This window comes from Desulfobacter vibrioformis DSM 8776, assembly GCF_000745975.1.
GTDB classification, from domain to species: domain Bacteria; phylum Desulfobacterota; class Desulfobacteria; order Desulfobacterales; family Desulfobacteraceae; genus Desulfobacter; species Desulfobacter vibrioformis.
The window spans coordinates 1-230,686 of the sequence record NZ_JQKJ01000002.1 but is presented as its reverse complement, the minus strand read 5'-3'; the positions used below and the strand labels follow the sequence as shown (position 1 = coordinate 230,686).

The 230,686-nt window shown below is 50.4% G+C and carries 194 protein-coding genes, 1 tRNA gene and 1 rRNA gene (1 of these 196 cut by a window edge); 107 read left to right on the top strand and 89 right to left on the bottom strand.

Annotation, left to right across the window (positions count from 1 at the left end):
• Positions 1-600 carry the 5' portion of an Hsp33 family molecular chaperone HslO gene (locus Q366_RS02830; RefSeq protein WP_035236089.1) on the bottom strand. Its footprint begins 348 nt before the window's first position, so the window shows 600 of its 948 coding nt (coding positions 1-600); the start codon lies at positions 598-600; the stop codon falls past the left edge of the window.
• 93 nt (positions 601-693) lie between these two features.
• Between Q366_RS02830 and Q366_RS02825 the strand changes: the two genes are divergently transcribed.
• From Q366_RS02825 to Q366_RS02815, 3 genes are read left to right on the top strand one after another with little or no spacing between them, the layout of a single operon-like run.
• Entirely contained in the window at positions 694-1,431 is a 738-nt protein-coding gene (locus tag Q366_RS02825) for a glycosyl hydrolase 108 family protein (protein ID WP_051957785.1), read from the top strand.
• Between the two features lie 56 nt (positions 1,432-1,487).
• Positions 1,488-2,309 carry a hypothetical protein gene (locus tag Q366_RS02820; RefSeq protein ID WP_035236088.1) on the top strand — a complete coding sequence of 274 codons (822 nt, stop codon included), beginning with the start codon at positions 1,488-1,490 and terminating at the stop codon, positions 2,307-2,309.
• Between the two features lie 16 nt (positions 2,310-2,325).
• The gene (locus tag Q366_RS02815; protein ID WP_156968092.1) at positions 2,326-3,201 is read left to right on the top strand and encodes a hypothetical protein; all 876 of its coding nucleotides are present in this window, start codon (positions 2,326-2,328) and stop codon (positions 3,199-3,201) included.
• Between the two features lie 95 nt (positions 3,202-3,296).
• On the opposite strand, the gene Q366_RS02810 is transcribed toward Q366_RS02815, so the two are convergent.
• The gene (locus Q366_RS02810; RefSeq protein ID WP_035236087.1) at positions 3,297-5,009 is read right to left on the bottom strand and encodes an autotransporter domain-containing protein; all 1,713 of its coding nucleotides are present in this window, start codon (positions 5,007-5,009) and stop codon (positions 3,297-3,299) included.
• Between the two features lie 334 nt (positions 5,010-5,343).
• Between Q366_RS02810 and Q366_RS02805 the strand changes: the two genes are divergently transcribed.
• Positions 5,344-6,897: a sigma-54 interaction domain-containing protein gene (locus Q366_RS02805; protein WP_035236086.1), complete on the top strand. Its 1,554-nt coding sequence runs from the start codon at positions 5,344-5,346 to the stop codon at positions 6,895-6,897.
• Between the two features lie 14 nt (positions 6,898-6,911).
• Positions 6,912-7,205: a hypothetical protein gene (locus Q366_RS02800; protein ID WP_035236085.1), complete on the top strand. Its 294-nt coding sequence runs from the start codon at positions 6,912-6,914 to the stop codon at positions 7,203-7,205.
• A 1-nt stretch (position 7,206) separates the two neighbouring features.
• On the opposite strand, the gene Q366_RS02795 is transcribed toward Q366_RS02800, so the two are convergent.
• The 8 genes from Q366_RS02795 to Q366_RS02760 form a co-directional block, all read right to left on the bottom strand.
• Complete coding sequence (locus Q366_RS02795; protein WP_035236084.1) at positions 7,207-7,581, bottom strand: DsrE family protein; 375 nt, start codon at positions 7,579-7,581, stop codon at positions 7,207-7,209.
• A gap of 84 nt (positions 7,582-7,665) precedes the next feature.
• Positions 7,666-8,592, bottom strand: a complete 927-nt coding sequence (locus tag Q366_RS02790; protein ID WP_035236083.1) for a heterodisulfide reductase-related iron-sulfur binding cluster — start codon at positions 8,590-8,592, stop codon at positions 7,666-7,668.
• A 4-nt stretch (positions 8,593-8,596) separates the two neighbouring features.
• Complete coding sequence (locus Q366_RS02785) at positions 8,597-8,899, bottom strand: 4Fe-4S dicluster domain-containing protein (RefSeq protein WP_035236082.1); 303 nt, start codon at positions 8,897-8,899, stop codon at positions 8,597-8,599.
• Positions 8,900-8,920: 21 nt separating this feature from the next.
• Positions 8,921-9,238: a hypothetical protein gene (locus Q366_RS02780; RefSeq protein ID WP_035236307.1), complete on the bottom strand. Its 318-nt coding sequence runs from the start codon at positions 9,236-9,238 to the stop codon at positions 8,921-8,923.
• Between the two features lie 43 nt (positions 9,239-9,281).
• Positions 9,282-11,063: a CoB--CoM heterodisulfide reductase iron-sulfur subunit A family protein gene (locus Q366_RS02775; RefSeq protein WP_035236081.1), complete on the bottom strand. Its 1,782-nt coding sequence runs from the start codon at positions 11,061-11,063 to the stop codon at positions 9,282-9,284.
• Positions 11,060-12,352, bottom strand: coding sequence for a CoB--CoM heterodisulfide reductase iron-sulfur subunit A family protein (locus tag Q366_RS02770; protein WP_035236080.1), 1,293 nt, complete (start codon positions 12,350-12,352; stop codon positions 11,060-11,062). The genes Q366_RS02775 and Q366_RS02770 overlap by 4 nt, the downstream gene beginning before the upstream one ends.
• 51 nt (positions 12,353-12,403) lie before the next feature.
• Complete coding sequence (locus Q366_RS02765; RefSeq protein ID WP_035236079.1) at positions 12,404-12,808, bottom strand: hydrogenase iron-sulfur subunit; 405 nt, start codon at positions 12,806-12,808, stop codon at positions 12,404-12,406.
• Between the two features lie 10 nt (positions 12,809-12,818).
• The gene (locus tag Q366_RS02760; protein ID WP_035236077.1) at positions 12,819-13,067 is read right to left on the bottom strand and encodes a sulfurtransferase TusA family protein; all 249 of its coding nucleotides are present in this window, start codon (positions 13,065-13,067) and stop codon (positions 12,819-12,821) included.
• A 373-nt stretch (positions 13,068-13,440) separates the two neighbouring features.
• Here Q366_RS02760 and Q366_RS02755 point away from each other — a divergent pair, with 373 nt between their 5' ends.
• Positions 13,441-13,776: a hypothetical protein gene (locus Q366_RS02755; protein ID WP_035236075.1), complete on the top strand. Its 336-nt coding sequence runs from the start codon at positions 13,441-13,443 to the stop codon at positions 13,774-13,776.
• A 122-nt stretch (positions 13,777-13,898) separates the two neighbouring features.
• On the opposite strand, the gene Q366_RS02750 is transcribed toward Q366_RS02755, so the two are convergent.
• Positions 13,899-15,323, bottom strand: a complete 1,425-nt coding sequence (locus Q366_RS02750; protein WP_035236073.1) for a sigma-54 interaction domain-containing protein — start codon at positions 15,321-15,323, stop codon at positions 13,899-13,901.
• 843 nt (positions 15,324-16,166) lie between these two features.
• Between Q366_RS02750 and Q366_RS02740 the strand changes: the two genes are divergently transcribed.
• Positions 16,167-17,315, top strand: coding sequence for a LuxR C-terminal-related transcriptional regulator (locus tag Q366_RS02740; RefSeq protein WP_035236071.1), 1,149 nt, complete (start codon positions 16,167-16,169; stop codon positions 17,313-17,315).
• A 240-nt stretch (positions 17,316-17,555) separates the two neighbouring features.
• Here Q366_RS02740 and Q366_RS02735 read toward each other — a convergent pair whose 3' ends face one another.
• The 3 genes from Q366_RS02735 to Q366_RS02725 form a co-directional block, all read right to left on the bottom strand.
• Positions 17,556-17,948 carry a type II toxin-antitoxin system death-on-curing family toxin gene (locus Q366_RS02735; RefSeq protein WP_084691678.1) on the bottom strand — a complete coding sequence of 131 codons (393 nt, stop codon included), beginning with the start codon at positions 17,946-17,948 and terminating at the stop codon, positions 17,556-17,558.
• Positions 17,948-18,145: a hypothetical protein gene (locus Q366_RS02730; protein ID WP_035236067.1), complete on the bottom strand. Its 198-nt coding sequence runs from the start codon at positions 18,143-18,145 to the stop codon at positions 17,948-17,950. Before Q366_RS02730 ends, Q366_RS02735 begins: the two co-directional genes overlap by 1 nt.
• A 327-nt stretch (positions 18,146-18,472) precedes the next feature.
• The gene (locus Q366_RS02725) at positions 18,473-20,020 is read right to left on the bottom strand and encodes a YifB family Mg chelatase-like AAA ATPase (RefSeq protein WP_035236065.1); all 1,548 of its coding nucleotides are present in this window, start codon (positions 20,018-20,020) and stop codon (positions 18,473-18,475) included.
• 91 nt (positions 20,021-20,111) lie between these two features.
• Between Q366_RS02725 and lpxC the strand changes: the two genes are divergently transcribed.
• From lpxC to Q366_RS02690, 7 genes are all read left to right on the top strand, one after another.
• A complete protein-coding gene (gene lpxC / locus Q366_RS02720) occupies positions 20,112-20,981 on the top strand; it encodes a UDP-3-O-acyl-N-acetylglucosamine deacetylase (protein ID WP_035236063.1) in 870 nt (289 codons plus the stop codon).
• A 27-nt stretch (positions 20,982-21,008) separates the two neighbouring features.
• On the top strand, positions 21,009-21,596 hold the full coding sequence (locus Q366_RS02715; RefSeq protein WP_035236062.1) for a DUF4390 domain-containing protein: 588 nt from the start codon (positions 21,009-21,011) through the stop codon (positions 21,594-21,596).
• 150 nt (positions 21,597-21,746) lie between these two features.
• On the top strand, positions 21,747-23,969 hold the full coding sequence (locus Q366_RS02710; protein WP_035236060.1) for an ATP-binding protein: 2,223 nt from the start codon (positions 21,747-21,749) through the stop codon (positions 23,967-23,969).
• A 32-nt stretch (positions 23,970-24,001) separates the two neighbouring features.
• A complete protein-coding gene (locus Q366_RS02705) occupies positions 24,002-25,390 on the top strand; it encodes a sigma-54-dependent transcriptional regulator (RefSeq protein WP_035236058.1) in 1,389 nt (462 codons plus the stop codon).
• A gap of 13 nt (positions 25,391-25,403) precedes the next feature.
• Complete coding sequence (gene rsmD / locus Q366_RS02700; protein WP_035236056.1) at positions 25,404-26,015, top strand: 16S rRNA (guanine(966)-N(2))-methyltransferase RsmD; 612 nt, start codon at positions 25,404-25,406, stop codon at positions 26,013-26,015.
• The gene (gene coaD / locus Q366_RS02695; RefSeq protein WP_035236055.1) at positions 25,969-26,493 is read left to right on the top strand and encodes a pantetheine-phosphate adenylyltransferase; all 525 of its coding nucleotides are present in this window, start codon (positions 25,969-25,971) and stop codon (positions 26,491-26,493) included. Before rsmD ends, coaD begins: the two co-directional genes overlap by 47 nt.
• A gap of 23 nt (positions 26,494-26,516) precedes the next feature.
• Positions 26,517-27,407 (top strand): selenium metabolism-associated LysR family transcriptional regulator, encoded by an 891-nt coding sequence (locus Q366_RS02690; protein WP_035236054.1) that lies wholly within the window; start codon positions 26,517-26,519, stop codon positions 27,405-27,407.
• Positions 27,408-27,435: 28 nt separating this feature from the next.
• On the opposite strand, the gene Q366_RS02685 is transcribed toward Q366_RS02690, so the two are convergent.
• Positions 27,436-28,158 (bottom strand): enoyl-CoA hydratase/isomerase family protein, encoded by a 723-nt coding sequence (locus tag Q366_RS02685; RefSeq protein ID WP_035236052.1) that lies wholly within the window; start codon positions 28,156-28,158, stop codon positions 27,436-27,438.
• A 174-nt stretch (positions 28,159-28,332) separates the two neighbouring features.
• Between Q366_RS02685 and Q366_RS02680 the strand changes: the two genes are divergently transcribed.
• Genes Q366_RS02680 through epmA form a run of 3 tightly spaced genes read left to right on the top strand, consistent with a single transcriptional unit; the run spans position 28,333 to position 32,290 of the window.
• Entirely contained in the window at positions 28,333-30,027 is a 1,695-nt protein-coding gene (locus Q366_RS02680) for a hydantoinase/oxoprolinase family protein (protein WP_035236051.1), read from the top strand.
• A gap of 10 nt (positions 30,028-30,037) precedes the next feature.
• Positions 30,038-31,354 carry a histone deacetylase family protein gene (locus Q366_RS02675; protein WP_035236049.1) on the top strand — a complete coding sequence of 439 codons (1,317 nt, stop codon included), beginning with the start codon at positions 30,038-30,040 and terminating at the stop codon, positions 31,352-31,354.
• A 42-nt stretch (positions 31,355-31,396) separates the two neighbouring features.
• On the top strand, positions 31,397-32,290 hold the full coding sequence (gene epmA / locus Q366_RS02670; protein ID WP_245619848.1) for an EF-P lysine aminoacylase EpmA: 894 nt from the start codon (positions 31,397-31,399) through the stop codon (positions 32,288-32,290).
• Here epmA and Q366_RS02665 read toward each other — a convergent pair.
• The 3 genes from Q366_RS02665 to Q366_RS02655 form a co-directional block, all read right to left on the bottom strand.
• Positions 32,287-33,240: a radical SAM protein gene (locus tag Q366_RS02665; RefSeq protein WP_035236046.1), complete on the bottom strand. Its 954-nt coding sequence runs from the start codon at positions 33,238-33,240 to the stop codon at positions 32,287-32,289. The two genes, epmA and Q366_RS02665, sit on opposite strands and share 4 nt — an antisense overlap.
• An 80-nt stretch (positions 33,241-33,320) precedes the next feature.
• Positions 33,321-36,536, bottom strand: a complete 3,216-nt coding sequence (locus Q366_RS20700; RefSeq protein ID WP_169742920.1) for a PAS domain S-box protein — start codon at positions 36,534-36,536, stop codon at positions 33,321-33,323.
• Positions 36,537-36,720: 184 nt separating this feature from the next.
• Positions 36,721-37,947 (bottom strand): argininosuccinate synthase, encoded by a 1,227-nt coding sequence (locus tag Q366_RS02655; RefSeq protein ID WP_035236042.1) that lies wholly within the window; start codon positions 37,945-37,947, stop codon positions 36,721-36,723.
• A gap of 334 nt (positions 37,948-38,281) precedes the next feature.
• Between Q366_RS02655 and Q366_RS02650 the strand changes: the two genes are divergently transcribed.
• From Q366_RS02650 to Q366_RS20000, 3 genes are read left to right on the top strand one after another with little or no spacing between them, the layout of a single operon-like run.
• Positions 38,282-38,632, top strand: a complete 351-nt coding sequence (locus Q366_RS02650) for a cupin domain-containing protein (RefSeq protein ID WP_035236039.1) — start codon at positions 38,282-38,284, stop codon at positions 38,630-38,632.
• Positions 38,633-40,264, top strand: a complete 1,632-nt coding sequence (locus Q366_RS02645) for a hypothetical protein (RefSeq protein WP_035236037.1) — start codon at positions 38,633-38,635, stop codon at positions 40,262-40,264.
• Between the two features lie 33 nt (positions 40,265-40,297).
• Positions 40,298-42,607: an ABC transporter substrate-binding protein gene (locus Q366_RS20000; RefSeq protein ID WP_156968091.1), complete on the top strand. Its 2,310-nt coding sequence runs from the start codon at positions 40,298-40,300 to the stop codon at positions 42,605-42,607.
• Positions 42,608-42,717: 110 nt separating this feature from the next.
• On the opposite strand, the gene gdhA is transcribed toward Q366_RS20000, so the two are convergent.
• The 4 genes from gdhA to Q366_RS19995 form a co-directional block, all read right to left on the bottom strand.
• Entirely contained in the window at positions 42,718-44,067 is a 1,350-nt protein-coding gene (gene gdhA / locus Q366_RS02635; protein WP_035236036.1) for an NADP-specific glutamate dehydrogenase, read from the bottom strand.
• A 201-nt stretch (positions 44,068-44,268) separates the two neighbouring features.
• Positions 44,269-45,330 carry an AI-2E family transporter gene (locus tag Q366_RS02630; protein ID WP_035236303.1) on the bottom strand — a complete coding sequence of 354 codons (1,062 nt, stop codon included), beginning with the start codon at positions 45,328-45,330 and terminating at the stop codon, positions 44,269-44,271.
• A 69-nt stretch (positions 45,331-45,399) separates the two neighbouring features.
• Positions 45,400-46,491, bottom strand: a complete 1,092-nt coding sequence (locus Q366_RS02625; RefSeq protein ID WP_035236032.1) for a response regulator — start codon at positions 46,489-46,491, stop codon at positions 45,400-45,402.
• Positions 46,492-46,499: 8 nt separating this feature from the next.
• On the bottom strand, positions 46,500-52,055 hold the full coding sequence (locus Q366_RS19995; protein WP_051957782.1) for a transporter substrate-binding domain-containing protein: 5,556 nt from the start codon (positions 52,053-52,055) through the stop codon (positions 46,500-46,502).
• A 263-nt stretch (positions 52,056-52,318) separates the two neighbouring features.
• Between Q366_RS19995 and Q366_RS02615 the strand changes: the two genes are divergently transcribed.
• The 4 genes from Q366_RS02615 (at position 52,319) to Q366_RS02600 (ending at position 56,078) form a co-directional block, all read left to right on the top strand.
• A complete protein-coding gene (locus tag Q366_RS02615; RefSeq protein ID WP_035236030.1) occupies positions 52,319-53,638 on the top strand; it encodes a PilZ domain-containing protein in 1,320 nt (439 codons plus the stop codon).
• A 125-nt stretch (positions 53,639-53,763) separates the two neighbouring features.
• Positions 53,764-53,988: an RNA-binding S4 domain-containing protein gene (locus tag Q366_RS02610; protein ID WP_156968090.1), complete on the top strand. Its 225-nt coding sequence runs from the start codon at positions 53,764-53,766 to the stop codon at positions 53,986-53,988.
• A 198-nt stretch (positions 53,989-54,186) separates the two neighbouring features.
• Entirely contained in the window at positions 54,187-54,624 is a 438-nt protein-coding gene (locus tag Q366_RS02605; RefSeq protein WP_245619847.1) for a DUF2914 domain-containing protein, read from the top strand.
• A gap of 5 nt (positions 54,625-54,629) precedes the next feature.
• Positions 54,630-56,078: a diadenylate cyclase gene (locus Q366_RS02600; protein ID WP_035236025.1), complete on the top strand. Its 1,449-nt coding sequence runs from the start codon at positions 54,630-54,632 to the stop codon at positions 56,076-56,078.
• Between the two features lie 42 nt (positions 56,079-56,120).
• Here Q366_RS02600 and Q366_RS19990 read toward each other — a convergent pair whose 3' ends face one another.
• The 3 genes from Q366_RS19990 to aroB all read right to left on the bottom strand — a co-directional run bounded on the left by Q366_RS19990 (position 56,121) and on the right by aroB (position 59,237).
• On the bottom strand, positions 56,121-56,864 hold the full coding sequence (locus Q366_RS19990; RefSeq protein WP_051957781.1) for a lysophospholipid acyltransferase family protein: 744 nt from the start codon (positions 56,862-56,864) through the stop codon (positions 56,121-56,123).
• Between the two features lie 2 nt (positions 56,865-56,866).
• Positions 56,867-57,661 (bottom strand): N-acetyltransferase, encoded by a 795-nt coding sequence (locus tag Q366_RS02590; protein ID WP_035236023.1) that lies wholly within the window; start codon positions 57,659-57,661, stop codon positions 56,867-56,869.
• A gap of 484 nt (positions 57,662-58,145) precedes the next feature.
• Positions 58,146-59,237, bottom strand: a complete 1,092-nt coding sequence (aroB, locus tag Q366_RS02585) for a 3-dehydroquinate synthase (protein ID WP_342668567.1) — start codon at positions 59,235-59,237, stop codon at positions 58,146-58,148.
• A 179-nt stretch (positions 59,238-59,416) separates the two neighbouring features.
• Between aroB and Q366_RS02580 the strand changes: the two genes are divergently transcribed.
• The 5 genes from Q366_RS02580 to minE all read left to right on the top strand — a co-directional run bounded on the left by Q366_RS02580 (position 59,417) and on the right by minE (position 63,203).
• Complete coding sequence (locus Q366_RS02580) at positions 59,417-60,067, top strand: response regulator (RefSeq protein WP_035236022.1); 651 nt, start codon at positions 59,417-59,419, stop codon at positions 60,065-60,067.
• Positions 60,068-60,091: 24 nt separating this feature from the next.
• Positions 60,092-61,240, top strand: coding sequence for a hybrid sensor histidine kinase/response regulator (locus Q366_RS02575; protein WP_035236020.1), 1,149 nt, complete (start codon positions 60,092-60,094; stop codon positions 61,238-61,240).
• A gap of 168 nt (positions 61,241-61,408) precedes the next feature.
• On the top strand, positions 61,409-62,098 hold the full coding sequence (locus Q366_RS02570; protein ID WP_035236017.1) for a septum site-determining protein MinC: 690 nt from the start codon (positions 61,409-61,411) through the stop codon (positions 62,096-62,098).
• Between the two features lie 33 nt (positions 62,099-62,131).
• Positions 62,132-62,926 (top strand): septum site-determining protein MinD, encoded by a 795-nt coding sequence (gene minD / locus Q366_RS02565; RefSeq protein ID WP_035236015.1) that lies wholly within the window; start codon positions 62,132-62,134, stop codon positions 62,924-62,926.
• Between the two features lie 10 nt (positions 62,927-62,936).
• Positions 62,937-63,203, top strand: coding sequence for a cell division topological specificity factor MinE (minE, locus tag Q366_RS02560; RefSeq protein WP_035236013.1), 267 nt, complete (start codon positions 62,937-62,939; stop codon positions 63,201-63,203).
• A gap of 150 nt (positions 63,204-63,353) precedes the next feature.
• Here minE and aspS read toward each other — a convergent pair whose 3' ends face one another.
• Together aspS and hisS are read right to left on the bottom strand one after the other, a co-directional pair.
• A complete protein-coding gene (gene aspS, locus Q366_RS02555) occupies positions 63,354-65,141 on the bottom strand; it encodes an aspartate--tRNA ligase (protein WP_035236011.1) in 1,788 nt (595 codons plus the stop codon).
• 26 nt (positions 65,142-65,167) lie between these two features.
• Complete coding sequence (gene hisS / locus Q366_RS02550; RefSeq protein WP_035236009.1) at positions 65,168-66,424, bottom strand: histidine--tRNA ligase; 1,257 nt, start codon at positions 66,422-66,424, stop codon at positions 65,168-65,170.
• A 940-nt stretch (positions 66,425-67,364) separates the two neighbouring features.
• Here hisS and Q366_RS02545 point away from each other — a divergent pair.
• The 16 genes from Q366_RS02545 to Q366_RS02475 all read left to right on the top strand — a co-directional run bounded on the left by Q366_RS02545 (position 67,365) and on the right by Q366_RS02475 (position 90,064).
• A complete protein-coding gene (locus Q366_RS02545) occupies positions 67,365-68,594 on the top strand; it encodes an ATP-grasp domain-containing protein (protein WP_035236007.1) in 1,230 nt (409 codons plus the stop codon).
• A gap of 109 nt (positions 68,595-68,703) precedes the next feature.
• Entirely contained in the window at positions 68,704-71,424 is a 2,721-nt protein-coding gene (locus Q366_RS02540) for a CoA-binding protein (RefSeq protein ID WP_035236005.1), read from the top strand.
• A gap of 304 nt (positions 71,425-71,728) precedes the next feature.
• Complete coding sequence (locus Q366_RS02535; RefSeq protein ID WP_035236003.1) at positions 71,729-72,241, top strand: cob(I)yrinic acid a,c-diamide adenosyltransferase; 513 nt, start codon at positions 71,729-71,731, stop codon at positions 72,239-72,241.
• 16 nt (positions 72,242-72,257) lie between these two features.
• Complete coding sequence (locus Q366_RS02530) at positions 72,258-74,249, top strand: FapA family protein (protein WP_245619845.1); 1,992 nt, start codon at positions 72,258-72,260, stop codon at positions 74,247-74,249.
• Positions 74,250-74,514: 265 nt separating this feature from the next.
• Positions 74,515-74,733, top strand: a complete 219-nt coding sequence (locus Q366_RS02525) for a Nif11-like leader peptide family natural product precursor (protein ID WP_035236289.1) — start codon at positions 74,515-74,517, stop codon at positions 74,731-74,733.
• Positions 74,734-75,232: 499 nt separating this feature from the next.
• Positions 75,233-77,935, top strand: coding sequence for an SNF2-related protein (locus Q366_RS02520; protein WP_084691676.1), 2,703 nt, complete (start codon positions 75,233-75,235; stop codon positions 77,933-77,935).
• A 235-nt stretch (positions 77,936-78,170) separates the two neighbouring features.
• Positions 78,171-79,655, top strand: a complete 1,485-nt coding sequence (gene der, locus Q366_RS02515) for a ribosome biogenesis GTPase Der (protein ID WP_035235999.1) — start codon at positions 78,171-78,173, stop codon at positions 79,653-79,655.
• Positions 79,655-80,983 carry a replication-associated recombination protein A gene (locus Q366_RS02510; RefSeq protein WP_035235996.1) on the top strand — a complete coding sequence of 443 codons (1,329 nt, stop codon included), beginning with the start codon at positions 79,655-79,657 and terminating at the stop codon, positions 80,981-80,983. Before der ends, Q366_RS02510 begins: the two co-directional genes overlap by 1 nt.
• A gap of 113 nt (positions 80,984-81,096) precedes the next feature.
• Positions 81,097-82,383, top strand: coding sequence for a thiolase family protein (locus Q366_RS02505; protein WP_035235994.1), 1,287 nt, complete (start codon positions 81,097-81,099; stop codon positions 82,381-82,383).
• Between the two features lie 177 nt (positions 82,384-82,560).
• Positions 82,561-82,716, top strand: a complete 156-nt coding sequence (locus tag Q366_RS21515; protein ID WP_169742919.1) for a hypothetical protein — start codon at positions 82,561-82,563, stop codon at positions 82,714-82,716.
• A gap of 118 nt (positions 82,717-82,834) precedes the next feature.
• Positions 82,835-83,941, top strand: coding sequence for an AI-2E family transporter (locus tag Q366_RS02500; protein WP_035235992.1), 1,107 nt, complete (start codon positions 82,835-82,837; stop codon positions 83,939-83,941).
• A 136-nt stretch (positions 83,942-84,077) separates the two neighbouring features.
• The gene (gene gyrA / locus Q366_RS02495) at positions 84,078-86,669 is read left to right on the top strand and encodes a DNA gyrase subunit A (protein ID WP_035235990.1); all 2,592 of its coding nucleotides are present in this window, start codon (positions 84,078-84,080) and stop codon (positions 86,667-86,669) included.
• Entirely contained in the window at positions 86,647-87,366 is a 720-nt protein-coding gene (gene radC / locus Q366_RS02490; RefSeq protein ID WP_035235988.1) for a RadC family protein, read from the top strand. Before gyrA ends, radC begins: the two co-directional genes overlap by 23 nt.
• The gene (locus Q366_RS02485; protein WP_035235985.1) at positions 87,363-87,635 is read left to right on the top strand and encodes a hypothetical protein; all 273 of its coding nucleotides are present in this window, start codon (positions 87,363-87,365) and stop codon (positions 87,633-87,635) included. The genes radC and Q366_RS02485 overlap by 4 nt, the downstream gene beginning before the upstream one ends.
• Positions 87,636-87,662: 27 nt before the next feature.
• The gene (locus Q366_RS02480; protein WP_035235983.1) at positions 87,663-88,838 is read left to right on the top strand and encodes a phosphoglycerate kinase; all 1,176 of its coding nucleotides are present in this window, start codon (positions 87,663-87,665) and stop codon (positions 88,836-88,838) included.
• Between the two features lie 170 nt (positions 88,839-89,008).
• Positions 89,009-90,064, top strand: a complete 1,056-nt coding sequence (locus Q366_RS02475) for a hypothetical protein (RefSeq protein ID WP_035235981.1) — start codon at positions 89,009-89,011, stop codon at positions 90,062-90,064.
• 7 nt (positions 90,065-90,071) lie between these two features.
• On the opposite strand, the gene Q366_RS02470 is transcribed toward Q366_RS02475, so the two are convergent.
• The 9 genes from Q366_RS02470 to Q366_RS02430 all read right to left on the bottom strand — a co-directional run bounded on the left by Q366_RS02470 (position 90,072) and on the right by Q366_RS02430 (position 100,232).
• On the bottom strand, positions 90,072-90,530 hold the full coding sequence (locus Q366_RS02470; protein WP_035235980.1) for an N-acetyltransferase: 459 nt from the start codon (positions 90,528-90,530) through the stop codon (positions 90,072-90,074).
• A 38-nt stretch (positions 90,531-90,568) separates the two neighbouring features.
• Complete coding sequence (locus Q366_RS02465; protein ID WP_035235978.1) at positions 90,569-92,248, bottom strand: HEAT repeat domain-containing protein; 1,680 nt, start codon at positions 92,246-92,248, stop codon at positions 90,569-90,571.
• A 14-nt stretch (positions 92,249-92,262) separates the two neighbouring features.
• Entirely contained in the window at positions 92,263-93,105 is an 843-nt protein-coding gene (locus Q366_RS02460) for a CheR family methyltransferase (RefSeq protein WP_035235976.1), read from the bottom strand.
• 35 nt (positions 93,106-93,140) lie between these two features.
• Positions 93,141-94,238 (bottom strand): protein-glutamate methylesterase/protein-glutamine glutaminase, encoded by a 1,098-nt coding sequence (locus tag Q366_RS02455; protein WP_035235974.1) that lies wholly within the window; start codon positions 94,236-94,238, stop codon positions 93,141-93,143.
• A complete protein-coding gene (locus Q366_RS02450; protein WP_035235972.1) occupies positions 94,238-94,687 on the bottom strand; it encodes a chemotaxis protein CheW in 450 nt (149 codons plus the stop codon). The genes Q366_RS02455 and Q366_RS02450 overlap by 1 nt, the downstream gene beginning before the upstream one ends.
• A gap of 37 nt (positions 94,688-94,724) precedes the next feature.
• The gene (locus Q366_RS02445; RefSeq protein ID WP_035235970.1) at positions 94,725-97,916 is read right to left on the bottom strand and encodes a hybrid sensor histidine kinase/response regulator; all 3,192 of its coding nucleotides are present in this window, start codon (positions 97,914-97,916) and stop codon (positions 94,725-94,727) included.
• 117 nt (positions 97,917-98,033) lie between these two features.
• On the bottom strand, positions 98,034-99,263 hold the full coding sequence (locus Q366_RS02440) for a peptidase U32 family protein (RefSeq protein WP_035236287.1): 1,230 nt from the start codon (positions 99,261-99,263) through the stop codon (positions 98,034-98,036).
• Between the two features lie 52 nt (positions 99,264-99,315).
• Positions 99,316-99,390: transfer RNA gene (locus tag Q366_RS02435), tRNA-Arg, on the bottom strand.
• 281 nt (positions 99,391-99,671) lie between these two features.
• A complete protein-coding gene (locus tag Q366_RS02430; protein ID WP_156968089.1) occupies positions 99,672-100,232 on the bottom strand; it encodes a hypothetical protein in 561 nt (186 codons plus the stop codon).
• Between the two features lie 286 nt (positions 100,233-100,518).
• Between Q366_RS02430 and Q366_RS02425 the strand changes: the two genes are divergently transcribed.
• The 8 genes from Q366_RS02425 (at position 100,519) to bamJ (ending at position 111,397) form a co-directional block, all read left to right on the top strand.
• Entirely contained in the window at positions 100,519-103,089 is a 2,571-nt protein-coding gene (locus tag Q366_RS02425; RefSeq protein ID WP_035235966.1) for a helix-turn-helix domain-containing protein, read from the top strand.
• 146 nt (positions 103,090-103,235) lie between these two features.
• The gene (gene modA, locus Q366_RS02420; RefSeq protein WP_035235964.1) at positions 103,236-103,991 is read left to right on the top strand and encodes a molybdate ABC transporter substrate-binding protein; all 756 of its coding nucleotides are present in this window, start codon (positions 103,236-103,238) and stop codon (positions 103,989-103,991) included.
• Positions 103,988-104,767, top strand: coding sequence for an ABC transporter permease (locus tag Q366_RS02415; protein WP_035235962.1), 780 nt, complete (start codon positions 103,988-103,990; stop codon positions 104,765-104,767). The genes modA and Q366_RS02415 overlap by 4 nt, the downstream gene beginning before the upstream one ends.
• A gap of 16 nt (positions 104,768-104,783) precedes the next feature.
• The gene (locus tag Q366_RS02410; protein ID WP_051957780.1) at positions 104,784-105,500 is read left to right on the top strand and encodes an ATP-binding cassette domain-containing protein; all 717 of its coding nucleotides are present in this window, start codon (positions 104,784-104,786) and stop codon (positions 105,498-105,500) included.
• 330 nt (positions 105,501-105,830) lie between these two features.
• A complete protein-coding gene (locus Q366_RS02405) occupies positions 105,831-107,603 on the top strand; it encodes an N-acetylglutaminylglutamine amidotransferase (RefSeq protein WP_035235960.1) in 1,773 nt (590 codons plus the stop codon).
• 20 nt (positions 107,604-107,623) lie between these two features.
• Complete coding sequence (gene ngg / locus Q366_RS02400) at positions 107,624-109,360, top strand: N-acetylglutaminylglutamine synthetase (RefSeq protein ID WP_035235958.1); 1,737 nt, start codon at positions 107,624-107,626, stop codon at positions 109,358-109,360.
• Between the two features lie 4 nt (positions 109,361-109,364).
• Positions 109,365-110,492, top strand: coding sequence for an osmoprotectant NAGGN system M42 family peptidase (locus Q366_RS02395; protein ID WP_035235957.1), 1,128 nt, complete (start codon positions 109,365-109,367; stop codon positions 110,490-110,492).
• A gap of 290 nt (positions 110,493-110,782) precedes the next feature.
• Positions 110,783-111,397 (top strand): BamJ family beta-barrel-assembly machinery protein, encoded by a 615-nt coding sequence (bamJ, locus tag Q366_RS02385; RefSeq protein ID WP_035235953.1) that lies wholly within the window; start codon positions 110,783-110,785, stop codon positions 111,395-111,397.
• Positions 111,398-111,559: 162 nt separating this feature from the next.
• On the opposite strand, the gene Q366_RS02380 is transcribed toward bamJ, so the two are convergent.
• The 11 genes from Q366_RS02380 to Q366_RS02335 form a co-directional block, all read right to left on the bottom strand.
• Positions 111,560-112,465, bottom strand: coding sequence for an AEC family transporter (locus tag Q366_RS02380; RefSeq protein WP_035235951.1), 906 nt, complete (start codon positions 112,463-112,465; stop codon positions 111,560-111,562).
• Between the two features lie 232 nt (positions 112,466-112,697).
• The gene (locus Q366_RS22130) at positions 112,698-112,820 is read right to left on the bottom strand and encodes a hypothetical protein (protein ID WP_281175458.1); all 123 of its coding nucleotides are present in this window, start codon (positions 112,818-112,820) and stop codon (positions 112,698-112,700) included.
• Positions 112,821-113,144: 324 nt separating this feature from the next.
• Positions 113,145-116,285: a type 2 lanthipeptide synthetase LanM gene (gene lanM, locus Q366_RS02375; RefSeq protein ID WP_156968088.1), complete on the bottom strand. Its 3,141-nt coding sequence runs from the start codon at positions 116,283-116,285 to the stop codon at positions 113,145-113,147.
• Positions 116,286-116,287: 2 nt separating this feature from the next.
• Entirely contained in the window at positions 116,288-117,394 is a 1,107-nt protein-coding gene (locus tag Q366_RS02370) for a hypothetical protein (protein WP_035235947.1), read from the bottom strand.
• Positions 117,395-117,486: 92 nt separating this feature from the next.
• The gene (locus Q366_RS02365; protein WP_035235945.1) at positions 117,487-118,389 is read right to left on the bottom strand and encodes a GNAT family N-acetyltransferase; all 903 of its coding nucleotides are present in this window, start codon (positions 118,387-118,389) and stop codon (positions 117,487-117,489) included.
• A gap of 20 nt (positions 118,390-118,409) precedes the next feature.
• Positions 118,410-118,841, bottom strand: a complete 432-nt coding sequence (fabZ, locus tag Q366_RS02360) for a 3-hydroxyacyl-ACP dehydratase FabZ (RefSeq protein ID WP_051957779.1) — start codon at positions 118,839-118,841, stop codon at positions 118,410-118,412.
• A gap of 5 nt (positions 118,842-118,846) precedes the next feature.
• Entirely contained in the window at positions 118,847-119,590 is a 744-nt protein-coding gene (locus Q366_RS02355; protein WP_035235943.1) for an SDR family oxidoreductase, read from the bottom strand.
• 1 nt (position 119,591) lies between these two features.
• Positions 119,592-119,840 (bottom strand): acyl carrier protein, encoded by a 249-nt coding sequence (locus Q366_RS02350; RefSeq protein WP_035235941.1) that lies wholly within the window; start codon positions 119,838-119,840, stop codon positions 119,592-119,594.
• Positions 119,837-121,093 (bottom strand): beta-ketoacyl-[acyl-carrier-protein] synthase family protein, encoded by a 1,257-nt coding sequence (locus Q366_RS02345; RefSeq protein WP_035235939.1) that lies wholly within the window; start codon positions 121,091-121,093, stop codon positions 119,837-119,839. Before Q366_RS02345 ends, Q366_RS02350 begins: the two co-directional genes overlap by 4 nt.
• Positions 121,086-121,460, bottom strand: coding sequence for an NHLP leader peptide family RiPP precursor (locus Q366_RS20695; RefSeq protein ID WP_084691675.1), 375 nt, complete (start codon positions 121,458-121,460; stop codon positions 121,086-121,088). Before Q366_RS20695 ends, Q366_RS02345 begins: the two co-directional genes overlap by 8 nt.
• A 202-nt stretch (positions 121,461-121,662) precedes the next feature.
• Positions 121,663-122,967, bottom strand: a complete 1,305-nt coding sequence (locus tag Q366_RS02335) for a TolC family protein (protein ID WP_169742918.1) — start codon at positions 122,965-122,967, stop codon at positions 121,663-121,665.
• Between the two features lie 344 nt (positions 122,968-123,311).
• On the opposite strand from Q366_RS02335, the gene nlpM reads away from it, so the two are divergent.
• The 5 genes from nlpM to Q366_RS02305 all read left to right on the top strand — a co-directional run bounded on the left by nlpM (position 123,312) and on the right by Q366_RS02305 (position 131,662).
• Positions 123,312-124,703, top strand: a complete 1,392-nt coding sequence (nlpM, locus tag Q366_RS02325; RefSeq protein WP_035235935.1) for a nif11-like peptide radical SAM maturase — start codon at positions 123,312-123,314, stop codon at positions 124,701-124,703.
• 69 nt (positions 124,704-124,772) lie between these two features.
• Complete coding sequence (locus tag Q366_RS02320; protein WP_035235933.1) at positions 124,773-125,132, top strand: Nif11-like leader peptide family natural product precursor; 360 nt, start codon at positions 124,773-124,775, stop codon at positions 125,130-125,132.
• Between the two features lie 161 nt (positions 125,133-125,293).
• Entirely contained in the window at positions 125,294-126,586 is a 1,293-nt protein-coding gene (locus tag Q366_RS02315; RefSeq protein WP_035235932.1) for an NHLP bacteriocin system secretion protein, read from the top strand.
• Positions 126,573-128,753, top strand: a complete 2,181-nt coding sequence (locus tag Q366_RS02310; RefSeq protein ID WP_051957777.1) for an NHLP family bacteriocin export ABC transporter peptidase/permease/ATPase subunit — start codon at positions 126,573-126,575, stop codon at positions 128,751-128,753. Before Q366_RS02315 ends, Q366_RS02310 begins: the two co-directional genes overlap by 14 nt.
• 47 nt (positions 128,754-128,800) lie before the next feature.
• Positions 128,801-131,662: an NHLP bacteriocin export ABC transporter permease/ATPase subunit gene (locus Q366_RS02305; protein WP_169742917.1), complete on the top strand. Its 2,862-nt coding sequence runs from the start codon at positions 128,801-128,803 to the stop codon at positions 131,660-131,662.
• Between the two features lie 283 nt (positions 131,663-131,945).
• Here the strand turns inward: Q366_RS02305 and Q366_RS02300 are convergent, their stop codons facing one another.
• Positions 131,946-132,869, bottom strand: coding sequence for a LysR family transcriptional regulator (locus Q366_RS02300; protein WP_035235930.1), 924 nt, complete (start codon positions 132,867-132,869; stop codon positions 131,946-131,948).
• Between the two features lie 108 nt (positions 132,870-132,977).
• Here Q366_RS02300 and Q366_RS02295 point away from each other — a divergent pair, with 108 nt between their 5' ends.
• From Q366_RS02295 to Q366_RS02285, 3 genes are all read left to right on the top strand, one after another.
• Positions 132,978-133,727: an SDR family oxidoreductase gene (locus Q366_RS02295; RefSeq protein ID WP_035235928.1), complete on the top strand. Its 750-nt coding sequence runs from the start codon at positions 132,978-132,980 to the stop codon at positions 133,725-133,727.
• 186 nt (positions 133,728-133,913) lie between these two features.
• Entirely contained in the window at positions 133,914-134,147 is a 234-nt protein-coding gene (locus Q366_RS02290) for a hypothetical protein (RefSeq protein ID WP_035235927.1), read from the top strand.
• Entirely contained in the window at positions 134,134-134,391 is a 258-nt protein-coding gene (locus tag Q366_RS02285) for a type II toxin-antitoxin system RelE family toxin (RefSeq protein ID WP_035235925.1), read from the top strand. The genes Q366_RS02290 and Q366_RS02285 overlap by 14 nt, the downstream gene beginning before the upstream one ends.
• Positions 134,392-134,847: 456 nt before the next feature.
• Here Q366_RS02285 and Q366_RS02280 read toward each other — a convergent pair whose 3' ends face one another.
• Entirely contained in the window at positions 134,848-135,627 is a 780-nt protein-coding gene (locus tag Q366_RS02280) for an SDR family NAD(P)-dependent oxidoreductase (RefSeq protein WP_035235924.1), read from the bottom strand.
• A gap of 575 nt (positions 135,628-136,202) precedes the next feature.
• Here Q366_RS02280 and Q366_RS02275 point away from each other — a divergent pair.
• The 5 genes from Q366_RS02275 to Q366_RS02255 all read left to right on the top strand — a co-directional run bounded on the left by Q366_RS02275 (position 136,203) and on the right by Q366_RS02255 (position 142,095).
• Positions 136,203-136,697, top strand: a complete 495-nt coding sequence (locus tag Q366_RS02275; protein ID WP_035235922.1) for a carboxypeptidase-like regulatory domain-containing protein — start codon at positions 136,203-136,205, stop codon at positions 136,695-136,697.
• Between the two features lie 73 nt (positions 136,698-136,770).
• A complete protein-coding gene (locus tag Q366_RS02270; RefSeq protein ID WP_035235920.1) occupies positions 136,771-138,726 on the top strand; it encodes a TonB-dependent receptor plug domain-containing protein in 1,956 nt (651 codons plus the stop codon).
• A 35-nt stretch (positions 138,727-138,761) separates the two neighbouring features.
• Positions 138,762-139,550 (top strand): DUF4198 domain-containing protein, encoded by a 789-nt coding sequence (locus Q366_RS19985; RefSeq protein ID WP_051957775.1) that lies wholly within the window; start codon positions 138,762-138,764, stop codon positions 139,548-139,550.
• Complete coding sequence (locus Q366_RS02260; protein WP_156968087.1) at positions 139,522-141,243, top strand: glycosyltransferase family protein; 1,722 nt, start codon at positions 139,522-139,524, stop codon at positions 141,241-141,243. Before Q366_RS19985 ends, Q366_RS02260 begins: the two co-directional genes overlap by 29 nt.
• Before the next feature lie 45 nt (positions 141,244-141,288).
• On the top strand, positions 141,289-142,095 hold the full coding sequence (locus Q366_RS02255; protein WP_084691673.1) for a glycosyltransferase family 2 protein: 807 nt from the start codon (positions 141,289-141,291) through the stop codon (positions 142,093-142,095).
• A 152-nt stretch (positions 142,096-142,247) separates the two neighbouring features.
• Here Q366_RS02255 and Q366_RS02250 read toward each other — a convergent pair whose 3' ends face one another.
• The 6 genes from Q366_RS02250 to Q366_RS02225 all read right to left on the bottom strand — a co-directional run bounded on the left by Q366_RS02250 (position 142,248) and on the right by Q366_RS02225 (position 149,478).
• The gene (locus Q366_RS02250) at positions 142,248-143,168 is read right to left on the bottom strand and encodes a YitT family protein (RefSeq protein ID WP_035235916.1); all 921 of its coding nucleotides are present in this window, start codon (positions 143,166-143,168) and stop codon (positions 142,248-142,250) included.
• Positions 143,169-143,317: 149 nt separating this feature from the next.
• The gene (locus Q366_RS02245; protein ID WP_051957774.1) at positions 143,318-143,833 is read right to left on the bottom strand and encodes a DUF192 domain-containing protein; all 516 of its coding nucleotides are present in this window, start codon (positions 143,831-143,833) and stop codon (positions 143,318-143,320) included.
• Positions 143,809-144,981: an SWIM zinc finger family protein gene (locus Q366_RS02240; RefSeq protein ID WP_035235914.1), complete on the bottom strand. Its 1,173-nt coding sequence runs from the start codon at positions 144,979-144,981 to the stop codon at positions 143,809-143,811. The genes Q366_RS02245 and Q366_RS02240 overlap by 25 nt, the downstream gene beginning before the upstream one ends.
• 36 nt (positions 144,982-145,017) lie before the next feature.
• The gene (locus tag Q366_RS02235; protein ID WP_035235912.1) at positions 145,018-147,717 is read right to left on the bottom strand and encodes a DEAD/DEAH box helicase; all 2,700 of its coding nucleotides are present in this window, start codon (positions 147,715-147,717) and stop codon (positions 145,018-145,020) included.
• 580 nt (positions 147,718-148,297) lie between these two features.
• Positions 148,298-148,738, bottom strand: a complete 441-nt coding sequence (locus Q366_RS02230) for a GNAT family N-acetyltransferase (RefSeq protein ID WP_035235910.1) — start codon at positions 148,736-148,738, stop codon at positions 148,298-148,300.
• Positions 148,739-148,791: 53 nt separating this feature from the next.
• Positions 148,792-149,478, bottom strand: coding sequence for an RluA family pseudouridine synthase (locus Q366_RS02225; RefSeq protein ID WP_084691672.1), 687 nt, complete (start codon positions 149,476-149,478; stop codon positions 148,792-148,794).
• Positions 149,479-149,895: 417 nt separating this feature from the next.
• Between Q366_RS02225 and Q366_RS02220 the strand changes: the two genes are divergently transcribed.
• Genes Q366_RS02220 through Q366_RS02205 form a run of 4 tightly spaced genes read left to right on the top strand, consistent with a single transcriptional unit; the run spans position 149,896 to position 154,224 of the window.
• Positions 149,896-150,582, top strand: a complete 687-nt coding sequence (locus Q366_RS02220; protein WP_035235908.1) for an SDR family NAD(P)-dependent oxidoreductase — start codon at positions 149,896-149,898, stop codon at positions 150,580-150,582.
• Positions 150,583-150,633: 51 nt separating this feature from the next.
• Positions 150,634-152,007 (top strand): FAD-binding oxidoreductase, encoded by a 1,374-nt coding sequence (locus tag Q366_RS02215; protein WP_035235907.1) that lies wholly within the window; start codon positions 150,634-150,636, stop codon positions 152,005-152,007.
• Between the two features lies 1 nt (position 152,008).
• Entirely contained in the window at positions 152,009-153,292 is a 1,284-nt protein-coding gene (locus Q366_RS02210; RefSeq protein WP_051957773.1) for a (Fe-S)-binding protein, read from the top strand.
• A 14-nt stretch (positions 153,293-153,306) separates the two neighbouring features.
• A complete protein-coding gene (locus tag Q366_RS02205) occupies positions 153,307-154,224 on the top strand; it encodes an AEC family transporter (RefSeq protein WP_035235905.1) in 918 nt (305 codons plus the stop codon).
• 20 nt (positions 154,225-154,244) lie between these two features.
• Here the strand turns inward: Q366_RS02205 and nadE are convergent, their stop codons facing one another.
• The 9 genes from nadE to Q366_RS21180 form a co-directional block, all read right to left on the bottom strand.
• On the bottom strand, positions 154,245-155,024 hold the full coding sequence (gene nadE, locus Q366_RS02200) for an NAD(+) synthase (protein ID WP_035235903.1): 780 nt from the start codon (positions 155,022-155,024) through the stop codon (positions 154,245-154,247).
• Positions 155,021-155,614 (bottom strand): TrmH family RNA methyltransferase, encoded by a 594-nt coding sequence (locus Q366_RS02195; protein WP_035235901.1) that lies wholly within the window; start codon positions 155,612-155,614, stop codon positions 155,021-155,023. Before Q366_RS02195 ends, nadE begins: the two co-directional genes overlap by 4 nt.
• Before the next feature lie 67 nt (positions 155,615-155,681).
• Positions 155,682-156,101, bottom strand: a complete 420-nt coding sequence (locus Q366_RS02190; RefSeq protein ID WP_035235899.1) for a hotdog fold thioesterase — start codon at positions 156,099-156,101, stop codon at positions 155,682-155,684.
• Between the two features lie 251 nt (positions 156,102-156,352).
• A complete protein-coding gene (locus Q366_RS02185; protein WP_035235897.1) occupies positions 156,353-156,790 on the bottom strand; it encodes a hypothetical protein in 438 nt (145 codons plus the stop codon).
• A gap of 16 nt (positions 156,791-156,806) precedes the next feature.
• On the bottom strand, positions 156,807-160,286 hold the full coding sequence (locus Q366_RS02180) for an efflux RND transporter permease subunit (protein WP_035235895.1): 3,480 nt from the start codon (positions 160,284-160,286) through the stop codon (positions 156,807-156,809).
• A gap of 17 nt (positions 160,287-160,303) precedes the next feature.
• Complete coding sequence (locus Q366_RS02175) at positions 160,304-161,815, bottom strand: efflux RND transporter periplasmic adaptor subunit (protein ID WP_035235893.1); 1,512 nt, start codon at positions 161,813-161,815, stop codon at positions 160,304-160,306.
• Between the two features lie 17 nt (positions 161,816-161,832).
• Positions 161,833-163,356 (bottom strand): TolC family protein, encoded by a 1,524-nt coding sequence (locus tag Q366_RS02170; RefSeq protein ID WP_051957772.1) that lies wholly within the window; start codon positions 163,354-163,356, stop codon positions 161,833-161,835.
• The gene (locus Q366_RS02165) at positions 163,353-164,705 is read right to left on the bottom strand and encodes a TolC family protein (RefSeq protein ID WP_035235892.1); all 1,353 of its coding nucleotides are present in this window, start codon (positions 164,703-164,705) and stop codon (positions 163,353-163,355) included. The genes Q366_RS02170 and Q366_RS02165 overlap by 4 nt, the downstream gene beginning before the upstream one ends.
• Before the next feature lie 20 nt (positions 164,706-164,725).
• Positions 164,726-164,920, bottom strand: a complete 195-nt coding sequence (locus Q366_RS21180) for a hypothetical protein (RefSeq protein WP_156968086.1) — start codon at positions 164,918-164,920, stop codon at positions 164,726-164,728.
• A 170-nt stretch (positions 164,921-165,090) separates the two neighbouring features.
• Between Q366_RS21180 and fbaA the strand changes: the two genes are divergently transcribed.
• The 8 genes from fbaA to Q366_RS02125 all read left to right on the top strand — a co-directional run bounded on the left by fbaA (position 165,091) and on the right by Q366_RS02125 (position 173,338).
• Entirely contained in the window at positions 165,091-166,122 is a 1,032-nt protein-coding gene (gene fbaA, locus Q366_RS02160) for a class II fructose-bisphosphate aldolase (RefSeq protein WP_035235890.1), read from the top strand.
• A gap of 95 nt (positions 166,123-166,217) precedes the next feature.
• On the top strand, positions 166,218-167,798 hold the full coding sequence (locus tag Q366_RS02155; RefSeq protein ID WP_035235888.1) for an ABC transporter substrate-binding protein: 1,581 nt from the start codon (positions 166,218-166,220) through the stop codon (positions 167,796-167,798).
• Between the two features lie 16 nt (positions 167,799-167,814).
• Positions 167,815-168,831 carry an ABC transporter permease gene (locus Q366_RS02150; RefSeq protein WP_035235886.1) on the top strand — a complete coding sequence of 339 codons (1,017 nt, stop codon included), beginning with the start codon at positions 167,815-167,817 and terminating at the stop codon, positions 168,829-168,831.
• 23 nt (positions 168,832-168,854) lie between these two features.
• Positions 168,855-169,775, top strand: coding sequence for an ABC transporter permease (locus Q366_RS02145; RefSeq protein ID WP_035235885.1), 921 nt, complete (start codon positions 168,855-168,857; stop codon positions 169,773-169,775).
• Entirely contained in the window at positions 169,775-170,653 is an 879-nt protein-coding gene (locus Q366_RS02140; protein ID WP_035235884.1) for an ABC transporter ATP-binding protein, read from the top strand. Before Q366_RS02145 ends, Q366_RS02140 begins: the two co-directional genes overlap by 1 nt.
• Positions 170,650-171,426, top strand: coding sequence for an ABC transporter ATP-binding protein (locus Q366_RS02135; protein WP_035235883.1), 777 nt, complete (start codon positions 170,650-170,652; stop codon positions 171,424-171,426). The genes Q366_RS02140 and Q366_RS02135 overlap by 4 nt, the downstream gene beginning before the upstream one ends.
• A gap of 150 nt (positions 171,427-171,576) precedes the next feature.
• Positions 171,577-172,266, top strand: a complete 690-nt coding sequence (locus Q366_RS02130; RefSeq protein WP_035235882.1) for an SH3 domain-containing protein — start codon at positions 171,577-171,579, stop codon at positions 172,264-172,266.
• Positions 172,267-172,438: 172 nt separating this feature from the next.
• On the top strand, positions 172,439-173,338 hold the full coding sequence (locus Q366_RS02125; RefSeq protein WP_035235881.1) for a hypothetical protein: 900 nt from the start codon (positions 172,439-172,441) through the stop codon (positions 173,336-173,338).
• A gap of 7 nt (positions 173,339-173,345) precedes the next feature.
• Here the strand turns inward: Q366_RS02125 and Q366_RS02120 are convergent, their stop codons facing one another.
• From Q366_RS02120 to Q366_RS02110, 3 genes are all read right to left on the bottom strand, one after another.
• Positions 173,346-174,419, bottom strand: coding sequence for a hypothetical protein (locus tag Q366_RS02120; RefSeq protein ID WP_035235880.1), 1,074 nt, complete (start codon positions 174,417-174,419; stop codon positions 173,346-173,348).
• A 108-nt stretch (positions 174,420-174,527) separates the two neighbouring features.
• The gene (locus Q366_RS02115; RefSeq protein ID WP_035235879.1) at positions 174,528-174,815 is read right to left on the bottom strand and encodes a type II toxin-antitoxin system RelE/ParE family toxin; all 288 of its coding nucleotides are present in this window, start codon (positions 174,813-174,815) and stop codon (positions 174,528-174,530) included.
• Positions 174,812-175,045: an addiction module protein gene (locus tag Q366_RS02110; RefSeq protein WP_035235878.1), complete on the bottom strand. Its 234-nt coding sequence runs from the start codon at positions 175,043-175,045 to the stop codon at positions 174,812-174,814. Before Q366_RS02110 ends, Q366_RS02115 begins: the two co-directional genes overlap by 4 nt.
• Positions 175,046-175,547: 502 nt before the next feature.
• On the opposite strand from Q366_RS02110, the gene Q366_RS02105 reads away from it, so the two are divergent.
• The 10 genes from Q366_RS02105 (at position 175,548) to Q366_RS02060 (ending at position 185,361) form a co-directional block, all read left to right on the top strand.
• Complete coding sequence (locus tag Q366_RS02105; RefSeq protein ID WP_084691669.1) at positions 175,548-176,087, top strand: ATP-binding cassette domain-containing protein; 540 nt, start codon at positions 175,548-175,550, stop codon at positions 176,085-176,087.
• A 72-nt stretch (positions 176,088-176,159) separates the two neighbouring features.
• On the top strand, positions 176,160-176,732 hold the full coding sequence (locus tag Q366_RS02100) for a class I SAM-dependent methyltransferase (protein ID WP_035235877.1): 573 nt from the start codon (positions 176,160-176,162) through the stop codon (positions 176,730-176,732).
• A 293-nt stretch (positions 176,733-177,025) separates the two neighbouring features.
• Positions 177,026-177,388 carry a GIY-YIG nuclease family protein gene (locus tag Q366_RS02095; protein ID WP_211251855.1) on the top strand — a complete coding sequence of 121 codons (363 nt, stop codon included), beginning with the start codon at positions 177,026-177,028 and terminating at the stop codon, positions 177,386-177,388.
• 562 nt (positions 177,389-177,950) lie between these two features.
• Positions 177,951-179,459, top strand: a complete 1,509-nt coding sequence (locus Q366_RS02090) for a benzoate-CoA ligase family protein (protein WP_035235876.1) — start codon at positions 177,951-177,953, stop codon at positions 179,457-179,459.
• Between the two features lie 55 nt (positions 179,460-179,514).
• A complete protein-coding gene (locus Q366_RS02085) occupies positions 179,515-179,754 on the top strand; it encodes an acyl carrier protein (protein ID WP_051957770.1) in 240 nt (79 codons plus the stop codon).
• A gap of 23 nt (positions 179,755-179,777) precedes the next feature.
• Entirely contained in the window at positions 179,778-180,860 is a 1,083-nt protein-coding gene (locus Q366_RS02080) for a hypothetical protein (RefSeq protein ID WP_035235875.1), read from the top strand.
• A 15-nt stretch (positions 180,861-180,875) separates the two neighbouring features.
• Positions 180,876-182,033 (top strand): 2-hydroxyacyl-CoA dehydratase, encoded by a 1,158-nt coding sequence (locus Q366_RS02075; protein ID WP_035235874.1) that lies wholly within the window; start codon positions 180,876-180,878, stop codon positions 182,031-182,033.
• A gap of 1 nt (position 182,034) precedes the next feature.
• The gene (gene bcrB / locus Q366_RS02070; protein WP_035235873.1) at positions 182,035-183,327 is read left to right on the top strand and encodes a benzoyl-CoA reductase subunit B; all 1,293 of its coding nucleotides are present in this window, start codon (positions 182,035-182,037) and stop codon (positions 183,325-183,327) included.
• On the top strand, positions 183,305-184,546 hold the full coding sequence (locus Q366_RS02065) for a BadF/BadG/BcrA/BcrD ATPase family protein (RefSeq protein WP_035235872.1): 1,242 nt from the start codon (positions 183,305-183,307) through the stop codon (positions 184,544-184,546). The genes bcrB and Q366_RS02065 overlap by 23 nt, the downstream gene beginning before the upstream one ends.
• Positions 184,543-185,361 (top strand): BadF/BadG/BcrA/BcrD ATPase family protein, encoded by an 819-nt coding sequence (locus tag Q366_RS02060; RefSeq protein ID WP_035235871.1) that lies wholly within the window; start codon positions 184,543-184,545, stop codon positions 185,359-185,361. The genes Q366_RS02065 and Q366_RS02060 overlap by 4 nt, the downstream gene beginning before the upstream one ends.
• A 7-nt stretch (positions 185,362-185,368) precedes the next feature.
• Here Q366_RS02060 and Q366_RS02055 read toward each other — a convergent pair whose 3' ends face one another.
• Positions 185,369-186,382 carry a hypothetical protein gene (locus Q366_RS02055; RefSeq protein WP_051957768.1) on the bottom strand — a complete coding sequence of 338 codons (1,014 nt, stop codon included), beginning with the start codon at positions 186,380-186,382 and terminating at the stop codon, positions 185,369-185,371.
• A complete protein-coding gene (locus tag Q366_RS02050; RefSeq protein WP_035235870.1) occupies positions 186,379-187,593 on the bottom strand; it encodes an MFS transporter in 1,215 nt (404 codons plus the stop codon). Before Q366_RS02050 ends, Q366_RS02055 begins: the two co-directional genes overlap by 4 nt.
• Positions 187,594-187,840: 247 nt before the next feature.
• Here Q366_RS02050 and Q366_RS02045 point away from each other — a divergent pair, with 247 nt between their 5' ends.
• The 4 genes from Q366_RS02045 to Q366_RS02030 are packed head-to-tail and all read left to right on the top strand — an operon-like array spanning position 187,841 to position 192,812.
• On the top strand, positions 187,841-189,367 hold the full coding sequence (locus Q366_RS02045; protein ID WP_035235869.1) for a benzoate-CoA ligase family protein: 1,527 nt from the start codon (positions 187,841-187,843) through the stop codon (positions 189,365-189,367).
• Positions 189,364-190,380, top strand: coding sequence for a saccharopine dehydrogenase family protein (locus Q366_RS02040; protein WP_035235868.1), 1,017 nt, complete (start codon positions 189,364-189,366; stop codon positions 190,378-190,380). Before Q366_RS02045 ends, Q366_RS02040 begins: the two co-directional genes overlap by 4 nt.
• A gap of 36 nt (positions 190,381-190,416) precedes the next feature.
• Positions 190,417-191,721 carry an aspartate aminotransferase family protein gene (locus Q366_RS02035; protein WP_051957767.1) on the top strand — a complete coding sequence of 435 codons (1,305 nt, stop codon included), beginning with the start codon at positions 190,417-190,419 and terminating at the stop codon, positions 191,719-191,721.
• Positions 191,718-192,812, top strand: a complete 1,095-nt coding sequence (locus Q366_RS02030; protein WP_035235867.1) for a hypothetical protein — start codon at positions 191,718-191,720, stop codon at positions 192,810-192,812. The genes Q366_RS02035 and Q366_RS02030 overlap by 4 nt, the downstream gene beginning before the upstream one ends.
• Here Q366_RS02030 and Q366_RS02025 read toward each other — a convergent pair.
• From Q366_RS02025 to Q366_RS01995, 7 genes are read right to left on the bottom strand one after another with little or no spacing between them, the layout of a single operon-like run.
• Positions 192,790-193,035, bottom strand: a complete 246-nt coding sequence (locus tag Q366_RS02025; RefSeq protein WP_035235866.1) for a phosphopantetheine-binding protein — start codon at positions 193,033-193,035, stop codon at positions 192,790-192,792. The genes Q366_RS02030 and Q366_RS02025 overlap by 23 nt on opposite strands.
• Positions 193,036-193,063: 28 nt before the next feature.
• Positions 193,064-194,368 (bottom strand): beta-ketoacyl-[acyl-carrier-protein] synthase family protein, encoded by a 1,305-nt coding sequence (locus Q366_RS02020; RefSeq protein WP_281175457.1) that lies wholly within the window; start codon positions 194,366-194,368, stop codon positions 193,064-193,066.
• Complete coding sequence (locus tag Q366_RS02015) at positions 194,365-195,228, bottom strand: FAD binding domain-containing protein (RefSeq protein ID WP_156968085.1); 864 nt, start codon at positions 195,226-195,228, stop codon at positions 194,365-194,367. The genes Q366_RS02020 and Q366_RS02015 overlap by 4 nt, the downstream gene beginning before the upstream one ends.
• Positions 195,221-195,694: a (2Fe-2S)-binding protein gene (locus tag Q366_RS02010; protein ID WP_035235863.1), complete on the bottom strand. Its 474-nt coding sequence runs from the start codon at positions 195,692-195,694 to the stop codon at positions 195,221-195,223. The genes Q366_RS02015 and Q366_RS02010 overlap by 8 nt, the downstream gene beginning before the upstream one ends.
• Positions 195,691-198,024, bottom strand: a complete 2,334-nt coding sequence (locus tag Q366_RS02005; RefSeq protein WP_051957766.1) for a xanthine dehydrogenase family protein molybdopterin-binding subunit — start codon at positions 198,022-198,024, stop codon at positions 195,691-195,693. Before Q366_RS02005 ends, Q366_RS02010 begins: the two co-directional genes overlap by 4 nt.
• Positions 198,021-199,166 carry a histidinol-phosphate transaminase gene (gene hisC, locus Q366_RS02000; RefSeq protein WP_051957765.1) on the bottom strand — a complete coding sequence of 382 codons (1,146 nt, stop codon included), beginning with the start codon at positions 199,164-199,166 and terminating at the stop codon, positions 198,021-198,023. Before hisC ends, Q366_RS02005 begins: the two co-directional genes overlap by 4 nt.
• On the bottom strand, positions 199,153-200,454 hold the full coding sequence (locus Q366_RS01995) for an ATP-binding protein (protein ID WP_035235862.1): 1,302 nt from the start codon (positions 200,452-200,454) through the stop codon (positions 199,153-199,155). The genes hisC and Q366_RS01995 overlap by 14 nt, the downstream gene beginning before the upstream one ends.
• Positions 200,455-200,727: 273 nt before the next feature.
• On the opposite strand from Q366_RS01995, the gene Q366_RS01990 reads away from it, so the two are divergent.
• Positions 200,728-201,048: a cupin domain-containing protein gene (locus Q366_RS01990; RefSeq protein WP_035235861.1), complete on the top strand. Its 321-nt coding sequence runs from the start codon at positions 200,728-200,730 to the stop codon at positions 201,046-201,048.
• Between the two features lie 26 nt (positions 201,049-201,074).
• On the opposite strand, the gene Q366_RS01985 is transcribed toward Q366_RS01990, so the two are convergent.
• Entirely contained in the window at positions 201,075-201,878 is an 804-nt protein-coding gene (locus Q366_RS01985) for a 4Fe-4S binding protein (protein ID WP_035235860.1), read from the bottom strand.
• 399 nt (positions 201,879-202,277) lie between these two features.
• Here Q366_RS01985 and hcp point away from each other — a divergent pair, with 399 nt between their 5' ends.
• Entirely contained in the window at positions 202,278-203,921 is a 1,644-nt protein-coding gene (gene hcp, locus Q366_RS01980; protein WP_035235859.1) for a hydroxylamine reductase, read from the top strand.
• Between the two features lie 68 nt (positions 203,922-203,989).
• Here the strand turns inward: hcp and Q366_RS01975 are convergent, their stop codons facing one another.
• The 6 genes from Q366_RS01975 to Q366_RS01950 form a co-directional block, all read right to left on the bottom strand.
• Positions 203,990-205,381 (bottom strand): multiheme c-type cytochrome, encoded by a 1,392-nt coding sequence (locus Q366_RS01975; RefSeq protein WP_035235857.1) that lies wholly within the window; start codon positions 205,379-205,381, stop codon positions 203,990-203,992.
• Between the two features lie 45 nt (positions 205,382-205,426).
• Entirely contained in the window at positions 205,427-205,978 is a 552-nt protein-coding gene (locus Q366_RS01970; protein WP_035235855.1) for a cytochrome c3 family protein, read from the bottom strand.
• A 99-nt stretch (positions 205,979-206,077) separates the two neighbouring features.
• The gene (locus Q366_RS01965; RefSeq protein ID WP_035235853.1) at positions 206,078-206,497 is read right to left on the bottom strand and encodes a PAS domain-containing protein; all 420 of its coding nucleotides are present in this window, start codon (positions 206,495-206,497) and stop codon (positions 206,078-206,080) included.
• A gap of 363 nt (positions 206,498-206,860) precedes the next feature.
• A complete protein-coding gene (locus Q366_RS01960) occupies positions 206,861-207,490 on the bottom strand; it encodes a histidine phosphatase family protein (protein WP_245619844.1) in 630 nt (209 codons plus the stop codon).
• Positions 207,417-208,583: a DVU_1551 family NTP transferase gene (locus Q366_RS01955; RefSeq protein ID WP_051957764.1), complete on the bottom strand. Its 1,167-nt coding sequence runs from the start codon at positions 208,581-208,583 to the stop codon at positions 207,417-207,419. Before Q366_RS01955 ends, Q366_RS01960 begins: the two co-directional genes overlap by 74 nt.
• A gap of 12 nt (positions 208,584-208,595) precedes the next feature.
• Entirely contained in the window at positions 208,596-209,642 is a 1,047-nt protein-coding gene (locus tag Q366_RS01950) for an XdhC family aldehyde oxidoreductase maturation factor (RefSeq protein WP_035236249.1), read from the bottom strand.
• Positions 209,643-209,774: 132 nt separating this feature from the next.
• Between Q366_RS01950 and Q366_RS01945 the strand changes: the two genes are divergently transcribed.
• Complete coding sequence (locus Q366_RS01945; protein WP_035235849.1) at positions 209,775-211,460, top strand: hypothetical protein; 1,686 nt, start codon at positions 209,775-209,777, stop codon at positions 211,458-211,460.
• Between the two features lie 215 nt (positions 211,461-211,675).
• Here Q366_RS01945 and Q366_RS01940 read toward each other — a convergent pair whose 3' ends face one another.
• Both Q366_RS01940 and Q366_RS01935 read right to left on the bottom strand, forming a co-directional pair.
• A complete protein-coding gene (locus Q366_RS01940; protein ID WP_035235847.1) occupies positions 211,676-212,686 on the bottom strand; it encodes a tetratricopeptide repeat protein in 1,011 nt (336 codons plus the stop codon).
• 8 nt (positions 212,687-212,694) lie between these two features.
• Positions 212,695-214,704, bottom strand: a complete 2,010-nt coding sequence (locus tag Q366_RS01935) for a class I adenylate cyclase (RefSeq protein WP_035236247.1) — start codon at positions 214,702-214,704, stop codon at positions 212,695-212,697.
• Between the two features lie 141 nt (positions 214,705-214,845).
• Between Q366_RS01935 and Q366_RS01930 the strand changes: the two genes are divergently transcribed.
• From Q366_RS01930 to ppnP, 6 genes are all read left to right on the top strand, one after another.
• Positions 214,846-216,414, top strand: a complete 1,569-nt coding sequence (locus Q366_RS01930) for an HDOD domain-containing protein (protein WP_035235845.1) — start codon at positions 214,846-214,848, stop codon at positions 216,412-216,414.
• A 74-nt stretch (positions 216,415-216,488) separates the two neighbouring features.
• Positions 216,489-217,127 (top strand): IMPACT family protein, encoded by a 639-nt coding sequence (locus Q366_RS01925; protein ID WP_245619843.1) that lies wholly within the window; start codon positions 216,489-216,491, stop codon positions 217,125-217,127.
• 133 nt (positions 217,128-217,260) lie between these two features.
• Positions 217,261-217,848, top strand: a complete 588-nt coding sequence (locus Q366_RS01920) for a helix-turn-helix domain-containing protein (protein ID WP_035235843.1) — start codon at positions 217,261-217,263, stop codon at positions 217,846-217,848.
• Between the two features lie 11 nt (positions 217,849-217,859).
• Complete coding sequence (locus Q366_RS01915; protein ID WP_035236242.1) at positions 217,860-219,146, top strand: 3-isopropylmalate dehydratase large subunit; 1,287 nt, start codon at positions 217,860-217,862, stop codon at positions 219,144-219,146.
• 9 nt (positions 219,147-219,155) lie between these two features.
• Entirely contained in the window at positions 219,156-219,683 is a 528-nt protein-coding gene (gene leuD, locus Q366_RS01910; RefSeq protein WP_035235842.1) for a 3-isopropylmalate dehydratase small subunit, read from the top strand.
• A 436-nt stretch (positions 219,684-220,119) separates the two neighbouring features.
• Positions 220,120-220,431 carry a pyrimidine/purine nucleoside phosphorylase gene (ppnP, locus tag Q366_RS01905; RefSeq protein ID WP_035235840.1) on the top strand — a complete coding sequence of 104 codons (312 nt, stop codon included), beginning with the start codon at positions 220,120-220,122 and terminating at the stop codon, positions 220,429-220,431.
• Positions 220,432-220,588: 157 nt separating this feature from the next.
• Here ppnP and Q366_RS01900 read toward each other — a convergent pair whose 3' ends face one another.
• Both Q366_RS01900 and polA read right to left on the bottom strand, forming a co-directional pair.
• On the bottom strand, positions 220,589-221,419 hold the full coding sequence (locus Q366_RS01900; protein ID WP_035235838.1) for an NAD(+)/NADH kinase: 831 nt from the start codon (positions 221,417-221,419) through the stop codon (positions 220,589-220,591).
• Between the two features lie 19 nt (positions 221,420-221,438).
• Positions 221,439-224,123 carry a DNA polymerase I gene (gene polA / locus Q366_RS01895; RefSeq protein ID WP_035235837.1) on the bottom strand — a complete coding sequence of 895 codons (2,685 nt, stop codon included), beginning with the start codon at positions 224,121-224,123 and terminating at the stop codon, positions 221,439-221,441.
• Between the two features lie 84 nt (positions 224,124-224,207).
• Between polA and Q366_RS01890 the strand changes: the two genes are divergently transcribed.
• Both Q366_RS01890 and purN read left to right on the top strand, forming a co-directional pair.
• The gene (locus Q366_RS01890) at positions 224,208-224,438 is read left to right on the top strand and encodes a hypothetical protein (protein ID WP_035235835.1); all 231 of its coding nucleotides are present in this window, start codon (positions 224,208-224,210) and stop codon (positions 224,436-224,438) included.
• 16 nt (positions 224,439-224,454) lie between these two features.
• Entirely contained in the window at positions 224,455-225,192 is a 738-nt protein-coding gene (gene purN / locus Q366_RS01885) for a phosphoribosylglycinamide formyltransferase (RefSeq protein WP_035235833.1), read from the top strand.
• A 2-nt stretch (positions 225,193-225,194) separates the two neighbouring features.
• On the opposite strand, the gene Q366_RS01880 is transcribed toward purN, so the two are convergent.
• Positions 225,195-226,415, bottom strand: a complete 1,221-nt coding sequence (locus Q366_RS01880; RefSeq protein WP_035235831.1) for an EAL and HDOD domain-containing protein — start codon at positions 226,413-226,415, stop codon at positions 225,195-225,197.
• A 134-nt stretch (positions 226,416-226,549) separates the two neighbouring features.
• Positions 226,550-227,731, bottom strand: a complete 1,182-nt coding sequence (locus Q366_RS01875) for a TraB/GumN family protein (protein ID WP_035235829.1) — start codon at positions 227,729-227,731, stop codon at positions 226,550-226,552.
• 128 nt (positions 227,732-227,859) lie between these two features.
• Between Q366_RS01875 and Q366_RS01870 the strand changes: the two genes are divergently transcribed.
• The 4 genes from Q366_RS01870 to Q366_RS01855 form a co-directional block, all read left to right on the top strand.
• Positions 227,860-228,048: a hypothetical protein gene (locus Q366_RS01870; RefSeq protein ID WP_035235827.1), complete on the top strand. Its 189-nt coding sequence runs from the start codon at positions 227,860-227,862 to the stop codon at positions 228,046-228,048.
• A gap of 41 nt (positions 228,049-228,089) precedes the next feature.
• Entirely contained in the window at positions 228,090-229,799 is a 1,710-nt protein-coding gene (gene recN / locus Q366_RS01865) for a DNA repair protein RecN (RefSeq protein WP_035235825.1), read from the top strand.
• Between the two features lie 117 nt (positions 229,800-229,916).
• Positions 229,917-230,162, top strand: a complete 246-nt coding sequence (locus tag Q366_RS01860; RefSeq protein WP_035235823.1) for an FmdB family zinc ribbon protein — start codon at positions 229,917-229,919, stop codon at positions 230,160-230,162.
• A gap of 303 nt (positions 230,163-230,465) precedes the next feature.
• A 16S ribosomal RNA gene (locus tag Q366_RS01855) occupies positions 230,466-230,686 on the top strand; the annotation flags it as partial.

Genomic DNA, 230,686 nt, shown 5'->3' with positions numbered 1-230,686 from the left:
GCCTGGCAGGGCCTGCAGAAATATACCGCCTGCACCGGTGATGTTTTCATCTTCATCAAAGGCCACGCTCAGGCTGAAGCCGGAAGGAATCTGTTCCGAGGTCAGAAAGTATTCTGCCAGATCTTCGGCAATGGAGCCGTGGACCAGGGCAATCTGTCCGGTATAGGGCCGGTTTGTATCCTCTATATACCTGGTCACCGACAAAAAACCTGCCCCGTAAAGGGTGGACAGCCATTTGATCTTTTCCGGATTTTCCACTTCAATGGGGTTGGCCTTTAAATATCCGCGGATCTCCCCAAGGGCATTGGCTTCCACATCAAGGCCTTTTATGGGGCCGGAACACTGGATGTTCATTGCAATCCGGTCCCGGCCTTTCAGGGGCGCGCTCATCAGGGCCGCGGCAATATATGCCTGGCCCAGAACCAGCGTTTCCAAAGGACCCAGGTCATGGTTGACCTGCATCTCTTTGACCATGCGGGTGGCATGTACCACCACCCCTTTGATCTGGTCATCCGCCATTAAAAAACGGCACAGCCGTTCTTTGGCCGAGGCCTGGAACCGGGCTTTTATATCATGGTTGAATATATCTTTTTTTATCATCTTCTGATTCCCAAAAGTAATCTTTTCGGGTTATTATAAGACCTGATCTGTAAATGTAAACTAGATTGAAATTGTATCACCTGAGGCATGGATATGAAAAAAAATTTTGAATTTTGTCTGGACCATGTGTTGAAGAGTGAAGGGGGCTGGTCAGATCATAAGGATGATCCGGGCGGTGCAACCATGAAAGGGGTGACCTTGTTCACTTACCGGCAATTTTATGGTGCGGACAAGACAAAAGAGGACTTGAGGCAGATCGGTTTCGGGGCGTTGTCCCGCATTTACCGTACCGGGTATTGGAATACATGTCTGTGTGACGACCTGCCGGACGGTGTGGATTTAACGGTTTTTGACGGCGCTGTGAATTCCGGTCCCGGGCGGAGCGTCAAGTGGCTTCAGGCCGCTGTGGGCGCAGCCCAGGATGGCCATATCGGTCCGAATACCATTTCAAAGACCCAGACGGGGGACGGGGTCTCTGTGATACACGGGATCTGTGACCAGCGACTCTCTTTTCTTAAGGCATTATCGACCTGGCCATCCTTTGGGAAAGGATGGCAGCGCCGGGTGGAACGGCTGAAAGCAGATGCTGTGGCGCTTTTTCTGGGCAAGGATCCCGATGATACAGCCCCGCCGGAACAATTTGAAACCGTCAGGAAGGGTGATTCAGGGGACTGGGTGACCAGGGTTCAGAAATATCTTGGGATTGACGCCGACGGTATCTTCGGCAGCAACACGGAAAAGGCGTTGAAAACCTGGCAGGAGAAACACGGTTTGGAACCGGACGGAATTGCAGGCCGGAATACCTATCGGGCAATGGGTTTGATTGCCTGATGACAGAAATTTTTTTATATGAAACCAACACCTAGGACCATGAAAGTGAGGATGACATGCCAAGCACTGAACCCCAGGAAGGTTATCTTATCAGCAATGCAGAAACAAGGGCCGCGAACTTAACGACAAGTAAAAGTTCGGAAATTCCTGCCACGAAACAATTTGTTGTCAATACCACCGGCAACCTGTTTGTGGCGACAACCTTGAACGGTACCGGAAAGGAAAACGCTTCCATATCCGGGGAAGCTGAAGAGGCGTTCGGCCAGGTGAGCGTCTTCTTTGCCGCAATGACCAAGGCCATGTCAGAGGCCGGTACCGGGTTGTTCAATTTTGATGCCATCGACAAGCTGGTGTCTTCTTCCGGTTTGTTTGTCAAAATCACTGAAAGCACCATTGATTTTGAGAGCAAACAAAAGGGGATTACCCTGGGAAGCCAGTTGATACAGGCCCTCCTGGGCTTGAGCGGGGGCCTGGCCTCCATTGGAAAATCCTTGATGGATATGATTATGGGGATGGGCCAGGAAGCCGTAAAGATTGCCTCTGATACGTCCAGTCAAAGCAAGAAAGTCGGCACGATTATTTTTGTTTGCGAATATTTGCTGGGTGCCGTATCCATTACCCCGATCGTTATTTCCGTGGACGCAACCACTGCAAAAGGTCTTTGGGAAGCAGGCCCATGCCTTAAAGTTGAAAGTTCGCAAATAAAAATGAAAATTGATAAAGCGGTGTATCTGTTTGTACCGCCTTGTTTTGTAAAACATGCATCAGCGTTAAATGAGGCCATGTCAGATCCGGAATTCAACAACCTGGTTGAATCGATGAGATCTGCTATCCTTGCTGACACACCTGAACCCGCAGCCACATCATCCCAAATTTAAAAGAGGGAGGCCGGAAATGTCAGGAAAATTTTGGCGTTGGTTGACCAGGAAAGGTAAAGGTGCGGATTCATCCGGACAGGAAGCGCTTTTGCCTCAATATTTGCCGCTGGCAAAGCATTATGTGTTCAATGAAACCGGAAATATTTTGCTGTGTGCGACTGCCGACAGCATCCAGCACTTTAATGAAGATATTCGAAATTCCTTCATCGATGTCAGCGTGTTTTTTACGGCAATGACCAAAGCCGTTCATTCAACCATTAATCCGGTCACCCAGAAACCGTTTTCCATTTACAATTATCAGGTAATCAAAAACGTTCTGAACCAGTCAGGAATGTTTGTTGAGACGAACGTGGAAGAGGGCGAGTTTTGCAGTCAGGGGGTGGGCGCACCATTGGGGAAAGAGTTAATCCAGACCATACTGAACCGGAATTTTTCTGAGTTTCAGCTTCATTTTTCCAAGGGAATGTTTAACGGAATGGGGCATCAGAAGGTTTCTTCCGAGCAGTGGCAAAAGATGAGTAAAGAGGAACGCAGATTTTGCCGTAGCGGCAACATTTTCTTTATTTGCGAGTTATTGCTGGGGGTTCCGCAAACATCGGCGATTGTGGTGAAGATAGACCCGTATACCGTCAGCAAAGGTCCGGAGGAAGACAGGCAGAATATTTTTGATCTGGGCAATGTAAATGGTGAGGATGAGCACGAATATCAAAGTGCGTCGCGGCATTGGACGTATAAGAAAAGAACCTATTTATTCGTGCCGCCAAGCTTTTTTAAAAGTAATATCGCCAGATTGAAGACATCGGACTCCCAGGAATTTGACAGTTATGTGGAATTCTTGGCAGAACGCTTGCGGGCCGCTGCAAAGAATCCGGCGACACCCCGGGCGGATTAAGACGTAAGACGAATTGGCCGTTTGAAGGGCTTATTCTCGATGCCATAAATTTAAGCATTCGAGAAAATAGGGGACAGACCACGTCCGGAATGCCGTTAATAATTCCATCTGGCGGAAACCCTGAGTGCATGGGCCAAGGCTTCTTTCGACCACTGCCCATGGTACGCCAGGGCCAGGGAACCTTTTTCCCCGTAGAACCAGGAGAATTCCGCAGACAGTCCCAGGGAATCACGGGTGCGTGACGGCGAGGCAAAAGCGTAGGATGCCCCTCCATGGCTCACATTGGATTCACATTGGGTGTCAAGATATTCGTGCAGCCATGCGGCTTCGGCAGACCAGCGGCCCCTGGGGCCCTTGTCACTGGGAATAGTCCCTCGCACACGGCCCCCCAGCTTATGGTGGAGGTAGTGGGTTGACGGATACTCTATGCTGTCATAGTCGAGCAATCTCCCGCCGCTTTCACCTCCGGTGCCGTTGATTGCCCGGACATAGGAGAGGCCGGCCAGGGGGGAAAAAATAACGGACCTCTTTCCCAAATTGAAGCCGGTCTCCATCCAGCCGGAAAGCAGATGGGTGTGGAAAGGGTGACTTGCGGTGGTATCGGTCAGATCCATATCACGAAAGGCCTGGGTGTCCGCATACCCGTACCGGCTGCCCCCGGAAATATAAAAAGGCTCTTTTGTTATCCCTCCATAGATCCCTGCCTGGTACAGGCGGGTATCTGCCTCGCCATACCCGTTATTCAAATCCAGCTTTCCCCTGGACCATCCCAGGGAAAATCCGGCGGCTCCAAACTGGGCCAGGGGCATTTCCCTGCCCATGGAAAACCCGGCATGATGCCAGGACCAGCCGCTCGATATTCTCGAACTGTCCTGCCGCCCCGCAATGCCGTAGGGCTCAAAACGCCAATCACCTGTCCGCTCCCGGGATCGGGCGGTACGATTGGAATCCATCAGCAGGGCAACTCGGTCGGATTCCCATTGGTTTGCTAATCTCGTCTGATCCACAAGGGTCAGGATGCTGCCCAGGCCAGCCTGGGGAGAGGACTGCTCCGGGAAAAATTCGTTCTGGATATCCAGCAGCGTCCATTTGGCGACCAGCTTGTGAACCGTTGTGGTCACATGAACACCATCCCACCAGAGATACGCGTCAGGACAGGAGGCCACAGGGTCCGCTGTTCCGTAATAATCCCCGGTATAGGCGCTATCCGTTACGTTGGTGAGGCCGTATTTTTCCGGGTTGGCGTATACCTCACGGATGCGGCTGGTCAGGTCCGGCCGTATGATGACCGCATCCGGATGGGCCGCCTGAAACGCTGCAAAACGCGTATTTGCCTCGGCATTGACCAGATCGGCCCACGCTGCGGCCTCATCCGGTGTGACTGCTGAGCCGTTGACCACCTCGGGCATCAGACCGACCGGAAACAGGGTGGGAAAAACAAATCGCCTCGCCCCATTCTGGTAGGCAAGTTCAACGGCCTGAACCATATTACCGGCAACCGTCGAAGGATCGGCCGGAGAACCCTCATGTGAATGCAGATCGTTTTGCCCCATGCTGAAAAGAACCAGATCCTCCGGCGCATATGCCTGGCCGTATGATGCCTGGAATTCCACCACCTGCTGGCTGGCGTTGGGAACGTCGAGTCCCGGGACGTATCCCAGGCCGGACAGGGCTCCTCCGAAGGCGATATTGGGTCCCCCCCCGGCTCCAGGAAACCGCCTCCCATCCGGGGACGGCCTGAGCGAGCAAATCCAGATAGTTAGGCCCGTTGCTGAATCTTCCCTCCCAATAAGGATCTGAAGGTGCAAGCCCGCCGCTCATGGTATATAAATTCCCCGTATCGATACCGCTGTCGCCAAAGCTGAACAACTGCCCCATGCCGCCGGCCCAGGACGGACTCGAAAAAGCAAGAATCCCCCATATCAAAATCAATTTTACAAACACGGTCCCCCCATAGTTTGAGTATTAAATGCATTTGCTGAAGCACAGCAAGAGTGATACCAAAGGGCTGGAATCCGGGAAGACCGGTACAGACTGATGTGTCCGTCGAGAGCCGGGATAAGAATTCTATGGTATTTCAAAGTAGTATCCGGTAAATATCATAGATTTCACGATGTCATCTAACATCAATGGTGGGGGATCATGAACATCAACATTCGGGATGAATTCTTTAGAAACGCGACCATCCGATTACTGGACAATACCTCTATTTTTAAAGCCTGGCAGGATTGCCTGATCTATCTGCGCCCTTTTATTCCGGCAGATTTTTTCAGCCTCCACCTGTTTAATCCCGGATTGCGGGTGGTGGAAACCGTTGTGGACGCCACCCTTGAAAAGTCCGAAGCTGTCTCCCATAAAACCACCTTAACTCCTGAATCCCGGCAGTTGTTCAAGGCTGCCGTGGACCGGATGAAAGGCCAGCCCAGCTATCGGATCATCGACGATTTGAGCCTGGTGCCGGAGGCCCGGCAACTGGGCATAGACCTGAGCACACCGAATGCGCCCTGCCTGATACTGCGGTTGTTCCGGTCAGGGCAGTTTCTGGGGCTTGCCGCCCTGACCGGAACTCCCGGCAACAAGTATGTAAAAGAGCAGGGAGAACTGTTCCTTTCCATCCATTCACCGCTGGCCGCAACAGCGGAGGCCTTTCACCGATACCGGGAACTGGAACGGGTCCGGGAATTGCTGACGGACCGGGACGCTTTTGTGAACCGGGAGTTGATGAGTGTCGTGGAAAATGAGATTGTCGGTGCCGAGTCAGGCCTCAGGACCGTCATGGCGGCCGTGGGCCAGGTTGCCGGGACAAACAGCCCCGTCTTATTGCTGGGGGAAACCGGGACCGGAAAGGAAGTCATTGCCGGGGCCATCCACCGGGCCTCGGTCCGCAAATCAGGGCCTTTTATAAAAATCAACTGCGGCGCTATTACCCCAAGCCTGCTTGAAAGCGAGCTTTTCGGCCATGAAAAAGGCGCCTTTACCGGTGCAAACCAATCCAGGCCCGGATATTTTGAACGGGCTGATCATGGAACGATTTTTTTGGATGAGGTGGCTGAGTTGTCCCAGGAGGCACAGATCCGGCTGCTGCGGGTTTTGCAGGACAGGACGGTGGAGCGGGTCGGCGGACAAGAGCCCATGAAGCTGGACATTCGGGTGGTGGCGGCAACGCACAAGGATCTGGGGGCCATGGTCAGGCAGGGCCTTTTCCGGGAAGACCTGTTCTTCCGGCTCAATGTTTTTCCCATAACCATCCCTCCCTTGCGGGAACGGTTAGGGGACATTCCGGCCATGGCCTATCATTTGGTGGCCAAGAAGGCCAGGGAAATGGCCCTGCCGGATATGCCGGAGGTGGCCCCGGGTGCAATTCGTACCCTCATGGCGTATGACTGGCCGGGCAATGTACGGGAACTGGAAAATGTCATCGAACGCCAGATTATCATCAACATGGGAAAACCTATTATTTTTGATGCAGCCCTATTCGACCCCACCGCGGTTTCCACCATCAGAGGCGGGACCAAACTGGACCGGATTATCACCGGACACATTATCTCCGTTCTTCACATGACCGGCGGACGGATAGAGGGGGGACAGGGGGCGGCGGATCTGCTGGGGATCAATCCCCGAACCCTGAGATCCCGAATGCAAAAACTGGGCATTCCCTTCGGGCGCAGGGCACAATCGCTTTACAAAAACAATTAAGCCCGCAGCAAACCATGAAAGCAGCTCAACAGGTTGTTGTTATACTCGGTGTCATCGGCATTCCCATTGGGGTATGGATTCAAAGCGGCGTCGTTCCAACCCGGCTCTACTTTCAAACCCCTCGCCAGAAGCGGCATCCCGCCGGTGCGTGTATTTACCCTTCTCAGGAAGCCATGAGGATTTCATCTTCGGCGTTATCAAGCTTTTGCGGTGGATTACTACCGCTGAAAGCCTGGATGCCGCAAGCTAAAATCCTCATGGCTTCTGCAACGCGGGGTAAAATTCCCATGCGCTCCCCACTGTTGTGATTTAGTACACCAGTTGGGCGTCGGCTTCCAGGGCGATCATGTTCAAGGTTCCGCCGGTGCTTACCTTGGCCCCTTCGATGAGATCCGATTCTTCGATTTTGCGCTCCTCAACACAGGGTTTGCACACCAGAAGTTTTCCGCCCAGTTCCATATAGTCCCCAATGAGTTTGGTCAAGGGGGCAAAACCTCCTGTGGCCGGCACATGCTCGACATATCCTTTCTGGGCCAGGTACACCCCGGAACCCTGCAGCGCCACGGTGGTCTCCACTTCCAGGGCCAAAGCAGAGCTTGCCATGGCAAAACAGATCGAGGCTTTTTCCGCGTCTTCACCGGCATGGGTACAAAAGTAGATGATTTTTTCCGTTGTTTCAGACATGAGAGTTCTCCTGTTATTTTATAAATTAGGTTATCAAACTGTTTTTTCTGCAACGCCGCAGATGGGTGGCTTTTCGTTCAAATATTATATGTGTTGGACCAGCAGGCTGGACAAATCCCTGGCATCTGCCCCGGCCTTTTTAAGATTCCCCAGACAGATGGGGCACATGGAGACAATGGGTTTACCCGGTTCTGCCAGTTCTTTTGCCCGGATATCCATAATCCGGCTGGACAGTTTAGGCGAAACAGATTCGGCAGGTCCGCCGCAGCAACTGGTAAAATCCTTTGAATTCCTGATCCGGGTTTCCCGGATTCCCAATCCTGCCAGCACTTTTCTGGGAATATCAGAGACCTTGAGATACCGGCCAAAAAAGCAGGGATCATGCAGGGTCACCTCAAGATCCGCATTTTGAGGGCCAAGGTTAAGCAGGTCAAAATAGGGCACCACCTTAAAATGTGCCCCGGTATACTTGGGGAAAAGTTCCTTTAACGCATAGGTGGTATGGGGATCAATGGTGATAATTTTATTGATCTTTGCCCGTTGAAGTTTTTGGGCTACTTTTCGGGCATGGGCGATAAAGCTCTTCTGGTCCCCCATATCGTAAAGCAGGATGCCCGAATAGTGGTCCAGGTCCGGGCGGTAGCCAAAATTCACCCTGGACTGCCTGAGCAGGCGCACCACATTCTTCAAGGGTTGGCCTGCCTCTGATTTTTTCCTGGCCCGGGTCATCAGGGCAAGGCCTGCACCCGAAAGATATCCCGGGACATACCGGGCATATTTCAGGTAACGGGCCTTGGCAGTATCTTCAAAGGATTCCAGGTAGTGGGTGGATTTTTCAATATAGGGTGCGAACTGGTACATCAGTCCCGTATACAAAAGGTACTCTCCGTCATCGGGAAGGTTCTGGTCTTTATGCCATGTGTTGACCATGAATCTTGGAATGCCGAACGGGCTCATGGTCTGCCGGACGTTCTGGGCAAGCACGTCAATGATATCTTTTGGACTGAACATAATCTTAAGACCTCCTCCAATTTGCCACAACAAACCGTTTCAACCCCAGGATGATCTCGCCGGGATCGGCCTGCCTGGGGCAGGTATGGGTGCACAGCCCGCAGTGCAGGCATTTGTACAGTTCATTGGCGTTTTCAAGAATCGCATCTTTGGCCCCCACCTGGATATACCGGATCATTTTTCTGGGAAAATTATCATTGACCAGGGGGCATACGGCGGTGCAGGTCCCGCAGTTAAAACACGCCAGGGCGGTATTTTCGCAAAAGGTTTTAAGTTCTTCTTCAAAATTCAAATCAATTGTACTCATATTGATACCTTTGCTTTTTCCTTAGGTTGCGTTCTCTTTTGGGGCACCGGGGCCGGCATTTAATCTGTATTTAAAAAATGCACCGTCCTTGGGGCCTTCCACAATCTGCCCGTACTTTTTCAAGGTGGCCATATACCACAGGGTTTTGTCAGTGGGCATATGGACATTGAGGGCGATTTGCGGGATGGTGGCTTCCCCTGCTTCAAGAAAGTCCAGGATCGCCTGAACCTGTTTTTTCTGCTGTTTCATCATTGCGGTACTTTTCGCAATGGTCTCTTTTCTTTTGGCCCTTAGATTTTTCATGGCCTTTTTTCTGGCATCGTTATCTGGTTTTTCCATGATCTGTTTCTCCCCCTTCCCTGAAACGGATAACAGGTTGGTTTCAGGCGGCAACAATGGCATCCACCATATCTTCATATTGTTCCAAAGCCCATCCGTTAAGATCAATGGCTTTTTCCGGACAGACTGCGGCACAGGCCCCGCACCCCAGACACATGGCTGCGGTCACCTGGGCCTGGGTGACGGTTTTACCTCCCCTTTGAACGTCAACCAGTTTGAGCGCCCCTTCCTTGATGCAGGCATCCACGCAATTTCCGTGTCCCTGGCATTTGTCCGGGTTAACCTCGGCCACAAAGGGGTCCAGTTCAATCACGCCTTTGCTGAGCAGGGCACAGGTTTTGGCGGCAGCGGCACCTGCGGCATTACAGGCCTCGCCCGCGTCCATGGGCGCCTGGCAGGTCCCGGCCAGAAAAACGCCTGCGACCGGGAATTCCACAGGTCTCAGTTTGGGATGAACCTCGAGCAGGAAACGGTCGGTTCCCACGGGCAGTTTCATGGCCGAGGCCAGGCCGGATACATCACTGGGCTCGATGCCCGTTGCAAGGACCACAAGATCCGCCGGTACGTCCATCTCCTCGTTAAAGGTCAGGCCGTCTTTGATTTTCACGGTTAACGGGAAATCCGGGGTACTGCTTTTTTCAACCGTGGGCATGGCATCGGCCTCATACCGCATGAATACGACCTTGTTGGCTGACGCCCGGTCATAAAGCGCCTCCTGGCCCCGGCCATAGGTCCGGATATCCCGGTACATGTCAACAACCCGGGTTTTGGCAAAGCGCTCCTTGATCTGGTTGGCCGCGTTGAGCACGGCCGAACAGCAGGTCCTTGAGCAATACTCGTTGAGTTGTCCGTTCTCCCTGGGCTCATGGATTCCGGGGATCTGCCTGGACCCCACACAGTGAATCATGGCAATGTTTCTCACCGGTTTGCCACCAAACTCAAACCAGCCGGTTTCCGTCTGATATTTACTTTGCTTGAGCGCTTCAATCAGGGTGGGCAAGGTGATGACCTGGGGATAGGTGCCAAAGCCGAACTCTCCTTCAAAGGGCTGGTAGGACACCGATCCTGTTGCCATGACAATGGCGCCCGTATCAATTTTAAATGAATCGGTGCGCCCCTTTACATCCAGGGTGAAATTTCCCACATACCCCTGGACATCGGTCACCTCACATCCGGTGTGGATGGTGATGGAAGGTGCGGCTTTAACCTTGCCCAAAATCTCCTGAAGAATATCCGAGGCGTTTTCCCCGGACGGAGCCAGGCGGCCAAGATTGTTCAAATTCCCCCCCAGGCTGCCGGTCTTTTCGATGATGGCCACCTCAATGCCGTTACGGGCAATCTCCAGGGCTGATTTGATCCCTGCAATGCCGCCGCCAATGACCACGGCATGTTTTTTGGCATCCACGCGGATGGGTTCCAGGGGTTTGAGTTTTCTCGCTTTTGCGGCGGCTGCTGAAATAAGAACCGTTGCCTTGTCCGTGGCCGGATCACCATGGTGAACCCAGGAGACCTGTTCGCGGATGTTGGCATGCTCATAAATAAAGGGGTTGGCACCGGCCCGTTCAATGGCGCCCCGGAAGGTGGTTTCATGAAGGCTCGGGGCACAGGAGGCCACCACCACCCGGTCAATTTTTCCGCTTTTCAGATCGTCGATGATCAGCTCCTGGCCGGGATCTGAACACATGAACATGTTGGTTTTCGCCACGGCCACGCCGGGCATCTTTTCAACCCGGTTCCTGACCGCTTCCACATCCACATGGTCCGAGATATTGCCCCCGCAGTAGCAGATATATACGCCGACTTTTTTATCGTTCTCTTTCATCATTGAACCTCCCCTGGCAGGCCGGCCATGTAATTGGCTGCTTCCATGGCAGCGGTTCCCGATTCGGTGATGGAATCCACAATATCCTTGGGACCGGCCGCAGCGCCTGCGGTAAATATCCCGTCCATGTCCGTGAGTACGGCAGATATTTTAGGTTTGACAGATGTAATAAACTTGTCCGTGTCCGTTGACACCGGACAGACACCGGCAGGATCCCAGCCCGGCACCATGCCCATGGAGAGGACAACCAGATCGTGGCTGGCCGTATCAATGCCTGCGCCGTCCTGGCGTTCGTACCGCACCTTGACGTTCCCGTTTTCTCCTTGGTCAATGCGGCCCACCTTGGCCTTTACAAACTCAATACCCATGGCCTTGGCATTCTGGTAGAACTGTTCATATCCTTTGCCAAAGGCCCGGATATCCATGTAGTAAATGGTGATGTCGGCCAGGGGCAGGGAACCGGACAGCAGCATGGCCTGCTTGATGGCATACATGCAGCAGACCCGCGAACAATAGGGCACGCCCATTTGTTTGTCCCGGGAACCTGCGCACTGGACATAGGCCACAGAATCGGGCTCCATGCCGTCGGATGGGCGCAGAACTCTGTTATACGGGCCATGGGGAGCCAAAAGCCGTTCCATCTGCAACGAATCAATCACATTGGGGATCCGGCCGTTTCCAAATTGCACATTTTTCTTCTTGGGCAGCATGTCAAACCCGGTGGTGAGCACTGCGGTTCTGGCCTGGATAGTGAAATCTTCAGGTTCCTGGAGATAGTCGATGGCCTGGGTGGGACAGGCCTTTTCGCACCGTCCGCAGAGCATGCAAAACCCGGGGTCCAGCACCGGCAACTGGGGAATGGCGTTGGAAAAGGGAATGGAAATCGCCTTTTTGGCGCTGAAGCCCCCCTGTTCTTCATCCGGGACATATACCGGGCAGACATATTCGCATTTCCGGCACCCAATGCACTTGTCTGAGTCCACATACCGGGGCATCCGGCGAATTTTGGCCGAGACACCGGCCGGGGTCTGCTTTAAATCGGACAAACGGCAATAGGTGAACAAGGTGATGTTTTCATGGTGGGCTGCCGACGACATCTTGGGCGTGGTGATGCAGCTGGCGCAGTCCAGGGTGGGGAAGACCTTGGATAGCCGGATCATTTTTCCGCCGATGGACGCATCCTTTTCCAGGACTGCGACCTTGTATCCCTGGTCGCCCAGATCCAGGGCGGTTTGGAGCCCGGATATTCCTGCGCCCACCACAAGGGTGTCAAAGTGTTGAATGGGGGGCATGGTTCCTCCTGATAGATGAGTGGGTCAGTTTTCTTTGTTCCGCCGGAGTCATTATGCCGGCTGGGGCGGCCCCAGTTTGTTGACCAGTTCGTTCATCTGGTTGATCTCATTTAAAAAAGCGCGGTTGCACACGGTGCAGATGGCAGTCAGGCGAAGCCGCTTTAAATCCAGGTTCAATGCCTTCATCTTCTGGTAGACCGAATTAAGCCGGTCGGCCAGGGCCTTGTAAGCCCCCTCATAGGGGCACTCTTCCCCGCAGGACATCACGATGATCCCGCTGATGCCCTTTTTAAAACAGTCAATGTAAAAGGATTCCGGGAACAGCACCGGGGCTTTGACCCTGAGAATATAGGTATTGGCCGGATAGCTGGAGTGGGCCTGGCCCACGGAATCCGCACCCGGATAGGCGCAGGTTTCCGTAGCCAGGATTAATATTTTATTTGCCTTGGAAGACATGGCCGCCGCCTTATTTGTTCCGGGTGACAAAATGTCTGTCAAACCCGTCAGCTTCAAGAAAGCCCATATATTCGTGTCCAACCTTGCCGGCCCAGGCCGGGATATCATTCCGGGTTCCTTCATCATTGGACAGAATTTCAAGGATCTGGCCCACCTGGACTTTGCCAATGCCTTTTTTGGCTTCAAGAAGAGGACCGGGACATGCACTTCCACGGGCGTCAGCGATGTTTGCAGCTTCGATTGTGTTTAAATCCGTCATGATCTTTATTCCTTTCATTTTGTGTTGAAAATTTTGTGTATTTCAAGGTGATCCCTATGAAAGCATATAAGAGCAAGGCAGGTGCCAGTGGGGGGAAAAGAGAAAAAGAAAATCGTGAAAAGTCAAAACACCCTGAAATTAAAAGAGTTTTTGCTGTCTGATGTGGGCAAGAGCCGGGGCACAGGCTGTTCTGTACCGACGTTACTTTGGTTACTTTAGTTAATGGGTTAACGGATGGGGAGCGTTACTATGCGAATCAAATTTATGCCCCTTGATACTTGGCAAGCCGGTTTTATATTTAAAGATATGCTTTTTATCCGTGCATAAAACGTATTCACCGTAAATTAATATCCATTGAACAGGAGGATTATCCATGCAAGACGATTTTTATCCCAACATCATGGCCTTTTTGAACGATTTAAAGACAAATCCCAAAGCGGATTATCCCGACCAGATGAATGAAGACGAAGTGTCCACTGTTATCGAACTTGCAATCCAATCCGTAAAGTCAGAGTCAATGGGTGGCGGTATCAAGGGGTATACCAGGCTTTTAGAACTGATCACTCGCCGGATGTCATTGGCGCACGGCGAAGAAGCGGTAATCAAGTCATTAAAGCAAATTATGGAACAGTTGGCGCATATCGCCGAATATGCCCGCCAGGTAGAGGAAGAAGAAGCAGGGTGTAGAAGCAATGAAGGTACTTATTAACAAGGCTGATTCGCACACAGACTAGGATGCGGGTTAAGCCGGGGGCCGGACCAAGCCCCCGGCTTTGAATTTTGGGGACCGTATACTCGATCCCGACCCGTGCCATTAACTACACCGTTACTTCAGTTAACAGGTAACGGATTGAGGGCGTTACCATGGGGATCCAGCGGGATATCCCATTTTTTCATGTATTTCCAGACAGAGGTTCTGCTCTTATTAATGCGCCGGGCCACTTCGGCCTTGTTCCAGTGGCATTGTTCAAGCAGTTGAATCAGGCTTTCCCGGGTCACTTTCTGATAGGAGAATTCAGGGGACGGATACCGGTTCATTGGAGAAGGAAGCGGAAAACTGTTTTTTTCAAGGATTTCGATGGGAAGATCCTTTAACTCGATCTGGCCTGCTTCGCAAAGGACAAAGGCGTGCTCTATGGCGTTTTCCAGCTCCCGGACGTTTCCCGGCCAGGGATGCGCCATTATTTTTCTCATGGCTTCGGGGCTGACTTTAAGTATATTTTTCCCTTCCCTTTTATTCCCCTTTCCCATGAAATGGTTGACCAGCATCGGGATATCGCACTTTCTTTCCCGCAACGGCGGCACATAGACAGGGAAAACCTTGAGCCGGTAAAACAGATCCTCACGAAATTTTCCTTCACGGACCAGGCGGAAAAGATCCTGGTGGGTGGCTGCGATAATCCGGATATCAATTTTGATTTTTCTTGAGTCTCCGACCCTCTCGATCTCCCTCTCCTGGAGGACCCTGAGAAGTTTCACCTGCATATACGGGGTGAGTTCGCCAATCTCGTCCAGAAAAATGGTGCCCTGGTCCGCCTCTTCAAACCGGCCTTTCCGGTCCCTGTGGGCGCCTGTGAACGCCCCTTTTACATGGCCGAACAGCTCGCTTTCCAAAAGCGTTTCCGACAAGGCTGAACAGTTGACCGTTACCATGGGCTTGTCATCATGGGTGCCGCTGTAATGGATGGCCCCGGCCACAAGTTCCTTGCCCGTGCCGCTTTCGCCATGGATAAGGATGCTTGCCTGGCTGTTGGCCGCAGCCCGGATCGCATCAAAGACATTCTGTATGGCCGGGCTTTTTCCAATGATGTTACCCAACTCATAGGTTTTTTTAAGTTTTCTGGTGGCCTCTTCCGCAGTCTTTCGGACATTTTTAAGTTCGGTCAGATCCGTGATGGTCTCGACAATGCCATGGATGCGGTCATTTTCGTCCTTTATCAGCCTGGCATTTTTGATGACCGGGACATCATGGCCCAGGCTGTGGCGGATAAAGCACTCTTTGGGTTCGGTTTTGCCGTGTTCGATCACGCCGCATTTCCGGATATCTGCCGGGCAGTTATGGCCAAAACAGCGGCTGCACTCAATGAGACCGCAGGTCTTGCCAATGGCTTGTTGTGCCGTGTACCCGGTGATCTTTTCCATGGACCGGTTCCAGGAGATAATCACACCTTTGGAATCCATGATGAAAAGTCCTTCGGCCATGGTGTCAAGAATTTGATTTAAAAACGGTACATCCCAAATCTCATGCTTTTTCATCGGCAGATCCTGTGTCCAAAGGGTATTATGGCCGCACTATGAAAACATATGCGTTACCATGGTGTTCACTATTTTGTTAAACTGGTAACTATCAATAAATAGCAGCAAATCTTATGCCATCCCCTATTAAGGATAGGGAGTTACTCCGATATCAATTGGAGGACAAAAAAATAAAACGGGGTCTGTTCCCTGTTTTCTCGCATAAAATCCGGGGACACCTTACCTATTTTCCTTTCGACCAGCCTTTTTCGGCCTGAGACGTCTGTCTAAAATAGTCTCCAATTGTTTTACAAAAGTTGTTTTTCCCAACGGTCGGCCGGTCCGTTCATGCTTTCTGAACAATTCAATTTCAGATGCTTTGCTATCAAAAGATAAAAAATCATCCCAGGGCGCATTGACAATCTTGAGAAGTGGGGCTTTTTTTAACAAGAACGTCATCCATTTCATCCATATGTGCTCCGGCGCTGCCCCATTTCAATTCTCAGGACGTTTTGCAAGACCGGCACGGACTGGATTATACTCAATATACCGTGTACACGCCAATAATTAACTTTCTTCCATGATGAATGACGCAAACCGCCCCTGCCATAAATGACCGCGCCAACCTTCCCTGAAGTTGATCATTATCGTATACCGCCTGTGCGCTTCCTCGATTGCCAGATTTCATCCATCCTTGGTTTCAGGAACTGCAATCAGGTGGATGTGATTGGGCATCAGGCAATAGGCCATATTTCAGGATCTTGATGATCTTGTCATGATTTGCTATACCTTGCCAGACAAAAAGGAAGTTCCTATTCTTTATGAAATATTTTCCATAAAGAGGGGGTTTTTAGAGAGGAATGCATGTCTAAGGCTGTAGAAAAAGCAATCAGGGAACTGGTGCTGGACAGACGCGGGAACCCCTCTTTTGCATCCGCTCCTGATTACTCAAAAGCGGACGGCTTGCGGTCCTTTTGGGAACAGATGGAATCAACGGGAAATTTGATTACCATCGTCTGGGACTATGTAAAAAATGACTTTCTCTATCTTTCCGACAAATTTTTTAATTACTTTGGATTCGATCCTGAAAACGTTTACCGGGAAAAACTGGCCTATCCCTTAAACCGGCTGATTCCGGTTGATGCCATGATCATGATAAACGGATCCGCCTTTGTTTGGGAATACGTGTCCGGCCTCCCGGTTGATCAGCGCAAAAATTACAAGGTGATCGCGGAATACCGGATGCGAAACGACCATAATAAAATGATCCGCGTCCACTACCAGAACATTACGCTTGAATTGACTGATAGGGGCGACGTCTGGCTCAGCATGATGCTCTTTGAACTCTCCCCGGACCAGAATATGGAAACCCTTGGCAATATCTCATGTATCGACGTTGTCTCCGGGGAAGCCATATTGACGGTGGAACAAGTCAAAAAAAAACTTCTCAAAAAAATATTGTCCGAGCAGGAAATTGATGTGTTAAAGCGGATATCAAAAAGAGAGGACACCGGGCAGATTGTCGCCGGGCTGGGCATCAGTCAAGAAACGGCAGACCATTATCTCAAAAAAATTTTTAGCAAACTCAACGCTTCGGATATCAATGATGCCACAGCGTTAATCAAAGATTCATGTCTTGATTCAGACCCTGCCCGGAACCGGATTGTTCAAAAAAAGACTCCTGCATCGCTGCCTGAACGTATTGTTGATCTGATGAACCGGACTATTCATTACTGGGTGGAATCCACCGGCCGTACAAAGGCGGACCTGGCGGAGGAGTCCAAAATATGGAGCGTCTATTCCGACCACAATGGATGGCGGCGGACCCAAACGCTGGATAAATATCTGGATATTCATACCCTGCCCCAAAAACCCCGTATCTCCCAAGTGCTGCAGACCGCCTATTACGTTTTAAATACCTGCCGGACCCCATCCCCCCGACGGGATCAGCTTGAGGCCGCAATTAAATGTGTAAGGGAAAAACAGGGGCATTGCAGCCATCACAACCCATAACCGATTTTAAATCCAAGGCTCAAGGCGTTTGAGTCAACCGCTTCCATGTGCGTTAAAATCCGCAAAATCCGGCAAAATCCGGGGACACCTTACCTATTTTTCTTTCGACCAGCCTTTTTCGGCCTGAGACGTCTGTCTAAAATAGTCTCCAATTGTTTTACAAAAGTTGTTTTTCCCAACGGTCGACCGGTCCGTTCATGCTTTCTGAACAAACGGTTCAGATTGTGGTTCGCTCCGCTCTCACAATCTAACCTTATTCGTTATGTGTTCATCTACCCAATCTTTTAGTTGCTGGCGGGTCGCCTTACCAGCGGCTAAATTAATCATCAGCTCCTCTTGTTCATCCACATCAGCTACAATTTTGAAACCATTCAGTTCTAAAAAAATTGCCATTGCGGCATGTCCGACTCTCTTATTGCCATCAACAAAAGGGTGGTTCATGACAATTGAAAAGCACAGCGCAGTAGCCTTTGAAGCGATATCAGGATAAAGTTCTGTCTCATTAAAAGTCATCCGAGGTTGGGCTATAGCCGAATCTAATGCGCCAATATCACGTATCCCCATTGTGCCACCTGAAGATTTTATTACAGCTTCATGCAAATTCAATGTTTCAATAAGTGTAAGAAAGCGCATTATGCCAGACGATTGTATAGTTCAGCATTTTTAATAAGAACTTTTTTCATTGCAGCTTCAAACTTAGAGTCAGGAAAAGCTATAATGTCTTCAATTGACATTTTGACAAATTGATCTAATGCTAATCCATATTTCTGGGCTTTTTCTTGAAGCATAGCCGCTTTTGATTCGTCAATATCGAGGGTAATCGTAGTCATTGTTATTTTCTCCTTGTTTCAGACAGCTCTATCTTATACGAATCAAGGTGACGCATCAACCTTAAGGCACATAATGTTTAACTCACTGGCTTGTCCAATGTGAACAAGTTGATCAGTGGTTTCAGTTTATTCTTCATGTCCACGTATCTAACGGGATAACATGAAATTTTGACGGTTACACGGATCTGGATAATAATTTTTAAATTCAATTATATTGGAGATAAACACCCCTGGCCGGACAATGCAATAATTCAATCCCTATGAGCCATTCGAAATTGATATGAAACGGCAGACAAGTTGAATGCGATTGCCCTGTGGGGAATCGCATCAGCTAACGTCGTCCCGGGCCTGGTCCAGGCGTTTGTACTGAATCGCCTCAAGAACATGGGGTTTGCGTATATCGGGTGCATCTGCCAGATCAGCGATGGTCCTGGCAAGTTTTAATATGGAGGCATAGGCCCGGCCGGACAGGTTAAACTGTTTCATGGCCTGTTCAACCACCCGGCGGCTTTGGGCATTAAGCGGACAGAACTGCTGTAATAATTTGGGACCCATGTCTGCATTGGAAAAACAGGTTGTCCCGGCTTTTTTAAACCGAAGGGCCTGGATGTTCCGGGCCTTTTCCACCCGTTTCCGGATGGATTTGGAAGACTCACCAAGCCCGTCTGCCGTCATTTCCTTAAATGACAGCCGGGGAACCTCCACAAGAATGTCCATCCTGTCCATGAGCGGGCCTGAGATTTTGTTTTTGTACTGCTCAATTTTTGCCGGGGTGCAGGTGCATTCCCTGTCCGGATTGGTGAGATTGCCGCAGGGGCAGGGATTCATGGCGCCTGCCAGCATAAACCGGCATGGATAGGTGGCCTTGGCATTGGCCCGGGCCAGGGTGATGACGCCCTCCTCTATAGGCTGGCGCAGAACCTCCAGCACACTGCGCCTGAATTCGGGTAACTCATCCAGAAACAGTACGCCGTTATGGGACAGCGTGATTTCCCCGGGTTTGGGCACGGTGCCGCCGCCCACAAGCCCGGCATCGGAAATGGAATGGTGGGGGGACCTGAAAGGCCGTGCGCCCAGGGGTTGACCCGGTTCCCGGGCCACCCCGGCCACCGAATAGACCCGGGCGATTTCCATGGCCTCTTCAAAGGATGGTTCCGGCATGATCCCGGACAGGCATTTGGCCATCAGGCTTTTCCCGGATCCTGCCGGACCGTTGAGCAGGATATGATGATGGCCTGCTGCCGCCACTTCCATGGCCCGTTTTACATGGGTCTGGCCCCGGACATGGGAGAAATCGTTTTCCCGTTCGGTTTCATCGCTCTCAAGAAGCATGGACAGGTCCGGTTCCAGGGGCGAAAGAGTTGCCTTTCCTGCCAGAAAATCCACCACCTGGGCGATATGGCCCGGGGCCAGTACCTCAATATCTTTGACAAGCGCTGCTTGCGCACCATTTTCTTTGGGCAGGATAATGCCTTTAAATCCATTGTCCCGGGCGGCCAGGGCAAAGGGCAGTGCAGCCTTGACCGGCCGCAGGTGCCCGTCCAGGGACAGTTCCCCGGCAAACAGCCAGGATGCGGCGGCAGATGCCTGGAATAAACCCTGGGCACAAAGAATCCCCAAAGCCACGGGAAGGTCCAGGCCTGTACCCTCTTTTTTAAAATCCGCAGGCGCAAGGTTCACCACCACCCTGTCCATGGGAAAGGCATATCCGGCATTCTGCAGGGCAGACCGGACCCTGTCCCGGCTTTCCCGGACAGCGGCCTCAGCCAGTCCCACCATGTTGAATACCGGCAACCCCAGTGTGATGTCCACTTCAACATCCACAACAATGGCCTCAAATCCGTTTACTGCGCAGGAATTCATTTTTGCGATCATAATATTTTTCTCATTTGTTTTGCTTTGTATTTTTAAATCAGCTATATATACCACGTTTTATAGGTAGTAGTCAGACACTTTGGAATAGACAATGAACCGTTTTTATAATCAGCAAACCATCGCCGGAAAGGTGAACCTTTCGGGGACAGGTGTCCATTCGGGTAAGAAGATAAACCTGACCATCCGGCCGGCCGAGGAGAACCACGGCATTAAATTCCGGCGCCTTGATCTTCCCGGTACCCCTGATATTCCTGCCCTTTTCAAACTGGTGGTGGATACCAGCCTTGCCACGGTTATCGGAGGCAATGGCGCCATTGTTTCCACCATTGAACATTTGATGGCAAGTTTTGCAGGCCTTGGCATTGACAATGCCCTGGTGGAGGTGGACGATTATGAGATCCCCATCATGGACGGGTCAGCCAGGGAGTTTACCCGGGCGATAACCGCCGTGGGCCTGGTGGAGCAAGAGAAACCCAGACACCTTTTTATCGTGAACAAACCCATAGAAATCACCCAGGGAGATAAATGGGTCCGGGTGGAACCGGAATCCTGTTTCAAAATTTCCTGCACCATTGAATTTGACCATCCGCTTATCGGCCTGCAGAAAATTGTCTATGACAGGGCGGAAAATAACTTTGAGCAGGAGATCTGCGGGGCCCGGACCTTTGGGTTTGTGAAAGATCTTGAACTGTTGAAAAAATTCAGCCTTGGCAGGGGCGGAAGCCTTAACAATGCCATTGTGATTGACCAAAATAAAATTTTGAATAAGGGGGGGCTGCGGTATCCGGATGAATTTGTCCGGCACAAACTGCTGGACTGCCTTGGGGATTTTTCTCTTCTGGGAATGCCTATTCAAGGGCATATCATCACCCATAAATCCGGGCATCACCTGAACCACCTGTTTATAAAAAAATTTCTTGATGAAAAGCAGGCCTGGGAAACAGGCCCGGCAAAGCGCTGATCAGAACTCAATGCCAATGATAATTAAATGATGATTAAAGGTGCGGGGACAAGATTTTTATGTGCTGTTGTTTTTTTTATCACGGGCATTCTTTTTATTGCCCCGGTAATCGCCCTTGCCCATGACGATGCGCGTCTCTCCCATATCAAACTGGCCAATACCCGGGATGATCTGCTTGCTTATTTCAAGGTGGAAAATGCCTTTAATGAAAAAAACACCCAGGCCATTGAGAATGGCATTTCCACCTCGTTTACCTTCTATGTAACCTTGTACAAAACGTCAAACAGCCTGTTTGACAAGAAGATCATTGATATCAGAACCGGTGCAACAATAAAATACAACTCCATGAAACAGGAATATGCGGTTGTCTGCAAGTGGAAGGATGACCCGCCGCTGATCACAAAATCCTTTGATGCGGCAAAGACCTGGATGACCGAAATTGATAACCTGAAGGTGGTGCCCCTTAACCAGCTGGTAAAAGGGGACAAGTACCAGATCCGGATCAAGGCTGAACTTGAAAAAGTCACGTTGCCCCTGTGGCTGCACTATGTTTTTTTCTTTGTCTCTTACTGGGATTTTGAAACAGACTGGTATGTGATTAATTTTACCTATTAACAGCCATGGGCCGCCTTGAACGTCCATTAATCGTGCCCACAACAAACAATGCAACTAAAGACACCAACAATGCAGGCTAAAAGGGGCGCCCCAGGCACTTCACCCTCTTGTTTACTGTTTCTTGTCTCTAGTTTCTTATAAAAGGCCTCTATGACCCAGATACCCCAGAATACAGGACGAAAACGTTCCGGCCGGAAAAGAGAAGGCGTTGCCATTTTATGCCTTATTCTGGCCGTGGGGGTTCTGACGGTGCTTGAAACCCGCATCGCGCCGTTTGATACGGGGTTGCCCCTGTCATCCACCGTGCTGATGTTCATTTTGATAAACATCAACCTGCTTTTGCTGCTTACCCTTCTGCTGCTGGTTTTCAGGAATCTTGCCAAACTCTACTATGAGAGAAAAAATAGCATCCTGGGTTCCAAAATAAAAACCCGCCTGACCATTGCTTTTGTTGTGCTGGCCCTTTTGCCCACCACCGTGCTTTTCTTTTTTTCCATCCAGTTTATCTCCACCTCCATTGCCTTCTGGTTCAATGCCCCTGTGGAGCAGACCCTGGACGCCTCTCTGGCGGTGGGACAGACCCTGTATGATTATATTGAAGAAAAAAATGCCTTTTTTGCCAAAAGAGGGGCGTTTCAGATTCATTCCCGGGATCTGCTCAAGCCTGAAAACCAGGAAAAACTCACCCGGTATACCCAGGTGATCCAGCGGGCCTTTAACCGCCACGCCGTAGAGGTCTACACCCCAGATGCCCAGCGGGTAAGCCTCTCTTTAGCCAGCGAACTGGAAAACATGCATTTTGGGCTGCTGACCACCACGGAATTAAGGAGCATCCCGGATGGCAGTACCAGCCACGCCGTTTACCAGACCATGGACCAGGGGGAGTTTTTACGCACCGTATGCACCATCCCCTTTGAGGTGGCACCGGACAAGGCTGCCGGATTTATTGTGATCACCACCCTGATGACCCCGGATCTGTCTGAGAATTTAAAATCCATTCTCAAAGGCGTGGAAGAGTACCACCAGCTCAAACTGACAAAGAGACCGGCCCAGATTTCCTACTACATTGCCTTGTCCATTGTGGCGCTTCTTGTTGTTTTCTGTGCGGTGTGGTTTGGCTTCCATATTGCCAAGTCCATTACCATTCCCATTATGAAATTTGCCGAGGGCACCCAGCGGATCATAGACGGTGACATGGAATACCAGATCGAGTTCAAGACCGATGATGAGATCGGTACCCTGATTGAAAGTTTCAACTCCATGACCCGTCAGCTCGCCGAGGGCCGCCGGCAGATCGCCCTGTCCGAAAGCATGCTCAAACAGCAGAATGTTGAACTGGAAAAAAGCCGCCAGTACATTGAGATTGTTTTAAAAAATATTTCTGCCGGTGTTGTCTCCATTGACAATGAGGGGACGATCACCACCATGAACAAGGCTGCCGAGTCCATGCTGGATCTTAACAGCCATGATATCCTTAATAAAAATCTTAAAAAAGTCCTCACAGAAGAATACCTGGCTTTGGCCAGCAAGATATTTGAACAGGCAGAGCAGGGGGGTACCCATTTCAAGATTCCTGTCTCCGCCACTGTGGCCGGGGTCCCCAAGCATTTTTCATTGAATTGTACCACGCTCAAGGACGATACCGGCCAGAATCTGGGGGCTGTACTGGTATTTGATGATGTGACGGAACTTGAAAGGGCCCAGCGCATAGTGGCCTGGCGGGAGGTGGCCCGCCGCATTGCCCATGAGGTGAAAAATCCGTTAACCCCCATTAAGCTGTCTGCCCAGCGCCTTAAACGAAAATACGGCAAAACCATTGATGATGAGGTCTTCAGCAGGTGTGCCGACACCATTGTGGAGCATGTTGACCTGATCCGGAACCTGGTGAACCAGTTTGCCGCCTTTGCCAAATTTCCGGATACTAATTTTGTTTCGGCCCGCATTGAAAATATTATTCTTGAAAGCGTTGCCCTGTATAAGGAAGGGCTGGAACAGGTGGACATCCAGACCCGGTTCAAGGACAATATCCCCACCTTGAAGCTGGATCATCAGCACATGAAGCAGGCCTTTATCAATCTTATTGACAATGCGGTTTATGCCATGAACAAAAAAGGCTCCATTGAGATTGACCTCTCCTATGACCCCATTCTTAAAATCGTCCGCATTGAAATCGCAGACAATGGAAAGGGTATTTCAGACAAGGAAAAGACCAAGCTGTTTGAACCCTATTTCTCCACCAAGAAAACGGGCATGGGACTTGGGCTTGCCATTGTAAACTCCATTATTTCAGACCACAACGGCGTGATCCGGGTCCAGGACAATCAGCCCCGGGGCGCCAAGTTTATCATTGAACTGCCTGCCGAAGGGCTTTGATGGCAAACATTAAAATATAGAAAGGATTTAATATGTACCCGGCAGTCCTGATTGTTGATGACGAATCCACCATTATTGATTCCCTGGAAGGTATTCTTTCCGATGACGGATTCGAAGTCATGCATGCATTCAACGGATATGAAGCCCTTAAAAAAATTGACTCCCATTCCCCGGACATTGTGCTGCTGGACATCTGGATGCCGGGCATGGACGGCATTGACACCCTCAAAGAGATCAAACAGCATCACCCCAGCCTGCCGGTGGTCATGATCACAGGCCACGGCTCCATTGAATCTGCCGTGGATGCCACCAAATCCGGTGCCTTTGATTTCCTGGAAAAACCGTTATCCATTGACAAGGTCATACTCACCATCAACAATGCCCTGAATTTCAGAAAACTTGAGGAAGAGAACCGGTACCTCCGCAAGAAAGCCATTGAAAAAAATTCCATTACCGGCACAAGCCCGGCAGTCCGGAAACTTTACGGCGAAATTATGGCCGCAGCACCCACAGATACCTCAATCCTGATCACGGGTGAAAATGGCACGGGCAAGGAGATGGTGGCCCGCACCATTCACCAGTTCAGTACACGTCCCGAAGGTCCATTTATCATTATCAACTGTGCGGCCATACCCGAAGCGCACCTGGAACCCGAATTGTTCGGCCATGAGAAAGGGGCCTTTGAAGGGGCCACAGCAAAAAACAGGGGCAAATTTGAACTGGCAGCAGGCGGAACCCTGTTTCTGGATGAAATCGGAGATATGAGTACCAGTACCCAGGCCAAAATGCTGCGGGCCCTGGAATCCAAAACCTTTCAGCGTATCGGTTCCAGCCGTACCCTGAACATGGACGTGCGTGTGATCGCGTCATCCAACAAAGATCTTGAAGCGGAAATCAAACAAGGCCGGTTCAGGGAAGACCTGTTTTTCAGGCTCAATGTCATACCGATTCATGTGCCGGCCCTAAGGGAAAGAATCGAAGACATCCCCATACTGGTGGATTTTTTCTTAAGTCAATTGGCTGAAAGATCATCTGCGCCCAGGAAAACGCTGTCCGCGGAGGCCCTTGAGATTTTAAAACAATGGCATTGGAAGGGAAATGTCAGGGAACTTAAAAATTTGATGGAGCGCTTATCCATTATGGTGGAAAGTCAGGTTATCGGGAAAAATGATATCCCCGGGCCCTACAACCCCGGGCCCTACAACCCCGGGCCCTACAAACCTGGAATTGAAACCTTGCCCGAAACAGATGACGTGCTTACCCGGATTTTTATCATGGAAAAACTGGACCAGGCAAAAGCAGCCTTTGAAACGGAATTTATCCGTTCCAGGGTGGATCGGATGAACGGGGATCTCCAGGCCGCTGCCAAACATATGGGAACAAGCCTGAATTTTGTCAAAAAAAGAATATCTAAAAGCTGATGCGGATTAACTGATGCGTATTATCAGTGGTGCCTGCCGTGGCAGAAAACTGGTTCAGATCCAGGGAAAGGATATCCGTCCCACCTCGGACCGGGTCAGGGAAGCGATGTTCAATATCCTCGGCCCCGGTATCCGGGCAAAAAGGGTGCTGGACATGTTTGCCGGTACCGGCGCCTTGGGGCTTGAGGCCTTGAGCCGTGGGGCGGAATCCGCCGTGTTTGTGGATGCGGCCCGGTCTTCCTGCGATGTGATCAAACAGAACATTGAATTGTGCCGGATGGCGGATCAGGCCCGGATTATCTGCCATGACCTGGTTAACGCGTCTTTGCCGGTATTCCATCAACCCTTTGATCTGATTTTCATGGATCCCCCGTACAATAAAGGGTATCCCGGACAGGTGCTTGGAAAACCTGGATTTTCAGAACTCCTTGCACCCGGGGCAATTCTCATTGTGGAACAGTCTGCCAAAGAAACCCTTAACAATCCCCTAAACAGCCTTGACAAATACCTGGAAAAAAAATACTCAAGGACAACTCTTACATTTTGGCGGAAATCCGCCACAGACGACAAGGATACGTATGACTGCCCCAGAACGGAAAATTGCCATCTACCCCGGTTCCTTTGACCCCCTGACAAACGGACATCTTGATGTCATCAGACGGGCCCAGGAAATTTTTGACCATGTGATCGTGGGGGTGTTGCACAATCCGTCTAAAAAAAAACCGTTGTTCTCTCCGGAGGAGCGTATCTCCATAATCGGGGAATGTTTCCAGGACCCGTTGGTGGAGGTGGACTCTGCAAGGATTGAGGTGGAGACCTTTGATGGGCTTCTTGTTGAATATGCCAGAATGAAAAAGGCGGTGGCCATTATCCGGGGCATGCGGGCGCTCTCTGATTTTGACAATGAATTTCAGATGGCGCTGATGAACAGAAAGCTCAACAGGGATGTCCAGTCGGTTTTTCTTATGACCGGATTGCGCTGGATTTTTACCTCATCGTCCATCATTAAGGAGGTGGCCCGGTTTGGCGGAGACATCTCGGATATGGTTCCCGAAACCGTGGAACGCAGGGTGAAGGAGAAATTTGCCCGGACAGTGACCTGATACCTATTTAAGGATATATAAACGTGGACTTGTGGCAGCTTCATATTTTTGTTTCCGTGGTTGAGCAGAAAAGTTTTTCCAGAGCGTCAGAACTGATTCATTTATCTCAGCCCACAGTGTCCACCCATATCAAGGAACTGGAGACGCATTTCCAATGCCGCCTGCTGGACAGGCTGGGCAAGGTGACCGAACCCACCCGGGCCGGTGCGATCCTGTATGGCTATGCCAAACAGATGCTGGCGCTGAAACAGGAAACCCAGTCCGCCATGCTGGATTTTTTAGGGCATACCAAAGGACAGCTGCTCATCGGCGGATCAACCATTCCCGCCGGGTATATCCTCCCCAAAATGATCGGGGCATTTAAAACCGCTTTTCCGGATGTATCCATCTTTATGACGGTCGGGGATACCGGCCAGATCACCCGGGCGGTCAAAGACGGTGAACTGGAACTGGGCGTGGTAGGGGCAAGGACCAGTGATCCCGATATTGTCCAGGAGAAACTGGTTGAAGATGAAATGAAACTGGTCGTGCCCGCCGGTCATGAATGGGCACACAGGACAAGTGTGACCTGCAAGGCAGTGCTGTCCCAGCCGCTCATTGCCAGAGAACAGGGGTCAGGTACCTGGAAAACCGTTATCGCCAGCATGGAAAAGGCCAGGGTTGACGTATCCCGGTTGGCGCCTGCCGTGACCATGGGCAATTGTGTTTCTGTCATTCAGGGCATTCTCAACAATGTGGGCATCTCGATTCTCTCCACCATTGCCGTGACTGAGGAACTGGCCAAGGGGCGGCTGCATGCCCTGAGTGTTGAAGACCTTGACCTGTCCAGAAATTTTTATCTGACCCTGTCCCGGAAGAGAACCCGGTCCCCCATATGTGAAAAATTTATTCAGTTTTTAAAGGACCAGATCTAAGCCTGGACCAGGTCTAAATCTGATTATATCATTCGGTGGCAAACAGGTTCAGCGTATCAATAAATTCAGGGTCCTGTTCATCCATGATTTGAATCAGTTCCCGGTGAATTCTTTTTTTCAGTTCCCGGAAAATACCGCGCTTTTTGTCAAACCCTGCGGCAAATGCCATGGCGTCCGTCATCAGTTCTTCCTGGTTTTCACAGGCTTTGACAAGCACATTGGACGTCCCAAGATCCCCTGCGGTCATACGCCGGCCGGACAGCAGCATATGATTGAACATGTATTCGGGTACAGCCTTGCGTACCAAAGCGACCATGCCGGGCAGAAGGGGAATGCGGACATCCACTTCAGGAAAACAAAAAAATCCTTTATCTTTTCTCATGAACCTGAAATCGCAGGCACAGCTTAAAATGGCACCGTTGCCAAAGGCATGGCCGTTGATGGCAGCAATCACAGGCAGGGGGAAAAGCAGCAGGCGCTTGAACACATCGTTCATTCCATACATGAAGTCAATGACATCCTGTCTTTGTTTGGCAGCCAATCTTTCACCGATCCATTCCACATCAACACCCTGGGAAAAGTTTTTTTCATCCGTGGCGGTAAGGATCATGGCTTTCACCTGGGTATCTGCTTCTACCTGATCAAGACACAGGGTCAAATCCTGTGCAAAAATTTTGTTCATCCGGTTGGCAGCATTACACATCGAAACGATTGCCACAGTATCTTGTTTTTTCCATTTGACAACGGCCATAACGAGTCCTGTTAATTAAAAAAGATTTAGAGAAATAAACATAATTTTCGGAAGATAAATTAAAAAATTGCATATTTCAAGGGGCTAAAACTTCATTGACAAGCTAATCGATTTCTGACAAGCTTTCCGAATACCGTATATTTCGGCGAAAATCGTTATGCCAAGGAAGACGCCATGATTTTAGGACTAGATGTCGGAGGCACACACACAGACGTTGTTTTTCTGAGCAGAAAGGGTGTTCAAAAACATGTAAAAGTGCCCACCCAGCCGGACAATTTATTTAAAAGCGTTCTTTCAGGTTTTACTTTGATTCTTGAAAACGTTGATCCGGGACGTATTGAGCGGGTTGTCATCTCCACCACCCTGACCACCAACGCCATTGTCCAGCAGACCGTAACACCTGTGGGCATGATTGTTTCGGCCGGACCGGGAATAGATCCTCAAAGTTTCAGAACCGGGGATCACTATTATGCCGTGGGCGGCTCCATCAACCACCGCGGCCGGGAAATAGAGCCGATCAATGAGATGGAAATTAAGGCTGTGGGTGAAACGCTCAAAAAGGCCGGCATTGAGTATGTGGGAGTTGTCAGTAAATTCTGTGTCCGAAATCCTTCCCATGAAATTTTGATCAAGCGGATATTAAACAAACAGTTTAAACAGATTTTTCTGGGTCACCATGTTTCCGGCAATCTCAATTTTCCCCGGCGCATTGCCACCACCCACATGAACGCGGCCGTATATCCCCTGCACAAAGATTTTTTCCAGGCCGTTGAGCAATCCCTTGAGGAAATGGGGCTTACCGTACCCATTCAGATTCTAAAGGCTGACGGCGGGACCATGACATTGGGCGCCTCAATGGCGTTTCCGGCCCAGACGGTTTTATCAGGACCTGCAGCCAGCATCATGGGGGCGATTCCCTATGCCCCCGAAGGCCAGGATGCCGTTGTCCTTGATATCGGCGGCACCACCACGGATATTGCATTCCTGGTGGATAAAACCCCATTGCTTGAGCCCGTGGGCATCCAGCGCGGGGGATACAGAAGTCTGATTCGGTCCCTGCGAACCGATTCCAAAGGCATTGGCGGCGACTCGGCCCTAAGGGTCAATGAAAAAAGCGAGCTTATGGTGGGACCGGACCGTATAGGGCCGGCCATGGCCTTTGGCGGGCCTGTGCCTACACCCACGGACGCCCTGGTGGTTTTAGGGCTCATGGAAGCAGGGGACCAGGACCGGGCCCGGCAGGGTATAAAGTCCATTGCAGATCAGCTGGGCATGGAAGAAAAACAGGCTGCGGAACATATATTTAAAATCTGCTGCAACATTATTTTGAAAAAAACCTTTGAGATGATCGATACGTTGAATGCCAAGCCCGTTTATACGGTCCATGATTTTCTTGAAGGGTACAAGTTCAGCCCGGACACGATTCTTCTCATGGGCGGGCCGGCCAGATTTTTCGCCGAGAAGATCCAGGATATGTATCAGCTTGAAACCATTGCGGTTCCCTATGCTTCAGTGGCAAATGCCATTGGCGCGGCCCTTGCCAGGACCACCTGTGAGGTCACGGTGAATGCAGACACAGAGCAGGGCGTGGTAACCGCCCATGAAGAGGATTTTGCCGAGCCTGTTTCCAAATCCTTTTCCCGGGAAGATCTGGAGGAGACCGCTTACAGCCTGCTTAAGGACAAGGCGGAAAATGCAGGGGCTGATCCTGACAATCTCAACGAAGTGGAAGTGGTGGAATTCCAGGAATTTAATATTGTGCGCAATTTTTCTCCCAGGGGAAAAATTCTCCGGACTAAAATTCAGCTTAAACCCGGCCTGATACATGGGTATGAATCAATGCTTAACCAGCAGGCGCAAGGAAATTAAAGGGGATACCATGTTAAACGCATCTCATAAAACCGGGCTGGTCTTTTTTCCTGCATTTGACTGGGCCATTGACTCCACCCATCCGGAAAGGGAAGAGCGGCTTCTGTATACCCAGGACCAGGTTTCCGAAGAAGGGGTTTTTGATATACCCGGAATCATAGAGTACAAACCTGAAATTGTGACGCCCAAAGATTTACAACGGGCCCATTTCTGTGTGCCTGATGAACATACCGTTACAACCGAATCCCATCATCTGATATCTGCAGGCGGTGCCAAGGCCATTGCCAATGCCGTTATGTTAAAAGAGGTCAAAAACGGCTTTGCCCTAGTCAGACCTCCGGGACATCATGCCATGCGGGTGACCCACGGAGGCCGGGGATTCTGTCATATCAATGTCGAAGCGGTCATGGTGGAATATATCCGTTCCCAGTTCGGGGTCAAACGTATTGCCATCATTGATACCGACTGCCACCACGGAGACGGCACCAATGATATTTTCTGGCATGATCCTGATGTGCTGTTTATCTCGCTGCACCAGGACGGACGGACCCTGTATCCGGGCACAGGCTTTCCCGGTGAACTGGGCGGTCCAAATGCCAAGGGCTCCAATTTGAATATCCCGCTTCCCCCGGGGACTTCCACCAAAGGGTATCTCTATGTTATTGAAAATTGTGTGCTGCCGGTACTTGAGGCATTCAAGCCTGATCTTGTGGTGAATTCCGCCGGCCAGGACAACCACTACACTGACCCCTTGACCAATATGAATTTTTCGGCCCAGGGGTATGCGCGTCTGACCGCCATGCTTAAGCCGGACATTGCGGTCCTTGAAGGGGGATACGCCATTGAAGGTGCCCTGCCTTATGTCAACCTGGGTATTATCCTTGCCATGGCAGGTATTGATTATTCCGGCGTGGTGGAACCGGATTATAATCCGGAAAAGCTCAAGCAGTCGGTGAGTGTTACGGATAAAATTAAAAAGGTCTGCGACCAGATCATGACCTACTGGGGTCAGCGGTATGAAATGAGAGAAGCCGCCGGCGAACCCGGGCAGATTATCATCCGCCACCGGGAAGTCTTTTATGACACAGATAATATTTTTGACCGCCAGAAAGAAAAAATCCGGGTCTGCAGGGATTGCGGCGGCAGTTTTGAGGTGGATTCCAAGGCCGTGCCAGGTCATCATGTTCTGGGTGTTCATATTCCCATCAATGCCTGCAAGGCGTGCCGGGAGCAGGGTTATGAATTTTATGAACAGGCAGATAAGACCAGGTACCAGCGCATCTATCTCCAGGACCGGACAACGGATTTGTATGAGATCAAACAATAGATCCTGCCCCCGAATCACAAAAAGATGACACATTTCCAATGGTTGGAAAATTTAAAAAAAAGATCCCTTGTCAGCGAATTGACAAGGGATTTTTTCCATTCCATGGACTTTTTCGAGGTGGAAACCCCGCTTCGGTGCCCATCAATCATTCCCGAAGCCCATATTGACCCGGTGAGATCCCAGGGCGCATATCTTCAGGCCTCACCGGAACTGTGCATGAAACGGCTTCTGGCCCGGGGCGCAGACAAAATCTTTCAGATCTGCAAATGCTTTCGCCAGGGTGAACGCGGTCAGCGCCATTTACCTGAACTGACACTTCTTGAGTGGTATGCGGCCCATAGGACATATGAAGATCTCATGGATCAGTGCCAGGGGCTTTTGCGCCATATTGCACAAGGCGTGGGCACACCGGGACGCCTGGTCTACCAGGGCGCATCCCTGGACCTGGCAGGTGCCTTTGAGCGGGTTTCGGTTGCCCGGGCGTTTGAGCGATTTTCCAGTGTCTCTTTGAACCAGGCCCTGGATACCGGGCGCTTTGATGAGATTATCAGTTTTGATATTGAACCCCATCTGGGCATATCCCGTCCCTGCTTCCTCTATGATTATCCCATATCCATGGCCAGTCTTTCTGCGGCCCATCCTGGAAAACCGGATACGGCCCAACGGTTTGAACTGTATGTCGCAGGCATTGAACTGGCCAACGGATTCACGGAGCTGACCGACCCTGAACTCCAGAGAAAACGGTTTGAAACGGAAAATGACCTGCGCACCAGCCAGGGTAAGACAAAACTGCCGGTGCCTGAAAAGTTCTTATCCGACCTTGCCTTGATGCCGCCCGCTGCCGGCATTGCCCTTGGCATGGACCGTCTTGCCATGCTGTTCTGCGATGCCCCGGATATTGAACAGGTTGTGGCTTTCCCGCCCGAGCGGCTTTAACCCCGGGGATCTTTTATGGTCTGGTAAAACATGCCCCGCTCCTGAAGGACAGATTCAACTTTATTCTCCAGGATCAGCTGTTTTATCAAAATTTCAAGTTTTTCTTTTTCAAGGTTCAAGGCCCCAGCCAGGTCATCCACGGTGCAGGGGCGGCGGTGAATGGTTTCCATGACCATGGCTTCCATCTTGTCGTCGCTGATATGATCACCTGATGCCAGATCCTTTACACGGGCAATGATCTCCATATTGGCCGCATCAATAATCCGGGCCACCCGGTCCAGGTCCTGTTTCGAAGCGGGTTTAAGCCCTGTTACAGCCCCGGGCCGGTCCAGGGTATTGAGTTGAACCCGGGCAGGGTTGATGTCCCGGATGATTTTTCCCAGGGTTTCAAGTTCTGTTTTGGCATCGTTGATCCCGGGCAGGATAAACACCTCCAGCCACAGTTCTCCCTGGAAAGAGTCCGCAAACGCGTTGAGTCCGTCAATCACGTTATGGATATCAATCTGTCCGGCTGGCCGGTTGATCTTTTTAAAGGTCCCGGGCGTCACGGCATCCAGGGACGGCATGACCAGATCGGCCCTGCTAAGATCCTTTCTGACGGCGGGGTCGGACAGCAAGGTGGCATTGGTCAGTACAGCTACCCGGATCTTTGCTTTTTTTTCTTTGATAAACGCAATAACCCTGCCGATATCCGGACTTAAGGTGGGCTCTCCCGAACCTGAAAATGTCACATAGTCCGGGTCAGGATGATTTTTAAAGTAATGGGCAAGTTCTGCTTTGACTTCATCAAAGGGAACATATTCCCTTCGCTCATGGGTCAGGTTGGTGGTCGGTCCGCACTCGCAGTAAATACAATCCAGGGTACAGGTTTTGTGACAGACAAGATCCACACCCAGGGAGAGCCCAAGGCGCCTTGAAGGGACCGGGCCGAATATATGTTTATATCTCATGGAACTCCTTGTATGCATGCAACGTTGAGATTCATTTGAATGATTTTATTTTTCATTTTTCATGGACTATTTTTGTACACTTATTTTTTCTCCAGCACCTCCCGCACTTTGACAAACAGGTCACCCATTGAGAACGGTTTCTGGATGAAGTTGACGCCCTCGTCCAAGACGCCGTGGTGCGCGATCACGTTGGCCGTGTATCCTGACATGAACAGACACTTGAGATTGGGATAGTGATTATAAATGTTTTCGGCCAGGTCCCGGCCGTTCATTTCGGGCATAACCACATCGGTCATGAGCAGGTGGATCTCTCCCTTGTGTGTATGGGCAAGTTCAATGGCCTGGCCCGGGGTGCCGGCTGCGATCAAGGTATACCCCTTTCTCTTGAGCATCCTGGTGGTCATTTTCAGGATCGAGGGCTCGTCTTCCACCAGCAGGATGGTTTCATGGCCACCCCCGGCCGGTATCTGCGGCCTTGGGGCCGGCAATGGGTCTGCCTTGTCCCGGTGGTGCGGCAGATATATTCTGAAAGTCGTTCCCTGATCCGGTTCACTGTAGACGTTAATGAAGCCCTGATTTTGCCTGACCACGCCATATACTGTGGACAGGCCCAGGCCGGTGCCTTTGTCCTGGGTTTTGGTGGTGAAAAAGGGTTCAAAGACATTGTCCAGGGTTTGGGCATCCATACCGCAACCGTTGTCGCTCACGGCCAGCATCGCATATTCCCCGGGCATAAAACCCGCGTGAACGGCGCAGTAGGCATCATCAAATGTCGTGTTGCCCGTTTCAATGGTCATCTTGCCCACGCCTGCAATGGCGTCCCGGGCATTGACACACAGGTTGGCCAGGATCTGGTCGATCTGGCCGGGGTCGATCTTGACCGGCCACACCCCATGCCCCGGCACCCAGGCCAGATCAATGTCCTCGCCGATGAGCCGCTCCAGCATTTTGAGCATGCCCGCCACGGTTGTGTTCAGGTCGAGTACTTTGGGCGAGACCGTCTGTTTACGGGCAAAGGCCAGCAGTTGCCGGACCAGGTCGGTGGAGCGCTCGGCCGCTTTTTTGATCTCTTTGAGATCCGCATGAACGGGTTGCCCAGGATCTACGTATTCCATGGCCATCTCCGTGTTGCCGAGAATAATGGTCAGCATGTTGTTGAAATCGTGGGCCACACCGCCTGCCAGGCGCCCGACAGCTTCCATCTTCTGGGCCTGGGATAGCTGTTCCCGAAGTTTTTCACGCTCTTCCTTTGCCTTGTTCCGCTCTGTGATGTCTTCAACAAGCGCCAGCCCAAACAGAGGTGACTCCGAAGGATCACAAATCGGTCCGGCATGAATGATTACAAAGATCTCAGAGCCATCCTTGCGGATATACCTTTTCTCCATAGGGAAACTGGCCGTCTCTTTAAAGGTCATACCATGGAAAAGACGCCTGTTTTCGGGCCGGTCATCGGGATGCATCATATCAAAGAAGGTGAGTTTTTTAAGCTCTTCTTCTGTGTACCCTGTGAGTGTTTCATATGCTGGATTTGCTGAGATAAACGTGCCATCCAGCTCATTTATGCAGACACCTAGGGGAGATTGTTCGATCATAAGACGCAGCTTTGCCTCGTTCGCTCTGAGACGGGCCTCGGCCTGCTTACGCCCGGTGGTATCCTGGCGTGTGCCGTACATCCATTCGGGTTTGCCGTCCTGGGTCCAGGTGATGATTTTTCCACGGTCAAGTATCCATATCCACTCGCCGCTTTTATGGCGAATCCGGGATTCACATTCATAATACTCGGTCCGGCCGTCGAAACACGCCTGCAGCAACCGGTTGGATTCTTTCAGGTCGTCGGGGTGACAGAACTTCATCCACGTATCGATGGATACGGGCGATATTTCATCCAGGGTGTAGCCGATAATATCGGCCCAGCGCTCGTTGAATATTGTCTCGCCGGTTTGCACGTTCCATTCCCATGTGCCCACATTGGTGCCCTGGATGACATAGGAGAGTCGTTCCATAGCCCGCTTCCATTCGGTGATGTCCTCGCCAATGGACTGAAACGCCACGACCTTTCCCCCGGCGTCAAACAGGGCTCGGTTGGTCCATCGCTGCCAGCGGATTTCGCCATCCGGAGTAAACACTTTGTGCTCGTGGGACTGGGCCGGAGATTCGGCCGTCAGGGAGGATAAATTGTCCTTAACCTGTTCGTGGTCTTCTCCGGGTATGAGTGACAAAAAAGAGGAGCCTAACAGCGTTTCAGCTGTCTTGCCGAAATATCTGCTATACGCCTCATTGACATAGGTCAATTCACCGCCGGGCAGAAAACGGCAGATCAGTACGGGCATATCCTCGGATATGCTTCGATAACGCATCTCGCTCAGGTGCAGCTCATTGGTACGCCTGGACACCATCCTTTGGAGTGCCCGTGTCCAGACAAGGCATATCAGAAACCCAAACAGCAGAGTCATCCCCACAGCGCCGTAGAAGCGTTTGTCCCGATAGAGCGGTGGGGGGGCTTCAATGGATATCCATCGGTGCCGGATCTTCTGCCGCTCTCCGGGGGGAACAGATTTCAGGCCTTTTGCAAGAATTTGATTGAGCATCGGCCAATCCCGGCGGCTGGCGAATGACAGGTGCCAGGTGAATTCCGGTACTGTCCCCGCCATTTTAAGATTTGTGATGCCGTGGTGGTCAATTGTGTGGGATGCTGTTGCCAGGTCGGTCACCATGGCGTCTATTCTGCCAAATGATACTGCCTGTAACCCCTCGAGGTTGTCGCGAACAAGCATGAGGCCGATTTTGGGTAAGTTCTTTTCTATATAGGCCACCGTGGCGTATCCCTCGACAGCGGCGATCCGCATCCCGGACATGGTTTCGAGCGACAATGACCGCTTCACATCTTTTCTTGTGATGATGGCATTGGGGATTGTCAGATACGGCTCTGTGAAGCGCAAATATTGGGCCCGCTCTTGGGTGCGCTGGATATTACCGATTACATCGATTTCCTTTGCCCGGGCCTTTTCCATGATCTCGTCCCAGCTTTCACAAACAACTATTTTGAATCTGAATCCAAATGTGGCTTCCATATGCCGTGCGTAGTCCATGGTGATTCCCTGGAACCGGCCACCGGCATCACAAAAGCAGACCGGCGCATATGCCGGCGACGGCGCAAAACGGATGCCACCGTCATGCGCCCCAAGCCAGAGGCGTTCTTCCCTGGTCAGGAAAACCGCCTTATCCGGGGGGGCCGCTGAAAGGTGCTTTGGGGCGCATACCGCCATCAGTGCAAGCAATACGATCGAAAATATCATTATGGCCAGTTCTAAACGCAAAATACAGGATCGTTTTTTTTCGCAGTGATTGTTTCGCTGGTTTTGTGGGTGGGAGGGAGATTTCATTTTTGTTCTCCTTGTCCAATCATGGGAAATTAACCGGAGCGGTATAAACAAACACTTCGGCACGGCAAAAAGGCCGTGCCGAAGTTTAAAACATTTTTTAGTTTTTGCCGGTGATGCCCCTGTGGGCCATCAGGCGGATGGCGTTGACGCGGATGAAGCCTTCGGCGTTTTCCTGGTTGTAGCCGCCGGTGATATCCATGGAGGACAGGTTCTGGTTGTACAGGGAAGAGGGGGAGGTTCTGGCGATCGGATAGGCCACCCCTTTGAACAGTTTCAGGGTCACTTCGCCGTCAATAAGTTCCTGGCTTTTGTCCATTGCTGCCATGAGAAATTCCATTTCAGGGCTGAACCAGAAGCCGTAGTAAACCAGTTCCCCGAGCCTGGGTGCCAGCATATCCCGGAGACGCATGACTTCACGGTCCATGGCAATGCCTTCAATGTCCTTGTGTGCCTCGTGCAGAATGGCACCGCCCGGTGTCTCGTAAACCCCCCTGGATTTGATGCCCACAAACCGGTTTTCCACCATGTCCAGGCGGCCTATGCCGTTCTGCGCTCCCAGCTGGTTCAGATATAAAAACAATTCCAGGGCATCTGTTTTTTCAGTGCCGTCTTCCAGGTTTTTCACTTTGACCGGAATTCCGTTTTTGAATGCAATGGTGATGCGTGTGGGGATATCCGGGGCCTTTTCCGGGGATACGGTACGCGAATAGATGCTTTCATCGCATACTGCGCCGGGGTCTTCAAGAATCCCGGCTTCATGGGAAATGTGCAGCAGGTTATCATCTTCGCTATACGGCTTGGCTGCGGTCTGCTTGGTGGGAATCCCGTGTTTTTCCGCATAGGCCAGAAGGTCGGAACGGCCCTGGAAGGCATTGAGAAAATCCGGGTTTTTCCACGGTGCAATGACTTTGATGGCCGGATTCAGGGCATAGTAGGAGAGCTCAAACCGAACCTGGTCGTTTCCTTTGCCTGTGGCGCCGTGGGACACATACCGGGCCCCCACTTGCTTTGCAATGTCAATCTGCTTTTTGGCAATGATGGGACGGGCAATGGCTGTACCTAAAAGATAGCGGCCTTCGTAAACCGTATTTGACTTAAAAACGGGGAATATATAATCGGTGACAAATTCTTTTTTCATATCTTCGATAAACACTTTTGACGCACCGATTTTAAGGGCTTTTTGTTCTGCGGCCTGAAAATCTTCATCCTGGCCGATGTCAGCCATGTATGCAAATACTTCGTACCCCTGTTCCAGCAGCCATTTGAGAATGACCGAGGTATCCAGTCCACCTGAATACGCCAGAACCACTTTTTCCTTTGCCATTAAAAACTCCTTCAATTCATTGGGTATTTGGCCGAAAATGTTATTTTACGGTCCTAGGTTACTTCAAACACAAGGTATTAACGCAAAAAAACAGATAACAGTCAAGCACATAGGGCAATCGCCATGTAATTTACCCCCGGCGTTGCAGACGTCGTTAAGATTTCAGCTTCAAGGCATCAATGTTGCCGCCAGGGTATACTCTCCCAAGGCCTTTCCCGGCCCAGGCCAAATTCGGCCCATGAACAGGCATTGACAATTCAGAGCCAGGTTCTTAAACTCAAAATATCCGCACTTACCCGAACCATCCGGACAGCGACATTTTAAAGGAGAAGAAATGAAGGTCACCCACTATACAGATATTCCAGGTAAACAAATGAATAACGACATGGTCAAACGTATCACGGGCCGCGTGCTCATCGGCAGGGAAGACGGGGCTAAAAATTTCTGCATGAGAAGATTCGACGTTGAGCCCGGGGGGTATGCGCCCCGGCATACCCATGACTGGGAGCATGAGATTTATGTGCTTGAGGGCAAGGGCGAGGTGCTCATCGAAGACCAGTGGCATGCCATTTCCCCGGGAACCGCGGTCTATGTGCCTCCCAATGTTGACCACCAGATAAAAAACAGCTCGGATGGACACCTTGCCTTTCTGTGCCTGGTGCCGCCGCCGGCCCCGGAGATGTAGATGAACGCGCCCAGAACCTGTGTCAGCCCCCGGGGACGGTTTGTGGTGGGAATCCACGAACCTGAATTTGCTGTGGATAATTTCAGGCACAAGACCACTAAAGAGGTGCTTGGCCGCCTTCCCGGCGGCGGGCCTGTGGAAAACCTGGGCAATTATCCCCAGGGGCAGATCCGGGCAGACGCGGCTGACCGGATCTATGAAATCGCCAATGCATTTCCCTTCAGGGGAAGTACATTTATTAATTCGGCCTGGGCGGACCGCAAGGCAGAACGCCCTGGAACCATAGGCCTTCCCGCCCGGCCGGACTGCTCCTTAACCGCTTGCCTGGAACAATGGCAAAAGGAAAAGGGTGTTACGACGGGGCTTGTCATCCAGGTGCTGGAACGGCTTCCCCGCCCTCTGAAACTGGCCCTGGCCCAGGCATCCACGGATCCGGAGGAACTTTGTGCCCTTGCCGGTCTTGCCTGCGATTTTGTGTATGATAACGGTGGAGATCATCCGCCCACGGGTGTTGCCTTTGAAAAGGATGCCAAGGGAAGAATCTGCCCGGTCATCCACGACCATGATCTTTATGACGTGCTTGGCAACAATCCGGCCCTGCCCGATGCATATAAAGAGGTGATGGTGCTCAAACCCGGCATCCAGGGGAACAGCCCCATTGTGGGCGAATGCCTGGAGAACACCCATGTTTTTGAATATATGCGGGCCAACTCATATATCCCCTGGGGCCATTATGCCGACAACATGGCCAATGACCAAATCCGCTACCGGGCCAATGACCTGACCCCTGCTGACATGGCAGGTATCCGGCATCTGTATTACCAGCGCATCTATGTCCGCGCCGCCCGGATGCTGGGGATAAAGCTTCCGGCAACAGGCCGGTCCCTGTCCACAGATGAACTGGAAGCCCTGCGCATGGAAATCATGGAGACCATGGCCCCGGGTGGCCACAATCCATTGGACAGTGATCCGCCTTTTTTCACTGGGGCGTTATGGGGGTGGAATTTCGGATTCGGGTTTGCCCAGTCCGGACACCGGCTGCATGCCTCCCACCAGATGATCCACCAGCAGAACGCCATGATTCCGGAACGCATTTTGGACAGTGACGGCAACCCGTACCCCTGCTTTGCCTGCGGGGATCTTGTGGCTGATTTTATCCGGGATTACAAAGCCGCCCACAACACAGATTTTTTTAAGGATTTTATCAAGGCCATTGAAAACAACCAACGAACAGACATGAACCCGGACGGCCCCAGCGCCTTGATCGTCTGGGAAAATGAAAAGGTAATGCTGTTTGCCCCCAAGGCCCAGGTCAGTGAATGGGAGTTGATGCTGATGACCAAAGCCCCCTGTCCCCATGTGCTTTCCGCTGATACCGCAACCCGGAATGCCCTGGACACCGGCATCCGCATGGCTGTCCAGACCCTGGAAACCTTAGGGGCACAGATGGTCACAAGCGTGGAGTTTTCAGGCCGGTTTAACAGCCCGGTCAAAGAACAGCACCTTGTATACTCCTTTATCCCGCGCCTTCCCTATGCGCCGGGCACCTTTTCCGAGGCCCAGATGCGTTTTATCGGGGGATGTTTTCCCGAAGATTTTGCCTTTGCCTGCCGGAAGGCGCTATCCTCCTGATGACCGAATAAAAATAACAAGGAATATCCTGTGGTGAATCGTCTGAAATGTATGCGTTTTTTACTACCATCATATGGCTTTGACAGAAGAAACATACGCCATATTCTGATCGCCTTGTTGTTTGTTTTTCGCTGTAATCCGGCCAGTGCGTCAGACAAAATCTGCCTGCAGTTGGCATGGAAACATCAATTTCAGTTTGCCGGATACTATGCAGCGCTCCATAAGGGCCATTACCGTCAGGCCGGACTTGACGTTTCCATCGTTGAAGGCGGTGCCGGCAAGTTTGCCCGGGAAGAGGTTCTCAGCGGCCGTGCCCAGTATGGCGTTGCCGGTTCCGAGTTGCTTTTGCACCGCAAAGACGGTGATCCTTTTGTCGTACTTGCACCTATTTTTCAGCATTCGCCCTCGGTTCTTCTGGTCAGGAAAGATTCGGGTATCATTAATCTTCAAGGGCTTATCGGCAAGAAAGTCATGCTGCTTCCCGGAAATAAAGACGCCGATATATTGGTGGCCCTTTTGAACGAAGGAATATTGCCGGATAAATACCAGCGGTTCGATCAATCCTATAACCTTGAAGACCTTATCACAAAGCGGATTGACGCGGTCAGTGCCTATGTGACGAACGAGCCTTGGCAAATGCTGCAAAAAGGTGTGGTGTCGCTGGCCATTTCTCCCATGGTCTACGGGGTGGATTTTTACAGCGATTGCCTGTTTACCACTGAACAGGAAATTGAGAACCATTCCGAACAGGTACAAAATTTCTTACAAGCCTCTTTGCGTGGTTGGGAATACGCCATGGATCATCCCCAGCAAATTATTGACTTACTTCTGGAAAAGTACAAGGTAGATAGAACAAGAGAGCATCTTCAGCATGAAGCCCAGGAAATGAGAAAAATTATGATTCCTGATCTTGTTGAAATCGGACACATGAATCCGGGACGATGGCAGCATATCAAACGAACATACGAAAAACTGGGATTAATTGATGCTGGCTTTTCGCTGAATGGATTTCTCTATAATCCTCAACATACGCCAGATTATAAACAGATCAAACAAATTGTCTTTGGTGCACTGGGCCTTATTGCATTATTAGCGATGGGCAGTGGGGTTTTGTTTTTATTTAACCGCAAATTGGCAGCAGAGGTTAAAGAGCGAAAACAGGCCGAAAAAGAACTTGCAAGGCAAAAGGAAAGAGCTGAACTCTATCTGCATATGGCAACGATTATGTTTGTAAGCCTTGATGTTGACGGCAAGGTCAATATGGTCAATGAGAAGGCCTGCGCCATATTGGCATGTAACAAAGAAGAGGTTATCGGCCAGGATTGGTTTCACATGTTTATCCCGGAAGCGGTCCAGCATAATGTTCGGGCCATTTTCAAAAATATGATTGCCGGCAATGTCAGCGGCCCGGAGTATTTCGAGAATGAAGTCATTTCCCAAAAAGGGGAAACAAAATATATTGCCTGGCATAATACCACGATCAGGGATGCCCACGGGAAAATTGTCGGGGTGCTTTGTTCCGGTGACGATCTTTCTGAGAAGAGAAAGCTGCAGGACCAGCTCATTCAGTCACAAAAAATGGAATCCATCGGCAGCCTTGCCGGTGGCATTGCCCATGAGTTTAACAATATACTTACAATCATTCTCGGTAACAATGAAATGAATATGCGCGAGCTGCCCGAAGCAAGCCCGGCCTGGCGGCGTTTGGAGAGAATCCAGGTCGCCGGGATACGGGGGAAAAATGTTGTTAAACAGCTTTTGACCTTCAGCAGACAGGACAGCCCCGCCCGGCAGGTCACTGATATGAGATCTCTTGTGCAAGAGTCCATGGACCTTATCCGCTCGTCAACTCCGGCGAATATCAAGATTCAACTGAACATCGCAGAAAAAATTTATCCGATTTTTTGCAATAAAACACAGATCAACCAAGTTATTCTTAATTTGTGTAAAAATGCAATTGATGCAATGTCCGGTATGGGAGGTATTCTAACGGTAGAGATATATAACGAAATTGTGGAGGACCGTTCTGTCAAGCTCCACCCCTCATTAAAAGCAGGAAACTATGCAAAATTAGTGGTTGATGATAATGGAACCGGAATGGACGAAAACACCCTCGAACGTGTGTTTGAACCATACTATACAACAAAACCCACCGGCAAGGGAACCGGCATAGGGATGGCGGTTGTTCATGGTATTATCAAAAGGCATAACGGTTTTATACATGTCCATAGCCGGTTGAACCGGGGCACAACATTCACTGTCTTTTTCCCGGCTCATGACGTAAATCATGCAGAGATGACAGCCATAAAATGCCGGACAACAAAACAAAAGAACCTGGCCTAGGCCGCTATATCCGGGGGCATGGTTTCATGCATACAGAGGGGATGATAAAAATTCAAAGCATATCAAAACATTATTGAACATCATCACACCCCTCTACCGTTAAACCGTCATCAGACAATACCCTGATCCATCATGGCGTCCGCCACCTTGACAAACCCTGCGATATTGGCGCCGTTCACGTAATTGCCAGGGGTTCCGTATTCTTCGGCCGCATCCAGGCAGGCGTGGTGGATGCGTTGCATAATGCCTTTGAGCTTGGCTTCAACCTCATCCCTGGACCATTTAATGCGCATGGAGTTCTGGGACATCTCAAGGCCGGATACAGCCACGCCCCCGGCATTGGATGCCTTGCCCGGCGTATAAAGCAGCTTGTGGTCCAGAAAAATATCAATGGCATCGGGAGTTGACGGCATATTGGCCCCTTCGCACACAAGGTATACCCCATTGTTCACCAGGTTCTGGGCATCCTTTGCATTGATTTCGTTCTGGGTCGCGGAGGGAAATGCGCAATCGGCTTTATGATTCCACAGCGGATTGTGGTCCTGACTGGCGTCAACGGCTGTGTACTGGGCCTTGGGATATTTTTCCACGTACTCTTTGATACGGGAGCGCTTGACATTTTTAAGGTACATGACCCACTGCAGGCGGGTTTCATCAATACCTTCCTCGTCATAGATATAGCCCGAGGAATCGGACAGGGTCACCACCTTTCCACCCAGCTGGTTGATCTTTTCGGTGGTGTACTGGGCCACGTTGCCCGAACCTGACACCAGGCAGATTTTATCCTTCAGACTGTCATTGCGGGTACCCAGCATCTCGTCTGCAAAGAAAACAGCGCCGTAGCCTGTGGCCTCGGGCCGGATCAGCGAGCCGCCCCAGTTCAGGGACTTGCCGGTAAGCACCCCTGTGAACTCATTTTTCAATTTTTTATACATGCCGAAAAGATAGCCGATCTCCCGGCCCCCCACGCCGATATCCCCTGCCGGGACATCCGTGTCATGGCCGATGTGGTGGAACAGTTCCGTCATGAAGCTCTGGCAGAACCGCATCACCTCAAAATCGGATTTTCCCTTGGGATCAAAGTCGGACCCGCCTTTGCCACCGCCCATGGGAAGCGTGGTCAACGCATTTTTAAATACCTGCTCAAAGGCAAGGAACTTCAAAATGGAAAGGTTCACGGAAGGATGAAACCGCAAACCACCCTTGTAAGGACCGATGGCAGAGTTCATCTGGATGCGGAATCCCCTGTTCACCTGCACCCGGCCCTGGTCATCCACCCAGGGCACCCGGAACTGGATCACACGGTCCGGTTCCACGATGCGCGCCATGATGCCTGCATGCCGGTATTCAGGATTTTTATCAAGCACTGGTTTCACGGATTCCACCACCTCGTGAACTGCCTGGTGGAACTCTTTTTCATAAGGGTCTCTGCCGCTGACAATGTCCATTAGGGTTCCCATGTTAAATCGTCTCCTGTGTTTAAGAATGATAATTTTTCGCCTTTGAAAAGACCGGCCATGGCACCGGCAAAATCGCCGGCTGCCTTTTGAACAGATGCTTTTCAATGTGTACCATGGCGATAGAAGGCCATGGAAGCAAAATTTTCGGTCATTCGTGTTTGATCCGGTCCCAGCACTATATTCGGGTCTGACAGGCGTCCCTTATGGTCCTACCCTAGGCAGTGAATCCTTAAAAACAACACCGTAAATATCCCATATGGTGACGAATAATGCGGCAATAATAGGACCGATGATGATGCCGATAATACCGAACATGGCAATGCCGCCGAGGGTGGAAAAAAAAATTAAAAGATCGTGCATTTCCGTGTCTTTGCCCACAAGCCGGGGCCGCAGAAGATTGTCAACACTTCCCGCCACGGCCCCGCAGAAGACAACAAGAATGCCTGCCTTGAACCATGCGCCCTGGGCGCCCAGCCAGAGCGCTGCAGGAATCCATATCAAGGCGGTGCCAATGCCCGGTATAATGGACAACACCGTCATGACAGCACCCCAGAAAACCGAACTGTGGATGCCGACCAGTGCAAACACGATACCGGAACCCCCGCCCTGGACAATACCGATGATGGCGGTTCCCTTGATCGTAGCGCGCGTCACAGAGGTAAATCTGTCAAGAAGCCGTCTTTCATCCTGATCGTCCAGGGGCATGTAAAATAGAATTTTCTCTAATAGCTTATCTCCGTCTATGAGGAAAAAGAACATGGTATACAGGAGAATGGCCACCATAAATATAAAATTCATTGTGCCCATGGTGGCGGCCTGGAGCCCGTTGACAAAAAACTGGCTTGCAGCCCCGACCAGTTCACCGGCCTTGGTGTAAATGGTTTCTCTGTAGGGTTCTATCTCTTTATAAAACGGCAGATCTTCCAGCCACTGGGAAATGGTTAGGGGTGAAGACAATTGTTTCTGGACCCAGGGCGTTGCTGTCTGACCCACCTTGATGGCCTGGGTGGTTACAATACCCAAAAGACCGCTTAATGGAAGAAGAACGATAAAAATGATAATCATGATAGTGATCCCGGAGGCCAGTCCCTGCCTGCCTTTCAGCCGTTTGTTAAGCCGCTGGTACAACGGATAGGCCAGGGCGGAAAAAATTCCGGCCAGCAGAATGGCCATGAGAAAAGATTTTATCATTACAAGAAAAACAGCTGAAATAAAAAACACCAGTAATAATAAAAATGAGGGATGGATCAGGTCTCGATTCATGAAAAATTGCCTCCGGTGCGAAATATGTTCCAATACCGGTTTCCCGGGATTTGCCATAGGTAACAACGCCTAACATTGCAACGTTTTAATTTCATCATCATGATCTGCAAACTCTATGGCAATGGATCTGAACACTTCGGCGTGTTGTTCAAACACATCCACCATTTCAGGGTCAAAATGGGTTTCCCGTCCCTCAAGAATAATGGCCATGGCTTGGGAATGGGGAAATGACGGCTTATACACCCGCTTGGAGACCAGCGCATCATACACATCTGCAATGGCCATCAACCGCCCTTCCACAGGGATGTTATCCCCTGAAAGCCCCCGGGGATAACCGGAACCGTCCCATTTTTCGTGGTGGGTCAAGGCAATGGCGCCTGCACATTTCAGATAAGCGCCTGCGTCCAGACGTGTTTTGCCGGACAGCAACACCTTATATCCATGTATGGTATGGGTTTTCATCACATCAAATTCTTCTTTGGTCAGTTTCCCCGGTTTTTTAAGGATGGCATCAGGTATGGCAACTTTTCCAATATCATGCAATGGCGCACATTTATAGATCCGGTCAATGCACTCTTCATTGAGTATTTCATTGAATTTGGGCAACGTTTTCAGCTGGTTTGCAAGCGCTTTGATGTAATGCTGGGTTCGCTTGATATGCCCGCCGGTCTCAGGATCCCGAAACTCAGCCAGGATCCCGATGCTTTCCATGCTGATTTCCTGGGTTAACAACACTTCCCGGGTTCTCTTGGCCACCAGGTTTTCCAAATGGTCTTTGTGCTGTTTCAATTCCAGATGATTTTTGACACGGGCTTTGACCAGTGCTGCCCTGAAGGGTTTTGTGATATAATCCACCGCGCCCAGGGCAAGTCCTTTGGCCTCATTCTCCTCTTCGGACAGGGCCGTCAGAAACACCACGGGAATATCCCGGGTCGCGGTTTTGGACTTAAGCCGTTCACAGACTTCGTATCCGTCTATGCCAGGCATCATGATATCCATAAGAATAATATCCGGTGGATCTTCCCCAATAATTTCCAGGGCTGACTCGCCGTCCATGGCCACACTGACCCGGTAATCGTCGCCAAGGGAATCCACCAGGATATCCAGGTTGGTCTCAACATCATCGACGATAAGAACGCGCATTTGAGATAAGTCGGTCATAATCTATCCTATATTTCCAGTTTGGCTATTACCCTTTCAATGATTTCTGCCGCCGGTTTGAATTGGTACCTGGAAATCAGGCGGCCCAGCTCTGCCACATCAGGCGCAAGATTTTCAGGCCATGCCAGGGCAGTCATCTTTTTAATTCGCTCCTTTGCCGGTTTTGCCTCCCATTTTTTTACAAAGGGGGCAAGGTCATTCAACATCAAGGCCAGCTCTCTTTTGGACTTGACTTCCCGATTTCCCGGCAACGGGGAATTTTTGACAACGGGTCTTGTCAGTTGATCCACCGAGGACAAGACAAGGGGCAACGCTTGGGAAAACAGTGTCATCAGCGTGTTATATTCAGATTGCATCTTGTCCCGGAAAGCTGTTTCCAGGTTGGCTGCTGCCGCCTGCAGGCCTGTCATGCCGATATTTCCGGCCACCCCTTTAATGGAATGAGCCAGGCGCCGGGCATCCTCATCCTTCCCCTTTTCAATGAGATCCCTTAAATCCCGGTCAACGTGTGCATAGTTTTGTCGGAATTTATCCAGCAGGGCCAGATAGAGTGCCTCATTTTTATCCAGACGGGAAAGGGCTTGCTGTACTGATATTCCCGGAACGTCACCCAGGGCGCTCTCTTTGTCTTCTTTTTTGCCAAAACCCTTTGGCAGTGGCCTGTCTCCAGGCTTGATCCACCGGGAAAGGGTCTGGAACAGCTCTTTTAAATCAATGGGTTTGCTCACATGGGAGTTCATGCCCGCAGCCATGGCCCTTGCCCGGTCCCGGGGCATGGCAGAGGCTGTCATGGCCACAATGGGCAGATCTTCGGCTGTTTTGTGCCGCCTTATTTCACGGGCGGCCTGGCATCCGTCCATCACCGGCATTTGAAGGTCCATGAGAACCAGGTCAAAATCCTGGGATAGTGACATGGAAAGCGCTTCTTTTCCATTATTTGCAATTCGGACAAAAAAGCCGGCCCCTTCCAGAATTTCCCTTGCAACCTGCTGGTTGATGGCGTGGTCCTCGGCCAGAAGAATGTTGGCCCCCAGAATGGTTCTGGGAAGTTTTTGTTCCCCGGGCTTGTGTCTGGAAATCAGTTGCCGGCGGCCAAAGGCGTTGAGCAGGCTGTTAAAAAGCTGCGAGGCGGTGGTGGGTTTGAGAATAATGCATTCAATTCCCATCTCCCTTGCCCGGGAATGAACCTGCTCATCTTCCCGGGTGCAGGCCAGGATGATCCTGGGCCGGTGGTTGGCCGGCATAACCCTTTTGATCTCCCGTACGGTTTCAAAACCGTCCATGTCAGGCATCTGAAGATCAACGAGCACAAGATCACAGGGCGGTTCAGACGCAGTCATGATGGAAAGGCCTTCTTTTCCGGACCCTGCCTCCCGGGCGATGATGGAAAAACTGTTGAACATCTGGATAAAGATCTGCCGGGATGCAGGATTATCATCAATGACCAGTACCTTGATCCCGGTCATGGCATCATCCAGTTCAGGCCATTTACGTGCCTCTTTTTGACCGATTCCCATGGGTACGGTAAAGGAGAAGGTACTGCCTTTTCCGGCTGTGCTTTCAACAAAAAGTTCGCCGCCCATCATCTTGACAATCCGTTTTGAAATGGCAAGGCCCAATCCTGTGCCCCCGTATTTCCGGGTTGTGGAGGAATCTGCCTGGCTGAATACTTTGAACAGTTTTTCCTGCTGTTCCGGTGTGATACCAATGCCGCTGTCCGTGACGCAGAATTTTAGGACAACCTGTTCTTTGTGCATCCTGAGCATATCCACAGACACAATGATGTGACCTTTTTCTGTGAATTTTACTGCATTGTTGCCAAGGTTGACCAGAACCTGATTCAGCCTTAAAGGGTCGCCTTTCAGGGTATTTGGGATTCTATGATCCACCCTGAACAGCACCTCTATGTCTTTTTTGGCAGATGCCTTGACCGTGATCAGACCGGCCAGTTTTTCCATGGTTTCATCCAGGCTGAACGCCACAATTTCCATGTCCATTTTGCCGGCTTCAATCTTGGAAAAATCCAGGATATCGTTGATCAGGTTCAGCAGGGATTTGGCAGATGTATCAATTTTGGCTGCGTAATCCATCTGTCTTGTATCCAGCCGGGTCTGCATGATCAGATGGGTCATACCGATAATTGCATTCATGGGGGTCCGGATTTCATGGCTCATATTGGCCAGAAATTCGCTTTTTGCCTGGTCTGCTGCCAGGGCTTTCTGCTTTTCCTCCCTGGCCACGGCCACGGCTGAGGCCAGTTTTTTGTGGCTCTCCATCAAAGAGGCTTCCATGGCCTTTTGCCGGGTAATGTCCTCTTTGATGCACATGTAATGCGTAATCTCTCCTTGTTCGGAAAAAATGGGAGAAATACTGGCCTTTTCCCAGATGAGTCCCCCGTCTTTCTTTTTATTCTGAAATTCACCCTGCCAGACTTTGCCGGCTGTAATGGTTTCCCATAACATGGTGTAGGTTTCAGGCGGTGTGTTGCCGGATTTCAAAATACGCGGGTTCTGGCCCAGTGCTTCATCGACCGTATACCCGGTGACCCTGGAAAAGACAGGATTCACATACTCGATATTTCCGTCAGGATTGGTGATCACCACACAGACCGGGCTTTGCTCCACGGCTTTGGACAACTTGCGCACCTTGTCTTCCGCCTTTTTTCTCAGGGTGATATCCTTGAAAACAATGACCGAGCCTTTTGGCTGGCCATCCTTTTCTATCCGGGTGCTGGAGTAGCGCACCGGAAAAGAAGTCCCGCCCTTCTGCCAGAGCACCTCCGCTTCGGCACAGTGCGGTGCTGTGATATCCGCGCGGCACATAGGGCATTCTTCATAGGGATAAGGGGTGTGATCCGGCCGGGAATGGTGGATGGTGTCGTGGACCGGCCGGTTTAAAATATCATCCTCTTCGAGATTCAGCATATCCAGGGCCGCACGGTTGATAAAGATGCAGTTTCCTTTGTCGTCCTGGCCGATAATCCCCTCTCCGGCAGAATCCAGGATCAGCCGCTCATGTTCTTCGGCAATTCGAAGCGCCTGTTCCACCCGTTTTCTTTCGGCCATCTCTTTTTTCAGCTTATTGTTTGAAAAAAGAATAATGCCCAGGATGGTGGATGAGACAAGGGTTATCCCAAGAATCCATCTCCACAGAAGGGTCCAGTTCATTTGATGCTCAAACTGCATGCGGACCCAATTATCCCGGATTCTGTTTTTTTCGGATTCCGGCATGTTCGCCAGAATCTTGTCAAGAATGGGGATTAGTTGGGGCCAATCCTTTCGTACCCCCATGGAGAGTTCAAAATTGTACGGGGTCGTAGCCGAAATTTTGATATTGACCAGTCCTGTCTGCCTGGCGCAATAAATAATGGAGGCAAGGTTTCCCACAAATACATCTGCCCTGTTCCGGTTGACCCGCGTAAGTCCCTCGGTAACCGATTCAACGGGTGAAAGTTTAAGTTTTCGAAGATTTTTTTGGAGAATTTCCTGGGATACATAGCCATCCACCACGGCAATGGTTTTGCCTTCCAGATCTTCAAGCCCGCTGATAAAAGGGAAATCCGTTCTGGCGGCAATGACCATGGGGAAAGACAGATATGGATTGGTGAAATTAAGAAACTGTGCCCGCTTCGGGCTGGGGGTAATGCAGGGAAACAGGTCAATCTCTTTTTGCCGCCCCTTGTCCAAAGCCTCTTGCCAGCTCAGGCCGGTCTGGACTTTCAAGGAGATATTGAGTCGTTTCTCAATTTTTTTGATATATTCGGAAGCCAGGCCTGAATACCCGTACTTTTTGACATAGAATTCAAAGGGCGGCCAGGCAGGATCAATCCCCAGCCGCAGGGCAGGATGGGATTTCAGCCATTCTTTCTCATCGTGTGAGAGCAGGCGCATGGTTTCCTGGTTTGCATCCTCCAGATCCTCCATCCAGTGCTGGTTGATCAGCCGGTGGGAGTCCTGGGAGATATTTTCAATGGCTTTGTTAATGGAGGAAACCAGAAGGGGCCAGTCCTTGCGGATGCCAAGGCGAAGTTTGGATTCCGGCCAGGGGGCTGGTGCTGCGATTTTGAGCGTATCAATGCCTTTTTCATTCAACAGATATTTAATCACCATGAGATTTCCGACATAGGCGTCGGCTGTCCCGTTCGCCACATGCTCAAGGGCCTTGGCCGTATTTTTGACCGGTTTAAGCATGATTTCAGGGTATTGTCTCTTCAATTTGGATTGTAGAAAGTAGTCTTGTTCAATGGCCAGGGTTTTTCCGGACAGATCTTCTATGCCGGAAATGGCGGGCGTCTGTTTTTTTGTCACAATGACATAGGGGCTGACAAAATAGGGCGTGCTGAATGAGATCCACAGCTCCCGCTCCTTTTCTTTGGCAATACAGGTAATGCCGTTTGCCTTACCCGCTTTTACCAGATCTGTCATCTGCTTCCAGGTATAGTCGCTGATGACTTCAAACCGGATGCCCAGCCAGCGTCCGATCAGATTGATATAGTCTGCGGCCACCCCTTTATACCGGCCGGTTGGATCTGCAAAGCCAATGGGCGGCCAGCCGGCGTCGCCTAAAAGCGGGATCACCTGGTGGGATTTGAGCCACTCTTTTTCTTCAGGGGTCAGAACATTGGCCATGGCGTTGTGTCCAAACCGTCTCAGGGAAGGATCTTTGATCCAGCGCGCTTCCGTCTCGGCCAGTGTTTTGGGCGCATCCGGTCCCAGTTTGGAAAAGAAACCGTTTTCCATCGGGTAAAAGGGTTGGGAAAATGCAAGGGGCAGTGCATTGGCATCAAGGTCCTGGGGCCTGGCGGTCCATTTACAAAAAACAGCAGCTTTGTCAGCCTGGGGCAGATCTGACATTCCGTTTCGCACAATTTCGGCCAGGACGTTATTTCCACGACGCACGGCGCAAAGCCAGTCTGCTTCGTAAATCGGTTCCTGGTCAAAAGACCGGTACTGGTTCAGTATCCCTTTTTGTTTGAGCATGGCCAAAGCGATATGGGGCTCTTTGACAAATGCAAGAATATCACCGGATTTTACCGCATCAAACAAGGCCTGGTTATCCGGATATACAGCCAGGGAGGCATCGGGCATTTTCCGTTTCAGGGAATCAATGGCGGCATCGCCCTTGATGATGCCAATGCGAAAACCACGCAGATCTTCCGGCTGTTTTGCGCCCAGGATATTATTGTTTACAAAAAAATGGGTTTTGACCTTAACCACAGGCGATATGAAATCAAGGGTTTTGCTTCTTTCCTGACTGAAAAAACACCCGGCGTGGACATCGGCATCTCCATTTTGTACGGCTGTAAGGGTTTGGTAAAAGGGCAAGGGTTTGAAAACGACTTTTATTCCGGTTTGCCTGGCCCAAATATCCCAGATATCCACCACCAGGCCTGCAGGGTTATTCTCCTGGTCCAGGAAATAATAGGGGATGCTGTCCGTGCCCACAGCCACGACAACCTGTTTGGGGGGGCTGTCGGCTAAACCGGTGTTTGCCGCAAAAAAAATAAATACGAATAAAATGATTAAAATATATTTTAATCCGGCAAGATATCCATTCAAGTGCATTGTATTTTTCCAACAGAAGCTTGATTTTAGAAGCTTAATTTTCAAAAAGGACTTTATTACGTTAATTTGGAAAAAGCAACTGTCCGTTTTGTGTGGAACCTGCTGAAAAAAATATTCAATTTTAGTAAACTGCACTTTTATGATATTACCTGGTTTTTAGGCGTGCCCCTCTTATAAAAATTATAAAAGTGTAACCCAACTTTTAAACGGTATGAGGGATAACCTTATTATTGCGAGATAAATTTGGGGAGTGAATTTGGAAGATGAAGACCCTGCTGAGTCCCATTACAAACATATTTAGCAAGAAATCCGGTGAAGCCGGCACCGGAGAAACGGATCAAGTCAATGCCAATACCCATTCTCCGAAAATTGAAATTGGGGAACTTGATGATGAAAAATTTGCCCGGAGTTATTACAAAATACACAAGGGGGTCGTTGAAATTAAAGTTCGACTGGATAGACTGGAGGCGGCTAAAGAAAATATTACAGAAGAGCGCTTTAAATCTCTGTTAGAAAACTACAGCGGTTTTTTGACGATCAATGTTCCGGTTTTCAATCAGTATCGTAAAGAGATTGATCATCGAATCACAGCCGCCCTTCGAGAAAAGAAAGTGGCGGCCCATCGGTATTCAGAACTCAAGAAACAGATTGATCAGGAAACAAAACTACTTGAAGGTGGTCTTATTTCCAAAAAAAATTTTCAGAAAAAGGTTGAACCGTTAAGATCGGAAACAAAAATCTGTGCCAATGCGTATAAAAGTCTTAAAATGAAAATTGAGTTTTTAAAAACGCTCAAGGATAACAAGTACGTTCCAAAGCCTGAAAGTGAGGAAAAAAACCAGGGTGAGGCAGAAGAAGCACCTGAAGATGCCGCCAAAGAAATAAACGAAAAAGTGAATGATAAACAGGAAGAAGCAACATCCAAAATTAAAAAAACCGTTCAGGTTGGTCGGGAGGTGCGACTGAACTTTGAGCCGGGAACAAAAATGGATTTAGAGATTCAAAGCATATCCATACCCGTCACATGTCAGTTTGTGGGCGCAGATCAATTTGAATTTTTTTTAATTACCCGCCTCACACCTTACAATACCGTCAAGGCGAAACTTCTTCCAGGCGCTTTTATTGGGTGTAACTGTATCACCAATGGGAAGCAGTATCAGTTTAAGGCGAAGATTATCGAGCATATGACCAAACCGATTCGTGTTGTTATTCTGGATTATCCGGAAAAAATGAACATCCTGGATTTAAGGACAACCGAACGGCTGACCTGCCGGATTCCGGTAAAGATCCATTTTCGGGGAAAGGCCAAGGATGCGATAATCTGTGATATCAGCCCAAAGGGATGCGGAATCGAGGCAAATTATGAATCCAATGAAAAAAATTATATTGCCAGAAAAGATGAAGAGTTTGAATTGGAATGGTGCTTTCCTGGCTCATCTAAATGTTTTAAGGTAACAGGGATTGTAAGAAATTGCAGAAAGAAACAGTTGAAACTAATATATGGGGTGCAAATTACGTCGATGGTTGATGAGGTTCAAACAGCCATCCTCCGTTACGTTTATATGGCTTTAGCCGATGAGTGATTGACTTCGTAAACACGGTTGCGGTAATCTCAACACAACAACATGACAGGGGATGACATGCAGTTGGACATTGATTTTGATTCCATTGAACAGATTTTTTTTAACGCCCGGGGCCAGGGTCATCCATGACTGAAAACAGAATGGTTTACCTTACCCATGCGCCTGTGGAATTGTACAAGGTGCTCAAGTTTGAAAATCTTGCAGCCAGCGGGGGGGAGGCCAAGCATATGATTTCCCGCGGGCTGGTCCGGGTGAACGGTCAGGTTGAAACAAGAAAAAGAAAAAAGATTCTTCCCGGCGATGTTATAGAAATTGACAATATCTGCCTTGATGTCTGCATGGGTGATTGACTGGATCAATTGTTCCTTCAAACGTATTTCTGGCCGAGGCCCTGCGTATCGACCCTGAAAACGAGGATGCCCTGTAACTTCATCGCACAATGTAATTTCTGAACGCCCAACTGTTTTTTCTCTCCAGCCGGTATATTGTTTCAACTATTTTTTAAAGTCTATGAAAGCGTAGCGTGTATGATAAAAGGATACAGGAACATGCCGGATTTCAATGCAATGATATACCTTTATTTGCGTTCCCGGCTTCTCATTGTTTGCGGAGTGGTTGGCTTTTTGTTTATACCGGCCGGTGTCGGCCTGGCTGACCAACCCCGTGTGGTTTTGGCCGATGCGGTTGTGTGTGAACGCATATCCAATTTCAGGCCGGTGAATCCGGCCGTTATTTTTTCCGTTTCCCAGGGAGAGGTTTTCTGCTTTTCTTCATTTGATCCGGTGTATGAAAAAACAGCGATTTTTCATAACTGGTATAAAAAAGATAAGCTTATTTTTTCCATGCGTCTTATCCTTTCCGTTCCCAAATGGTCTTCCTTTTCAAGGGTTCAGATGCGCGACGCCGATAAGGGGCCCTGGCGGGTGGAAATCAGGGATGAAGACAATAATATTTTAAAAACCTTAAGGTTCAGTATGTCTGATTGATACTCATGGAACAACTCTCTTTATTATTTTCCGGGTGGCGCTGGCAGGATATGCTGGATATCGTTTTCAACGCATATATTCTGTTCCGTTTGTATGTATTGTTCCGGGGCACCCATGTCCTGCGTGTTCTCATGGCTGTGGTGGCAATGTGGATCATCGGCCGCAGCGCCAACGCCATGGGGCTGGTCATTACCAACTGGGTCATGCAGGGCGTGATCACCGTGGCGACCTTTATGATCATCATTGTGTTTAGAAATGAAATATCAGGGGTGGTCCGAACACGCAGTCTCAGATTTTTTTTATGGGGAATTCCAAGGGCCCAGATCAATACGCCGGTGCGCCTCATCACTGATACTGTGGTGGAACTGGCCAGGTCAAAAATCGGGGCATTGATCGTGATGCCGCTTAAAACAGGGGTGGACAGCATCATCGCCTCCGGGGTGGAAATTAATGCGGCACTGTCCAGGGAAATGCTGATGAATATTTTCTGGCCCGGAGCTCCGCTTCATGACGGTGCTGCTGTTATCCAGAGGGGGAAGATTACCCGGGCCGGGACCATTCTGCCTTTGTCCCAGAACCGAAATCTGGCCTCCAAATACGGTACCCGGCACAGGGCCGCTCTGGGGCTTACTGAGCAAAGTGATGCCCTGGTGATCGTTGTGTCTGAGGAGCGGGGAAGGGTCTCCCTTGTAAAAGACAGCCAGATTCATGAGATCAGGGACCCTGACAAGATTGAGACGTTAATAAAGCAATATACCGGCGGGTCTGAACCGGCAAAGGAAATGCGCCGGCAGACCCGGGAACTGCTTGCGGCAGCCATGATCTGTCTTTTGTGCACCACAGGCCTGTGGCTGAGCTTTTCAAGGGGCATGGAGACGCTGGCCAACTATGAGGTTCCCATTGAGTTCATGAACCCTGATAAGAAGATGAATATTATTGATGCCTCTGCTTCCAGATCCAGGCTTCTGATCAGCGGTGCACGGCCTCTGGTCAATGCGTTGACCCTGGATCAGATGAGTATCAAAGTCTCCCTTGACGGAACATCTGTGGGAAAAAATAAACTGACCATTACCAGGCAGAATGTCCAGTTGCCACCGGGTATCCGCCTGAAACAAATTGAACCGGACCAGGTGGAAGTGATCCTGGATACCATAGCGGAAAAACAGGTGCCGGTACAGGCCGACTTTTCAGGGAAACTGCCGGACGGCCTTATTATGACCAGTATCAGCGTTAGCCCCGAAACGGTCAATATCTCCTGCGGCGAGCTTTCCCTGAACACCATAACCACGGTATTTACCGAGAAAATTGCTCTGGACAATTTAACAGCGTCCGGCGTTGTTCATGTGGCGCTGGTCATGAGTCCTGCCACCCTGCGGCCGGATGACAAGTATAAAAAGGTCCAGGTCCGATATACCATTTCCGAAAGGCCGCGCGATGACGGCTCCGAAAGCTGATATCCCCTGTACTCAGATTTCACTGAAAGCGACCCTGTAAAGTTAATGTCCTAGGGCGTTTTTAGATACTTCAGACCTGGATAATTGCCTTTGGATACTGGTGTGGGCTGCGGTTTTAAGGGCGTCACCGTCGTTTATCCTAAGGGCGGGGCCAAAGCTCAAACGGGTTTTTAAAGGAGAGGTTTTAAACATTTCCAGAAAGTGGGGCAGGAAAAGATCGTCTCCGATCCAGGCTGTTTTGGGATTTTCATAACAGATCGCCACGGGAACAACGGGGATGTCTTTTGTTGCAGCCAGGTGAAATATTCCGTTTTTAAAGGGAAGGATACCGGGGCCGGCCGAAGTGGTGCCTTCCGGGAAAACTACCACGCTGATCCCCTGGGCCAGCCTTTCGGCAAGGGCCTGTCGTGCCATAGTCCTGCTTTCAGCACTGGATCTGTCCACAAACACCGTATTTCCCTGTTTGGCGGCCAGACCGAATACAGGCCAGGATTTCAGTTCCTTTTTAGCCAGAAAGGCTGCATTCAGGTGGGAAAGGATGACAATGATATCCAGGTAGGACCTGTGGTTGGAAATCACCAATGCGCCATATTCGGGGATGTCACCGGTCTGTTCAATCTCAATGTCCAGGCCTTTGACCAGTGTACCGGCCCACTGCCGTGCCCGGGATGCAACCAGATCCGGGGACCATCCCGAAGATGCCACGGCAAGCCCCAGTCGCAGGAGGCTTAATATTGTAATCTCAACAACCCAGAACAGTTTGTAAAAAGATTTCAGGCGGGCCATATTTACAGCCCAAGCGCTGGGCGTTCCTGCTGTCTGTTAAGCTGTTTCACCCTGTGCTGGCGCAATATGTATTTCACCACAGATATCATACGGAAATAGCCGATCTGGAGAACTTCGTCACCCTGCTCAAAATTCATCATATTGGCGTAAAACCGGTTCAGGCCGTTTTTTCTGTGATGGTAGGCCAGATCATTTTTTTCCTTATGAAAGACCGTATCTTTTACACTGCCCTGGAATACAAATCTTTCTTCATCAAGTACTGCATCCGGCAGTACATACATCTCCTGTCTGAACCGGTCATTTATGGCTCTTGCAATTTTTAAGTGGGTGGCACCGGGACAGTTCGCGTAGAAGGGGGAAGGAAAGACCTGCTCAAAGTGCATGGCCACATTGCCAAGGCTTGACAATACGCCTGCACAATTGGAAATCCAGATTTTACCAAAGGGATTTTGCTTGAGAAGGTATTCGGTCAAGGCTTTTTTTACCAGCAGGTGTGTGAGCCGTCTGCCCCTGGCTTCGGGCCGTACGCAGGTCAGGCCGAGATGCAGAACCGTCCCCACATCCTCAATGTTTAAGAACACCATGGAGCAGAATCCCTGGGGGGTACCGTTCTCGTCCCTGGCCAGGGTAATGAGTTTGTCGGAAAGTGCGCTTCGGGTGCCGACAATGGCCTGGTAATGTGGCAGGTCATGGAAGCAGTCGCCGGCGATTTCCCGGATATCCCGGGCCAGGCCGTCAATAGACTCATCTGAAAGCACCTGTCCGGGTTTCTGATACACCTCGATAATGAAATTCATACATTTTCCTGTTTGTTTTTATTGAGTTTGGTAAGAATTACATTAAAATATTTAAGAATCGGTTATCAGTTGGTTAGAAAAGTATTTGGGATAAATATTGGGGGATGGATTTGATGAAAACACATCAACGAAAGGCCTTGCCTAATGAGCATGCCCGGAATTTTCTAAAGACTGATTACATCGGCTGACATCGATGCAACCAGTTGAGTTATATTTGTTGAAAGCGGGGGAGGGTTACATATCCCCCCCCCCATGGGCCGTGAGCCCACAACGAATAATGAAACTAAGGCGGCAGAGCCGCAGAAACTATAGACTGGAAACTAGAAACAAGAAGAAAGGAGTTCAACAATTTCTTGTTTTTTGTGACAGAAGCTCAGGAGTAAGGCACTAAAGACACCGGCAATGCGGGGCTAAAATGGGCGCCCCAGGCGCTTCGCCCTCTTGTTTCCTGTATCTTGTCTCTAGTTTCATGTAAAAACGAATATCAGGCAAGATAGCCGCGAATAAAACCGTTGAGGTCGTCATAGCTGATTTTGTCCACCTTGGCTTGTCCGATTTGTCCAAGAAAAACAAAAAAAAGATTATGGCCTTGTTTTTTCTTATCCCTGGATGCCGCCTCAATGATCTGTTCCGCAGGGAAGTCAAAGGCAACAGGCAACCCAAGCCCTGAAAGCAAATCTTTGATCCGGTCTACATCTCCTTGATTGATGTATCCTTTCTGTTGAGAAAATGCGGCTGCCGCCACCATCCCTGCCGCCACCGCACGGCCATGGCCGCAGGGGTTCAGTTTTTCAAACGCATGTCCGATGGTGTGGCCGAAGTTCAGCTTGCGGCGCTCTCCGGCCTCCCGTTCATCTGCCTGGACCACACGGGATTTAATGGCCACTGAATCCGCCACCATTCGAAAAACCGTTTCCCTGTCCAGGGCCAGGGCTTTATCCCGGTTATTTTCGATAAACTCCAAAAGGGATATATCCTTGATCAGTCCATGTTTGACAATCTCGGCCAGACCGTTGGATATTTCCATTTCCGGCAGGGTAGACAGCATGTCGATGTCACACAGAACAAATTGTGGCTGGCTGAATACCCCCACCATATTTTTAAAGGCATCCAGATTGACGCCGTTTTTGCCCCCGACGCTGGCATCTACCTGGGAAAGAAGAGAGGTGGAAACAAAGCCGAAACGGATTCCCCTTAGAAAAACAGATGCTGCAAATCCGGCAATGTCACAGACAATGCCGCCGCCGATGGCCAGCAAAAAACTTGATCTGTCACACCCAGCCTTAACCATTTCCCGCAGGATATATTCCACCGTAGATAGGACTTTTATCTTTTCCCCGGTACCGATGGTGATCACATGTCCGGCAGGGAATGATGCACCGTAATGCTTGAGGATGTTTTCATCGGTAACAATAACCACAGGGCCCTGATCCGGCAGGTAATCTCCTACACGGGACAGGGACTCTCCCACATGGATGGCAGATGTCCCTTGCTGGCCCTCAACTGTAAAGGTTTTAAACATATTTTTCCGCCTTTTAAATTGGCATAGATGGCATTCATCTTCTTCATTTGTCATCTGTATCTTCCTGAAAATTTTTATCAATATTCGTTGGCTTGGGCAAACAAAAAAAGGCTGCAGGGTCAGTTTGCAGCCTCTTTGTATCTTTTTCCGTTTTATTGTCAAGATAATTTTAATTAATATTTGATTTTAATCGATCTTCGATATAAGCTTCAAAGAAAATATTTTGGAGCCATATGCCGTTAAAAGTCCTTATAGCTGACGACCATGCCATCGTTCGGGAGGGGTTAAAAACTCTTCTTGAAAACAGGGGCATACAGGTTATGGATATTGCAAAAAACGGCAGGGAGGCCGTTGAAAAGGCAATCATCCTTAAACCTGATATTGTAATGATGGATATTGCTATGCCTGACCTTAACGGTGTGGAAGCCACAGCCAAAATTAAGAAAGAAGTGCCCCATACCAGGGTGATCGCTTTGTCCATGCATTCAAGTAAAAAGATTATTGATAAAATGTTTGATTCGGGGGCATCCGGCTATATTCTCAAAGCGTCTGCCTTTGATGAAATTTATGACGCCATTCAGGAAGTTATCCGTACAAATTTCTACCTGACGCCCTCCATTGCCAGAATGTGTACCGACGACCGGGGCATGGATCCCGGCATATGGGATACACCGCCCCAATTCAATAAGATTTCCCGGAAGGAACGTGAGGTTCTCCAATTGATTGCTGAAGGCAAAAAAACCAGAGACATTGCCGAAACACTGGGGGTAAGCATTAAGACTGTGGAAACCCATCGAAGAAATATTATGAAAAAACTCAATATTTTCTCAGTGGCGGGATTAACCAAGTATGCGATCCTTGAAGGCATCATAGCCCTGGAATAAACAACGTACCAGGATACGGATTGAATGGAACATATTACAACTGCAACCCAGTTTGAAAAAACAGATGCCGTAGAGGCCCTTGCCAACGGCATTGCCCATGATGTCAATAATCTGCTGACCGCCATCAAGGGACACGCCTCTTTGATGCTGAACAATGTTAATCCCACAGACCCTCTATACGGCCATATTATTGAGATTTTGTCCAGCGTTGACAAGGGCTCCGATCTTGCCAACCAACTGCTGGGCTTTGCCATGGCTGATGAGATTTATTTAACACGCATGGATGCCAACAGGCTGGTACGGTCTGTGGTAGAAACCCTTAATCTGAAAGGGCACCGGATCATCTTGGATGTCAGCCTTGATGCCAAGCCTTTAATCATTAAAGGCGATCCTGAAAAAATTAAACAGGTGGTCGCAGCTATAGTCGATAATGCATTACAGGCCATGCCGGACGGCGGCAAACTTTCTGTGCGCACGGAAGCTGCGGCAATCCTTAATGGTACAGCAGACGCCTTTGAACTGGAATCCGGTTTTTTTTGTAAAATAACCATATCCGATACCGGCATCGGCATGAACCGCGACACCCTGGGAAAAATATTCAAAGCCTTTTATTCCCACGATCATAACCAATTCCCGGAAAAAAAGGGACTGGGTCTGACCTTTGCCAAAAAAATCGTAAAACATCACAACGGCGTCATTGATGTATGGAGCTCTTTAAATGTCGGCTCCTCTTTTTCCATTATCCTGCCCCTGGCAGAGCACAAATACTTGGATGAAATGCCTTCTGCCCAGGATGAACTGATGCTTGGTCATGAGTCCGTACTTCTGGTGGATGATGAACAGCGCATTCTCAACGTCGGACGCACAATCTGCAAAGCCCTGGGCTACACGGTATTCACAGCCGCTTCCGGTAAAGAGGCCTTGAAAATCTACGCAGAAAAAAAGAACGACATCAATGTTGTGGTTCTGGATATGATTATGCCGGGCATGGATGGACTGGCTGTGTTTATCGCGTTGAAAAAACTTAATCCGGATATTAAGGTCCTGCTTTCCACAGGATATGCCATTGATGAAAATGCCCAGGCAATGCTCAGGCAGGGGTGCAAAGGATATATTCTCAAGCCCTATTCTGTGGTGGATTTTTCACATAAGTTGAGAGAGATCCTTGGATGACAGACCGTTCTCGATATCTGTCCGGATTTGTGAAAACTCATCATTCCTTGACACAATTTTCATGATTTTCTATAGTCTCGTGAACATTCTTAAATCCATATTCTGAACAGTTTTTTTACGCTGGACAGAAATGGTACGGACCAATTTCAACTTTGCATATGGATTTTAATGATAAATTTTGATAACATCGCTCCTGTCAAACTCAAAGGTGCCGGTGGCGGATTGTGGATTACCATAGACCCATCCCACCCGGAATCTGAACTCATTGCTGAAATTGACAGATTGTTGAAAAAACTCAAACATCTGGCCATAAATGCGGATGTAACCCTTGATACCGGAGATGCTGACGGGCAGGAGGAACTGGTTGAAAGGATAAAAATACACCTTGAAAACAATTTTGAGCTTGGCACGATTTCAACTTCCCCCCAAAAGCGCTCCATTCCCACCGAACGTCGCCGTCAAAGAGATCTGTCCAAGGGTTGGAACCATCATAAAAGTGATGTACTCATGCTCAGGGGGCGGGTACGCTCCGGCCAGAAAATAAATGCCAGAAAGCACCTGGTCATCACAGGAGATGTGAACCCCGGTGCCGAACTCACTGCAGGCGGCGATATTATTGTGCTTGGCACCTTGGCAGGAAAAGTCCACGCCGGATACCCGGGAAACGATGGGGCCATGATATTCTCCCTGGCATTTAACCCAAGCCTGGTAAAGATCGGGCTGATAACAGCTACCGGAGCCGGGGAATCAGGTATCCAGGGACCTGAGTTCGCCTGTGTGGAGCAGGACAGCATTGTGGTTAAAAATTATATGAAAGACAATCCGTTCAAGCGGATGCCCTGGCCGGAAGTGATTTGAGGAAAAAGGCAACCATAAATATTGAGGTGTAATTTGGAAGGAAAAGTTATTGTCGTGACATCTGGAAAAGGCGGCGTGGGCAAAACAACGGCGACCTCTTCCATTGGGGCCGCTCTTGCTCTTGAAGGAAAACGGGTCGCCATTGTGGACATGGATATCGGATTGCGTAACCTTGATGTGGTCATGGGCCTGGAAAACCGGATTGTTTTCAATATTGTTGACGTGGTCCAGGGCAAATGTAAAGTAGACCAAGCCGCCATAAGGGACAGACGTATTGACAATCTTTTTTTAATCCCCGCCTCCCAGAGTGATAATAAAGATGTGCTGACACCGGCAGGGGTTGAACGAATGGCCAAAGTGCTGCGTCAAAAATTTGATTATGTGATCATGGACTCCCCGGCCGGCATTGAAAGAGGATTTGAAAATTCTGTTGTCAGCGCCAATGAAGCGGTTGTGATCTGCACCCCGGATGTGTCCGCTGTCAGGGATGCGGACCGGGTCATCGGCCTTTTGTACGCCCGTTCCCTGGAACCCAAACTCATTGTCAACCGTATTGAGCCTGCCCGTGTGGAACGCGGTGAAATGCTCAGCTATAAAGATGTTCTGGATATATTATCCATTGAACTGGTAGGCCTTGTTCCCATGGATGAAAAGGTTCTTATCTCCTCCAACACCGGTACGCCTCTGGTACTCCAGAACGATTCCACTGCCGGGCAATCCTTTCGCAGGATTGCCAAACGCCTGAATGGAGAAACTATTCCCATCGAGGTACCGAACCTGAAACCTAGTGTATGGACCAAACTGGGCAAAACCTTTGGGTTAAAATAAGGAGAGTTGAATGTTGCAAGAATTTTTGAAACGGTTCACAGGCCAGAAAAGAAGTAGTGACGAAGCAAAACAACGCCTTCAATTTTCTTTGATTTACGATAAACTGGAACTGAACGACACGACGCTTACAGATCTTCAGACCGATATCGTTGATGTGATATCAAAATATTTTGAAATTGATAAAGATGCATTGGAGCTTAAGGTAAAAAATGACAAACAAGTCTCTGCCTTGGTATTCAATACCCCCATTCTCAATGTGAAAAGAAAACGGGAATAAGATATAGCCCATACGCTATTTTTTAAGGCCCTCACCTGATCAGGGCAAGACGGCATTTGGGACATGAACGGATTTTAAACAAAACCGCCCGGAAATAAATCAATTCCGGACGGTTTTTATTTTTCAGGTCCCCAGCCTTGCACACTATGCCTAATTCAGGGGCTTTACTGTTTTGATGGCCAACTCCTGGAGCTGGGCCGGGGCCGCCTTTGAGGGCGCCTGGGTCATCAGGCAGGTGGCTCTCTGGGTTTTGGGAAAGGCAATGACATTGCGGATGGAATCCTCACGGCAAAGCAGCATAACCAGACGATCCAGGCCAAAGGCCAGGCCGCCGTGGGGCGGTGCGCCAAACGTCAGGGCCTCCAGAAGGAACCCGAACTTCTCCTTTGCTTCTTCTTCCCCGATGCCTAAGCACTGGAGCACCCGTTCCTGCAGTTCGCTGTCATGGATACGGATACTGCCGCCGCCGATCTCAATACCGTTGAGAACCAGGTCATAGGCCCGGGAGTTGACTTCCAGGGGACTGGTCTCCAGTTTGTCCAGATCCGACTCCATGGGTGCGGTGAACGGATGATGGAGCGCCTGGTAGCGTTTTTCCGTTTCATCATATTCAAACATGGGGAAATGGGTGATCCAGGTAAACTTGAACTCATTGTCATCAATGAGCCCAAGCCTGCGTGCCAACTCGTTCCTCAACTGCCCCAGGGCTTCATTGGTGACTTTGGGCTGGTCTGCCACAAAAAAGACAATATCACCGGGTTCAAGATCCAGGCGTTGCTTTAACGCTTCTTTTTCATCATCAGAGAAGAATTTGGCAATGGGTGACTGCCACTGGTCTTCCTTTATTTTTATCCAGGCCAGGCCCTTGGCTCTGTATACGGCTGCAAATTCGGTGAGCTCATCAATCTGTTTTCGGGTAAAATCAGCACAGCCCTTGGCATTGATGGCCTTGACCAGTCCCCCGTTTTTAACCACAGAGGCAAACACTTTGAAATCCGCATTGGCTACAATATCGGACACATTTTTCAATTCCAGATCAAATCTTAAATCAGGACGGTCTATGCCGAAGCGATCCATGGCCTCGGCCCAGGTCATGCGGGGAAAGGGGTCGGGAAAGTCCAGATCCAGCACATTTTTGAATATGGCCTTGATCAACCCTTCGGTAATCTGCATTACCTCATGTTCATCCACAAAGGAGAGCTCCATATCGATCTGGGTGAACTCGGGCTGTCGGTCCGCCCGCAGGTCCTCGTCCCTGAAGCATTTGACAATCTGGTAATACCGGTCAAAGCCGGCAACCATTAAAAGCTGTTTGAACAGCTGGGGAGACTGGGGCAGGGCGTAAAAGTCGCCCTGGTTGACCCGGGAGGGGACCAGATAATCCCTGGCGCCTTCGGGCGTACTTTTGGTCAGAAACGGGGTTTCAATATCCACAAACCCGTTGGCATCCAGAAAGTTTCGAACCGTCATGGTGGTTTTGTGACGGGCCAGAATATTGCTTTTAAGCTGGGTCCGTCTTAAATCCAGATAACGGTATTGCAGGCGTATGGTTTCCGATGCATCCACCCGGTCTTCAATCTGAAAGGGTGGCGTTTTGGCCCTGGAAAAAATCCGCAGCTCGTCCACAAGCACCTCTATGGCACCGGTGGTCATCCTGGGGTTTACCATGTCAGCCGGTCTTGCCGACACCTTCCCTTTGATGCCCAGGACATATTCACTTCTGATTTCCTGGGCTTTTTCATGGACAGTCTCGGAGATCGACGGATCAAATACAACCTGGGTAATACCTTCCCGGTCCCGAAGATCCACAAAAATAACGCCGCCATGGTCCCGGCGATGCTGAACCCACCCCATGAGTATGACGTCCTGGCCAGTGTGGCTGTCTTTCAACTCCATGCAGGAGTGTGTGCGTTTCATCTCTCCAAGTAAATCAGTCACTTTTATTCTTAAACTCCATAACTATTTTAATTTTTAATTAGTTGTGCCAAATCATTCACTATATTATCTAAGCCGATTTCTGTTTGTTCCTTGGTAGCCATGTTACGCAGCACAAGTCTTTTCTGGACAAGTTCATTGTCCCCGACAATGAGAACAAAAGCGGCATTCAGCTTGTTTGCCCGCTTCATTAATGCTTTCATACTTTTTCCACGGAAATCCGAATCTGTTCTTATGCCCATGGTATTAAGCCTGCAGGACCATTCAAATGCATATTCCTGGGCATCTGACCCCAGGCTGGCAATAAAAAGGTCTGGGCCAGTTTCACACGCCTGGTTGCCAAGCTGTTCCATGACTTCCACCAGGCGGTCAAACCCGATGGCAAACCCGATGGCCGGTGTCGGGGGGCCGCCAAGCTCCTCCACCAGACGGTCGTACCGGCCGCCGCCGGCAACGGCGGACTGGGCACCAAGTGTTGTGGTCTGAATCTCCCATGCCGTACGGGTATAATAGTCAAGCCCCCGGACCAGGGTGTCATCGACCATGAAATCCACGCCCAGTTTTTCAAGGCTGTTTTTCACGGTTTCAAAATGGGTCCGGCAGTCCGGGCACAGGTGATCCACTGTGGCAGGCGACCCTTCAAGGGCTTGTCGGCATGTTTGTACTTTGCAGTCCAGTATCCGCAGCGGATTTTTAACCAGCCTGCGTTTGCAGTTCTCGCAAAGACTGGCTTTTCGTTCGCCTAAAAAATCCAGCAGGGCGTTTTGAAAATCAGGGCGGCATGCAGGGCAGCCAAGGCTGTTGATATGGGCGGAAAGGCCTTCAAGTCCAAGGCGGTGCAGCAATGTGTGCAAAAGGAAAATCAGTTCACTGTCAATATAAGGCGAGTCTACTCCGAATACCTCTGCATCAATCTGGTAGAACTGGCGGTAGCGCCCCTTTTGCGGCCGCTCCCTGCGGAACATGGGCCCTGTCAGGTAAAACTTGCGCACCGGATCGGCAGCATACATTTTATGCTGGATATAGGCCCTGCAGATGGATGCGGTGGCCTCGGGCCGCAATGTGAGCATGTCCCCGTTCCTGTCTTCAAAGGTATACATTTCCTTTTCAACAATATCGGTTGTTTCCCCGATACTCCGGGCAAACAGCGCTGTCTTTTCCACAATGGGGATGCGGATCTCCCTGTATCCAAAGGATTCAAACAGTGCTGCTGCTTCTTGTTCCACCTTTTGCCACAGAGCAATCTGCTCCGGTAAAATATCTCTGAACCCGCGTATGGTCTGCATGTTTTTTATATCTTTAATCTATGTTGTTCATTTCCAAAAAAATACACAGCCGATCTATATAGTTTAAAATCAGTGTCTTAGTCAACATATAATAAAAGGGCTGAACATTTGCACTCAAAGCGAATGTGGCGACAGTACTGCAGAGGATTTCCCGGGGCCTGAACGTCACCGTTTACGACAACCAGAATCCACTGTCAAAAAAAATAAAAATTTTTCGTTGCGCTTGGTGACTTGAGTCGCTATAGTACCCCAAGATATCGAAACGCTACCACCAACGGGGGTGCAACCCAATATGTCACAAGGCATGTTACCATTCAAGTCCGAAGAAGAAAAAACACTAAGCCGTCCTATCTCCGTGGCAGATCTGACTGGATCTCTTGATTTTGCCAAAGTTATTGCCATAGGCAACGCCATTGCACCAATAGCGTTGGTATAACGATGCCAAACGAAGCGATAACAAACTAACAATGCCAAACGATAGTTTTTAAGAACTAACAAATCATGTATTTTAGATAAGGTTAAAACCCCATGGCTGCCACATGTTCGCTTTTTTATGGAAGCAGATTAAAATCCGGCGGTGAATTTGACTATACTATCCTATTGACAAAACGGAAGTTCCTATCCTATATAAACTTGAGCTTGATGAGAGATCTTTAAAACGACCGTTTAAATTTAGGAAATCCCAAACAGAAAGGAGGGCTCGGTGTGGGAAAAAGTTTAGGGGGGGAGCTTTAAACCTTCTTGTGAGGAGGAGCAACTGACGGCCCTTAAAGCAATATCCGAACGGATGAAATTGCATCAAGGTTAAGTTGGATGCTAACAAATAATCGGCATTTTGTTTTCCTAAGAAACAAGATGTCCAGATTGAAGTCTGTTGGTAATATCGAATGAATTGAGACGTTTTATTTAATTAAATTCACACAATTATCAGGGAGGAAAAATGCAACTAACTGGATTAAAATACGGAAAGCAATTGATGGACACGGTTGATTTCCCCGTAGCAGAGACCCTGACAGAAAATGCTACCAAAGAACAGATTGAAGCGTTGATAAAAAAAGGCGGCAAAGTCGTTGTAAAACCGTCTTTCATGGGCAGTGCCGGTAAAAAAGGAAAAGCTGGGCTGGTAAAAATCGTCGACAACTATGCAGACGCCAACCAGGCCAGAAAAGACCTTTGCTTTGCCGAATATAAGCAGGGAAATACGACACATAAAGCAAACGGCTGCACATTTGAAGAATTTGTTGCCTCAGATGCAGAGCTTTATGTAAGTATTACCACCTCTACAGTCACCAGAACACCGACCATGCTGTTGATTGTTGAAGGTGGTGTTGAAGTTGAAGAACTGCCGCCCGAGAAAAAAGCGATTATTCCGTTTAATCCCAATGAAGGGCTCAGAGGGTATCATATAAATGACGCACTGATCCAACTGGGATGCCCCAAAGCTTACATCAGCCCGCTGGTACAGCAGCTTCCCAAACTGTGGGATCTGTACAACAATTATGGTCTGACCATGATTGAGCTCAACCCCATCCGTATGAAAAAAGGCAAACGCCCCCTTCCGGTTGCCTGCGACGTTAAAGCCGCTTTTGACCAGGACGATCCCGCACATACCCGCATCAAATTCCCGAAAGAAGTATTCGCTACCGAATTGACTGATTTCGAAACTGAAATCAACCAGCTGAGAACCTATCAGGGACAAAGCGACGTTGTGGAACTCAACCCCAACGGAACCATCCTTCCTTTCATGTTCGGTGGTGGTGCCAACAGTGCTGCCACTGAGGTTCTGGGCGACAAAGCAATGTTTTCATCCGACTTTGGTGGAAACCCGCCCTATGCAAAGATGAAAGAGATTGCAAGCATCTGCTACAGACACTTTCTGAAGAATGCCAACATTGTTCAGATTATTGGTGGTAAAGCCAACAATACCGATATTTTTGTTACCATCAAAGCAATGCTCGATGCCTTGAGAGAAAACATTGCATTGAATCCTAATGTTCACGTTGTAATTGGTCGTGGTGGACCAAACGTCGTGCAGGGAATGATTTATGCCCGTGACCTTCTTGACAGTATGAAAATACCATACAAAATGTTCGGTTTCGACAGTAGTATGATTGGTGTATTGAATTACACCATGGAACTGGACAACTGGATTCAAGCAAATAAAAAATAATTAATTGCTGAGTCATGAACAAAGGTCAAAGGTAATCTGACGATTTAATTATAAATCAAAAGCAGTTTAGCAAATTAACCAGAAAATAAATCATTTTATTGGAGACGCTATGAGCCAAAGTAATCCCTTCCCCTACTACGTGGGAGTAAATAATCTACAAGAAATAGCAAATAAAGAAACCCGCTGCGTAGTGATGAACCTTCTGGGTGGTGAAAGTAAAGGCGTAACCCCCACATCACACGAATTTTCCGGCGGTAACATTGTTGCAGGTGTTCAATACGGAAAATCCGGTGGAAAACTGGAAACCAAAATCGGTGATATCCCTGCATACGGCAGTATTAAGGAGATTGTTGATGCCGGCATCAAATTTGATACGGGTGTTATCTATCTTCCCCCCACAGCGGTTGCTGCTGCTGCAGCCGAACTGATTGCCCATAACCCCGATCTGACCAAAATCGTTATCCTGACCGAAAAAGTCGGTGTAAAAGATGCTGCGTTCATCCGCGCCATCGCACAGGAACATAAAATTGACGTATTTGGCGGAAACTGCCTGGGTATCGGCAACTCCTGGGACCAGGTTCGTGTTGGTGGCGCCCTGGGCGGAAACAACCCGGGTGAATCTCTTGTAAAAGGTAGTGTTGCTGTTTTCAGTAACTCCGGTAACTTCAGTACCACCATTCCTGAATACCTGAAAACTGCCGGTTTCGGTACATCCACCGTACTGAGCTCCGGTAAGGATCTTTATATCCATTTTGCCTTCCCCGAATTCCTCTATTGTGCAGAAAATGATCCGCGCACCAAAGCGATTTTCTGCTACATTGAGCCCGGCGGATATTATGAAAAATCGGCTCTTGACTGGGTTGCCGACGGCACCATCAAACTGACCAAACCCATCGTAGCCTGCGTAACCGGTCGCTGGAAAGCAAACCTGAGCCGCGCGGTTGGTCATGCCGGCGCCATTGCCGGTGGCGGTGACGATGCCCTTGCCAAAGAGAAATGGTTTGATGAGTATTTTGGCGTTGATATGTTTGATCCTGCCAACCCCAAAGCTTCCAAAAAGGGTGTCAGAATTGAATCCATCCAGGATGCTCCCACAGCGATGGCCGCCGTTTACAAAGAAATCGGTGAAGGTACCGATTTTGAACCCTTTGGCGACCTGAGCCTGAAACCCTGGTTTGTAAATGAACAGGGTCTTGATTTCCCTGAAAAACTGCACATGGAAGCCGTTGAAGCCATGGCACCCTACAATGATGCCATCAAAAAACTTGGTAATCAGGTAGGTGCCCAGCTGACTAGAGAATCCATGCGCAACAAGTCCGGCGCAAGCCGCATGAATCCGAAAACCGATGTTACCGAAGTACATGGTGTACCGGTTCTTGATCTCGTTGTAAAGAATTTCGCCCTTTCCAACTTTTTTGCTGTATCTTCTGTACAACCCGATGAGAAATATCTGCCGCTGGCCAATGCGATAATGAACTATTTCACAGCCCTGGGTACGCAGTACATGGATATTTCCGCCCGCGCCCGTGCAAATGGCGCCCTGCCGAATGCTTATCTTGGCGCTGCGGTTTTAACATCCGGTAACTGCAAACTGTATCAAGACATGACAGAGATGACCAAAAAAATGATTGATCTCTTCTATGTCGATATCTATGGCGATGCTTCTGTCAACGATGCGCTTGTTGCTGAAAAAGTGTCACAGAAGATTATGCCCCAGGGTGAAACCACGGCTAAAGAAGCGGAAGTTGCTGCATTCTTCGGTGAACTGCTGGCCAAAGAAGGTTTGGAAACGATCTTCACCAAATATGCCCAGAAATATGCCGAAGCAAACAGTGATGTAAACAAACTCAGCCTGCTTCTGGCTGCCATGAGCTTAAGCGTTATCTGGACTCCTCTGGTTGACAGGCAGATGACCGTTGAAACTGCTCATGAAGTTGCTACATATCTGGCATGCAACGGCGTTCTTGTCGGTTGCTGCGCACCCCAGTATGAGATTAACGATTTCTACAAATCCTTGACGGAATTGAGTGATCTGTCCGTGCTGACTACTGACTTTGCAACAACCTGCTTTAAACTGCTGTTCAACCGTGAACCGGCCGCCAGAGAGCAATTTGCCATCAACGGCCTGCTCAACCTGCTGATGTCCAACGGCCCGGGTACCATCAGTGCCAAGGGTGCCAAGGAATCCGTCAGTGGCGGTAACTTTATCGCTACATGCTACTCAGGCTGGATGAACAACACCGGTCGTGACCATGGCGGCAACGGTTTTGAAGCCATCAAGTTCCTCAAAGACGCCTTTGGCGACTTTGATCCGTACCTGGAACCCGATGACGCCAAACGCGATGCCACAATGAAAGAACTGGCCCAGGCTACGGCACAAAAATACCTGGATACCAAAACTACGGCTAAACGCGAAGGTATCATGAACTACTTCAAGGTACCGTGCGTAAACCATCCTGTATTCAAGGGAAAACCTGTCAACTACGATCCGCGTGAAGTTTTCATGGACAAACTGTTCACTGAAAGAAACGAGATCAACCACTTCCAGGTATTCTATCATCACCTGGTTAAAGCGATGTTTGAAGTTGGCGCCACCAAGAACGTATTCTGCGTTAATATTGACGGCGTCATCGCAACCATCTCCCTTGACCTGCTCTGGAAAGATGTAAACAGCGGAAAAATTGATGCCAAGGCAATGCAGGATATCGCATTTATCATGTTCCTGCTTGGCCGTATGGTGGGTTGCTCTGCTGAAATTGCTGACCACAAATCTCGTGGTATGATCATGGATTGCCGGACTCCTGCAAGCCAGGTTGAATTTGTTGGTTAAGATTCAATTGTTTCTAGCGGAAAGTTAATACTCTTTTAACTTTCTTGAGATATACAAAAAAACTGGGTTAAGTTCCAACGAACTTGCTCAGTTTTTTTGTTTTCATTACCCGGAATCTTTTCCCGGTTCTTCCTATGTTCGCCCATGATGAAGATACAGATAATTTGAGTAGAATATCACGCATGGTTCTGGTATCAATATTCAGATGAATTTTATAAAAATTATTAAATCTTTTCGCATGAAACCGTGAATAAATCACTGTAGAACCATTTGTATGGTTGTATAAGTGGAAAGGAACTATTCTGTGAAAGGTTACGTTCAGGTTTACACCGGCAATGGTAAGGGAAAAACAACCGCAAGCCTTGGGCTTGCAATCAGAGCGGCCGGTGCCGGGCTTGGGGTTTTCATTGTTCAGTTTATGAAACAGGGTGAGTATTCCGAAATAAAAGCACTTAAAAAATTTGAAAATATTTTTATAGAACAATATGGCGCAGGGCAATTTGTCAAGGGAAAACCTTCTGACGCTGAAAGAGCCGGATGCAGGCGGGGATATGAACAATTATGCCGTATTCTTGAAGCGGGAAAACATGATCTTGTTATTGCCGAGGAGGCAAATGCAGCTTATTTGTGCGGTTTGCTTTCTGAGGAAGACCTTTTATATCTTATTCATATAAAACCTGAACATGTTGAACTTGTTATTACCGGGCGTGGCGCTCCTGCGTCGGTTATTGAAAAAGCAGATCTTGTAACAGAAATGACGGCAATAAAGCACTATTATCAGCAAGGTGTTGTGGCCAGGGTGGGTATTGAGAAGTGAAATAAACAAGGTGAATGTGAAACAGACCAGCAATATCCCGACTTTGGCAGATCTTGCACTAAAGTACGGAACTATTTCCCATGATCAGCATACGCATCTGTTAAAACGTTTCTCTTTTGAAAAAGAGCAGACTGATATTGAGGATCTGCTGCTTGATGAAGGCATGGCAACGCCGTATCAGCTTGAGTTGCTTAAACTGATCCAGGAATATTATATTGTTCGCAAAAGTGGCAAAGAGTTTGGTAAAATTGCCATTGAAAAAGGCCTTGCCACCATGGCCGATATTCATCAGGCCCTGGAATTACAAAAAAAGGAATTTAAAAAGTCACGACATAATAAACGTATCGGAGATATTCTTGTTGAAGCCCGGATAATAACATCAAAACAAAAAGATCTAATTCTCAAAGAGCAGACTCTGTTTAATAAGCTGGATCATAACTATAAAGAAAGCAGAATATCAAAAAATGAAGAAAAGGGCAGGGGGCGGGAAGATGAACAACAATCTGAAATAACCGTATTGGTCAGTTCAGATCATATGACTGCCTGGATAGAAAGAACCAATCCTGATCAAATTGCGGTCACATTGAATCAGGTTAAAGATGCAATCATGAAATATGGCATTGTTAACGGTATTTATCCGGATTCTTTTATTCAGTGTTTTCTTGATGTCCGTGTTAAGAAATTTCCAGTTGCCTGGGTGGATTGTTCTTCTTTTTTGAAGGGGCAAAGCAGTTTTTCTTCATACATTCGGAATGATACCGGAAAGCCAATAGAGAAGAAAAAAGGTGATGTTCTCACAGAACAGACAGATGCGGCCATAGAGATTCAAGTTGCCAACCTGTATGGTGAAAATATAAATGCTGTGGCAGGAAATGATTTTTTTGTTCGTTGTGGCGTAAATACCAGATGGTCAAGGGATAGATTGAGAATCCTTGCCACGAAATCCGGAATACCCGCCCTTTCAGCCGATCGAAAAGTGTTTATTCATCCTGTGGTTCATCTCCTGGAAGATGCGGATTATCGTTACGGGCCTATTGAGCCCTATGCCAATCTATCTGTATCAGGGGTGATTACCGGTGCCTTTCCAATAACAGCAGGCACGGTGCGCGCCGATGAAATTCGAGGTGCCAATATAGATGCCATTGGGGATATCCATGCCAGGGTGGGTATTACGGATGCTGTTATCCGTGCCCAGGGAGATGTCCATGCCCGGTATGTGCATAACAGCAGGATAGAGACGTTTGGCAATGTGTATATTCAAAATGAAATCATTGACTCACAGATCCGGTGCAGCCGAAAATTTGAAAGTCCGAAATGCAGGGTGATTTCATCAAAAATTTATGCCAAGGGCGGAGTTATCCTTTCAGGAGTCGGGAGTGAACGATCAGCACCAAGCACTATTGTTGCAGGAAGTGAACACCATGCTGTTGGCCTTGTGCAAACTATTCTGGATATGATGAATTCTATTCTTGTCAAATTAGAGGAACTCAAAGACGAAGAGGGTTACCAGCAGTCGCAGGCAGAAAAAAATTTTAAGAAAATGATCGAACTTAAAACTTTTCATGATCAGGCCATGAAAAAAAAAGATGTGCTGTTATCTGAACTTAATAAAAAAAAGGAAACCCTAAATGAAAAAACGCTGGTAAACATCCAAAAGCTAATTTCAATCTATGATCAAAGAATGAACAGTTCTCTGGCCACATTGAAAACAATGAATGCTTCCAAAAAAGAGCATGATGAATGTATTGCGGAACTGAAAAAAAAGATTTCCATCTTTGCTGCCCAGGCGGAAAAAGATATTCTTTCACATGAAAAAACACTTTTTGCATATCTGGAAAAATCAAAGGAAATCATCGGCATCCCAATTATTGAGATTGGCGGAAAAGCATATGCCGGGACCAATCTGGGTGGTGTTTACCACGTATTTACTCTTACGAATGAAAAAACAGATTTCAAGGTTGAAGAGTTGTGTCGTCAGGGAAAGCCACCTGAATTACAATTTAAGTAGGTGGATAAAAATAATTCATGTTTTACCTTGCTTTACAATAACTAATTGTTTTTATTATGATTTGCATAGTAAGGATCTCGTATGGAACGTACGGGAATAAGATTTGTTTCCTCCAATTGATATGAACGTATCGTCCGCACTGGTCGAACTTTTTTCAGGATACATGTATGCGTTTGTATTTTAATAAATGTTTTTATTGACAGCCAAATCGCAGATGAAATATTTATGTACATTATATGTAATTTTAATCAATGGAGATATTAAGATGTCAAAAGAAAATGTTCTGGCTTTTTTAGATAAAGGTGCCGAGGACCGTAAGTTTCGTGTTAAATACGATAACTGTTTTTCTATGGAAAAATTTGCCGCTATGGCCGGAGAAGATGGATTTGAGTTCACTGTCAAAGAGTTACAAGAAGTACTGAGGGCTAATGGGGACTCTTTTGATTCATATGGCAACCCGCCAAAGAAGGGAATTTGGGTGTAAGCGTGAGCGGTGCTGTTTAGCGGCAGCACCGGTTTTAAATTTCCCTTGATTGTTTTTTTCTGATTCCAGCGCGGGAAACCCGCAACCCAATTGCCCCGCCTCATTTTCTTGTTTTTTTTGACAGAAACTGAGGCGTAAGGCACTCATCCACACTCAATGCCATAAACTTAAGCATGGAGATTTTATTTTACCACGAAGAACACGAAGTTCACGAAGATATTAGCGTACTAAACTTCGTGTTTTTAATCTGAAAAGTTTCTTAACTTTATGGCATTGATTTGTCTATGGTTTTTATATTATTTCTTTCAAGTAGTTAAACAAATATTCGCTTTGGGGATGTATTTTCAGTTTGCAGTAGTGGAGACCATGTTGTGGTCGGTCTTTGCCCCCCTTATCGCAGATCGGATCATCGCATATCCTGGGCCGAGCTTGACTTCCCTACGCGGGGATGACATAAGACCTACTTTTGCATAATTATCATTGGTGATTTGAACGTGGTATGAGCGAAGTGTCTATGACTGGCCATTTTTGTAAAGGGCAGCGATGGGTGTCCGAAACTGAACCTGAACTAGGGTTGGGAATTCTTTTTTCTTTTGATCCAAGAACCATGACGCTGTTTTTCCCCGGTGCGGACTGCTCCAGAAAATACAGCAGGGCGGCAGCTCCCGTCAGAAGGATGCGGTTTCAGCCAGGAGACCGGATCCGCGGAGAAAACGGGACACAGATGACCGTGGAAAAAGTGGAGGAAACCGCCGGAATTCTGGTTTATTTTCAAGGGGAAAAACGGCTTTTCGAGTATGAACTGTCATCGGTTTTAGCCGTGGACATGCCATTTTCCAAGCTCCTCTCCGGACTTTCCGGAACATCTGGGAAGTTTGATCTAAGATATCGTATCAGATCAGCCCAAGGCGCGTATCAGAAATCACCGGCCAGGGGATTTTTAGGCGGCCAGGTGAATTTGATTCCCCATCAGTTCTATATTGCCGAAGAGGTGTCTGGCCGGTATTTACCACGGGTACTGCTCTGTGATGAAACAGGGCTTGGTAAGACGATTGAGGCCGGTCTGATTCTCCACCGTCTTCTGGTTACGTCTCAGATTTCACGGGTGCTGATTATCGTTCCTGATGCCTTGGTAAATCAGTGGTTTATTGAATTGTACCGGAAATTCAGCCTAATCTTTCGAATTTTTGATGAAGCCTATTTAGAAGGGGCTGCTGCGGCTGAGCCGGACTTAAATCCTTTTCTTCTGGATCAGCAGGCGATCTGTTCGGTTTCCTTTATCAACACCTCGGACCATGTGAAAAAGGCGTTGATTCGCGCTGGGTGGGATATGGTGGTCATGGATGAAGCCCACCACATGGCAGATGATTCATCCCTGTATCAATTTATGACGGGTTTGGACGCTGAAACCCAGGGGCTGATGCTTCTCACGGCAACTCCGGAGCAGATGGGGCTTGAAACCCATTTCGCTCAGTTAACGCTTTTAGATCCGTGCCGTTATCATGACTTCCCAGCTTTTGTGCAGGAGTTGGAAGGGTATAAAGCAGTGGCACAAAAAGTCAGAGAAAAATTAGACCGGGGTGAGTCAGCAGCGTCGCTGCTGGACGCCTTTGGACCCGGCAGGGTAATTTTCAGAAACCGACGCCGGACCATCAAAGGCTTTCCTGAAAGACAGGTGCGACTGATTCCTCTTGACGGAACGTGTTCTTTAGAAGACGATCCCAGCGGTGATCCAAAGGTCGCCTGTCTTGCTCAACTATACCGGACTTTAAAGCCTGAAAAAATTTTGGTGATTTGCCGTTCAAGCCAGACAGCAAAGGCGGTGATCCAGGGACTTCAAGCACATGTCCGTGTGGATGCGGCCCGGTTCGACGAAAGCATGGATCTGCTTGCCAGGGACCGTCAGGCCGCCTGGTTTGCCGATCCTGAAGGGGCAAGCCTGCTGGTCTGTTCTGAAATCGGCAGCGAAGGAAGAAATTTTCAGTTTGTCCGTCATCTGTTTCTTTATGATCTTCCCGTAAATCCCGAACTTTTAGAGCAGCGCATTGGCCGGGTGGACCGCATTGGTCAAACAGAGAAGATTGTCATCCATGTGCCGTATCTCTGCAATACCTCCCATGAAATTTTGGCGCTGTGGTATGATCAGGGAATTGGTCTCTTTAAAGAGAACGTCAACGGTCTGCACGCCATATTCACCCGGTTTAAATCCCGTGTGGTTCAATTGATGAAACAGGCAGATGGCGAGTTGTCTGGCGCGTCAGATTCTGAAATTCGACAGGAGATGACGCGTTTAATCCGTGATACCGCAGCCTTTGTAAAGCAGCTTACCCGGACCCTGGACCAGGGCCGTCATATTCTTCTTGAGTTGAATTCGTTTAAACCGGAACCTGCCAATGCCTTGATTCAGATGATTCAACAGACGGAAAAATCCAAAGACCTTCAGAATTTAATGGAAGATCTGCTGGATGTTTACGGAATTGAAACCGATCAGATCACCGAGGTTTCCGGCAACCTGGTGGTCTCTTTTACAGCGGATCGCATGACCGATGAAAATTTCCCTGCACTGAGCGGTGGTGGGAAATTTGTCACCTTTGACAGGGCCACGGCCATTGCCCGTGACGATCTTGATTTTTTAACCTGGGATCATCCCTTTGTCCGTCAGGTCATGGAGTATTTTATTACCCAGGGAGAGGGGCAGTCATCCGTGGCCAGACTTTCCGGGACAGGCGGGCAGGGCCTGGTTCTGGAAACGCTTTTCCTTCTGGACCTTCCTGATGGGGACGGATCTTTGGCCCACAGGTTCCTTCCATCGCTGCCCATCCGCGTTATGGTTGATCATTATGGAAGACCGCTGACTTCCGGAGATCTGCCTCCCAACTGGGAATCGTCTCTTGTTTCAGATGATCCGGACTGGTTTCTGGATTTACCGCATCTGGTTCGGGACATACTTCCGGACATGCTGGATAAAAGTCAGAACCTGGCCCGAAAAATAGCACAGACGCAACGTCTTGACGGCGCAGCTGAAATGGAAAAAGTGCTGACCCGGGAGAGGGATCGCCTGGTCACCCTTTCAAAAATTAACCCTGCAATTTCGGTTAAAGAAGTTGAGACCGTGATCAAAAAGCAGGCGCATTTTAGAACCCTGATCCTGAATGCGAGGCTCCGGCTGGATGGGGTGAGGCTCATCCGGGTTTTTGAGTAGTCCACAGCTGACATGACAATGTAATCTCTTGGGCTAAAAATGTCAGCCGGATTGGAACTGTCTTATTTTCGGTGATTTTTTCAAGGATTGACAATGTGTGTATTTTAAATATTATGGTATGTAATTGTCTCTTAGATAATACCCATCTATGAAAAGCCTTTTTGCCCAATTTCTGCGTTGGATAAAAACTTAACTTTGATTTTTTAACCCCTTTTTTTGTCCGGGAGAAACGAATATGAAACCGGTTGTGGCCCTTGTGGGCCGCCCCAATGTTGGAAAATCCACGCTGTTTAACAGAATTACAAAGTCCCGCCAGGCCCTGGTGGATGATCTGCCCGGTGTGACCCGGGACCGGCAGTATGCCGATGCGCAGTGGGAAGATAAAGCCTTTACCCTGGTCGATACCGGCGGTTTTTTAAGTGCGGATGATGATTTTTTTGCATCCCAGATCAAGGAACAGCTGTTGCGGGCCGTGGAACAGGCTGATGTCCTGGTGTTTATCCTGGATGGCCGTACCGGACTTTCCCCCTATGACCGGGATCTTGCAGACCTTTTACGTCGTACCGAAAAGCCTGTCTTTTATCTGGTGAATAAGGTTGAAAGTCTGCACCGTCAGGAAGACGAACTTGGGGAGTTTTATACCCTGGGTGTGGACCGGTTTTACAAGGTGTCGGCCGAACACGGCCTGGGGGTGGCGGATTTCCTTTCAGACCTGGTTGCCCTGCTGCCCGATGCCCCGGTTCCAAAGGAATCGGGTGAATCGGGGGAACCAGGACAAGATGATGACACAGGTTCCATCCGCATTGCCATTGTCGGGCGTCCCAACGTGGGTAAATCATCCCTTGCCAACCGGCTTTTCGGAGAACAGCGTGTGGTGGTCAACGAGAAAGCCGGCACGACCCGGGATGCCATTGAACTGTCCGTGAACCGGAATGGCCGGGAATTTATCCTTAAAGATACCGCCGGCATCCGCCGCAAGGGCAAGGTCACGGACAAACTTGAAAAATTTTCCATTCTCAAAGCCTTGGACAGCATGGATGACTGTGATGTGGCCTTGATCCTCATTGACTGTTCCGAAGGCATCACGGACCAGGACATCACCATTGCGGGCTATGCCGAAAAAAGGGGATGCGGGGCCATTTTTCTGCTCAATAAATGGGACCTTGTGGACAAGTCGGAAAAAGGGCAGCAGGCCTTTATTAAAGAGTTGCGCCAGAAGGCAAGGTTTCTGTCCTTTGCACCTGCCATCACCATTTCAGCCAAAACCGGCCAGCGCTGCCAGAATATCTTTGATGAGGTGGAAAAGGTTTATAAGGAATACTGCCACAGAATCAATACAGGCATGGTTAACCGGATTATCGAGGATGCCGTGTACCGGGAGGAACCCTCCCTTCACAAGGGCCGGCGCCTCAAGTTTTTTTACGCATCCCAGGTGGCAGTGAAGCCACCTTGTTTTGTCTGTTTTGTCAACTATCCCGAAGCGGTGCACTTTTCCTACAAACGGTATCTGGTCAACCAGCTGCGCCAGATGATCCCTTTGACGTTGACCCCTGTTAAACTTTATTTCAGGGAAAAAACCGGTAAAATTGAATTTTCCGGCAACACAAAGGAGTTCAGGCGAATCCAGGAGAAGAAAAAGAAGGTCATGACAAAGCGGGATAAGCAGCGCAAAGAACAGAGCCGCAAGAAACGCGAACGGGATCAGAAAAACGCATTGTAATGGATCTTTTTGACCATACCGCCGGGCAGGATATGGCCGGGGCCGCACCGCTGGCCGAACGTATGCGGCCCCGTCGGCTTGAAGATGTTGTGGGCCAGGACCACATCACGGCCAAAGGTACTCTGCTTGAACGCGCAGTGGCCGAAGACCGGGTTTTTTCCATGATCCTGTGGGGACCGCCGGGGTGCGGTAAAACCACCCTGGCCAATGTCATTGCAGCACAGACGAAAAATCAGTGGATCAAGATCTCTGCGGTGCTGTCAGGCGTTAAGGAGGTCCGGCAGATTATTGAGGAGGCAAAGGAGAGAAGACGGCTGCACAACCGGCGGACCCTGCTGTTTGTGGACGAAATCCACCGGTTTAACAAATCCCAGCAGGATGCCTTTCTTTTTCATGTGGAAAACGGATTGATTACCCTTATCGGGGCCACCACGGAAAACCCTTCCTTTGAAGTCAATCCCGCCCTGGTATCCAGATGCCGGGTCTTTACCCTGAACAGCCTGTCCCTGGATGCCATTGTGCAGATTTTGAACCGGGCTTTAACAGATAAAGACAAGGGACTTGGACTTTCATCAGATATATTTTCAAAACAGGCCATTAATCACATCGCCGCCGCATCTGACGGAGATGCAAGGGCTGCCCTGACAAATCTTGAAGCCTGTGCTTTGAACCGTGGGGACGGCAAAATATTGGATGTGGAAGATGTCAGAACCATGGTGGCCCAAAAGCTTTTGCGCCATGACAAGGCCGGGGAAGAACACTTCAATCTGATCTCCGCCTTTATCAAAAGCGTGCGGGGCAGTGATCCGGATGCGGCCATGTACTGGCTTGAGCGGATGCTGGCTGCAGGGGATGACCCCATTTACATATTGAGGCGGATGATCCGCCTTGCCACCGAGGATATCGGCCTTGCCGATCCCGGGGCATTGACCATGACCATGAATGCAGATGCCTCGTTCCGGCGCCTGGGCCGCCCCGAAGGGGATGGCTCTTTATACCAGGCCGCCGTGTACCTGGCCACAGCGCCCAAAAGCAATGCCGTGTATGCAGCCCAGAAACAGGTTCAGGAAGCTGTGAAAAAACACGGGGCCCTGCCCGTGCCCATGCATATCCGCAACGCCCCCACCGGATTGATGAAACAGATGGGCTACGGCAAAGGCTACAAATATGCCCATGATTACAAACACGGGTATGCGTCCCAGTCTTATTTGCCTGAAATTCTTGAAGGCACCCGGTTTTATCACCCCACTGCCAGGGGGTATGAGAAAACGGTAAAGCAGCGCCTTGAGGCGTGGCTGGATCTGAAAAAGAACGCCATGGGCAACTGATGGCGTTTTCCTTGTATTTTACGAATCATTTTGTTATGAAAATTTGACCCAATTATTGAGAATAACCTAATCATTGGCTTGGAAAAAATTAATCCAACCAATTGGAGGCTGCAATGCAAGAAGCGGTAATCGTAAGCGGTGTTAGAACATCTGTGGGGACCTTTGGCGGATCATTGAAAAGTGTGCCGGTCGTAGAACTGGGCACCTATGTCATGAAAGACGTCTTGAAACGTGCCGGGCTCAAACCTGCCCAGGATCCCGGCAATGATGAATTTTCCCCTGCAACCTTGAAAGATCAGGGAATGATAGACATTGAGAATTCAGGATATGATTATGGCGATGACCTGACCGACATCTATGTGGATGAAGTCATCATGGGCAACGTACTCCAGGCCGGCCAGGGACAGAACACCGCCCGCCAGGCCATGATCGGTGCCGGCATCAGCCGCACCACGCCTGCCATGACCGTGAACAAAATCTGCGGGTCCGGTCTTAAAGCCATTGCCTTGGGTGCCCAGGCCATTCTGGCAGGCCAGGCCCAGGTGGTTCTGGCCGGGGGCCAGGAAAGCATGAGCAATGCCCCCATGGCCCTGCTCAAGGCCAGATGGGGCCATCGTATGGAACTTACCGGCCAGGGTCCGGTCCATGACCTGATGGTGTATGATGGTCTTTATGAAATTTTTTACGGCTACCACATGGGGCAGACCGCAGAAAATATTGTTGAAAAATACGGTATTACGCGGCAGGAACAGGACGAACTTGCCCTTTTAAGCCATACCAGGGCCCTTGGCGCGGTTCATGACGGCACCTTTGACCAGGAAATCGTTCCCGTTGTTATTAAAAACCGCAAAGGCGACATTGTGGTGAATAAGGATGAACGGCCCATGGAAACCAGCATGGAAAAACTGGCCAAACTGCGTCCGGCCTTCAGAAAAGACGGCAGCGTAACTGCCGGCAATGCCTCGGGCATCAACGACGGTGCTGCAGCCGTACTCATGATGACCGCACAGCGTGCCAAGGAACTTGGACTTGAGGTGCTGGCAACAGTTAAAGGCTTTGCATCCGGCGGCCTTGATCCTGCGTACATGGGTCTGGGGCCTGTGCCTGCGGTGAAACGGGTGCTTAAACAAACCGGCATGGCATTGTCCGATATTGACATGATCGAACTTAACGAAGCATTTGCAGCCCAGGCCATCGGCTGCATGAGGGAACTGGATATTGATGTGGAAAGACCCAATGAACTGGGGTCCGGCATCTCTTTGGGCCATCCCATCGGCTGCACAGGTGCCCGCCAGATGGTCACCGCCATCCATCAGATGCAAAGAAAAGGGTACAATACCGGCCTGATTTCCATGTGCATCGGTGGCGGCATGGGCATGGCAATGATTGTTGAGAGGTAAACAAGAGACAGGAAACAAGAGACAAGATACAGGAGGGCGAAGCACCTGCGCTGCCCCAACACTATCGAATTTCTGCTATGTTTTCCTTTACTTAAAGCCCTTAAAATGGTAAACAGATAAATTGATATTTATTGGTATAACTGATTGAAATTGAATTGAAAAAAGAGGTGTGAAACCATGGATATTCCACGCAAACTGGGGATACTGATATACACGGCCGTACCTGCCATCGTAGGTGGCGGTATTGTGTATCATTTCTTTGGAAGTTTTACCCAGGTTATTATTTGGGAAATATTGCTGGTGCTGGCTGCCTTGGGATTTATCAGCAGTTAACACCGGGCATTTTCTAAAGTAAAAGCAAGGCCGCATCTGTGCAGAAAAAAAATTTGCATGATGCGGCTTTACCTCGTTATTTAGGGTCGTTATCTTAATAAAACCAGGCAGGTAATATTTGGAGCAGAATATTTTTCAGCGGGCAGTGTTCTTTTTTTTTCTGACTCTGTTTTGTATATCTATCTTCCTTGTGGGAAAAGTGATTGCCCCGTTTTTTGCAAGTCTGCTTCTCGGTATTGTTATTACAGGCATTTTTCGGCCTGTCTTCAGGGGGCTGGACAGGTTCATGCCTGCCCGGATGGCCTCGGTTCTCACCTGCCTGGCCGTTTTTTTCATTGTCTTTATTCCGGTTGTCTATTTCGTGGGCATCCTTTCCAGGGAAGCGCTGGGGCTTTACAACCTGGGAAAGGATGCGATGTTTTCCAATAATCTGATCAATTTTCTGGAAAGCACCCGGGCCCTTGAGCGGATCAACGAATTTTTAACCCGGGCCAATATTCAAATCCAGATCTCCTGGCGTGAGTTGGTGGACCCTTTAACCGAAGTCGGAAAGAATTTAGGTTTTTCCCTGTTCCAGCAGGCCAGGTTCCTGACCTCCAACCTGCTGAACCTGGTGTTTTACTTTTGTCTGATGCTCATTGTGGTGTTCTACATGTTCATGGATGGCGAACGGTTCATGCAGTACATATATGATTTGTCTCCGCTCAAGGACGAGCATAACCGCAAGCTTTTTGAAAAGTTCAACGATATGGCAGGGGCCGTGCTCATTGGCAACGGACTGGGCGGATTGATCCAGGGGGTTGCCGGCGGGTTGCTGTTCTGGGTTCTTGGCCTGAATTCTCCTCTCTTATGGGGCGTGGTCATGGGATTTCTGGCATTTCTGCCCATTGTGGGCATTGGTGTGGTCATGCTTCCTGCGGCCTTGTTTTTTCTTTTGAAAGGCAGTTTGGGTAAATGCATTTTCATTGTTGGATTTTATACGGTTTTATCATGGGGCATTGAGTACATTTTTAAACCCAAGGTGGTGGGAGACCGGGTGGCCATGCATCCGCTCATTGTGTTTTTTGCCATTATTGGCGGTTTGAAAGTATACGGAATTTTAGGTATAATTTACGGGCCGTTGATCGCTACTTTGTTTTTAACCCTTTCCGATATTTATTTTTCCACGTTTCAGTCCATGGTGGAACCGGGCAAAGGGATGCTGGATTCATGGACTGACCAATAATTTCACCAGGGTTTTTTTCTTAACACGCCCTGAAGAAATCTGAAAATTAAGAAGAGATCTGAAAACAAGAAGAGATCTGAATGCGGCTTGATGGGGTTTTTTCATAAGCAATTTAATCGGGAGCAGTTAATTTAGGATGATTCAAAACGAAAGCACCAGTATCGAGAAAGAGATGAGGCAGTCCTATCTCGAGTATGCCATGAGTGTCATTATCGGGCGGGCTCTGCCCGATGTCCGGGACGGGTTGAAACCGGTCCACCGGCGTGTGCTATACGCAATGCAACAGCTTCACAATGACTGGAATAAACCCTATAAGAAATCTGCCCGTATCGTGGGTGATGTTATTGGTAAATACCATCCCCACGGGGATTCTGCCGTGTATGACACCATTGTCCGCATGGCCCAGGACTTCTCCCTGCGTTATACCCTGGTGGATGGCCAGGGCAACTTCGGCTCCGTGGACGGAGACTCTCCGGCTGCCATGCGTTATACGGAAATCCGCATGCGCAAACTCTCCCACCAGATGCTGGCCGATCTTGAAAAAGAGACCGTAGAATTCATCCCCAACTATGATGAAACCCTGGAAGAACCCGCGGTACTCCCCACAAAATTTCCGGCATTGCTGGTCAACGGGTCCTCGGGCATTGCCGTGGGCATGACCACAAATGTTCCGCCCCACAATATCAGTGAGGTGATTGAGGGGTTAAAAGCACTCATAGACAATCCGGACATGGATACCAGGGCATTGATGGCCCATATCCCGGCACCGGATTTTCCCACCTATGGCCATATTTACGGCACCAAGGGGATTTTTGAGGCGTATGACACCGGACGGGGAATTATCACGTTGCGGGCCAAAGTCGAGGTGGAGGAAAACAAGAAAACCGGCCAGGAAACCATTGTGGTCACGGAACTGCCCTACCAGGTGAACAAGGCCAAACTGGTAGAAAAGATTGCCGAACTGGTCCGGGACAAGGTGATTACCGGCGTCTCTTATGTCCGGGATGAATCCGACCGTGATGGCATGCGCATGGCCATTGGGCTTAGACGCGACCAGATGGCTGAAGTGGTGATCAATCAGCTCTACAAGCATACCAATATGCAGACCAGCTTTGGTATCATCTTCCTGGCGGTGGTGAATAACCGGCCTGAGCTGCTCTCCCTTAAGGAAATTCTCAACCATTTTATTTCCCACAGGACTAACGTCATTATCCGGCGTACCCGCTATGATCTGCGCAAGGCAGAAGAGCGGGCCCATATTCTGGAAGGGTTGAAGATTGCCCTGGACAATCTGGATGAAGTGGTGGCCCTGATCCGGGCCTCCCGGTCACCGGAAGAGGCCAGAACCGGTTTGATCAACCGGTTTGAGCTGACTGAGATCCAGGCCCAGGCCATTCTGGACATGCGGTTGCAGCGGCTCACCGGACTGGAGCGGGAAAAGATTGAAACCGAATACCAGGAGCTGCTCAAGGATATTACCTGGTTCAAGGAGATCCTTGGCTCAGAAACCGTGGTCCGGGGGCTGATCAAGGATGAATTGACGGAATTGAATGATGAGTTCGGGGATGCGCGCCGTACCCGTATCGTGGAAAGTACAACTGAGATTTCCATTGAAGATCTTATTGCCGAAGAAGACATGGTGGTCACAGTGACCAGAAGCGGGTACATCAAGCGCAATCCCGTGACCCTTTATGCCAGCCAGCATAGGGGAGGGAAGGGCAAGACCGCCATGGGAACCAAATCCGACGATTTTGTGGAACACCTGTTTGTGGCCTCTACCCACGCCACCTTCCTGTTCATCACCAATTTCGGCAAGGTGTATCAGGCCAAGGTCTATGAATTGCCCATGGCTGGCCGCTCTTCTCTTGGCAAGGCCATTGTGAATCTGCTTAATTTTGATGAGGGCGAAAAACTCGCCACCGTGCTCACCGTGGATGAGTTTACCGAAAATCGGTATGTGGTCATGGCCACCAAAAAAGGCCGGGTGAAAAAGACCGAGCTGATGGCCTATTCTCGCCGCCGGGCAGGGGGGCTTATCGGTGTGAAGCTGGCCGAGGGTGATGAACTCATTGCCGCACGCATTACCGATGGCAACCAGGAAATCTTTTTGGGGTCCGAGGGCGGCAAGGTGATCCGGTTTAATGAAGAAGATGTCCGTGACGTGGGCCGCGGCTCCATGGGCGTGCGAGGCATGCGCATAGAAGAGGGCGCCCGGGTGGTGGGCATGGAAGTGCTGGGTGCCGAGGACACGCTTTTAACGGTTACGGAAAACGGTTATGGCAAGCGCTCTGATATTGAGGAGTACAGAACCCAGGCCCGGGGCGGCAAAGGGGTTTTCTCCATTAAAACGTCCAAGCGTAACGGCAAAATGATGGCCCTTGCCCTGGTGGATGACAATGATGAGTTGATGATGGTTACGGACAAGGGAAAACTGATCCGTACCGATATCTCCGGGATCAAGGTGATCTCCAGAAATACCCAGGGTGTCAAACTCATTAACCTGGCCCAGGGAGAGACGCTTATCGGCATTGCCCGGCTTCCCGAAGAGGATCGTGACCCTGATGATGATAACACCTGTTTTCACCCTGATGGGGAGGATGGCGACATCTTAGATGATCCGGAAACGGATATGGAGCCGGAAGATCTTGATCCGGAAGATCTTGATCCGGATGATCCGATAGATGACCAGATAGATGACCAGATAGATGATTGGGGAGACGACGAATAAGGGTGCCGGACACCGGCAGCGCCTGAGGGCGCGCTTCCTCCGGGCAGGCCTGTCAGGGTTCCAGGACTACGAGGTCCTGGAGCTGCTTTTGGCCCTGAATACCCCGCGAAAGGATACCAAGCAGGCTGCCAAAGATCTTTTAGCAGAATTTAAAACCCTGCCCCGGGTTCTGGAGGCTGATACCCAGGCCCTTTGCCGGGTTAAGGGGGTGGGGCCAGCCAACAGCTTCGGGATTCATCTGATCAAGGCTGTGGCAGACCGGTATCTTGAAACCCGGATACTCAAAATGGATGTGGTCAGTAATCCTGAAAGTCTGATCGCCTATTTAAATCAGACCATTGGTTACAAAAACAAAGAACATTTTTTAGGGATATTTCTGGATGCCAAAAACAGGGTCATGGCATCGGAGGTCCTTTTTACCGGAACCCTTTCAGCCTCGGCTGTATACCCCCGGGAAGTGATTGCACGCAGCCTTGCACACAACGCGGCTTCAGTGGTTTTAGCGCATAATCATCCGTCCGGGGATATTACCCCCTCAGCCCAGGATATCCGTATTACCCGGATTTTGTTTTTTGCCCTGGCATTTGCCGGCATTCATATCCACGACCATCTTGTCACAGGCAGCCAGGGATATTACAGCTTTGCGGCCCAGGGGGTAATGGCGCAGTTTCAAAAGGAGTTTGAACAGATTAAATGAACAGCCAAGACAAGTACCCCGACTGCTTTGGAGACCTTGAAAAAGTGTTTCCCATGGGGTCCAAGGGGTTGCGGGAAACCCCGGAACAATGCTTTTACCACTGTCCTGTGAAAACAAAATGCCTCCGGCAGGCCATGGTCACAAAGAAAGGGATTCAGGTTGAAGAAGAGATCATTGAACGTTCCACAAAAGCCGGGACCATCTCCTTTTTTGAACGCTGGTCCAGGAAAAAACAGGCCCACAGGCGTGGCCTGAAAATGAAGAAATAGTACTAAGCTTATTTATCAGGAGGAAACATGAAATCGGTTCGAGATATCGATGTAAATGGTAAAACCCTTTTTATTCGGGTGGACTACAATCTGCCCATGGATGACCAGGGGAAGATTACTGACGACAACCGGATCCGGGCCACCCTGGACCTGATTACCTATTTGCTTGAAAAAAACGCCAAACTGGTACTGGCCTCCCATCTGGGGCGTCCCAAAGGCAATCGGGACGAAAAATTCAGTCTCAGGCCTGCAGCGGTCAGACTGTCTGAGCTTTTAAAAATCCCTGTGGCATTTGCCGATGACTGCATTGGAGATGCGGTGAAAAAGCAGGTAAACGCCCTTGAGCCCGGCCAGATTCTTATGCTTGAGAATTTAAGATTTCATGATGAAGAGAAGAAAAACGATCCTGGGTTTGCAAAGGCCCTTGCAGACCTCTGCGACGTTTATGTGAACGATGCCTTTGCCGTATCCCATCGGGACCAGGCATCGGTTACCGGCATTGCCACGTATGCGAAAACATCTGTAGCCGGTTTTCTGCTTGAAAAAGAGGTGCGTTCATATTCAGATTCTGTGGAACATCCCAAAAAACCGCTGGTCGTCGTGATTGGCGGCGCAAAAGTTTCCAGCAAGCTGGCTGCCCTTGAAAATATGCTTAGGTTTGTGGACTGCATGATTATCGGCGGTGCCATGGCCAATACCTTTCTTGCGGCAAATGGCGTGGATACCAAGGGGTCCATGATAGAAGCGGATTTGATTGAGACCGCTGCGGATATCATGGCCCATGCAAAGGAAAAAGGCATTGATCTGCTTTTACCCACAGACCTGGTTGTTGCGGATCGTTTTGACAAGGATGCCGAATCGCGCACGGTTTCTTTGGATCAAATTCCGGATGGCTGGCTGGCCCTGGATATTGGTCCTGAAAGTGCCCAGGGCTTTGCCAATGCCATTGCCAATGCCGGTACCATTGTGTGGAATGGCCCCATGGGGGTGTTTGAAATGGACCGGTTTGCTGCAGGTACCCAGGCCGTAGCGGATGCCATTGCCGATTCGCCTGCGTTTTCTGTGGTGGGCGGGGGCGATACGGGCCTTGCAGCCAAAAAATGCGGGATTACGGAAAAAATCAGCTATATTTCCACCGGGGGCGGGGCTTTTCTGCACATGATGGAAGGGAAAGTATTGCCCGGAGTGGCTGCCCTGAAATAGTGTTTGAACGGAAAGTCACCCATCTGCGGCGTTGCATAAAAATTTGCAATCCTCACAACCATAAGGTTGCTCCGGTTACAAATTTTTATGCGCCTTGCATCTGGGCAACTTTTCGTCCAAACACGGGTTTCCTTCAGGTAATAGCTAAAGCCAGAAAGGACTAACGTGAGGTGAAATTTTGCAAATTACGGCACGCTCTGAGTAGAGAGGACCGGCTGCGCCGATCCTATTACCAGGTATTAAGGGATGAACTGGACCAGTTTGTTCTGGATTACGCCCTTGTGGGATCCTACAATAATTTTTTAAAATTTCGGACCCCTTATCCCTTTGTTGAGTTAAGGGAACTCAAACCCCGGGCGCGCATCCCTTCCGTGGAGTTTGAAGCACAAAATTCATTTCTGATCATTTTCAGTGAAGATTATATTGATAAAATTCACAAAAAGTATATCCGGTATTTTGACGTCAATAAAACCACGAAAACCAATTTGCTGGGGCTCAAAGATTTTCCGGATATTGAAAACTACAACCGGAACATAAAATGTTTTGAGTCCGACGGTTTCTTTTCTCTTCTTAAAAATCTGCTGCCCGTGGATTATGCCATTTTAATCCAGCCCAACCAGCGGCTGAAGACCCAGTACGCCCTGACCCATTTTCACGTCAGGGTGGACTGGCCCATTGCAGATGCATCTGAAACCCTTGCCAAATTTTTACGTTATATCTCCAAAGACCTGTACGAGAAAGGGGATAGTTATGCTGAAAATATGCAAAAAAAATTGTTTGAGTATTATGGGGTTCCTGTGCTGGCCGGCGGCCGGAGGACGGCTGCCGTTGTCGCTGCCCAGTATTTCCGGCAGCTCAACTCGATTACGACGGTGTATGTTGCGTCCAGCGAATCACGAAGCCTGCTGCGTTTCGATGAAAAAGGCGTATCAAAGTCCGTCCTGGTAAAGCTTGTGGTTGACCAGGTCAAGGCCTTGGCCCAGCAGGTGGGTGTTCCCCAGAACACCTTTACCAATAATTATGTGGTGGCCCGCCAGGGTAAGTTCTATATCTGTATTTTCAATGTCTGGTATGATTACACCAGTCATGCCCTGCCCTCGGAAGGCGGACGCCTTCGGGAACTGAATCCGGATAATAACTGGCTGACCGTGTCCGAAGAACAGATCCTTCCCAAACCGTCCGTATCAAAGTATGCCCCCATTCCCTACAAGATGGTGTATACCTGAACAAAAGCTATAACTCTTTGATCATCGCTATCTCATCACAATCCGGAAACTTAACACAGTCCAGGCACCCGGCCCAGATTTTGACCATGGGCAGGTTGCTTTTTTCAGTTATTGCAAATCCGAAACGGGCGAAAAAATCCGGGCGGTAGGTCAGCGCAAACAATGTTTTTAATTTAAAATAAAAGGCTTCCTGGATACAGCGTTCTGTAAGGGCTGATCCGATCCCCTGACCATTGTGTTCCTCTTTTACCGCAACGGAGCGGATTTCAGCGATATCTTCCCAGCAAAAGGCCAGGGCTGCACAACCTGTTATGATGCCGGTATCATCATCTTCATATACCCAAAAATCCCGTAAATGGTCGTAAAGGTTGCTTAAGGGGCGGCCTAGAAGTTCTCCCTTTCCGGCATAAAATTTAAGCAGGGCGTGTATGGGGACAACATCATGGATGAGGGCTTTTCTGATCATGGGGTAAAATTCCTTATGGGAGGCTTCTTTGGATTGTATCAGGTGGGCAGCAGTTTAAAAATAGAATTTTTGAACTCATTGTCATTAAAGGGTTTGTGAAGGACTTTATTGATGCCGGATTTTTTCAAAAGGACCTCGTTGACATCTACATCTCCGTCTTTTTCTTCTATAAAATCACTTTGGGTGGTGATCATCAGAATGGGCAGATCCGTCCGGGTAAATTTGCGCCTTATTTCCATGGTAAGTTCCAGACCGCTGATGTTGGGCATGTTTAAATCCGTAATGACAAGGTTTGTTTTCCCGGACAGTATCCGTTTCATCGCATCTTCCGGCCGGTGGTAGGTTTCACAGGCAAGTCCCAGGTGAGACAATTTGTTCTGATATAGTTTAAGCATCATTTTTGAGTCATCCACCACAACAATTTTCACAGAAGGTAACTCTTTTTCCTGATCCTCGCCGGTGATTCTTGATGCAATTTCTTTGGCAAACTCAACCTGCCCTAAGGACTCCATATTTTTTAAAAAGGCTTTGCGGGTGGAAGGGGATGCTTTTTCAGCAATATGGGTGCCGGCAAGTTCCCTGAAGGATTCTTCACCCATTAAAAAACTGAAAATATTGGTTGCATCGGTATCTATAAGTGCGCCTACAGTTGATATTGCTTCGGGGGATTTGTCCCGGATAATATTTTTCAGTCCGGCTACCAATGGTTTTGACAGATTTTTGTCAATGGCCCGGGCTGCACTCATGCGCACGGATTCTTCCGGGTCCTGGAGACCCTGGACCAGACAGATGGCTGTACGGGGCGAAGGAATACGTTCCATGGCTTCGTAAGCGGCCTGGCGGATGTTGGCATCCTTGGGCTGGGTATTGATAATGTCCATGATGGCGGGAATAGCAGCCTGATCCTCTATGTAGCCAAGGGTGGTGATCAGATGCACCATATAGTCGGCTTCTGCATTCTGGAATGCCCTGGTGAGAAGCGGAGTGGCCTTTTTCCCCATATTGATAAGCTCATCAATGGCCGTGTCCCTGATAATGGTGACAGGGGACGATAGAAGACGGGTTATTTTTTCCAGGTCATAAAGTTCCTGCTTATCTGCCAAGGCCTGAACAACCAGTTTGTTTATGATCTCATTTTCGCATAAAAAACTGATCAGGGTATCTGCTGCAAGGGGATTGGACAAGGCCCCGATGGCGAAAATGGCTGCTTTGATGACGTCGGGGTCTGAATGCGTGGTAAACAAAGAAAAGATTTCAAGGCATTCGGGTTTGCGGAATACAGCAAGTGAATGAATGGCCGGGATAATGATTTCCCGGTCTGTTTCATCCTGCACAACCTGGATTAGAACCGGGATGGTTTCTTCAAGGAACAGATCTCCGGCTGCCCTGATAAATTGAATCCGGGTCTTTTTTTCGTTGTTTTGCGTAATATATTCTGTGACCAGATTGGTATTGCCGTATGCTTTGTCCAAAATCAGATCATACAGGCTTTCCTGGATTTCCGTGTTGGAAATTTCTATTTTGGTAAGGTATCCAAGCAAAGGAAAAACAACGGTTTCAGGTCCTTTTGCAAGCTCTGCCAGGGCCATTTTCTGTACCTGGACATCAACGTCGGCGTCCGATGCAAATTGAAGCAGGGCCTTGGCCTTGACTGTATCTTTTTCGTTGAGACAGAAAATTAGTTCATTAATAAAATCTTGTGCATTAATACCACCCATAGTACTTGGCTCCACTAACTTTTAAACTGGTAAAATACCGAGTTTAAATACCTGAAAGATGCAAAAAGGTCTGTGTCATTGACCAGCGATTCCGTGGAACCGATCAAAAGGTATCCGTCCGGTTCCATGACCTTTGAAATATTTGAATAAATTTTCCGGCGATCTTCGGTGGTGAAATAGATCATCACATTCCGGCAAAGGACAATATCAAATTTTCCAATACCGATAAACGGTTTCATCAGGTTCATTTTTTTGAACTGAACCATGGCCCGAAGCTCGTCTTTAACCTTATACTTGTCCTCCTTGGGTTGAAAGAATCTGTTAAGCCGGGCAGGCTCAAGCCCGCGCGCCACTTCAAATTTGTTGTAAACGCCGTAACTGGCCTTGGCAATGGCTGCATCTGAGATATCCGTACCAAACAGCCTGATATTGTACTTGTCAAGCGTTACACCCATTTCAATCATGGTCATGGCAATACTGTATAGTTCCTGCCCCGTTGAATTGGCCGCACTCCATATCCTTATGGTGGGTTTGCCAAAACTCTTTTTTGAACGTTTATCGATCAGGTCCGGCAGTATTTTATGCTGGAGAAGTTTGAACGGCGATTTATCCCTGAAAAAATAGGTTTCATTGGTGGATATGGCATCAATAATTTCGCCTTCCAGCTCTTTGTTAAAACCGTGTTTAGATTTTTTCAGCAAATCCGAAAATGAATTACACTGGTATTTGGCAAACAGAGGGTTGAGTCTGGTTTCCAAAAGGTATTCTTTCCCAATACCGAGGGCAATCCCAGATATATCCAGAATATATTGGGAAAATGTTTTGAATTCTTCCGGAGTTACTTTGATTTTGCTCATAAGTATCGTGTCGGTATCGGCTGCTGGGTTTCAGGTTAAACGGTTTTTACGATTTCATCTGCAATTTTTTCCAATGGTGCGATGACATCGACTATCCCGGATTCCGTGGGTTCTTTGGGCATGCCGTAAACGGTGCATGTCTTTTCATCCTGGGCAATAATGAAACTGCCGTTGTTTTTCATCAGGACAAGCCCTTTTGTTCCGTCAGAGCCCATACCGGTCATGATGACACCTGTAGCTCTGCCGACATAGTGCTGGGCAATGGAGCGAAACAGATAATCTGCCGAGGGTTTGCATGAATTTTCCGGTGGATCATCCGTAATTTTTATTTTTCGGGTCAAACCGTCCGCCCCTGCAACAATTTTCATCTGTTTGCCTCCGGGGGCAATGAATACCTTGCCGGGTTCGATGATGTCTCCATCCTTGGCCTCTTTGACGTCAAGAGCGGACTTTTTATCCAGACTGGCGGCAAGGGATGCCGTAAATACAGGCGGCATATGCTGTACAATGAGGACCGGTACCTTGAGGTCCCTGGGCAGCATGGGTATCATTTTTGTCAATGCATTGGGACCGCCGGTGGATATGCCGATACCTATAATTTCGGATTTGGACCTGATACCGGCTGGCCTGGACGATACCGGCCTGGGGGAAGCCTTTGGTTCCGCAGCCCTTGTCTGAATCGGCGCCGCATGTTTGGGTCTGGCCGGAGGATCAATGATTCCGAATTTATGGCGTTTGACATGGCGTACAATAGGCTCAAGGGCTTTTTGGACTTTGAGCATATTTTCTGCCATGTTGCCTTGTTCAGGCTTGGGCAGAAAGTCAAAGGCACCAAGCTCCAGAGCCCGCAGGGTCAGCACGCCTCCCTGGTGGGTCAGGGTGGAGACCATGATTACCAAGGGCGGGCTGTCCATCTTCTGAAGTTCCTGAAGGAGTTCAATGCCGTTCATTTCCGGCATTTCAATATCCAGGGTCATCAGGTCCGGTTTAAGGGTTTTAATTTTTGAAAGGGCAATTTTTCCGTTGTTTGCGGTACCGACCACCTCAATGCCCGGCATCTGTTTGAGTGCGTCCCCAACAATTTTACGGTAAACAATTGTATCATCAACAACAAGAACGGTGATGGTGTTCATTATTCTTTGAGCACCTCATCAATATCAAGAATTCCAATCAACTGATTTTTTGTTTTTAAAACACCCTGGAAAAATTTGCCTTTGACACCACCAATGTTTGACGGTGCGGACTCTATTTTTTCCTTCTGGGTGATGACCACATCGGAAATGGCATCCACCAGAAGGCCGATATGCTCATCTTCAGAATTGACAATGATGTTGCGGTTGTCTTTGCTTGGCGCAACCGGAGACAGACCCAGTTTTTTGCCCAGGTCAATAATGGTCACAATTCTGCCCCGAAGATTCAATATGCCCTTGACGTATTCAGATGACTGGGGCACCTGTGTAATTTCAAAATGCTTATTGATCTCCTGAATATTTAATATGTCGATTCCACAAATGGCCCCGCCAACATAGAATGTGGAGAACTCTATGTCATTGGATGTGGTTTCTTTGGTCTCTTTTGTCATGTAAAACTCCTTAACGGATATCTGCTTTGTGGCTGTTTTACAAATTCATATATTGCCTGATAACAGCCATCAGTTTTTCCCTGTCAAGTTTTATCTCATATTCGTCAATACCCACTGATCTACCTTTTTCAATATGCGCTTCGCTGGCAAGGGATGTCAAGGCAATAACGGAAAGATGTGAATAGGCAGGATCATTCTTAATCCGCTTGGTAAATTCGAATCCGTCCATATTGGGCATTTCCAGATCCGTTACAACCAGGTCAATTTCATCAACGCGTTCTTTTAACAGTTCCCAGGCAATAAGCCCGTCTTCAGCTTCAATGACCTTGAAGCCGTCCTCTACCATGAATTGTTTGACCTGGTTTCTGAAAAAGGCTGAATCTTCAGCAAACAGGATTATTTTCCCGCCGTCTTCGGCCATGGTTGCGGCTGCCTTGGCTTCGGCTTCAAACCATTCCGGGTTCAACGTTTTAACCAGTTCAAAAACATCCACCAGTAACGTGGTATGGTTGTTGATAATCATGGAGCCGCTGATGGCAGGCTGCTTCAGGGTAGAGCTGTCAATGTTAAGCACAACTTCCTGGGCATCCACCGGCGGGGTAACCATAAGCCCTAGTTCCCGGTCTTTAACCTTGAAGACAATAACTTCCTGCTGGTCTCTGTCCTGGAGTTGTTGAACGTTTACCACCTGGGAGAGTTCATACAGGGGCAGGGAACCGCCGCGGTACTGGACAACCTTGCGGCCGCCGATCTGCTCAATGTCGGATGTCTTGATCCGCTCAATACGTTCCACAATACTTAACGGCGCGGCAAAATGTTCTTTTTCGTTATTCTTGAATGTCAGTAACGCGACCTTATCGGCTCTGGCCGCCTCTTCTTCCTCTGCGGCTTTGGCAGCATTCTGGCTGGCTTCTGCAACGGCGGAAAGTTCGGCCATCTGGGCAAGGTTGGATATATCAAGGATCAGCGCCACCTTACCGTCACCCATAATCGTGGCACCGGCATAGGCTGTGCATTTTTTTAAATGCCGGCCCACGGGTTTAACAACGATTTCCTCGGAATCATGGAGCTGATCCACCACAAGGCCGTATTTGAATGCCCCGGCAGATACAACCGCAATATTGATCGCAGAAGAGGCACGATAACGGCGGTCGCTTTTCTCTCTTTTTGTTTTATTTTCTGTCTCATTCTCAGAAACAGAAACCTCTCCGGGCATGTGGACCTTTGATCGGCGGTCAGCGATCCTGGTCCTGCGGTCTTCGTGTTTTTCGCCGGTTTCAGGGTCAACATAAGTGCGCTGGATGCCGAGCATGTCCGCCAGGTCCAAAAGGGGAAGAAGCTCGCCCCTGAGCCTGACAACATCGGCATCCCCGACTTTTTCAATTTTTTCTTTGATCTGGCTTGCCGGAATCCTGAGCAGTTCGTTGAGGTTGACCTGGGGAACTGCATAGCGTTCATTGCCGACAGAGGTGATCTGACTGGGAATAATGGCCAGGGTCAAAGGCAGCTTGATCTGAATATCGGTTCCCTGTCCGGGTGTTGAATCAAGTTCTATAATCCCGCCTAACGCCTCAATGTTTGTGACCACCACATCCATGCCTACGCCACGGCCGGACACATCCGTGACCTCCTTGGCCGTTGAAAATCCCGGTAGGAAAATCAGTTCGGTTTTTTGCTTATCCGACATTTCCGCCACCCGTGATTCGGATATCAGGCCTTTTTCAATGGCAGATGAGGCTATTTTGTCAGGATACAGTCCCCGTCCATCGTCTGAGATGACAAGATTGACCTGGCCTGCATCGTGGAATGCCTTTAAAACAATTTTTCCCGTGCCATCTTTGCCCATCTGCTCCCTTTCCATGGGTGTTTCAATGCCATGGTCAACGGAGTTTCTTATAAGGTGGGTCAACGGGTCATTGATGGATTCCAGGATGGTTTTATCCAGCTCAACATCCTTGCCTTCGATTTCCAGATCTATGGATTTTCCCAACTGGTGGGACAGATCCCTGACCACCCGGGTAAATTTGTTCAGGATATTGGCAATGGGCTGCATCCGCGTGCGCATGATCGCTTCCTGGAGTTCTGATGTGATCATGTCAATTCGCTGGCTGGAAAGCTCTGTTGCCTTTATGTTAGACGAGTTGACTCCCTGAAGAAGCTGGTTTCTGCTGAGTACAAGCTCTCCGGCAAGGTTCATCAACGTGTCAAGCAGCCCGACATTAACACGCAAAGAGTTCTGGGGTTTCCCGCCAATGGCCAAATCTTTTTCCTGGGGTTTGTCCACAGGGGCTTCCTGAATTGTCGGTTTGTTCTGCTGTTTTGCAACTGCAACTGCCGGTGTGGCCACAGGAGCGGGCTGGGGCGCTGCGCTTACTATTTCAACAGGCTGGGGCAGAGGCGGCGGGGTTTCACCGGTGCTGTCTGCGGCAGAGCTGATCATATCGTCTGTAATGACATGGATGCACCGATTTGCGACGCCAAATAGAGTCTCGGCCATATCATGTTCGATAATGGAGGCAAACAGTACCTGGAAAGGAAGCTTTCCAGGCATGCCTGCGTCGCCGAGTGTGCCCGCGCTGCCTGAATCAATTCTGGTTTCAATAACGGTGCCGGTTTTAGACAGATTGTTTAAAACGTCCATAGGCTTTTTGGATTGCTGCTGAATATCGTTGATCAGGTCATATTCAACAAGGAACAGATTTTTGCCCTCGGCCTTGCAGGTTTCAATTTCCTTAAGCGGTACCTGCTGAAATTTTCTGCCGTCCCGAAGTGAAATATCAGCAAGTACTTCTGCCGGAGCGGCTACCTGGACCTCTTGCCCCGCCTTCTGGACAGGCTCAGGTGTTGTCGCACTGGTTATATTTTCCAACGCCTGGACATGGGCGGAAATATCAACACCATTGCTGGTTTGAATGTTCTTCAACAGACTTTCAAGCTCGTCAAACCCTTTGAGTAATATGCTTATTTTTTCAGAATCAGGAATTAGTTCTCTGTTTCGGATCATTCCTAGTACATTTTCAAGATGGTGTGCAAGATTTTTAATGGTTGTCAGCCCCATGAATCCTGCACCGCCTTTGACAGAATGGGCCGCTCTGAAAACATTGTTGACCAGGTCAAGATCAATATTTGCGCCGCCTTCCTCAATGGTCAGTAAATCACTTTCAATGTCTGCCAAGTGATCCAGAGATTCTTCAATATACATCTGTAGGGTTTCGTCGTCTTCAAACATATTAACGCTCCTGAAAGAATGTCATAGAAATGATTAAAATCGTTGATATAAAGATAATCTACCGAAGATGTAATGTAAAGTCAAAACTAAAGATGCCGGCAGGTTATTGCAACGCACTTATATTTTGCGAACAATATCGTTGTGATATACGTCCATAGGTATCTCAATAAGCAGGCGTGTATTGGGTTTCGCATTATCCACGGGTTCTGCTTTTTCAGTTGTCAGTGACAATACCTTGGTTTGCCGTGCAGGGCCCTGGGGACTGAGAATTTCTATTTCGTCACCAGGTATCAGCTTGTTTCTAATATCAATCAAATATAAATTTTTTCCACGGTTTTCAATAATTTTACCGATAAAACTATGGATTTTTCCTTTATGCGTGTTGTCTGGATTCAAGGTGCTTTTTGATCCGTCATCCGGGTGGCCAAAATAAAACCCGGTGCAGTAGGCCCTGTGGTATATCTGGTACAGTTCTGAATGCCATTCCGGGCGGACGGAATAAGAATCCGGCTCTGCGATATATGCGTCAATAGCGTTGCGATATGTTTTTACCACAGAACCCAGATAGTTTATTCCTTTCATCCGGCCCTCTATTTTAAAAGAGGAAATACCGGCATGGATTAATTCGGGAATGTGGTCTATCAGGCACATGTCCTTGGAATTAAAAATATAGGTGCCGCGGCTGTCCTCCTGGACAGGATAATATTCATTGGGCCGAAGCGCTTCCATGACCGCGTAATTCCAGCGGCAGGGATGGCTGCACAGTCCTCTGTTGCTGTCGCGGCCGCTCAGGAAACTGCTCAAAAGGCACCTGCCGGAGTAGGACATGCACATGGCGCCATGGACAAAGGTCTCGGTCTGGATCGTTGTACGCGATACAATGGTTTTTATCTCTTCAATGGATAATTCCCTTGCCAGGTTTATCCGTTTAATACCCTGCTGTTCCCAGAACAGGACTGCATTGAAATTTGTGGTATTGGCCTGGGTGCTTAAATGGATATCAATGTGGGGGATAATCTGCCTGGCCTTTAGGATAATGCCTGGATCTGAAATGATAACGGCATGGGGGCCGATATTGCCTATTCTTTCCAGAAAGGCTTCGATACTGTCCTGCTCATGGTTGCGGGAATAAATGTTGCAAGTCAGATATACTTTAACCTGGTGCTTTCGGGCAAATTTTATCGCATCTTCAAGCTCGCGATCTGTAAAGTTGCCTGAAAAATTCCTCAGGCTAAAATCCTTACCGCCCAGATACACCGCATCTGCCCCGTAATGGACGGCAATTTCAAGTTTTTCAAAGTTGCCGACCGGTGCAAGCAACTCTGGTTTTGTTAAAACATCTGGCATTATATCCAAGGTGCGGCGAAGATGTCCGTACAGCCAAGCCTTTTTCAAAGAGTGGTGCCCCCGGCAGGAATCGAACCTGCGCTCAAGGATTAGGAATCCTATGCTCTATCCACTGAGCTACGGGGGCTCATAGTTATTAATTCGGGCTATAAATATCATAAACCGGCCTTTTAAACAATACTCAAGCCTCCAAATTAATGGGAATTGGGATATATTCGAAAATTATTATGAAAGCAAGTGATAAATTGATCCGGATATGACTTTTGTTTCAATTATGGTTGGTTAATGAAAAATTTTTTTGGATATGGGTCCCATATTATATTATCAGTCTAATCCTATTCTATTCTTCAGTTTTATAGTGGCACAGGTTCGCGTTGTTGCCGGAAACAATATTTGAATACGTTATCTCTATAACAAGTTAGGCAATACTCTTATCCCTGTATCAATCCTTTGTCCCACATATTGGTGAATAATACTCATGTATTCTCGTCCAATTTTTGTTCTTCTCTTTGCCACAAAACGGATAACAGCCAACACTTTTACCAACGTCTTGCGATCAATTTGGGGCATATCTTTTTCAATTGTTTTGTCGAGGTAGTTAAAACCGGAAATTAAGATAGGGTCGTTCGTCTCAATTTTAGTATCTGAGAAATGGTATTTATCAAGCAGCAACTCCAGAATTTTTATCGCATTCACATCTTGCAGTTTGTTTTCCAATTCAATGTCGTATGAACATAATGCACCCTCGATCACATTCGAGTAATCTGATAACTGCGTATCATTTTCCATTTGTAAGGTTGTGAATATAGGCACCTCATTATATTTTCTTTTTGGCTTTTGATAGTATGCGCATCCCATACAAGCATCTTCACTGCGGGATGTCCCGCAGCAAAGACTGCAAATCATGGTGTCAGAAACTAAACATTTTCTTTTACCTTTCCGGGAATTGCATATTGAGCACTTTGCCATTTTTATTACTCCAACTATAATAGAATGTTACGTTTTATTTTAATTAATCCATTTAGCCGACGAATTCCAAACACGGATTTCCATTCGGGCGCTATTCATATACCAGAAACCTCTTGATGTTTCAAACCTGTGATCCTGATGTCTATGCCCCAGAGAGACCGGCCTGACCGCCCGGGATACCAAAGATACGGGATTTGACCCGGTGGAAAAAGGGCCTTTGCCCACACAATGATAATGTTTGGAGCTAGTGGACAGGATATAAATTTTTTTGGTATAAGGCGGATCTATGGATAATGCGCAATCCACATTACCTTCCTTTGAAGGCAACACAAAGATCCAGGCGGCCCGGGCTTTTATCACCGAAACCCTGTGTCATATCTATCTGACGGGCAGGGCCGGTACCGGGAAAACTACGTTCCTGAAATCTTTGTCGGCGTTTTGCCCCAAGCAGTTCATTGTTGCGGCCCCTACGGGCGTTGCCGCCATAAATGCCGGAGGCGTGACCCTGCACTCCTTTTTTCAGATTCCGTTAGGGCCTTTTTTCCCCGGGCAAAGTGACCGGCCCCAGGACAACCGACGTTTTTTCAGGTTCTCAAAGGTGAAAAAACAGATCATCAACGGCCTTGATCTTCTGGTGATCGATGAAATTTCCATGGTCCGGGCTGATCTGCTGGATGCCCTGGATGCTGTGTTGCGAAGGCTGCGCCGGGATGAACGGCCCTTTGGCGGCGTTCAACTGCTGCTCATCGGCGACCTGTTCCAATTGCCGCCGGTGACCAGACCCGATGAATGGGATCTTTTATCCAATTATTATGCGTCCCCTTATTTTTTTTCAAGCCAGGCCTTAAACCGTTCCGATCTGGTGACCATAGAGCTTGAGACCGTTTACCGTCAAAGCGATCCTGATTTTATCCGCCTGCTCAATGCCGTGCGTGAAAACCGCATGGACCGCCGCTGTACCGATCTCCTCAACCAGCAGGTGACGCCCACCCCCCCGGACCAGGGTTACATTACCTTGACCACGCATAATCGAAGAGCCGAATCCATCAATGACCTGAAACTGGCCCGGCTTGGGGAGAAAGCATACACACTGGCTGCAAAGGTGTCCGGAGATTTTCCGTCCCATGCCTTTCCTACAGGAGAGCAGCTTACCCTTAAACCCGGGGCCCAGGTGATGTTTTTGCGCAATGACGCCTCCCCTGATAAAGCCTATTTCAACGGCACCATCGGCCAGGTCACCCATGTGGGAACCGAAACCGTAACCGTGGCCTGCCGGGGCAGTGCCGGAAGCGCGGTCGGAGAAAGCGCATCAGACCCTGTTAAGGACGGCCCTGTTGTGGAGGTCAAGCCCGTGGACTGGGAAAATGTCACATACAAGGTAAACCAGGAAGATAAAACCATCCAGCAGGAGGTGGTGGGGACATTCAAGCAGTTCCCGTTAAAGCTTGCCTGGGCTGTCACCATTCATAAAAGCCAGGGCTTAACCTTTGACCGGGCCATTGTGGATGCGAAAAATGCCTTTGCCCACGGTCAGGTCTATGTGGCCTTGAGCCGCTGTACCAGCCTTGACGGGCTGGTACTCACCGCCCCTGTGCCTTCCAGCGCCCTGGGTACTGACCCGGTGGTGGTGGATTTCATGAACCGGACTGCTTCACCGGACCAGGATCTTGCCGCTATTTTCAGATCTGCCCGGGCCGCCTGCCAGCAGACCCTGGTGCTTAAATGCTTTGACTGTTCAGGTTTCAGGGGGTTGTTTTTTTATTTTCTGCGCCTGGCAAGGGACAATCGCAATGTGCTGCGCATTCCCGGGCTTGGTGAACCTGGGGAACTGGAATCCAGGGCCCGGGACCAGGTGTTCCAGGTGAGCGATAAATTTCAGATTCAACTGAGAGGATTAATGGCAACGGATCCTTTGCCGGAAACAAGTGCCATTATCCAGGAGCGGGTGCGAAAAGCCAGTGCCTGGTTCGGCAATACACTGGATCAGGTGTTTGGCAGGCTGCTTGAAAAAGGTGCAGTGGAAACCGACAATGCGGCTTTGGCCAAGCAGGTGCAAAATGCCCTGGATAATTTAAAACAGGAGGTCCGCGTCAAACAGGCCGGGATTCTATCCTGTAAAAACGGATTTTCCACAATCGCCTATCTGAGTGCCCTGTCATCGGAAGCCATGGCAGATGTGCCCGAAGATAAGTCTAAAAAAAGCGCGGGTTCATCCTCTGCCACGGATTATACCGAACTTGACATTGCCCATCCTGAATTGTTTCAGGCCTTAAAGGCGTGGCGCACCCGGACCGCGGCCGCGCAAAATGTCAAGGCGTTCCAGGTGGCCCATCAGAAGGTCCTGGTCCAGATCGCAGTCTGCCTGCCCCGGTCTAAAAAAAGTTTGAAGTCCCTGAAAGGGGTTGGGCCTGCCACTGTGGACAGCTACGGGGATGAACTGCTGGCCATGGTGGATACGTACTGCAATGAAAAGGGCATCCCTGGGGATGAATCCCCGAAATCCCGCCCGGCAGAACCGGCCCCGGACAAAGGTTCGGGCCATGCGTCTTCCGAGCTCAATACCCGGGATATCAGCCTGATGCACTTTAAAGAGGGCATGTCCGTTGAACAAATTGCCGAAGAACGGGGCCTGGCCGTTACCACTATCCAGGGGCATTTATGCGCCTTTATTGCCAAAGGCGAACTGACTGTGGACCAGTTATTGCCCGACAAAGAAAAACAGGCAGCCATCGCGGCAGTTGTGGCGCCTGACAAAAATCTGACCCAGATGAAAAACGAACTGGGGAACGATTATTCCTACGGTGAAATCCGGGCCGTCGTGGCTCACCTGACACATCTTGAATCCTTGCAGGGATAGGCTGTTTATTGCCATTGTCCCGGAGGGTCCTGTTCAATTCCCGGGCCGGACGAAAATGACATTGTTAAAATTATATTGACGCGTATAAATGCCATTGGTAAAAACATATACTATATTTATTTTCACCCGATATCAGGAGAATCAAGATGAAAAAATTACTTCCGGTGCTGGTTGTTATGGGTATGTCTTTACTGTTCGTCCTTGACGCTTGCGCAGATGAGTTGTTCCTCTATGCAGGTGCCGGATTGAGAAAACCTACGGATAAAATCATTACACAGTTTGAGCAGCAGACCGGTCACAAGGTTATTGTGGACTATGGCGGATCCGGCAAGCAGGTGGTCAAGTACCAGACGACCCGGCGCGGTGATCTGTTCATGCCGGGGTCCTATTTTTATATCAATACACTCAAAGAAAAGGGGCTGGTTCTCTCTGACAGCCAGGTCGCCCTTCACACCCCGGTGATTGTCGTGAACAATAAAGGGAAACACGCCATCAAAACCCTGGAAGAGATGACCGCGCCCGGCGTCAAGCTGGCCATGGGCGATCCCAAAGCCATGGCCCTGGGCCGGACCAGCATGGATATTATCAGGAATGCGGGCCTGGAAAAACAATTCCTGGACAATGTTGCTGTTTATGGCGCCACGGTTAATCAGCTCACCCTTTATGTGGTGCAGGGCGCTGTGGATGCTGCGATTGTGGCCCGGGCCAATGCGTTTATGCACCAGGATACCCTTGCCATGTTTGAAATTCCCACCACGTATTACACCCCGGAGATCATCGGTATAGCCGTGTTGAAAACCGCTAAAGATGCTGCGCTTGCAGAACAATTCAAAGAATTTGTTTCAAGTCCCCGGGGCGTCGCGTATTTCACAACGTTTGGTTTTCTGACCCTGACCCAATGATCCGGCTGTTTTACGGCATTCTGTTCATCTGCTGCGTCGGGGTCCTGGCGGTCTTATATGCCCTGGCAGCCCAGATGGGGATTGCCGATCTTTTTGGCGCCCTTTTAACCGAAGAGACCCGGTTTGCACTGAAACTGAGTCTTGCAACCTCGGTATCTTCGGTGGGGATCTCCACGGGCTTAGGCCTTCCGGTCGCTTATCTCATGGCAAGAAGAACATTTCCCGGCAAATTTGTCGTGGATTCCCTTCTGGACATTCCCATGGTCATGACGCCGCTGGTCACGGGCATGGGACTACTTTTTTTGCTGGGCCCCAACATTGCCGGACAGTGGATTCAAAAGACCGGGATTGATTTCCTTTTTACCCCGGCCGGTGCGGTGCTGGCCCAGATCTTCATTGCCACGCCCCTTGTGATCAGAAGCGGGCGTGCTACTTTTGAGGGCATTGATGAAAAATATGAACAGGCAGGCGCCATGCTGGGCCTGTCCGATGCCAGGGTTTTTTGCTTCATTGTCCTGCCCATGGCCCGTAACGGTATTCTTGCCGGGGCTGTCCTTGCCTGGGCAAGGACCCTGGGGGAGTTCGGGGCCACCCTGATGGTGGCAGGTGCGTCCCGGATGAGAACCGAGACCCTGCCCATCGCAGTTTACCTGAACCTGACCAGCGGAGAGATCGAACTGGCTGTTGCCTGTGCCTGGCTTCTGATCAGTCTCGGGCTTGTATTGCTCATGGCGCTTAAATGGCTGGGCATGCGTCAGAAAGTCCGGCAATACTAAAAAAAGGAGGTATGGCATGGGGTGTCTGGTTATCAATAATCTTGGGTCCCGGTATGTCAACGTTGACTACCTCGGGATTAAAAAAGGCGAACTGATGGTGCTGATCGGGCCGTCCGGCGCCGGAAAATCCACGCTGCTGAATATCCTTGCAGGTTTTATGCCCCATACCGGACAGATTTTTCTGGGCGGCAGGGCTGTTCATACCCTGCCGTCCCACCGCCGCAGGATCGGCTATCTGTTCCAGGATCTCTATCTTTTCCCTCACATGACTGTGTTTGAGAATCTTAAAATCGCCATGCAGGCCAGAAAGCTTAAGAAAAAGCAGGTTATCGAAGAAATTGATACCCTTCTTGACTTGTTTCGGATAACAGATCTGTCAAAAAGCTATCCGGGCCAGATCAGCGGCGGCGAAAAACAACGGGTGGCCATGGCCAGGGCCATGGCGTGCAAACCTGATCTTTTGCTCCTGGATGAGCCCTTGTCTCATCTGGATTACCAAACTGCACAGTATCTGCGGTTGGAATTTAAACGGGTCCAGCGGCAGTTCTGCCTGACCACGTTATTTGTGACCCACGACCTGCAGGAGGCCCGGGATCTGGGAGACCGGATACTGGTTATGGAAAAAGGGCATCTGCGGCTGTCCGGCCAGGATGCCGACCCGGTGAAAGAGGCTGATCCCCAGATACCCCGGGAGCTTTTCACAAATTTTTTCCAGGAACCCTTTGCGGTTTAATTTCAAATTTTCCGGGTTGAAAATCACGTATGAAAAATCACGTATGAAAAATCGCGTATAATCGTGCCTTCTTAATATATAGAGAACAAACTATAATATATCGAATAAAATTTATTAGAGTTTTATTTCGTTATACTTTCAAGTAGATAAAAGTTATCCTGATTGACTTTTTGCTTAGAACACGATATAAACTCAGATGTGTTCTTTTTACAAATTTGATTTTTTCCAAGGGCGCCCTGCCTTTGCCTGACAATAAGGGCCGGGAACGATCAACATATTTCCAATGACATTTATTTTTAATTTTAAACCAATCATGAATGGATGATTTTTATGTGTGGTATTTGTGGTGAATTGGTGTTTGACGGTATGGCCGCCAACAATGAAACAATCGCAAGAATGAATGAGAAAATGGCCCGGCGGGGGCCGGAGCATGGGGCTATCTACAGAAACGGGGGGATCGGATTGGGTCACCGGCGTTTGAAGATCATTGATCTTTCCGATGCCTCCAACCAGCCTTTTGTGGATGAAAAATTAGGCCTGGTGCTGGTATTCAACGGCGCCATTTACAACTACAAAGCGCTTCGTGAAAGCCTGATACAATCCGGATATACGTTTTCATCCCAAGGAGATACGGAAACGATCCTTAAAGCCTATCACTGCTGGGGTGAGTCCTGTGTGGAAAAATTTAACGGCATGTTCGCGTTTGTCATTTATGACCAGCGCGACGGCACGGTATTTATGGCCAGGGACCGGCTGGGCATTAAGCCGTTGTATTACCATAAAACAGACCAACGCCTTGTCTTTGCCTCCTCTTTGCCGGCTCTGCTTGAAGCCGGCGGGATCAAAAAAGAGATTTCGCCCAGGGCATTGCACTATTACATGCACTTCCATGCCGTGGTGCCTGCCCCCTACACCCTGATCCAGGGGGTGAACAAACTTGGACCCGGATCCACCATGATGGTGAAAAGCAACGGTGCAGCCGTGGAGCAACCCTACTGGTCCCTTGATTTTCGCCGGGACAGCGAAGAAGAGCGCTATGACTTCGAAGACTGGAGGCGCCTGCTGTCCGATACCTTGATGAAGGCTGTCAAACGCCGTCTGGTGGCAGATGTGCCCGTGGGGGTCCTGCTGTCCGGCGGGCTGGATTCAAGCCTGATTGTGGGATTGCTGGCCCATGCCGGACAACGGGATATTAAAACTTTTTCCATTGGATTTGAAACTGTGGGCAAGGAAAAGGGTGATGAGTTTGAATATTCCGATATTATTGCCCGGCATTTCGGTACTGACCATCACAAAATCCAGGCTGATGCCTGCCAGGTACTGCCAAATCTGTCCGACTGTGTCCAGGCGATGAGCGAACCCATGGTCTCCCATGACTGCATAGGCTTTTTTCTTTTAAGCAAAGAAGTGGCCAAACACGTTAAAGTGGTTCAAAGCGGCCAGGGAGCAGACGAGATATTTGGCGGCTATCACTGGTATCCGCCCATGATGGAGAGCCGGAATCCGGCCGCTGATTATGCAAAGGTATTCTGCGACCGTTCCCACCAGGAGTTTTGCGACATTGTTCATAAGGAATTTCGGGATAAAGACTTCAGCCGTGAATTCATTGAACAGCAGTTTTCCCTGCCCGGGGCCCGGACGGCTGTGGATAAGGCCCTGCGTATGGATGCCACGGTCATGCTGGTGGATGACCCGGTCAAACGGGTGGATAACATGACCATGGCCGCAAGTCTGGAAGCCCGGGTACCCTTTCTGGACCATGAACTGGTGGAACTGGCCGCTAAAATCCCGCCTGGGTTTAAAATCAGCCACGGGGGCAAGCATATCCTCAAAGAGGCAGCCAGGGATATCATTCCTTCTAAAGTCATAGACCGGCCCAAGGGGTATTTCCCGGTGCCGGCCCTGAAATACATCCGGGGCGAATATTATGATTTTATAAAAAAAATTGTTGAAAGCCCGGCCTGCAAAAACCGGAAAATCATCCAGGATTTCTACATCAATTCTCTGCTGTCAGCCCCTGATACGCACATCACTCCGTTGCGGGGCTCAAAGCTCTGGCAGGTTGCGCTTTTGGAATTCTGGCTGCAGGAACACAAGATTTAAAAAGACCTGGAGGATTAAAGATGAACAAACACAGTCACAGAATAAAAAAGGGATATGGCCAGTCTTTACGGAACTGGGAAAGGATAGAAAATCCCGCCACCCGCAGGATGCAGCCCAATGCCTTTGCCGAAATGGGTTGGGGCCGCCTGGTGTTCGGCCATACCTTTGAGAATAATGAAGGCATGGTAACTGCCATGTGTTCCCACGGCCGGGACACAAGGGATATTGCCATGTACGTCATTGATCCCCATGTGATCATTTCCATGGCCCCGGATAAGCTGTTTATAGACCCTTCCCATACCTTTCGTTTATGGCACTATGATCACCGCTGCAACAATACGGAAGACAGCCGGGTAATCACCATCCAGCGCCTGTCCACCCCGCAGGAGGCCGACCAGGTCAACCGGATTTATGCCAAATGCCACATGAAAGGGGCCCACCCTGATTTCCTTCTGGATAAACGGGCCACAAAGCTTCGTACCTACCTTGTGGCCAAGCTGGCTGACAGCGGCCAGGTGGTGGGCACCATTACAGGCGTTGACCATGTTGCGGCGTTTGATGACCCTGAAAACGGATGCAGCCTGTGGTCCCTGGCCGTGGATCCCCAGGCCGGGGTCCCGGGGGTGGGCACGCGCCTGGTGCGTCATCTGGCGTCCCACTATTTCACCAAAGGCCGGACCTTTATTGATGCCAGCGTCATGCACGATAACCAAGTCGCCATTCCTTTGTACGAAAAGCTGGGGTTCCAGCGGGTGCCGGTGTTCTGCATCAAGCGTAAAAATTCCATCAACCAGACCTTGTATGTACCGGATCACGATGCGGTGCAGCAGATGAATCCCTATGCCAGGCTCATTGCCGACGAGGCAAAAAAGCGCGGCATTATAGTGGATGTCATTGATGAGGCATACGGCCTTTTTGATTTGAGTCTGGGCAGCCGTTCAATCACCTGCCGGGAATCTTTGTCTGAGATGACATCTGCTGTTGCCATGACCAAGTGCGATGACAAGCGATTGACCCGGAATCTTGTGGTCCGGGCCGGCATCCGCACCCCGGCCCAGATCCGGCATAAAGATATGCCCACCTCCATGACGTTTATGCAGCAGCAGGGCAGGGTGGTGGTCAAACCGGCCAGAGGAGAGCAGGGCGCCGGTATCAGTGTGGATATCAGTGAGCCTGATGAACTTGAAACTGCCATAGAAAGTGCCGGTGAGATTTGCTCGGACATTCTCATTGAGACCTATGTTAAAGGGGAGGATCTAAGAATTATTGTGATCAACCACGATGTTGTGGCAGCTGCCGTGCGAAAACCCCCGGCCATTAGCGGTACGGGCAGCCATACCATCCGTGAACTGATCGACAAACACAACAGGCGGCGAATGGCGGCCACCGGCGGGGAAAGTTGTATCCCTGATGATGCAGAAACCCTTCGTTGCCTGAACAAAGAGGGGCTGGATTATGAAACCGTCCTTGAAAACGGCCGCACTGTGGTGGTGCGCAAAACAGCCAATCTCCATACCGGCGGGACCATCCATGATGTGACCGATGAGATCTCGCCTGCTTTGAAACAGGCGGCCGTGACCGTAAGCCAGGCACTGGATATCCCGGTCACAGGTCTTGATTTCATGGTGCCCGACATCAGCGGAGACGACTACGCTTTTATTGAGGCCAACGAACGTCCGGGCCTTGCCAACCATGAACCCCAGCCCACGGCCCAGCGGTTTATCGATTTTTTATTTCCAGAAACTGTAACGGAATAATGCCATGAAAAATAGTAATGCCTACCTGTTGAATCAGTTGATTTCCATGCTCCAGATCCCGAGTCCGTCCGGGTATACCGACCAGATCGTCCACTATGTGTGCAATGAGCTTGATGCCCTGGATATCCCGTATAATGTCACCCGGCGCGGCGCCATCCGGGCCACACTTTCCGGCAAAGGCAGTGCCCTGGACCGGGCGGTATGTGTCCATCTCGACACCCTGGGGGCCATGGTCAGCCGCTTGAAGTCCAACGGCCGACTGGCCATCCGGCCCATTGGCACATGGTCCAGCCGGTTTGCCGAAGGGGCGCGCGTGACCGTGTTCACCGAAGGCCGGGAATATAGAGGCCGGGTGCTTCCCTTAAAGGCTTCCGGCCATGTGTACGGGGATGCCGTGGACACCCAGCCGGTCTCGTGGGACCAGATTGAGGTCCGGGTGGATGCCCGGTGCCATAACAAAGCAGACCTTGAAGCCAAAGGCTTTTGCCCGGGCGACTTCATTGCCGTGGACCCTTGTCCGGAAATTGATGACCAGGAAGGCTATATCAATGCCCGCCACCTGGATGACAAGGCCGGGGCCGCCGTGCTGTTATCCGTGGCCCGGACCATTTGCGGGTCCGGTATTGTGCTGCCCGTGGATTGCCATCTATTGTTCACCATTAATGAGGAGGTGGGCCTGGGGGCCACGGAAGTACTGCATAACGATATCACGGAAATGATCGTCATTGATTCAGCCATGACCGCGCCCGGGCAGAACTCCACCGAGTATGATGCCACCCTGGTGATGATGGATCAGTCCGGCCCCTTTGACTACCATCTGAACCGAAAACTTGCCGATCTATGCCGGAAAAACGACATATCATTTAATAAAGACCTGTTTGAATTTTACCGGTCAGATGCCGCCTCGGCCATTGAAGCAGGCAGTGACATCAGAACTGCTTTGGTGGGGTTTGGCGTGGATGCTTCCCACGGGTACGAACGCACCCATATCAGCAGTCTGAAACAGGTTGAAAGCCTCATTCTTGCTTATGTTCAGAGCGCTCCCACCTTTAACCGGGATAAAGATGAAATGGGCTCAATTACCGGTTTTCCCCACCAGCCCACCCGTGATCCCATTAATATTGAAACCTGATTATGTTGCCTTTTGGGGGTATGACTCTACTGTCCGCAGCTTCCAAGCATGGTTTTGATGGCCGGAATATCCTCGGTGGTCAGAACCGCGCCTTTTTTCAATATCTTTTTTCCCAGGCCAAAGAGGTTTTTCCGATCTTCCCTTTTTCCGGTATTCAGGGTGTTGAGCCCCTGTATATCCCGGGCGAGCCCTGCCGAGACGCAGGGCAGAATTTTTACTTAATGCAACCTGGTCGCTTTTTGTGTATATATAATCGAATTTTTATCAAAAAGAATCTATAAGGAATTAAAATGAAAGTTGATTTAGACAAGGTTAGTTATGTTCTTGGACAAAGTGTTGGTGGCGATTTTAAAAGACAGGGATTTGAAATTGATCCTAAAATTTTTGCAGATTCATTTATTGAGGCGTTTAACGGTAAGGAATCGGCAATGCCTGTTGGTGAAATGCGGCACATTATGCAAAATTTTCAAAGAGCAATGGAGGACCAAAAACAGGCAAAACAGATGGAATCAGGTAAAAAGAATATTGAAGCCGGAGAAAAATTTCTCGAAGAAAATAGTAAAAAAGAAGGGGTTAAAACCACTGAAAGCGGACTTCAGTATAAAGTGATCATTGAAGGCAGCGGAAAAAAGCCCGCTGCTACCGATACCGTTGAAACGCATTATGAAGGTAAGACCCTTGAAGGTAAAATCTTCGACAGTTCATACAAACGTGGGCAAACAACAACTTTTCCACTCAATGGCGTCATAAAAGGGTGGACGGAAGCGCTTCAGCTTATGGCTGAGGGATCAACATATGAACTGTATATTCCGTCTGAGCTTGCTTATGGATCAGCCGGCAGTGGGGGAACGATTGAACCGTATTCGACATTGATTTTCACGGTTGAACTTGTTGCAATAAAATAGAGATTTATCGGAAACAAAGGGTTTGGTTTTAACTTCTGCCACGGCTTTATGGACAACGGTTGACGCAGGGATAACCATTTAATATTACATCAAAAATTATGGATACTGAGCCAATAGCCACCTTTTGCTGGCCGATGTTAAAATCAACCCCGGGCTTTCTTTCTAAATTCCTTTCAACAGCCAATACCAAACCGGTAGCGTCAGAAAAGAAAGAGGAATCCCGATTCCAAGCATCAGGCTGATCAAGGGAGGATTTAATTTGTAATTAGACGCCACGATTCCGGCTGAAATCATGGGTGCCATGGCAGCTTCAAAAATGGTTACCTGTATAACCGTACCGCTGTTTTTTAAAATGCCCACATAGAGCAAGGTCATTATGGCTGGCCCCATAATCAACTTATAGAAGAGCCCAAGGGCCAGGGGGGCGGTCTCTCCTTTCAATAGGCCCAGCTGTAATTGAAATCCTACGGACACCAGAGCCAGTGGCGTGAGGGTTCCGCCTAACTGAACCAGGGTGAAATTAAACCACTCAGGAAATTGAACCTGTTTTAGGAGCAATGCGGCAACCAAGGCCAGAAATGGTGGAAAAGTTAATATTTTGTTAAAGATGTTACGAATGTTCACTGCACCGGAAGAACTCAGACTCGCTGCAAAAATACCCAAGGTAGACAACACAAAAAAAGAACCTGCCAAATCTGCCACAACACCCACGCCCAGCCATTGGCTGCCATAGTATGCCTGGATCATCGGAAGGCCCACAAAAGAAGTGTTCCCAAGCCCCCCGACCAGGACAAGGGCACCAATGGTGGACCGGGAGAATTTTAATTTTTTGCCTGCAAAATAGAAAAAAACCGCACCCAAACCGAATAATATCCAGGCCATAAGCCCTGTGTAAATCAATTCACGGGTTATGGCCAAGGTATGAATGTGATATAATGCAAGGGATGGTAACGAGATATAAATAATGAACCCGTTAAGGGCGTCTGGTGTATTTGCCGGGCATTGAGAAATTTTGCGAAGCATGGTTCCGGCCAGCAGGCAAACGATCAGCAGTATTATGTTGGACATACGTTTTCCTCAAGTTTTTGCAGCATGATCTGCACCTGCGTCATTTCCGCATAGAGTTCAACATTGCGGTTGTTCTTGTTTTTTTGAACCTTTGGGTCTTCTCCCCCCTCGCTTTTCTTTTTTGCTTTTCGTTGTTACAGGCTTTTTCGACATCATATGCTTTGTTGTGATAGCATATCATAACAGAATCACTGCTCATTTATATGCCAGATCATTGGGTGTGCCGCTTGCGTCAGGCCGTCAGGCCCGGGTTGCCGGGGCATATCCACGCATCTTTCAATCGCTCCCGGTGACGATGAAACCCTTTCTTCCATGCCGTCCAGGTCATCAATTCCAGAAAATGACGCTCATCCATAATATGTCGCCACAGATCCGCGTTTTCAAAACAATCAAGGTTAATCTGCAAGCCGTTGAGCAGTTGCAATCGATCGTTTAGAGGGCGATTCTATCGCGGCTTTACGGAATCCGGGGTCTCCTTTGTACCGTTGGATCAACCTTTTGAAATTCGAGACCACCCGCATGTCATCTGGGTGGTGGTTGTAAAATATATCATTCAATATGTATTTCCCTTATCATTGTTAAAATACATTATAATTTCATCGACCAGAGTTATACAATTTCTTTTCGGCAATATCAATTGTCCAACAAGGCCGCCGATGCCGGCGCATAATTGTCTGTTTCATCCGTATAATGTCAAAAATGGTGTGATATCCCGGAATTCTGCTAACCTTAACAGGGTCAATCCAAGCCCGGATACGCCATTCATCAGACCGGGTATGATATTTCCCTCATTGATGGAAAGCAGTTTCCAGTATCCATGCTCCTGATGAAACCGGATGATTTTTTGGGCACTTTGTCTTGCACACCGGAGGTAATCCTCTTTGTTGAGGATTTTACCCGCTTCATTTAGAAAATATATATTTCCCATGTCTCCGCAGCAGGCATGGAACTTATCATGATTCATATTCCTTTTGGCAGCTAGAACAGCATGGTCAATATCTTCTTTTATTCTCTTATCCCCACCGGCAATATTCAGCAGCGCCAGCCTTTCAAGCCCGATCCCCGGGGCTCCGGAACACCATCCGGTCATGAATGTCTTTTTACCCGCCCTGGTTTGTAAATCAGGCCAGTCATTTTCAAACGGGCAAAAAATACTGCGTTCAAACTCCAGGCTTTTTTGAATGGCGTTAAGAAAGATTTTATCCTGGCGGATTTCATATAATTTCAACAAGGCGTAAGCGATCCCCGAAGACCCGTGTGCCATGCCGGCCAGTTCTTTATTCACCTGGGTAATATGAAATCCGCCTTTTCGCAAATTTTGAAATGTTAAAATATGGTTTCCCATCAGGACAGCCAGATTCAATAATGATTTATCCGCAGTCAAACCATACAGTTTCAAAAGAGACAGCAAAACACCTGAAAGGCCGTCAGTGAAGTCTATACGCTTTTCTTTAACAATATCATTCTCATTGACCATCAAGGCGTACCGCAAGGCTGTGTCCACAAGACCTGTATCCCCAAAAAGCCTGCCGCATTCAGTCAAGGCGTATATAAATGAAAAATATCCATGAAAAACAGAAAACCGCCTGACGGGAATTTTATGTTTATCTGTAAAACCCAGGACACTTTCCGCGTATTTCAAAAAACCCAGGGCACAGGTTTTATACTTCAGATCTTTGGTGACAAAAAAAAGGTTTGCCAGAAAGACAGCAACACCGGTAACGCCCCGATACAACGAAAAATCGGACATACAATAGCGTAAATAGTCAGACCCAGGGGCAGAAGGTTTCAGGTCAAGCCACATATTTCCCTGCTCCGTAGTGAAAGAGACTTTAAGGATTGAATCGGCTATTTGTTTTGCTGTTTCAAGAAAGCATGCCTCTTTTTCCCCGCAATGATCTGAAACCCCAGGTTTGATCTGTGTCATCTTTAAAGCGGTGCCAACCAGTTTTACATGCCAATCCAATCGAGCGGTATCTAAGCTTTCTAATCTTTTAAGAAAAGCATCAAAATTTATTTGCTGGAAAAATACGGGGACATCATTATTTCTGAGGTGTTGCTTTTCCTGATCCAGGAATTCATATAGATCCGGGCTGAAATTGAATTGGCAGATCCTCTCCAGGGCCACATAAAAAGCGCTTCCGGAACTTAAAAGATCCGGGCTGTGGGCCCAGAACAGAATTTTTTGATATAGTTTCGTATCCCGGATTACCTTCCTGGTCTTTGACTCGAAAAGAGCCCTTTTTCTTTTAATGCTGTCCGCAATCTGTTTCTTATTGTCATAAAAGAAACGAAAAGCATTTGTGTAACCTCTTGTTACGTCTTTAACATAATGGGTGACAGCAATTTTTTCACCATCGAGTTCCGGCATGTTATCGGTAAATTCAATCTCCGTCATTTTGTAATCAAGTGACAACTGGTCCGTTGCGACATTGATCCATGCAGGCCTTCTGATTTTAATCTTTCGTTTGCAGGTCCCGCCGATACCACTGGTTACAAACGCCCTGCCGTTTTCATTTTTATACCACAAAGGCAGATTCCCTGAATTCAAGGGCGCAAGTTCCAGGGGGAGAAACGCGTCGGGACAATTGTGAAATTCAGGGGACAGCCGCAAAACCTCTTCCCGGAAAATTCCTTCAAGATCAACGGGTACGGGACACTCTCCATGGGGGATAAAGTTGTCATGATGAAAATCATATCCCGCCGTTAAATGAATAAGAAAAAGGAGCTGGCCATGCCGTTGGTAAAATCTGCTGATATCGTCATCATGCCGGCACGGCTTTTTTTCAATATATTCCATCCAGCCATAGGCCCTGCCGTCCAGAAACCTGGGCGGCTTCAGGCTTAACATATCTTTGTTTGTATTCATCAGGCCGACAAAAATGTTGAAGATCTCATCGGTTTGAAACCCGCGGGGTTTATAAACCAGTTTCTGACCCGAGGCAAATGCCAACAGCATTACCGACCTGCTATGGCCATGAAAATCAGAAAGCCCGGGATAAATCGCGATTAATGGTCCTGTCTCTTTTTTATTGAATATTGATTCGATAATCCGCTTTCTGTCTTTATGAAACCTTCCCAGCATTTCACCCACACTGTTGATAATCCCCAATGATCTGACAGATAATAATCTGGCGGCCATTGGATAACGGTTAAAAAAATCTTTCCGGCCTCTATTGGTCCCCAATATTTTCGTTGCGTAGAACTGATACCGCCGGTGCGGGGTTTCACCTTTTAACAATTGTTTGCGGGAACATTCCTTGACATCATAGGCGATTGATCTTCTCACGATATCAGACAGCATTAATAATAAAAAACGCGATAAAATGTCTCTGACGCCATCGCCGACATCATAGGCCGATGCCAGCCTGCTAAGGGCTTTTTCTATAAAAACATTCAAAAAATGGGGAAACAGAGGGGTTTTATTGAGATTAACACCGTAAAGATCCTTTTCAGTCCCGGAAAATTTCACTAATCTTTCAGCAGTGAACTTAAGGGGTGAGCCTGTTTTTTCATTCGCAGGTCTGGTATGCGTCATTACCTGAAGAAAGAAAAGGGCCCACTTTGGCAGATTATCCGTCATAAGAGAACGCAAGGATAGATAATCGGACAAACCGGAACGATTTAATCCGATTTTATTCAGCCGCTCTTCAAAAACAGCCTGGCTCGAAAAAATCCGGTATATCTTTTCCCAGCGGTGAATACAGGTATTAACCTCATGTATGGCCTTTTGGTCCCTTTTGATTTGAGTGTCGGGATATTTTTCCCACTCATCCGGGAAAACACAGCGTTCAAGGATTGATATCAGATTCCGGTCCAAATTCAACGCCGGGCCTCTGCCTGAAGACCGCCGCAGTTCGCGGATTCAGCCCAATATTTATCCCTGACCGGATTGGCGGTTAATCCAAGATAGGCTTTAACTTCAATGGGATCATCTTCAGAATACACAAATTTAAAATGATTGATGGTCCGAACAATGAGCACCTGTCCATCTTTCTCCCAGGAATAACCGGTCCAGTTTAGAAGCGTCTCTTTTTTTTCCTCAGTACACAAGGATCTTTCGCAAAGATGGTTTAGAAAGGAGCCGATTTTATTGGGGTTCAGGAATTTTTCCTTAAAGGAAAACTCAAAACCAATTTTTTTATGAAGCCGGGTCCCAACATCCATATCAAGGGCAAAATGAGGATTAATATATTCAACGCCCATTTCCAGTATGCTGTCTATTTGATCAAAATCCCCTTCCCATTCCATATGTTCCAATAAGGCTGTAACATCCTGTGGGGAAAACCGCTCCAGACAAATTCTCAAGGGGCTGTCTGCTCTTCCAAGCATGACGCCAATTTGAAAAAACGCCGCATCAGCAGAGGAATATCTGATACATTTTTTAATCGTATCTTTAATTGGAGGCCGGGTATAGCTGTCTGAAAAATTCTCCAGGATCGGAGTAATCAACCGGCTGTATTGCTGCTCAATCTGTCTGATCTTTTTTTCTTGGCCATGGTTAAAATTTTTCAACGGATAAAAAAACAGACAGGGCTCCGGCAGTTTTGTTTTCATCAACCGGCTAAAATCAAATTCCAGCCAGATATTTAAAATGTGTTCATCCTCAATGGATTTTGCTTTATTCCACAGGCGGAAAAAATGATACAGCATTATCCAGATCTCATTGTCCTTCAATGATAATGCCCGATCCATTTCCAGATAGTCCTTGATGAATCTTTTTTTTTCCGAACGGACAAAACACAGTGAGACATCAGCGAATTTTTCCTGCCGTTTTAAATAGGTTTCAAAAATATAGCGATAGCAGGCTAAGGATTCAAAACGAGAAAAACCATCATTGAATAATTGAAAATTTTCCTTTGAAAAAATATGAAAGCAATGATTATTTTCCAGAAGATGAATTGTATCTGAAAGATTCCATTTCAGCATACCGATATCTTCCAGCCCTTAAAAAGGCGTATGTCCTGCCATTCCAACCGGCATTTCAGGATTCTTTTCATTCATTTTTTTTAACCTTGCATTTATTGAATAAAAACTTTTCTTGCGGCCACGGATTCATTCAACTGATCCAGATAGGGCCGGAAATACCGGTTTACGAACCTTAGCATGTTGCCGTTCTCAGGATATACGACAAAGGTGAACTTCCCCAGTCCCAATTCTTCCCGGAATTCAATATGTTTTTTTATTGACGCGGCTATCAATGGTATGGCGATCCCGTAGGCCTGAAACTCTTCCCGGACAAAAAGACAGGTATAGCGGATTGTATCAGGGGCAATTCGATGGGTTATTGACCAGCCTGCGATTTCTGATTGATATATCAGCCCGAAACTATTCAGGGGTTCACGTATATGGGGATCATTAAAAGGAGAAAGGTTCGGGGGGTACCAGGGCGTTTCATTTTCCGGGCAGCGTAACCGCTGTTTCTTTTCCCGGCTGATATCCTTCCAGGGAATAATGGAAAAACGGGTCAGGGGGAACGCTTTTTGCCACCAGGCCGCTTTCCGCATCAATTCCAGATGGCCGCGCCCGATATGGGCCCGGATTTTAAAATCGGAAAATCCGCATTTTTTTAAACTATTTTCTACCTGATCCGAAAAATTTCTACCCCTTTCAAATACAGTATACACCTCTTTTACATGCCTATCTTTCAGGTTTTCATTAAGCTTTGATAATAATGTGGCTGCGATTCCGCGGTTCCTATGTTCCGGATCCGTAAAAAGGCTTAACAACCGGGCCTTTTTTTCCACATGGTTCAAAAAGGCGATTGCCAGTCCTGCCGCTACCCCAAAACACATGCACCCATAGGCGACAACATCCATATCATCTGTGTCCGGAAAATTTTTTATCATTTTCCAATAGACCGGATAGGTCATTTTTTGAAACAGGGGCAGCAGATCCCTGTTCAGAAGGCAATACTCGTACATGGTGTTCGATTCCTTGTGTGCTATCGGGCATCAATCCCGGGAACAACAGCCGTTCTAAAATCACAAGAGGCGACCACTTGTCCGCAGGCTTGTATTTTTCCTTTGAAAAAAAAGGCATTGTTCATTTTTTCCATGAAACTCACTTCAATCAACAGGCTTTCTCCCGGTTTTACCATTTTTTTAAATTTGGCATTCTCAACCCTGGCGATGACTGGAATGTCACCATTCCCAAGGCGGTTGAACCGGGAAACATAGACAGCCCCGGCCTGGAACATCATTTCCAATAGTATCACGCCGGGCATAACCGGCTTATCCGGAAAATGCCCCTTAAAAAAATATTCATTCGTCTTTACGCGATAGGTGGCTGTCACCCTGTCCTTGCCCAGATAAAGGATCGAATCAATAAAAAGGAAAGGCGCTCTCTGGGGCAGATAATTGATTGTATCCCCCATGTTATTTAAAGCCCCCCGTCCACATCATAAACGGATCCCGTAATATAGGAAGCATATTCGGAGGCCAGGAATAAAACAACGAAAGCCACCTCATCCATAAGGCCAAACCGTCCCATTGCGATCCTTTTGCGATACTCTTTTTTTAGATCCGCGGGCAGGTCTTCAATAAACCCGGTGTCAATAAATCCCGGCGAAACACAATTTACCGTAATATTGCGTTTGGCTGTTTCTCTGGCAAGACACTTGGTAAAGGCAACCATTCCCGCTTTTGAAGCAGCATAATTGGTCTGGCCGGGAAAACCCAAATGCCTGCCGGCAGATGTGATGGAAATAATTCTTCCATACCGATGGCGCATCATGTTTAAAACGGCGAATTTGCTCATGTTGTAAACGCCGGTAAGGTTCACATCAATTACGGATTGCCAGTCCCGGGGCTTCATCATCCCAAGAACGCAATCTTTCCTGGTTCCCGCGTTATTCACCAGTACGGATAAGGCATCATCCCTTGTATCCAGTTCCCCGTAGAAAGCTTCCACATCCCGGTAAGAGGCAACATCACATTTAACAATGCATAGATCTTGATGACGACTTTCTTCCCTCATTTTTTGAGCGGCCCCATGGTCTTTTGAATAGGTGGCAATGACCCTTGCGCCGTGTCTTAAAAATAATTCGGCAACCGCTCTGCCGATTCCTTTTGTGCCGCCGGTAACCATTACCAGTTTTTTGTTGAAATCAAAATCTAACTTCATATTAAGTGTTCAACCTGGACTCAATATACTGGACTGAGCTTTCCACAGTTACAAAGTTGGGATAGTCCTCTTCCGGGATCTTTATGGCGCATTCCCGGCGAAGGGACATGATGATATCCAGAAAATCCATTGAATCAAAATTAATCTGGTCCTTTATGCTGACCGCGTCGTCAAGGCCGGAAAAGTCTTCATCCGGTGCGATCTCTTTAAAGATCTCAATCAATAAGTTTCTGATTTCCTCTTTTTTCATGGGGCATCCTCTCCGGAATCAATCTTTTTTACAACAACAGAGGCGTTAATCCCTAACATACCGAAACTGTTATTTAAAATATAACGGATATGTTTTTTAGGCGCTTTTTTATTCGCTATCAGATTTTCCATGGCGCATTCAGGATCCAGCGTATCAATATTTATGGCGGGATGAACCATCCCGTCGCTAAAAGAGGGCAGATTGCCCGCAAGCTCCATGGCACCCGCCGCTCCCATTGTATGTCCGGTGCACCCTTTGGTATTATTAATAAAGGTCGTTTTCAGATCGGGAAAAACTTTTTTGATGGCGTTTATCTCCTGAATATCGCCCACAGGCGTTGACGTCGCATGGGTATTAATAATATCAATATCCGCGGATTTCAATCCGGCCCGTTCAAGGGCCAGCTGCATACAGGCGGCCTGGCCTTTTGCACTGGGTACGACCGGATCAGAAGCGTCTGAGCAGACGGCGCATCCGATAATTTCGCCATAGATTTTCTCAGCCCCCCTTTTTTGTGCATTTTCCAATGTCTCCAGCACAAAAAGGGTTCCTCCTTCTGAAATGACAATCCCGTTCCTGTTTTTATCAAAAGGTCTGCTCACCTTTTCGGGATCCTTATGGGAACCCAGTGCCATCTGGTTTTTAAACGCTGAAAAGATAATAAAAGAATGGATACTTTCCGACACGCCTCCGGCGACAGCAATATCAACATCCCCCAAAAGAATCATCTGGTACCCCTGGATAACCCCCAGATTCCCGGCGGCACAGGCCCCCCCCACGCAGTAATGAGGCCCTTTTATTTTCAGGTTCAAGGATACTTCTCCGGCAGGATTATTGGATACAATCCGGGAATTTAAATGATGGGACAAAAATTGCAGATCATAATCGTTTTCCGCAATTTTACGAAACGTGTCCGTCGTCTCCACCATGCCATGCTCGGTAATCCCTATGTAGACGCCCAGCCGTGACGTGTCGGTCCGGCAGATATCCAATCCGGCGTCAAGAAGCGCTTCCCGGGCACAATATATCGCTATGGACCCTGCTCTTGTTCCTCTTCTCAGTTCTTTTCTGTTTTGATATTTTAATGGATCATAGTCACAGGCACCCGCCGGAATACTTCCCAGAAAAGGTATTTTACGTTCTTTGATACCCGATTTCCCATTAAGCAAATTTTTTCTGAATTCCGATAGGGTATTGCCGATGGGAGATATAATGCCTGTGCCTGTGATGACGACTCTTTTAGTATTAATCATTCATTGCCTGGTAGGCCCAGGTATTGCCCACCGCAACCAAAATGGTATTGACGAATCCTCCCACCGGTCCGTTATCAGTGATATTCTCCTGGAAGCATTCCTGACGCTGCGCACTTTTGCCGCCGGCAACCATTTCCAGCTCCTCGTCAGATAATTCGCCATTGATCATTTTTTCAGGGTTCTCCGGAAGGATAAAATGCAAATCACACGGTTTGCTCTCATGGATGGTAATATTTACAAAATCAGGAATATCAACACCAAATGCCAGCTTCAGAGCCTGTTTGGGATCATTCAACAATTGCTGCCTGAAATCATCATCATCCCAGGCTTTTCGAATGATTTTTTCCATCATCTCATTTTTAATCATTACGACTCCTTATGAAGTTGAATTCGTGTTAGGTGGTTAACACTACCCTGGCAGTTTTTTAAGCTGTCAGCACAGCCCGGGAGCAAGATACCGCTTGCATCAGGATAGTACGTTCTTTTTGTTCAATCGAGATATAGCAGAGAAAAAAAAGAGTATCAAGTACTCGAAATGGGGAACAGGTTTCCAATATGTACCTCCCGGGTCAAGGCAAAACCAGCAAACAGGCGGTCAGCCGACCTTTTGCATAAAGGATTGCCAGAACGGAAAGGGACAGATCATAACCTGCGTCCGCCATGTTCTGCTCGGCCTGGACCAGAAGGGTGTTGGCGTCCATGATATCCATGCTGTCCTTCATGCCGAATCTGAATTGTTCCTCAACGGCATTAAAGTTTTCCCCGGCTGCTGCAAGTTCCTGTTCAAGGTTAACAAGAATTGCCTTTTTAGCTGTGAAATTTAAGAATGCCGCTTCAGCCTCATATATCACCTGTTTTTCCAGAACCTGAAGGTCCTGCCGGGCCTTTTTGTACTCAAGCAAGGCCTTTTGCCGGGCAGCCCTGTGATAGCCGCCCGCATAAATGTTAAAAGACAGATCCGCACAGATATACGCCTCCTCCGTATCGTAGGAATAGTTTCGCCCCGCCGTCAGAGAATATGAAACATCTGTTTCCCTGTATCCGGTTTCAACGCTTAAAGCGGGCCAGAAGTTACCCTTTTCATAATCAATCTGATCCAGGGCGATTGCCAGCGCCTTTTTTGCCTGGCGTATATCTGCCCGGGTTTTGAGGGCATCTGCCTTGATCTCCTCCGGATCAAACCTTTTCCGGTTTATATCGGCCAGGCCCCGTTCATCAAGGCTGAAGGCCCGGTCCACCCCGGTCATGCGAACCAGGTCCGCCCGGTTCTGCGCTTTTTGGGTATGGGCGGACACCTGACTTGTACGGGCCTTGGCCAGCTCGGCAATGGCCCTGTGAAGATCGGTCCGGGTTACGTCTCCTGCAGCAAGCTGCTCTTGAACATGGGAAAGATGAATTTTCAGGCGGTTGATCTCGGCCAGGGCAATCTGTTCGCGCTGTTTGGCTTTAAGAATGGAAACAAAGGCGTTGGCAACATTGTAAAGGAAATCAGACCTGACAGACTCAAGGGCGTACCCGGTCAGTTCCACTTTTTTTCCGGCCATGGCAAGGTAGGTGAACTCCCGGCCATTCAGGGTATAGGACTGGCCTATATTTATGCCCAGGGTCCTGGTGTTGGGGGAGGAGGCATCATTGTTCCTGTAGCTGACCTGCTGACCGGACGCCTGAATCCAGGGGAGAAGATTGGCCAAAGCCCTTTTCCGGTCCTCAATGGCGATCCCGCAATCATCTTTTGCACTGAGAATAATCTCTGCGCTCCGGTCCGCCATGCGGCACATATCTCCCAAAGACAGTGTTGGCCCGGCTGTAACCCGGGGGGGCAAGGACATTGACAAAAACAGCAACAGCAGTTGCCACACGGAAGCGTTCTTCACATGGTTCTCCATTGGTTTTCTTTATTTTTAATGACACGCTATTGGTACAATAATATTAAACTGAGCAAAAGGGTTTTGATACATTTCGTGTTGACAAACAAAGATTTTTTTTGGCATGAAGGGCAGCTAAGGCGGCAGAGCCGCAGAAACTATAGACTGGAAACAAGAAGAAAGGAGGTTAACAATTTCTTGTTTTCTGTGACAGAAGCTCAGGAGTAAGGCAGCTAAAAAGGGAGGGCGTCATATATATGACGCGGTTTCTTTGGGCACGGGTCAAATAAAAACGGTTATGGTATGTTGCGGACGGCCTTTGCTCACATAAACAATATCAAAGGGGCGTAATTGTGACAGAATACACGCTGAAACCGTTTTATCAATTCAACCACAAAGATATATCACTAGTGATCAATATTAACAACATGCAGGCCGCATCCGTTGATAAACAGACGGCCGGCATACTTAGCCAACTATCGGCAAATCCCGCCCCTGACGCCATTTTTTCACATAAGCAGATGCTCAAATCTTTCAATCTCCTCTCCTGTGGCAAAGCCGGGACCTGTAAAACAAGTCCCCTAAAGGACGGATTTTTCATCACGAACGTGGCTCTATTTTTGACCCAGTCCTGCAATTTGCGATGCATTTATTGTTATGGTAACGGCGGGGAATACGGCAAAAAGGGCCACATGGACGAAACCACTGCCTTACAGGCCATAGACTGGTTATTGGATCAATCTGAAAAAAAGAAACAGATCAGCATTGGATTTTTTGGCGGCGAACCGTTTCTAAACTTCCCGCTGATGAAAACGGTCGTCGCATCTGCCAAAAAAAAATCCGAAGAAAAATCCAAACAAGTTTTATTTAAGGTCACCACCAATGCGACACTTTTGACTGATGAACGCATTGCCTTTATGAAAGCCCATGATATGGATGTCATGGTGAGCCTGGACGGCCCCCGGAATATCCAGGACTTACAGCGTCCCTATGCAAGCGGAAAAGGCTCCTATGAAGATGTTGCGCGCAATTGCAGAAAATTATTGAAGGTCATGCCCCAAACCCATGTACATGCCGTACTTATGGACGACAATGATCCGGGGATTATTAAAACCGCCTTGTCACAATTAGGATTTCAGAGTATCAGTATTGTCACGGCGTCTGATCCGTTATCTGATATGAATAAAAATTTTAAAAACAATAACAAAAATATGCGGCCAATCATCAGTTCAATGGAGCAAGATGCGGATAATTGGCTTATTCATATCCGTGAAAGGCGTAAAAAAGGGTTATATAATGCCCAATCAAATAGTTTGATTTACCCTGCAATTTTAGCCCTTTTTCACAACAGGAAAAAATTTTACGCCTGTGGCGCCGGTTTGGGCATGGCCAGCGTCTCCATCAACGGTGATATTTATTTGTGTCATAGATTTGTAGGTCAAAAAAAATATAAAATCGGTACGGTGTTTAACAAAGAACTGGATCGGGAAGAATATAAAAAAAACGTGACTTGTAATGAATTTTGCCAAGATTGTTTTGCCCGGTATTATTGTGCCGGCGGTTGTAAATATGATAACGTGAGCAAGTGGGAATCTGTTTTCCAACCCGCCGAAGATATCTGCCAAGTCAAACGCCGGGAATTAGAGCTGGCAGCATATGTTGTCAGCTGCCTTGACGAAAGCGATAAAGCCTGGTTGATTAATGAGGATGTTCTACCGCCCAAACCTTGTATGCTGGATTTTTAGTAAATTACGAATAATCCGTATGTAAAATCCGGCGTAAACACAGTATATATCAACATAAAGGAGAGAGACATGTCCATGGAATCTGCCCGGGAATTTATGGAAAGAATACAAAATGATAAAATCTTTCGGGATAAGGTGGCTGCATGTAAAGACAAAGAATCCAGAAAAGCGTTTGTTGAGTCTGAAAATCTTCATTTTACCAATGAAGATCTTTTACGGTTAAAGGCCGAATCAACGTCCAATAATGAACTGAAATCTTTGATTTATAAACACCTGAACAATGAAATTACCAAAGAAGAATTCGATAAACGTATGGAATCGGTTGAACTGACTGACCAGCAGTTGGGTGATGTCGCCGGTGGCTTCTGCCTGGACACGGGCTGGGAGATTGATTCTTGTTTTAGAATTTGTGTTGAATTGTTTGGTTGACCCTTTTCATAATCGGATCTGATCCGGGGAGATTGCCCATGCCTTTTTTGCCTCAAGTATATCTGCTCAGCCTTTGAGGGTCACTGCCTTGATTTTTTCCAGATTAAAACCTTTATCGTTTTTATATCAGCTAAGCCCCGTTCACCAAGGAATCCAAAATTTTGGAACAGTCGATATTCAGAAAAAAAACATTAGACACGCTTTCCTCGCCGGAACAATTGGACCGGGTGATGACGGTCACCCGTCCCATGGGGTGGATGGCCCTGGCAGGCTGTTTTATACTGATTGCCATTGCCTTTCTTTGGGGAATCAAAGGAAATATTCATACCACTGTTCAGGGGCAGGGAATTTTGCTCAGGGAGGGCGCCATATATGACGTGGTCTCTTTGGGCACAGGCCAGGTCAAAAAGATCATGGTATCTGTGGATGATGCTGTGACCAAAGGCCAGGTGATTGCAACTCTGTCTTTGCCCGGCCAGGATCAACAGCTCAGGCAGGAGCGTGAGCAGCTTGCAAATCTTGAGTCGGAAAAAAAAATGATTTTAACCCTTGGGGACAAGACCACCCTGCTCAAGCGCAAAACGCTGGCCAACCAGCGCAAAACCATTGAAAAGGCCATTGCCGGGGCCAGAGATAACCTGGCCTATATCGAGAAGGAACTGGCCAGCCAGCAGGCGTATTATAAAAAAAAACTCACCACCCGCAGTGTGATCCAGGATGTGAAAAACCGGTACCAGAAAGTCCTGAAGGAAATCATGGACTACCAGAGCCAGCTCAACGATATTTCTGCCAAGGAAATGGACCTTTCCGCCACCATTCGCAAAGAACGGTTTGCCATAGAGCACAAAATCTCCCAGGTTCAGCTTAAAATCAGGGAAATCCAGGCCACCAGGGATTTGGAAAGCCGGGTTGTCAGCACCCGCACCGGCCGGGTCCTTGAAATTTACACCAACAGCGGCAAGGTCATTCATACCGGTGAACCCCTCATCAGTGTTGAGGTGGAAGGCGAAAGCCATGAATGTCTTTCCGCCTTTCTTTATTTTTCACCCGGGGAAGGCAAAAAGGTGCGCGAGGGAATGAGCGCCAGGATCAGTCCATCCAACGTTAAAACAGAAGAATATGGATATATGATCGGCAAAATTCGTCAGGTGTCCAGATTCCCGGCTTCCCAGAAAGGCATGCTCCGGGTGCTCCAGAACCAGGACCTTGTGAACCGTCTCTTTGCAGGGGGCGCCCCCATATCCGTTACCGCCGGCCTGCTGGCGGACGGTGCAACTGCCGGCAGGTACAAGTGGTCCTCGGGAAGCGGTCCTGATACAACCATTGACAGCGGCACATTGTGCATGGCCGATGTTGTTGTCAGCAGCCAGCCCCCAATAGAATTGGCGCTGCCCTTTCTAAGGAAAAAACTTTTTGGTATTGGAGACGCGCAGGTGGGGTTTGAAGAAAAATAAACCAGCCATCCTTTGGCACCGCAAACGGGTCCGGACCCCCACGGTTATTCAAATGGAGGCTTTGGAGTGTGGTGCTGCCTGCCTTGGCATTGTATTGGGCTATTTTGGCAGATTTGTCCCCCTGGAAAAACTGCGCGAAGAGTGCGGGGTGTCCCGTGACGGCTCCAAAGCCGTGAACATCCTCAAGGCTGCCCGCAAATACGGTATGGTGGCCAAGGGATTCCGCAAGGAGCCCAAGGGATTGGAAACCCTTGCCCTGCCCATGATTCTGTTCTGGAATTTCAACCATTTTATCGTTTTGGAAGGGATGAAAGGCAAAAAGGTTTTTATCAATGACCCGGCAGCCGGCCCTAAAACCATATCATTGGAGGAATTGGATAAATCCTTTACCGGGGTTGTCTTGTCCCTGGAACCCGGCCCCCAATTCAGCAAAGGCGGAAATAAACCCGGGATGCTCCGTGCACTAAAAGGGCGGCTGGGGTATGTGAAGCAAGGCGTTGCATTTGCAGTCCTGGCCGGTCTTGGCCTGGTGGTTCCGGGATTTATTATCCCCACTTTTTCCAAGGTGTTTGTGGATGATATTCTGGTGGCCCAAAAAACCTATTGGTTCAAGCCGATGCTTCTGGGTATGGGTGTGTGCCTGGTGCTGCAGATAGTGCTGAACTGGCTCAAGGAAACAGCGCTTTTGCGCCAGCAGATCAAGCTGGCCGTGGCCACATCTTCACAGTTTTTCCACCACGTTTTAAGGCTGCCCATTGCCTTTTTCAACCAGCGATACGCAGGAGAAATTTCCACCCGGGTCCAGCTCAATGACCGGGTGGCAGTATTGTTGTCCGGAGACATGGCCACGGCCGGCTTAAGCCTGATTAATATGGTTTTTTATGTGGTGCTGATGGCATATTATGATATCACCCTCACCGGTATCGGCGTGTCCGTTGCCGGTTTGAACTTTTTGTTCTTATCCTGGGTGTCAAGAAAGCGCAGCGATTTGAACCAGCGTGTGCTCCAGGAGCGGGGCAAACTTATGGGCACGGCCATGAACGGTATCAGCCTGATTGAGTCCATCAAGGCAACGGGATCTGAATCTGATTTTTTCAATCGCTGGGCCGGATACCAGGCCAAAGCGTTCAACGCCCACCAGGCGCTTCTCTGGTGGACCAACCTGTTAACTCCGGTGCCGGTCCTGCTCTCCTCAATCAATACCGCGGCCATTTTAGGGGTCGGTGCGCTCCGGGTTATGGACGGCGGCATGACCATGGGGACCCTGGTGGCGTTCCAGAGCCTGATGAACTGCTTTATGGCACCGGTCCAGCAGATGGTAACCCTGGGCGGCCAGTTCCAGGAGGCTGTCGGAGATATGAACCGTTTGGACGACGTTATGTCCTACGCCCAGGACAGCCAATACCAGCAGGCAGACAGCCAGGCCCTGCAGGATAAAAATCAGGTGAAGCTGACCGGCGAACTGACCATCAAAGATTTGACCTTTGGGTACAGTCCGTTGGAGCCGCCTTTGATCGAGAATTTTAATCTCAGGGTTACGCCCGGCGCCCGGGTGGCCATTGTGGGCACATCCGGGTCCGGCAAATCCACCATCGCAAAAATTATCTGCGGCCTTTACCAGCCCTGGCAAGGCGATGTCCTGTTTGACGGCAGCCCCCGCCACAACATTCCCAAAGCGGTCATGCTCAACTCCCTGTCCTATGTTGACCAGGATATTTTTTTGTTTTCCGGTTCTGTCCGGGAAAACCTGAACATGTGGAATACGGCCCTGGCCAATGCCGACATTGTCCGGGCGGCAAAGGATGCGGCCATACATGAGGATATCTCTGTTCGTGCCGGCGCCTATGACGGTGAAGTGGCCGAGGGAGGGCAAAATTTTTCAGGCGGACAGCGGCAGCGGCTGGAAATTGCCAAGGCCCTGGTCACCAATCCCAGTGTGCTGATTCTGGACGAGGCAACCTCGGCCCTGGACCCGGAAACTGAAAAAAAGATCGATATTGCCCTGAGACGGCGGGGCTGCACCTGTCTGATTGTGGCCCACCGCCTTTCCACCATCCGGGACTGTGACGAAATTATCGTATTGGACCAGGGCAAGGTGATTCAGCGGGGGATACACAATGAACTTAAGCTTCAGGACGGACCCTATCGAAGGCTGATTGAGAACTGACCATGACCCGGGATCTTGCAAATTTTTTTCAAACACAGGGGACGTTGGTGGAAACCAGCGCAAATACGCCAATTCTCCTGGAGGGCCAATCGGTCTGGTATATCCTGGAAGGCCGGGTGGAAGTGTTTGCCGTTCAGCTCAGGGACGGGAAAATTTCAGGCCCCAAAGATCATTTTCTCAGCGCAGGTCCCCACGCACTGCTGTTCGGCATGAACCTGACCGAATACGCCATGGGCCAGGGCTTCCAGGCGGTTGGATATCCGGGTACAAAGGCCGCGCACCTTTCTATGAATCAACTGATGGCCCTGGGGCAATCCCCGGAATACCGGGAGGACATTATCCGCGCTGTTGACCAATGGACGGCGGGATTGTCCCGGGGGATGACCAAGGACATTATACCAAAGCCCCGGCCTGACCTGCTTCTTTCTGCAGGCCCGGAAGAATCTTTGGAACGGGACAGGATCGCCTGTCCCGAAAGCCATGGGGGCTGGCTGGAATATCTGGAAGGAACCGGACTGTACATCAGCACCGAGGACGTCCTTGCCGGCGGCAGTCTTCTGCCGTTGTCACCAAATAGCTGGCTGCTGGCCTTCAAAGGGAGCCGGATCCGTTTGATATCTACAACGGATGCGCTGGTCACCGGTCGGCTCTGGTCATCCCTTGATGCCTTTTATGCCCTGATTTTCCAGGCCATGCTCATGAACAGCGCGCTGAAGGCCGTGGATATTTATAACCTGATGAGGGAAAAAACAGCCCAGGGTCTCAAGGCAAAAAAACAGGGGTTGATCCGGCTGGCCTCGGTCATGGACAAGGCCTGTGCATATCATGCAACCCATGAATTCAGCGATCCCCTTTCAGCCGCCTGCAGCAGCGTTGCCGAAGCTTTGGGCCTTGACATTACAATGCCGCCGCCCCCGGCGGAAGAAGCCGTGACACGGAAACTGACCGTCCAGGATATTGCGGCAAGTTCCGGGTTCAACGTTCGCCAGGTCATGCTTCCCGATGGTTGGTGGCGCAAGGATCTGGGCCCGTTGCTGGGATTTTCCGCCAAAGATCATACCCCCCAAGCCCTGATTCCCGTGTCTGCAACCCGATACGAGACTGTGGAGCCGGGCACACAGGAAAGATCCCGGGTAACCGCCGGGACAGCGGCGGCCATTGGGCCAAAAGCATATACCTTTTACCGCCCCTTTCCGGACACCCCCCTGAACGGCTGGGACCTTGTCAGGTTCGGCCTTAAAGGCTGCGGCAAGGACCTGAAGTATGTTCTGGTGCTGGCATCGGCCATCGGTCTTTTAGGCCTTATTGTTCCTTTGACCACAGCACAGATATTTAACCACATTATACCCAATGCCGACCGGGCGCAGATATGGGGAATCCTGGCTATTATTACGGGGTTTGCCGTGACCACGATTTTGTTTGAAACCTGCCGGAACATCAGCTTGCTCAGGGTTGAAAACCGCCTGTACTACGCATTGGATGCGGCGTTGTGGGATAGACTGATCCGTTTGTCCACCCCGTTTTTCCGGCAGTATGAAACCGGTGACCTCACAACGCGGGCCATGGGCATGAGCATGATTCGCCAATTAATTTCCGGCCCTGTGATCACGGTGATGATCAGCAGTTTTTTCTCCGGCTTTAATCTGTTTTTGATCTTTTACTACCATCAAAGACTGGCCTGGGTCGGTACCGGACTTATTGCTGCCGCAGGTGCGGTGATTTCCTGTCTTTGTTTGTGGCAGCTTCGCTACGTGCGCACCAGGTCGGTTATAGAGGGAAAAATTTCCAGCCTGGTCATGCAGTTTTTAAGTGCCGTGACCAAGCTTCGGGTCAGCGGGGCCGAGGACAACGCGTTTGCGATCTGGGCCCGGCATTTTAGCCGTCAGAAAAAACTTGCCTTCAAAGCAGAAGTCATCCAGAACATCACGGCCACCTTTATTAATAACTTTCTGCTCCTGGCCCTGATGGTCCTTTTTTCCTGGATGGTTTTCAAAGAAGGGGCAACCGGATTGGAAACAGGAGATTATATCGCTTTCAATGCCGCCTTTGCCGGTTTGAACGCAGCCATGGTGCAGATGATTATGGCGCTCACCGGCGTTGTGGCGGCCATTCCCTATTACGAACGAATAGCGCCCATTTTACAGACTTGTCCGGAAACAGACCGGCAAAAGACAGATCCGGGTTCACTGAGTGGTAAAATTGAACTGTGCCACATCTATTTCAGATACACGCCGGACACCCCCATGGTGCTCAAAGACGTTTCCCTTGACATAACACCGGGTTCTTTTGTGGCCATCGTGGGCGGATCAGGGTCCGGAAAATCAACCCTGATCCGTCTTTTACTGGGCTTTGAAACACCTGAATCCGGCACGATTTTTTATGATGACAACGACTTGAACGACCTGAATCTCCGTCAGGTCAGAAAGAATATGGGAGTGGTGATCCAGGCAGGAAATATCATGGCCGGAGATCTCTTCACCAATATCATCGGCAGCCACCCTTTGACCCTGGAAGATGCCTGGGAAGCGGCAAGAATGGTGGGCCTTGATGAAGATATCGAAAAAATGCCCATGGGCATGCACACCATGATCATGGAAGGGGCGTCCACCCTTTCCGGGGGCCAGCGCCAGCGCCTCATGATTGCAAGGGCCATTGTAAACCGGCCTGCAATTCTCATATTTGACGAAGCCACCAGCGCCCTGGATAACCGGACCCAGGCTGTGGTCAGTGACAGCTTAAGCAGACTCAAGTCCACCCGTATCATAGTGGCCCACCGTTTGTCCACCATCAAAGATGCCGACAAAATATACGTCATGGACAAAGGCGAAATCCGGGAAAGCGGCACCTTTGATTCATTGATGGCCCGGGACGGGTTGTTCAAAAGACTTGCAGAACGTCAGTTGCTGTAGCAGCAATTCTAAATTGGGGAAAGATAATTTCCAATATCCTTGATTTTTCAGACTTTCAGAAAATTAATTTTATAATCTATAAAATTTGCTGGTGGCGTTTCCGGGTAGACACAATCAAAGTCCGTCTCCCGTTGATTGAATAAGTGTCAACTTAAATATGGTTCAAGACACTTTATTTGATCGGTTTTGTATAGTATCTGAAATGAATTATTAGCTATCGATAACTATTCGAGCTTTGCAAGCGTGCTCAAGGAGCCGATCTCCTCCATTGATAAATCTTGAATTATTTTCCAGACTTTAAAAGTTTTGTCATATAAGTACTTGCAAAATCAATGAAATTACTCACGCGCAATGGCAGGCGTCTCTGTACCGGGTATACGATGTGAGCCGGTAAATCTTGGGCGTGCCACTCCGGTAAAATCCTTATCAACCGCTCGGAAACAATATCTTCGGCGATCAGCCACTCCGGTAAAACAGCAATTCCAAGTCCCATTCGAGCCGCTTCACGCTGGCTGGTGACACCTTCGGATGTCAGGACAGGCGTTATCTCCAACCTCTGTTTTTTCTGTTCAGCCGAATAAATGATGACTTCCTTTTCCTCACCAAATTGAAAGCCGGAAAGCGCCAGCCACGGCCAGGATTGAAGTTCGATTGGTTTGGAGACGGTGGCTTTATGCTTCTTTAGAAGTACAGGGGAAGCGACAAGGTATCGCTTAATGGCCGGGAGTGGGTGCGCGATGATCGTATCATCCGTAACGGTACCGGCGATGATGCCTATCTCGCAACCTTCTTCAAGCATATGCATTGGGCGATTGGAATAAGCAAGGTTAATTGTCACTGCAGGATTGGCTTGAATGAAACTTGCGGCAAGTCGACTGACGACACTCTGGCCGAAATCGATTGTCGAGAACAGACGGATATGACCTCGTAGGGTTGCCTGGTCGTCCTGAAGTCGCAGTTCGGCTTCTTCCGCCGCGGATAGAAGGGATTGGGCTTCCCGTAAAAACTGGTTTCCTGTCGAAGACAGGCGCATCCGGTGCGTATCTCTGAATAGCAATACGGCTCCGCAGCGATCTTCCAGGGTCTGCAAATAACGGCTCAGCGTCGGTTGCGTCACCTGGAGTTTGCGGGCCGCCACAGAAATATTGCCACTTTCCACAATACAGACGAAAGCGCGCAGCAGGGATAAATCGTCGAATACTGTCATACATAATCAGTATAATCGATATTCTGCTTATGCGTCTACCAAAAATTCCAGGCTGTAACATATTGTTGGTTGAGCAAGAAATAAACATCCAAACCAAAGGAGGTTGCAATGAATACATCCAAAGAAACCAAAGTGGCTATCGTTACAGGAGCATCACGCGGAATCGGTGCAGCCGTTGCCAAACGCCTGGCCGCCGATGGCATTGCCGTTCTGGTGAATTTTGCGAGCAATGCCGATTCAGCCAACGCCGTGGTGGAAGCCATCAAGGGCAAGGGGGGCCGAGCCACCGCAATCCAGGCCGATGTTTCCGTGCCTGCGCAGGTAGCCGCCATGTTTGACCAGGCCATCACGCTTTACGGCGGGGTCGATATTCTCATCAATAATGCCGGAATCATGCAGCCGGGTCTGATCTCTCTGTCCGATACGGATGATGCATTGTTCGACAAAATTGTGGCCGTTAATCTCAAAGGGACATTCAATACGCTTCGGATTGCAGCCGGAAAACTGTGTGACAACGGGAGAATCGTCAACTTCTCTTCCAGTGTTCGCAAGCTCGCCACGCCAGGCTACACTATATATTCCGCCACCAAATCTGCAGTTGAGACGCTGACAAATATTTTTGCCAAGGAATTGCGCGGCAGGAACATCACCGTAAACGCCGTGGCTCCCGGACCAACTGCAACTGATCTTTTTTTGAAAAACAAAACGAACGAACAGATTCAACACCTGGCTCAAATGCCGCCGTTGGAGCGGCTTGGGCAGCCTGAAGATATTGCCAATGCCGTAGCGTTTCTTGTCGGTAAAGATGCCGGGTGGGTGAATGGTCAAACTATCTATGTAAACGGTGGAATCGTTTAGTCAAAGGAAGGAGACGTGCCATGAAAAAAATCGTTATCTTTTGGTGAGGTCCTGAATTATCCTGAAGAAGAAGCTCGATCCGAAATTAGACAGAGTCTGCTCAGCTCGGCCGTTCGCTTTCAACAACCATTGACGCTATGACATCCTGATGTTATGATGTTTAAAAATAACTTCTGGAGGTGAAACATGTCCACATTATCAAAAAGATCAACCATATACTTGGACCCCTTTCTTCATCAGGCGTTGAGGCTCAAATCGATTGAAACTTCACGATCAATGTCTGAAATAATCAATGAAGTTTTAAGGGAAGCATTATCTGAGGATGCAGAGGATCTTGCGGCCTTTGATGAAAGAGCGAACGAACCTTTGATAAGTTATGAACAAATGGTCAAGAGATTAAAAAAAGATGGCCGTTTATAAAATTTTTTTCAAAGATTCGGTATGGAAAGATTTTAAGTCAATACCGGATAAGGATTTAACCAAGATTTTAGCCTGTATTGAATCTCTTGGCAAAGACCATCGTCAACCAGGATGTAAAAAGTTAAGCACTCAGGAGCGTTATAGGCTCCGGCATGGCAGATACAGGATTATTTATTCAATCCAAGACAATGAGCTTTCAATTTGGGTAGTTAAGGTCGGGCGCCGTAAAAGCATCTACAAATAAAGCGAACAAAACGCTGGTCGTGCCCAGATAAATCCGAATCGTTGGAATTCCATTGAATAGGAGGATGAAACTCGATATTGTTACCCGGTGGATGTAAGTCTGGGGTGTCTAAAAACCCGCTTTTTAGCCCTCCTTTTTAGCTCGGTTTTTGGGCCTGCTATAATCGGCTGAAACGCCTTATCTGATAGGCTTTTCAACGACACAAAAGAGGGCCAAAAAATGAGCAATCGAAAAAGGCAGATTTAGACACCCCAGACGAGGACTTTATTGAAAGCAGAAAAAATTATTGGCTGAAACCGGATCTAATTGCCGCTTCTTCCCCTTCTTTTTACTTTATTTAAACCCTTCCCACTTATGTCTTAAAAAATACGACCAATGAGCGCAACGCGTCCCTCATCTTTGTTGACCATCAATCCATCAATTTGCGAGTCTGCGCTCACTATTTTGTAATAGGAGTTAATAGGCCGTAATACCTCCATCTACTGACCATGAGGCCCCCGTCGTAAATGGAGAGGCTTCGCTGGCAAGAAACACAATGACTCGAGCGACTTCTTCTGCGCGCCCGAGGCGTCCGATGGGGTAAGGTTCGATTAGGCTTTTTAGATATGCCTCAGGGTCATTTTCCTTTTGCAGGTCAGCGTCAAGCATTGGTGTATGAATATCGCCAGGGCACACGCAGTTAACCCGAATGTTGTGAGGTGCCAGATCAACGGCTAATGCTTTGCTCATGATATTGATAGCACCTTTAGTCGCACAATAAAGAGACAAGCCTTTATTTCCTTGAAGACCTGCATCAGAAGACACATTAACAATGCTGCCGTATCCCTGGACCCGGAATTGCTCAACAGCATATTTGCAGATAAAATAGCTGCCTTTGACATTGGTATTCATCAGAAGATCAAATTGGGTTTCATCGATGTCATCAATTTGGTGATTAAAAGTGATGCCAGCGGAGTTCACCACTATGTCGAGGCCTCCAAATTGTTTCAAGGTGTGCGTGACTACTCGCCTGCAATCACTTACAACAGCCACATCACCTGATACATATTGTATCCGTTTTCTGGCTTCGGGCTGTGTGCTCACTATATTTTGTATCGTTTGATGGCCACGTTCTGAATTACGGCCATTGATCATCACATGTGCGCCTTCTTGCAAAAAAGTTTCTGCACTTGATAAACCGATGCCTGATGTACCCCCGGTTATTAAAACCACTTTGTTCTGAAGTTGCAAATTCATGTGAACTCTTTCTTTCTTCAATTTAAGGATGTCCGAAATCGACTTTTGGAAAATATCCTAACTGGCTGCTACCTGGATGGCAAGTGAGAATTTGATTTTTTACAGGGTATTCCGTCGATCCGGCAGTGCTGAGAGCATCTGGATTTCAAAAAGGCTTTTTTTGCTGTCTATTTCTCAATTTTATGAAAAGTCTAAACTTTTTATTAACCCTATTTGCTGCAAATGAAAAACGGGGTTGACTTTTTTTACTTTGAAGATATAAAAGGAGCCTGTTCATGACCTCGCAGCATGAGAAATTTGGATAGATAAAAGCATCTCTTTCACCACACCTTACAGAAATGCTAAAGGTGTATAAAAACGAAGGCTGAAGCCTTTTCCCAGGGTTTAAAATCGGGATGAAGGGACTGCTTATACATACATAAAGTGTCGTTTAACGCGACATAACGTTGATCGTTAATAAAGCCATGAAGGTTCAGGCAGATTGCCTATCTTTTATGGCTTTTTTTTTTACGTAAGAAAAAAAATAAAAAATGATGCCGAATTTTAATACTTGAAACAGGAGCAAAAAAAACAAAATGAAACCGGTTACAATGTTAACAGCAGGATTGTTTGTTGTTTTATTCACCGGTTCCCTGGGGTGGTGTCATGGTGTTATGGGAACCGTAAGCGAAATCAAGGCCTATTGCATCTCTGCCATGTATGACGATGGTGAGCCGATGAGCTACGCAAAAGTTGAGATCATGGCACCTGAAACAAGTCTTCCTTTTCAAAGCGGTCGTACGGATCGAAACGGCAGTTTCATGGTCAACGCAGACACCCCCGGCACATGGAACATTGCGGTCAGCGACGGTATGGGACACCGTCTGACATTGGATTTCCAGGTTGTATCGGACAAATCCTCCCCGGTGTCCGCCTCCCAAAGCAGCCAATTGCCGGACAAAGAGATTGTTTCTACCTTACCCTATGGAACAAATCGCCGTTTGAAGATCATCTGTGGGGTGTCTCTGATTTTCGGGCTCTGGGGATTTCTCTTTGGTTGGAAAGCCCGGCGGTCCAGGACCCGGGGATAACAGGTTCCATGATATTGCAGTAAAACAATAAATTTGTTCAACAATTTGTTCAACAAGGAGAAAAGGAGAACGTATGCACAAAACACAAGCAGGATTGATGCTCATCCTGGCACTGATGCTTTTTCAAGGTGTGCTTTGGGCCGGAGAAAACGAGTCAACCACCAAGCTTGACGAGATCGTGGTCATCGGTACACGCACCCCCCATGCGGTTAAGGACTCACCTGTAGAAACCGTTTTGATCACCCGCAAGGATATTGAACAGAGCAATGCCCAGACCGTAAGCGACCTTGTCAAAACAGTCCCCGGGTTCTCGGTGGGAGGAAACGATGATATTTTTGGCGGCTCATCCTCCCGCGCCAGGTTGCGGGGCTTAAGTTTCAACGACGGCTACGGCCTGATCCTCATTGACGGCCAGAGAATGCACGGAAGCAGTCAGAGCGGTGCCCATGGTGAATATGCCGTAGGTCTGAACCAGATCCCCGTCTCCATGATCGAGCGGATCGAAATTGTCAAAGGACCGTCCTCAGTTCTCTACGGTAGCGATGCCATGGCCGGAGTGATCAACATTATCACCAAAAAGGTTCCCCGGAAAACCATGGCCGGGGCCGGTGTTAAATATGGCTGGTATAAGGTTTCCCAGGGCAAGGATTATTACACGGATGCCGTAACCACCCCCACAGATTATGGAGAGAACCGCTACACACGAACCGCCTACGCGTATACTGGAAGCAAAATCAACGAAGATATGGGCTTTTTGCTCCACTATTCCCATGAGGATTCAGACGGGACCAGTTTAAGCCCCTATGAAAACGACCGGGATGCAGTGATGGGGAAACTGGATGTTGATTTCACAGATACGGCAAACGGCTGGATAAAGGGTGAACTCAGCAACTTCACAAGGGAGACCACAAGCACCACAGAAGAAGACAGCTACCGCATTTCAGCAGGTTTTGACTTCAAGCTTTCACAGAACCACCAGTTCATGTTGAAGGGCTATCACTACCTGGATGATTTCAGCACTTCCACGCGATCCGGCGACATCGGCTTTGACCAGGGTGAACTGATGTATACCTGGTATGCGCCGGCCAACCACGTTGTTACCTCCGGAATCGAATTTCAGCGCCAGACCATCGATTATTTCATGGACAACAGCAGCAGCGGAACCACGACCCGGACCACGGTGCTGGAAGACGTTGATACCTTCAGCATATTCCTGCAAGATGAGTGGACCCTTTTTGAAAAGCTGATGCTGGTCCCCGGCATCCGGTATGACAACCACTCCACCTTTGGGGATTCGTTTAATCCCAAATTGAGTGCCATGTACCGCTTCAGGGAAAGTACCACCTTGCGGGCCTCGGTGGGCAAATCGTTCAAATCCCCGACCATCCGCCAATTGTACTACGATGTCCCATATTACCACTCACCGTTCTGGGTCTCCTCTAACCCGGACCTGGAGCCGGAGGAGTCCATTGGGTATTCATTGAGCATCGAACAGTCGCTCTTGGATGACAAGTTAATCGTCGGGCTGGCCTATTTTAGAAACGACGTAGACAACATGGTGGTGACAGACCGGACCGGCCAGACCTATGAGGGTGCAGACCTTTATATCTACGAAAATATAGATAAGGCCATGACCCAGGGCATAGAAGTAACAGCACAATACTATCTGAATGACAATTGTTCAGTCTTGTTTGGTTACACCTATACCGATTCCGAAGACGAATCCACAGGAAACGATCTGACCTATACCCCGGACCATTCATTCTCCATCACCCCTGCCTATGAATACATTCCCTGGGGATTGGGCGTCAGCGGCATTGTCGAATACAACTCGGATCAATACACAGACAGCGACAACACACGTGTGCAAAAGGCACATGTGGTCGTTGACGGTAAAGTGTTCAAACGGGTAGGCAAGGTGTCCAAACTCACGCTGGAAGTGGATAATATTTTTGATTCGGACAAGGGAGACGACCGTTATCAGCGTACTGGCAGAACCATAACACTCTGCCTGGACATGTCATTTTAACAAGAGACATAATTTTTTAAGCAAGGAGAAGACAAATGAAAACAAATCAAAAAAATCGCATCTGGATGGTGGCTCTTGCCGCACTGGCCCTCTCATTTTTTACCTGTACACCGGTTCAGGCACATTTCCCCTGGCTGCTTCTGGAGGACGGGGCCATATCCGCGAACAAGCCCTTGAAATGGGTCATCGGCTACGGGCACCGCTTTCCCCTGTCCGGCTTCATGAATGGAGAAGAGCTGGAGGAAGCGGTTATTCTGGGGCCGGGTGCAGAAGACAAGACCGTTGTCACGGCACTTTCCGGAATCGAATTCACCTCCCCAAGCCCCTTGAAAAAAGAAGGCGGCTACGTCCTGGCAGCGAAACGCAAAAGCACTTTTTTCACCAAAACCACTGATGGATATAAACGCCAGCCCAAAAAGGGATTGAAGAACGTGATCAGTTCAGGGTATTACCACTCATACATGAAGGCCGTTGCCAATGTGGGCGAGGCCGGTGGCAAGGTGGATACCGTGGTGGGCCATGACCTGGAAATTTTGCCCCTGGTCAATCCCCTGGCCCTGCGCCCCGGTGATGATCTGCCCATCAAGGTACTCTTCAGAGGCAAGCCTTTTAAAACTGAATTTCTGGCAACCTACGGCGGATTCTCAACAGAGAATGGTGTTTATGCCTATGCGGCCAGTACAGATAAACACGGAATGGGAAAAATCCGCATCCTGGCTTCCGGGGTGTGGCTCATTAAAGTGAATTACAAAGAGCCCTACAAAGACCCTGAAATGTGTGATGTGGAAAGTTTCCTTGCGACCTGCACCTTTGAAATTCAATAACCTGGGGCGGCCGGCGCGGCTTCTGGCCGTGCCGGCCGTTTTACTCCTGCTGTCACTGGTTTCCACCTGGCCCCTTGTCACGGCACCTGGGCGCAGTCTGCCCATGGGCACAGAGACAAGTCCAACGGTTCCCCTGTTCAACGTCTGGACCGTCTGGTGGAACGTCCAGAACGCGGCCAAAGGGTATTCCGGGTATTGGGATGCCCCCATCTTTTACCCCCGGAACGGGACCTTTGCCTTTTCCGAACCCATGCCGCTGAGCAGTGTTGCAGCACCGGTTATATGGATCACAGGCAACCGCATCCTTGCCTACAATTTTTTACTTATCCTTTGTCTTTGCCTGAACGGGTGGTCAGCTTTCTGCCTGTTAAAGCGTTTAAATGTTTATCAGCCAATCCAGTGGACGGGCGGAGCCATGATGACCCTGCTGCCCTTGATCCATTCCTGGGTCGGGGTGATTCAACTGGTCCCGGTTTTCGGTATTCTCTGGACCATTTCAGCGGCTCTCACATTCATTCAACGGCCCACGGCAATTAGGGGAATTGTTCTTGGGGGCGCTTTTAGCCTGACCTATCTTATGTGTGCCTATTACGGTCTGTTTCTTGTGATTCCACTATCCCTGTCATTGGTCTGGATGATTGGAAACCGTCTTTGGGAGTGGCGTACGTGGCGGTCCTTAGGATTGGGCCTGATCACCGCAGGCGTCATCTGTTCGCCCTTTGCCCTGCACCAGGCTCAGACACAGCGCCTTCATGCGCCTTTACCCCAGAAATACCTGGCTGGTTTTTCTGCATTGGCCGGGGATTATCTGGTTCCTCCATGGCCCCACTGGTCTGGGGTAAGGCAGGTATCAGATGGCGCTGATGTAAATTTCGACGGCTTCAGACTTTGTCCGGGGTTTTTGAAGCTGGCACTGGCAGCAGCAGGTATTGGGCTGGGCCTGGTGAACCGGAAAAACAGGCGGTGGACACTTTTTTGCCTGACCCTGATGTGTACGGCCTTTGCACTTTCACTGGGACCGTGGTTAAGGATATGGGGGTGGCAGCCATATATGCTGCTGGTGAATCATCTGCCTGGATTCGGTCAGGCCCGTAACGTCTTCAGGTTCTCCATTCTGGTTCACCTGATGGTTGTTCTTCTGGCCATGGCAGGTCTGCAGGAAATTCTTACCGCTGTCCGCGTGCATATCCGTCAAACCCGGATGCACGGGTGGATCTCAGTTCTGGTTGTATGTCTGGGCGTGGCTGCTGTGGTGGAAATTCTTCCTCCTGCCCAACCCTTGTACCGGCCAGTGGATTATTCATTGACCCCGTCCTGGGTGAACTATCTGGCTGCACAAACGCCCGAAGACAGTGTCATCGCCTGTATCCCATTTCCTTTCAGGCCGGATGCGGCAGGATATGAACAGGAAGCCCAATGGATGTACTGGCAGACCTTTCACCGCCGTCAAATGGTAAACGGATATTCCGGCTATTTCCCGCCGGAATACCTAGAACTGAAATTTCATATGGCAACTTTCCCCGCCATGGAAACGCTATCACGCCTGCGGGAGATTGGCGTAAATTACTGTGTCGTAAAAAAAGACTCCATATTTGCTCAAACCACACGAAAAAAAGCGGTTACCGGTGTTGACCTCAAGCTGGTATTTGTTGATGATTCGTCCCGGATAGATATATATTGCCTGCTTCCATAACGCGCATGCTCAAAGATAACCGTTTAATATGCAACGTATTGATTCATGAATCAAATCAGTCTCGTTATTCCCTGCTTTAACGAAGAAAGAACCCTTGAAACATGCATTCGGCGTGTAATGCAAGTGCCTGATTTTAATTTTGAAATCATCATTGTTGACGATGCGTCAACCGATGGAAGCCTTGGCATCGCCAGGCGGTTGGAAAAAAAGTATCCCCAGATCCATGTGCTGTCCCACAGTAAAAACCAGGGGAAGGGGGCAGCTTTGAGAACCGGTTTCAAACAAGCCAGCGGAGATTTTGTTGCGGTCCAGGATGCTGATCTTGAATATGACCCCATGGAACTAAAAAAACTGGTTGCCCCCCTGGCCGACGGTTATGCTGATGTCGTTCTGGGATCAAGGTTTTTATCCACCGAACCCAGACGGGTGTTGTACTTCTGGCATTCCATGGGAAACAAGTTCCTGACCTTTCTTTCCAACATGTTCACTGATCTCAATCTTACAGATATGGAAACCTGCTACAAAGTTTTTAAAAGAGAGGTCATTCAAAATATTAATATCCAGGAATCAAGGTTCGGCGTCGAACCGGAACTGGTTGCTAAAATTGCCCACATGCGACTGCGCATCTACGAGATGGGAATTTCATACAAGGGCCGAACTTATGAAGAGGGTAAAAAAATAGGCCTCAAGGACGGATTTTGGGCCATATACTGTATTTTCAGGTACAATGCCCACAATGCTTCTTTGCCTCTCCAATTTTTCTTGTACCTCCTCATCGGCGGATTTGCTGCATTGGTCAACCTTTTCATCCTGTTTCGCCATAAAGCCAAGGGGGTCATGGCAGAAAAATAACCCGTAATTCTAATTCAAAGGTAAGGACGGCATTCTTAACTCAATGGAATCACAACAGGGATTCTTATCTGATTCACAACGCAGATTTCCAGTCTCTAGTTTCTGCGGCTCTGCCGCCTTAGATGCAGGCATCAAGGTCTGTCGTCATTGGCTTAGTTTTTTTTCAGGGAATACCCGCCCCAGGTCTGCTGGGATACCCCGACCACCATGAATGCATTGGGGTCGATCCGGTTAATGATGAACTTTACATCATACACCCGGGAGCGCAGCACGGTGAGATATAAAAGGCTGCGCTCTTCCCCGGAATACCCGCCTTTGACCTGCCACATGGTCACGCCGCGTTTCAATTCGTTGATAATGGCATACCGCAGGGGTTCTGGATCTTTGGTAATAATCATCAGGGTGCGCATCTGGCTGGCCCCTTCCAGGGCAAAATCTGCGCTCATGCCTGCGATCAGAAGCGCCAGAAAGGCCAGTAAAGATGTTTCCCAGCCGAACACAAAGCCGGCAGCGATAATAATGACCACATCCACGTACAGGCCGGACTGGGACATGGGAAACCCCGTTTTATTGTAAATGATCCGGGTAATGATCGAGGTGCCGCCGATGGTACCGCCAAAACGGTAGATAATACCCGAGCCAATACCAACGAGCAGTCCGCAGTAGATGGTTGCCAGAAGTTTGTTCGAAGTGATGGGAAACCGGGTGAAAACCGTTGGCATGTTGACAATAAAAAATTCTGTGGCACCGGAAAATACCAGCACAGCCAGGGTGGAGTTAAACAAAAACCGCCATTTACCCAGGGTGAAAAAGCCAAGGATGAACAATGGAATATTTGCCGTAAAATAAAACAGACCCGGGGAAAATCCGGTCAGGGTATTCACAACAATGCCCAATCCGGCTACTCCGCCTGCAGCCAGGTTGTACGGCATTTGAAACAATACATAGGCAAAGGCGTTTAGCACCGCACCCAGGGTAATGGCCAACTGCTGGCTTGAAATTCGCAGGATTTTTTGCCAACCCGGGGATTCAAGTTTTTGTTTCACCGTTTCTTTCAGCGTTTTTCGTGTCAAGCAGAACTCCTTAAAAATGAAGGTCTGGAACGTTGCCGCTCTAGCCTGAAGGATTGATGTATAGGGCGTGCGCCGGATCTGAGAAATCAAAAAAACCTGGTAACATGGATTTTGGGATTCAGCAGGGCAATGCCGGACTGATTTTTTTATTACAGGACAGGTAAAGCATCGATGTTATCGCCTATGCTCACACCATGCTTTTTAAACCACCCGCGGTTGACTTCAAGAGCATACCTCACCGGCTCTGTGGAAGCTATGATCGTTTCATCGAAAGGGTCTAATTCAAAAATATCTTTGATCTGTCCATTTTCGTCAAGATATGCCAAATCAAGAGGAATGGACGTATTTTTCATCCAGAATCTCAAAACCAAATTACAGTCATATACAAATAAGATACCTTCCTCCTGGGGCAGATTCTCCCGAAACTGAAGACCGGTTATCCGCTCTGCCCTGCTATCGGCAATTTCCACCAGCAATGGGTTGTCCGCGACAATTATTTTTATTTTTTCATTACCTGCATTTGTATCTGGATTGCCCAACACAACGAGAAAAAATAAAACATAAAAGTACAGATATTTGATTTTTTTAACGGTCAGAACAAAATTCATTACTGCCCCCGGCCTTGGGTCGACACCGGTGCCTACCGCGGTTCCGGCCTGACCCATTTGTAAACGCCCCTTGATACCCGTTCCAGTTTGCCCTTTTTTATAAGGCCGGACAGGATATTTCTGACCTTTTGCGGATCCATGTCTGATTTTTCAATGACTTCGGCAGCCGTTACAGGGCGTTTTGTCCGTCGCCTGAACAGGGTTTCAATGCCGGCTGCGTCTTTGATTTTCGGGAAGGCGGCCGGCGTCGAAACGGCTTTGGGTGCCGCGGGTTTGACGGAAGGGGGGTTCCTGCCGGTACCGGCGGCGCGGGGGGGCTTTTTTTCAGCTTTTTCGGCCTTTGTCCGTCCGGGTTTTGATTTTACAGCGGTTGTTTTTTCAGCCCTTGGTTTCCCGGGTTTGGGGGATGCTTTACCGGGTGATTCAGGTACGGCTGGCGGTAAGGGTGTTGATCCGTCCATATCTCCGCCCATATCAAGGTCAATGCCGAACATATCGGACAGGTTCCGGCTTTCTTCATCAATGATTTTCGGGGATCTCTTCCCGGACCGGACCAGAAGATCCTTCTTTGTCTCTTTGACGGTTTCGGAGACCAGATCGTTGACCTTTGCATTTCTTAACACGAAGAACAGGCCCGGGTCCTGGTCCAGGCGGGCACCGATCCCGTACAGCACGGCTGCCACATGTTTGCACATCACTGCCCGGTCCGGGCAGGAGCAATTGAGTTCAATCTCTTTGGGGGAGGGGAAAAGGCCCTTGTCTTTCTGGGTGAACAGCTCTTCAAGAGCCTTGGGGAATTTGCCGGCCATCAGTTGTTTAATGCTCTCCATTTTCCCCTTGCACTGGTCTTTGATCTGCTGCCATTGTTTTGGGGGAATGGGCTTGATGGCGATGGTGATCCGGTAGGGGGCGGCCTCGCCTCCCATGACCAGGCCTGAGACCTTGCCCGGCCGGATCTGGAGGTCCAGAACCGTTCCGTGCCGGACATAGCTGCGGCCCCGCTCAATCCGGTTGGCATAATCCGCGTACCGTTCCAGGTTTTTGTTCCAGGCTTTGCCCCACCAGGTTTTTGCAAGGGTCCGGCCCTCAATGGCCACGGGCTGAATGCCGGGGTTTTTCTTTTTTAAGGCCGCAAGCTTTTTTTCAGCCTTTGCCCGCTTTTCTGCCACGGTTACGTATTTGGGATACCCGTCGTAATACCTCATTGGATTCCTTTTACCGTTAAAACGTTATCTGGTGCCTTATTCCGGCAGGGTGAGCCGGAACAGATCCAGCAGGTCTTTATCATCCATTTCCGTGATCAGTCCCTGGGCGGACGGGGTGACCACCTGGTCGGCCAGGGCCTGTTTTTCGCTGATCATCATATCAATCTTTTCTTCAATGGTGCCCCGGGTGACAAATTTATGCACCAGGACCTTTTGGGTCTGCCCGATGCGAAACGCCCTGTCTGTGGCCTGGTTTTCCACGGCCGGGTTCCACCACCGGTCAAAATGGACCACATGGCTGGCCCGGGTCAGGTTCAGGCCCACGCCCCCGGCCTTTAACGAAAGCACCATAAAGGGGCAATAGGCATTGTCCTGGAAGGTTTGTATCAGTTTCTTGCGTTTTGCAACAGGCACAGATCCGTGGAGTACGAGTCCCGGGTGATGGAAGATGTTTTCAAGAAAGGCCCGCAAAGGCTCTGTCATCTCCTTGAACTGGGTAAACACGAGAATCCGTTCCCGTTTTTCATAAACGGTTTCACAGATGCTGCAAAGGCGCATGAATTTTCCGCTGTGGGCCGCCTGGAAATCCCCGGACCCTGTGAGCTGGTCCGGGTGGTTGCACAATTGTTTGAACCGGAGAAGAAAGGAGAGGACCAGGCCTTTTCTCTGGATGCCCGCGGATGTTTCAATGGCCTGTTTCAAATCCTTGATCGATTTTTTGTACAGAACCACCTGTTTGGGGCTTAAATCGGCAAATACCTTCATCTCCACCTTGTCCGGAAGGTCGGATATCACGGTTTTATCGGTTTTCAGGCGGCGCAGGATATAGGGAAAAATCATCTGCCGCAGCCTGGCATATCCGTTTGGATTGTCTTTCAGGGTTTTGGCAAACCTGGAGAACTCAGTCCTGTTGCCCAAAAGCCCGGGATTTAAAAAATCAAACAAGGACCACAGGTCTGACAGCCGGTTTTCCACGGGCGTGCCGGTCATGACGATCCGGTGGGCCGCCGGCAGGGCTTTGACGGACCGGGTCTGCTGAGTGGCGGGATTTTTAATGGCCTGGGCCTCGTCCAGGATCAGGCAGTGCCAGGAATACTTGGCAAGCCAGGCGTATTTTTTCACCAGGGCGTAGCTGGTGATGACCAGGTCCAGGCGGTCCAGTTGAGCCTTGGCCAGCGTAATCGCCTTGGTCTTCTCTGTCTTGATTGGCTGTGAATCCGACGCGGTAAAACCGGGGTGGGCCACACAGGTTTTAAGGCCGGGCAGAAACCGGCTGATTTCCCCCTGCCAGTTTGAAATCAAAGAGGCCGGCACCACCAGAAGGCTTGCCGGGCGTTTGCCGGTTTCAGGAAAGGTACTCAGCCATGCCAGGATCTGGACGGTTTTTCCCAGGCCCATATCATCGGCCAGGCAGGCCCCGAACCCGTAAGCAGTCAAAAAGTTCAGCCAGTTTACGCCCTTTGACTGGTAGGGCCGCAATTTTGCTTTAAAGCCTTTGCCCGGAGCCACCGGATCAACCTGTTCCGGGTGGGTCATTTTTTCCAGCACAGATGTCAGCCATGTTCCGTTGGAGACACAGACTTCCACCTGACCGTCATTGCCCCGGCCAAGCATCTTTTCCGGGGACAACCGGGCCCGCATGGCTGTTCCCAGGGTCATGCCCTGGGCGGCCAGGTTTTCAATCCGGTCCCAGGCTTTCAGGGCCTGTTTGAGTTTTTCCGGGTCCACGGCCACCCATTTGTTTTTGATGAACGCCAGGCCTTCGGCCTGTTCCAGGATGGCTTCAACCTCCTGCCTGGATAAGGCCAGACCGCCTAATTCCACACTGACGTTGAAATCAAGCAGCGCATTCAGCCCGGCCATGGTTGGTTTACTGTCCCCCATGGAGATGGTCACCCGGGGGGTGGCTGCACTTTGCTTCCACCAGTCCGGAATCCGGCAGAGCACACCGCAGGCCTCGTAATCCGGAATTTCTTTCAGAAAGCTGAACGCCTCATCCCCGTCCCAGGCCAGGGGATGGAACAACTCGCCGGAGTCAATGAGATCCGCTATTATCCGGCTTTTTTCCGCGGCTTTGTACACCGTGGATAAAAGGGTCAGAAGGTCGTCGTCATCATGGGTTTCAATGGCATGTTTCAGGGGCAGGTGCTTGGGTTTTCCATTGGCTCCCATGCCTGCGGAATAGGTCGCCATAAAGGCAAAGGGCAGGCCTGGATTTTTATTTTCCACCAGATGGAAAAACACCCGGCCCGCCGGGTGAAGATCGGGGTTCTTTTCACGGAAATAGTCGCTGACCCGGCCTTTGAATGCTTTGATGTCACGGGCAAATGCCTCATTAAACCCCTGCCACAGCGCCTCCAGCATACCGGCGGTTACGTATTCGGCCCCGGCCATCATGGGACAGGCTGAAATAAAATCGTTGACAAGTCCCGGCGGCAGGCTGATGACAGCGTCCTGCCCCAGGGTCTCAAGTTCGGCTGTCTTTAACAGCTCCCGGACAAAACAGCGGGAAAACCGCAGGAAATAGTCCAGGGAGGTTGAAAAATCCAAAGGGAATTGTTTGAACCCCAGGGTGTATAGCCAGTCGCTCCCCGGGGTTTGAGCGCTTTGGGCAATTTCCTGCAGGTATTGTACCTGGTCCGGGGAAAACGTATCTTTAACCGTTTCCCATTCAAGCACCAGGGCCTGGTCCGGCATGACTGAAACAACGGGTTGTTTTTTAGTTTTGTCCGTCAATTAATCTTGGCTCCGCCATTGTTATTCTCCGGTGCTGGTATATCAAATCCTTGGATCAACAACAAGGGATGCCGTGGATCGGGCAATCGCCATGTAAAAAAACGGGCTTGATCATAATTTCGGCCACGTTGTGTTCATCCCCTATCCATTGCAGGGTATGTCCGTAAATCCGGCATTCACGTACCGAAAGACACGTGTTTACCCCGGGAGATCCCCCATGTGCCAAATGGCTGAGGGTCGGGCAACCGGCTCTGACCGCATGGGAGAAGTCAGCAGACGGCATCGTAGTCGGTGGAAAGGAGCTTCATAAAAGTGGAGAGGCTTCACCCCGATGAAGGCCTGGACAGTGCCCGGGCCGAATGGACCGAGTGAATGGTGGTGGTGAGTAAGTGGGCGGCATTTATGGGAGTAATGCGGCAGTGGCCGAAATTCCCATGGCATGTCTCTGCCTAAAACCCGGTAAAATCGATGGGATAACCTACAAGCCGATTCTATTAATACCAGCTGAACCGCCTTGGTACGTGATCCGTATGCCGGGTGTTGCGGGAGGGCTCCTCAGTGATGGGGAGTCCTGTCCCGATTATATTAAATTTAATTTCATGTGTATTAAAGGGAACGGATTTCCCATTCCATCAAATGCAGATCGACCGGCTTGAATAAAGCCCATCCGGTGATAAAAGCCTATTGCATTAGGATTTTGTTCGTTGACATCAACTTTGGATGCAGCAAGGTTATTAATGGCGTATTCAGTAAGCGTTTGACCAAATTTCTGGCCAATATAATCTGGAGCTACAAATAACATTTCAATCTTGGAATCAGCAACCCCAATAAATCCTAATATCTTTTCGTTACTGTTTTTAAGGCAGAACAAATCGACAGAATCAAAATACTGCTCCAAAATTACAGTTTTTAGCTCAGCAATTTTTTTTTCGGGCAAAAAGTCATGGGTTGCTCTGACAGAACTTTCCCATACACTGATTAATTCCTGGTAATTTTCTTTTGTTGCTCCTTGAATCTTCATGGTGCCTTTTTAAAATATAACAGCATAATAGGGTTGAATTGTATTTGATGGGTTCATGCTTTGTCCTCTTCGAACAGTCGCGCAACTTCCCGGGGCAGATCCGGAAGCTCCAGGGTGACGGTCCTGTCCTTGTCCCTGAATTTGAGGAAACAGGCATGCAGGCCCATGGCGTTGAACTGCTTTTGGGTTTTTAAGAAATCAAGGGCCCTGGGGGAGCCGTACCGGGGATCGCCCACGACCGGATGCCCTGCCAGTTTGGCGTGGCGCCGGATCTGGTGCTTGCGGCCGGTGAACAATTCAATGTCCAGAAGGGTGTAATGGAGGGACTGGTCCAGAACCCTGTAGCAGGTCAGGGCCTTGATCCGTTTTCCCCGGCCCCGGGGATCGGCTCTGCCGCCGGCGGCGTGGGTCAGGGGGGTATCCCAGGTGCCCCGGGCCTGGCCGGGATGGTCAAAATGGCCGTGAACCAGGGCTTTATAGCGTTTTGTCACCTTCCCCCCTGCAAAAAGGTCCGAGAGGCCGGCCAGGGTGTCCCGGGCCGTGGCCACAAGGAGGAGTCCCGAGGTTTCCTTATCCAGGCGGTGTACGGGCTGGAGTATTTCCGTGCTGCCGGGGCCCAGTCTTTTTTGGAGTCCGGATATCATATCCCTGCCCGGATCGTTATGAACACTGATGCCCCCGGGCTTTTCCGCGCAGATCCAGCCTTGTCCCTGTTCTATGATTTTTATTTTTTCTTTCATGGCAGCCCATCCTATCCCATTCCTGGCCGGGGGGCAAAAGGCAATCAAGGGCAGGGGCAACTGCGGAATTTCAGGTGGGGCCGGGCACGGTGCCGGACTAATGGAATACGGTTACATTTTTATCGGGAATATGATAAATTGATCCGATTATTTGACCTTTGGATTTTCCTGGAGATTTCTGACTTGCTTCGTTGCGATCACCAGATGAGCTAACAGGCAATATAGACATGGGCCGGGGGCTTGATCATTTCATACAGGGCATATCCAAGGTTTTTCAGAGAATGTCCACAGCATTGAAACCGGGCTCTCCTTTGGCATTCACTTATCATCTTGGAAAAATGTTTAAAAATGCACCGGATAAAACCGGTGATCTTGGGGTTGGGCATCGCATATATTGATCACACGTTAAGGAAAGACATGAAAGCTATTATAACAGGCGGTAATCGAGGCATCGGGTTGGAAATATCAAAAAGACTTTTGGGCAGGGGGTTTGAAGTTCATGTTTTATCAAGATCGGGAATCGACTCCCCGCCGGATGGAGTCATTTCCTGGACAGCGGATCTTTCAGATTACGAACAGACGCTCCAAATTGTTGACAAGATCGGCCATGTGGACGTGCTGATCAATAATGCCGGAATCATGAATACCAAGACAGCAGGTGATTACTGCTACGATGAGATTCTTCACATACTCAACGTAAATCTGGTTACATCCGTGCGGCTTAGCGTCCACTTGGCTGAGAAAATGGCCAATAATGGCGGCGGCCGGATCGTCAGCACGGGTTCAATCGCCGGCGAAATAGGCCATCCTGATATTTGGTACGGCATTTCTAAGGCTGGAATCATGAATACCATGCGTTCACTCGCCAGAACATTCGGGCCCCGGGGCGTAGTTACAAGCTCAGTCGCACCGGGTCCTGTGGAAACTGAAATGATGAAGCGCATTCCCCAGGATAGAAAGGACCGCTTAAAAGCCGCAACGATCACTCAACAATTCTGTTCATCGGAAGAAGTGGCAGAGACAGTCTGCTGGCTCGCAACAGATGCACCTGCAACCATAAACGGTGAAGTTATTGACTTGAACAATGGTGCGAATTATAGATAGATGCCCAACGCATGTGGGCTGTTTGAACACTGTCATTAGGATGATGCAAAAATGATCGACCCAGAAGCCATAAACCGCCTCAAAGAAATTGTGGGCAAGGACAGATGTTATGATTCCCCCGAGCAACTGGCCTGTTATTGTTATGATGCCTATTTTGAAGAGGCCATGCCCGACCTGGTCCTGTTTCCCTGCACCCGGGATGAGGTGTCCGGTATTTTAAAAATATGTTCTGCCCATAAGATCCCGGTGACGGCCCGGGGCGCGGGAACTTCGGTGTGCGGGGCAAGTATCCCGGCCAGAGGCGGTGTGGTCCTGTGCTTTTCAAAAATGAACCGGATTCTTGAGATCAACACCAAAGACCGGTACGTGATTGTGGAACCCGGCGTGGTCAATGCTGATCTTCAAAAGGCCCTGGCTCCGTTCGGGTTCTTTTATCCCCCGGATCCCGGCTCCATGGCCGTGTCCACCATTGGCGGCAACGTGGCCCAGAATGCCGGGGGGCCCCGGTGTCTGAAGTACGGTGTAACCGTTGATTATATCCTGGGCATGGAGGTGGTGCTGGCTTCGGGAAAGGTGGTGCGCTTCGGCAGCCGCAATGTCAAGGATGTCACCGGGTACCGGCTTTCCAGCCTGTTCTGCGGGTCCGAAGGAACTTTGGGCATGGTTACTTCCGTCATCCTCAAGGTGCTGCCCCTGCCTGAAAGCGTGTCCACGCTGCTTGTCACCTTTGATGACCTGGATAATACGGCAAAAGCCGTGGCCGATATCATTGGTGCCGGTATTTTGCCGGTGGCATTGGAGCTGATGGACAGGACCACCATCCGGACCATTGAAGCCAAGGCCCATATCGGACTGCCCGTGGATGCCGAAGGCACACTGCTTATCGAAGTGGACGGGGCAAAGGAAGCGTGTGAAAAAGAGATAAAAAAAATTACCGAAAAGCTTGGGGCCAACGGGGCTGTGAGCATAGAGATTGCCAAGACAGATGAGGAACGTGATAAACTCTGGCAGGCAAGACGTTCGGCCTATGGTGTCTTTGCCAAGCTTTCACCGAGTCTGTACACGGAAGATATTGTGGTGCCTGCCAGTAAAATTCCGGAAATGACCCGTATGATCGTGGATATCGCAGATAAATACAAGCTCATCGTGGGGGTGATGGCCCATGCCGGCGACGGAAACATACACCCCATGATTCCGGCGGACAAAACCGATAAAGAAGAGTGGGGCAGGGTGAAAAAAGCCTTTGACGAGATTATGGCGGCAGCCGCTTCCCTGAACGGCACCCTGTCCGGCGAGCACGGCATCGGCCTTGCCAAGGCCGAATATCTGCCTTTGGTCATGAGCGAAGATGCCATTGCGTTCATGGGTGTCATTAAAAAAGCAGTGGATCCGGACGGCATCCTGAATCCCGGGAAGTTTGTGTAACATGGCTGATTCATACGGACAAAATTGCAACCGGTGCGGATTCTGTCTGTCTGTGTGCCCGACATACCTGGCCCAGGGCACCGAGGATGCTTCCCCGAGAGCCCGGATACAGCTCATTGATTTTTTTTCAGACCATAGGGTCGGTTCGTCTGAAAAGCTCAAGGAGATCATCTCCAAATGCCTGATGTGCGGTAACTGTGCCAGCATCTGCCCTTCGGGCATCAACCATCCCGAGCGTTATGTACGCATGCGCGAAAAGATGATTCGCGATCACGGGGACATGCCCGGGATCAAAAGCCTGGTCTATCTTCTGGCAAAGGAATCCAGAATCAGGATGGCGGCAGGGGCCGCGAAAATAGCCCGGAAAATTGTACCCCAGGTGTTTGCCGAAAAATACCGGCTGGGCAGCATCGCGTTAAAACAGTTTCCTGTTTTGAATAAAGTCCCGTTCAGGGCAGCGGCCCGGGACGCGATGACGCACAAGCCCGGGCACAAATCAAAAGCTGCATCAGGACTGAAATACGGACGAGTGGCTTATTTCACCGGCTGTGCCACCAATTACCTTTTTGATGACACCGGCTTTTCTGTCCTGAACATTCTGCGCCACATGGGGGTTGAGGTGATCATTCCCGAAACCCAGACCTGCTGCGGCACTCCCATGCTTTTCCACGGCGGCCGGGAAAAGGTAAAAAGCAATGTGAATAACAACCTGGCCTGCCTGGATGCCCAGGGCATTGATGCTGTGATTGTGGACTGCCCCACCTGCGGCGCTGCATTGAAAAATGACTATCCTGCGCTTGCAAAAGAGTTTGGTCTGGATCAGGATGCGGCAAATCGGGTTGCAGGAAAAGTGGTGGATATCAGTTCCTTTATCATGGCCCATGAAAGCCCCGAAAACTTCCCTCAAAACGATGAGATGATCCGCGTCACCTACCACCAGCCCTGCCATCAGCGAAACCATATGCCCACCCCGGGAAGTGCCCAGGCACTTTTGAATGCACTAAAGGGTGTTGAATATACCCAGGCCCTGGATATGTCATCCTGCTGCGGCGGGGGAGGGACTTTTTTCTACGAGTATCCTGAGGTGTCCAGGGGCATCGCAAAGAAAAAGGTCGCCAATGCCAAAGCCACAGGCGCGGATTTCTGGGTGACGGACTGTCCGGTATGCCGGATCAACCTGGGCGGATATCTTGATGAATCCGCAGGCTTAACCGTGGTGCATCCGGCGTGTGTCGCCGCCCGATTCCTGCCGGATCTGAAGGGCAGAACAAGACAATTCAATTAACTGGTGGCGGTCGCATGAACATTATTTCAACCATCATACCGATATTCATTATCATCTTTCTGGGTATGTTTGCCCGGTATAGAGGCTTTTTCTCCCGGGATTTTTTACACCAGGCCAATCGCCTTGTTTATTACATTGCCATCCCTGCCATGATTTTCAGCGCCATTGCCCAATCTTCTTTGAAAACCCAATTTCATCCGGGGGTGATCCTGGTTACGCTTGCAACTGTGTGTCTTATTGTGCCGGCAGCCTGGCTGACGGCACACACCGCAAACGTTGCACAATCATCAAAGGGATCCTTTATTCATTGTGCCTTTCATGGCAATCTGGGGTATATCGGCCTGGCCGTGGCCTTTTATTACCTGGGCCACGCGGGCCTTGTCAAGGCAGCCATTATTGCAGGCTTTGTCATGATTCTGCAAAATATTCTGGCTGTGGCAGTGCTCCAGTTTTACAGCCGGGATGCCGGCCGCAGTACAAACCTGACCTCAGCCCTGGGTTCTGCCATGACCAACCCGGTGATCCTGTCTGCCCTGGCCGGCATTGTTTATTCCCTTTTGGGGCTGCCCCTGCCGGTGATTCTGGACCGGTCGCTTACCATCCTTAAGGGAATGGCGCTGCCCATGGCACTGCTGCTGATCGGGGCTTCTCTCTCCTTTGGAAAGATCAGGCTGGTCTTTTCTTCTGTGGTGATGACGTCGGTGTTAAAGCTTCTGGTGATGCCCGCCATGGGATTTGTTTTGTTTAAATTGTTTGGGATATCTGCCCAGGATTTTATTCCGGGGCTGATTATCCTTGCTGCGCCCTCGGCTACCCTGGTCTATATCATGGCAGCACAGATCGGCGGTGATCCGGATCTTGCCGTGGCCGCCATCTCAATTTCCACGCTTCTGTCCGGGCTTACTTACGGGATATGGCTGAGCATGGGGTGAAAACATGCGGTGTCTAAAATTTACAATTTCAGCGCTCCGGGGATGGTACACACCGGAATGGGTTCCATTTTATGCCGGTTGGCCCGGTTGAATTTTTTGTATACGTCCAGAACATCTTTCTGATGATCTGTTATATCCTGGCTTTTGTCTCCGGCTTCATAGGCCATGGCCCATTCCAGCTCCTCATAGGAGGCCCCGATCTGGCTTTCGTCTGTACGGTTGTCTTCCCAAAGCCCGTCGGTGGGCCGGGCTGACAGTATATCCCGGCTGACGCCAAGGTACCGGCCCAGGGCATATACGTCGGTTTTCATCAGGTCTGCAATGGGGGATATGTCCACGCCGCCGTCCCCGTATTTGGTGTAAAATCCCACGCCGAAATCCTCCACTTTGTTCCCGGTGCCGGTCACGAGCATGCGATGGTGGGAGGCAAAGGCGTACAGGGTGATCATGCGAAGCCTGGACCGGGTATTGGCCATGGTCAGGCCATCCTGGATGTCCGGCGGCAAGGTTGTTTTTACCTGTTCAAAGACCGGGGTCAGGTTGACATCATGGCCTGTGACATTGTCATAGGTTTCGCACAGCCAGGAAATGTGCGCACTGGACCGGGAGATCTGGTCCGATGCCTGGTGGATGGGCATATTCAGGGCGATTACAGGGTAACCTGTCCTTGCGCATAAAGTTGATGTGACAGCGGAATCAATCCCGCCGGATACGCCGACGGTGAATCCCTTTAATCCGGATGCGCCGACATAGTCTTTCAGCCAGTTGATGATGTGGGCAGCCACTTTTTCTGCATTCATATGCGTTCCTTGCATGGATGGGTTGCTTGGGTTTCCAAATCCCGGCAGGCAAACTGCCGGGCGTATTCGTACAGCATGATGGAGGCGGCCACGCTGACGTTCAGACTCTGGGAGCGCCCGTACTGGGGGATGGTCAGCTGTTTGACTTCCGGGAACAGGTCCGGTTCAAAGCTGAGGCCGAACTCTTCATGGCCGAACACAAAGGCGCTTTTTTCAGGCAGGTCCACATCCATCACCGGATCGCCCTGGCCCGGTTCAAGTATAAAAGGGGTGTATTCCCTTTCAAGAAGTTGGGCGTAGCAGGAGATGAAGCGGCTGTGGAACTTTGCCGGCACATATTTGAATGCGCCCATAGCAGGTGCCGGGTCAAAGAAATCCGTGCCGATCAGGTGAACCTCATGGCAGCCAAAGGCTTCCGAGCTTCTGAATATCTTGCCGATGTTAAAGGTGGGTTTCAGGCCGTCCAGAACAATGATGCATTTGTGAATGCCCGGAGTGGCCAGGCGGTTTTTATTCCGGTGGCGGCGAAATCGGCGCTTTGCCTCTTCCTTTGCCGCCTTGATCATCATTCTTGCTTTATATGAGCCCATGACCCTTTTTTCCAGTTGAGTTTCAAATATTTTGTATACACCCTTGCTGTGAAAATTGCAAAAGTCCTTAACGGTGTTTTAACACCGCCATGGTCAGGCGGGACACGCAGATCAGCTCCCCGGTATCGGTTTTAATGTCAATGTCCCATACCTGGGTGGTCCTTCCCAGGTGTAAGGGGGTGGTCCGGCCCGTGACCCGGCCCTGGGATATACTTTTAATGTGATTGGCTTTGATTTCAAGGCCCACGCTGTAATGCCCGTCGTCAAGGGTCATGTGGGAGGCGCAACTGCCAAGGGTTTCGGCCAGGACCACCGAGGCACCGCCGTGGAGGATGCCCATGGGCTGATGGGTGCGGCTGTCCACGGGCATGGATGCGGTCAAAAAGTCCTCTCCTTTTTCTATAAAAGTAATATCCAGGAGACTTACCAGTGTATTTGCCCCGAGCAGATTCATATCACCAACCGTGAACTCTTTTTTCCAGATCATGTTCTGTCCTTAATTTCTTTATCCTGATTCAGTATAAACGGTTACAGGCCGAAAAAATTGCTTTGTTCGTGCCATTTTCCTTCTGGCGCAGGCGCGGCATTACGTAAATACATATTGGATTTGGATGAACTTTGCAAGATGGGACCACCGCTGCTTAGATATGGGTGGGCGAAATTAGAACCAAGCCCGGGCATGGCAATGGATGGGATGTTGTCCAGCACCCATCCATCGCCGGCAAGCTCACAGAGCCTCTACTTGGTCTCGTAAGTAAATTTATCCATGAGATTAACATCACCGAGCACTGCCTTGGTGGTGATGGTATAAATGCCTTCCTTCTTCATGTCCGCCGTGATGCCGAACCCCTCACCCATGAGCATGGCCATGGCTTTTTGGGTATTGCCGTCACTGTCTTTAATCATGAAACCGACTTTGCCTTCCAGAACCTTCTGATGGTCTTTATCCATGATATAGACCATGATGTGATGGGGTTTGTCCATATCCTTTTTTTGCTGTTCCCGCAGGTCCATCAGGTAGTAAGAAAGCATGTACCCGTCTACTGTGGACGTGTGGAATAGTTCGCCTATTTTTTCCGACTCGTCCGTCTCGTGTTTTTCCATGCTGAAGGTGGTGCCGGTTATTATAAGGGCGGCAAGCATCAGGGTCAAAAGTGGAATTAAAATTTTTTTCATGGAAACGTTCCTTTCATTATTTGGGGTTTTTATTTAATTCCCAGTTTTTCCACAGATCGTAGAGCACCGGGATGATAATCAATGTCATGATGGTAGAGGAGACCAGCCCCCCCACCATGGGGGCGGCAATGCGCTTCATAATCTGGGATCCTGCGCCGCTGCCGTACATAACCGGCAGAAGCCCGATCAGGGTGGTGGCAACGGTCATGATTTTGGGCCGGACCCTGTCCACGGCCCCTTCAACAATGCCTTCGTGGAGGTCGGACGGGGTATTCATCTGATTCTCGTTCGATTTTCGTTTGAAGACTTCGTCAAGATAAACCAGCATAACGATGCCGGTTTCCGTGGCCAGGCCTGCCAGGGCGATGAAGCCCACCCCCACTGCCACGGACAGGTTGTACCCCAGGAGATAGATCAGCCAAAAGCCGCCCAGAAGGGCAAAGGGAAGACTTGCCATGACGATGACCACCTCAATGAGGTTGCCAAAATGGATATAGAGGAGGAGGAAAATTACCAGCAGGGTGGCCGGAATGATTATATTGAGGGTCTTTCTGGCCTTTTCCATATATTCATACTGGCCGGACCAAACCAGGGAATACCCGGCAGGCAGATCAACGTTTTCATCCACCAGGGCCCTGGCCTGTTTTACGTAGGTGCCGATATCCATGTCCCTGATATCCACAAAAACCCAGGCGCTCCGCTTTGAATTTTCACTCTTGATGCCGGCAGGCCCCTTTTTGATGCTGATGTCGGCAAGCTGGGTTAGCGGAATCTGGGCACCGGACGGTGTGGGCACCATTACCCGGCGCAGTTCTTCAAGATTGTCCCTGAACTTCCGGTTGTACCGCAGGTTTACCGGATACCGCTCCAGCCCCTCAACGGTATAGGTCACGTTCATACCACCGATGGCCGTCTTGATAATATCCTGAACATCGGCGATCTGAAGGCCGTACCGGGCGATCTCCCCACGCCGGATATTGAAATCCAGGTAATTGCCGCCGGTTACCCGTTCTGCAAATACAGACAAAGTCCCTTTCTTATTCCTGAGCATGGCTTCAATCTTTTCGCCGATGTCGGCGAGTACCCCAAGGTCGGGCCCGTTGATCTTGATGCCCACGGGGGTCTTAATCCCGGTGGAAAGCATGTCGATACGGGTCTTGATGGGCATGGTCCAGGCATTGGTCAGCCCGGGGAACTTAACCGCCTGCTCCAGGTCGTCAGCCAGTTCCTGGATGGTGATATACCGTTCTTCAGGCAGCAACCAGGCAAAAGGCGCCTTGATCAGGGTCGGCCACCCGGAGAAAAACCGGTCAATGTTCTTTTTGCGCCACTCGTGGATCACCTCTCCTTTGACCTGTTCCGGCCATATCCATGCCAAGGGTTTTTTCAGCCACACCGGCCAGGAGGAGAAGAACCGATCCTTGGAGATCATCTCATACTCGACTTCAGGCCGCAGCATGATCACGGTCTCGATCATGGACAAAGGTGCCGGGTCTGTGGAGGTTTCCGCCCGTCCGATTTTCCCCAGGGTGCTTTTGACCTCGGGAAACCGCTGGATGATCTTGTCGGTTTGCTGCAGCAGCTCCTTGGCTTTGGTAATGGAGATCCCCGGAAGCGTGGTGGGCATGTACAGAAGATCCCCTTCGTTCAACGGCGGCATGAATTCAGTGCCGAGACGGGTCATGGGATACCAGGTCACCGCAATTGCTGCCAGGGCAATGAGCACCGTAACCTTCCGCCGTTTTAATACCAGTTCGATCATGGGCAGATATATCCTGATCAGGAACCGGTTCAAGGGATTTTTCCCTTCTGGAATAATCTTCTGGGGAGAAAGGCAGATTCCCATAAACAGAGACAGCATAAGGGCAAGCACCAGGCTCAGATCCGGCAGCCTGACCCCGGCCACACCCAATGCCAGCACGAACAGAGGCGGCCCTGCCATGGCCAGGACCCATATTTTGACCTTTTTAGATCTGGAAAACCTGGGGTTAATGGGATTTTCTTTTACAAAAAATGTCATCAGCACCGGGATAATGGTGATGGCCAGAACCGAGGAGGCAGCCATGGCGGTTGTTTTGGTATAGGCCAGGGGCCGGAACAACCTGCCTGACTGCTCCATGAGAGAAAATACGGGCAAAAAGGAGACCGTTATGATCAGAAGGCTGAAAAATAGCGCCGGCCCGACCTCTTTGGCCGAGTTGATGATAATCTGGGTATGGGAAAGCTTTCCTCTGTCCCGCTCCAGATGTTTATGGGCATTTTCCACCATCACGATGGACGCATCCACCATCACCCCGATGGCGATGGCGATGCCCCCCAGGCTCATGATGTTGGCGTTAATGCCAAAGGGGTACATAATCAAAAACGACATAAGTATTCCCACCGGCAGGGTGAAGATGGCCACAAAAGCCGACCGGAAGTGGAGCAGAAAGATAATGCAGATGATGGCCACTACGATCATCTCCTCGGTCAGCTTTTCTTTCAGGGTATCCACTGCCCGTTCGATCAGGGCTGACCGATCATAGCCGGTGACGATTTTGACGCCGTCGGGCAATCCTTTTTCAAGAGCGGCAAGCTTTGCTTTGACCCGCTTGATCACCTCAAGGGCATTCTCCCCGTACCGCATGATCACGACCCCGCCTACAGCCTCGCCCTCGCCGTTCCACTCCAGAATTCCCCGGCGCAATTCAGGGCCGATCTGGATATTGGCGATATCCTTCAGCAGGATGGGGGTACCCTTGTCGTCAAAGGAAATGGCGATCTGTTCCAGATCTTTGATGGACTTTATATACCCCAGCCCCCTGACCATGAATTCGGTTTCTCCCATTTCAATAAGTTTGCCGCCCACATCGGCGTTGGAACGCTGGATGGCTTTCTTGATTTTCTGAATGGAGATATTGTAAGAGAGCAGCTTGTTGGGATCCACTTCCACCTGGTACTGTTTGACAAATCCGCCGATACTGGCCACTTCCGAGACCCCCGGGACAGAGGTCAGCTCATAGCGCAGAAACCAGTCCTGAAGCGATCGAAGCTGCTGCAGGTCGGTATTTCCCCTGGTGTCCTGGAGAGTGTATTCGTAAACCCATCCCACCCCCGTGGCATCCGGTCCCAGGCTGGGCGTCACCCCCCCGGGCAACCTGCCGGAGACGAAGTTGAGGTACTCCATCACCCGTGACCTGGCCCAGTATATATCGGTGCCGTCTTCGAAGATCAGGTAAACAAATGAGTACCCGAAAAAGGAGTACCCCCGGACCACCTTGGCATAGGGCACGCTGAGCATGGCCGTGGTCAAGGGATAGGTCACCTGGTCCTCCACCACCTGGGGAGCCTGGCCCGGGTATTCCGTATAAATGATGACCTGGACGTCGGAAAGATCGGGGATGGCGTCCAGGGGGGTGTTGACCATGGCCAGGATACCGCCGACAATGACGAAAAACGTTGCCAGCACCACCATAAATTTATTGTGTACGGACCATTCGATTATCTTGTTAATCATTACAGCGTCCTTGTTTTTTATTCCATATCCTTAAAGAAATCATCTCCAGCGTCCGGTTGCTTTTCCATGTCGTTGAAGAAATCGTCCGAAGCCCCGGCATCCGCTTCCCTGCCGGCCTTGGCAGGACCCTTGGACTTGGATTCGATCATCTTCTGTATGGCCTCCTTGAGCTTTGATTCTGAATCCAGGAGGAACTGGCCGGATACAACGATATTGTCGCCCTGGACCAGGCCGCTGAGCACCTGGATACGGCCCTGGTCAAGAAACATTCCGGTGGTCACCTCCCTGGGGGTGAACCGGCCATTTCCTTTGGCCACGAATACGATCTTTTTATCACCGGAATGGATCACTGCCTCTGCAGGAATTGACTGTCCCGGATTTTCCGGGGCGGTGTCGATCTTGATCCGGGCAAACATGTCGGGCTTGAGTTTTCCATCGGCATTATCAAAGGAGAGTCGGATGACCACATCCCGGGTCTTGGGCTGAAGATAGGGGAATATATAAGCGATTTTTCCCATATAGGTTTTGCCCGGAATATAGGAAAGCGTCATTTCAACGTTCTGGCCTTCATAGACCAGATTCTGCTCATACTCGAAAATATGGGCTTCCACCCAGACGGTGGATAAATCTGCGATGGTGAACAGGCTTTCCCCGGTTTTCACATAAGTGCCTTCAATGACATTCTTTGAGACCACCACGCCCCTGTACGGCGATCTCACAGTCAGGGTTTTGCTGACTTTTCCGGTTTTTTCGATCTGGTCGATCTCTTCTTGTGCGATGTCGTAATACAAAAGCCTTTTTTGGGCTGACTCCAGAATGGTCTGATTCATAAGGCTTTTATTCTGCCGGAAGTTCTTAAATGCCGAAAGATACTCCTCCTGGGATGCCAGAAGGGAAGGTGAATAGATTTCATAAAGGGGCGCTCCTTTTTCCACCACAAAACCGGTGTAGTCGGCATACAGCTTCTCAATCCATCCGCCGGCCTTCAGACTGACGATACCGGTGCGGGTCTCGTCAAAGGTTACATGGCCATAGGTTTTGATGGTGTGGTTCAGCACCCCTTTTTCCACCTTGGCCACCCTGAGGCCCATATTCTGTTCAACAACCGGATTAATCTTGATATCCACACCGCCCACCAGTTCATCTTCGTACACGGGGACAAGGTCCATGCCCATTTTGCTTTTCCCGGGGGCTTCGTAGATTTCGGCGGGATCCATGGGCGCTTTCCAGTAAGCGATTTTGCGTTCATCTGTTTCACTGCCGGTGTCTGCAACCTCATCCTCGTATACAGGAACCAGATCCATGCCCATTTTACTTTTTCCGGGTTCATCATAGATCTCGGTGGGGTCCATGGGGGCTTTCCAGTAGATGATTTTCCTTTCCTTTGACGCCGTATTCCCGGTGGCTGACCCAGCGGTATCTGTACCATTTCCCCCGGTTGGCTGCAAAAAGGTCAGGGCCAGGTAGACAATGCAACCTGTTATCAATGCCGTGAGGATGACGATGATGACTGTATTCTTTTTTTTCATAGTGGTATTCCCGATAATTATCTGAGCGGTTTTCCGATAACGTACTCCAGTTCTGCAAAGGAGATGCCGTAGTCCGAATTTTTCCTGGCAATGGTCAGTTGCACCTTCAGCCAGTAAGTATAGGAGTCGATGGCCTGGGAAAATGGAATGGACCCGGTCTCGTATTCCCGTGTGGTCACATCCAGGGCCGATTTGGCCATGGGCAGGATCTTATCCCGGTATAAAAGGTGTTCCCTGTGGTTTTTATCCGCCTTGAACCAGGTTTGCCTGACCATTCTGTCCGTTGCATTTTCCTGGGCCTCAAGGGTGTTTTTCAGGCTGGAAAGGGTTTTCCGGGTCTGTTCGAGCCAGGGTTCACTGACACCGTACCAGGCCCGGACCGGGCTGTTGTTTCCCATGGCTGCCATGGTTTGGGTGGCAAAGGCTTCTTTTGGGGCATCGGTGCCTGTGGTGTTCACCAGGCCGGCATCATTGAAAGAGAACCCCAGCGTTGTCCGGGCCTGGGTCATGGTCTCGGCCATTTCCACCATTCCCGCCACTTTATCAACCTGGAATCTGAGTGCCGCAAGTTCCTGGCGGTGAGCCCGGGCCTGGACATACAGACCCGCCTCTGCCGGGAGGTTTCCAGGCAAGGGGGCAGATTCAAGTTTGCCGACTTCAAACCAGGGAAGATCCAGGAGTTCACATAACCGGATGGACACCGTCTTTTTCTCAGAGGCCAAGGTCACAAGGCTTTCCTTGAGTTCTTCCAGTTTGATATTGATTTTGATCACATCCTGAAAGCTTGTCTTTCCGCTTCTGTAGAGAATTGTTGCCACATCTTTGAGTCGATCAAAGGCCGCAATGGTGTCCCGGGTAATCCTGATGGACCGGGTGATGAAGTCAAGATCCCGGAACACGGTTTCAACATCTCTTATAACGGTCTTAATGGTCACAGCCGCCTTTTCCATCTGTTGTGAGACCGTGTTCTCAACGATCTTTCCCTTCAGTGCGGTCAGGCCCGGGGAGGGGAAGGCCATTTTAACCGAATCCTTTGCCTTTACCGGTCCGACCTTGTTGTTGACAGCTGCGGTGAATGTGCTGTACCGGCGCAGCTGGTCGTCCAGATTCATCACCTGGTCAAAGGACTGAATTTCGGCCAGGATTTTTTCTCCTGCGGCCCGGATTTCCGGATTCCTCAAAAGGGCAATGGCCTTGATTTCCTCGGGCTTCACCCGCTGCCCCAGAAGGCGGATCAGGGCTGTTTCGTCCCCGGCAATTTTCTTGATGTGCGAATAGGTATCCGGATCGACCCTGTTTTGTACCATGGTGGCCAGGTCCCTCTCAAACCCGGGCTTGACAGATGCAAAAGCGTCCGGCCCGGTCGTCCCTTTGTCCTGGAAATCTTCTTTTACTGTGGCGGACGGTGCTGCTTCGGGTATGCTAAAAATTGCCGGCGGCTGGTAGGTGTTCAGTTCTTTTTTCATCTGGCGATAGCTCCCAGACACAGAAGAAGATGAAAAAAGAGCAAGAACTGTGATCATCCATATCAGAGGTTTCATTGGTCTTTATCTCCTTTATCCGGTTCTGGCCGCTTGAGGTCCAGGATGACCCCGGCCAGCTGCTCCAGCCGGGCAAGGTTTTTCGCATAGTCGGCCCGGGCCCGTTCAAGGGAAAGCTGAAAATTATAAGCCGTGGCCTGGATTTCCAGATAATCGCTGAAGCTTCCCTTACCCTCACGAAACCAGGTTTCAGCAGTACCGAGGGAGGCCATGGCATTGGGCAGCAAATGTGTTTTATACAGGGTGATCAAACGGTCCGAGTTCTGAAGTTTGAACCATATCTGGCTGATCTTGGACCGAATGGTGTTTATGGAGACCTGTTTCTGAGCCCGGGCTTGAATTTCAAGGGCCCGGGCCTTTGCCGTGCGGCTGATGTTTTTCCCAAACCACAGGGGCAGGCTGAGACCCGCCTGTATCCCCAGTGCATCGTCTTCGGCATCCTTGGGCGGGGTCGCCACATCCGGTTCTCCGATTCCGGCGTAAAAAAGCCCCAGTTTAAAGGTGGGAAGGTTTTCGTACCGGGCAAGCCGGACAGCTTCTCCGGATTTTTCCACCTCCTGGTCTGCGATGAGGATGTCTTCCTGGTAAAGCGAGGCCAGTTCGTAGATCTGCTCAAGGGCGTAGACCACCTTTCTGGCCGGCAGGGACACGGCCTGGCCGAGAGGGGCTTCGGGAGGTCTGTTGAGCAGGGCGTTAAGGTTTGTCTTTTCGGTCTGTGCAAGTTCCTGGAGCAGGATAATGTCGTAACGGATCTGGGCAGTCTGGGCCTGGGCCTTGGACACATCATAAAAAAGAGCCTTATCCCCGGCATAGGCATTTTCGCTTATAGCAGTCAGCTGTTTGTTGATATCAAGATTTGCCCCGGCCACCTCAATGGCCTTCTGGATATAGACCAGTTCGTAATAGGACCTGGAAACGGATGTAATGATATCCCTGACGGTTTTATCCAGTTTCAACCTGGCAATTTTCGCATCTGCTTCCAGCACCTTGCCTTTCTGGGAGAGGGTTCCGGGAAAAGGAATGGCCTGGGACAGGGTCAGGTTCCAGTCCTGGGGCCCCAGCCTTGTCTCAATGGGCTTGGGGAAATAGGTGGTCATCAGCTGGGGATCCGGGTAGCTTTTACCGATCCTGTAGTTCTCGATAAAGGCATTCCATGATGCCCGGGATGCGGTAATGGAGGGATTTGACTCATAGGCATAGGTGAGCAGGTCCCTGAGTTCAAGGGTGTCTGCCAGTCTGGCTTCAATTTCAGGAAGGCTGGGTCCGTCTTCCAGTGCCAGTGCCTGGACAGGCAGAAATACCAGGCCCCATAATCCCAAAAGCAGGGTTAAAAGAAGTGATCGTCCCATTGACATTCCTTTTGGTTTGATTAGGTTAAAATCAATGTAACCGCTGCTTGAGCCAGTCGGATAACTATATGCGGATTAATCTGACACAGCAGCTTCCGGTAAAAAAAAAACGAATCAAAGAGTAAGGTGACGTTTTTAGATGATTGCTGATTAATATATGGTTTTTGAGATCTGAACTCAATAGCAAATTCATCTTTTCGCAGGGCAATCGCCATGAAAAATCATCCGATCAAGATAGCTTGGATAACTTTCCACCAAGCTAGCATGGCGTATATGAATTCAACTTTGGTTTCAATACCCGTTTACCAACAGGATTTTTTATGATTTTCAAATTCCTTTGGATAGGGTATTGTTGAACATTTGAATTTCATTTAGGAGATATCTCATGCCAATCGTCAACCATCAGCAATATTGCCGGATGCTGGATAATGCCAAACAGAACAAGTTTGCATACCCGGCCATTAACACCACCTCAAGCGAAACCATTAATGCCGCACTTTTAGCATTCAAAGAGGCCAACAGCGACGGAATTATCCAGGTTTCCACAGGCGGGGGCAGCTTTGCCTCGGGCCTGGGCGTGGGGCAATCCTATAAAGGCGCCATTGCCCTGGCTGAATTTGCCCATTCCATGGCAGCCTGTTATGATGTCAATATTGCCCTTCATACGGATCACTGCCACCCTGAATATGTGGACCCTTTTTTAATGCCCCTGATTCAAGAGACGGCAAAGCGCCGTGCCAAGGGACTGCCCAACCTGTTCAGTTCCCACATGTATGACGGCTCAGCCCTGCCCATGGCTGAAAATATTGCCGCCGCCAAAAAGATTATGGCGGACTGTATGGCCAATGACCTGATTCTGGAAATTGAAATCGGCGTGGTTGGCGGCGAGGAAGACGGGCATGATACCTCGGATGTGAAAAAAGAAAAACTGTATACAACACCCCGGGACATGGTGCTGGCTGCAACGGAACTGGGTGCCATGGGACGCTTTCTTCTGGCCGCGACCTTCGGCAATGTGCATGGGGTGTACAAGCCGGGTAATGTGGTGCTCAAACCCACAATTTTAAAAGACGGCCAGGACGCCGTGGCCAAGGCGCTTGGCGCGGACACCCGGCTGGACCTGGTATTCCACGGCGGATCCGGTTCTGAATTAAAGGACATCCACGAGGCCCTTGATTACGGGGTGGTTAAAATGAACGTGGACACAGACACCCAGTACGCCTATACCCGGCCCGTGGCAGACCATATGATGAAAAATTATGATGGTGTGCTCAAAATTGAAGGGGAAGTGGGCAACAAAAAGGTGTACGATCCCCGCTCCTGGGGCAAAAAAGCTGAGCGGGGCATGGCTGACCGCATTATGCAGGCCTGCCGGGACTTAAGATCTGAAGGCACTTCCCTTGGAAAAAACATCTGATTGCCGTCCCTGATTCCCGATTCCAAAGCAAAGCGACAAAAGGCATGTTTCTTGGGTCGTGTTGCTTTGGTTTGTTTTTTTAAGAGGAGAAGAGAATGAAGAAGCTGTTTTTGCTTGCCTTTGCCCTGTGTTTATCTGCGGTACAGACAGCCCAGGCCTCCCCCCCAAAAGACACCCTTGTCATGGCGTTTAAAATAGATGATATTATTTCACTGGATCCGGCGGAAATTTTTGAACTTTCCGGTGCTGAATATGCCGCAAACGCATACGACCGCCTGATTAAATATAATGTTGATCATGTCAGTGAAATCTATCCGGGTATTGCTCAAACCTGGGAGATCTCAGATGATGGGTTGACTTATGTATTTAAAATCAGGAAAGGGGTGATCTTTGCCTCGGGTAACACGCTGTCAGCAGACGATGTCGTCTTTTCCCTTCGCCGTGTTATCCTGCTTGACAAGTCGCCGGCCTTTATCCTGGCCCGGTTTGGATTTACGCCTGACAACGTGGAAAAAACCATAACCAAGGTGGATGATTACACGGTAAAGATCGTTGTGGATAAAGCCTATGCCCCCACCTTTCTGCTTTACTGCCTGACCTCAACAGCCGGGTCTGTTGTGGATAAAAAAGAGGTCATGGCACATGAACAGGACGGTGATCTTGGCTATGGCTGGCTTAGGACCGGATATGCCGGTTCCGGGCCCTATACATTAAGAACCTGGAAAGCATCGGAAATCATGATGCTTGATGCCAACAAACATTACTGGGGAGATGCGCCGAAATTGAAACGCATCATCATCCGGCATATCACCGAATCTTCCAGCCAGCGCATGCTGCTCGAAAAAGGCGACATTGATATGGCAAGAAACCTGACTGCGGATGATCTGAAAAGTCTGGAAAACAATACAGAGATAACGCTTCAGAAAAGGGCCAAAGGTAAGGTCTATTACCTGGGGCTGAACCAGAAAAACCAGTATCTCAAGATACCCGAGGTGCGCCAGGCACTTAAGTATCTCATTGATTACAAAGGCATGGAACAGACCATCCTGAACGGCCAGGCCACCTTGCACCAGGCCTTTTTGCCAAAGGGATTTCCGGGCGCCCTGGAAGAAACGCCTTTTTCCCTTGATATTGAAAAAGCAAAAACACTTTTAAAAAAAGCCGGCCTTGGGAACGGATTCTCCGTCACCATGGACACAAGAAATTTCGAACCGCTCACCTCCATGGCCCTTTCCATCCAGTCCACCTTTGCCAAAGCCGGCATAAAACTTGAGATTATTCCCGGGGACGGCAAGCAGACCCTGACCAAATACCGGGCCCGCCGGCACGACATCTATATCGGAGACTGGGGACCGGACTATATGGATCCGCACACCAATGCAAACGCCTTTGCACACAACCCGGACAACGCCGATGATGCGAAATCCAGATCCCTTGCCTGGAGAAATGCCTGGGATATCCCGGAGATGACCCAAAAAGCCGACGCCGCTCTCCTGGAACGGGATACGGCCAGACGCGCCCGGATGTACCTGGATCTCCAGCGGGAACACCAGCAGTGCTCTCCCTTTGTGATCATGTTCCAGAAGATTGAAGTGGTGGCTGAAAAGGCCAATGTTAACCATTTCATTCTGGGGCCAAATTTTGACAGTAATTTTTACCAGTACATAACCAAATAATTTGACCATGGGCCTAATGACCAAACAGGCTCTAAAACAGCCGGTCCGGATACTGGTGATGCTGTCAACCACCTTTCTGGGCCTTTTGCTGATCACCTTTCTCATTGGCCGGGTTGTTCCCATTGACCCGGTCCTGGCTGTGGTCGGCGACAAAGCCTTGCCCCAGGTTTATGAAAAAGCCCGCATTGCCATGGGACTGGACCTGCCGCTGTGGAAACAGTTTTTTATTTATATCTCAAATGTGCTCACCGGCGATTTCGGCACATCCGTGCTCACGGCCAATCCTGTGATTGACGACATTTTAAGGGTTTTTCCGGCCACCTTTGAACTGGCCATCACGGCTACGGTCATCGGCGTTCTGGCGGGCATTCCCCTTGGCATATTCTCGGCGGTAAAAAGAGACAGCTTTCTGGACCATGTCACACGTGTCATCGGCCTGTTCGGATATTCCCTGCCCATTTTCTGGCTCGGGCTGATGGGGTTGATGTTTTTCTATGCCCGGCTTGACCTGCTGCCGGGGCCCGGCCGTGTGGATGTCTTTTATGAGGGCATTGTGACGCCTGTCACCGGCTTTTTGACCCTGGACAGTATGATTGCCGGGGAGTGGGAAATTTTCAGAAACGCCGTGTATCATCTGATTCTGCCGGCCTCCCTTCTCGGGTATTATTCCATGGCATATCTGTCAAGAATGACCCGGTCCTTCATGATTGAGCAGCTTGGCCAGGAGTATATTCTGACTGCCCGGGTAAAGGGCGTCAAGGAGTGGAAGGTGATATGGGGGCATGCCCTGGGCAATTGTGCCATCCCATTGATTACCGTTATTGCCCTTGGTTTCGGCACCCTGCTTGAAGGCTCGGTGTTGACGGAAACCGTTTTTGCCTGGCCGGGCCTGGGCCTTTATCTGACAAATTCCCTGCTCAACGCCGACATGAATGCGGTCCTGGGCTGCACCATTGTTGTGGGGGCCATATTTTTGGGGGTGAACCTGTTCTCCGATTTTTTATACAAAATCATGGATCCAAGGGCCCGTTAGTTTCCCCCAATGATATTTAAATTATGACAAACAACGCATTAAAAACAGGCGGTATGAGGGAATGGCTTCTGGCGGATACGCCGGAGTCCTCTTTCCAGGCCTGGGCCGGCAGGGCCTATCTGGGGCTTGGGGCATTCATGAAAAACCGGCTGGCGGTTCTGGGGCTGCTGATTATTGTGGCACTGATTGTCATTGCCGTGTTCGCACCTGTGATTGCGCCCTATGATCCGGTTGAAACCCGGATCGGCAACCGCCTTGCGCCATTGTCTTCAACCCACTATCTGGGTACGGACGAGATGGGCCGTGATATTTTCTCCCGGATTGTCTGGGGATCCCGCCTGACCCTTTATGTCATCGGTCTTGTGGCCATTATTGCAGCACCTGTGGGACTCCTTGTGGGCACGGTTGCAGGGTATTTCGGCGGAATCGTCGATATGGTGCTCATGCGTATCACCGACATTATCCTGGCATTTCCCAAGCTTATTCTGGCCCTGGCCTTTGTTTCTGCGCTTGGCCCGGGAATTGAAAACGCCATTATTGCCATCGCCATCACCTCCTGGCCACCTTACGCCAGGATTTCCCGGGCAGAGACCCTTACCATCAGGCATTCGGATTTCATAAAAGCCGTCAGGCTGCAGGGCGCCGGTGGGCTCAGGATTATTACCGGCCATATCATGCCCCTTTGCCTGTCTTCGCTGATTGTCCGTGTCACCCTGGATATGGCAGGCATTATCCTCACATCCGCAGGCCTTGGCTTTTTAGGGCTTGGGGCACAACCGCCCTGTCCGGAATGGGGTGCCATGACCGCCGGCGGAAGAGCGTATATCATCGACTACTGGTGGCTGATCACCATGCCCGGGACCGCCATTTTTATTGTCAGCCTTGCATTCAACCTTTTGGGGGACGGGCTTCGCGAAGTCCTTGATCCCAGGGGTGGCAACTGATGGCCGGCAACACACCACTGCTCACGGTAAATGATCTGTCCGTGGTCTTTCCTTCTCCCAAAGGCGATGTCTGCGCGGTCAACAACCTCGGCTTTTCCATGGGCAGGGAAAAAATCGGGATCGTGGGAGAGTCCGGTTCCGGAAAATCCGTGACCGGCCGGGCTGTACTGGGCCTGTTGCCGCCCTATGCCAGGGTTACGGCATCGGATATCACCTTTAAGGGCAGAAATCTTCTGACCTGTTCCGAAAAGCAGATGAGGCAAATCAGAGGCAGGCAGATCTCCATGGTCATGCAGGATCCAAAGTACTCCCTGAATCCGGTAAGAACCGTGGGAAATCAGATCAGCGAGGCCTATACCATTCATCATAAAGCCGGGAAAAAGCAGGCCCGGCAAAAAACTTTGGATATGCTCAAGGCGGTCAGGATCAGGAATCCTGCCCAGGTATACGGCCTTTATCCCCATGAGGTGTCCGGGGGCATGGGCCAGAGAATCATGATTGCCATGATGCTTATTCCCGAACCCAGCCTGCTGATTGCTGATGAGCCCACATCCGCCCTTGACGTTACGGTGCAGCTCCAGGTCCTTGCCATCCTTGATGATCTGGTCCAAGAAAGGGGGATGGGCCTTATTTTTATCTCCCATGACCTTGCGCTTGTATCTTCTTTCTGCGACAGGGTGATCATTATGTACGGCGGACAAATTATGGAAGTGGTGGACGCAGTCAATCTGCATAAGTCAAATCATCCTTACACCAAGGGATTGCTTGGCTGCCTGCCTAAAATAGACGGCAACCCGGACCATCTGCCCACACTTGTCCGGGATGAGGCCTGGCTTAAGCCGCCGCCAAAATGCTTTGGCAGGGGAACTGCCTTATGATTAGCATTGAGAACCTCAATATTTTTTTCGGCCATGGCCAGACCCGCAGCCATGCGGTAAAGGATGTGGGGTTTACCGTGGAAAAGGGTGAAAGTTTCGGCCTGGTGGGAGAGTCCGGATCAGGCAAATCAACGGTTCTCAACTGTATCGCAGGGCTTTTGACCCATTGGAGCGGGCATATGGAAATTGACGGCGTCAGGTTAACCCAGACAAGGGACATGGCGTTTTACCGGAAAGTTCAGATGGTTTTCCAGGACCCTTACGGCTCCCTTCATCCCAGGCATACCATTGACCGGACACTAAAGGAACCGGTAAAGATACACCGGCTTGGGGATGCCAACCAGCGGGTGGCGCAGGTGCTGGAGGAGGTTGGCCTGGGCGCGAAGTTCAGGTTCCGTTTTCCCCACCAGCTCTCGGGCGGGCAGCGCCAGCGGGTGGCAGTGGCCCGGGCACTTATCCTTGATCCTGAGGTTATCCTGCTGGATGAACCCACCTCTGCCCTGGATGTATCCATCCAGGCCGAGGTGCTGAATCTGCTCCAGGATATACGCAAGGAAAAAAATCTGACCTATCTCCTTGTCAGTCACGACCTTGCCGTGGTCTGTCATATGTGTAACAGGCTTCTGGTGATGAACCGGGGAAAATCCGTTGAGACCCTGACCCGCAGCCAACTTAAACGCGGTGCGATCAGTGAAAAGTACACAAAACAGCTTCTTATTGCCAGCAAGGGATACGACCGAACCGCCATTGATCAATTCCAGGATTTCGAATGACCCGAAAAATTTTTGATTTTGCAAGTTTTTTTCAGATGGTATACGCTTTGACTGTTTCCTGCCAAAGGGATGATGTACCTTAGCGCATGGAAATGTTACCTGGATCCAAAGATTAATATTTAATTTGGATGGTTTAATCAGGAGGATAAAATGAAAAACAGATGTTTGAAGTTCCCAACCCTGATCATTCTTGTTTGTTTTGGCTTAACCACTATCCTGCCGGTCACGGCTCTGGCCGGGCCGGGGGCGAAATCAGATCCCTGGGGCGGTCACGGGAGAGGGCACGGCGGAGGGCACGATTCCAGAGGAAACTCCGGTCCGGTTTTCAGGCATGTTCCGCCGGGCGGCCAAATGCTCAGGCACAAGGGAAATGACTATTTTTTCCACAGAGGCCGCTTTTACAGGCATGGACCCAAGGGGTATTTTGGGGTGCGCCCGCCGCTGAATATCATCGCCTACAGTCTTCCGGCTGCTGCGGTCACGGTGCTGATCGGGGGATTAACCTATTATGTGTATGACAATGTTTATTATAGAAGAGTGCCTGCCGGATATCAGGTGGTACAAGTTCCCACCCAGACAACAACCGTTGTGCAGATACCCCCTGAAGCACCCGTGAATCCGGCGGGTTCCGAAACCCAGGTCGTGGTAACGGCTAAACTTCTCAATGTCCGGTCCGGCCCGGGAACAAACCATGCCGTTTTAACCCGGATTTATATGGGCAATGTTCTGATCGTCCAGGGCAGTGCGTCTGGCTGGTATTATGTCCGGCTTCCTGATAATACCTATGGCTGGGTCATGAAAGCGTTTGTTTCGGTGCCCGACATCGGGGCCCAGGGGTAGGGACAAGAGACAAGATACAAGAGACAAGATACAAGAGACAAGAGGGTGAAGCGCCTGGGGCGCCTATTTTAGCCCCGCATTATCGGTGTCTTTAGTTTCATTATTTGTTGTGGGCTTGCGGCCCATGGGAGTTATATGGATTTTAATAGTCCACCAGATACGAGGAAATACCATGAGAATCGTTACCCGTCCTGATTTTGACGGCATTGTCTGCGCAGTCCTTCTGCGCCAGGCCCTGGATACGTCTTTACCGATATACTGGATAGAGCCCAATGCCATTCATTCGGGTGCCGCTGATATCCGGGACGGTGACATCCTTGCCAATCTGCCCTGGCATACCCATGCCTATTTGTGGTTTGATCACCATATCTCCAACAAACCCGCCCAGGACGTGCCTGGCGCCTTTGAGGTTGCACCGTCTGCCGCCTGTGTGATCTACCAGTATTATAAAGCCCGCAACCTTCTGGACAACCGGTTTGATGAACTGGTGGATCAGACCAATATGATTGATTCCGCCGATCTGACCCGGGCACAGGTTAAAACGCCTGAAGACTATCCTTACCTGATTTTGTCCATGACCATTAAAAATAAAGATTTTCAGGATATCCCCTATTGGGACCGCCTGGTGGAGATGCTTGGCAAAGCGGATATTAACGCCATATTACAGGACCCTGATGTGGACAGGCGGTGCCGGGAAGTGGTTGAGGAAAACAAGGCATTTAAAAATTACCTGGAAACCTATACCACCATGGTTGAACGAATTTCCGTGACCGATTTCAGAACGCTGGAAAACGTACCTTCGGGCAACCGTTTTCTGACCTACTCCCTGTTTGAAGACGCCATTGCCAGTGTAAAGATCCGGTATGACGGGCAGGACAAAAAACATGTTCTGATCAGCGTTGGTCACAGCATCTTCAATCCTGAATGCCGGGTAAATGTGGGTTCCATGCTGGCCCGCTATGGCGGCGGCGGACATTTCGGGGCCGGCGGATGCACGCTGGACGCCCGTGATGCCCAGAAAAAAATTGACGAAATCCTGGACATTTTAAAGATCAATCAGGACCAGGGATAGTTTCCCGCTATTCAATCTTCCGGACTTTGTCCCTGATGGAGCCGTTTTCCGCAGCTTCCATGAATTCGTGACCCAGTCTTTTGCACATCTCTGCGGCTTTGTTCCAGGCCTGGATCCTTTCATTATCCCTGCCCATGAGCCGGATAAAATCCTGGCGGTCCGGGATCCGGCCAAAGGGCAGGGTTGAAACAAATCCGGGAGACGGGGCCAGAAGAATAATCCGGTCCATGGCCCTGCCTTTAAGCCGTCGTTTCGTGAATTTTTTATCAAACCATCCAGGGGTCAGTTCCGTATAAAAGTGGGGATACAGGATAAAACCGGCCTGTTCAGGGTTTAAGGAAAACGCCGGGTGATAATCCAGAAGGCCTCCGTCCCGGTAAGTGCCCTCAGGTGCGCCCGCAATATGATTCACACCCTCCATGACCATGGGGATGGACCCTGATGCCAGAAGTGCTTTGGAAAAATTTTTCCGGTCAAGGGGGACGGGTGTTGTGGGAAAATTGTTTTCCGCCAGTAGCCCGGTGTCATATTGGGGGTGATGGAAGAGAACGCGTTCAAAACAGAATTGCTGAAGTTTTCTGGATATCGCATTCAGGGCAAACGCCTGTCCCACGCCAATGGTCTGGATAATACTGTGTTTTGAACCAATGAGCCCTTTGCACCGGACTGCGGAAAAACCAATGCGGATCCATGGGTGGCTTAAAATTTCATCAATGGCCCGGGGTGTGAGAAATTCATCCATGATCCGCCGGGTCTCCCTGGATATCTGGACTGCTGAAATCCTGCCTTTATAATACTGATGGGCATAGGCGTGTTTAAGCCGGTCAAAGGCCTCCTGGCAGTTGGCCTGGGCTGCTGCGGCAAATTTCCATGCCCCGATGGAGGTGCCGAACAGGTGCAAAGGCCGGGTCCGCCCTGAAAACCACTGGGAAAAAATTACGGAATCAAGCCCGTAAATGCTGAGCCATTTGGCGGCACCCGAGGCCCCGAGCATGGCATCGATATGGTCAGGAGAAAGGCCGTTTTCTTGAATATGGTGGTAAGCGGTTGATCCGGCAAGAATAGTGAGATTGTCTGGCATGGGTGGGTACCTTCTCTTTTAAATTTCCTTTTTAAAATTTTCCTGAACCAGGGACTTCAGAAAGGCCGCGCAGTAAGCCTGGTCCCTCTCCAGCGTTTTGTTCTGTTTTTATCTGCCCTGCCAGTCATCTGGTTTTCTATGCAGATGCATCACTGCCATGATCCTGATATGGTTATTAACCACCCGATAGAGGATTCCGTATGGAAATTTGTTTGTGAGACAACGCCTTGTGTTTGCGTCAATATCTGTCCAGGCATATGGATGCTCACATATTCGTTTAATGGTGGCGTAAACTTCTTCAGAGAACCTTTCGCCTAAACCAGCCTGACATTCTTCGTAATATTCAATGGCATCAATGAATTCTTTTTCAGCAATTTCATGAAAGCTAAATTTCATTTTGAAAATCGCTTCCGGATTTTTTCAAAAACCTCATCACCGGGAATAAGTTTTGCCTCTCCACGGTCAAGTGCTTGGCAACGGCGTTCAACTTCATCTGACCATGCCTGATCAATATCTTTTTGAATCGGTAAATTGATACTAATCAGCAGCTTGTCTATAAGTATAAGCCGTTCATCTACCGGAAGATTGATTGCTTGGTCATATATTTTTTCTGATATGCATTCCATTATGTCATCTCCTTTTTTATTTGAATATACAGATGACAGCCTCATTGTTCAATAATCAAAGGCGGATATTGTTTGGAACAGAACACAAGCATATATATATGGAAATTAAATGCCGGCCCAAATATTGTCATCGGCTTTTTCATTGCCGCTCCTGTTCATCTGTTTCTACGCGATTTTTTATCCTGGCCACCCCCATGGCCATCATGGATTTATCGAAAAGATAAACATCTTGACTTTATATTATCTGTTAGATAGGAACACTTCAAAAAATAGAAGACTTCCCCTGTAAGCCAGATTGAAGATGTTATCGTGACTGCTACAAAAACCAGTGTAAGTGAGGAATTGTCACCAGTCACAGCCTATAGCGTAGATCGGGAGGATCTGGATTGCCAGCCTTCCTATTACATGAATAACTTTGGCGAATTTATCCGGGATCTTCCCGGGGTCAGTGTGAGCCAGTATTACCCATGGGGTCCGCCCTGGATTCAGTTGAGTTTCACGAATTATCCTGGGGGTTGAAGCACCGGATGCCGGGCAGGTTTTCTGGAAGGGGCGACTTGTATGCGATGCAAAGACGCGGCCCAACCGCAAGTTTTTTAGCAGGGTCCAGATGGTCTGGCAGGACCCCTTTGTCTACCTGAACCCTTTTTTATCGGTTCGTACGTCAATCGTTGAACCCATGGCCGCCTTTGGCATTGGCACGGCGCGGGAGCGCCGGGACCGGGCTGATGCGCTGATGCAGGCCATGGGCCTTGACCCGGACCTGGGCCGGTACCGGCCGGGAATGCTCTCCGGCGGGCAGTGCCAGCGGGCTGCCATTGCCCGGGCGTTGTCAGTTTCACCGGAACTGCTGATCTGCGATGAAGTGCTTTGTGGTCTGGATCTGCCGTTGCAGGCTGATATCATGGCCCATCTGACATCCATTCAGAAAGATTTCAATATGGCGCTTCTCTTTATTTCCCATGACCGGGACAGCACCTCCCGGGTGTGCTCCCGGATTATTCATCTGGGCGGAAAAACAATTTTGCCGCAACCGGATTGATATCTTACGCGAAAAAAGGTACTTTTTCCAAAGCATATAATTTTTATAATCTTAGAAAATGTGAGGGCTACAATGAAAACTGAAAAACCAGGCGATTTTTTTTCAGGCAAGAATAGAGAATCACTTTCAAACCTTGGTTTCAAGGCAATGACATTGGTCATGAAACTGATGGATGTATTGGGCCGCCATTCACAGAAAAATTTTAAAACCCTGGGGTTGAAATCCGGTCAGACGGTTATTGATTATGGCTGCGGGCCGGCCAGGTACATTGGATTTGCATCCGGCGCGGTGGGTAAAACGGGCAAAGTTATTGCAGTGGACATTCACCCCCTTGCCATTGCCAAAGTAAAAGAAAAAATTAAAAAACTTTCGCTGACCAACGTTGAAGCTGTTCTCGCAGAAAACAATAGAACACCCATAAGTGATGAAACTGCTGATATCGTTTACGCTCTGGACATGTTTCACATGGTGGAGAACACGAATCTATTTTTAAAGGAATTGAGCAGACTGGTTAAAAAAGACGGAACAATAATTATTGAAGATGGGCATCAACCCAGAACCCAGACGATTCAGAAAATTAAACAATCCAGGTGCTTAAAAATTATCCGGGAAACCAAATCTCATGTGAAATGCCAACGGTCATGACCCAGGTCTTCAGGGCAATCGCATTTTAAAGATACGATTAAGCTCCAATGAAGTTGAATTTAAAAAGGACTTCTTCAGATTCAATCAAAATGAGTAACTTCTACTTCAATGTCATAAACTTAAGCATTGAGTATTTTATTTTACCATGAAGGACATGAAGAATATATACTTGAAAATCAATCTTCATGCTCTTCATGGTTTTAAATAAAAATTTGAATTGGGGTACAAATTATGAGCAAACTAAATTCGAAAAGTTAGACACCCCAAATGACTTCATTACCAAAGGAATGAAAATGGATAGAAAAACCAAAATAAGGGGATACAAAAATACTCCGCGTCCAATGGGTGTCTTCCGGATCATAAACAAGGTTAACGGTAAAGTTCTTATAGGCTCGAGTCTTAATTTAACAGCAAGACTTAATCGCTTTAAATCTGAGTTGAAGTTGGGTAGCTGCCGCAATGTTGTTTTACAAAAAGAATGGAAGGAATTTGGACATGAGGCGTTTATATTTGAAGAACTTGAAATTCTCGAGCCATTGGATGATCCGAATTATGATCCTGCCGAAGATCTCAAATGTCTTGAGGAGCTATGGACAGAAAAACTGAAGCCATATGGTGAAAAGGGTTATAATAAACAACCCCAAAATATCACTTAACCCGTTGTTTCACCGGACTTGCTGACACTTTCATGGTGACCTCGCCGTGTCCAAAATTTGTTTGTGAAGATTGGAAAGCCTGCTGACTTCTGCTCTGTCACCAGACAAGTAGTGGACCGGATACCGCGAATCCCTTTAAAACTGAATGCAATGAATATAGACGCGATTCAAAAATCGAAAAAAGCATTTCTGATACTTGGACTATTTTTAGTCATAGCAATTACAATCAATATTAACGGCTGGCATATATTTGACCACTCATAGCTCTGCTCTTCTGGGCGTAACCGCCGTCCTTGCCCGGGTGGGACCATGGCGCCGCAAATGGGTTTATGCAACACGCCACTGATCGTCCTTTGTTTTATATTTCAGTGATGTCCGGCTGCCCCACCCAAAGGTCTGGCCCGTGTTGAGCCAGACCTGGATGGATGCCCTTGACAAAGCACTTGATTTCGAAAAACAAGGGTGTATATATAATCAATATTTATTTTTATGAAACCTGTTTGGTCTAACATTTTAAACTTTCCCGGCAAGGGCTATAGCTGAAGAAACAGAAGGTGCTCCCATGAACGGTATCCTGAATGCAGCGTCCGAACTCGTTGACCCGAACGTCTCAAAAAACCCCGATAAAACAGCCATTTATTACAGGAACGAAAAAATTTCCTACGGCGCTCTTCAGGAGGGGATCAACCGGTTCGGCAAGCTGCTCGCCCAGACCGGCGTACGTCCCGGGGAACGTCTCATCATTGCCTTGCCCGACTCGCCGGCCTTTTTCTATGCCTTTCTGGGCAGCATCCGGCACGGGGCCTGGCCTGTGCCCCTCAGCCCGGCCCTTTCCAGGACCGGATACGACTTCATCGTCCAGGATGCCGGGGCCGTTGCCCTGGTCACCCGTACCGACTGCAGCGCGGCCCAGGCTTCCGGCAGCACGCTCCGGCATCGATTTTACGTGGACACCCCGGAATATGCCGCAGGGATCACCCAGGCTTCCCCGGAGCTTGCCCCCCATCCCTCCCGGGAAACGGACATCGCTTTCATGCTGTACAGTTCCGGCAGTACCGGCAACCCAAAGGGCGTGCCCCACCGCCACAGGGATATGGTCGCAACCGCAGACACCTATGCCCGGCAGGTGCTGGATGCCACCGAAACCGACCGCTTCTTTTCCGTAGCCAAACTCTTTTTTGCCTTTGGCCTGGGGAACAGCCTCTCCTTTCCCCTGAGGGCCGGCGCATCTGTCATCCTGAATCCCGATCCCCCGACTCCCCCTGACATTTTGAATATGATCGGGCAATACCGGCCCACGCTTTTTTTCGCCGTCCCCACCATTTACAACATGCTGTTGAAAACCATGGAGACCGAATCCCTGGATACAGGCGCCTTACGGCTCTGTGTCTCCGCGGGAGAGGCTCTTCCCGCCGATCTCTTTCATGACTGGAAACGACTTACCGGCGTGGAGATTCTGGACGGCATCGGGTCCACCGAAGCCTTGCATATCTTCCTGTCCAACCGGGCGGGCCAGGTGCGGCCCGGGACCTCCGGCACCCCTGTCCCGGGTTGGGAGACCAAGGTGGTCGACGAGAACGGCCGCGCCGTGCCCCCCGGCACCCTGGGACGCCTCTGGATCAGGGGTGATGCCACCGCCCCCCATTACTGGAACCGCCCCGAAAAAACCCGGGAAACCATGAGGGAAGAGGGGTGGCTGGACACCGGGGATGTTTACATCCAAACCCCGGGGACGGAAGGGGCCTTCGTCTTCCAGGGCCGGGGGGACGACATGTTCAAGGTGGACGCCAACTGGGTCTCTCCCATCCGGGTGGAAGCGGTCCTTCGGGAGCATCCAGCGGTGCTGGAGTGCGCCGTGTCCCACCGCAGGCTGGAAGGCCTGGCCAAACCCCTGGCCCTGGTGGTGCTCAGGCCGGGCTTCGAGGGAAATCCCAAACTCGTCGGGACGCTCCGCCGCCATGTCCTGGCAAACCTTCCGGCCTATATGTGCCCGGTACAGATCGACTTTGTCCAGGGCCTGCCCAAGACCGAAACCGGTAAAGTTCAAAGATTCCGGCTAAAGAAAGACTGACGCCGTGGTTCTTGTTTTTAACCCCCAATACCCCCATTTAATAAGGAGACAACCCGTGAAAGTTACCGCAGAAGGCATTCTTGCCGTCATCAAAGAGAGCATCGAAGACCAGGAAGTCGTGGCCAAGTTGAAAGCCGACGTCCCCCTGCTGCAGCAGGGCCTTGATTCCATCGACATGCCTGTGATCGCCGTGGCCACGGAAAAGAAGTTCGGCGTCAACCTGTCCGACGCCCAGGCCACCAAACTTAAAACCGTCAACGACTTTGTTGCCTTTGTTAATCAGAAACTGAGCTAAACCTGAAAGCGAGGCAAACACCCATGGAATATGCCGGCCCCAAGGGGCAAAATCTTAGTATGAGGGTTGAAAGAAAACTATCCGTGGACCCGGAACAGACCTTTGTCATCGACCGGTTTCGTGCGGAGGACGCACCGGGAATCGCGTCCCTGTATCTTGCCGTATACGGGCCGGCATATCCCTTTGACACCTACTATATCCCCGAAAAACTCATTGAGGCCAACCGTTGCGGCGACATCCATTCCGTTGTGGCCAGGACCCCCAAAGGGGACATCGTGGCCCACGGGGCCATGTACAAAAGCGCACCCCATTACAACAACCTTCTGGAAATCGGCCAGTATCTTGTCCTGAAAGAATACAGGACCACCTTTGCCGCCTTCCGGATCAACGAGTACGTGGCTGGCGAACTTCTCCGGCAGGTCTGTCCTGACGGCATTTTCGGAGAGGCGGTCTGCAACCATATCATCACCCAGAAATCCACACGCCTGGCTGGCCTGTCCGAAACGGCCCTGGAAATGGGCCTCATGCCCCGGGAGGTATATATAAAGGAAAACGAGTCAGCGGACCGCATTTCCTGCATCATGTTCTTCAGGTCATGGAAGGACCGGCCCCGGGAAATCTTCATTCCCGATGCCTACCGGGAACAGGCCGCGTTCATCCTGGCGGATCTTGGGATGGATCTGACCCTGGGCCCGGAAGGGAGGACAGCCCCCCGCCGGGGGACGGCCACTGTCATGGACACCGTTTTCATCGAATTTGCCGGGGTGGGCCGGATCAACCTCGTCGCACTGGGGACGGATTTTCCCGCCCGTCTTTCGGCGTTTGAGGCGGATATGGAATCCAGGAACGCGGCCGTGCGTCAGGTTTTCGTCAACCTGTCCGACCCTTCCGGCACTACTGCGGTCCAGATACTCAGGGAGCGGGGATATTTCTTCGGCGGTCTGGTCCCCCGCTGGTTCGATACAGACGGTATCCTCATGCAAAAGCTCTTGAAACTGCCCGATTTCAGCACCATCCGCCTCCATTCCAAGAAAGCCAAGACCATCGGGGAGATGGTGGCGGCGGATGCCCGGAACTGTGCCGGCCGGGCTGCCCCGGAAACCTAAAAAAAAGAGCCCCCCATGACGCTGCCCGATTTTGACCGCCTCAAAGCCCTGTGGGAAGACCCTGAATTCACCGAAGTCGCCCACTGGCAGGCCCGCCACCCCGGCGCGCCAGTGGTGGGCTATCTGCCGGCCTACGCCCCCCGGGAACTGGTGTACGCCGCAGGGGGACTGGCGGTGGGGCTCTGGGGCGCAGGCCCCCAGGTGGAAATCATTCGGGGAGACATCTATTACCAGTCCTATATCTGCCGCCTGCCCCGGAGCGTTCTTGAAACAGCCCCTGCCCTGGGGGCGTTTTCCGGCGTGATCTTCCCGTCCATCTGCGATGTGATGCGCAACCTTTCCGGCATGTGGCAGATCCTGTTCCCCCACCAGTGGGCTGCATATCTGGACCTGCCCCAGAACTTCTCTTCGGAAACCGGGGGACGGTTCTTTCACGAGACCCTCATCGACCTGGCCACCCGTATCCTGGGCCACCCCCCTGACGCGGCCTACAGCCAAAGGCTGGCCCAGGCCATCGCCCTGACCAACCGGCAGACAGACCTCTTCAGGCGGTTGGCCGGCCTGAGGTCAAAATTTCCCTGGAAGGTGCCTATGGATGAATGGTACACCCTGCTGCGCAGCGCCCTGGTCCTCCATCCCGAAGCGCATATCCCCATGCTTGCCGCCTATCTCGCCCTTGCCGAAAAAAGGGACAGCCGACCCCTGGACCACATCCGGGTCCACCTGGCCGGGGCTTTCTGCGAACAGCCCACAATCGGCCTTCTCAAGACCATCGAAGCCTCGGGATGCTATATCGTGAGCCATGACCTGTTGCTCGGGCTGCACTGGTTCACCGCCCCCCTGAAGGAAACGGGCGATCCCTTTGAAAGCCTTGTGGACGGCTACCTGAACCGGTCCGGCCCGGCCCCCTTTAAGTACTGCGGCCCCCGGGAAAAGGCGGAAACGTTCCTGGCCCTGGTCCGGGAGCACCGGGCCGACGGCGTGATCTTCGCGGCCCCCTCCTTTTGTGACCCGTCCCTGCTGGACCGGACCTTGCTCCGGGAGGCCCTGGAAACCCACGGCATTCCCAGTGCCAGCTTCAAATACGCAGAGAACACCTGCCAGTACAGCGGCATTGCCGAGGTCGCCGGAACCTTCAGCGACAGCATCCGTCTGTGGCCCAAGGAGTCCTGACATGGACAGCATTCCCATGAAATCCCCTTCTGCCAAACACTTCCAAAAGCAGATTCTGGACGACTACTTCGACCGGCTGGCTTCGGCCCGGGACCGGGGTCAGAAAGTGGTCTACACCTTTGTGCCCGGGAACCTTACGGAACTGATCCTCTCCTTTGACCTGCTGCCGGTCTATCCTGAGGTCAACGCCCTGCAGTCGGCACTCCGGGGAGATTCGGGTAATTTTGTCAAACGGGCTGAAATGGCCGGGCACTCCGAAGATGTCTGCTCCTATGTGAAGTGCGACATCGGCATGATGCTCCTGGGCAACACGGGCCCGGCCGGAAAGCCCCTGCCGCCGCCGGACCTTTTGCTGCTCTCCTACACCGGCTGCTTCACCTTCATGAAGTGGTTCGAAAACCTTGCTGCCCTGTACGACTGCCCCATCGCGCTGCTTCACGTGCCCTACCAGGCCGAGGGTGGTGTTACCCCGGCCATGACCCGGTACGTGGTGCGGCAACTGGAAGAGGAGATCATCCCGGCCATGGCCCGGGTCTCGGGCAGGCCCTACGACCCGGAAAAAATCCGGGCCATGTGCGCGCTTGCGGCCCAGTCCGAATCCCTGTTCGTCCGCTGCCTGGAAAGCGCACAACACGTTCCCTCCCCCATTGACAGCTACTTTGGCGGGGTGTTCTACATGTTCCCCATATTCACCGCCTTTCGGGGGACCTTGGAGGCCGTCAAATACTACCGGCTCCTGTTGGAAGAGATCGAAAAACGGATCCGGGAAAACCGTACCGCCTTTACCCTGGAAGGGGATTTGCCGGAAGAACGCTACCGCATCGTGGTGGAGGGCCCTCCCAACTGGACCCATTTCTGGGAGTTGTGGAAACTGTTTTACCGCAGGGGCGCGGTGGTGGTGGCCGGTTCCTACGTCCGGGTAGGAGGCATTTACGACAACGGTTTCCGGCACGACCCGGACCATCCCTTGGAAAGCTTTGCCCGGTACTGCATGGGCTGCTACACCAACCTGAGTGTCCCGGCCCGGGTGGATCTGCTGACCCGGTTCATGGAAGATTACAAGGCGGACGGACTTGTGGTCCACTCCGTCAAGAGCTGTAACTCCTTTGGCGCGGGCCAGCTTTTGATCCTGAAAGAAGTGGAAAAGAGGACGGCAAAACCCTGCGGTTTCATTGAATCGGACCTGGTGGATCCCCAGTATTTTTCGAGGGCCCATATCAAAAACCGGCTGGATGCCTATTTCCAGATGATCGACGAAAGAAGGGCGTACCATGATCGCAACCCTGGGCATTGACCTGGGCAGCACCACCTGCAAGGCGGTGCTGCTGAGCAAAGAGGGCAAAGTTTTGGGCCGGGGCATTACCAACACCCGGGCCGATTACCGGGTTTCCGCGGACATCGCGGCAAGGGAGGCTATCCTGGATGCAGACCTTGCGCTGCTGGGCAGCCTCGGCCGTCTTTCCACCGAAACCCTGACCCTTACTGAAAGGCGCCTGCGCCTGGCCGGCTTCCGCCGAAGGCTCCAAATCCTTCACCAGGCCCTTTGCCGTGTCATGGACCGGACGGCCGCCCCCGGCCTTGCTGACCTGGCCCGGGACGTGGACAAGGCCCTGGATGCCGGTGATGCCTCTAACGGAGCCCACAGCCGGGTCTTGGATCAGATCATGGACCGGAGCCTTTTTTTCAGGGACATCGCCCTCGCTCTTTACCTGGATGCGGCCCGCCTCAGGGGCAGCCTGGACGAGGAAACGCTGGCCACAGGGCTTGCCAAGGCCCTGGCCGCCACGGAAAACACCGTGTTCTCAAAGGCTTTGGACGAGACTGCCGCCACGGACCTGCCGCCGGCTGTACGGCCCCTGATCCCGAAACTTGCGGCAATAAGGCCCAGGATCGCCGGCCAGATCGGGACCGGTTACGGCCGCGCCCTCCTGCCCTTTCCGGAAACGGAAATCCGGTCGGAAATCCTGTGCCACGGCAAAGGGGCCCGTTACCTGTTCCCGGACGCCCGGACCGTCCTGGACATCGGGGGACAGGACACCAAGGCCATCCAGTTGGATGAAAACGGACTTGTGGCCTCCTTCTTCATGAATGACCGGTGTGCGGCCGGCTGCGGCAGGTACCTGGGATACGTGGCCGAGGAGCTGGGGATCGGCCTCACCGACCTGGGGCCTTTAGCCTGCACGGCCTGCCGCGCAGTCCCCGTGACCTCCACCTGCACGGTCTTTGCCGGAACGGAAGTGAGAAGCCTGCTGTATGCCGGTGAAAAGCAGGAGGAGGTGCTTTTAGGGCTTCACCGGGCCGTGGTTCTTCGTGCGCTCTCTCTTCTGGCCCGGTCCGGGGGGATCTTTGACGCCCTGGTTTTTACCGGAGGTGTGGCCCAAAATCAGGCCGTGGTCAGAACCCTGAAAGAATACCTGGCTAAAGACCATGCGGATCTTACGCTTCATATTCACCCGGATGCCGTCTATACCGGCGCCCTGGGCGCCGCGCTGTACGCCCTGGAGACATTATGAGCCTTTGCGGATGCGATGTGGGAACAGGTGCAGTTAAACTCGCGGTCATGGCCGAGGAGAGTCACGATCTGCTGTTCTGCTGTCGTGAAACCCTGCGGAAAAAAGCCCCGGAAACGGCGGTGAACCGCTGCTTTGACGCGGCAGCCCGGGCCGGCTTCCCCCTGGATGGCTTTTCTTACATCGCCGCTACGGGGGACGTGACAGCCGTCACCGCCCGTACCGGCACCTTCTTCGCCATGACCTGCCACGCCCGGGGGGCCCGGCATTTCTCCCCCGAAGCCATGAGCGTTCTGGATATCGGCGCCCTTCACATGCGGGCCATGGTGCTGGATCCCCGGGGGAAGATCCTCTCCTACAAGATGACCAGCCAATGCGCCTCGGGCATGGGAAGGTTCTTAGAAAACGTGGGCCAGTACCTGGGCCTTGGCTTTGAGGAGATGCAGGCCCTCTCCCTTGCCTCAGAGGATCCAAGCCCCCTGTCCGCGGTATGCGCGGTCCTGGCGGAAACAGACATCATCAACCAGGTGTCAAGGGGGGTTCCCATGGCAGACATTGTCCGGGGCATCCACGACGCCATGGCCCAACGGGCCGTGAAGCTGCTCTCCACCGCAGGCCTTATCCCCCCGCTGGCCGTTACAGGCGGCCTGGCCGCGGACCAGGGCTTTATCCACGCCCTGTCCCAGGCCCTTTCAGCCTCGGGCCTTGGGCTTTCATTGAAAACCCACGAAACAAGTCCCTTTGCCGGTGCCATCGGGGCCGCGCTCTGGGGTGGCACCAGGCTGGGCAGTCTGAAAAAACAGGTCGGATCCCGATAGCCCGGGCTTATCTTTTCTCCCATTCCCGGCGCACCAGGCCTGCCACCTGCTTGTTCCATTCGCCCACCAGGACTGTCCCCTCCCAGTCCGGTTCATCCAGGACCTTTTGCATGAGCATGCCGTCGGTACCGAACCACTGGGGCAGCACCCCGCCGAAAAAGTAGCCCATGGCTGCAAGATGGTTCACGGCCTGTCCCACCCATGGGCGGCCTGTGTTGAGCCAGACCTGGATCACCCGGATACCCTGGGAGATCAGCCGCTCTTCTTCAGCCGTGATCCGGGTCTGAAAATCGGTACCCGTATCGTGCACTGCCACCCGGGCCACCTGGGCGAACTCAAAGGTCTGGGTATGGATCCGGCTTTCCGGGGAGCCGGGCGCCTCTTTTGCAGCCTCAAAGGTCCGTGTGTCGTCTAACCCCTCGTAACAGCGGGAAAACTGGTCTTCCAGTCCCTTGGGCACAAAGACCTTGCAGGGCCTGGGCTTGAGGGTGAAAAAACCCAAAAGGGTTGAGACCCTGCCCTTGGCGCTCTGCTCCTTGGCATAAGCAGCCGCAGGCATGAGGCTGACCTCCATGGCCCGGGTCGGAAAGTTCAATCGGTAGCATAGCTGCTGGGTGAAGGGATGGTTACAGACCGGTTCCCCGTAGATCAGGTCCACGCCTGGGTTCTCCTTGCCCATTTCAATCCCGTGGGCCGCCATCTGGGTGAAGATGCCCTGGCCTCCCCGGTAAAATTTGTGCACCACTCCGGACCCGCTTTCAAATATTCTGGGGTTGGGGGCGGAGTTGAACAGTGCGTTATGGCCCACAACGGCGCCGGAAGGGATCCGCGCCACCGAGGAGATCACCCGGCCTTCCCGGTTTTCTTTGGCCAGCAGTTCAGGCTCAAGATAGGTGCGCACCGGGTACTTGTCCCCGTAAACCGAACGAAAAAGGTCGGTCACGCCCACGGCATCTTCGGGGCGGAAACGGTGGATGGTCCACTCCTGGTCCGGTTCCACCGGGATAGCATTCATCGTCATATATTTCTCCTTTTAAACATTCCCACCATGAAAACCCCTGCCAGGCTCAACAGGGCGGCCAGGTAAAAAACCGGGCCGAATCCGGCAACGCCGGCCAGGGCACTGCCCAAAAATGGGCCTATGAAAAAACCGGCCTGGAACATCTGGAATCCCAGGTTGGTGTTGAAACTCTGGAGCCTCTGGTTTGAAATATCGAACATCAGTCCGTTGAATACGGGCATGGCCACGCCCCACCCCAGACCTGCCAAAGCGCCCAGGGCATAAAACAGCGGCAGGCGCAACCCTTGGGGCAGGGAGGCAAGGCTGCCCAGCAGCAGGAAGGACAGTCCCAATCCGGTCAGGACCAGGATCAGCAGCCGGTCCTTGGGGGCCCGGTCCATGGCCTTGCCGGCAAAGAGGCGGATCCCGATTTCTCCCACAGTGGAAAGGGTTAAAAACAGGCCGGCGTTGGGTATGTCAAGTTCCCGGCTGAACCCGTCCAAAAAGAAAAAAACCAGGGCATGGCCGCAGTAAAGACAGAGCATGGCCAAAAGCAGAAGGACCACCTTCGGGTCCGTGAGGTTTGCCATGATCTCTTTTCGGGAAAGTTTCAGGTGCTGGTCCTTGTGCCGGGGTCCGTCCGCTGCATTTTTCGGCACCAGGGGCAGGAGAAGGAAGATCAGGGCGCTCAAGCCCGCAAAGCCCAGCAGCACCCCGGGCAACCCGCCCAGCACCCGGGTCAGAAAGGGAAGCAGCGGCGGCACCAGGGTGTTGGGAATGAGGACCACGATGGAGATGATGCCGAAAAACCGGGCAGATCCCCCCTTGGGCACATGGGGCATCATCAGGGCCGTGAGGGCCGCCCCCATGACTACAAAAGCCAGGCCGTGAAAGATGCGCACCCCCATCAGGCCCGGCAGGCTCCGGGTCAGGCTGTAGGATCCAAGGGCCAGGATGGCCAGCACCGTTCCGAGGACCAGGAAACTTCGGGCATTGCCGGGCTGGAAAAAGGGGATGACCAGGGGCCGGACCAACAGCGATACCCCGGCAAAGATCCCCATGAGCGTGCCGAACCAGGACGGGTCAATGGGGCAGGTCTTAAGATAGGCAAAGAATTCGAAAAAGACCGAGATGTTGGCATAGGTCAGGAAGGCGATGGCCAGGATCACTGTAAAGCTCCGGGTCCAGAACTTTTCCGGCAGGGCCTGATCGTTTGGGGTGTTGGCTTGCATGGACATTCCTTATTGGGTCAGCATGGGGTCGGCAGTTGCCGGAAGATTTGACTCTACCCCGAAACCTTTTCCGTGTCAATGAACAGGACTGACACCCTGATCCGCCATCAAAACCCATCTGAATTTTGAGTTGATGGTACAGGGTCGATATGATAAATTTCTTTCTTCAGTATCATTTAACTGCCCGTTGTATACGTTAAGGTGTGGTCAGGTATTGCAACAGGCTTTATTTTGCGAAAGAGCCTCCATGACACGCCCCTTTACGGACTACGCCGATATTCTCCAAAAGCACGCCGCAACCCGGGGAAGGCATCCGGCCCTGTTTTTTGAAAACGAGCAGATTTCCTATGCCCTGCTGGAGGAAAACGTCAATCGTTCCGGGAATATGCTTAAATCGCTCGGTCTTTGTCCCGGGGACCGGCTCCTTCTGGCCCTGCCCGACTGCCCAGATGCCTTTTATGCATTTCTGGGCGCCATGAAATGCGGGGTCTGCCCGGTTCTCCTGAGCCCCGGCCTATCCCGGGAAAGCTACGCGTACATCCTGCGCGACGCCACCCCTGCCGCTGTGTTCACGACCGGCGCTTCGGCGGCTCTCAAGGCGGGAGCCGGCTCCCGGCTGATTACGCTCTGTATTGATGACCCCCATTATGCTGATCTGCGGGCAAAGGCGAGCGGCTCACTTGTCTCTTCACCCCCATCGGCGGATGGCGTTGATTTTCTTCTCTACAGCTCCGGAAGCACCGGCGTACCCAAGGGGGTGCCCCACTCCCAGGGCCAAATGCTTTTTTGTGCCGAACAGTATGCCGGCCAGGTCCTGGGAATGTCCGCCGACGACATTTGTCTCTCGGCCGGCAATCTCCATTTTGCCTACGGCCTGGGCAACAGCCTGATTTTTCCGCTCTATTTCGGCGCTTCAACGGTTTTAAACCCCCGCAGTTCCGGCCCCGCCGATATCTTCTACCTCCTCCAATTGATGGCAGAGCGCCGTCCGACCCTTTTTTTCGCCGTGCCAACGCTTTATCAGATGCTGGTCAAGACCATGGATGAAGCAACCGCCTTTGCCTCCGTCAGACTGTGCGTTTCCGCCGGCGAAGCCCTTCCCCAAGGGCTCTACCACCAATGGCAGCACCTGACCGGGCTGCCGCTTCTCGACGGCATCGGTTCCACCGAGGCCCTGCATATTTTCATTTCCAACCGTCCCGGTCTCACGCTCCCCGGCAGGACAGGATTTGTGGTGCCGGGATACGAAGCCAGAATCATCGGCGAAGATGGACTCCCTCAACCCTCGGGTCATCCGGGTTCGCTGCTGATTCGGGGAAAGAGCACAGCGCCTTTTTACTGGAACCAGCCGGAGAAGACAGCCGAGACCATGCGCGCCGACGGCTGGCTCGACACGGGGGATGTATTTATCGAAGAGGAGGGCTGCTATGCCTACCAGGGCCGCCGGGATGACCTGTTCAAGAGCGGCGGGAACTGGGTTTCGCCCCACAGGATCGAGCAGGTCCTGGGCCAGCACCCGGCTGTCCGGGAATGCGCCGTGACCTCCCGTTCGGTGGACGGGCTGCAAAAGCCGGTGGCCTTTGTGGTGATCCAGCCTGGGTACGAGAGTGAAACAGGCCTGCCCCGGAGGATGCGTTCCTTCATTCTCGAACAGCTTCCTGCATACCTGTGTCCCGCTCAATTCATCTTCACGGAGATGATCCCCAGGACAGAAACCGGCAAGATCAAGCGGTCGGCACTGGTCGATACATCAACCATCGGGAAACATCCATGAATGTGTTTATCGTGGGCGGAAGGGGCAATATCGGTCAGGAGGTCGCCCTGGGGCTGATCAGGCAGGCGGAGATCTCGCAGGTCATCCTGGGCGACATGGATGCCGATCCTGCTGGATTGCGCCTCCGGCTTCGTAAGAATCAAAAGATATCCATGGTGAAAATTGATGCCAACGACGCTCAGACCCTTACAGGGATACTGACGGGTGCCAAAGCCGATGTGGTCGTCAACTGCGCGGGCCCCTTCCTGACAACCGCACCGGCCGTGGTCCGGGCATGCGTGGGGGCCAGGATCAATTATATTGATGTCTGCGACGACCATGAAACGGTCGCGCGCCTCTACGCCTCCCCTCTGGACCGGGCCGCCCGGGAAGCCGGGATCACCGTGCTCACCGGTATGGGTTCTGATCCCGGCACGAACAATCTCATCGCCAAAAGCTATGCAGACCGGCTCGACCGCGTGGCAGAGGTTGCCCTCTACTGGGTTGTTGGGATCGCCGAACTCACCGGCCCGGCTGCCTGGGCTCACAGCTTCCGGATGACCCAGGGCAAAATTCCCCAGTTCCTGGATGGACGGCTCGAATATGTGGAAGGCGGCACCGGGGAGGAGCGGGTTGCGTTTCCGGAACCGCTGGGCAACTGCCTGCTTCATTTTGTCGGCCATCCCCAGCCCCTGACCCTGCCGCGATATATCCCGGGACTCCGAACGGTGGTCGTCAAGGGGACGATTCTGCCCGCAGACAGGCCTGCCGCTTCCGGCTTGAAGGTGGTTGTCAAGGGGGAACGACAAGGGGCGCAGGTCACCTGCACCGCAGAGATGGTGGGCGCAATGGGGGCGGGCACGGGGCTTCCCGCCGCAATCGCAGTCCGGATGATGGGGGCGGGGGAAATCCCGGCCCATGGCCTGGTGGCACCGGAGGGGTGCATTGATCCAGAAAAATTCCTTACGGCGCTCCGGCAAAACGGGGCTGAAATCCGTGAGACCGAAACAGTGACGCCCCGACCTGCACCTTAAACATTTGATTTGAATTTCGTGAAGAAAGGATCATCCGTGGAAGCGGCTAAAAAACTGAATCTGTCAAAAAGCCTTGAACTCTATGAAGAAGCCATTGCCCTGGTTCCCGGGGGAACCATGTACGCCCGGAAGCCCGACGAATTCATTCCCGGCGAATACCCGATCTTCTTCGAGTCCGGTCAGGGGGGCCGGATCATTGACGTGGATGGGAACGAATTCATTGATTTCCTCTGCGGCTACGGACCGATCCTTCTGGGCCACCGGGAAAAAGAGGTCGATGACGCAGTGGTTCGGCAGCTCACCGGAAAAGGGCTCTGCCTGACTTTTACCCAGCCATGTCAGAACGAGCTTGCGGCCAGGGTGCGGGCGCTGATCCCCTGCGCTGAAAAGAGCCTCTTTTTAAAGACCGGATCGGACGCCACCACCGCGGGCATCCGTATCGCCAGAGCCTACACCGGCCGGACCAAAGTCCTCCGGTACGGCTACCTGGGCTGGCATGACTGGGCCATTGAGCTCAAGGGCGGCATACCGGAAAAGCTATACGAGGATGTCTTTGACTTCCGCTACAATGATCTGGATCAGCTTGGGGCCCTGCTGGAAGTACACGGCGACCAGACAGCCGCCATCATCATGACCCCCATCGCCCATCCCAGCCATCGCAAGGTGGAAGGACCCCAGCCGGGATTCCTGGAAGGGGTCCGCAGGCTTGCCCATGGCTACGGCGTGGTCCTCATTTTTGATGAGATCCGCACCAACTTCAGGCTTGCCATGGGCGGGGCCCAGGAACGCTTCGGCGTCGTGCCCGACCTTTGCGTCCTGGGCAAGGGGCTGGGTAACGGTTACGCCATCAGCGCCATTACCGGCAAAGCAGAGGTGATGATGGCGGCGGCCCGGGACACCTTCATCTCCGCGACCTTTTTCCCCAACAGCGACGGCATGGCCGCGGCCCTCAAGACCCTGGAGATCCTGGAGCGGGACAGGGTCGTGGAAAGCCTCTGGGAAAAGGGGGAGCGCTTCTTTCAAAAAATCAAAAACCATTTAAGCCTGTACGAAGTGGGGGCAGAACTGAGCGGTTTTCCGCCCTTGTTCTTCATTACCTTTAAACGGGACAGGGGAGGGCTGCACCTCAAACGGCAGGAGGATTTCTACACCCAGCTCATCCGCCGGGGGATCTTCATGTCTCCCCACCACCATGCCTACCTCTGCCACCGCCACAGCGGGAAAGATCTGGAGATCACGTCCCGGGCCATTGCGGATTCTTTGGCCTATGTACACGAAAAACATGGTCCCTACCCGGGGGGATCGGCTGCAACGGAACTTAATAGAAAGGAATGTATATGAATCAGGAATTTCCCAGGAACAAGGAAGAGGCTGTCCGCAAATTGGCCGAAGAGGACTATCATGTTCAGCCGAACCAGGATTTTGATATCTACCGGATGGAACCCGGGGATGCCTGGGGGGTGGCCCGCTGCTTTTATGAGGTCTACGGGGGCCATTATCCCTTTGACCACTATTATATTCCGGAACAGCTCCTGGCCGCGGACCACTCCGGCGACATGATCGGCGTCGTGGCCCGCACCACCACCGGAGACATCATCGGCTTCGGCTCCCTTTTCCGGAACTTCGCTCACAATCCCCGGCTCTACGAAACCGGGCAGGCCACGGTCATCCCCGCCTACCGGAACACCCTGGCGGTCATGTGTATCCAGGATTTCATTTTCGACACCCTTGCCCCCACCGTGGATGTGGATCTCATCTTCGGGGAGCCGGTCTGCAACCATCTCGTCATGCAGAAGATCGCCTCTCTTTCAGGCTTTGCCGATACAGGCATCGAACTGGGCGTGATGCCGGGGGAAACCTATCATAAGGGAGATGGCTCCGGCGGCAGGGTATCGACGGTCCTGGCCTTCAAGCTCCTTTACGACCGACCCTGCACGATCCATCTGCCCGTCGAATACGAAGCCATCCTGAGAGCTATCATCGCGCGAATCCCCCTGGCCAGGCAGGTGGCCGTCTCCGCTCCTCCTGCGCCGCAAGGTGTCTCCTCGACCATGGAGGCCCGGTATTTTGATGAGGCACAGGTACTCCGCCTCTCCCTTGTTGCGCTGGGCAGTGATTTTGAGGCGCGGCTGGACGACGTGAAGGAAGAGGCCCGGGCCCGGGGGATCTGTGTTTTCCAGGTCTTCGTGAACCTGGGCGACCCCCGGGCGGGCCAGGCAGTCACTTTGCTGCGGAAGCAAGGCTTTTTCTTCGGAGGGTTTCTGCCGCAATGGTTCGGCACGGACGGGCTGCTCATGCAGAAGCTTTCTGACCTGCCGGCCTTCTCTTCTGTCAAGCTCCTCTCGGAGGAGAGCCGGAAGCTGCTCGACGTCATCCGGGATGACATCGAGAGTTCTTCCGGCCCAGGGATTACTTCGCCTTTGCCGCCATGAGCACCTGCGTCAGGTCCTCGGTCGTCTTCACCGAGGCCAGCGCTGTGGGAGAGAGCTTCACGCCCATCTCCTTGCTGGTGACAGCGACGATCTCCACGAGTTCGAGGCTTGAGACGCCCAGATCCTTGTAGGAAAGGGAGGTGTCCACGGTCTCATCCTCGAATTCGGGGATGACCAGTTTCAGGTTTTTCATGAGCAGTTGCACGACTTCTTCTTTTTTCATTTTCTGTTTCCTTTCATCTGGTTGTCCTTCAGTCATATCGCCTCAAGATGGCGGCTGAGTTGACGCCGCCAAAGCCGAAGGCGTTTTTCATCACGGTGTCGGGCCGGTATTCGACACATTGGTTTGCACAGACGTCAAGGGAGATTTCCGGGTCGCGTCTCTCCATATTGATCGTGGGATACAATACCCCGTTACGCATTTGTAATACACATGCCACCATTTCCACAAGGGCCGATGCGCCGAGTTGGTGGCCCAGCATGGATTTCAGCGCGTTGATCTTCAGTTTCCCGGCCCGGGCCCCGAAGACCCGTTCGATGGCCCTGGCCTCGGCAAGGTCACCGAGCGGCGTGGCGGTTGCGTGGGCGCACAGGTAGTCTATCTCATTTTTGTCCACATCTGCTTCTTCAAGAGCCAATTCCATGACCCTTGCCATGGGCTCTGCCTGGGGCGTCGGATTCCGGGAGCTGTTGGTGTTGATGCCGACGCCCAATACCTCGGCATAGATCCGCGCGCCCCGTCCCAGGGCATGGGTCAGTTCCTCGATGACCAGACCGGCGGCACCCGTGGCCGGGACAAAGCCGTTTCGGTCGGCAGCGAAAGGCCGGCTCGCACGGCCTGGTTCGGCATCGAACCGGTCCAGGGAAAGCGCCCCCATCCTTGCCAGGGAATGGAGTGAAGCGGGCGTGAGTTCGTGAAAACCGGAAACCACCAGCGCCGCAGAGGAACCGTGATATCGAATTTCGTCCATGGCGGTTCGCAGGGCGATGTTGCCAGCCGCGCAGGCCCCGCCCGTGCTGAAACAGGGGCCGTTGATCCCGAGGACTTCCATGATGCATGCCAGTGCATCCGTATCCATCTCTTTGAGGGCCAGGGCAACGTCGCTGTCATCGGGATCGGAAGCAAAGGCAAGCCAGTTGGCCTGTTTATAGAGATCATACAGATAAGGTCCGGCCAGAATAGCCGATAGGCGTTCCGGGCGTATTTTTACCCCGAACAGACCGGCATCGGCAAAGGCTTGGCCGGCGATGAGCATACCGATGCCGGTGGCCCGGGGGGATTGGTGAACAAGTTTGCCCAGACGACGGAACACCGCGGTGGGAAGGATACGGCCCAAGGATGACAACTTGGCGCCCATGTCGTATGCCGACATATCGCCGCCGATTCGGGAGAAACACCCGGATACCGGCGCTTTCCAGGCGGTGATCCCTGACTTTCCCCGGAGGAGATTGGCATGGAATGCTCCAAGGTCGTCCCCAAGCGTCGAAATAACCGACATGCCGGTAATGACAATCCGTTTAGGATGACACGATGGTGAGGGGGCACTCTTTTTCAATATCTGGTTAACCGTTTTCCCTTGGCTGGTGTTTCCAGGCGCATCAAGAGGTTTCCGGCCACCTGGCGCCGGAAATCCGCCGTGGCCCGGATGTCTGAAATGGGGCGTACGGCTTGCCTGGCAAGGTCCCCGGCTCCGGCCAGGACTTCCCGGGTCAAGGGCTTGTTCAGGAGGAACGTTTCTGTCTCGGGGCTTTCCACGATGGTCGGCCCCACACTGCCCCAGGCCAGGCTCACCTTGGAGACGCGGCCGTCCGGATCCGGACGGAACAGGGCCGCCAGGCTGACCATGGAGATGGACAGGGCCGTGCGCTGCCCCACCTTTTCGAACCAGTGGCAGGTGCCGGGTGCAGGCTTGGTAAAATTCGCCTGCCATAGAATTTCGCCCGGGGCCAGGGCGGTCTTGCCTGGACCTTGGATAAAGTCCCGGACAGGCATGCGCCGGAAGCCTTCGGGGCCTGCCAGTTGCACCCGGGCATCCAGCGCGTACAGGGGCGGCAGGCTGTCCCCGGCCGGGGACGCGGTCATGATGTTGCCTCCCAGGGTTCCCATGTTCCGGATCTGGGGGGAGCCCAGGACGGCCAGGGCCTGGGCCAGGACACTGCCGTGGTCCCGGATGGCCGGGTGCGCCATAATCCGGGCCAGGGGAGCGCCTGCCCGGATGATGATTTCGGTTTCGGTTTCAAGGATCTCTTGAGCCCCTTCAATCCGGTCCAGGGAAACAAAGATACCCGGGGTCTTTTTCCCCTGCCGGACCTGGACCAGCAGGTCTGTGCCGCCGGCCAGGACAGCCGGGGCTTCGGTCTTGGCCAGAAGGTCCAGGGCCTGGTCCAGAGAAACAGGAAACAGGACGTCAGCCACGATGCGCCTCCTTCAGGGCCCTGGCCGCTGCAAGGCCGGCATCCACGATTTTCTGGTAGCCGGTGCACCGGCACAGGTTTCCGGAAACAGCCTCCCGGATCTTTTCCGGGGCCGGGTCGGGATGGGCGGCAAGATAGGTAGACAGGCTCATGATCATGCCCGGGGTGCAGAAGCCGCACTGGACGGCCCCGGACCCCGTAAAGGCCTCCTGGACCGGGTGGTGGCCCGCAGGGTCCAGGCCTTCGATGGTGACGACGTCACAGCCCTGGACCTGGGCTGCCAGCATGAGGCAGGCCAGTTTGGTTTCGCCTTGCACCCGGATGGTACAGGCCCCGCATTCCCCGGTGCCGCACCCCTCCTTGGTGCCGGTCAGCCCCAGGTCTTCCCTTAAAAGGTCGATAAGGCGCCGGTCCGGAGCGGTTTCCACGGTGACCTTTGCGCTGTTCAGCGTAAATTCAAGTTTCATGGTTTCTCTTTCAAAAGTGCCAGCATTCTGACCCGGGTCAGGGGCCAGGTGCCGGGCCGTTTTCCGCAGGCATCTGCCACGGCGTTGGCCACGCAGGCCAGGGGGGCGTCAATGCCCACCTCTCCCACCCCCTTCATGCCAAAGGGCCCGTCCTGCTCCCGGGTGGCCACGGAGATCAGCTCCATGGGCGGCAGGTCAAGGGCACCGGGTATGATGTAGGTGGACAAGTCCCGGGTCAGGGTTTGCCCGCCTTCAGTCAGAAAGTCCTCAAACAGGGCATAGCCCAGACCCTGGGCAATGGCCCCGTGCATCTGCTGTTCGACCAGGGCCGGGTTGATGAGGCGGCCGCAGTCCGTGGCCGCGAGATACCGGTCCACCCGGATCCCGCCTGTGAGGGTGTCGATTTCCACCCGGGCGAAATGGACAGTATAGGAAAAGATCGCATGGGGGACCCCGTGCATCTTAAGGGCCTTATTGTCGGTGACATGGTCCCGGGCCGTGGGTGCCCGGTACCGGCTGACGGCCATTCGTTCGTCCGGATTCATGAAGCCGGCCATGACGGCCAGGGGAAAGGCCCTGCCCGAGGTGAGATGCCGCAGCTCCCCCGGGACCAGGGTGAATTCTTCGGGGTCATCCACCATGAGGCTGTCTGCGGCCCGTCTGACAATCCGTTCTTTTAAGGTTGCCGCGGCCCGGGTCAGGGCGTGGGCAAAGGTGAAGGTGGTGCGGCTGGCCGAGGATGATCCGCAGGGAAGGGTCTGGTCCGTGTCCGGCAGGATCAGGTCTATATTGTCTATGGGCTGGCAGAGCAGGTCCCCTGCGATGTGCAGGAAGGTTGCTGCGTTGCCCTGGCCCATGTCCGAAACCCCGCAATAGACCCTGAACCGGCCTTGGGCGGTCAGTTCCAGCTTGGCGTGGGCCACGTCCGGAACCACCGGGCCGAACCCCATGCCGTGCATGGCGCAGGCAAGGCCGCATCCCCGCAGGGTATGGGCCGGGGCTTTTTTGAGCCAGGCACCAGCCCCTTGCCACAGGGGATGGGCAGCCACGGCTGCAAGACATTCCCGGATGCCGGTGGACCGGGCCAGGGTATTGCCGGCCGGGGCTTTTTGGCCCCGGGTAAGGCAGTTTTTCAGGCGGATCTCCATGGGGGAGAGATTCACTCTTTTGGCAGCCAGGTCCACGACCTGTTCCATGGCCGCCGTGACCTGGGGCACGCCAAACCCCCTGAACGCCCCGCCCACCGGGTTGTTGGTATAGACAGCCCGGCCTTCAATGTGGGTGTGGGGAATGGCGTAAGGGCCACCCGCATGTTCCAGGCCCAGGGCCAGGACTACCCCGCCCAGGTGGTCGTAGGGGCCGGTATCAAAATCAGCCCTGGCCTCCAGGGCGTGGAAGCTGCCGTCCGCCAAAAGTCCCAGGCGGTAGGAGAGGTTGGCCCGGTGCCGCTTGGGGGAGGCGATGAAGCTCTCCTCCCGGTCCCAGACCATGGCCACATGCTTCCCGGGGCAGGCCAGGGCAGCCAGGCCCAGGAGGGTCTGAACCGTAATACCGTCTTTGCCGCCGAATCCGCCCCCCAGAAACGGCGCTGTCACCTGGACCCGGTCCTGGGAAAGCCCCAGGGCCTGGGCGGTTTCATTGCGGTCCCGGAACGGGGTCTGGGTGGAGGCCGTGATGAAAAGCCTGTTGTCTTTGAAAATCGCCCGGCCGCACTCGGTTTCCAGGCACACGTGCTCCTGGACCGGCACGGTCAGGGAAATCGTCACCTCCCAGGCGCACGCTTTAAAGGCGTCAAGCCCCTGCCCCTGGGTCAGGGCCCCTGCCAGGAGGATATTCCCGGTTTCGTGGTCGGGGTGGAGGACGGGAGCGCCCTCTGCCAGGGCCTCCTCGATGCTGAAGATCCCGGGCAGGACCTCGGCCTCAAAGGTGATCAGGGAAAGGGCCTTTCCCAGCGCAGTCTTGTCCCGGGCTACCACCAGGGCCAGGGCGTCCCCGCAGTGGCGGATGCGGTCGTCCACAAGGACCGGCTGATCCTGGCGCACCACGCCCTGACGGTTGGATCCTTGGATATCCTGGTGGGTGAGAACCGCTGCCACGCCCGGCAGGGCCCGGGCCTTTTCCGTGTCAATGGATATGAGCCGGGCATGGGGGATGCCGGCCCGCTTGACCCCGGCCCAGAGGTCGTCCTTGCCCGGCAGGTCAATGGTAAACTTTTCCGTCCCCCTTATCTTGGCTGCGGCGTCGGGCCGGGGTTGGGAAAGTCCGATCTGAGGGGGAGCGGTTTCCGGATGGGCAGTTCCATGGGGACCGGTTTTTAAAAAGGTGTTCATAGGGCCTCCCCGGGCTGAAACACAGGTTCGATCTCCCCCACGATCCGGGAGAAAACTTCGCAAAAGGGTTCCATAACCTCGGGCTGAACCAGGGAGATACGGATCCAGTTGGGAAAGCGAAAACCCGTCATGGTGCGAACCATGATGCCATGGGTCATGAGTTTACGGTACATGAGGGTGTCGGAGACCGGCAGACGGACCATGACGTAGTTGCCCTGGTTGGCCACGTATTCGAGCTTCAATTTTTCGAACAGGGCGCAAAGGCGCTGCCGGGCCGTCTTCACCATCTCCCGGGTGGCGGCGATAAAGGTACCGTCGTTGGACAGGACTGCGGCTGCGGCCTGCTGGGCCAGGGTGTTCACCGAATAGACAATGTGGGTGCGGCGGATCAGTTCCACCACAGGCTCCGGGGCGCTCAGGTAGCCGATGCGCAGGGCGGCCAGGGCGTACATCTTGGAAAAGGTGCGGAACACCACGACGTTGGGATAGGTCTCCATGAGATCCATGCCGTCGGGATAATCCGCCTCCTCCACGTACTCGAAGTAGGCCTCGTCAATGACCACCACGGCCCGGTTGTCCACCCGGTTGAGAAAGTCGGTCATGGTGGCCCGGTCCCAATAGGTGCCCGTGGGGTTGTTGGGGTTGCAGACAAAGAGGATTTTGGTATGGTCGTCCATGGCGTCCAGCATGGCCTGGGGATCGAAGGCATGGTCCCGCAGGGGAATCAGCCGGGCCTCTATACCTGAGAATTCAGCCACCCATTCGTACACCGCAAAGGTCTTGTCCGCGGTGATGATGTTGTCCCCTTTTGTGCACAAGGCCTTGATCACCGAGGAGATGACCTCGCAGGAGCCGTTGCCCACGAGGAATTGATTCCCGGTCTTGTGGAACTTTTCGGCCAGGACGCACCGCAGGTCATAGCAGTCGCCGTTGGGATAGACCGGCACGGATCCGGGCGGGAAGTCCGCCAATAGTGCCGCCACTTCGGGCGGTGGCCCCAGGGCATTTTCGTTGTTGTTGAGCCGGTGGAGACGGCTCACTCCGTAAAGCCGCATCAGGAGGGTATCCGGTTTGCTGGGATAGTACGGAGAAAAATCCCGGACATGGGCCGGGACAAGACTCAGGGCGTCAAACGCGTTCATACTGGAATACCAGGATATCGGATTTGCCGCCGTAGGGCAGCACCAGTTTCGGGGTGAATCCTGCATCAAGGGCGGCCCTGCCCAGGGCAGCCTGCCAGCCCGAGGACAAATCGGTTTGGAACAGGATACGGTCAAGCCCTTCGGCCTGCAGGGCCGCCACATGATCTGCAAGGCAGCCGGCCATGTCCCGGCCGCCCACCAGGGGCACCAGCAGGGCCTCGGAAATCTCCGGCCTGAGCCGGGCCGAGAGCACGGACCGTTCCGGGTGCCGTTCTCCCAGATCCTGGGTGGGACGGATCTGCCGCATGAGCCAGAGGGGCGGATAGGTTTTTTCCAGAAAGGGTATAAGGTCCGGGTGGGACCAGACCGATGTGCCGGGATCTTCTCCCAGGTGGCGGTACCAGACCCGGGTTTCCGTGGTCTTGCTGCCTGGCCCGTAAGTCCCGAGGCTTTCGAAATCCCCCGGGGGCAGCTCCTGGGTGGCCAGGCCTGAAAACATACCCTTGGCACCGGTTCTGGCCACGCGCTGGATCAGGTGATTGATAAGAAGCTTGGCAGATTCCCTGGCCTGGTCAAAGGCGTAGGGGCCGAAAAAAGTGATACCGGAGTTGCCCTGCCAGCAGACCATCCCGGCCGGTTCCAAGGTCTTGGTCAAGGCCACGGCCATGGCCATGTCGCCCCTGGCCACCATGTCCGCAAGTTTGCCGGGCTTGAAAAATGAGTGATGAAGCTGCTCGGGTCTGTACAGGCCCAAGGCCCGGATGCAGGCCGCCTTGACAAGGTCCGGGTCCGGATCAAAAACAATCGTCAAAGGGCCCTTGGGAACGATGCGCGGCCTAGGTTCGGCCGTCACCGTTGGATAGGGCAGATCACGGCGCAGGGTCAGCTGCACACGGCCTCCCTCGACGGTCAGGTCAAAGCGGTCTGTCATCCGGGAGGCCAGCACCAGTCCCAGGTGGTCCAGATCCGGCGTGTCCCCCTTCATGGGGACGGCGGTGAGATTCATGGCCCAAAGTTCCGATGGGTCTGCGTAAAAGGAAAGGCGGGCCGCCACATACCAGCCGCCGGGCTGGATGTCCAGACGGATCTCGGTGTTCTTTGCAGTCCGGGCCAGATGCATGAGGACCTCTTCCACGGCCATGGTCAGGCGGCCGGTCCCTTTCTGATCCAGGCCAAATACAGGACAGCTTTTTTCCACGATGGCCTGGGCCAGGGGAACCCAGTCGCGTTCAGCCCAGATCCTGGCCTGAACGCTTTGGTCATCGACTTGTCTGGGATCGACTTGCATGGGAGCTCCTTCCTTGGTCAGCGATTGCAGGAAAATTTGACTTTATGTCAAACCCCTGACAAATTCAAGCCAGCAATTATAAATATGACCCGCACACAATTGCGTGTGGGTTCATTATGGATTTATTTGTCAGGAAGATAGAGGTAAAGTGTTTAGAAATGAGTCCGAAATAACTTAACCTGGGAGCGCTGGCGTCTCGCCCGCATCTTTGAAGTGGTTCAGTTATAGACCATTAGTCAACGCTTAGGAAAAATTCAGATTAAGGAATAATCCATGAAGGTTTTAAAACTGACAGAAACCAACGAGTTTAACTCCGGTGCCATGAAAAGATTCTTTTTAGTTCAAACTTCAGAATTTTTCAAAATTATCAATTTTAATCTTGATGCCGGAGTGACGTTTCCGGTTCATTCCCACGACCTGGACGGGGAATTGTCCATTCAGGTTCTTGAGGGAAAGGGATGGTTTCTGGGGGAGAATGATACAAAGATTCCAGCCAATAAGGGGGACATCCTGATTTCGGAAATCAGGGAGCCCCACGGGGTAATGGCGGACACCAGAATGCGGATCATCGTCACCATTGCTCCGCCAATCTGATGAAATAGCCCGGTGGGAAAAACAAATTACTGCGGCAAAACGGCTTGGCGTATGTCCCGGGGGATATCGTTGTCGCCCAGCAGGGCGGAAAACCTTTGGCCTGTCCGGCTGTTCTTTTTGTAATACGCCAGACAGGCCCTGACCACTTCAAGAACCTGACCTTCGGTAAAAAGGTGTGGCAGCTCACGGGCAAGCCTGGGATGGCGGCCTAACCGGCCACCGAGCAGAACACGGTATCCCCTCTCTCCGGATAGGAGGCAACCTGCGGGGCAGGAGCGAACGCAGGCACCGCAGCCAAGGCAGGCCCGGGTATTAATCAGGGGAAAGGGAGTATTGGACAGGGCAACGGCCTTTTCCTTGCAGACATTGACACAGGCCAGGCATCCGATGCACAAGGTTTCTTCCGTCCTGGGATACATGGCGGCAATGATACCAATATCCTTTATCTGTGGCTGGGAACAGCCATTGGAGCAATGGGAAACGCTGATCCGGAATTCATGATGGAATCTGAGCTTACCCGGAACGCTTTTTTGCAGAAATCCCAAAAGGTCTTCTGCCGCAAGCAGTGCTTCAAGCCGTGCCGTCAAAGTATCTTTTTCAACGCAACTGTTGGGGCATCCCCCTTGGCTGAAACAGGCCTCTATCTGATATCCTTTAACTTCCGATTCCATGTTGGATAAAAAGCGGTTGCGTGCTGCATGGACATGATCCAATGAAACCATGGCGTATCCGCGTTCGGCTGTCTCCTTCTCAACCCGTTTCCGAACCTTCTTTCTTACAAAAAACGGAACCTTTGATATTTCTTTTTCAGCATCCCAAGCCCACTTCATAACGCTCCTTTCAGGGAAAACCTCTGCAATATAATAGATATGTGTAACCTTCCGTTCAGATCCTTAAAAAAAGATGCCTGAAAAAGACTGTAAAATCCTTGACCCAAATCAAGAAAAACACAATTAATGCTTTAAAATGCGTATCTTTGTTGCGATTTCATTTCCATTTGAAAAATCAACCCGGGGATATTTTAATTTCCTTTAATCTGAAATTGTTATGTGTTAAATAGAGTCAATACACCACTCCAACTTTTATCGCACTATTGTTCAATTTATTATTACACGTTTTTTTGTAATTTGATCTATATCAAGGTTTTTATACTTCTTTAAACGTATGGTGTACCTGCAAGTGCAAGGAAAGGCGTCATTCAGCAGTTAATTTATAAATAAGGAGGCTTCATGTTTTGTTTTCAATGTCAGGAAACCGCTAAAAATCAGGGATGTACCGTTAATGGGATGTGTGGAAAAAAAGGGAGTACGGCAATCCTCCAGGATCTCTTGATTTATAATTTAAAAGGGATTGCCGTTCTTGCACAAAAAGCAAAGGCCGCAGGCGTTAATGTCCCGGCGTCCAACGGTCAGTTTATTGCCGAAGGGTTGTTCACAACCATTACAAATGTCAATTTTAATGATGATGACCTTGTAAACTGGATCAACCGCGCCCAGGCAGTGAAAAAAAAGTTGTTCGACAGCGTCAAAGATAAAGTCGGGTCAGATCTTCATGACTGTGCGACCTGGTTTTCCAATGATACATCACAGTTTGATGCCAAAGGCGCGGCTGTCGGCGTTCTTTCAACTGAAAACGAGGATGTCAGATCTCTCAGGGAGCTTTTGGTTATCGGACTCAAAGGCATCTGTGCATATGCGGATCATGCGTCTGTGCTGGGTGTCACTAAAGATGAGATCTGGGATTTTCTGTATGAAGCATTAACTTCCACCACCCAGGACCTGAGTGTTGATGAAATGGTCGCGATGGTTATGAAAGCCGGTGAAACGGCTGTAACCACAATGGCCGCTTTGGACCAAGCCAATACCCAGGCCTATGGCGACCCGGAGATCACAGAAGTCAATATCGGTGTGGGTACAAATCCCGGCATTCTGATTTCCGGCCACGATCTGAAAGACATGGAAGAGCTGCTGGAGCAGACAAAGGGTACGGGCGTTGATGTGTATACCCACGGAGAAATGCTGCCTGCCAATTATTATCCTGCATTTAAAAAATATGATCACCTCAAAGGCAATTACGGTGGCTCCTGGTGGCGTCAGAATGAGGATTTCGAAACCTTTAACGGCCCTGTCCTGATGACAACAAACTGCATTATCCCCATTAAGAAGAAAAATACATATCAGGGCAGACTTTTTACGACCGGGGTTGTCTCATATCCGGGCACAACTCATATTCCGGCAAGAACAAACGGCAGTGCCAAAGATTTTTCAAAGATTGTGAAACTGGCAAAAACCTGCCAACCGCCCACTGAAATAGAAACGGGTAAAATCGTTGGCGGATTTGCCCATAATCAAGTTCTGGCCTTGGCTGATAAGGTTGTAGACGCTGTTAAATCAGGTGCGATCAAGCGCTTCATCGTCATGGCCGGATGCGATGGCCGCCACAAAGAAAGAAACTATTTCACCGAAGTGGCTGAAAAATTACCCAAAGATACCGTGATCCTCACTGCCGGTTGTGCAAAATACAGGTACAATAAACTGGACCTGGGCGACATCGGCGGGATTCCAAGGGTGCTGGATGCAGGCCAATGCAACGACTCTTATTCACTGGCGGTGATCGCCATGAAACTGCGGGATGCATTTGGGCTGGATCACATTAATGATCTGCCGCTCTCCTTTGATATCGGTTGGTATGAACAAAAAGCCGTGGCTGTTCTGCTGGCATTGCTGCATCTGGGCGTGAAGGGCATCCGTTTAGGTCCCACGCTGCCTGGTTTTGTTTCACCCGCGGTATTGAATGTCCTGGTTGAAAATTTTGACATCAAACTCATCGGTGAGGTTGATGCTGATATTGCAGCCATGATGGCAGGCAATTAGTTTATAAAACCAATCAAAATGCAGCCGCTCAAATTAATTTGAGCGGCTGCATTTATTTTTTGCGTTAACTATTGTTTGAAAATTTCAGGTGGTTTTGTCCTGTTTCCGGTGGCGTTTGGATAGTTTTCTGCTTTGTAGGATTTTTTACCGGTTTCAATCAGGTGATTGGCTTCTTCCATGAACGCATTGAAGCGTTTTTTACATTCATAAAATCCGTGCCACCACGAATAGTCCGGAGCCATCATCGCAGCCCCCATCCTTGCCCGGCGCCCTTCGTGGTGCCATAGTTCATAGTACTCCACCTCAAGGGGTTCATCAAAGAAACGGGTTTTGTCAAGCAGGCCTTTTGTATAGAGTTCGTCAAGTTTGGCTTTAGCAGGTATGAAATATACTTCATTATATTCTTTGATGGTTTGATCCATCTGGCTGTAGTGGGATTCTGTCCACCTTTTTCCGTGACACTGCATACAGACTTCCTGCATTTTAGTCCGCTCTTCCTGCCAGTTTGTCTGGGCTGGAAGCGGTTTGAAGTCTTCGGGCCTGACTGTCAATGGGGCTTGCAATTCCCAGGACAATCTTTCAGTGACATCATGGGAGGTCATTACACTACCGGCACCGGACATATGGCATGAGGCACAGGTTGGCCCCCTGAAATCAACACCAGGACTCCAAGTGCCCGGCGCTGCGGTCCAGTTGTACTCGTCCCCAAAGGCATCGTAAATATCACCATGTTTTGATTCTGTAAAGATTTCAATCTGGGGATGATCCGGACCAAGGTGGCATTGCCCGCAGGCCTGGGGTTTTCTGGCCTCCATAACAGAAAAACGATGCCTTGTATGGCAACTGCTGCAACTGCCTTTACTGCCGTCGAGGTTCAGCCTTCCCACGCCGACATTGGGCCAGGTTGCCGGATCAAGTTCTTTGTCTTTCAGGCTTAAAATGGTGCCGTGGCAATGGTAACAGCCGTTTACCCGCTCAAAGTCACTGTTCATGCCATCGTTGAGCCATGGATCTATTTTCCAGATAATTTCGAGGGTGTTTGCGTGTTTACTCTTGCTGTATTGCATTGCTTCATCCGGATGGCAGCGTGAGCAGTCTTTGGGGGTGACCACGGCAGAAACCGGAACCATGTATTTTTTCTGCCCGTATTTAGTATCGTTTGCCTCGTACTCTTTAAAATGGGATTGACTGACATCCGGATCATGAGCCTCGGCAGCGTGGCAGTCGTAACAGGTAATATTGGCGCTGGCATGACGGCTGGCCGCCCAGTCAGAGAAGATGCCCGGGTGCTGTTTTTTATGACATTCGATACATGCCATGGCCTCGGGTGACATGGACCGCTCAATCCTAAACTCTTTTGATTTTGGTATATTCATCTGGACATCCGAACATAAAACTGTGGATGCGGATATGCCGGTGATAAATACACCAGTTAGCAATGCGCTTAATTTTTTCTTCATGGAACCCCCTTCTTTTATTTGTAACCGTTACAAGGTTTATAAATCCTATATTCCCAATCCTCTGTATGGCACCTGTTTCTGTTTGTACTTATATATTTCACTGTCCACATGAACCAGATTCCTGTGGCAGTCTACGCATTTTTTTTCATATCCTTTTTTGGGGTATAAAACTGTCCGGTGGGCCAGCATGGCTCCTCTTTTATCCGGGATATTCAAAATATTACGGTGACATTTCTGGCATTGCGCATTTTTAAAGGTTTCATAGGCATGATTACGGCTCTTTTCCCGATCATAGGTCCCATAGGCGAAATGGACGAATATATCTTTGATGCCGTGGATCGTCTTTGTATAAAAAAAGTTGATTGTATCCTGCGGGGCAGGCAGGTGGCAGTCCATACAATCCGCGACAAATCCCTGGGCGTTGTTTACATGGGTAGAGGTCTTCCAAGCGTTAAATGCGGGCTGAATTTCGTGGCAGGAGGCGCAGAATCCGGGCGTTGATGTTCTCGCCATTGTATAATAGGTCAGGCTGAATACAGGAAAGGCGATAATAATGCCGATAAAAATAAAAATTACAGGTTTGATAATTTTTCTCATTTTGAACCTCACGCCTTTTTATAACATACAGAAAATTTATTGAGATGCTTGGGCCGCTTGTTTAGAACACGGCTTCACTTAAATTGAAACTTATCTATATCAGAGCTTCTCTAACTCGGACAACCTCTTTCTAATCGTCCGATCTTCCTTATATCTCGTGGTAATGTCTCTCGCGCTTGACAGCGCTCCAATAACATTCTTTGCGGAATCTAAAACAATAGAAAAACCGAGGTCAACGTAAATAACAGTCCCGTTTGCATGCAAAGATTTCGTAGGCAGGAATTTACCGGCATACTTAGTTTTCCCCATTCGTATGGCTTGTTTATATCCGCGCCAGTGAGCCTCTCGTAAGTTTTCTGGAACTATAAGGTCTAAGTTTGATCCGACTGCTTCCTCTTTGCTAAATCCAAAAATACGTTCAGCCGCCATATTCCATACACATATCGTCCCTTCTGTATCGGCAAATATTATTGCATCGGGATTTTGCTCTATAAGGCTCTCCATGAATTTGTCATTCATCTTTATATCATCTCCGCAAAATATGGTATTGTTGGAGTCCTACCAGCTGGCACCATAGTATTAAAGTCATCGGCCATGGGCCGAGTCTATCTGGATCTGCGTGGCCAGAGGGAATGGGGAGGTAATTTCTCCTTTCGCTACGGCTAACGCCATGCTTCGCCTCATTTATTATAAACGCAGTTATGAGGCCACGAAGCAAAGATCTGTCCTTATTTGAATAATTATATTATACATACGACCCTAAAGCGATTCATTTTAACCCTGAACACCAAAAAAGTTAAGTGGCTATTTTGAAAAGAAGGGGTTTCTCCATAGTTAGAATTGCTGTTCTAAATATGGCATTAAAAGGCAGTTAAAACCTGCCTAGTATCCCAGCACAAAGACCTGTCCATACTGCGGTTTAAGTGCCGGCAGGCGGTCAAAGGATTGCCCCGACCACAGGCAGGACATCACACGAATCACCCCGCTGTGGGCGATCACCAGCACAGGCCCGGGCAGGGGCGCGGCAGGGGAAAACAGGGATTCAAAAAACGGAACAACCCGCGCTTTGAGATCCTTAAAGCGTTCACCGCCGGGGGTACGGAAATGATAAATATCCCGGCCCCGCTGTGCAAACGCATCAGGAAACCGGTTTTTCACCTGATCAAAACTTAAATTTTCCCAGTCACCCAGGTCAATTTCATTGAGACGGGCATCTGTTGTCACGGGCTGACCCGGGCAGCACAATGCGGCTGTCTGCCGGGTGCGCAAAAGCCCTGACACATAAATTCTTTTAAATTGAATGTGGTGAAAAACAGTTTGCCAGGACTTGGCCTGGGCCTGCCCATGGGCATTGAGCGGCAGATCGGTCCGGCCGATGAAGCGCTTAACGCCTGTCTCCAGAATCTGACCGTGGCGCATCAGACAGACAAGGGGGGTGTCAGCCGAGAATCTGTTTAACAGATCGGCCGGTAATTGCGCTGATCCGGGCATGTATGTACCGTGCAGTTTCAAGGCGCTGTTTTATCCTTTCCCGGGCTTCGGGGTAATCCCGGGCTTTACGCCGGAATCTGGACTCATAATCCAGGTCCAGGCAGGCACCGGCGCATACTTTATCTGCAAAATAGACGATCTCTTTTTCCCCGGGTTCTTCTCCGGGATTTTCCAGGGTCATGTGGGCGCCCACAACAGCGGCGAGTTCAGCAAATCCCATATCCAGCAAAAATTTTTCTGCGGCCCGGTCATGACGGGAAACTTTTCGTTTGATATCGTGGAGCAGGGCTGCGGCCCGGACCAGGTCCGGATTCAGGCCGGACAACGCCGGAAGCAGCGCGTTGTAAAGGGCCATGGCTGTTTTTTCCACCAGAAGCAGGTGGGCCTTGATCTCTTGTTCTCCGCTTAGTTCCGCCCCAATCATGGACAGGCACTCCGTTCGGTTCGGCATTAGTCTTTTGGCAAACTGTTCCTTAACCGCCTCATACCCTTCTGGCGTATCCGCATCCATGAGAATGCCCTGGTCATGAACGGCAAGGCAGGTATATGCTTTGGCAAAAAGGATGTCCCGAAGATTGTTGTCCGATCCTGCATGCATGATGGATTCAATGGCTGGGCCGGGAATCAGGGGGGGATGGCCGGTTTTTGCGTTAAAACAGGGGACGACCGGCAGTTCAGGCCTTTTCAAAAAAGCCGCTTTGATACGCGCCAGGGTTGAGGGCCGAACTGCGGGGATATCCACGGGCAGAAGAAAAAAGCCCTGGCTTTCCGGGTCTATTTCCCCGGCCCCGGTGCGGATGGAGGAAAACATGCCCAGGGCATAATCAGAATTTACCACCACCCGGGCAGGCGTATTTTTCACGGCTGACTTCACCTGCCCATGGTTATGCCCGGCCACCACCACGATGTCACGGACACCTGCACCATAAAAAAGATCAATCACGGCACAGACCATGGGGGTGTCGTTCAGAGGCAGCACAGGCTTGAATGCCGGTGCCATACGCGAGGAATAACCTGCGGCAAGGATAAGGGCAGACACAGGCGAGCCAGGCCCTGCAGGGCCCAAATCCGTTACAGGGCCCACGGTATCACCCTGCCAAGATTTACCTGTCACCGGCGCCCCCCTTTAGCTTTTCTTGTGTGTTGCGCGCACAAGTATCAGTTCTCCCAGAATACTGACAGCAAGCTCTGCCGGGGTTTGTGCCTTAATGGCCGTGCCGATGGGGGAGTAAACCGCGTCAAGGGCCTGCTTTGATATGCCTTTGTCCATGAGATTGCCGTAAATGAGTTCCCGTTTTTTCCGGGATCCGATCATGCCGATATATGCGGCCCGGGTGTAAAGGGCTTGTTCCAGAACGATCTGGTCGTACAGGTGTCCGCGGGTGAGGATAGCAATATAGCTGTTCTCATCCACATTAAATCCGTCAAAAACCGGGTTAAATCCGGGCACGATCTTGACCTGCCTGGCATGGGGGAACCGGGCCGGATCGGCAAATTCCGGCCGGTCATCAATGATCACGGTTGAAAAATCCGTGATGTGGGCCATCTGGCCCAGCTGATATCCCACATGGCCGGCACCGCAGATATAAAGGGTTTGCCTGGGTATCAACGGCTGAATAATATACAGGTCCTGCCCGTACACCTGGCACGAGAGACCGGGCCCGGAAAACGCCCTGCCTGCTGCATCTGCCAGCAGATCTTCCGGTAAAATTGATGCACCAGGATCATTGTGGCTGTTTTTAAGCACCACAGGCACCTGGACCGTATCACCGGATATCCGGGTAATAACCAGGGCGCTTTCCCCTTTGTTCTCAATTTCTGCAATGATTTCAAAGGCGTTTAGAAACTCTTTGGAAAACGGCGGCACAAAACTGCGCAGCCACACACCCAGGCTGCCGCCGCAGATCATGTCCATGCCGGCTTTCAGGGCCTGGTCCAAATGAAACGCCTTAATTTGGGACTGCGCTTTATCCATCATGCCCACGCAGGCATTCATGACCTTGGCTTCCACCAGGCCGCCGCCAATGGTGCCGGCAATGGTTTTATCCTGCCGAACCAGCATCCAGGAGCCCGATGTCCCGGGCGTGGACCCCTTATGGCTGACAATCATGGCCAGGGCAAAAGGCTGGTCTTTTGACAATGCGTTTTTTATGTCCTTATATAAACTGCCCATGGATTTCTCTTTTTTGGGGATGGTTTCATAATCAAAAAATTTAATTGCAATTGAATAAAATAACAGGTTAAACACAAACAGTCCAAGCTGATAATGAATATTCATCCCCTTTTTTTGACAAAAGGAGACTCCATGAGAAACGTACTGATCGGTTTCATCCTGCTGTGTCTGACCACCACCACGGGCTGCCTGTTTCAAAGACAAACGCCCGTATTGTCTTCAAACATCTGTTTCACCCCAGAACAGGCCCGGCAGACCGGCCTATCGCTCCGGGAACTTTCCGACCTCTTTGTCCGGTACCGCTATGGGCAGTGGCAGCATCTCACGGAAAAGGAGCAATACCATATCGAAAATGTGGAGTGGACCCTGATCAACTACTGCACCGACTTTACGGATTCGGGAATCTCCTTTGATACCGGTGATGCCAACACCCTTTTCTCCGGCATCGGTAACCGGGTGAAAGAGGCCTCGGACCAGGTTCTTGCCATCATAACCTCCGGCGAAAAAAAAATATCCAGGATCACGGCCCTGGGCGACTGGTCCATGAAACTTGGAGCGGCCATCGCCAGTAAAAGTTCCAGCCAGGTAACGGCCCTGCTCAAGTCCTTTGACGTTCCTCCGGATCCTTCCAAACCGCCCGTGTATGCCGATCCGGATCTTGCCCGGGAAATCGGTTTGAACTTTGCCCGGATCTCGGACGCGGTCCTGGCCTTTCACTATCGAAACTGGACCGGTCTTGACGCCGCCCAAAAGGCCCGGCTTTTGAACATGGAGATGACCCTCCTGAACTACAACTCCAACTTCGGCGGCCTGGGTATCAAGGTCAACGAACAAGAGACCCGGGAGCTGTTCGAGCGGATCCTTGAAAAAACCACCGGCTACGTGACGGCGATGGAGGCCTTGGGCCACCGGGACATAAGCTTTCTTTCCAGGGTCATGAATCTCGCCCAGACCGTTATGGACCTGGGTGCCGCCATCACCGAGGAAGATGTTCCCGCCATCGAAAAAATCATACGCCAGGAGACGGCTGCGGGCCGGGACTATGAACTGGGCAGGGACTTCGGCCTGAAGTTCCGGCACATGTCCTTTTTGCTCCTGCAGTACCGCTACCGGAACTGGGATGTATTGACCAAGGAGGAAAAGTATCATCTTGAAAACCTGGAGTTCACCCTGACCAACTTTAACTCGGATTTTGCTGTCTTCGGCATTGACGCCGCCACCAGCGGTAATGAAACGCTCCTTAAAAAGATCCAATCGGGGATCGCGGCCATTACGGCGGATCTTACCCAGGATGATTCGGCGTATGGGCCTTTCTTTGTCCAGGGTCAGAATGGCCTGAAGCTGGGCGCGGCCATCCTGACCGGGGACCCGGAACTGATGGGAAAGTATGCAGATCCGGTCAAAACGCCTATTCCCCGGCCTCTGAACGAAAAAACCGCGGCCCTGTCCCGGGACATCGCCCTGAAGATGAGAACCGTGGCTAACGTCATGCTCAAAAAAACCTATGACCACTGGGACGATTTCACCGGGAACGAGCGGAGTAACCTTGGCAACATCGAGTGGACCCTGATGAACTTCACCTCCAACTTCTCGGTGCTGGAGATCCATCTGAAAAGCAATGCCCCGGATGAAATCCTGTCCTGCGTCTCGGCAGGGCTCACCCGGGATATAAATGCGCTCAACGCCCTGAATACCGGTAAAAAGGAAAATCGGGAAGACCTCTTTGCCCTGGGAGAAAAGATATTGAAAAAAGGAGCGGTTCTGACCACCGAGGATATTCCGGCCATCAGGACCATGATTGGAAGCTGCGGGCCGTAACGACCCAAAACAGGAAAAAAATGCCACGGCATCCTTGTACACATGGCCGGAAACCTTTCACATGTGCTCATGGCGTAGCGGTTAATGCCAACAATGCACTTGATGCGGGTATGGATTTAGCGGCCAAGGGGTCAGAACGCGATTGAATTCAACGAAAGGTCGAACAAAAATTCTGCTCACAATTGGGCAAAAAGGCTGTTTCCGGGTGGGTACTATCAGATCATCCCCAGGTCAATGGCCTTGATCACCTGCTTGGCTTCGGCAAAACCGTGGTCCTTGTCAAGGGCGGCCTGGAAATAGGTCTTGGCTTTGGTGGTGTTTTTTGCGTCCAGATAAAGGCGGCCTATGTTGTAATAGATATAAGGCTCGTCCGGGTGGATTTTTAATGCTTTTTTGTACTGTTTCATGGCTTCTTTTATGTCACCCTTTTTCCGGTAAAGTACCCCTAGGGTGTTGAACACATTCAGTGAATTGGTCCCGGAATCCAAGAGCTCATTGAGCAGGTCCTCGGCTTTTCCCAGTTTATCGGTATCCATATAAATTTCTGCTGCGATCCGGGTGTACTCTTCAGCCTTTTCAACGGCCCCCATGGCCTTGTATACCATGGCCATGGCTTTGTATGCCTTGACGAAAAGCCGGTCCAGAAGCGTTGCCTTTGAAAAGGCCTCGATGGCTTCGGAATGCTTGTTCTGGGCTGTTTTGATGTATCCGATGTTGTAATAGTATTCTGGGTTTTCTTTCTGGTTGACCAGGGTTTGGAATAACTCCAGCGCTTTTTTGTATTCTTTTTTTTCAATGAATTCGAGGCCTTTTTTTACACTTAACTCGACCTGGTGGATGACAGGATCTTTAAGCTTTCCTAACGCTGTGGCCAATTTCATTTTCATGGCCTTGGGATCATAGGGAATGACAAAAAGCCCGCTGACGCCTGCCTGGCCTGCCTTGATGACCTTGATTTTGGTAAATGCGCTGTTTGTTAAAAAAAAAGGCAGATCGCCTAGGCGCTCCTCTTTTCTCAAAATTTTCAACAGCGCCAGTCCGGACATATCGCTCATATCATAGGCGGCAATAACACATCCGATGTCAGATGCTTTTAATACGGTCCATCCGTTGTCTGCACTGTCGGCAGTTATGATATGGGTGTAACCGATCTTTTTCAGGGCAGTTAAAAGTCTGTCCTGCTCCAGCGTATCTTCGGTGATGGTGAGGATTGGCGGGTGGGTCATATGCATTCCTATAATTTGTCCAGCATTGGACGATTTTTTTCAGGCGTTCCCGGTCGGTGCATCCGAAAACGATCCGCCAGAAACTGCTTGATTTCGTATACCGCATTTGGGTCCCGGATTGCTGCCATCTGGAAAAAAAACAGACGGATCTCTTCCCCGGTATACTGGTTAATTTTATCGGCTATTTTTCTATACCTATCATCCAGGGGCCAATCGGTGTCAAGCTTCAATTGATCCAGAAACAGTTCCCCCCAGGAATTGAGCGCTAACAGTTCAATTTGCTCCACCCCGCAGAACGGATCCGGGTAAACCAGCAGAATCAGTATTTTGGTCCACCGGGCATCGTGTTCAAAACAGCCGTCAAAAAGAGGTTCGACCGGCTGCATGACCAGGTAGAGGGCGTCTGCGCAGATGGCTTGATCCCTGCTTTCATATAGCTTAAGCCAGGTTTCTATCTTGATACTGGTTTTATTTCTCCGGTAAAGCCGGTTTTCCATGATCCATCCCATCAGGCCCAGGAACGCCTCGGATTTGTGAAAAATACTTTCATGGATTGTATTTGAAAGCGCGGCGCTCAATATCCATTTTCCCATTGAATTCTTTCTTATCAAAAGAAATGAAAAAGCGTGTCGGGCCAAAAAATTTGAACTGGCCGGAATTTTGCCGGATTCCGTGTTCAGACGCGCTTTGACTTTGTTGTTGAGAATCTTCATATTTCTTTGTTCCGCCTGGGGCAGGTCTTTTTCAATGGCCTTCCCTTTGGTGTTGATCTGTTCGTACATCCTGGCCAGGCGCTGGATTAAGGTTGTGTCAAGGAGCTGCTTTCCCTTTTCGGGCCAGGTTGGATACGACATCAGTTTTTTGACCTGGGAGGGCAAGATGTTCCAGGTTCGGATATATTTGTCTATCAATTGTTTTTTAGGTGATCCCGGTTCAGGCAGCCTGACTTCGGGGTAGCTGCAAAGCCTGAGAAATATGGCGTTTTTTATAAGTTTGAGCCCATCGTGGGCATGGACTTTATGGTAGTGGAGCACCCTGTCGAACATAATCTTGTATGGATCACTTTCGCAGTCGTCAATGCCGGCTTTTGCAAATTTCTGCTTGAGTTCGTCGCACAGGAGCATGGCGCTGTTTTTTTCGTCCGTTATGTGGGAAAGGATCATGGTGGCCTTGAGCAGGGCCTTGACCGGATCTTCTTTGGATTTGCAGATATGCCAGCGGATGCCCTGGTAAATGTCTTTGACAGACGGCATTTCAACCTTCCCAAGGTCAATGAAATCTTTTAATAAAACAGTCAGTTCAGGCTGCCGGAACAGATGTCCAACCAGACGGTCGTATGTACCCTGCTGCATGTTTGCCGGCAAAATGGTCCACACCGGGATCTTGCCGGCAATCATTAGAAACGTCCGGTAAAACTCCTCTTTGAGGAACAGCTTGGGGGCAATCATTGTTTCAGGCGATTCAAACCCGGCATAGCAGTCTTTCCGGATATCGGCCTGATCCATGATGAAAAACGTCACTTCCTGGTCAAAGTTGTCCCTGGAAAATTGAACGATGTGGTTGAGTTTTTTTTCAAGGTTGTAATATCGTTGTTCCGTAAAGCAGGTTCTGTCAATGATGACCCAGTAATCAAAATCTGACTGGGCCGATTGGGTAAATGTCCCCAGGGAGCCGATGTGGTAAAAACCAAGGACACAGGGATCTTTGATGTCCGTTTCCGTTTCGAGAATATCCCGGGAGATCTCTTCTTTGTCTTTGTCCAGCACGGCGTTGTAAAATCCTGAATGCTTAAAATTATAGATACCGCAGGCCTCAGGCGATTCGGACACATATCCCGGGAATTGCGGCTGGTTAATGTGGATCAGAAAAGGAATTTTGATAAAAAGTTCAAGTTTCGGGCCTGAAAGGTAACGCAACGCCTCGCGCATTCTCACCACGTTGTAGTTGGAAAAGGCTGCTTTCATCCTAAGGAGCTTGGCAGCCAGGGCATTTTTTGTGGATGCTGACGAATCGTGCATGGTCTGTTCCGGTTCCATGATGGGGGGTTAAATCATTTGAAAAGATAACACAAACTGTTTAATATTAAGTCATGTGTATTTGGTGATATTATAGGAACGATCTTTTATTATTTTCAAGTCAAGTTTTAACATGGAGCATGAATGGGTGACAAAGATTCCTCCCATACCGGTATTGATCTGGACGTTATCTGCATTGATGAACTGGTCGAAAAAGATGAAGACTCCCCGGAAAAATTTCAGGAAAGCATCCGTGCGGACCCAGGGGATTATCGGGTTTACTTCAGCGGTATTATAAAGAGAATGCAGGGCAAGGAGGCGTTTTTAACCTTTTCCCAGCAGGTCAACAATATTAATCAGATACTGAATATGGACTATTCCTCTGCAGGGGATATTGCCCGGGTGATTCTTAATGACCTGAGCTTGACCACACAGGTGCTGAAACTTGTGAATTCCTCAATTTACCGGCAGTTTTCAGACAAAGGCATTTCAACCCTCTCCGAGGCCATGATCATATTGGGTACAGATGAAATCCGGGAACTGGCAGCCGGACTTAAAATTTTTGAGATGCTGAAGTCAAGGGCCTATTCCCGGCTTTTGAAGGACAAACTGCTCAAAAGCCTTCATCGGAGTGCTGTTGCCAGTCAGGTTGAAAGGGAAAAGGGCGACAGAACTTCGGATGCCTTCCCCGTTTCAGCCATGTTGTATGAACTGGGAGAATACCTGGTGGCGCTTCTGGACCCGGATACTTACCTCAAGGTGGAGGTCGCCATGGATGAAGACCGGCTATCAAGGGAATGTGCGGCTAAAACCATTTTAGGCTTAACCTATTTTGAACTCGGACAGATGGTTGCTTTGAAGTTTAATTTGCCCCGGAGAATTGTCCAGGCCATGCGGCCGGTTACGTTGACTGCGGGACAGGGGCTGCGGATATCCCCACAAGAAGAGGCCAGATATCTATGTGCCTTTGTATATGAGCTATGCAATATCCCTGAACCGGGAAATGACGCGATATCCCTTGGCGCTGCAGGTAAACTTGTGGAAAAGTTCCGTGGTGTTTTGGATTTTGATGCCCGGCAGGCACTGGAATTGACCTGCACAGCCATGGAGCGGGTGATTCGGCATGCTGAAATTCTAGGCATTGATCCTGTGGTAACCCCACCCGCTAAGAACGATCCGGGGATAAAAAACAAGGTGGAACTGGATCTGGGGATCAGCCGCGTGGAAGAGGCGTTAGAAGGAGGCCTGAGCATCCATAATATTTTTACCCGGCTCATCGACACCATGGCGCAGTGCTTTTATTTTAACCAGGTCGTCATCAGTATCAAAAAAAAAGAGACCAACACCATGGAGCCCCGGTTTGTCCGGGGGGAAAAACGGCCGGATGGATTCGGCAAAGCCATGGTATTCAAAATTGAACCGGTATCAGGCATTTTCAACAACGCCATCGACCAGAAAACCGATATCATTGTCAAAGATATCCAAAAAGAGTTTTGCCGGCTCCATATTCCTTCCTGGTATATGAAAAAGATAGCCAGTCCTTTTCTGGTAAAGGGATTCGGCATTTTTCCCGTATTTGTGGACGATAAAATTTTGTCTATGATTTACGTGGACTGGGATAAAAAGGCATCAGAGCCGGACCCGGGTACATTATCGTATATCCAGAGGTTCAGAAAACAGATGATTAAAGCCTTTACCCTTCATTCCAGATAAGCGTGTCTTCAATCTTACGGCCATATTCGGCCTTTTATTTGAATTTGATTTGTACTATACCATGATCCATGATTATGGATGGCGAAAAACCGGTTTTTTATTCTGTGGGGCGGTCTGTGTCCGATCCCGTTCGCCGGGCGGAAATAAAAATAAAGCGCTCCGTGTTTGTCTGCCGGCTCAGCTATGTTGATACCATTGAAGGGGCAAAGGGATTTATTTCCAACGTTTGTAAAGAATACAAAACCGCCACTCATAACTGCTGGGCTTATGTAGTGGGCGATTCCGGGCAGATCAGCCATTGCTCAGATGCGGGAGAACCGCCGGGTACGGCCGGCAAGCCCATGCTCAACACGCTCTTATCCCATCATATGACCTGTACTGCAGCGGTGGTTACCCGGTATTACGGCGGGGTCAAGCTTGGGGTTCGCGGGCTGATTGAAGCCTATGCCCTGGCTGTGGGTGAGGCCGTTGACCAGGCCCCCCTGGTCCGGCTGGTAAAAACGCAATCGTTCCAAATCTGTCTGGATTACAGCCTGAATGATTCATTTTTAAACCGCATCAGCGCCTTGAAGACCACAATCACCGGAACGGATTATAAAGAACGGATCACCCATGATCTGGCCGTGGAATTGTCCGACCTTCCGGCCCTGGAATCCGTACTCACACAATACCAACGCCAGGGGCTTTTGGGGTATACAAAAATAACAGCCTAATTTTGGAAGGCGTATGTTTGCCCGAAAAGGCTTTTTCCTGTATCGGCGTTTTTATCCATTTAAAAAGTATTGACACCTGGAAAAAATTCAGTATTCTTTAATTTGAATTAGAAATACTGAATTTGGGGAATGAATGAAAATCAAACTGGGGCCGTTGCTGCGGGCTATTCGAAATTCACGGCATCTGACCATCAAAGATGTGGCATTAAAGGCCGGGGTCAGTTCAAGCCTGTTGTCCCAGATTGAACGCAACCGCATATCCCCGTCTCTGGATACCCTGCTGGAATTGCTTGAAGTTTACGGGGTCTCTCCGGAAAAGTTTTTTAAAGATTATGAGACCATGAACCGGGTGGAGATTATAAAAAAGGACCAGCGCCGGGTTTACCAGCGCAAGGGATTTAAATATGAAACCCTGAGTGGATACAGCCAGTCCAAGGGCAACCACTCCTTTACCGCCTTTTTTCTTGAACTTTCACCGGGACAGCAGCGGGGGGATGAGAATGACGGCCATCTTGGCCGGGAGCTGGGAATTGTGGTGAACGGGTCTGGCCAGTTGATTTACGGCGGGGATGTCTACGATATCAGTAACGGAGATGCCCTCTCTTTTTCGTCGCAAATACCCCATGTGATTAAAAATACGGGTGATGATCTGTTTCAGGCCTACTGGATTGTCACGCCGGCGGACGGTGAAGATTATTTTGGTGAAGGAAATCATAAATAATGGAGAGTGCCATGGGAAAAACAATTGCTGAAAAAATTTTTGACACCCACCTGGTGGACAAACCCTTCGGGGATGTCAGCGTACTGCGCCTGGACCGGGTTTTCTGTCATGAAATTACCACCCCGATTGCGGTCCAGGATCTGGTTGCAAGGGGAAAAGACCGGGTGTTTGATGCGGACAAAATCAAGGCGGTGATTGATCATGTTTCACCGGCCAAAGATTCCAAAACCGCCATGCAGGGAAAAATTCTGCGGGACTGGGCCCTTCGTCACGGCATAAAAGATTTTTTTGATATCGGCCAGAACGGGGTCTGCCATGCCCTGTTTCCTGAAAAAGGATTTGTCCGTCCCGGATTCACCATCATTATGGGTGATTCCCATACCTGTACCCACGGGGCATTCGGCGCTTTTGCCGCGGGCGTGGGCACCACCGATCTGGAGGTGGGTATTTTAAAGGGTGTGTGTACCTTTAAAGAGCCGGAAACCTTTAAAATAGACATTACCGGGACCCTTCGGCCGGGCGTATATGCCAAGGATGTCATTCTTGAGGTGATTCGTCAGATTTCAGTGAACGGGGCCACAAACATGGTCATTGAGTTCACAGGACCCGTGGTGGATGCCATGGGCATGGACCAGCGCATGACCCTTTCCAATATGGCCGTGGAAGCCGGTGCAACTTCCGGCATCTGTCTGCCGGATATGACAACGGTGCAGTATCTGTGGCCGTTTATTAAGGATGAGTTCCAGACCCCCGAAGATGCCCTGGCACAATATTCCCAATTCTGTTCCGATCCGGATGCTGTCTATGCAAAGAAAAAAACAATTGATGTCAGCTCTCTTGAACCCATGGTGACTTTTGGATTCAAACCGGACAATGTTAAACCGGTGTCCCAGATGACAGGGACGCCCGTGGATCAGGTTTACATCGGCTCCTGTACCAATGGGCGCCTGGAGGATCTTCGTGAGGCCGCCGCCGAGGTAGCGGGCAAAAAAATCAACCCCGGGGTCCGGGCCATTGTCTCTCCGGCCACACCGGATATTTTTAGTGCGGCCCTGGATGAAGGACTGATTAAAATTTTTATGGATGCCGGATTCTGCGTGACCAATCCCACCTGCGGTGCCTGTCTTGGGATGAGCAACGGGGTCCTGGCCGAAGGGGAGGTGGCTGCGTCCACCACCAACAGAAATTTTAACGGACGAATGGGCAAAGGCGGAATGGTTCATCTTATGAGCCCGGCCACGGCTGCGGCCACCGCAGTTCATGGCGTGATCACCAATTCTGACCGGTTTAAAAGTTAGGGAGGTATTATGAAAGACTTTCAAGGAAACATGCTCTGCCTGGACCGGGCAGATATCAATACCGATGAAATTATTCCGGCCAGATATCTGACGGAAATTTCAAAATCCGCTTTAAAGCCCCACCTGCTTGAAGATTTAGTCTTAGATGGCTTTAACCCTGATACAGATCTCAAAGATGTCCGTGTGATTGTATCCCGGGGAAATTTTGGATGCGGCTCTTCCAGGGAACATGCGCCCTGGGCGCTGGAAGTCAACGGCATCAATGTGGTGATTGCCCCGAGCTTTGCCCGGATTTTCAGGCAGAATATGTTCAATTGCGGCATGATGGCCATTGAACTGCCCGACGATCAGGTCCAGTCCCTGTTTGAACTGGGCGCCGGTAAAAAGGCCCGGCTTTGCATAGATGTGGAAAATAAAACCCTTCTTGCAACCAATGACAGCGGCAAAGAACTGAAAATTGAATTTCCTATCTCAGAGTTTGACAAAACCCTGGTGAAAACCGGGGGATGGGTGGAGTTTGCAGATAAAAATTACTAAATAGCACTGAACGGAATCCCCTTGTTCGGACAGCTTGACAGAGGGGCGCATGCCCACAAAGTTGCCCGGCTGCAAGGCGCATAACCTATCGAGCGGAAACTAAAAATTTAAACCCCTCACAACCTATCGGTTGTGAGGGGTTTCTCTGGTGTGGGAGCAACATCTGTTGACAGGTTCCGTACAATTTTATGTCCGTTTGAATAACGACTCAACTCCAGTTGTTCACCACATAACGGGCATTGATCTAATTCGCAAATGTACATTTCCGATGTTTGAGGATATAATGCACGGCGTGTTCTCATTGCATGGTTTCCTTTGGGAGTCTTCGTTTTTGACAAAACATTTATTGCCATGAGAATTTCCTTTATTCCACCCTTTTCGGGGTGAGTTTTGCGGTATTGCGAATATTCAACAAACCAATAGGAGATAACTATACATGTCACAATTCAGCAATGTAACAATTATCAAAGAAGCGAACATTTATTTTGATGGTCAAGTCACGAGTCGGGTCGTTCTTTTTGATGATGGTTCTAAAAAGACTCTTGGCATCATGCTTCCCGGTGACTATGAATTTAACACAGATGCAAAAGAGTTGATGGAAATTCTCTCGGGAGATCTGGAAATACAATTGCCCGGGGAAAGCTGGAAGAAAATATCAGGTGGGGAATCTTTTGAAGTCCCCGCAAATTCAAATTTCAAGCTAAAGATTAACAAAGTCACCGATTATTGCTGTAGCTACTTTCTATGAAACAAGAAACCGGAGACAAGAAACAAGAGGGCGAAGCGCCTGGGGCGCCCGTTTTAGCCCTGCATTGTTGCTGTTTTTAGTTTCATTGTTCGTTGTGGACTTGCGGCCCGTGTGGGGTATAAAAAACATGGGCCTAATAAACCATTGGAAGAAACTATCAGGATCTGCCCCCGCTCCAGTGCAGCCGTGTCTTCAGCACCTTGAAATAGGAGTGTGCCTCAAAGGAGATCATTCTTACGTTGTGGCGGCTTTTTTCAATGTAAATCCTGTCACAGGTATCCATATCAAAGCCCTCCTGGCCGTCCAGGGTCAGAATCATATCTTCCGGACTGCCTTTCAGGCTGATTTCGACCCGGGTATGGTCCGGGATGATTAATGGCCGGTTGGTCAGGGTAAAGGGACAGATAGGGGTCAAGATAATGGAGGGCACTTCGGGATAAACCACCGGCCCGCCTGCGGCCAGGGAATAGGCTGTGGAGCCCGTGGGCGTGGCCACGATCAGGCCATCGGCCCGGTAGGTGGTCAGATAGGTATCATCCAGATACACTGCGCATGAGGCAAGCCTTGACAGGGCCGCCTTATTAATGACCGCATCATTTAGCACATCCTCATCCATGACGCACTTACTGTTCCGGACCACCCGAATATTGAGGCGGCTGCGCTCCTGGATAAAATACTCCCCTTTAAATACCGCTTCAACCGCCTTGAAAAGAAGATCCTCCGTGGTCTCGGCAAGAAATCCCACCTCTCCGAATTTGATGCCCATCAGGGGAATGTCCGAATCACCGATATACCGGGCTACACTTAAAAATGTGCCGTCTCCGCCAAGTACAACAATGCAGATCAGATCTTCGGGGATGGGTGGCGGCGTCTGGGACTGGGCGTCAATGACCAGGCATCTGTCTCCTAAATGCCGGATCAATTCCAAGGCTTTGTTCTGGGCGTGGTCTTCATTTTTTATTACAAGTCCGATGCGCTGCTTACTCACGTTTTTCCTCTTGTTTGTTTTAGTGTTCAGCCTCGGCCCAGTTGGCTCCAGCACCAAAGTTGACCTTCAGTGGCACTTTCAGGGGCGTAACGTTTTCCATAACCTGCTTTGCCATGGCCATGAGTTTGTCTTTTTCCTGTTCAGGGGTTTCAAAAATAATTTCATCGTGTACGGATAAAAGCATTTTTGATTCCATTCTCTTTGTTGCAAGGGCTGTGTGCATTTTAATCATGGCAAGCTTGATCAAATCTGCAGCACTGCCCTGGATGGGCGTGTTCACGGCAGCTCTTTGGGCAAAATGCCGCAAATTGGCGTTGGAGGAACGGATGTCATCCAGCCTGCGTTTTCTGCCGAACAGGGTGGATACCTCGCAGGTTTCCCGGGTCTGTTCAATGGTTTTATCAATAAAGGTTTTCACCCCTGCGTAACGCTTGAAATAATTGTCAATATAAATGCCTGCCATTTTCCGGCTGATGCCCAGCTCGTTTGACAGGCGGAAGGCGCTCATGCCATAGATGATGCCGAAGTTTATGGCTTTGGCCTGGCTGCGCATTTCATCAGTGACAAGACCGGGCAGCACCTGGAAAACTTCCAGGGCCGTACGGGTATGAATGTCTTCGTCGTTCTGGAAGGATTCAATGAGAATGGGATCCTGGGCACAATGGGCCAAAAGCCGCAGTTCAATCTGGGAATAATCTGCGGAAACAAGGATGCAGCCCTTTGCCGGGATAAAGGCCTGCCGGATTTTTTTGCCTTCGGGTTTGCGGATGGGAATGTTCTGCAGATTGGGATTGGACGATGACAGGCGGCCGGTGACGGTGATGGTCTGGTTAAATGAGGTGTGGATCCGCCCGGTCTCCGGATGAACAAGGGAAGACAGGGCGTCCACATAGGTGGATTTTAACTTGCCAAGGGTTCTGTACCGCAACAGTTTTTCAGGCATTTCATGGGTCCCCGCAAGTTCGGTGAGCACCTGGACATCCGTGGAATACCCGGTTTTCTTCCGGGTTTTTTTTCCGGATTTAAGGCCTAATTTTTCAAACAGAATCACCCCGAGCTGCTGGGGGGAATTGATGTTGAACGCTTCGCCGGCAAGTTCGTAAATTTTTTGCTCAAGGGTTTTCAGTTCTTCGGCAAACTCAAGGGACATTTGGTCAAGCACATCCGCATCCACACGGATCCCTGCCATCTCCATTTTTGCCAGAACGCAGATCAAAGGGACCTCAATGGTTTCCATCAGAGGGGTAAGCCCCTTGTCCGCAATCTGTTTTTTCAATACCCCATATGCCATGAAAGTCAGATCTGCGTCCTCGGCCGCATAGTCTGCGGCAAGATCAACAGGGACTTCCTGGAATCCGATCTGGTCTTTGCCCTTGCCGGTAACCTCTTCATAGGAAACCATTTTGTACCCGAAAAGGTTCATGGCAATGCGGTCCAGGCCATGGCCCCGGGTGCCGGGATTGAGCAGGTGGGAGGCAATCATGGTGTCAAACACAATGCCTTTGATCTCAATGCCGTACCGGGCCAGAACAATGACGTCATATTTGATGTTCTGGCCCACCTTGGCGATGTCTGGATTTTCAAGCAAGGGCTTGAAAATCCGAAGGATGTCATCTTTTTCAGGCATCTGTATCCCGCCTGCATTGGTGTGTCCCACCGGGATGTAAAATCCTGTATCATCCAGGTATGAAACGGACAGACCTACAAGATCCGCCTGCATGGGATCAATGTTTGTGGTTTCCGTGTCAATGGCAAACACCTCCTTGGTTTCAAGCACCGACAAAAGTTTCTCCATGTCGGCAACGGTGTGGACCATTGTATAGTTTTTTTTTGATTTGTCTGTTGTTCCGGAAAATTCCAGGGCAAGGGTTTTAAACTCAAATGACTGGAACAATTCAAAGGCCTTGCGGGTATCAAATTTCTGCAGTTGGAACTCGTCCAGGGGCTGGGTGACTTGCACATGCCGGTCAATGGTGGCAAGGTCCCGGCTTAAATCGACAATGTCTTTGGATGCTGTCAGATTTTCATACAGTTTTTTCTTTTTTTTCAGCTGGTCCAGATTATTGTAAATATTGCTGATGGAACCGTATTCGGCAATCAGTTTAATGGCCGTTTTCACGCCCACACCTTTTACACCGGGGATGTTGTCTGAGGTGTCTCCGGCAAGGCCTAACACGTCAATGAACTGCCCGGGTTCAATGCCCATCTCCTCTTTTACACCGGACCGGTCGGTGACGGTGTCTTTCATGGGGTCCCACAGGGTGCAGTCATCTGTGATTAACTGGATAAAATCTTTGTCCCCTGTAACCATGACCACCTTGAATCCCTGCTCCTGGGCAATGCGGGCATAGGTGCCCACAAGATCATCCGCCTCATATCCGGTTTTCTGGATAATGGGGATGTTCAATGCCTTGACAACCGCGTTGATGTCCGGAATCTGAATGGCCAGTTCTTCGGGCATGGGCGGGCGGTTGGCCTTATATTCATCAAACATTTTATGGCGAAAGGTGGGGCCTTTAACATCAAAGAAAACGCCTGCGTATTCAGGCTGCTTGTCCTTAAGCAGTTTGAGCAGAATCCGGGTGAACCCGAATGTGGCATTGGTGGGATGCCCCTTTGACGTGGACAGGCTGCGGATGGCATGGAAGGCCCGGTATAAAAACGCGCTGCCGTCGATCAGGTAAATAGTGCTTGGTGCCGCCATATATCCTTCCTAGGGAAATTGTCTGTTGAATTATTGTTTAATTAGCGGCATATATACTATCTTTTAAAGCAAAGGAGAAGTCTTATGTCCCAACAATCCCGGGCACGGGCCAACGCCGGGAAGTCCCGGCGGCGGCAAAACCGGTCAAAAATATGTCATTGCTGCGGTGCCACTGCCATGTTTTGCTGGCAGTGCCGGTGCGGATTTTCCATGTGTCAGCCCTGCATGTATGAAAACCAGTGGGGGATGACCTGCAACGGAATTACCTGGGAATGCCCTGACTGCGGGGCTCAGAACGGGTACGGCAACCAATAGTGAAAGGCATGGAATCATGGTTCAGAAATTAAAGGTCGGCACATTGATATCCGGCGGCGGCACCAATCTGCAGGCTATTATTGATGCCTGCGACCAGGGACGCATTGATGCGCAAATTGTTTTTACCGGATCAGATGTTGGCGGGGTGAAAGGCCTGGAACGGGCAAAAAAAGCAGGCATTAACACGTTTGTGGTGGATTACGCCCGGATCATTGCCAATTGTCGGCAGATTCGGGATCTTGACAGCCTGCTCCCCAAAGATTTTGACCCCGAAGAGATCCTTGGAAAACAGCGGCTGGTGGATGTGGAAAAGAATCATGAAAAAGCCCTGTTTTTCATAAAATCCAGGGTGATTGCCGAACGGCAGCTTTTAGACCATATTGAATCCTATGATATGGATTTGCTGGTCCTGGCCGGGTTCATGCGGGTGCTGACCCCTTATTTCATTGACCGGATCAATACCAGCGCCCTGGGCCACCGGATCATGAATATCCATCCGGCCCTGCTGCCTGCATTCCCCGGTACCGACGGATACGGAGACACCTTCCGGTACGGGTGCAAAATTGGTGGATGCACGGTTCATTTTATTGATTACGGGGAAGACACAGGCCCCATTATCGGGCAGAAGGCATTTGAAATAGCCGATGAAGATACCCTGGAGGATGTTAAAGAAAAAGGACTGCAAAAGGAGTGGGAGCTGTATCCGGCCTGTATTCAGAAATTCGCCCAATCCCGCAAGGTAATATCCATTTGAAATCAGGCAGAGGCAAGAAAGGCATCCGCCATTTTTAAGGCATCCATGTAGAATGCGGGCAGTTTTTGAATCAGTTGAGAATCTTTGTCTGTCTGAAACCTGGTATGGCTCCACTGTCCCTGTTCGAAGTTTGTGATCAGGTCATTGAGCTGTCTGAATATGCGGTCTTTGCCTAAAAGCGCATCCTTGATTTTTTGAGACAGGGCAATTTTTTCAAGAATGTCTTCCATGGGCATATCCAAAATGGCATCCATGGTTGAAAACAGGCCCACCGTGAACAACTCGTCCGGCGTAAACCGGGTTCGAATGACATGGGCGCATTGCTCACACATTCGGGCCTTGATCACCGAAAACCGGATCAGCTCATTGGGCTTGTCCGGGTTTATATCCGATACCACCACCACATTGATAAATTTTTTCAGTTCCTGCAGACCCAAAAAGATGATGGCATCCTTGATCGTGTTTACGGCAGTGGGCCTCCTGAAATACGCTGAATTGATAAACGCCAAAAGTTTGAAAGAGATGGCCATGTCATTTTTAATCATATCTATTAAAATGTCCAAGGTCGGCTCCTGCTTTGAAATCTCATTTAGCAGTTTCAGGTTGGTGATCTGGTTGGCTGAAAGGCCTTTGCGTGACATGACTTCGGGTTTAGCAAAGAAATATCCCTGGAAAAGCTGGAATCCCATGGCTTTGGCCTGTTCAAACTCTTCGTGGGTTTCCACCTTTTCACACAGCAGTGTGATATGGTTGAGTTCATTTTTCAGGAATGTAAGAACCGGGCCCAGGGTGTCCAAGGGTGTGGCCATGATATCAAACTTTATCATGTCGCACAGCTGAATCATTTCATTGAATCTCTGATCATAAATAAAATCATCCAGGGCAACCCTGAATCCTTGGGATTTAAACGTCTTTAATGCATCAATGATTTCAGGTTCAGGTTCAATATCTTCTAAAACCTCAATGATGATATGATCTTTCGGGAAAAGAAGCGGTGTCTGTTTGAGCAGAAGATCCCGGGTAAAATTGATCAGTCCGGGCTTGCCGGAAAGGATGTCATTGAGTCCAAAGGAGAAAAAAGTATTGGACAGCACACCGGATGTGGCTGCTGACCCGTCGATATTTGGGAACACATTGTCCAGGCTGAGCCTGAATAAAAGTTCATAACCAAAAATTTTTTTATCTGAAGTGAATACAGGCTGGCGGGCTACAAATATATCCATTAAATTGAGAACTCCATTTTGAATGTATCAACATACCTGTGTTAAGATATGAAATCAAAAAAAACTCAATACCCGAAACAATCCGGATAACCGATACCTATATCTATACCTTTAAAATCAGTGTCGTTGCAATATCAGGACAAAAGTTTGATCATCAATGGCAGGGCTGTCATGGTGCCGATGGAGGAGCCAAGATTGGTGAACACCACCACCAGAAGAATTCTTGTGACATTATTTTTCCAGAACCCTTTTACAGAGGTGATATCCCCAGGGATCGCCTCAAGGTCACGCACTTTGGGTTTACGCGCAAAGGCCTCCACAAGGCCTGCCACCCAGCCTGCCGCGATCATGGGGTTCAGGGAGGTCAGGGGGGCGGCCACAACGGATGAAAAAATGGTGTATGGATGGGCCCGGGCGATCAATGCGCCGATACCGGCAAAAATACCGTTGGCCAGAACCCAGATCCAGATCATGTCGGTTCCTGCGCCTTTGCCCCCCATGAGAAATCCGGCTATGAAAAGCATGACGATCAGGCCGGGGATGAGCCATTTTAATATCTTTCCTGCCTTGCCGGGGGGAGGCAGGGTCTTAAGAGCGGCAAGGTCAATGGGGGTATCTTGCTCAATATATTTCAAAATTCCAGGCACATGGGCTGCCCCCACAACCGCCAGGATTTTGTTTCCCGGGGCACTTCGAATGCTTTGGGCCAGGAACTGGTCCCGTTCGTTAATCAGAATTTCCCCGATAATGGGATGATCCTCTTTGATCTCCGAAAGCAGGGACTGCAGGATGTCCTGGTGCTTCATCTTTTCAATGTCTGCCTCTTCAATGTCATCGGACTGGCCAAATGACAGCACCATGGAGAATATCAGTTTGATTTTTTCCCAGACTCCCATGCCCCGCCATATCCGGGAAAGGGTGGTCTGAATTTCCCGGTCTGCAGGGATAATGGCCGCACCTGTTTTTTCTGCGGCCTCAATGGCATTGATCATCTCCTGGCCGGGTTTGATGCCGAATTTATCGGCTATTTTTTTCTGGAAAGAAGCCAGCAAAAGATTCATAAACAGCATCAGCGCTTTTTTTTCCTTGATGATTTTTACGATATCCATATTCTGCCATCTGTCTTTATCCTGGAGGGCTGCCAGACGGTTGTTGCACAATTCCACACATACGGAATCCGGCTGCTGGGACGCTATGGTGTCCGAAACCAGCTGGGCGCTGTGCCGGGATACATGGGCTGTCCCGATAAGAATGATCTGTTTTCCGTCCCGGTCAAGCATGTGGATGTCGTTATCGTCCATGGGGTTTTCGTTCATTATGCACCGCTGCCTTTATGCTGAAAAGTTAAAAAAGAAAACAATATTATAAGCATTTAGCAATACATGGCAACACAAATTCAGGTCAAATATTGACCTTATCAAACGGTTCTGGTATTCAGCCATTTATGAAATCCGTTGACGAACACATACTCAGAGCCACCAAGGAAATTATAGTTAAGTTCATTGAAATGGGCCGGCTGTCGCCTTCCAACGTCCATGAATCTTTCAAGGATGTTTACAAGACCGTCAATGATACCGTGAAAAAGAATCTGGATCCGCCCCAAGATGACTTATCCGGTTCCCCCAAATCTTGAATCCCGCATGCTTAAGCAAGTTTCTTCGGTAAGGAGATTTTATGCTGCACGCCCTGGTCATAAAAAACTTTGCGATCATTGAGGATCTGCGTATTGAATTCGGTCCCGGCCTTTCCGTACTGACAGGGGAAACCGGGGCAGGAAAATCAATTATCATCCAGGCCGTCAATCTGCTTTTGGGATCACGGGCATCGGCGGATCTGGTACGCACCGGAAAGGACAATGCCGAACTGGAAGCCGTGTTTGACATTGCCCCTGATTCCCATGCCGCCCGGCTCATGGCAGACCAGAACATGGATATTGAAGACGGCCTGATCATCAGGCGGGTGGTATCTGCCGAAGGAAAAAGCAAAATTTATATCAATGCCCGTCAGACCACCCTGGATTTTTTAAAACAGGTGACTGAAAATCTGGCTGGTGTATCCAGTCAGCATGCCCACCAGGGGCTGCTCAAAGAAGATCAGCACCTGGATATCTTGGACGAATTTTCCCGGACCCTTGACCTAAGAAAAGATGTGGCGGGGCTGTACCGGAAGATTGTTCCTTTAAGAAAGGAGATCTCCCGATTAAAGGCCGAAAAGGAAACGGCTGAAAAGGAACTGGGTCTGCTCCAATTTCAGGTGGATGAGATTGAAACCGCCAATATCCAGCCAGGTGAGGATGAAGAACTGATTCAAAAACGCGACCAGTTGCAGAATGCCGGGCAGCTTTTTGAAGCCGTAAACGGCGCGATTCATAATTTATATGACCGGGACGGCTCGACCCTGGAGCAGATTTCTGCCATCTCTGTCCGGTTTGGCCGGTTTTGCGGGACAGATGAAAAGCTTGATGCCATGGCCCGGCGTCTGGATGAAATATCCTATGAAATCCAGGATCTGGTGTCAGAGTTCAGATCTTTTGCCGCAGGCATTGATCTGGACCCTCAATCCCTGGACCAGGTGAATCAGCGCCTGGATCAGATCGCCAGACTCAAGCGCAAATACGGGGGCAGTCTTGATACCATATTTGAGCAATACCGGGGCATGGCACAAAATCTGGCAGATGTCCAGGGGATTGAGGGGCGTATAGAACAGCTGGAACAGGAACAAAAGGGGTTGGTGGCCCTGATTCGCCAAAAGGCCAAGGCCCTGTCCATGCGGCGGCAGAAAGAAGGCCTGGCCCTGGCCAGGCTGGCAAAGGCAGAGCTTGGCGCCCTTGAAATGGGCCGGGCCACCTTTGAAGTGGATTTCTCCACAGACCCGGGCGTTGCCCCTGATGAGCTTGCAACCGAGGATAATGAAAAAATATCTGCCACAGGCATGGACAGGGTTCGGTTTCTGTTCAGTCCAAACCCCGGGGAAGCAGCAAAGCCTTTGGTCAAAATAGCCTCTGGCGGAGAACTGTCCCGTATTGTCCTGGCGCTTAAAGCTGTACTCTGCCGGGGCCAGTCCTTTGAGACCCTGATCTTTGACGAGGTGGATGCCGGTATTGGCGGTGCTACGTCCGACAAGGTGGGGCTCAAACTTAAAGAACTGGGCCGGGTTCAACAGGTGATCTGCATTACCCATCTGGCCCAGATTGCCAGGTATGGCAACCACCAGTTCAGGATAACCAAGCAGGTGTCAGGCGGCAGAACCGCCACCCGCATCACGCCCTTGACCTGTCAGGAAGATCGGATAAATGAGCTTGCCCGGATGATTGGCGGCAGCCGGATCACCGATGCCACCCTTGCCCATGCCAGGGAACTTCTTGACACGGCAGAGGAGTCTTGACAAACTCCGGTACTGTTTAATATTTGATGACTTATCGTCCTTCGAGTGGGGTTTTAAGTTTTAGGTTTTAGGAAATGAAAATTCATACACTATTAAATTAGTATGAGAGGAATCAACATGCCGATATATGAATTTAAATGCAATAAATGCGAAGAATTTTTTGAAGTGATTGTCATGGGGGCACAGGATGACCGGGAGGTTGCCTGCCCCAAATGTAGTTCCAAGGAGTTCCAGCGGGTGGTCTCGACCACCAACTATGCCATGGGTTCGCCAGGACATGCTGCCCAGGGTGTCCATACCCAGGAGCGTACCTGTTCAAGTGGAACGTGTAAGACCTATACGGTTCCCGGGGCGACAAGGTAAAAAATTGCCTGATATTTTAAAGTGTTAAAGATATTTTATCCCCGGCCTGGGCCTGAAGTTTCAGGGCAGGTTTAAAAAAAATGCAATTTTATTAAAAAAAGATTTGACATTGGTTAGGAAATGAAGGATATTGCTCTGGCTTCACGGAACGGCCCAACAGTTTTTCCGGGAAGATTTTTTTTGAAGCAGTATTTTTGATCTTTGAAAATTGGTCAGTGAAAAAGAAAAGAGCGGGTCAATGACAATGCGCTTGGGGCGTAACAGCTTAAAGTGCAGACCTTAAAAAGTTTTAGTAAAGGATTATAACTGGAGAGTTTGATCCTGGCTCAGAATGAACGCTGGCGGCGTGCTTAACACATGCAAGTCGAACGAGAAAGGGATTGCTTGCAGTCCTGAGTAGAGTGGCGCACGGGTGAGTAACACGTAGATAATCTGTCTCCAAGCCTGGGATAACTATTCGAAAGGGTAGCTAATACCGGATAAAGTTGATTCACATAAGTGGATTAATGAAAGATTGCCTCTTC

Bases quoted from the DNA above. Each gene is read 5' to 3' on its own strand.
- Q366_RS02825 (WP_051957785.1), top strand. From the start codon at position 694: ATGAAAAAAAATTTTGAATTTTGTCTGGACCATGTGTTGAAGAGTGAA.
- Q366_RS02820 (WP_035236088.1), top strand. From the start codon at position 1,488: ATGCCAAGCACTGAACCCCAGGAAGGTTATCTTATCAGCAATGCAGAA.
- Q366_RS02815 (WP_156968092.1), top strand. From the start codon at position 2,326: ATGTCAGGAAAATTTTGGCGTTGGTTGACCAGGAAAGGTAAAGGTGCG.
- Q366_RS02805 (WP_035236086.1), top strand. From the start codon at position 5,344: ATGAACATCAACATTCGGGATGAATTCTTTAGAAACGCGACCATCCGA.
- Q366_RS02800 (WP_035236085.1), top strand. From the start codon at position 6,912: ATGAAAGCAGCTCAACAGGTTGTTGTTATACTCGGTGTCATCGGCATT.
- Q366_RS02795 (WP_035236084.1), bottom strand. From the start codon at position 7,581: ATGTCTGAAACAACGGAAAAAATCATCTACTTTTGTACCCATGCCGGT.
- Q366_RS02790 (WP_035236083.1), bottom strand. From the start codon at position 8,592: ATGTTCAGTCCAAAAGATATCATTGACGTGCTTGCCCAGAACGTCCGG.
- Q366_RS02785 (WP_035236082.1), bottom strand. From the start codon at position 8,899: ATGAGTACAATTGATTTGAATTTTGAAGAAGAACTTAAAACCTTTTGC.
- Q366_RS02780 (WP_035236307.1), bottom strand. From the start codon at position 9,238: ATGGAAAAACCAGATAACGATGCCAGAAAAAAGGCCATGAAAAATCTA.
- Q366_RS02775 (WP_035236081.1), bottom strand. From the start codon at position 11,063: ATGATGAAAGAGAACGATAAAAAAGTCGGCGTATATATCTGCTACTGC.
- Q366_RS02770 (WP_035236080.1), bottom strand. From the start codon at position 12,352: ATGCCCCCCATTCAACACTTTGACACCCTTGTGGTGGGCGCAGGAATA.
- Q366_RS02765 (WP_035236079.1), bottom strand. From the start codon at position 12,808: ATGTCTTCCAAGGCAAATAAAATATTAATCCTGGCTACGGAAACCTGC.
- Q366_RS02760 (WP_035236077.1), bottom strand. From the start codon at position 13,067: ATGACGGATTTAAACACAATCGAAGCTGCAAACATCGCTGACGCCCGT.
- Q366_RS02755 (WP_035236075.1), top strand. From the start codon at position 13,441: ATGCAAGACGATTTTTATCCCAACATCATGGCCTTTTTGAACGATTTA.
- Q366_RS02750 (WP_035236073.1), bottom strand. From the start codon at position 15,323: ATGAAAAAGCATGAGATTTGGGATGTACCGTTTTTAAATCAAATTCTT.
- Q366_RS02740 (WP_035236071.1), top strand. From the start codon at position 16,167: ATGTCTAAGGCTGTAGAAAAAGCAATCAGGGAACTGGTGCTGGACAGA.
- Q366_RS02735 (WP_084691678.1), bottom strand. From the start codon at position 17,948: ATGCGCTTTCTTACACTTATTGAAACATTGAATTTGCATGAAGCTGTA.
- Q366_RS02730 (WP_035236067.1), bottom strand. From the start codon at position 18,145: ATGACTACGATTACCCTCGATATTGACGAATCAAAAGCGGCTATGCTT.
- Q366_RS02725 (WP_035236065.1), bottom strand. From the start codon at position 20,020: ATGATCGCAAAAATGAATTCCTGCGCAGTAAACGGATTTGAGGCCATT.
- lpxC (WP_035236063.1), top strand. From the start codon at position 20,112: ATGAACCGTTTTTATAATCAGCAAACCATCGCCGGAAAGGTGAACCTT.
- Q366_RS02715 (WP_035236062.1), top strand. From the start codon at position 21,009: ATGATGATTAAAGGTGCGGGGACAAGATTTTTATGTGCTGTTGTTTTT.
- Q366_RS02710 (WP_035236060.1), top strand. From the start codon at position 21,747: ATGACCCAGATACCCCAGAATACAGGACGAAAACGTTCCGGCCGGAAA.
- Q366_RS02705 (WP_035236058.1), top strand. From the start codon at position 24,002: ATGTACCCGGCAGTCCTGATTGTTGATGACGAATCCACCATTATTGAT.
- rsmD (WP_035236056.1), top strand. From the start codon at position 25,404: ATGCGTATTATCAGTGGTGCCTGCCGTGGCAGAAAACTGGTTCAGATC.
- coaD (WP_035236055.1), top strand. From the start codon at position 25,969: ATGACTGCCCCAGAACGGAAAATTGCCATCTACCCCGGTTCCTTTGAC.
- Q366_RS02685 (WP_035236052.1), bottom strand. From the start codon at position 28,158: ATGGCCGTTGTCAAATGGAAAAAACAAGATACTGTGGCAATCGTTTCG.
- Q366_RS02680 (WP_035236051.1), top strand. From the start codon at position 28,333: ATGATTTTAGGACTAGATGTCGGAGGCACACACACAGACGTTGTTTTT.
- Q366_RS02675 (WP_035236049.1), top strand. From the start codon at position 30,038: ATGTTAAACGCATCTCATAAAACCGGGCTGGTCTTTTTTCCTGCATTT.
- Q366_RS02665 (WP_035236046.1), bottom strand. From the start codon at position 33,240: ATGAGATATAAACATATATTCGGCCCGGTCCCTTCAAGGCGCCTTGGG.
- Q366_RS20700 (WP_169742920.1), bottom strand. From the start codon at position 36,536: ATGATATTTTCGATCGTATTGCTTGCACTGATGGCGGTATGCGCCCCA.
- Q366_RS02655 (WP_035236042.1), bottom strand. From the start codon at position 37,947: ATGGCAAAGGAAAAAGTGGTTCTGGCGTATTCAGGTGGACTGGATACC.
- Q366_RS02650 (WP_035236039.1), top strand. From the start codon at position 38,282: ATGAAGGTCACCCACTATACAGATATTCCAGGTAAACAAATGAATAAC.
- Q366_RS02645 (WP_035236037.1), top strand. From the start codon at position 38,633: ATGAACGCGCCCAGAACCTGTGTCAGCCCCCGGGGACGGTTTGTGGTG.
- gdhA (WP_035236036.1), bottom strand. From the start codon at position 44,067: ATGGGAACCCTAATGGACATTGTCAGCGGCAGAGACCCTTATGAAAAA.
- Q366_RS02630 (WP_035236303.1), bottom strand. From the start codon at position 45,330: ATGAATCGAGACCTGATCCATCCCTCATTTTTATTATTACTGGTGTTT.
- Q366_RS02625 (WP_035236032.1), bottom strand. From the start codon at position 46,491: ATGACCGACTTATCTCAAATGCGCGTTCTTATCGTCGATGATGTTGAG.
- Q366_RS19995 (WP_051957782.1), bottom strand. From the start codon at position 52,055: ATGCACTTGAATGGATATCTTGCCGGATTAAAATATATTTTAATCATT.
- Q366_RS02615 (WP_035236030.1), top strand. From the start codon at position 52,319: ATGAAGACCCTGCTGAGTCCCATTACAAACATATTTAGCAAGAAATCC.
- Q366_RS02610 (WP_156968090.1), top strand. From the start codon at position 53,764: ATGACTGAAAACAGAATGGTTTACCTTACCCATGCGCCTGTGGAATTG.
- Q366_RS02605 (WP_245619847.1), top strand. From the start codon at position 54,187: ATGCCGGATTTCAATGCAATGATATACCTTTATTTGCGTTCCCGGCTT.
- Q366_RS02600 (WP_035236025.1), top strand. From the start codon at position 54,630: ATGGAACAACTCTCTTTATTATTTTCCGGGTGGCGCTGGCAGGATATG.
- Q366_RS19990 (WP_051957781.1), bottom strand. From the start codon at position 56,864: ATGGCCCGCCTGAAATCTTTTTACAAACTGTTCTGGGTTGTTGAGATT.
- Q366_RS02590 (WP_035236023.1), bottom strand. From the start codon at position 57,661: ATGAATTTCATTATCGAGGTGTATCAGAAACCCGGACAGGTGCTTTCA.
- aroB (WP_342668567.1), bottom strand. From the start codon at position 59,237: ATGACAAATGAAGAAGATGAATGCCATCTATGCCAATTTAAAAGGCGG.
- Q366_RS02580 (WP_035236022.1), top strand. From the start codon at position 59,417: ATGCCGTTAAAAGTCCTTATAGCTGACGACCATGCCATCGTTCGGGAG.
- Q366_RS02575 (WP_035236020.1), top strand. From the start codon at position 60,092: ATGGAACATATTACAACTGCAACCCAGTTTGAAAAAACAGATGCCGTA.
- Q366_RS02570 (WP_035236017.1), top strand. From the start codon at position 61,409: ATGATAAATTTTGATAACATCGCTCCTGTCAAACTCAAAGGTGCCGGT.
- minE (WP_035236013.1), top strand. From the start codon at position 62,937: ATGTTGCAAGAATTTTTGAAACGGTTCACAGGCCAGAAAAGAAGTAGT.
- hisS (WP_035236009.1), bottom strand. From the start codon at position 66,424: ATGCAGACCATACGCGGGTTCAGAGATATTTTACCGGAGCAGATTGCT.
- Q366_RS02545 (WP_035236007.1), top strand. From the start codon at position 67,365: ATGCAACTAACTGGATTAAAATACGGAAAGCAATTGATGGACACGGTT.
- Q366_RS02540 (WP_035236005.1), top strand. From the start codon at position 68,704: ATGAGCCAAAGTAATCCCTTCCCCTACTACGTGGGAGTAAATAATCTA.
- Q366_RS02525 (WP_035236289.1), top strand. From the start codon at position 74,515: ATGTCAAAAGAAAATGTTCTGGCTTTTTTAGATAAAGGTGCCGAGGAC.
- Q366_RS02520 (WP_084691676.1), top strand. From the start codon at position 75,233: ATGAGCGAAGTGTCTATGACTGGCCATTTTTGTAAAGGGCAGCGATGG.
- der (WP_035235999.1), top strand. From the start codon at position 78,171: ATGAAACCGGTTGTGGCCCTTGTGGGCCGCCCCAATGTTGGAAAATCC.
- Q366_RS02510 (WP_035235996.1), top strand. From the start codon at position 79,655: ATGGATCTTTTTGACCATACCGCCGGGCAGGATATGGCCGGGGCCGCA.
- Q366_RS02505 (WP_035235994.1), top strand. From the start codon at position 81,097: ATGCAAGAAGCGGTAATCGTAAGCGGTGTTAGAACATCTGTGGGGACC.
- Q366_RS21515 (WP_169742919.1), top strand. From the start codon at position 82,561: ATGGATATTCCACGCAAACTGGGGATACTGATATACACGGCCGTACCT.
- gyrA (WP_035235990.1), top strand. From the start codon at position 84,078: ATGATTCAAAACGAAAGCACCAGTATCGAGAAAGAGATGAGGCAGTCC.
- radC (WP_035235988.1), top strand. From the start codon at position 86,647: ATGATTGGGGAGACGACGAATAAGGGTGCCGGACACCGGCAGCGCCTG.
- Q366_RS02485 (WP_035235985.1), top strand. From the start codon at position 87,363: ATGAACAGCCAAGACAAGTACCCCGACTGCTTTGGAGACCTTGAAAAA.
- Q366_RS02480 (WP_035235983.1), top strand. From the start codon at position 87,663: ATGAAATCGGTTCGAGATATCGATGTAAATGGTAAAACCCTTTTTATT.
- Q366_RS02470 (WP_035235980.1), bottom strand. From the start codon at position 90,530: ATGATCAGAAAAGCCCTCATCCATGATGTTGTCCCCATACACGCCCTG.
- Q366_RS02465 (WP_035235978.1), bottom strand. From the start codon at position 92,248: ATGGGTGGTATTAATGCACAAGATTTTATTAATGAACTAATTTTCTGT.
- Q366_RS02460 (WP_035235976.1), bottom strand. From the start codon at position 93,105: ATGAGCAAAATCAAAGTAACTCCGGAAGAATTCAAAACATTTTCCCAA.
- Q366_RS02455 (WP_035235974.1), bottom strand. From the start codon at position 94,238: ATGAACACCATCACCGTTCTTGTTGTTGATGATACAATTGTTTACCGT.
- Q366_RS02450 (WP_035235972.1), bottom strand. From the start codon at position 94,687: ATGACAAAAGAGACCAAAGAAACCACATCCAATGACATAGAGTTCTCC.
- Q366_RS02445 (WP_035235970.1), bottom strand. From the start codon at position 97,916: ATGTTTGAAGACGACGAAACCCTACAGATGTATATTGAAGAATCTCTG.
- Q366_RS02440 (WP_035236287.1), bottom strand. From the start codon at position 99,263: ATGCCAGATGTTTTAACAAAACCAGAGTTGCTTGCACCGGTCGGCAAC.
- Q366_RS02430 (WP_156968089.1), bottom strand. From the start codon at position 100,232: ATGGCAAAGTGCTCAATATGCAATTCCCGGAAAGGTAAAAGAAAATGT.
- Q366_RS02425 (WP_035235966.1), top strand. From the start codon at position 100,519: ATGGATAATGCGCAATCCACATTACCTTCCTTTGAAGGCAACACAAAG.
- modA (WP_035235964.1), top strand. From the start codon at position 103,236: ATGAAAAAATTACTTCCGGTGCTGGTTGTTATGGGTATGTCTTTACTG.
- Q366_RS02415 (WP_035235962.1), top strand. From the start codon at position 103,988: ATGATCCGGCTGTTTTACGGCATTCTGTTCATCTGCTGCGTCGGGGTC.
- Q366_RS02410 (WP_051957780.1), top strand. From the start codon at position 104,784: ATGGGGTGTCTGGTTATCAATAATCTTGGGTCCCGGTATGTCAACGTT.
- Q366_RS02405 (WP_035235960.1), top strand. From the start codon at position 105,831: ATGTGTGGTATTTGTGGTGAATTGGTGTTTGACGGTATGGCCGCCAAC.
- ngg (WP_035235958.1), top strand. From the start codon at position 107,624: ATGAACAAACACAGTCACAGAATAAAAAAGGGATATGGCCAGTCTTTA.
- Q366_RS02395 (WP_035235957.1), top strand. From the start codon at position 109,365: ATGAAAAATAGTAATGCCTACCTGTTGAATCAGTTGATTTCCATGCTC.
- bamJ (WP_035235953.1), top strand. From the start codon at position 110,783: ATGAAAGTTGATTTAGACAAGGTTAGTTATGTTCTTGGACAAAGTGTT.
- Q366_RS02380 (WP_035235951.1), bottom strand. From the start codon at position 112,465: ATGTCCAACATAATACTGCTGATCGTTTGCCTGCTGGCCGGAACCATG.
- Q366_RS22130 (WP_281175458.1), bottom strand. From the start codon at position 112,820: ATGGATGAGCGTCATTTTCTGGAATTGATGACCTGGACGGCATGGAAG.
- Q366_RS02370 (WP_035235947.1), bottom strand. From the start codon at position 117,394: ATGCTGAAATGGAATCTTTCAGATACAATTCATCTTCTGGAAAATAAT.
- Q366_RS02365 (WP_035235945.1), bottom strand. From the start codon at position 118,389: ATGTACGAGTATTGCCTTCTGAACAGGGATCTGCTGCCCCTGTTTCAA.
- fabZ (WP_051957779.1), bottom strand. From the start codon at position 118,841: ATGGGGGATACAATCAATTATCTGCCCCAGAGAGCGCCTTTCCTTTTT.
- Q366_RS02355 (WP_035235943.1), bottom strand. From the start codon at position 119,590: ATGAAGTTAGATTTTGATTTCAACAAAAAACTGGTAATGGTTACCGGC.
- Q366_RS02350 (WP_035235941.1), bottom strand. From the start codon at position 119,840: ATGAAAAAAGAGGAAATCAGAAACTTATTGATTGAGATCTTTAAAGAG.
- Q366_RS02345 (WP_035235939.1), bottom strand. From the start codon at position 121,093: ATGATTAATACTAAAAGAGTCGTCATCACAGGCACAGGCATTATATCT.
- Q366_RS20695 (WP_084691675.1), bottom strand. From the start codon at position 121,460: ATGATTAAAAATGAGATGATGGAAAAAATCATTCGAAAAGCCTGGGAT.
- Q366_RS02320 (WP_035235933.1), top strand. From the start codon at position 124,773: ATGTCCATGGAATCTGCCCGGGAATTTATGGAAAGAATACAAAATGAT.
- Q366_RS02300 (WP_035235930.1), bottom strand. From the start codon at position 132,869: ATGACAGTATTCGACGATTTATCCCTGCTGCGCGCTTTCGTCTGTATT.
- Q366_RS02295 (WP_035235928.1), top strand. From the start codon at position 132,978: ATGAATACATCCAAAGAAACCAAAGTGGCTATCGTTACAGGAGCATCA.
- Q366_RS02290 (WP_035235927.1), top strand. From the start codon at position 133,914: ATGTCCACATTATCAAAAAGATCAACCATATACTTGGACCCCTTTCTT.
- Q366_RS02285 (WP_035235925.1), top strand. From the start codon at position 134,134: ATGGCCGTTTATAAAATTTTTTTCAAAGATTCGGTATGGAAAGATTTT.
- Q366_RS02280 (WP_035235924.1), bottom strand. From the start codon at position 135,627: ATGAATTTGCAACTTCAGAACAAAGTGGTTTTAATAACCGGGGGTACA.
- Q366_RS02275 (WP_035235922.1), top strand. From the start codon at position 136,203: ATGAAACCGGTTACAATGTTAACAGCAGGATTGTTTGTTGTTTTATTC.
- Q366_RS02270 (WP_035235920.1), top strand. From the start codon at position 136,771: ATGCACAAAACACAAGCAGGATTGATGCTCATCCTGGCACTGATGCTT.
- Q366_RS19985 (WP_051957775.1), top strand. From the start codon at position 138,762: ATGAAAACAAATCAAAAAAATCGCATCTGGATGGTGGCTCTTGCCGCA.
- Q366_RS02255 (WP_084691673.1), top strand. From the start codon at position 141,289: ATGAATCAAATCAGTCTCGTTATTCCCTGCTTTAACGAAGAAAGAACC.
- Q366_RS02245 (WP_051957774.1), bottom strand. From the start codon at position 143,833: ATGGGTCAGGCCGGAACCGCGGTAGGCACCGGTGTCGACCCAAGGCCG.
- Q366_RS02240 (WP_035235914.1), bottom strand. From the start codon at position 144,981: ATGAGGTATTACGACGGGTATCCCAAATACGTAACCGTGGCAGAAAAG.
- Q366_RS02230 (WP_035235910.1), bottom strand. From the start codon at position 148,738: ATGAAGATTCAAGGAGCAACAAAAGAAAATTACCAGGAATTAATCAGT.
- Q366_RS02225 (WP_084691672.1), bottom strand. From the start codon at position 149,478: ATGAAAGAAAAAATAAAAATCATAGAACAGGGACAAGGCTGGATCTGC.
- Q366_RS02220 (WP_035235908.1), top strand. From the start codon at position 149,896: ATGAAAGCTATTATAACAGGCGGTAATCGAGGCATCGGGTTGGAAATA.
- Q366_RS02215 (WP_035235907.1), top strand. From the start codon at position 150,634: ATGATCGACCCAGAAGCCATAAACCGCCTCAAAGAAATTGTGGGCAAG.
- Q366_RS02210 (WP_051957773.1), top strand. From the start codon at position 152,009: ATGGCTGATTCATACGGACAAAATTGCAACCGGTGCGGATTCTGTCTG.
- Q366_RS02205 (WP_035235905.1), top strand. From the start codon at position 153,307: ATGAACATTATTTCAACCATCATACCGATATTCATTATCATCTTTCTG.
- nadE (WP_035235903.1), bottom strand. From the start codon at position 155,024: ATGAATGCAGAAAAAGTGGCTGCCCACATCATCAACTGGCTGAAAGAC.
- Q366_RS02195 (WP_035235901.1), bottom strand. From the start codon at position 155,614: ATGGGCTCATATAAAGCAAGAATGATGATCAAGGCGGCAAAGGAAGAG.
- Q366_RS02190 (WP_035235899.1), bottom strand. From the start codon at position 156,101: ATGATCTGGAAAAAAGAGTTCACGGTTGGTGATATGAATCTGCTCGGG.
- Q366_RS02185 (WP_035235897.1), bottom strand. From the start codon at position 156,790: ATGAAAAAAATTTTAATTCCACTTTTGACCCTGATGCTTGCCGCCCTT.
- Q366_RS02180 (WP_035235895.1), bottom strand. From the start codon at position 160,286: ATGATTAACAAGATAATCGAATGGTCCGTACACAATAAATTTATGGTG.
- Q366_RS02175 (WP_035235893.1), bottom strand. From the start codon at position 161,815: ATGAAAAAAAAGAATACAGTCATCATCGTCATCCTCACGGCATTGATA.
- Q366_RS02170 (WP_051957772.1), bottom strand. From the start codon at position 163,356: ATGAAACCTCTGATATGGATGATCACAGTTCTTGCTCTTTTTTCATCT.
- Q366_RS02165 (WP_035235892.1), bottom strand. From the start codon at position 164,705: ATGGGACGATCACTTCTTTTAACCCTGCTTTTGGGATTATGGGGCCTG.
- Q366_RS21180 (WP_156968086.1), bottom strand. From the start codon at position 164,920: ATGGCGATTGCCCTGCGAAAAGATGAATTTGCTATTGAGTTCAGATCT.
- fbaA (WP_035235890.1), top strand. From the start codon at position 165,091: ATGCCAATCGTCAACCATCAGCAATATTGCCGGATGCTGGATAATGCC.
- Q366_RS02155 (WP_035235888.1), top strand. From the start codon at position 166,218: ATGAAGAAGCTGTTTTTGCTTGCCTTTGCCCTGTGTTTATCTGCGGTA.
- Q366_RS02150 (WP_035235886.1), top strand. From the start codon at position 167,815: ATGACCAAACAGGCTCTAAAACAGCCGGTCCGGATACTGGTGATGCTG.
- Q366_RS02145 (WP_035235885.1), top strand. From the start codon at position 168,855: ATGACAAACAACGCATTAAAAACAGGCGGTATGAGGGAATGGCTTCTG.
- Q366_RS02140 (WP_035235884.1), top strand. From the start codon at position 169,775: ATGGCCGGCAACACACCACTGCTCACGGTAAATGATCTGTCCGTGGTC.
- Q366_RS02135 (WP_035235883.1), top strand. From the start codon at position 170,650: ATGATTAGCATTGAGAACCTCAATATTTTTTTCGGCCATGGCCAGACC.
- Q366_RS02130 (WP_035235882.1), top strand. From the start codon at position 171,577: ATGAAAAACAGATGTTTGAAGTTCCCAACCCTGATCATTCTTGTTTGT.
- Q366_RS02125 (WP_035235881.1), top strand. From the start codon at position 172,439: ATGAGAATCGTTACCCGTCCTGATTTTGACGGCATTGTCTGCGCAGTC.
- Q366_RS02120 (WP_035235880.1), bottom strand. From the start codon at position 174,419: ATGCCAGACAATCTCACTATTCTTGCCGGATCAACCGCTTACCACCAT.
- Q366_RS02115 (WP_035235879.1), bottom strand. From the start codon at position 174,815: ATGAAATTTAGCTTTCATGAAATTGCTGAAAAAGAATTCATTGATGCC.
- Q366_RS02110 (WP_035235878.1), bottom strand. From the start codon at position 175,045: ATGGAATGCATATCAGAAAAAATATATGACCAAGCAATCAATCTTCCG.
- Q366_RS02100 (WP_035235877.1), top strand. From the start codon at position 176,160: ATGAAAACTGAAAAACCAGGCGATTTTTTTTCAGGCAAGAATAGAGAA.
- Q366_RS02095 (WP_211251855.1), top strand. From the start codon at position 177,026: ATGGATAGAAAAACCAAAATAAGGGGATACAAAAATACTCCGCGTCCA.
- Q366_RS02090 (WP_035235876.1), top strand. From the start codon at position 177,951: ATGAACGGTATCCTGAATGCAGCGTCCGAACTCGTTGACCCGAACGTC.
- Q366_RS02080 (WP_035235875.1), top strand. From the start codon at position 179,778: ATGGAATATGCCGGCCCCAAGGGGCAAAATCTTAGTATGAGGGTTGAA.
- Q366_RS02075 (WP_035235874.1), top strand. From the start codon at position 180,876: ATGACGCTGCCCGATTTTGACCGCCTCAAAGCCCTGTGGGAAGACCCT.
- bcrB (WP_035235873.1), top strand. From the start codon at position 182,035: ATGGACAGCATTCCCATGAAATCCCCTTCTGCCAAACACTTCCAAAAG.
- Q366_RS02065 (WP_035235872.1), top strand. From the start codon at position 183,305: ATGATCGCAACCCTGGGCATTGACCTGGGCAGCACCACCTGCAAGGCG.
- Q366_RS02060 (WP_035235871.1), top strand. From the start codon at position 184,543: ATGAGCCTTTGCGGATGCGATGTGGGAACAGGTGCAGTTAAACTCGCG.
- Q366_RS02055 (WP_051957768.1), bottom strand. From the start codon at position 186,382: ATGACGATGAATGCTATCCCGGTGGAACCGGACCAGGAGTGGACCATC.
- Q366_RS02050 (WP_035235870.1), bottom strand. From the start codon at position 187,593: ATGCAAGCCAACACCCCAAACGATCAGGCCCTGCCGGAAAAGTTCTGG.
- Q366_RS02045 (WP_035235869.1), top strand. From the start codon at position 187,841: ATGACACGCCCCTTTACGGACTACGCCGATATTCTCCAAAAGCACGCC.
- Q366_RS02040 (WP_035235868.1), top strand. From the start codon at position 189,364: ATGAATGTGTTTATCGTGGGCGGAAGGGGCAATATCGGTCAGGAGGTC.
- Q366_RS02030 (WP_035235867.1), top strand. From the start codon at position 191,718: ATGAATCAGGAATTTCCCAGGAACAAGGAAGAGGCTGTCCGCAAATTG.
- Q366_RS02025 (WP_035235866.1), bottom strand. From the start codon at position 193,035: ATGAAAAAAGAAGAAGTCGTGCAACTGCTCATGAAAAACCTGAAACTG.
- Q366_RS02010 (WP_035235863.1), bottom strand. From the start codon at position 195,694: ATGAAACTTGAATTTACGCTGAACAGCGCAAAGGTCACCGTGGAAACC.
- Q366_RS02005 (WP_051957766.1), bottom strand. From the start codon at position 198,024: ATGAACACCTTTTTAAAAACCGGTCCCCATGGAACTGCCCATCCGGAA.
- hisC (WP_051957765.1), bottom strand. From the start codon at position 199,166: ATGAACGCGTTTGACGCCCTGAGTCTTGTCCCGGCCCATGTCCGGGAT.
- Q366_RS01995 (WP_035235862.1), bottom strand. From the start codon at position 200,454: ATGCAAGTCGATCCCAGACAAGTCGATGACCAAAGCGTTCAGGCCAGG.
- Q366_RS01990 (WP_035235861.1), top strand. From the start codon at position 200,728: ATGAAGGTTTTAAAACTGACAGAAACCAACGAGTTTAACTCCGGTGCC.
- Q366_RS01985 (WP_035235860.1), bottom strand. From the start codon at position 201,878: ATGAAGTGGGCTTGGGATGCTGAAAAAGAAATATCAAAGGTTCCGTTT.
- hcp (WP_035235859.1), top strand. From the start codon at position 202,278: ATGTTTTGTTTTCAATGTCAGGAAACCGCTAAAAATCAGGGATGTACC.
- Q366_RS01975 (WP_035235857.1), bottom strand. From the start codon at position 205,381: ATGAAGAAAAAATTAAGCGCATTGCTAACTGGTGTATTTATCACCGGC.
- Q366_RS01970 (WP_035235855.1), bottom strand. From the start codon at position 205,978: ATGAGAAAAATTATCAAACCTGTAATTTTTATTTTTATCGGCATTATT.
- Q366_RS01965 (WP_035235853.1), bottom strand. From the start codon at position 206,497: ATGAATGACAAATTCATGGAGAGCCTTATAGAGCAAAATCCCGATGCA.
- Q366_RS01950 (WP_035236249.1), bottom strand. From the start codon at position 209,642: ATGGGCAGTTTATATAAGGACATAAAAAACGCATTGTCAAAAGACCAG.
- Q366_RS01945 (WP_035235849.1), top strand. From the start codon at position 209,775: ATGAGAAACGTACTGATCGGTTTCATCCTGCTGTGTCTGACCACCACC.
- Q366_RS01940 (WP_035235847.1), bottom strand. From the start codon at position 212,686: ATGACCCACCCGCCAATCCTCACCATCACCGAAGATACGCTGGAGCAG.
- Q366_RS01935 (WP_035236247.1), bottom strand. From the start codon at position 214,704: ATGCACGATTCGTCAGCATCCACAAAAAATGCCCTGGCTGCCAAGCTC.
- Q366_RS01930 (WP_035235845.1), top strand. From the start codon at position 214,846: ATGGGTGACAAAGATTCCTCCCATACCGGTATTGATCTGGACGTTATC.
- Q366_RS01925 (WP_245619843.1), top strand. From the start codon at position 216,489: ATGGATGGCGAAAAACCGGTTTTTTATTCTGTGGGGCGGTCTGTGTCC.
- Q366_RS01920 (WP_035235843.1), top strand. From the start codon at position 217,261: ATGAAAATCAAACTGGGGCCGTTGCTGCGGGCTATTCGAAATTCACGG.
- Q366_RS01915 (WP_035236242.1), top strand. From the start codon at position 217,860: ATGGGAAAAACAATTGCTGAAAAAATTTTTGACACCCACCTGGTGGAC.
- leuD (WP_035235842.1), top strand. From the start codon at position 219,156: ATGAAAGACTTTCAAGGAAACATGCTCTGCCTGGACCGGGCAGATATC.
- ppnP (WP_035235840.1), top strand. From the start codon at position 220,120: ATGTCACAATTCAGCAATGTAACAATTATCAAAGAAGCGAACATTTAT.
- polA (WP_035235837.1), bottom strand. From the start codon at position 224,123: ATGGCGGCACCAAGCACTATTTACCTGATCGACGGCAGCGCGTTTTTA.
- Q366_RS01890 (WP_035235835.1), top strand. From the start codon at position 224,208: ATGTCCCAACAATCCCGGGCACGGGCCAACGCCGGGAAGTCCCGGCGG.
- purN (WP_035235833.1), top strand. From the start codon at position 224,455: ATGGTTCAGAAATTAAAGGTCGGCACATTGATATCCGGCGGCGGCACC.
- Q366_RS01880 (WP_035235831.1), bottom strand. From the start codon at position 226,415: ATGGATATATTTGTAGCCCGCCAGCCTGTATTCACTTCAGATAAAAAA.
- Q366_RS01875 (WP_035235829.1), bottom strand. From the start codon at position 227,731: ATGAACGAAAACCCCATGGACGATAACGACATCCACATGCTTGACCGG.
- Q366_RS01870 (WP_035235827.1), top strand. From the start codon at position 227,860: ATGAAATCCGTTGACGAACACATACTCAGAGCCACCAAGGAAATTATA.
- recN (WP_035235825.1), top strand. From the start codon at position 228,090: ATGCTGCACGCCCTGGTCATAAAAAACTTTGCGATCATTGAGGATCTG.
- Q366_RS01860 (WP_035235823.1), top strand. From the start codon at position 229,917: ATGCCGATATATGAATTTAAATGCAATAAATGCGAAGAATTTTTTGAA.